Source organism: Thiobacillus sp., from assembly GCA_024235835.1.
Taxonomy (GTDB): domain Bacteria; phylum Pseudomonadota; class Gammaproteobacteria; order Burkholderiales; family Thiobacillaceae; genus PFJX01.
Genome location: JACKLQ010000001.1, coordinates 1,195,250 through 1,420,506, shown reverse-complemented (window position 1 = coordinate 1,420,506; position 225,257 = coordinate 1,195,250). Strand labels below are relative to the sequence as shown.

Below are 225,257 nucleotides of genomic sequence, written 5' to 3'. Positions count from 1 at the left end.
CATCTTCGCCGCTGCCTTCGGCCTGTCCATCGATTACGAGGTGTTCCTGCTCTCCCGGGTAAAGGAGATGTGCCAGGCCACGGGAGACAACATGAAGTCCGTGGCCTCGGGCATCCAGAAGAGCGGCCCCATCATCACCAGCGCGGCCCTGCTCATCGGCATCGTGCTGGGGGCTTTCGCCACCGGCGAGGTGGTGTTCATGAAGGCCATGGGCCTGGGGCTGTTGCTGTCGGTCATCGTCGACGCCACCCTGGTGCGCATGCTGCTTGTGCCCGCCACCCTGCGCCTGCTGGGCAAGCTCAACTGGTGGGCGCCAAAGCCCCTGCTCCTGCTGTACCAGCGATTCCACCTCAGCGACCTGCCGCCGCCGGACTTGAAGCGCCCCATCAAGGACCCGCCGGACTGCGACTAACCTCCGCATGGGGTCATGGCAGCCCTTAGAATGCAGGCATACAACGGCGCCAAGGAGAAGACATGAAGCGGTTCCCCATCCCCCTGCTGCTGATGGCCATGGCCCTGTCCGCCCGTGCAGACCTGACCCTGAACGGACGCAGCACCGTGGTGGCCATGGGCATGCAGGGCAACGGCAAGGAGAAGGTCTGGCTGGACAAGGCCCTCATCCGCCGGGACATGGTGGATCGGGGCAAGGCCTATTCCAACATCTTCGACCTGAAAGCCAGGGAAGTGACCGTCCTGGACCATTCCCTGCGCCAGGCCACGGTGTATTCGACCGCATCCCTGAAAGAGCAGACCGACGCCTCGGTGGACAGCAAGGCCATCAAGATGGACCTCAAGGCCACGGGACGCACCCACACCCTGCAGAAATGGCCCTGCGCGGAACACCGCCTCAGCCTGGCCATGCCCGCCGAGATCGGCGGCGAGAAGCTCAGCTTCCAGATGGAAGGCACCATCTGGCTGGCCCGCAACACGCCTGAGCAGAAGGAAACAGCCACGGTGCTCAAGCTCATGCAGGAACCGGACTTCTTCATGGGCATTCCCGCTTTGGCCAAGGCCTCCCCGGTCCAGGCCCGGGGCATCAGCGAGGCCATCCGGCGCCTGGCCCCCCTGGGCCTGCTGTGCAGCGTGGACGTGGCCCTCAGGTACGAAGGCACGGGCCGGGTGGCCACCCTGTCCAAAAAGATGGCCAGCCGCATCAGCCTGACCTACGACGACTACGGCACGGAGCCCATCGCCAAGGGCGCCTTCGATGTGCCGGCGGGCTACAAGGTGGTGAAACAGTAGCGGCTTTTCGCACCGTCAGCCGTCCTGGCTTCGCCGCGCCCACATGAGCACGGTAGCCACCAGTTCCTCCGGGTCGATGGGCTTGTTGATCTGGTCCACCATGCCGGCGCGCAGGCATTTTTCCCTTTCTTCGATGAGGGCGTGGGCGGTCTGACCCACCACATGCAGGTCCGGGTCCAGGGCCAGGATGGCCTCGGTGGCTTCCAGGCCGTTCATGCCGGGCATCTGGACATCCATCAGCACCAGGTCAAAGCCCCCGGGTCCCGCGGCGCCCACGGCGTCCACGGCCAATCGGCCATTCTCCACCAGGGTGACCTGGCCGCCTTCCTCTTCAAGCAATGCCTGGATGATCATCTGGTTCACCTCGTTGTCCTCGGCCACCAGCAGTCGCAGTCCGTGCAGGGCGGGTTCGTGAGCCGTGGCGCCCTCCCCGGGGTCATCCAGCAGGGGCGACGCCGCCACCAGGGAGGAAGACGGGTCCAGGAAGGGCAGATGGACTTCGAAGTGGCTTCCGACATCCGGGGTGCTTTCCACCCGGATGCTTCCACCCATCAACTCCACCAGTTCCTTGCTGATGGCCAGGCCCAGACCGGTGCCACCAAACTTGCGCGAGGTGGATGTGTCTGCCTGGGTAAAGGGCTGGAACAGCCGCCTCATTTGCGCAGGCGACATGCCGATGCCGGTATCGCTGACCCGGAACACCAGTTCATCCTCTTCTTGCCTTACTGAGAGGGTGATGCTTCCCCGGGGAGTAAATTTCACCGCGTTGCCCAGCAGGTTCATGAGCACCTGCTGCAAGCGCAGGGGGTCTGTCACGGTGGCCTGGGGCAGGTCCGGCGTGGAGTCCAGGCGCAGGGTCAGCCCCTTGGCATCGGTCTTGTCCCGCACCATGCGCAGGCACTGGCGCAACAGAGGCAGTAGCTCCACGCGGATGGCCTCGGTCTTGAGTTGACCTGCCTCGATCCTGGAAAAATCCAGGATATCGTTGACGACGCCCAGCAGCAATTTCCCGGATTGGACAATCCGATTGAAGAATTCGTCAGCCTTGAGTGCATCCCCGGAGGCGCGCAGGCCCAGCTCCGCGAAACCAAGCACGCCATTCAGGGGGGTACGGATCTCGTGACTCATGTTGGCCAGGAACTCGCTCTTCACCTGGGCAAGTCGCCGTGCATCGTCCCTGGAAGCCTCGAGTTCGGCGGTGCGGGTCTGGACCATGGCCTCCAGCTGATTGCGTTGCTCCAGCAGAGCGGTTTCGTATTGCCGGCGCAAGGTGATGTCCCGGGCGGCGCCGAACACCTGACCGTCAGGCAGTATCACGGCGTTGAGTTCGACGGGGATCCGATGGCCGGCCTTGTGCTGCAGTTCCAGTTCGCCCAGATAGCGCCCCTTGGGCAGGATCACGTCCTTGAACAGGGACATATGGGCGGCCCGTTGCTCTTCAGGGGCAATATCCTGGATTCCGAGACTCAGCAGTTCCGCCTGATCATGACCCAGCAAGACGCATGCCCTATGGTTCACATAGACGTAGCGCCCTTGCTGGTCCGAGATGAAGACCGCGTCCGAGGCGTTATCGAGGATCTGCCGCAGGGCGGCTTCGGACTGGGCCACTCTTTCAGAGTGCTCAAGCCGCTGGCGCTGCCAGAAAGCCAGCAGCAGGAGTCCGCCCAGGGTCAGCAGGACCAGGACGCCAAGCGTGGTCATCAGGGCAATCCGGCGTAGTTCGCCAAAGGCCTCGGTCTCATCGACCTTGGCAATGAGGTGCCAGCCCATCTCGGGAATCACCGTGGAAGCGGCCAGAGCGGGCACGCCCCGGTAATCCAGGCCCCGTGTGACATGCTCACCGCGCAGGGCACGAGCAGAGATCTCGGTTTTCGCCGTGAAGGGCAAAGTCAGCCGCAAGGCGCTATGGCGCCTGTGGCGCAGCTCATTCAGGAACAGAACCTGGCCGCCCGCCTGGCGGACCAACGTGGTTTCCCCCGTGGCGGATGCCCAGGGCCACTCCTGAAGGGCGGGATAGAGATAAGTCTGGGGGTCGAGGTCGAAATAGATGAGCGCTGTCGGGCCATGGAGACGGTCGTAGGTGATGGCGGCAATGATGCCAAAGTGACGCAGGCCATTGCCGTGCTCGTGGATATCCAGCACCTGGGTGCGCCCCGTGCCCATGGCCTTGGCGATGGTCTCCCGATACAGCGGGCTCTCGAACTCGAGATTCTGTTCACCCGAGGGCGCAACACCGGTCCCGTAGGCGCTGGTGAGGCGGCCACCCTGAAGATCCAGGAGATGAACCGCCCGGTAGCCATAGGACGAGGCCAGGGTCTGAAGGTGGTCGAGAATCAGGCTTCTTGCACCGGTGTCGCCTTTCAGGTAGGCATGCATTTCATCACCCAGCAGGGGATTGCCAGCGACCACCTGGGCATCCGTGAGGCGCTCCCTAAGCCAGGAGGAGATGGCCCGCTGCTTGAGTTGGGCAACGGTCTCCAGGCGAGCATGTGCATCATGGATCTCCCGTTCGGCCAGGGCGCGATAGAGCAACGTGCCGCCGATGATGAGGCCCACCGTCAGAACCCCGAAGGCCCACAACAATCCCCAGGGTTTAGGGGAACGGGAGAGGGCCGGCGATCCTAGGGACATGGTGGCTTGGCCTTGTCCAGGGTGGCCACGGCGGCGCTAAAGTCAAAATGTGCCAACTGGGCTGCCAGGGTGACCTGATGGGTGCCCAGGGCAGCTCTGGCGGATGCGGACAGGCTGGCGAAGGCCTGGCGGGCCCGCAGGACGACTTGGCCCGAGTTCGTGAAGCCCAGTGCATTGCGCAGCAACTGGCTGAGGGCCAGCTCGATGTGGGGGGCATCGCCCAGCAGCAGGGGGGGCAGGTCGGCGTCGATCTCCTCCACCAGAGCCAGTCCTTTTTCCTCTGCCCTGGCATTGAAGCGGCTCACCAGATGGGCAAACAGCACGGGAATTTCGAAGGGAACCCGTTTTTCCTCTACGCCCCCGGCATCCAGGGTGGCATAGGTGATCAGGCCATGGAGCTTGCCGTTCAGGGAACGGGCGGCATCCTGGATACGGCCGGCCTGCTCCTGGGCCTTTTCGGGCAGATGAGCATCCTGGAGCAGGTGGGCGAAGCCCAGCACGGCGTTCAGGGGAGTCAGCAGTTCGTGGCTGACGGTGCGCAGGAAGCGGGACTTGGCCTGGCTGGCGGCCGCCGTGGCAGCCAGGGGTTTCTGCAGGGCCTGGTTGGCCTTTTCCAGTTCGGTGGAGCGGGCTGCCACCAGGTCTTCCAGATGGTCCCGGTAGAGGCCGATGCGGGTGTTGGTGTCGCTCAAGGCCTTGTTCTGGGTGGATACCAGGTTGAAGAGGTCCACCAGGGCATCCACCAGGGCCGCCTGGGCCGGATCCCGGGGACCACGACTGTCCTCGTCGTCATAGGCCAGGGCCGGGGTCTTGCCGTTCTGGATAGCCGTGATCTGGCGCGCCATGGCCTGGTCTTCGCCCAGGATGTGGAACGTGAGCCAGGCCACCAGGAACCGCAGCAGGCCTTCCCCCTGGATGCCGTCTCCCTTCTCGAATTCCGTGCGCAGGGCGGTGAGCTGGGCCACGAAACCGCCGTGGGCGCCGCGATGATGGGCCAGGTGCCGGAGGTCCACGCCGGCTGCCTGCATCAGGTCGTCCTCGGTCTTGAAGTGCACGGCGGCGTACCGGGTCAGCTGCTCCAGCAGGGGTGGGGCGTCCCCGGGTGTCAGGGTGGAACCCGGGCCCAGCAGGGGCGCTGCGGTGTTGAGCTTGTCCACCAGGCCCCGGTGCTGCTGGTCCACCAGGGGCAGGCCGGTTTCAAAGTGGCTGCTCCAACCCATAAGCCTCATGGCCCGCCTCCCTGATGGGCGCGCAGGGTGTCCAGGGCCGCCTGGAAATCGAAGTTTTCCACCTGGGCGAGCAGGACCTTGAGGGCGGCCTCCGGCATCAGGTCCGCCAGGAGTGGCTGCACTTCCCGCAGGCAGTCCTGGCTGCTCATTTCGTCCGCGGCCAGGAGGTTCTCCAGCCGAGCCAGGGCGGCGCGGCCTTTCTCTGGGTCCAGGGGCGGCCTGGGGGTGCCGCCGTACTCGCTGGGCAGGGCGCCCAATATGGCCATGGCCAGGGTTGACTGCAAATCCTCCACCCGCCGGGACAGGGTGAAAATCTCGGGTTCCGGGGCGCCGTTCTTGATCAGGGTTTCCAGAATTGCTGCCTGCTGCTGGACCTCCACCGCGCCCAGGGTGGCGGCGGCCCCCTTCAGGGAATGGGCGAATCAGCGTGCCTCCTCCATCTCGCCCTGGCCCAGGGCGGCCCGCAGGGCGGCCATGTCACCCTGGTGGGATTGGGCGTACTTGCGCAACAGCTTGAGCAGACTGGGCATCTTGCCGCGCATGCTCTTCATGCCGGTCCGGACGTCCAACCCGGCAATGCCGTCCAGTGCGGCGCGAAGATCGGCGTCCTTGCGACGTTCCGTTCCGGAGGATGGCGATGCGGCATCCCGGAACTCATTCCCCGCGGGCAGCCATTTCACCAGGGTGGCATAGAGCACGTCCGGGTCCACGGGTTTGGGAACGTGGTCGTTCATTCCCGCTGCCTCGCAGGCCATGCGGTCCTCATCAAAGGCATTGGCGGTCATGGCCAGGATAGGTGTGCCCCGGTGGCCTTCCAGCAGGCGGATGGCCCGGGTGGCGGCCAGGCCGTCCATGACCGGCATCTGCACGTCCATGAGGATCAGGTCGTAGGGGAAGGCGCGCGCCTTATCCAGGGCCTGGGCGCCGTCGTCCGCCACGTCCACGCGCAGGCCCACTTCGGTGAGTAGGTCCAGGGCCACTTCCTGGTTCACCGGGTTGTCCTCCACCAACAGCAGACGGGTATGGCCTCGCTGGCGCAGGGCCGATTCATCCCGGGAAACGCCATCCGTCCCGTGATCGCGGCTATGGCCGTCATATACCTCCACCAAGGTGTCGTACAAGCTGGACGGCGTGAACGGCTTGGCGAGGAAGGCCTGGAAGCCGTATTCGTCCAGGTTGCCGATGGGTACCCGGTGGCCGAAGGCGGTCACCAGCATGTGGGCAGGCTGGCGTTTCAAAGGCAGGGATTTGAGTTGCCTGGCGGTCTCCAGGCCGTCCAGGACAGGCATGTGCCAGTCCAGGAGCAGCAGATCAAAGGGTGTGTCCTGCTGGTCCGCCTGGAGGAGGATATCCAGGGCAGCCGCGCCGTCGGGCACTGTGGTGACCGCCAGCCCCATGGCTGAAAGCATGTTGGCCAGCACCTCCCGGGATTCATGCAGGTCATCCGCCACCAGGGCGCGCAGGCCCCGGAGGTCGGCGCGCAACAGGCCACGGCGGGGCGTGGCGTCGCTGATGCCCATGGGGATTTCGACCCAGAAGCAGCTCCCCTGTCCTGGGGAGCTGTCCACACCGATACGGCCTTGCATCAACTCCACGAGACGTCGGCTGATGGCCAGGCCCAGGCCCGTGCCGCCGAACTTGCGGGTGGTGGAGGTGTCGGCCTGCTCGAAGGACTCGAACAGGCGGGCCTGCTGGTCTGGGTGGAGGCCGATGCCCGTGTCCCTCACCTCGAAGCGAGCACGCAGATTCCTGCCCTCCCGGCTAATCAATCCGACTGCCAGGGTGATGACACCCCGCTCCGTGAACTTGATCGCGTTGCTGGCGAAATTGAGCAGGATCTGTCCCAGACGCAAAGGGTCGCCTCGCAGCATGGGCGGGATGCGGGGGTCGATGTCGTTGACCACTTCCAGGCCCTTGGCTTCGGCCTTCTCGCACACCAGGTTGCACACCTGGCGGAACACCTGGTCCAGTTCGAAGTCAGCTACCTCGATGACCATCTTGCCCGCCTCGATCTTGGAGATGTCCAGGATGTCGTTGATGATGCTCAGCAGGTGCTGGGAGGCCTCGCTGATCTTGTCCACCTGCTCCACCTGCTTGGCGTTCAGGTTCGATCTCCGCAGCAGGTGGGCCATGCCGATGATGGCGTTCATCGGGGTGCGGATTTCATGGCTCATGTTGGCCAGGAAGGTGCTCTTGGTGCGGCTGGCGGCTTCGGCGGCATCCCGGGCGGTCGCCAGTTCCGCGGTGCGAACCATGACGATCTCTTCCAGTTCCTCCCGGTACTGGCGCAGCTCTTCCTCGATCTGCTTGCGTTGGGTGATGTCGCGGGTTACGCCCAGCAGGCCCGTGATCTTGCCTGCCGTGCCCCGCAAGGGCACGGCATGGGTTTCCAGCCAGCGTCGGGCGCCTTTCAGGCCGGTGATCTCGAACTCCAGGGAGCCAGTCTCGCCCTGCAGCACGCGATTGTTCAGCGCGTTGAAGGCATGACGGTGGCCTTCCTGGATCAGGGACGACATGGTTTTTCCCCGCAACTGTTCCAGGGAATCCGCCTCGATCATGGCCAGGCCGGCCCGGTTCATGCGCACGAGCCTTCCGTCCAGGTCCAGCACCTTCACGCACTCAGGCTCGGTATCGACGATGGCCTGCAACTCCGCCTCGCTTTGTGCCAGGCGATCCGCCGCCAGCTTGGCCTCGGTGATGTCCTGGAAAGTGCCGGAGAGATAGGTGCCCTCGTCGGGATCCTGCTCCCGGCCGATACAGCGCAGTTCCGCCCAGAACTCCCGACCGGAGCGGGCAATCATGCGGCATTCCAGGCTGAATGGGGCGCCGGTCTCCAGGCTGTGCTGCAACGCGGCCCGCACCGCTGGCTGGGAGTCCGGCGCGTAATACCGCAGCCCCTCCTCGAGACCGGAAGGAGGGCTGTCCAGGGGGTGTTCCGTAAGGCGATAGATCTCCTCGGTCCACAGCAGCCGGTCCGTGGTCGGGTTGGCCTTCCAGCCCCCTACCTTGGCAATGGCTTGGGATTCACGCAGGAAGGCCATGGCTTCCCGTAATTTCTGCTCCGCCGCTTTCCGTTCGGTGATGTCCCTGGCCATGGCGACCAGGGCCGGTTTGCCGAAGTGCTCACCCCGGGTCCAGTACACCTCTTTCGGGAAAGGCTCGCCGTTGGCGCGCAGGGCCCAGAATTCGAAGCGCTGGGGCTCGCCCGCCAGCACGCGCTCGAAGGTCTTGTCCATCTGTTCCAGGTCGGTGTGGCCGGGGGCGGTCACGTCCAGGGGGGACTTGCCCAGAAACCATTCCCTAGGCCGCCCGTACATCCGCTCGGCGGCGGGGTTCACGTCGACGAAGGCGCCGTTCAGGTCCTGGATGTAGATGGCTTCCTCGGCGGAGTTGAACAGGCCGCGCCAAGTTGCCTCGCTCTCGCGCAGGGCGGTTTCCGCGCGGCGCGCTTCGGTAATGTCGTGGGCAATGCCCAGCACGCCGATGAGTTGGCCGTCGGTCGTGTACATGGGCGTCTTGGTGGTTTCGAACAGGCCGTGGTAGCCGTTGGCCTTGAAGGTGAGCCATTCCTCGTTGCGGCGCGGATGGCCGGCAGCGATGGCGGCCAGGTCGTTGGCGCGGAAGAAATCCGCCAGTTCCCGGTCAGCGTAGTCATAGTCCCGCTTGCCCAGCAGTTCCTGTTCGGAGATGCCGTACAGTTGCTCGAAGCCGGGGTTGCAGGCCAGATAGACGCCTTCCGGGTCCTTCAGCCAGACCAGGTCGGGAATGGTCCGGATGAGGGTCTTGAGGAACCCGCGTTCGTGTTCCAGAGCGGTTTCCATGTGCTTACGCTCGGTGATGTCACGGGAGACCCCAAGCAGGGCGGGTTTCCCGTTCCAGGTGCCCCGGACGATGCGCGTGTCCACCATGATCTCGCTGCCATCCGCCCGTTGCAGGGGAAGGGGACAGGAGTCCAGCTTGCCATCCAGAATGTCCTGGACGATAACCATGGCCTGGTCGTGGACCCGGGGCGGGTGGACGGCCAGGATGGATTGGCCTATCAGGCTGTCGCCATGCCCCAGGCCGTTGCGCACCGCGTTGTTGGTGAACAACACGACGCCGGAGGTGTCCAGGACGAAGACATAGTCATCGATGGCCTGGAGGAAGCCGGCGAAGTTTTCCTGTTGCAACTGGGCCTCGCGGGCTGCGGCCATGCGCTCCAGGGCCAGCCCGAGCTGACGGGCCAGATCCTCCAGGAAGCGGATCCCGTCGGCGGGCAGTCGGCGCACGTGCCGGCTGGCCAGGTTCAGGCAAGCCACGATTTCTCCGTTGGCCTGGATGGGAAGCACCAGCAGGGCCAGTATGCCCTCGGCCAGAAGTATGTCCTGGTCGACAGCCTCCCGATGGCTGCAGATGTCGCCGGGGTCGGCGCAGGCGCAGATGCGTTCGCCGGCCTCGATGATCCTGACACGAGGGTCATCCGGGGCGAGATGGCTCACTGCCTTCAGAAAGGATTGGCCCAGGCCGGCGTGACCGATGAGGTCGAAGCTTCCGTCCTGGCGGCGCCAGTACAGTCCGCCGCCATCCATCTCGGACAAGGATAGGGTGGCGTTCAGGGTGGCTTGGGCCAGTTCCTCCGGATTACGGGCGTCGGCCAGGGACTGGGTGAAGGCTTTCTGTACGCATTGCTGCTCTTCCTGGCGGCGGCGCGGCGTGATGTCTGTCTTGGTGCCCAGGGTGAGGAGGGGCGTGCCGTCCGGGGCCCGTTCGGCGATATGGCCCCGGGCCCGCAGCCAGAGCCAGTTTTCGTGGGTGTCGAGGAGGCGGTATTCGATATCGAAGGGGGCGTTGCTATGCATGCTGGCCTCGATGGCCGCCTGCATTCGGGGCTGGTCCTCCGGATGGATGCGGGCCATCAGGGCCTGGAGGGGGGCGCCCCCGGGGGGAGGGAATCCGCCGCCGATCATTTCCGTCAGACCCGGGCTATAAGTGAGCCTGTCCGCCCGGTGGTCATATTGCCAGAGACCCAAACCCAGGGCGTCCAGGGTCTTTATAAGGGTTTCGTCCTGGCCGATGACGGGAAGAAAGGTCGGGTCCATCTTCTTCATGAGCCAGTCTCGGTTCGCTGGATGCGGGGCGATGGAAGAAACTCAGGCCATGCCAATGGCGCGCATGTGCTTGATTTTCTCCTCCAGGCTCGATTCCGTGTCGGCGTAATGTTCCAGGATGCCGAGCATGGCGTTGAGGTTGTGGAGGAAGGCTTCCACCACGTCTGGATCGAAGTGCTTGCCGCTGCCGTCACGAATGAGCTCCACGGCCTGTTCCGGGGGCATGGGTTCCTTGTACACGCGCCGGCTGGACAGGGCGTCGAACACGTCAGCCACCGCCATGATGCGGGCGGGAATGGGGATGCCGTCGCCGGACAGGCCGTGGGGGTAGCCGGAGCCGTCCCACTTTTCGTGGTGCCACAGGGCAATTTCCTTGGCCACGGCCAGGAAGGCGAGGGGAGTCTGGTCGAACTCCTCCATGGAGGACTCCAGGGCCTGGCCTCCCAGAGTGCAATGACGCTGCAGCACCTGAAACTCGTCATCGTTGATTTCTGCCCGCAGAGCCGCCTCGATGGCGTCGCCGCCGATGGCGCTGTGGTTTTTCATGATGGCGAATTCTTCCGGAGTCAGCCGGGCGGGTTTGAGCAGGATGTGGTCGGGGATGCCTACTTTGCCGATATCGTGGAGGGGGGCTGCCTTGGGGATCAGCTGGGCCATGGAGGTGGTGAGGTAGCCGGAAAACCTGGGATGGAGGCGCAGGTGCCCGGTCAGTACCTGCACGTAGGCCTGGGTGCGCTTGATGTGGTTGCCTGTTTCCATATCCCGCACTTCCGCCAGGTTGGCCAGGGCGCGGATGCTGACGTCCTGCATGAGGAGGTTTTCCCTCAGGCGGCGGGCCACTTCGTTTTCCAGCCAGGCATTTTGATCGGACAACCAGTCGCGGGCCTTCTTGAGCTCCAGGTGGGCTTTTACCCGGGCCATGACGATGGCAGGCCGGATAGGTTTGGCAATGTAGTCCACGGCGCCCAGGGATATCCCTTTCTCTTCATCTTCATCGGTGTCCATGGCCGTGACGAAAATGACCGGGATGTCGCGGGTGGAGGGATCGTTCCGCAGATGGGCCAGCACCATGTAGCCGTCCATCTCCGGCATCATGACGTCCAGCAGGATCAGGTCCGGCCTGGGGCTGCGGGCGGCGATGGCCAGGGCCCGCTGGCCGCCATTGGCTACCTGTACCCGGTAATGGGATTGCAGGACGCCACCCAGCACGGCCAGATTCTCCGGAGTATCGTCCACCACGAGAACGGTTGGGGGCTGGTCTTGGTTAGGCATGGTGTTTTTCTTGATCGAGGTGGCTGTAAGAGGTTGTGTTCAAGTCCCCTATTCTTGTAACGGCAAGCGCTTTTACAACTTTAGCCATATTTAAATAATCGCCGACCGGTTGGTCTTTTCATACCAATTCCGGTATCCGTGTCCCGGGACAGGTAGCCATGGACTGCGTTCCAGGCTGCGGAATGACTGGATCGTGTCCTTTGATGTTCAGTAAGTCATTGTATTAGCGGGTACTTATATGAATTTTGCGTGTTGACTGGAGTCATCCTGGGGCTTAGGTTGAAAGCCTGATAAAGAGAGGGCATACCATGACGCACGCGACAGGCAGTACCGGTCGGACACTGATTCCAGCGATGGTCATCGCTTCCCTTGCCTTCTTTCCCCTGGGAAATGCATGTCAGGCTTCCGTGACTCCCCAGGCCCTGATCAAGGCCGGCGGCACGACGTCCCAGACGGTACGTGCCAAGCGGGCGGTGAAGAAATCCAAGCGTGTGGTGGCCAAGGCGGCTCCCCGGGTTGTATCGCCCGCCGTTGCGGCATCCATGGCGACCGGGGCTGCCGCGGTCATGGCTCCTGCCGCGGTGGCCCTGAAACCCAGTGCCGTCCTGGGCGCCGCCCCCCCTGCGGCCGCGCTGGCCCCCGCGCCTGCGCCGGCCAATTCACCCCGGGTCAACCCCTATCTGGTGAACCAGGTCCAGTACGGCGCCGCGCCGGCGGCCCCGGTAGCCGCTGCGGAGAACACCTCTCCCATGGCCGGTGGCGGCTTCAAGCTCGCCATGCCCCAGATTCCCCTTTTCGAGCAGGCCATCCTGCCCAAGATCCAGACCGTTTATCCCACCGGGGAAAAGCCCCTGGTGGTGGTGACCTTCAAGTGCCCCACGGAACTGGTGGGCATCGACACCCCGTCCACCGTGATCCTGCACAAGGCGGTGAACGGCGGCATGGACCTCATCAACAAGACCAACCTGCTGTCCTTCAACATGCAGCAGGTTTGCCAGTAAGCGCCTTCGGCTGATCGAGGCGGCGGGCTTGATGCCCGCCGTTTTTCATTGCCCGTTCTCTTGGCGTTCAGACAGGCGCTTGAGGATGCCTGCGGCCCATTCCCGCCCACCCAGGCCGAAGGCCAGGGCGAAGGCCAGGCAGATGGCGCCGAAACCCAGCTGGAAGGCTGTATGCAGCAGGGAGGTGCTGATCTGCAGCTGCTCCAGGGCCATGAACACCACGAACACGGTGATGGCGTATTCGGCGAAGGTGCTGACACCCAAGGCGCCTTCGAAGCGGGCGTTGCGCAGGAAGGCGAACAGCAGCCTGTTGACGAAGCGGGCTACCAGGATGCCCACCACCAGCACGATGATGGAGGCCACCACGTTGGGCAGGTAGAGCGCCGCCTGGTTGAACAGGCCGGCCACCACCGCAAGGCCCAGGCTGTTGGCGGCCATGACGATGGTTATCAGCATCACGAACCAGTAGGCCAGGCCGGATAACAGACCTGCGAGGGAGACGGATACGCCGCCTTCCCGCAGAAAGGCCTCGACGCCTGAGCGCTGGGCCAGGTTGTGGAACCGCACCAGGTAAAGGATGCGTCCCACGCCGGCCTTCACCAGCTTTGCGATTACCCAGCCCAGCACCAGCAGAGCCAGGGCTCCCAGCACGCTGGGCAGGGTCTGGGCCAGCTGGTTGAGGAAGGACTGGAGGGATTGAAGAGTGAGGTCCAGGGGTTGGATGTTGATAGGCTCCACGGCTTGCTCCAGGTGGGTGGATCGGAATGAAAAAATGACCGGCCGGAGTTGGCGCGGGTGCACACTGGCTGGCTATTGCTTCACACTAGCGACCTTGTTTTGTGCACAGCATCAGGGGCTTAAATTGTATGTGCCAAATTAGTATTGATCAAAACCATTCTTGTGCAGACATAAGGTGACCACCGTGAGCCAGATCCGAGAGAAGACTCGCAAGGCCAGCCCGGACAACGACAATCCCGCTCATGCGGCCCTGGGCAAGTTCCGCATCATTGTCGGCGCCATCCGCCAGCACTTTCGTGAAGTGGAGAAGGCCTGTGGCGTGTCAGGCGCCCAGGTCTGGGTCCTGGCCACCCTGGAGGAGTCGCCGGGCCTGCGGGTGACGGAACTGGCCGAGGCCCTTTCCATCCACGCCTCCACTGCCAGCAACCTGCTGGACAAGATCGAGAAGAGTGGACTGATCCGGCGGGAGCGGGGCACCCAGGACCAGCGCGTGGTGCGCCTGTTCCTCACCGAGGCGGGGGAGGCTGCTCTGGCCGCCGCCCCCAAACCCTTCACCGGCGTGCTGCCCCACGCCCTGGCCCAACTGCCGCCGGAGACCCTGGCCAGGCTGAGCCAGGATCTGGACACCCTCATCGGCTTCATGGACCTGACCAATTCCAAGGACGCCCAGCGTCCCCTCTCGGAGCTGTAATTTGCCGGCTTACCTGCCAGCCTGGCCGCCGGAACTGAATGGCTTCCTCCTGTTCGGCGCCCTGATCCTCATCGGCGTTGCGGGGGGGCACCTGGCCCACCGTACCGGGATCCTGCCCCGCATCACCGGTTTCATCGTCACGGGTTTCATCCTGGGGCCCAGCGTGCTGGGGTTGCTGACCCCCGCCATGCTGGACATGTCCCAGCTTTTCGTGGATCTGGCCCTGGGCCTCATCCTTTTCCAGCTGGGCCACCTCCTCAACCTGCCCCTGGCCTTTCGCGCCAAGGGGCTGCTGGGGGCCTCCCTGCTGGAGTCCACCCTGTCCTTCGCCCTGGTGTTCGGCGTGCTCCACACCCTGGGTATCGACCCCCTGCCCGCCGCCCTGGCGGCGGCCATCGGCATCTCCTCCTCCCCCGCCGTGGTGCTCATGGTGGTGAAGGAACTGGATGCCAGCGGACCTCTCACGGACCGCACCCTCATGCTTGTGGCCCTCAACAACATCCTTTCCTTCCTGGCTTACACGGCCTTGCTCCCTTTCCTGCACTATGCTCAGGCGGCAGACTGGGACACGGTGCTGCTGCAGCCCGTGTACAAGCTCTCCATGTCCGTGCTCCTGGCCTGGTGCCTGGCCAGGATCCTGTTGTGGCTGGCCCGCCTGGTGGGCGAAAGCGAAGGTCTCCAGTTCGCGCTCCTCATCGGTGTCATCGTCGGGGGCATCGGCCTGGCCAAGGCCCTTGGGGCCTCCCAGCTGCTCACCCTTCTGGCGGTGGGGGCCTTCGCTCGCCACATGGACCGGCGAAAGGCACTGATGGATGTGGACTTCGGCCATGGGGGCCAGTTGTTCTTCGTCATCCTGTTCGTGGTGGCGGGGGCCAGACTCCATGTACACGACCTGATGACGGCGGGCTGGGCCGCCGTGGGCTTCGTGGTGGCCCGCTTCGCCGGCAAGACCCTGGGGGCCCTGATGCTGGTGCGCACCGGGTTGCCCCTGGAAAAGGCCGGTCTGGCCAGCCTGACCCTGCTGCCCATGGCGGGCATGGCCATCGGCCTGACCCAGAGCACCGCAGCCATGTACCCCCAGTTCGCCACCACCCTCACCGCCATCGTCCTGGGGGCCATCGCCATTCTGGAGACCATCGGGCCCATCGCCACCGAGTACGCCCTCAAGCGCAGCGGCGAGGTGAACCCGGACGCGGACGTGTCCCACTGAGGCATGGCCATGAAGCTCATCGACACCCACAGCCACCTGGATGCGGGGGAGTTCGACCCGGACCGGGACGCGGTCTACGACCGGGCCCAGGCGGAGGGGGTCAGGGTGCAGGTAGTGCCCGCCGTCACCCGGGCCAATTTCGATGACGTGGCCGCCTGCTGCCTGCGCTACCCTGGCTGCATGCCGGCCTGGGGTCTGCATCCCATGTACATCCACGTGCATCAGGAAAGGGATCTGCAGGCCCTGCGGGAGCAGATCGAGGCCTGGCGTCCCGTGGCCATCGGCGAGATCGGCCTGGACCTGTTCGCCCCCGGCCTGGATCTGCCCACCCAGGAGCATTACTACGTGGAGCAGCTGCGCATCGCCAGAGAGTATGACCTGCCGGTGCTGCTCCATTGCCGCCGGGCCAACGACCAGATCCTCAAGCAGTTGCGCCGCTTCAAGGTGAAGGGCGGCATCGCCCATGCCTTCAACGGCAGCCGCCAGCAGGCGGATGCCTTCATGGCCCTGGGCTTCAGGCTGGGCTTCGGCGGGGCCTTCACCTGGCAGCGGGGCACCCACCTGCGCCTGCTGGCCACTACCCTGCCCCTGGAAGCCATCGTCCTGGAGACCGATTCCCCGGACATCCCCCCCGAATGGGTGGGCAAGGGCCGCAACGAGCCCGGCGAGCTGGCCCGCATCGCCGCCACCCTGGCCGAATTGCGGGGCATTGAGGTGGAGGAAGTGGCGCGGGTGACCAGCGCCAGCGCCCGGGCGGTGTTGGGGCTGAGTAGCGGGGACTGAGCAGCGAGGACTGGCCAAGGGCTGGACTTCTGCCCATCCCCCATCCCCCGCTCACCCGCTCACCCGCTCACCCCAAATCCATGTCCTGGATATTCCTGGCCCTGCTCTGCGCCCTGGCCCTGGCCCTGGCGGATACCGCCAGCAAGCGCTGGCTGCCCCATCTCACGCCTGACACCCTGACCCTGGTGCGCTCCGGCCTGCCGGGTGTGGTGCTGCTTCCCGCCCTCCTCTGGATCGACCTGACCGGATTGCCCTGGCGCTTCTGGGTCTGGGTGCTGGCAGCCATGCCCCTGGAAATCCTGGCCATGGCCCTTTACACCAGGGCCATCCGCGGGAGCCCCCTGTCCCAGACCCTGCCCTACATGGCCTTCACCCCGGTGTTCGCCATTCTCACGGGCTGGGTCCTGCTGGGCGAGACTGTCTCCGGGCCTGGCCTGGCCGGCATCCTGCTGGTGGCGGCGGGGGCCTGGGGCCTGAACCTGGAGCACGCGGGCTGGCATCCCCGCACCTGGCTGCTGCCCTTTCGCGCCATGCTGGTGCAGCGGGGCGCCCGCCTGATGCTGGTGGTGGCGGCGATCTATGCCGTGACGGCCGCCCTGGGCAAGGGCGCGGTGGGCTACATGGACGGGGCCGAGTTCGGCGCCCTCTATTTCATCGTCCTGGGGGTGTGCGCCTTCCTCTACTACGGCCTGAGAGCGCCCGGGGCAGTGGCAGGTGCCCTGAGTGCAGGGCCCCACGCCTGGCTGGTGGCGGGATTGCTGGCCTTCATGGTGATCACCCATTTCCTGGCCCTGGCCCAGGCGGGCACGGCTTATATGATCGCGGTGAAGCGCACCTCGGTGCTGTTCGGCATCGTCCTGGGGGCCTGGGTGTTCCGGGAAGAGCGCCTGCGCCAGCATCTGGGCGCCGCCGTCCTGATGGTGCTGGGGGTTGCCCTCATCGTGGGCTGATGTGGCGCCAGTGCAACCGTGGCATGGCCATTGCCAGGATGAAGGTGGGGAGTGTTCCTTTCGTAATGCAGTCCTGACAAGTTGGTAGCCGTCACTCTGCGGAGAATGTAATGCGATTTCTTGTGCGTCATCTGTTGCTGCTCTGGCTGCTGGCCGGCCTGGGGCTGGTGGGCCAGGCCCGGGCCGAACCCGAGCAGGCCATGCTTACCCAGTCCCTGCCGGGCAAGACCATGGAGCAGGCCATCCAGGACGTGAAAAACGCCATCGCCAGCCACAACTACACCTTCGTGCGGGAGCAGGCCATCGACAGCCGCCTCGTGCCCCAGGGCTGGGAGGCCGGGTCGGCGTACATCGTCTATTTCTGCAATTTCGCCAAGATGAACCGGGCCCTGGCCATCGACGTGCGGGCGGCCCAGTTCCTGCCCTGCCGCGTCACCCTGCTGGAAACACCGGCCGGAGTGGAATTGGTGGTGGTGAACCCGGCCTGGGTGTCCGAGTCCCTGGGCAATCCCCTGCTGCACCTGGATTGCCTGCAACTGAAGGCGGACTACCTGGCCATTCTTGAAGAGGCGGCCCTGTGAGACGGATTTTTCTTTGCCTTTGCCTGCTGGCGGCCGGCCCCGTGGTGGCGGCGCCCCTCATGGCCAGCAAGAACGTGGACATGCGCCAGGCCATGGACGACCTGACCTTGGCTGCCATGAACCACGGCATGCAGCTGGTGAAGGTGCAGCCCATCGATTCCGCCCTGGTGAAGCGGGGCTTCGACAACCCCCATGTGCGCATCGCCTTCATCGGCAGCGAGACCGCCGTGCGCTGGGCCGAGGCGGCGGACTCCCGCCTGCTGAACCTGCTGCCCCTGCGCCTGAGCCTGGTGCAGCGGGGGGATCAGGTGGTGGTCATGAGCGACGACCTGGCCCCCTGGAAGGAGGAATTCAAGGACTCCCCGGGCCTGCAACTGCTCCGGGCCTGGGAAGTGGAATTGGGGGAAGTGCTGCGGGACTTCGCCGGCCAGTAGGGCAGGCCGCGGCACCGAGAGAGGCTCAGACAGCCGCTTCGCCGGATTCCCCGGTACGGATGCGGATCACCTGCTCCACGGCGGTGACGAAGATCTTGCCGTCGCCGATCTTGCCCGTGCGGGCGGACTTGACGATGGCGTCCAGGGCGGCTTCCACCATGTTGTCCGCCACCACCATCTCCACTTTCACCTTGGGTAGGAAATCCACCACGTATTCCGCGCCGCGATATAGCTCGGTATGGCCCTTCTGGCGGCCAAAACCTTTCACCTCGGTGACGGTAAGGCCGCTGACACCCAGGGCGGAAAGGGCTTCGCGCACCTCGTCCAGCTTGAAGGGCTTGATGATGGCTTCGATCTTCTTCATGGCGTCTCCTGTGGTCTAGAAGGGGGCTTTGTAACGGTTCGTGATGGGGTAGCGGCGGTCCCGGCCGAACCCCCTGGGGGTGATGCGGATGCCCGGGGGCGACTGGCGCCGCTTGTATTCCGCCCGGTCGATGAGGCGCACCACCTGGGCCACGTCCTCGGCGCGGAAGCCCGCCGCAATGATATCCCGGGGCGCCATGTCCTGTTCCACGTAGCGGGCCAGGATGGCGTCCAGCACCTCGTAGGGGGGCAGGCTGTCCTGGTCGCACTGGTTGGCCCGCAGTTCGGCGCTGGGGGGGCGGGTGATGATGCGTTCGGGGATCACCGGGGAGAGGGTGTTGCGGTAGCGGGCCAGGCGCCACACCAGGGTCTTGGACACGTCCTTCAGCACCGCCAGGCCGCCGGCCATGTCGCCGTAGAGGGTGGCGTAGCCGCTGGCCATCTCGCTCTTGTTGCCCGTGGTGAGCACCAGGGAACCGAACTTGTTGGACAGGGCCATCAGCAGCACGCCGCGGATCCGGGCCTGGATGTTCTCCTCGGTCTGGTCGAAGGGCAGGTCGTCGAATTCGTCCGACAGTTCCTCCATGAAGGCGTCGTACATGCGCTTGATGGGCTGTACGTCGTAGCGTACCCCCAGGTTCTGGGCCAGAACCTCCGCGTCCTCCAGGCTGATGCCGGCGGTGAACTGGGAGGGCATCATCACCGCCTGGACCTTGTCCGCCCCCAGGGCGTCCACGGCCACCACCAGGGTCAGGGCGGAATCGATGCCGCCGGAGAGGCCCAGCAGGGCGCCGGGGAAGCCGTTCTTGGCCACGTAGTCGCGCACCCCCAGCACCAGGGCCTGGTACACGGCCGCCTCCAGGGGAGGCAGGGGGGTCACGCCGCCGTGGAGGCGGTCGCCTTCCACTTCCACCATATAAAGGCCCTCCTGGAACAGGGGGGTCTGGGCCACCACCTGGCCCTGGACATCCAGGGCGAAGGAGGCGCCGTCGAACACCAGTTCGTCCTGGCCCCCCACCAGGTTGGCATAAATGATGGGCAGCTCGTGGCGCTTGACCTGGACCCGGGCCACCTCGTGGCGCTGGCCCACCTTCTCCAGGTGGAAGGGGGAGGCGTTGAGCACCAGCAGGACCTGGGCGCCGGCGGCCTTGGCCCTGGCCGGGGCCTCGCCGTCCCAGATGTCCTCGCAGATGTTGACGCCGAACCGGATGCCCTCCCACTCGAACACGCAGGCGTTCTCGCCGGCACGGAAGGTGCGCACCTCGTCGAATACGGCGTAGTTGGGCAGGCGGTACTTGCGGTAGGTGGCGGCGACGCAGCCGTCGTGGATCACCGACGCGGCGTTGTAGCGGGCGCCGTCCTCCATGAGGGGGTGGCCCAGCACCATGCAGAAGCCGGCGGGCAGGCGGGTGGCCAGGTCCTGGAGCACCCGGGCGTTCTCGTCGTAGAAGTCCGGACGCAGGGCCAGGTCTTCCGGCGGGTAGCCGCACAGGGCCAGTTCCGGGGTGAGCATGAGAGTGGCCCCCGCCTTGAGGGCCTGGAAGGCCATCTCCACCAAGCGCGCGGCATTGCCTTCCAGGTCACCGACCGTGGCATTCATCTGGGCAAGGGCGATTTTCATGGCCGCTATTCTACGGACGGCACGCCTCGCCGCCTACGGCGCCCGCAGCCGAAACGGCGACAAGCCAGGGTTCAGGTACGGAACTGCCGCACCAGGTTCTCCAGCTCCGTGGCCAGGGTTGCGAGTTTCTCGCTGGCATGGTGGCTGTCCCGGGCATCGCCCGCGGCCTGGCGGGCCACGGCGGCGATGTCGCCGATCTTGTGGCTGATGTTCTCCGCCACGGTGCTTTGCTCGCCGGAGCTGACGGCGATCTGGTTGTTCATGCGGGTGATGACGCCCACCGAGCCGGAGATGGTGGCCAGGGCCTCGGCGCTGGCTTCCACGCTGTCCACGCTGAAGGTGGTCTTCTGCTCCGCGGTCTGGATGGTGTCCACCGCGTCCTTGGCCCGGCCCTGGACCTTGACGATGATGGTCTCGATCTCTTCCGTGGCGGCCTGGGTACGCTGGGCCAGGGTGCGCACCTCGTCGGCCACCACGGCGAAGCCCCGGCCCTGTTCGCCGGCCCGGGCCGCTTCGATGGCGGCGTTGAGGGCCAGCAGGTTGGTCTGCTCGGCGATCTCCCGGATCAGGCCGATGACCTTGCCGATGTCCCGGCTGTCGGTGTCCAGCACCTGGATCACGCGCACCGCCTGCTCCAGTTGCTCGGACATGGCGGAAATGGCGGACAGGGCCATGGTGGCGGTGCTGGCGCCGTCCTTGGCCTGCTGGTCTGCCTGGTGGGCCGCCCCGGCCGCCTCCCGGGTGTTGTGGGCCACTTCCTGCACGGTGCTGGCCAGCTGCCGCAGGGTGCTGGCCAGGTGTTCCGTGTCGGAGAGCTGGTTGGCCACGCCCCGTTCCGTGCGGGTGGAGACCGTCACCATCTGGCCCGCCACCTCGTTCAGGTTGTGGGTGGCCTGGCCCACCTGCCTGAGGGTGCCGGCGAAACGCTCCAGCATGGCGTTGAAGGCCTTGCCGGCGCAGGCGATCTCGTCCTTGCCGCTGACGGGCACTCGCAGGGTCAAGTCCGACTCCTGCTCGATGCGGGTCATGGTGCCGGCCAACTGGTTGATGGGCCTGGAGATGATGCGCTTGAGGGCGCCCTGCATGAGGATCATGCCCAGGGCGAAGAGGCCCACGTAGAGGCCGGAATTGATGAGGGCGGCGTTGCGTATCTGGGCGTCGGCGGGGCCCAGGTCGTAGTGCACGCGGATGACGCCCAGGACGGTGCCCGGCTCCACCGCGTGGCAACCCATGCAATTGACCCCCCGGGTGTTCTCCGTGGCCTTGTAGGGACGGGCCACCACCAGGCGGCGTCCCCGGTCGGTCTGCTCGATGGTGGCTTGCTCCTCCCCCGCCAGGGCCCGCAGGTCCAGATCGCCTTCCGCGGCTTCGCCAGGGAGGCCCGGGCCGTACTGCTTGGATACTCCCTCGCCACGGGTCACGTGGGCTGCAACCACGTTGGGCGTCGCGACGATCTCCGTGTGGAGCTTCTCCCGCTCCCCCATGCCGCCTGTGAGCATGAGCTTGTTGAGACCGTCGAAGTAGCTGTCCGCCACGGTCTTGGTCTGCTGGGTGGCGAATTCCTCGGCAATGCGCCGTTGGGCAAAGAAGCTGTAGATGAGGGAGACGATCAGCATCACCAGGAACAGGAATGCGGTCAACGCCATGATCTTCGAGGCCACCGTGCCGGTGCATTGGCGCAGGCTCATTGGGTCATCTCCAGTGTCGTCTATAACTTTCGGCCAATATCGGCTTTGAGGCGTGGAACTTTAGGTGTTCACTGGGTTATTTCACGCCATCGCTTCTCCAGCCGCTTCACGGAAACGGGCATGGGGGTCTTCAGTTCCTGGGCGAACAGACCCACCCGCAGTTCCTCCAGCAGCCAGCGGAAATCCTCCAGGGCCTCGTCGGTGCGGTCCTGGCCTGCCCGGCCCGCAAGGGCTTCTTCGCGCTGGCGCCATGCCGCCAGCAGCGGTGCCATCTCGTTCATGCTGCCCTGGTCCCGGGCCAGGTGGTGGGGCAGCTTGCCCAGGCGCAGTTCCATGGCCTTCAGGTAGCGGGGCAGTTGGGGCAGGCGGGAAGGGGGATGCCTTGCCAGGAAACCGGGAAAGACCAGGCCGCCCAGCTGGGCCCTCAGATCCGCCACGGCGTTCCTGCAACCGCAGGGCGCCTTGTCCAGGGCCTGGCCGATACGGTGGGCCGTCGCCAGGCAATCCAGGGTGATCCGGGCCAGTTCCTGGACGGTCCCTTGCAGGCGCGGGCGTGCGGCCTCGCAGGCGGCGCGAAAGGCCGCTTCGGTACGGATGGGCCCTGGTCCGCCCATGCAGGCCAAGGCGGCGGCCACCGTCGCGTCACGCACCAGGGCCTCGCACTGGGCACCCTTGAACAGCAGGCCGTACTGCAGGCAGGCGGGTTTCAGGCGGCTCGCCAGGTCCCTTTCCGTCTGCTTCAGCAGGTCGGGAAAGGCCAGCCAGATGAGCCGGGCCGTGCCCAGGCGGTGGTCGGTCCGAGCATTGGCAGGGCTGTCCGCCAGGCCCAGGCTCACGCTGCCGGCAGGCGTCATGCGCAGGGCGGGAAAGGCACTCAGGTTGCCGCCCTTGCCAGGCATCGGGAGGGGAACGGATTCAGGCAGGTCGCCGAAATCCCACCGGGTCACGGACTCCCGCTCGAAGGCGGTGGGGGCGGCGGAGGTGGTGCGGGCCATGGCCTGGCTGGCCTGCAAGCCCAGTTGCCGGCGTAGTTCCGTCAGGTCCCGGCCTTCTGCCACGGTGCGGCCTTTCTCGTCCTGGATGCGGAAGTTCATGCGCAGGTGGTTGGGCAGGGACTCGGGACGCCACGCGTCCCGGGGCACGGCCTGGCCCGTGCGCCTGGCCAGGAAGACAGCCAAGGCATCCTGGAGAGTGGGAAGTGGGGAGTGGGGAGTCGGGGTACCCCCGTTTTTCCCACTTCCCACTTCCCAATTCCCACTCCCCAACGCCTCCGCCGCAGCTCTTGCGAATTCGGGCACGGGCACGAAGTTGCGACGGATGCCCTGGGGCAGGCCCTTGAGGAGGGCGGCGATCTTTTCCTCCAGCAGACCGGGCACCAGCCATTCGCAGGCGGTGGCGGGCACCTGGTTGAGAGCGGCGAGAGGTACTTGAAGTGTGACGCCGTCGTCCGCCGCGCCGGGCTCGAAACGGTAGCTCAGGTTGAAGCGGCTGCCGTGGTGGTCCAGATGGGGCGGGAAGTCCCGGGCCTGGGCTGGGGTCTGCGGGCCCAAGAGGGCTTCCCGGGACAGGAACAGACGTCTGGGCTGGACTTTCTCCATCTCCCGGCGCCACTTCTCGAAAGCGGCGCCGTTGTGGATGCCTGCCGGCACCAGGGCGTCGAAGAAGTCGTACACCGCCTGCTCGTCCACTTCCAGGCGGGCGTTGCGGGTGCGCTGGGCCAGGTCTTCGATCTCGTCGAACAGGCGGCGGTTGTGCTGGAAGAAGGGGGCGCGATTGTCCCACTCCCCCTGGACCAGGGCGGCGCGGATGAAGATTTCCCGGGACAGCTTCGGATCGATGGGGCCGTAGTGCACGGCGCGGCCGTTTACCACAGGCAGGCCGTATAGGGTGGCCCGCATGGCCGCCGCCACGTGGGCCGGTTTCTTGGCCCAGTGGGGGTCGCTGTAGCTCACCTTGAGGAGGTGGCGGGCCTGGTGCTCGATCCACTCGGGCTCAATTTTTGCAATGGTCCTCGCATAGACCCGCCGCGTTTCCACGATCTCCGCCGCCATGAGCCACTTGGGTTTCTTCTTCACGCCGGAACCAGGAAAGGGCAGGAACTTCATATCCCGGGCCCCCAGGTAGACACCGTCCTCCGTGAGCATGCCCAGGTTGCCCAGGAGGCCGGTCATCAAGGCCTGGTGTAGGGGGGCATAGATGTCAAGGGGGAAGGGGGATGGGGGAAGGGTAGAAGTGGGGTGCGCGGAGTCTTCCTCACCCTTAACCCTTAACCCTTCCCCCTTTACTTCCACCTTCCACCCCAACTCCTTCACCTGCACCGTCAACTGGCCGTACACGTCCCGCCATTCCCGTACCCGGTTGGGGGAGATGTATTCCTTCTTCAGGGTTTCTCGCAGCTTTTTCTGGCTCTTTCGGTGGGTGTTCAGGTGGTCCAGGTAGTGCCACAGCCTGAGGATTGAGAAGAAGTCTGAATTGGGGTCGGCGAAGCGTTGATGCCGCTCGTCCGCAGCCTGCTGGGCCTCCAGGGGGCGTTCCCGGGGGTCCTGCACCGAGAGGAATGAGGCGATGACCAGGGCCTCGTGCAGGACGGCCTTTTCCTTGGCGGCGATGAGCATGCGCCCGATGCGGGGGTCCACGGGCAGGTGGGCCAGCTGCTTGCCGACGGCGGTGAGACGGTGGTTCTCGTCCAGGCCGCCCAGTTCCGTCAATAGCTGCTGGCCATCCCGCACCCGCTTGGGCTCGGGGGCGTCCAGGAAGGGAAAGGCGTCGATCTCCGGCAGACCCAGGGACTTCATGCGCAGGATCACGCCCGCCAGGGAGGAGCGCAGCAGTTCCGGCGTGGTGTAGCGGGGGCGGGACTGGAATTCCTGCTCGTCGTAGAGGCGGATGCAGATGCCCTCCGCCACCCGGCCGCAACGGCCCGCCCGCTGGTTGGCGGAGGCCTGGGACACCTTCTCGATCTTCAGCTGTTCGATCTTGTTGCGGATGGAATAGCGCTTCACCCGGGCCAGGCCCGCATCCACCACGAAGCGGATGCCCGGCACCGTGAGGGAGGTCTCCGCCACGTTGGTGGCCAGGACGATGCGCCGGCCAGGATGGGAGGCGAATACCTTTTCCTGCTCGCTCACCGACAGGCGGGCGAACAGGGGCAGGATTTCCGTCTGCGGCGGATGGTGTTTGCGCAGGTCCTCCATGGCCTCGCGAATCTCCCGCTCTCCCGGCAGGAACACCAGGATGTCGCCGGGCCCCTCGGCGGCCAGTTCATCCACGGCATGAAGCAGGCCGGTGGAGAAATCAGGTTCTTCCGGAGTAGGTGGAGCAGGTGGAGCGGAGCCGACATCGCTCCCACCCTTCCCCCTTCCCCCTTCCCCCTTCACTTCCACAGGCCGGTAGCGCATCTCCACCGGATAGGTGCGCCCCGACACCTCCACCACTGGTGCGCCGTTGAAATAGGCGGAGAAACGGTCCGCCTCAAGCGTGGCGGAGGAGATGACGAGCTTCAGCTCCGGCCGCCGGGGCAGCAGGGTCTTCAGGTAGCCCAGGAGGAAGTCGATGTTCAGGCTGCGCTCGTGGGCCTCGTCCAGGATCAGGGTGTCGTAGGCGCGGAATTCCGGGTCCGACTGGGTTTCCGCCAGGAGGATGCCGTCGGTCATGACTTTTATCCGTGACCGGTCGCTCACCTGGTCGGTGAATCGCACCTGCCAGCCCACCAGGCCCCCCAGCTCGCTGCGGGTTTCCTGGGCGATGCGTTGGGCCACGGTCTTGGCGGCTATGCGCCGGGGCTGGGTCATGCCCACCATGCCGCCTTTCACCGCCGACTCGCCGATACGCCCCCGGCCCGCTGCCAGGGCGATCTTGGGCAGCTGGGTGGTCTTGCCCGAGCCGGTCTCGCCGCACACGATGACCACCTGATGGGCGGCCAGGGCGGCGGCGATGTCTTCCCTCCGGGCAGACACGGGCAGGTGCTCGGGAAAGTCCAGGTGGGGTATCGTCGCGCTGGTTTGGGGGACGTTAGTTTCGTTATGGACGTTGGGGGCGTTGGCATCTGGCATGGGGCAGGAAACTAGCATGAAACTTTTCTGGTGGGCCGTGGTGGTGGTGAGCATGAGTTGTTCTGCCCGGGCGGAGCCCATGCGCGTGCTGGACCTGAGCCTTAGCCCGGATCCTGCCTGGCAGCGGGGCACGCCCCGGCAGGAACAGGAAGACGATGCCCTGGTGCTGTCCTGGCCGGTGCCGGAGGGGGTGGCCCTGCAGGTGCTGGTGCCCCGGGAGCCGCCCCTCATCAAGTCCGATGCGGACACCTTCTACCGCAACCTGACCCGGAAATGGTCCGCCCTCTATGGCAAGCAGGCGGCCGTGGGCTGGATCGACGCCGAACCCAAGGGCCAGGGCGGCGTCCGCTGGCTGAGTTGCCGCCGGCCTGCCAGCACGGGAGACGGGGTGGTGTTCCACCTGGCCACGGTGCACGAGGCCCGGGCCTACAGCCTGCTGGTGTTCGCGCCGCCCAAGACCGGGACCTTGCCCCAGGCGGTGCACCAACTGGTGGCCGGCGCCGGCTTCCATGTCATGCCCACGCCATGGCGCCAAAGCCGGGCCCTGGCCGTGGCACCCCAGGGCGACGTCCTGGAGGCCCTGGCCCAGGCGGAGGCGGAGGTGCTGGGCGACCGGGGCATGATCACCGGCTATGGCGTCAGGGCCGAGGACCCCGCCGGCCAGGCCTCGGGGGGCGGGCTGGGACTCCAATGGTTCCTGGAGGGCTTCCTCTGGGACAGGCAATACGGCCGGGATGGTCGGCTGCCCTTCGAGGCCCGGGGCCAACTGGTGGCCGAGGCCCCGACCCTGCTGGAGGAAGGCGTCCTGCACCTGGGCCTGAAGCTGGGCGGCGCGGAGGGTGCCCTGACGGCCCAGGCCCGGCTCCATACCTATTGCGGGCCCCGGGGGCCCTGGAACGAGGCCCTGGCGGACCTGGCCCGGGGCGCCCGGGGGCCCTTGGCCCGTCTTGGCCGGGATCATGCCTGTCCCGGGCAACCCGCGGATCCCACCCTGGCCACCCTGGAGGCGGTGCCGGGCCAGACGGTGGCCCGGTCCGTGCCCCTGAAACTGCCGTCAGGCAGGGTGGACCTGTTGTGGCTGGAGGTCAGGCTGCTGCCCCGGGAGGGTACCGTGGGGGAAGGTATGCTGGATCGGCTGGGGCTTTACTTCGTGTATGGGCCGGATGGCTGAGGACGTTGAGTCCGCCCCGCATGAAGCCGTCCGGGAGGCGGCTAGCTGGCCGCCCAGACCTTGGGCCAGTCCAGGGGGGAGTGGAACAGGGGCAGGTAGGTGTAGTCGCGGATGGCGTAGTCGGGGCGCGTGGTATCCCGTACCTGGTGGTGGGCAACCGCGTTGCCGGTGGGGCGCAGCAGGCTTACCACCTGGGCGGGGCGGGTGCGTCGGTCGAACCAGCGGGTGACCAGGGCGGTTTCCCGGTTGGCCAGGCGCACCACGGTGCCGGGAGGGTAGTAGCCCATGGCCCGGCGCAGGGCCAGCATGGTGGCGTCGTCCAGTTTGCTCCGTTCGCGGCGGAACAGTTCCCGCAGGGCCTGGCGGGGGTAGCGGCAGGTGCGGTTGTGGCGATGGCTGAGGAAGGCGCACCAGACGTCTGCCGTGCGCAGGACGCGGGCTTCCAGGGTGATGGCCGGGCCGACGATGCCGAAGGGATAGCCGCTGCCATCCATGTTCTCGTGGTGCTGGCTCACCGCCAGCATCCAGCGGGCATCCTTCACGCCCATCCTGGCCAGGGACTCGGCGCTGTGCCAGGCATGCATGCGCAATTGGGTGCCTTCCGCCGCGTCGGGTTTGCGGGAGGACAGGGATAGCCGGTCCTGGAGATCGTGGCTGCTCAGGTTCATGGTGAGGGCAGCGCAGGCGACGGTCTGCTGGGCGGCTTCCGACATGCCCAATTCCCGGGCCAGCAGCAGGCCGACGGTGGCCACGTGGAAGGAGTGGCGGCGGGCCAGGCTGGGCATGTCCAGCAGGTTGGACATGCCGATGCAGAGCTCGGGATGCCCCTGCACCAACTGGCGCAGGGCCTCCGCCAGGGCTTGCAGGGACGGGATATCCAGGTCGTGGGGGGTGGCCAGCAGGGCCTCGTACTTGCGGGCCATCTGTTGCAGGGCCTGGTAAGGCGGGGCCTGGATGGCATCATCCATCTCGCTTGGCCGGTACAGGCGCAGGGCCCGGAGCTGTTCCAGCCGGGCGGGATCGGAGATGACGCTGCCGCCCCGCACCACCAGTACCCCCTGCTGGTTGTACAGGTCATGGGGGAGTGGAGCGTCGAGCAGATGCTGGCCGATCTCGGTCGGGATGAAGCTGGGCATGCCCTGTTCTTTTCGGAACGATAGACTAATTCTAGAACAGTCGACGTCGTAACGTGTTGGATTGACGAGGATTTTTTTTGGATTTCTGTGTATCGAGGCGATGACTGGATGGGTGAAGATCGGACTAGTCGTGGGAAAACCCAAACCAACGCAGGTCCCTGGTTTCGGTGTCCAGCAGGGCGTAGCCGGGGTCCTGGTCCTTCTATTGCCTTCATTGCCCCGGGGAGCGGGTTGGCTAGCGGTTGAGGTAGCGCCGGTCGTCGAAAGTGGCCACCCATTCCGGCCGCCACACCACCATGAGCGTCACCATCATGCCCGTGGCGAAGGCCTCGCCCCAGGCGATGAGCAGGTAGTAAGGCAGGTATTCCTCCAGCAGGTAATCCAGGGTGTAGGCGCCGGACAAGGCGATGTAGCCCGTGGACACGAAGCCCAGCAGCATGATGGCGATGGCTCCGCCGAAGAAGGCGTTGAGGAAGATGTAGACGAACAGGTGGTTGGGCAGCTTGCCGTCCACCAGGCGGTAGATGGCCCAGCTCACCCCCACGGGCAGGGCGCCCATGAGCAGCCAGTTGGCGGCAAATGCTGCGTACTGGCCCTGCCACAGACTGATGGCAGCAGTGATCAGCCCCAGGGCAAGCAGGGCGAACATCGGGCGGAACATGAGGGTCAGGGCCGTGGCCCCCAGGAGGTGGAAGTTCAGCCCGGGCTTGATGCCCGCCTTGATGAGCCACAGGCCCAGCACCGCCACCGTGGCCCCCAGGAATATGTTGAGATTGGCCCGGTCCAGCAGCATGGACCAGGCCGTACGCCGGATCAGGAGGATGGTCAGGCCCAGTGCCCCCAGCCAGAAAAGCCAGAGCCAGAGGGTGGGGATGTGGGCGGAAAGCAGGTTCACGGTGGGGGATACTGAAAAATTGCCACAATGCAGCGTCGAGTAAAATGCCGGCTCATTTTATTAGAAAGTGCTGATGGAGCCCCCATGCGTCTTGCCCTTTTTGACCTGGACAACACCCTGCTGGCCGGCGATTCGGATTTCGAGTGGGCCCAGTACCTCATCGAGCAGGGCGTGCTGGACCGGGAGGTGTACGAGGCCCGCAACCAGGCGTTCTACGACCATTACAAGGCGGGCACCCTGGACATCCACGAGTTCCTGGATTTTCAACTGATGCCCCTGGCCCGCCACAGCCGGGAACAGCTGGATGCCTGGCACCGGGACTACATGGCCCGCAAGGTCATCCCCATGGTTGCCCCGGGCACGGCAGCCCTGCTGGAAAATCACAGGGACCATGTGCAGGTCATCGTCACCGCCACCAACAGCTTCGTCACAGCCCCCATCGCCCGCCATTTGGGGGTGGCGCACCTCATCGCCACGGAGCCCGAGCTGCGGGATGGCCGGTTCACAGGCAAGGTGTCCGGCATCCCTTCCTTCAAGGCCGGCAAGGTGGCTCGCCTGGAGGAATGGCTGGCTGCCCAGGGCAAGACCTGGGCCGACGTGGCGGAGAGCTGGTTCTACAGCGACTCTCTCAACGACCTCCCCCTGCTGGCCCACGTGCACCACCCCGTGGCAGTGGACCCGGACCCCACCCTGAGGGCTCACGCCGAGGCCCGGGGCTGGCCCGTCATCAGCCTGAGGGGCGCGTAGCGGACAAGGTGGCGATTGGGGGGTGATGGAGCAAATGAAAAGGGAGGTTAAGGGAGGACGCAGGGCTGGGTTATAGAATGGCGAGGTTTTTTCGTTTCTTTACCTTGCCCCCGCCCGAACATGAACAAGATCCCCCCCAAGACCCTCATCGCCGCCTTTGTCTTTCTGGGCATGGGCGCCTTCGCCGCCAGCGTGGTGCCCAGCGCGGAGATCGCCGTAGTCATGGGGATACTGTTGCTTACCGTGTTCCTGTTCGCTTTCGAGGTGGTGGGCGTGGACGTGGCCGCGGTGAGCGTCATGGTGCTGCTGGGGCTCGTCAGCGGGTTCAGCGACCAGTTGGGACTGGCCAGCCCCCTGGTGCCTTCCTCCGAGCTGTTCCGGGGATTTTCCAGTAACGCGGTGATCTCCATCATCGCGGTCATGATCATCGGCGCCGGCCTGGACAAGACTGGTCTCATGAGCCAGGTGGCGGGCACCATCCTGAAGCTGGCGGGCCAGACCGAGGCCCGCATCATCCCCGCCATCTCCGGTACCGTGGGCTTCATTTCCAGCTTCATGCAGAACGTGGGCGCCGCCGCCCTGTTCCTGCCGGTGGTGGGCCGGATATCCTCTCGCACCGGCCTGCCCATGTCCCGCCTGCTCATGCCCATGGGGTTCTGCGCCATCCTGGGGGGTACCATCACCATGGTGGGTTCCAGTCCGCTGATCCTGCTCAACGACCTGATACTCACCTCCAACCAGGCCCTGCCGCCGGCGCAGCGGATGGAGACCTGGTCCCTGTTCTCCGTGACCCCCATCGGCGTGGCCCTGCTCATCGCCGGCATCGCCTATTTCGTCCTGGCCGGGCGCTTCGTCCTCCCCAGCGGCAACAACGAGGGCGTCACCACCGGCACCAACACCATGAAGTATTTCCAGGACCTGTACGGCCTGGACTACGGCCTGTTCGAGGTGGTGGTGCCCGCGGGTTCACCCCTTATAGGCAAGCTCTTCGACGAATTGGAGACCACCTGGAAGGTGCGCGTCATCGCTGCCCAGCGCAGTAGCGAGGAACTGCGGGTAGGCCCAGGCAGCCTGGCCCGGGACCTGGGCATCCAGGCCGGAATGGTGATGGGTATCCTGGCTTCCCCGGAGCACATGCGGGCATTCATCGCTGACAACGCACTGGAGCTGAGGGATGAATTGAAGACCTTCGCCGAGTCCCTGGCGGCCACCAGGGCCGGTATCGCCGAGGTGGTGATCCCGCCCCGCTCCAGCCTCATCGGCAAGAGCGCCCGGGACGTATGGATGCGCAAGACCTACGGCATCGCCATGGTGGCCCTGCACCGGGGGGGCGAGACCCTGCGGGAAGGAAATGGCATTCGTGATCTGCCCCTGAAGGCCGGCGACGCCCTCATCGTGCATACCACCTGGGAGGCCCTGGCCCACCTGGAGAAGGACCGGAATTTCGCTGTCATCACCACCGAATATCCCCACGAGGAGCTGCGTCCCCACAAGGTGGTCCCGGCCCTGGTCTTCTTCGGCGTGGCCCTGTTCATGCTGCTGTTTACCGACATTCGCCTGTCCGTCGCCCTGATGACCGGCGCCATCGGCATGATCCTGTCCGGGGTGCTGCGCATCGAGGAGGCCTACCAGGCGGTTAGCTGGAAGTCCGTGTTCCTGCTGGCCAGCCTCATTCCCCTGGGTCTGGCGGTGGAGACCAGCGGCACCGCCGCCTGGATCGCCCAGCAGACCCTGTCCCTGCTGGGGGGCGTGCCCACCTGGGTGCTGCAACTGGCCATCGCCGTGCTCGCCACCTTCTTCACCCTGGTCATGTCCAACGTGGGCGCCACGGTGCTGCTGGTGCCCCTGGCGGTCAATATCGCCATCGGGGCCGGCGCAAACCCGGCGGTGTTCGCCCTCACCGTGGCCCTGGCCACCTCCAACTCCTTCTTCCTGCCCACCCACCAGGTCAATGCCCTGATCATGGGGCCCGGGGGATACCGGGTGGTCGATTTCATGCGCGCTGGCGGCGTCATGACCGTGCTGTTCCTGGCGGTGATGATGCTGATGCTGAACCTGGTCTACTGAGACGTTTCTCCGCTTCGAGCTCCTGAAAGAGGAGATTCCCCCTCGGTGCGGGCGATGGCCACGGCGCCACAGGCGTCGGAAAATACGTTGACGCTGGTACGGCACATGTCCAGCAGCCGGTCCGTGGCCAGGATGAGGCCGATGGCCTCGGCGGGCAGGCCGAAGTGGGTCAGTATGAGGGTGATGGCCACCAGGCTGGCCGCCGGGATGCCCGCCACGCCGATGGAGGTGACCAGGGACAGAATCACCACGGTGAGTTGCTGCATGAAGCTCAGGTCCACGCCGTAGGCCTGGGCGATGAACAGCACCGCCGCGCATTCATAGAGGGCCGTGCCGTCCATGTTCACCGTGGCCCCCAGGGGCAGGATGAAGGAGGAGGTGCGTTCCGAAACCCCCGCGCGCTTCTCCACGCAGTCCATGGTGAGGGGCAGGGTGGCGGAGGAGGAGGCGGTTGAAAAGGCCGTTAGCAGGGCCGGGGACATGGCCTGGAAATGGCGCAGGGGACTCACCCCTCCCACGAACTTAAGCAGCAGGGGCAGCACCACGAACATGTGGATGGCCAGGGCCGCCAGTACGGTGAAGAAGAACCCTGCCAGGGGGCGGAAGGCCTCCAGGCCCGACGTGGCCACCACCTTGGCTACCAGGCCGAAGACGCCCATGGGGGCGAACTTCATCACCAGCTCGGTGATCTTCAGCATGACCTGGGCGAAGCCCTCCCAGAAGCTGCGCTGGCTGCGGCCCAGTTCCTCGGGCAGGCGGGTGATGAAGTAGCCGAACAGCAGGCTGAAGGTGATGAGGCCAAGCATCTGCCCCTCCGCTGCGGCACTGACGATGTTGGGGGGCACCATGCGCAGCAGGATCTCCACCAGGTCGCCGCTGTCCCGGCCCGCCACCTTTTCCATCACCGCTCCGGTCTCGGCGGCCAGGCCCAGGAGGTCCTTGGCCGGTTGGCCGTCCACCAGGCCGGGCTGCACCAGGTTCACTGCCAGCAAACCCACCAGCACGGCCAGGGCGGTGGTGGTCAGATACCAGGCAAGGGTCTTGCCCCCCAGGCGGCCCAGGCCGGCGGTGGTCCGGTTGTTGGCCAGGCCGGCGATGATGGACGCCACAATGAGGGGCACGATGAGCATTTTCAGGGCGTTGAGGAAAAGACTGCCCAGGAAGTCGTAGATGGCCAGGGGCGAAATGCCAGCCAGCAGGCTGTCCGGCCGGGTGGCGCTGCCCGCCAGCACGGCCATGGCGAGGGCGATGAGTACCTGCCAATGGAGCTTCATGCGGATCATGGTGTTCCTTATTGGTGCAATTCGGGCCTATTATGACTACTCCGACTACCGGGGTTTGAAAGGAGATAAGACATGAAAGTGCGCAATATCCTCGTCAAGCTGGCCCTAGTCACAGGGTTGGCCCTGGGTCTGGCAAGCCCCGCTGTTCAAGCCGCCGAACCCATCGTCATCAAATTTTCCCACGTGGTGGCGCCCAACACCCCCAAGGGCAAGGCGGCGGACCACTTCAAGAGGTTGGCCGAGGAACGCACCAAGGGCCGGGTGAAGGTGGAGGTCTACCCCAACTCCCAGCTCTACAAGGACCGTGAGGAAGTGGAGGCCCTGCAACTGGGCGCGGTGCAGATGCTGGCTCCCAGCCTGTCCAAGTTCGGTCCCCTGGGCGTGCGGGCCTTCGAGCTCTTCGATCTGCCCTACATCTTTCCCAACAAGGAAACCCTGTACCGCGTGATGGATGGCGACATCGGCAAGAAGCTGTTCAGCCAGCTGGAGCCCAAGGGCATCGTCGGCCTGGCCTTCTGGGACAACGGCTTCAAGCACATGAGCGCCAACCGGCCCCTGCGTACCGTGGCTGATTTCAAGGGCCTGAAGATGCGCATCCAGTCCTCCAAGGTGCTGGAGGCACAGATGCGGGCCCTGGGGTCCAATCCCCAGGTGATGGCCTTTTCCGAGGTCTATTCCGCCTTGCAGCAGGGGGTGGTGGACGGCACCGAGAACCCCATCTCCAACCTCTACACCCAGAAGATGCATGAGGTGCAGAAGCACCTGACCCTGTCCCAGCACGGTTACCTGGGCTACGCCGTCATCGTCAACAAGGCCTTCTGGGAGGGGCTGCCCGCCGATGTCCGCAAGGTCCTGGAAAAGGCCATGGTGGACGCCACGGAGTATGAGCGCGACATCGCCAAGAAGGAGAACGACGATGCCCTGGCCGCCGTGCGCAGGGCCGGCACTACCCAGGTCCATGTCCTGTCCTTGGAGGATCGCATCAATTGGTGGAAGGCCCTGTTGCCGGTGCACAAGGAGTTCGAGGACAAGATCGGCCGCGACATGATCCAGGCCGCCTACCGGGTGGCGGCAGACGTGGAGAAGGCAGGCAAGGGCAAGTAAAGCGGTCAGGCCATGATCAACCGTGTCCTGGACCACCTGGAGGAGTGGCTGATCCTCTCCTTCATGGCGGCGGCCACCCTGACGACCTTCGTCTCGGTGGCCATGCGCTACCTTTTCGGCACCGGCTTCACCTGGGCCACTGAGCTCACCATCTACTTGTTCATCTGGATGGCCAAGTTCGGTGCAGCCTACGGCGTGCGCACCGGCATCCACGTGGGCGTGGACTACGTGGTGAACAAGGTGGAGGGTGTCAGGCGTCGTGCGCTCATCATCACCGGCATTTCACTGGGCATCATCTTCACCGGCGTCATCGCCTTCTTCGGCGCCCGCTGGGTGGTGTTCATCCACGGGACCGGCCAGATATCCCCCGACCTGGAGTGGCCCATGTGGATCATCTACCTGGCCATCCCTTTCGGCTCCGGCCTGATGTGCTATCGCTTCATCCAGTCCCTGGTGCGTTTCCTGTTCCGGGGCGAGGTGGTCTCCGCCGGTCCCACCGCCGACCTGCGCGAGGGCGCGTTGGATAACGTGCAAACGAGCGCGAAGGAGCTAGCCAAATGACCGCCGCGATCATCATGGGCATCCTCACCCTGATGCTCATCACCGGCACGCCCATTTCCATCGCCCTGGGCATGACGGTGCTGGTGTTCCTGCTGGGCTTCTCGTCCTTCGACATGCAGACGGTGAACATCATCTCCCAGCGCCTGTTCACCGGCCTGGAGAGCTTCTCCATCATGGCGGTGCCGTTTTTCGTGCTGGCCGGCGCCTTCCTCACCGACGGAGGCGTGGCCAAGCGCATCATCAATTTCGCCGTGAACCTGGTGGGGTGGATGCCCGGCGGCCTGGCCATGGCCTCGGTGGTGGCCTGCGCCTTCTTCGCTACCCTGTCCGGTTCCAGCCCGGCCACGGTGATGGCCATCGGTTCCCTCATGCTGCCGGCCATGGTGCAGCAGGGCTATCCCAAAGGGTTCTCCACCGGGGTCATCGCCTGTTCCGGCTCCCTGGGCATCCTCATCCCGCCCTCCATCGTGCTGATCATCTACGCGGTGGCTACTTCCGAGTCCGCCGGCAAGTTGTTCGTCGCGGGAATCGTGCCCGGCATGATGCTGGGCATGCTGCTCATGGGGGTGACATTTCTCTACGCCAAGAAGCACAAGTTCCCCACGGTGCCCCGGGCCAGTCTCAAGGAGGTGTGGAAGTCCTTCCTGGATGCCTTCTGGGGCCTGATGCTGGTGGTCATCGTCATGGGCGGCATCTATGGCGGCATTTTCACCCCCACCGAGGCGGCGGCGGTGTCGGCGGTCTACGCCTTCCTCTGCGCCACGGTCATCTACCGCACCCTGAAGCTGCGGGACGTGCCCAAGGTGCTGCTGCACGGCGCCAACACCTCGGCCATGCTGTTGTACATCATCACCAACGCCATCCTGTTCAACTTCCTGCTCACCTCCGAGCAGATCCCCCAGGCCCTGGCCGAGTGGGTCACCCACATGAACCTGGAGGCCTGGCAGTTCCTGGTCATCGTCAACATCACCCTGCTGCTGGCGGGCCAGTTCATGGAGCCCAGTTCCATCATCCTGATTCTCGCCCCCCTGTTCATGCCCATCGCCGTGGCCCTGGGCATCGACCCCATCCACCTGGGTATCATCATGACTGTGAACATGGAGATCGGCATGCTCACCCCGCCGGTGGGCCTCAACCTTTACGTGGCCAGCCACCTGTCCCACATGGGCCTTACCAGCGTGTCCAGGGCAGCCCTGCCCTTCGTGGGGGTCATGCTGGTGTACCTGATGCTCATCACCTACGTGCCGGAGATTTCCCTCTGGCTGGTGGATCTGCTTTACCCGTCCTCGCCCACTCCGGTGCCTGGCGGCGCCGTGTTTGACTGACGACAAGGTGGTTAAACTGTTTTTTGCCTAAATTATCGAATGCGCTGTGAAACCTCTCACAGACCTGTCATGGTTTGAGAGGTAATGTAGGCGCCTGTAAAATCCTTCCCCTAGGGAACGTTCATCTGCCTGCCCGAATTCCCGGTCGGGCATCTTCAGTAACCCACAAAACGCAGGAGGAAGTCATGCGTGTGTCCCTTGTTTCCTTGAGTTCCCTGGCAGCGGCCCTGGTCTGGGCGGGTGCCATTCAGGTCCATGCGGCCGAGCCCTACTACAACCCTGCCAACCCTGCCAGCGCCAGCGGCAAGACAACGGGCTACGAGTTGTACCAGACCATCGGTTGTCCCGGTCAGGCGCTGCTGAACGGCAAGTGCCCCACCGCCCCGGAGGCCCGGGCAGCCAAGCCGGCGCCGAAGGCCGCTCCCAAGGCGGCTGCTCCCGCGGATCCTTGGCTGCGCAGCTACCTGTACGTCCCCACCGGGGTGAAGGAGTCCAGTGGACTCATGGTGGAACGTCTGATCCCCCGGGAGGTGGTGGCAGGTCAGCCCTTCGACTACCTGCTCAGGGTTACCAACCTGACTCCCTCCGCCCTCAAGGATGTATCCGTTTCCGACGCATGCGGCGACAGCTTTGCTCTGGTCAGCAGCACGCCTCCCACCACCCAGTCCAACGGCAACAACCTGCAATGGGACCTGGGCGAGATGGCCGGCAAGGAAACCCGGGACATCGTCGTGCGTGGCTCCTATCCTGCCGGCGCATCGGCCAAGAGTTGCGTCAGCGGGGCCTATGACGTGGCCTCCTGCCAGGTCTTCAACGTGGTGGAGCCCAAGTTGAACCTGACGGTGACCGCCCCCGTCGAGGTGATGCGCTGCGAACCCATCCCCGTACGCTATGTGGTCAGCAACCCGGGCACCGGCACTTCCAAGGACGCGTCCCTCACCGGCAATGCGCCGGACGGCCTCATGGCCAAGGACGGCACTGTATTGGGCGTGGCCGCCTTGGGCGACCTGGCCCCCGGCACCAGCCGCACCGTGGATGCCATGTTCGCTGCCAAGTCCCCGGGCACGTATGAATTCAAGCCCGTGGCCAGCGCCAGCCCCGAGCTTAAGGCCGAGGCCGCCGCCAGCACCAAGGTCACCCAGCCCGTGCTGGAAGTCTCCAAGTCCGGCCGCGATGAGATCCTGCTGGGCCGCGACGTGGCCTACACCATCAAGGTGGCCAACACCGGCGATGCCGTGGCCAAGGATGTGGTGGTGGAAGAAATGCTGCCGGCCGGTGCTTCCCTGGCCAGCGCCAGCGATGGCGGCAAGGCCGAGGCGGGCAAGGTGGTATGGCGTCTGGCCGACCTGAAGCCGGGCGAGAGCAGGGAGCTGAACGTGGCCCTGGGCGTAGGCAATCTGGGCATGGTCACCAGCACCACCCGTGCCACCGCCTATTGCGCCGACGCTGCTTCCGCCAGCGCCAAGACCGACGTGAAGGGCATCCCCGCCGTGCTGCTGGAGGTGGTGGACATCACCGACCCGGTGGAAGTGGGCAAGGAGACCACCTACGTCATCACCGCCACCAACCAGGGTTCCGCCACGGACGTGAACCTGCGCATCAAGGCCGTGCTGGAGGACAGCATGGCCCTGGTGGGCTCGGAAGGGGCCACTGGGGGCACCGCCACCGGCAACACCGTGGAGTTCGCGCCCCTGCCGGCCCTGGCCCCCGGCGCCGCGGCCACCTGGAAGGTCACCGCCAAGGCGGTGAAGCCGGCGGATCACCGCTTCTTCGTGGAAATGACCAGCGACCTGCGCAGCCGTCCCGTGCAGGAGACGGAGGCCACCACGCTGTTCAAGTAACCTGGCAAGCCTCGGCGGGGATTTCCCGCCGAACCCTGAAGCGGCACGGTCACCCAGTGCCGCTTTTTTTTCGCCTGGTAGCAATGGAGGTTTGAAGCACTATCGGTAAATGAGAAAATCCTTATTTACTATATTGGCCGCTTGCCTGTTTCGGCGGCCAGCAGTTGGAACGACAAGACATGACACAAGGCACCTCCGCCCTTCACGAAGAGGTCCGCACCACCACCTGCTACATGTGCGCCTGCCGCTGCGGCATCAAGGTGCATTTGCAGAACGGCCAGGTACGGTTCATCGAAGGCAACAGCGAACATCCCCTGAACCAGGGCGTGCTGTGCGCCAAGGGCTCTTCCGGCATCATGAAGCAGTACTCCCCCGGCCGCCTGACCCGGCCGTTGCGCCGCAAGCAGGGCGCCGAGCGGGGCGCCGGCGAGTTCGAGCCCATCTCCTGGGAGGAGGCCTTCAGCATCGTGGAGGAACGCCTGGCCAGGATCCGCGCCACGGACCCCAAGAAATTTGCCCTGTTCACCGGCCGGGACCAGATGCAGGCCCTGACCGGCCTGTTCGCGCGCCAGTTCGGCACCCCCAACTACGCGGCCCACGGCGGCTTCTGCTCCGTGAACATGGCGGCGGGCCTCATCTACACCATCGGCGGTTCCTTCTGGGAATTCGGCGGGCCGGACCTGGACCGGGCCAAGCTGTTCGTCATGATCGGCACGGCGGAGGACCACCACTCCAACCCCATGAAGATCGCCCTGTCCAAGTTCAAGCGCAACGGCGGCCGCTTCATCTCCATCAACCCGGTGCGCACGGGCTATTCCGCCATCGCCGATGAATGGATTCCCATCAAGCCCGGCACCGACGGCGCCCTGCTCCTGGCCCTGATCCACGAGATCATCAAGCAGGGCCTCTACGACCGGGACTTCCTGGTGCAGTACTCCAACGCCGCCGAACTGGTGAACCTGGACCCGGACAGCCCGGAGCACGGCATGTTCGTGCGCTTCGAGGTGCCGCCGGAGGAAGGCTGCTTCGACCCCCAGAACAAGCTGTGGTGGGACCGGGAGATGGACCGCCCCGTGGGCACCAACACCCCCGGTGTGGACCCCCGCCTGCTGGGGGAATTCACGCTGTCGGACGGCACCCCCGTGAAGCCGGCGTTCCAGCTGCTCACCGAGCGGGTGGAGCACTACACGCCGGAATGGGCCGCCAGCATCACCGGCATTCCCGCCGACACCATCCGCCGCCTGGCCCACGAGATGGGCGTCACGGCCCGGGACCAGAAGATCGAGCTGCCCATCGCCTGGACCGACGTGTGGGAGAACGAGCACAAGAGCGTCACCGGCAACCCGGTGGCCTTCCACGCCATGCGGGGCCTGGCCGCCCACTCCAACGGTTTCCATACCATCCGGGCCCTGGGCATCCTCATGTCCATCCTGGGCACCATCGACCGGCCCGGCGGCTTCCGCCACAAGGCGCCGTTCCCCCGGCCCATCCCCCCGTGTCCCAAGACGCCCAAGGGTCCGGAGGACGTGCGGCCGGACACGCCCCTGAACGGCATGCCCCTGGGCTGGCCCGCGGACCCGGACGACCTGTTCGTGGACGCGGACGGCGAGCCGGTGCGCATCGACAAGGCCTTCTCCTGGGAATACCCGCTCTCGGTGCACGGCCTGATGCACAACGTCATCACCAACGCCTGGCGGGGCGATCCCTACAAGATCGACACCCTGCTCATCTTCATGGCCAACATGAGCTGGAACTCCACCATGAACGCGGTGGAGGTGCGCAAGATGCTCAACGACAAGGACGAGAACGGGGAACACAAGATCCCCTTCATCATCGTCGCCGATGCCTTCCAGTCGGAGATGACCGCCTTCGCCGACCTGATCCTGCCGGACACCACCTACCTGGAGCGTCACGACGCCATGTCCATGCTGGACCGGCCCATCTCCGAGTTCGACGGCCCGGTGGATTCCGTGCGCATCCCCGTGCTGCCCCCCACCGGCGAGTGCAAGCCCTTCCAGGAGGTGCTCATCGAGCTGGGCTCCCGCCTGAAACTGCCCGCCTTCGTGGACGCCCAGGGCAAACGCAAGTACCGGGACTACCCGGACTTCATCACCAACTTCGAGACCGCGCCGGGTTCCGGCATCGGCTTCCTGGCGGGCTGGCGGGGCCTGGGGGGCGAGAAGTCCATGAAGGGCGAGCCCAACCCCAACCAGTGGCAGATGTACGAGCAGAACAACTGCGTCTTCCACTACCACATGCCCAAGTCCTACCAGTACATGCGCAACTGGAACCAGGGCTACCTGCAATGGGCCCAGGCCCACGGCATGACCCGGCACGCGGAGCCCATCAACATCCACATCTACTCCGAGGTGCTGCAGAAATTCCGCCTGGCCGCCCAGGGCAAGGGGGACGGCCGCCAGCCGCCGGAGCGGCTGAAGCAGCGCATCGCCACCTACTTCGATCCGCTGCCCTTCTACTACGAGCCCCTGGAGGCCACCCTCTCGGACAAGCACAAGTATCCGCTGAACGCCGTGACCCAGCGGCCCATGGCCATGTACCACAGCTGGGATAGCCAGAACGCCTGGCTGCGCCAGATCCACGCCTACAACTACCTGTACGTGAACCCGAAGACGGCGGCGGCCCAGGGTATTGCCGACGACGACTGGGTGTGGGTGGAATCCCAGTGGGGCCGGGTGAAGGGCATGGCGCGGCTGTCGGAGGCGGTGGAGCCGGGCACGGTGTGGACCTGGAACGCCATCGGCAAGGCCGCCGGGGCCTGGAACCTGGACCCCAAGGCCAACGAGTGCAGGCAGGGCTTCCTGCTCAACCATGTGATCTCCGAGGAACTGCCCGCCACCGAGGCGGGGGAGCACCTGTCCAACTCGGATCCGGTCACGGGCCAGGCCGCCTGGTACGACGTGCGGGTGCGGCTCTACAAGGCCGCCCATGACGAGCAGGGCGAGACCTGGCCCCAGTTCCCGGCCGTGCCCTCCGCGCCGGGCACGCCCAAGCGGCAGAAGTGGCTGAACTACTTCGCCGGCAAGTTCATGAAAGGAGGCCTGTGATGAGCGGCCCCCACACTCATATTCATTCGCTGCCCCCCGAGGGGGTGGTTGCCTCCCTTGAGGCGGTTCTACGGGAGGTAACATGACCCAGTTGGCCCTGGTCATCGACCTCAACGTCTGCGTGGGCTGCCATGCCTGCGTGACCTCCTGCAAGCAGTGGAACACCTCCGGCCAGGCCGGCCCCCTGTTCGACGACAACCCCTACGGCAAGGACCCCACGGGCACCTTCTTCAACCGGGTGCAGACCTTCGAGGTGGGCGAGTTCCCCTGCACGGAGACCATCCACTTTCCCAAGTCCTGCCTCCATTGCGAGGACGCCCCCTGCGTGCCGGTGTGCCCCACGGGCGCGTCCTACAAGCGCCAGTCGGACGGCATCGTCCTGGTGGACTACGACAAGTGCATCGGCTGCAAGTACTGCTCCTGGGCCTGCCCCTACGGCGCCCGGGAGTTCGACGAGCAGCAGAAGGTGATGAAGAAGTGCACCCTGTGCGTGGACCGCATCTACGACGTCTCGATTCCCGAGGACCGGCGCAAGCCCGCCTGCGTCATCTCCTGCCCCACCAGCGCGCGGCTGTTCGGCGACGTGCACGACCCGGATTCCGAGGTCTCCCTGGCCATCCGCGAGAACGGCGGTTACCAGCTCATGCCCGAGTGGGGCACCAAGCCGGCCAACCATTACCTACCCCGGCGCAAGACCAAACTGCGCATCCACGAGGACGAACTGGTGCGGGCCGACAACCCCCTCAAGAAAGAGGACATCCGCCACGAGGTCAGCAAGGAAGCCACCCTCGACGATTGGCTCATGTAAAACCAAGTCGGCAGCAGGCAGTCGGCAGTTATCAGCAACGACAAACTGCATTTCTGCCGACTGATGACTGCAGACTGACAACTGTTTTTGGAGTAAAGATGCATCCGGCATTCTCGGTAATTTTTCTGACCACCCTCATCGGCGTGGGCCAGGGCCTGTTCCTGGCCCTGTTTTCCAGCCAGGCCTACACGGTGGTGAATGTGCTGCCGGCCCAGGGGGGCGATTACTACGCCCTGGGCGGGGCCATCGCCCTGGGCTTCCTGGGCCTGGGTCTGGTGGCCTCCTTCTTCCACCTGGGCCACCCGGAACGGGCCTGGCGGGCCGCCGCCATGTGGCGCACCTCCTGGCTGTCCCGTGAGGTCATCGTCCTGCCGGCGGTCATGGGCCTGATCTTCCTCTACGTGATGGTGAATGGCCTGGGCCTGGAGATGGATCTGTACGGCCTGGGCCTGCCCGGCCAGGTGGCCCTGAGCATCGGCGTGCTGGGGGTCATCGCCACCCTGGTGCTGTTCCTGTGCACGGGCATGATCTACGCCGCCATCAAGTTCCTGCAGGAATGGGCCACCCCCCTCACCCCCTTCAATTACTTCCTGCTGGGTACCGCCTCCGGCTTCAGCTTCGCCGCCGCCTTCTCCGCCCGTACCGCCCCCGAGCTGATGCCCTTCCATGCCGGCTGGGCCATCACCCTCACCGTGGCGGCCCTGGTGTTCCGGGTTGCGGCCCTCATCCGCAACGCCCGCCTCAAGGCCCGGTCCACGGTGCAGAGCGCCATCGGCGTGCGCCACAACAAGGTGCAGCAGCGCTCCATGGGCATGATGGGTGGCTCCTACAACACCCGCGAGTACTTCCACGGCCGCACCCTGGCCTTCATGAAGTCGGTGAAGTGGATTTTCCTGGTGCTGGTGTTTCCCGTGCCCGTGGCCCTCATCTGGGCCGGCATGCTGGAGGATGCGCCGGCCCTGCTGGCGGCGGGCTTCGGCGTGCAGTACCTGGGCCTGCTGTTCGAGCGCTGGTTCTTCTTCGCCCAGGCCAACCATCCCCAGAACCTGTACTACCAGGTGGTGGGCTGAGCATTTCGCCCCTGAGGCGGCAGCCCGCCTGGCGCGGAAAGTGGTACGTTACATCCCTCCCTGATCATTGAAGCGAGGGGCCGTGACCAGCATTGTCCAACTGCTGCACGCCATGGTGCAGAAAGAGGCGTCCGACCTGTTCATTACGGCGGGTGCCAAGGTCAGCCTGAAGATCGATGGCCGCGTGCGGCCCACCAGCCTGCCCGAACTGTCTGCCGACGACGCCAGGCAACTGGCCTATGAGCTCATGAACCCGGAGCAGATCCGGCGCTTCGAGGAAACCCGGGAGATGAACTTCGGCTACGGCATTCCCGGCGTGGGCCGCTTCCGCGTCAACGTGTTCCAGCAACGGGGGTCGGTGGCCCTGGTGGCGCGGCGGCTGGACCCCGTCATCCCGGCCCTGGCCGATCTCGGCATGCCGGCGCCACTGGAACGCCTGGCCCTGGAGCGGCGGGGGCTTGTCCTGGTGGTGGGGGCGGCCGGTTCCGGCAAGACCACCACCATGGCCTCCATGATCGAGCACCGCAACACCCTACTGGAAGGCCACATCCTTACCGTGGAAGATCCCGTCGAGTACGTCTTCAGCCACAAGAAATCCCTGGTGAACCAGCGGGAGGTGGGTACCGACACGGACTCCTACGACGTGGCCCTGATCAACGGCTTGCGAGAGTCGCCGGACATGATCATGGTGGGGGAGATCCGGGAACGGCACACCATGGAGCAGGTGATCGGCTACGCCAATACCGGCCATTTCTGCCTCTCCACGCTCCACGCCATCAACAGTTACCAGGCCCTTACCCGGATCATCAGCTTCTTTCCCCTGGAAACCCGCGGCGCGGTGCTTTTCGACCTGGCTTCCTGCCTGGTGGCCATCGTGGCCCAGCGCCTGGTGCGCACCAGGGAGGGGGCCCGCATCCCCGCCGTGGAGGTGTTCAGCGTGGATTACCACCTGAGGGAACTGATCCGGGACAACCGCATGGGAGAGATCCGGGAGATCATCGAGGAAGGCCACTCGCCCGAGTTGCAGAGCTTCGACTACGCCCTCATCCGACTCTACCGGGAGGGACGGATCGATTTCGAGGAGGCCAAGGCCAATTCCGATTCCCCCAGGCAACTGCACCTGCTGGCGGAGCGGGGGGACGAGGAAGGTTTCACTACCTCAGCTTCCACGGCCCATGGCCGGGGCGGGGCACCGGCCATCGAGATTCCCACCATCGATCTGCCCTGAGCCGGGGCAGTAACGGGGCCGGGTTCAGGCGGCGGGACCTCCCCTGGACCCGCGCCAGAGGCCCAGGGCCTCCTCGGCCTGCGCCAGGTCAGGCAGCAGGCGGATGCCCTCCCCCTGGTGGGCGAGGCGTGCGGTGCCGGCGCCACCGGCCCAGATCTCCACCTCAGCGGCCAGCCGCTGCCTCAGTTCCGCCAGGGCGGCGGGAATCCGGCGCCGGGCAAAGGCGGCGCTGAAGGACAGCACCACGGCGTCCACTTCGTGGGCCCGGGCCGCCTTGCGGATGTCGTCCGTCGGAGTCTGGGCCCCCAGGGATATACAGTGGGCACCCCCCAGGACCAGCACCGAGGCCACCATGAGCAGGCCCAGGCTGTGGGCCTCGCCAGGCAAGGTCGTGAGCAGCAGGCGAGGTCGTCCCTCCGGGTCGTTGAGGGGGTTCTGGGCACCCCGCAACAGATCCTGAACCACCTCCGTGTACAGGTGTTCCTCATGGATTTCCAGGTTTCCCCTGGACCAGGCCTCTCCCACGGCCTGGGACAAGGGGCCAACCTTGTCCTGGACAAAAATTCGAAGTCCTTGCTGTTGCAACTGCCGGGAGAGCAGTCGTCTGAGGGCCTTCAGATCGTGCTGTCCGAGCAGGTCCAGGGCCTCGGAGATGAACGCCTGTCCGGGTCCTTCGGGTTCGGCTGCCATGACAGGGCGTGAGCTCAGGGCCTGGAGTTCCTCGTCGGGGCGCCCCACCAGCTTCGAAGGCCTCAAGCCCGCATCCATGAGCCGCTTGATGAGGCGCAGGCGCACCACCTGGTCCGTCGGATACAGGCGTTCGCCGTTGGCGTCCCGCAGAGGCGTCGGGAAGCCGTACCGGGTTTCCCACTTGCGCAGCACGTCCTTGGAGATTCCGGTTTCCCGCTCCACGGCGGTGATGTTCAGGGATGGCGCTTGGGTATCCATTTGTCCTGGACAAATTAATTGACAATTGATTTTGATGTGCCTATCTTAGAGTCAATTGCACTTTTGTCCAGGACAATCAAATGAAAACACGCTATTTGTCCAAGCTGGTCCCGCTTCATCACCTCACTGCGGTCCCCTACCTGGCTACCTTTGTGCTGCTGTTGGCGGCGACATTGCTGGCATTCCAGGCCCGGGCCGGGGATTGCCCCCAGGTGCTGCGTCATACCTTCGGCAGCTTGCAGACCGGCGAGTCCCAGGATTTGTGTCGCTACGCGGGCAATGTGGTGCTGGTGGTCAACACAGCCAGCTACTGCGGCTTCACGGACCAATATGCCCCACTGGAGGCCCTCTACCGGAAATACAAGGACCGGGGCCTGGTGGTGCTGGGCTTCCCCTCCAACGACTTTGGTGGCCAGGAACCGGGCAGCAACAAGCAGATCGCAACGTTCTGCCGCCTGACCTACGGGGTGGAATTCCCCATGTTCGAGAAGACGAGGGTGGTAGGGAAGGGGCGCAGCACCCTGTATGCCGAACTGCACCGTCGCACCGGCCAACAGCCCCGCTGGAATTTCCACAAGTATCTGATCGACAGGGACGGCAACCGTGTACTGAGCTTCGAGTCCGCCGTCGCTCCTGACGACCGGCGCCTGATGCAGGAACTGACCCGGATGCTGGATGCCCGTCGCGTGGTGAAGCGGACCACCTGAACCCATCACGACATCCTGGACCAACGGAAAGACAAGGAACGCCCATGACCACAGCCGCACGCATGGCCATCAGCTGGGTGGAGCAGGGTCTGGTCCCCGATACGGTGATCCGCCAGGGCATACGGCGCTTGCTGGCCCAGCGCCTGGAAGAGATCCAGGCCGGGGACTGCGGCGTCGCCGCGGAGGCAGCCGAGGAGCTGATCCGGGGCATGGATGCAGGCCCCATAGCCCTGGTGCCGGAACAGGCCAACGCGCAGCATTACGAGGTGCCGGCAGCCTTCTTCGAAAAGGTGCTGGGTCCACGACGCAAGTACAGCGCCTGCCACTGGGGCGAAGGCGTGACGGACCTGTCCCAGGCGGAGGCGAAGGCCCTGGCCCTGACCTGCGAGCATGCCGGCCTGGCCGACGGCCAGGACATCCTGGAACTGGGATGCGGCTGGGGGTCCCTGAGTCTCTGGATGGCGCAGAGCTATCCTGCCGCCCGCATCACCGCAGTTTCAAATTCCCGCTCCCAGAAGGCATTCGTCGAGTCCCGGGCCAAAGCCATGGGCTTGGCCAACCTGCGGGTGGTCACCGCGGACATGAACGACTTCGACATTTCGGAGCGTTTCGACCGCGTGGTCTCGGTGGAGATGTTCGAGCACATGCGCAACTGGCGCGCCCTGATCGCCCGGGTGCATGGCTGGCTGCGGCCGGAAGGACGGTTCCTCCTGCATGTGTTCTGCCACCGGTCCACGCCCTATTTCTTCGAGGAACAGGGGCCCACGGACTGGATGGGTCGCCACTTCTTCAGCGGCGGATTGATGCCCAGCGACGATTTGCCCCTGCGCTTCCAGGATCACATGAAACTGGTGCGACGCTGGCGCTGGGACGGTCGCCACTACGAACGCACGCTCAACGCCTGGCTTGAGGCCATGGACAGCCATAGAGCAGCTGTCATGCCCATCCTGGCCGAGACCTACGGCACCGAACAGGCCCAGCTTTGGTGGCAGCGCTGGCGCATCTTCTTCATGGCCTGCGCCGAACTGTTCGGCTATGACCAGGGACAGCAATGGTGGGTCGGGCATTACCTGTACCTGCGCCCGGAGGGGCGCGACTGATGTTCGCCGACGGACTGCGCCGGAACGCGGCCGTGTACCCGCCGGCCTGGCTGGTCAACCTGATGGCTTTCCAGGCCGGCTGGTGGGCCGTGGTGCTCACGGCATCCAGGGGACAGCCAGAGTGGGGGCTGGTAGTGGTGTCTGCCCTGGTGACCGGTCATCTGCGGTGGGTGCGGCCATACCGAAGCGAAGCGATCCTGTTGGGCCTTGCCATGCTGGCCGGCCTGGCCTTCGACAGCCTGCTCCAGGCCAGCGGCTGGGTGGCCTTCGCCGGCGAAGGCATGGCTGTATGGATGGCCCCCATGTGGATGGCCGCCTTGTGGGCTAACTTCGCCACCACCCTGAACGTGTCCCTGCGCCCCCTGCAGGGCCGTACCTGGCTGGCCGCCGGGCTCGGCGGCGTGGGCGGTCCCGCCGCCTATTGGGGTGGCGCGGAGCTGGGGGCCATGACATTCCTGAATGCCCCCGTCGCCCTGGCCGTGCTTGCGGCCGCCTGGGCCCTGTTGACACCCATGTTGTTGTGGGCCGCATCGGCCTTGGCTCGGGTGGACGAGCCATGAACGCCGGCTTTGCCTGGAATATTGCCCTGCTGGCCCTGGGCTGGATCGTCCTGGCTGCCGTGGCTACCTGGCTGGTGAGCCTCCCGCGGCGTGATGTGAGCATCGTCGACAGCCTCTGGGCGGTGATGATCGCCCTGGGCGGCTGGGCCTACGCCCTGGCCGCGCCACAGGTCGGCCCCCGGGAGGCGCTGGTCCTGGGGCTTTCCACCCTCTGGGCCCTGCGCCTGTCCAGCCATATCACCTGGCGCAACCGGGGGCATGGGGAGGACCGTCGCTACCAGGCCATCCGCGCCCGCAACCAGCCCCGTTTCGCATTCAAGAGCCTGTACCTGGTGTTCGGCCTGCAGGCGGTGCTGGCCTGGGTCGTGGCCCTGCCCCTCATGGCCGCCCTGTCCGGGGATGCGCCCCTGGGTCCCCTGGACTGGGCTGGGGCCTGTCTTTGGCTGTTCGGCCTGGCCCACGAAGGCCTAGCGGACTGGCAACTTGCCCGCTTCAAGGCCGATCCTGCCAACGCGGGCCGGGTCATGGACCGGGGCCTCTGGCGCTATAGCCGCCATCCCAACTATTTCGGCGAGTTCTGCGTCTGGTGGGGCGCCTGGCTTGTCGCCCTGGCAGCCGGCGGTCTCTGGACCATCGTCTCGCCCCTGCTGATGACCGTCTTGCTGCTGCGGGTCTCGGGCGTGACCCTGCTGGAGCAGGACATGGTGGAGCGGCGTCCCGCCTACCGCGACTATGTCGCCCGCACCAGCGCCTTCTTCCCCTGGCCCCGCCGGAGTGAACAGGCGAAATCCGTTGGGGAGGCCTTGAGATGAAACCCTGGGTGGCCCTCGTGGGCGCCGGACTGCTGGCCGGCTGCCAGACCACGCCCCTGCCGCCCATGGAACCGGTGGCCCAGGTGGACCTGGAGCGTTTCATGGGCGACTGGTACGTCATCGCCCATCTCCCTACCTTCCCGGAACGCAATGCCTGGAATGCCGTGGAGTCCTACAGGCTGAATACGGACGGCTCCGTGGTCACCACCTTCACCTTCCGGGAGGGCAGCTTCGACGGCGAGCCCCGCCGCATGACCCCCACCGGCTTCGTGGTGGAAAAGACCGGCAACGCGGTGTGGGGCATGCAGTTCATCTGGCCCATCAAGGCGGACTACCGCATCACATACCTGAGCGAGGACTACGGCGTCACCGTCATTGCCCGCCAGAAGCGGGACTACGTCTGGGTCATGGCACGTGCCCCCCTGATTCCCGAGGCACAGTACCGGGACATCGAGGCGCGCATCGCCGCCTGGGGCTACGACGTCACGAAACTGCGGCGCGTCCCCCAGCGGGGAGGCTACGCGCCATGAAGATCGCCATCGTCGGCAGCGGCATCGCGGGATTGACGGTCGCCCACCACCTGTTTCCGGAGCATGACTTCACCGTGTTCGAGGCCGGCGGCCACGTGGGCGGCCACGTGCGCACCCATGACGTGGACCTGGGCGGGCGGCACTACGCCGTGGACACCGGCTTCATCGTCTTCAATCACCGTACCTACCCCCATTTCACCCAGTTGCTGGCGGACCTGGGGGTGGAAAGCCAGGACAGCGACATGAGCTTCAGCGTCAGTTGCGGAAGCTCCGGCCTGGAATACAACGGCACCGGCCTGAACGCCCTGTTCGCCCAGCGCAGCAACCTGCTTCGGCCCCGCTTCTGGGGCATGCTGGGGGATGTGCTGCGCTTCAACCGGGAGGCCCCCGACCTGCTCAAGGCGGACGGAACGGAGGTGAGCCTGGGGGCGTACCTGGAGCGGGGGGGCTACGGGGCCATGTTCCGGGACTACTACATCATGCCCATGGGGGCGGCCATCTGGTCCACGGATCCGGCCCGCATGCTGGATTTCCCGGCGCGGTTCTTCGTGGGCTTCTTCATGAACCACGGCCTGCTGTCTGTCACCGACCGGCCCGCCTGGCGGGTGATCCAGGGCGGGTCCAGGTCCTATGTGGAGCGCCTGGTCGCGCCCTTCCGGGAACGGGTGCAGACCCGCAGGCCCATTCGGGCCGTAAGCCGTTTTCACGACCACGTGTCGCTGCATACGGACCAGGGCACCGAGCGCTTCGATGCGGTGTTCCTGGCCTGCCACAGCGACCAGGCTCTGGCCCTGCTGGCCGACCCCACGCCCGCGGAGCAGGCGGTGCTGTCCGCCATTCCCTACCAGGCCAATGACGCGGTGCTGCACACCGACACCCGCTTGCTGCCGAAGCGACGACTGGCATGGGCGGCCTGGAACTACCTCATGCCCGAGGGGCCTGGCGGCCGCGTCAGCCTCACCTACGACATGAACATCCTCCAGGGCCTGGATGCCCCGGAGACCCTGTGCGTCACCCTGAACGCCACGGAGCGCATCGATCCGGACAAGGTGATCGCCTCCATGACCTACCACCACCCCCTGTTCACGCCCGCCGGGGTGGCCGCCCAGCTGCGCCACCGGGAGATCGACGGCACCCGTCGGACCTACTACTGCGGCGCCTGGTGGCGCAACGGCTTCCACGAGGACGGGGTGGTGAGCGCCCTGGATGCCCTGCGCCACTTCGATGAGGATCGCCTGCACCTGCGGGTTCGACAGGCGGCGTGAACAGGACCATGTCTCCGGCAGCCGGCTCCCCTGAAATTCTGCACAGCGCCATCTACGAAGGCTGGGTAAGGCACCGCCGTCACGCGGTGGAAGGCCTTTCGCCACGGCCCCATGCCTTCGCCTACCGCCTCAACCTGTTGTGGCTGGATCTGGCGGAACTGGACCGGGTTTTCGCGGGCCGCTGGCTATGGTCCGTGGACCGGCCCAACCTGGCCTCCTTCCGCCGCGCCGACCACCTGGGCGACCCGGCCCTGCCCCTGGACGAGGCGGTGCGACGGGAGGTGGCCCGCCAGACCGGGCGTCGCCCCGGCGGCCCCATCCGCCTGCTCACCCATCCACGCTACTTCGGTTATGGCTTCAACCCGGTGAGTTTCTATTACTGCTACGGCGAGGACGGTGAAACCCTGGAGGCCATCGTCGCAGAGGTGACCAACACCCCCTGGAAGGAGCGCCACGTCTACGTCCTGCCCATGGATGCCAGCGGGGGCACGCCGGACAAGCCCCGCTTCCGCACCCCCAAGGCCTTCCACGTCTCGCCCTTCCTGCCCATGGACCTGGAGTACGCCTGGCGCCTGACCCGGCCCGGGGTCAGCCTGGTGGCCCACCTGGAGGACCTGGACCGGGGCCGGCGGGTGTTCGACGCCACCCTGAGCCTGCGCCGGCGCCCCCTCACCGGCGCCAACCTGGCCCGGGCCCTGGCGCGTTTTCCCTTCATGACCGGCCAGGTGGTGCTGGGCATCTACTGGCAGGCCCTGCGGCTGTGGCTGAAGGGCACGCCCGTGTTCGACCATCCGTCTCCCACCCCTTCCAGCAGCGAGCGGCCCGCATGAACGAAGAGACCCTTCACTCCAGCGCCCTGGATCACCACGCCCTGTCCGGCCAAGGGACCGGTTCGGGCAAGGACGGATTCCTTGCCAATCTGGCCAGGCGGGTCGTGCTGGCCCGCCTGGCGGGGATGCGCACGGGACGCCTGGTGATCAGGGAAAACGGAAAGACTTGGCGCCTTGGCGTCAGTGGTCCTGAGTCCAGGGTGGAGGTGCTGGACCCCGCATTCTGGGGCGATGTGGCCTTCGGCGGCAGCGTGGGAGCGGGTGAGGCCTACATGGATGGCATGTGGCGCTGCGACGACCTGGTCGGGCTCATGGGCCTGCTGCTGCGCAACAGGGCAGTGCTGGACGGCATGGAAGGGGGGGTGGCCCGACTCTCCGCCCCCCTGCGTGGCCTGCTGCACCGGTTCAATCGCAACACCCGCGCCGGCAGCCGCCGCAACATCGCCGCCCATTACGACCTGGGCAACGACTTTTACCGGCTTTGGCTGGACGAGACGATGATGTATTCCTGCGCCGTGTTCGAGGCACCGGACTTGGGCCTGGCCCAGGCCTCCGTCGCCAAGCTGGAGCGCATCTGCAGGAAGCTGGACCTGGGGCCGGATGACCACGTACTGGAAATCGGCACCGGCTGGGGCGGCTTCGCCCTCCATGCCGCTGGTCGCCATGGTTGCCGTATCACCACCGCCACCATTTCCCGTCGGCAATACGACCTGGCGCGAAGGCGGATCGCGGCGGCAGGGCTGGAAAGCCGAGTGAATGTGCTCCTGACTGACTATCGCGACCTGGAGGGGCAGTACGACAAGCTGGTGTCCATAGAAATGGTGGAGGCGGTGGGGGCGGAGCACCTGGGGACTTACTTCCGGCAATGCAGTCGCCTGCTCAAACCCGAAGGGGCCATGCTGCTGCAGGCCATCACCATCGCCGACCAGCGCTACGAGCAGGCCTTGCGGGGGGTGGACTTCATCCAGAAGCACATCTTTCCCGGCGGCTTCCTGCCCAGCGTGACTGCCCTGGCCAACGCCATGACCCGGGCTTCGGACCTGCGCGCCGTGCATCTGGAGGACATCGGTCCCCATTACGCGGAGACCCTGGCCCGGTGGCGCGCGAGCTTCCTGCAACAACTCGACGCCGTGCGCGCCCTGGGCTTCGACGAGCGCTTCATCCGCATGTGGGACTTCTACCTTTGCTACTGCGAGGGCGGATTCCGGGAGCGGGACATCGGCACGGTGCAGATGCTCCTGGCCAGGCCCGGCTGGCGAGGCGGCTCGCCGGTGCCTCCTAACACCCACCCCAGAAAGGAATCGCCATGATGACCGTGACCAAGGACCCCATCACCCTCAACGACGTCACCGACCTGGCCCACGCCCCCTTCGTCATCGAAGGCCAGGGCAGCGGCGAGATGAAGATCTATTTCGAGTCCGAGGCCAACAAGGCGGAATATCTGGGCACCGAGATGCATGGCGGGGTGAACTCCGCTGGCCTCAAGGCCATCTTCGACGACATCGCCGACAACCCCATCACCGGCAGCATCAACTGAAGGAGGGTCCCATGGGACACCGGCACCTGCTCATTGTTGCCCACGGCAGCCGCCGCGTCGCGTCCAACGACGAAGTGCGCGCCCTGGCCCAACGGGTGCGGGACCTGCGCTCGCCTGGCATCGACCACGTGGAGGCCGCCTTCCTGGAGCTGGCCGAGCCCTCCATCCCGGCGGGGCTGGAACGCTGCGTGGCCCTGGGGGCACGGGAGATCATCGTGTTTCCCTACTTCCTGGCGGCGGGGACCCACGTGGCCGTGGACATTCCCGAGGCCGTGCTGGAATTCTCGGAACGCCATCCCCAGGTGAACGTGCGCCTGGTGCGCCACCTGGGCGCCGTGGCGGGCATGCCCCGCACCATCCTGGACGCGGCCGGGGAGGCGGGCCATGGATGACGAGACACCTGATGAAGCCAGGGACGGCGCCGTGAACGTGCTGGGCTTCCCCCTGGAAACCTGTTCCCTGGAGCCCCTCACCGGCTTCACCCGCAGCGGATGCTGCGACACCGGCCCCGAGGACCGGGGATCCCACACCGTGTGCGCCCAGGTCACCGCCGAATTCATCGCCTTCAGCCGGGCCCGGGGCAATGATCTGGCCACGCCACGGCCCGAGATGGGATTTCCCGGCCTCAAGCCCGGAGACCGCTGGTGCCTGTGTGCCGCCCGCTGGCTGGAGGCCCTCAAGGCCGGGGTGGCACCCCCCCTCCTGCTTCAGGCCACCCATGCGCGGGCCCTGAACACCGTGGACCTTGCCATGCTCAAGACCCATGCCCTGGACCTGAACTGACGGGCATGGCTTTGGGAAAAAACTTCGAAGCGATGCGTCTATCGCTCTTCGACATTTTCCTCCAGCAGAGAGAAGAACACCCCCAGCACGCGCTGGGTACTGGGGGAAGGGGCGTCCCGCAGGTTCAGCAGCCTCTGCACGTGGTCTGCGTCGTCCGTTTCCCCATGGCAGGGGCCGTAGCCCATGCTCCAGTCGGCGAAATGGCGCCGCTCCAGGGGTTCCCGGTAGAGCACCCGCAGGTCGAAGTGGCGGGGGTCGGCCAGCAGCTTCGCCAGCAGGCCGTCCAGGGATGCCGCCGGGCCTTCCAGCACCTGGAAGAAACAGCCGCCATGGCACTGCAAGTGGCCCGTGATGCGGGCGGCCGGGTTGTTGCGGCGGGATTGCTCCAGGATCCGGCGGATCTCGTCTTCAGTGACGGTGGGGGCGGCGGTGCTGAGGTAGGCGAGGTGCTCGATGGCCATGGCAGGGAGGGATTTCTTGCGGTCGGGCGCGAGCATGGGGCATCCCCGGCATCCGGGCAAGGAGGGCTGTTCGTCGCTCCCGTCGCTCCCGTCGGCCTCGTCTCTTCGAGCGCGATGGGCGGGAACCTGGACGGGGCAAAACCTCACCAATGGCACAGTTCGGCACTTCGGCCGAACGACCATTTTGCGTTTCAAGGAGAGTGAACATGTCTTACCGCTTGCAGACCTCCCTGGGCCGGGGCCTGGCCGCCATGGCCGTCACCCTGGCGCTGACGGCACCCGCGGCCGCCGATCATTGGCGCGGCTACCCCGGCATGGGCTATGGCCATCCCGCCTGTCAGGGCTACCCGGGCCATCACCCCGGCATGGCCGATTGCCCCCACGCCAGGGGACCGGCCGAGGTGCCGCCCATGGCCGGCAAGGCCCTGGGCGTCTACATCAGCGACCTGCCCAACGCCATGCTGGACGCGGCGAATGTGGGCTACGGCGTGAACGTGGAGAAGGTGCAGGCCGACAGCCCTGCCGCCGCCGCGGGGATCCAGGCCGGCGATCTGATCACCGAGTTCGCCGGCAAGCCGGTGCTGTCCGGCGACCGCCTGCGCTGGCTGGTGCGCAAGGCGGAGTCGGGCAAGAGCCTGGACGTCAAGCTGATGCGGGAAGGCAAGCCCGCCACGGTGAGCGTCACCCTGCCGGCGCCCGCATCCAAGGGCAAGTGCGATCCCGCGGGCGCCCCGCGCCTGGGCACCTGAGCGGCGCCAGTGAATCCGGCAGGCATGGCCAACCCCGGCGTGTCTGCCGAAGACCGCAGCTTGACCCTCTCCCGGCGGGAGCGGGCGGCGAGGCTGGGCGAGGGCGGGGGCGGGTTCTGACGGCCGCCTGTCCCCCCGCCCCCCCGCCCCTGAGCTATCCCCCATGGAGAGAGAAGGAAAGGTTGTTTCGTTGCCGATCCATCAGATCCTTCGTGTTCGCCTTCCTGCCGCTGTGCCTGGGCACAGCGTTTCCCGCCATGGCTGAAGCCCTGATCATCGAGGACCGCCGCCATCCCGGCCTGGAGTCCGCCCGGGGCACCGCCTGGCGGCTGATCTCCGACCGGGTGATGGGCGGCGTGTCCGACGGCCGGCTCGTCCCGGCAACCCTGGACGGCCGGCCCTGCCTGCGGCTTTCCGGCTCGGTCAGCCTGGAGAACGACGGCGGTTTCCTGCAGGCCAGCCTGGACCTGGATCCCTCCGGTACCCTGGACGCCCGGGGATGGGCCGGCATCGAGCTGGAGGTGCGCGGTAACGGCGAGGGCTACAACCTCCACCTGCGCACGGCCGATACCCGCATCGTCTGGCAGTCCTACCGTGCCGGCTTCGTGGCAGCGGACCGCTGGCAGACCCTGCGCCTGCCCTTCAGCGCGTTCCGGCCCTACCGCATCGACCGGCCCCTGGACCTGGGCAGTCTGAGGCGGCTGGGCCTGGTGGCCATCGGCCGGGAGATGCAGGCGGACGTCTGCCTGGCCCGCCTGGCCCTGTATCCGTGACTGCCTCAGCGCCCGAGCAGGGGCCTGAGCTGCCTCCAGACGGTTTCCAGGATCAGGGGCTGGGCCGCGGCGTTGGGGTGAACACCGTCATCCAGGAAGTACTCGGGCCGGTCGGCGAAGCCTTCCAGCAGGAAGGGCGCGAAGGCGGTGCGGTGCTTCCCGGCGAGGGCGGCGAAGGACGCGGTGAATTCGCGGGTATAGGCCGGGCCGTAGTTGGGCGGCATGCGCACGCCCAGCAGCAAGACCTTGACCCGGCGCCGCTGCGCGGCCCGGATGATGCCGTCCAGGTTGGTCTGCATCTGGGAGACGGGCAGTCCGCGCAGGCCGTCGTTGCCCCCCAGGGCGAGGATCAGGAGCGCCGGTCGATGCTGCTCCAGCGCCCGTCCGATGCGGGACAGGCCGCCGGCGCTGGTCTCGCCGCTGATACTGGCATTGACGACGCGGTGCGTGAACTTATCCTGCCGCAGGCGTTCCTCCAGTAGCGTGACCCAGCCCTGCTGGCGGGGCAGGCCGTAGGCCGCCGAGAGGCTGTCGCCGAACACCAGGATGGTGCCTCCCGCGGCATGGGCCGCCGGGATGGCAACCAGGCAATAGAGCCAGAACAGGAAGATGCGCATGGACATTGGAGAACAGGATCGGGCAATCGTTCAGACGCGGGGTCTCGCCAAGGTGGTGCCCGGCGGCGCGGCCCCCCTCACCATCCTGGACGATATCAACTTCAGCGCCCGTGCGGGAGAAGCGGTCGCCATCGTCGGCGCCTCCGGGTCCGGGAAATCCACCCTGCTGGGCCTCATGGCCGGGCTGGACATTCCCAGCGCCGGGCAGGTCCTGCTGGACGGCACAGACCTGGTGGGCCTGGACGAGGACGGCCGCGCGGCCCTGAGGGCGCGGCTGCTCGGCTTTGTCTTCCAGTCCTTCCAGCTGCTGCCCGCCTTCACGGCCCTGGAGAACGTGATGCTGCCCCTGGAGCTGGCCGGCGGCGCCGATGCCGAGGCCCAGGCGCGGCAGATGCTGCGGCGGGTCGGCCTGGGCGACCGCCTGCGCCACTATCCCAAGCACCTCTCCGGGGGCGAACAGCAGCGCGTGGCCCTGGCCCGGGCCTTCGTGGTGCGGCCCCGCCTGCTGCTGGCCGACGAGCCTACCGGCAACCTGGATGCCGGCACCGGCGCCGGCATCATCGACCTCATGTTCGAATTGAACGCGGAGGCCGGCACCACCCTGGTGCTGGTCACCCACGACGAGCATCTGGCCGCCCGCTGCCACCGCCTGGTGCGTCTGGCCGCCGGCCGGATCGTGGCGGGGTGATGCCGTGAGCCTGCTCCTGCGCTTCTTCCTGCGCGACTGGCGTACCGGGGAACTCACCGCCCTGGCGCTGGCCCTCGTCGTGGCGGTGACCAGCGTCACCAGCGTGGGCTTCTTCGCGGACCGGGTGCGCCAGTCCCTGGTCATGAATGCCCACCAGCTGCTGGGGGGCGACCTGCAGATCACGGCCGACCGTCCCCTGCCGGCCCGGTTCCGGGACGAGGCCAGCGGCCGGGGATTGCTGGCGGCCGAGGGCCTGTCCTTCATCAGCATGGCCCGGGGCCCGGGCGGCGCCCAGCTCGCCGCGCTGAAGGCGGTCGGCCCGGGCTACCCGCTGCGGGGCAGGCTGCGCATCGCGGACTCGCCGGCGCTTGCCGGCGACGAGACCGGGCGAGGACCGGCCCCGGGCGAGGTCTGGGTGGACCCCCGCTTCGTCGCCCTGACCGGGACGAAACCGGGCGACCTGCTGGAACTGGGGGAGGCGCGCCTGCGGGTCGCGGCCATCCTCACCCATGAGCCCGACCGGGGCATGGCCTTTTTCAACCTGGCCCCCCGGGTCATGCTGCACCTGGACGATGTGCCCGGCACCGGCCTGGTCCAGCCGGGCAGCCGCGTCAGGCACCAGCTCTATCTGGCCGGCGACGCCCGCGCCGTGAAGGCCTACCGGGCCTGGGTCGAGCCGCGCCTGGACAGGGGACAGAAGCTGCAGACCCTGGACGATGCGGGGCCCGAGGTGAAGGGCGGGCTGGAGCGGGCCCAGACCTTCCTCGGCCTCACCGCCCTGCTGGCCGTGATCCTGGCCGCCGTGGCCGTGCATCTGGCGGCCCGGCGCTACGTGGAGCGCCACTACGACGGCTATGCCGTGATGCGCTGCCTGGGCGCCGGGCAGGGCCGGCTGGTGCGCCTGTTCGTGGGCCAGTTCCTGCTGCTGGGCAGTATCGCGGGCGCCCTGGGCAGCCTCCTGGGCTACGGTGCCCAGGCGGTGATCGGGCTGCTGCTGGGGGACCTGCTGGCCGTCGACCTGCCGCTGCCCTCCGCCCTGCCGGCCCTGCAGGGCTTCGCCACCGGCTATGTGCTGCTGCTGGGGTTTGCCTCGCCGCCCCTGCTGCAGCTGAAGTCCGTCCCGGCCCTGCGCGTGCTGCGCCGGGAGGCCGGCACTCCCGGCCCGCGCCCGCTCCTGGCCTATGTCCTGGGCCTTGCAGCCCTGGCCGGCCTGCTGGTCTGGCAGACCGGCGACCCGAAGCTTTCCGCCTATGTGCTGGGCGGCTTCCTGGCCGCTTTTGCCGTCTTCGCGCTGGCCACCCTGGCGGTCCTGGGCCTGGCGGTCCGTGGCGGGCGCCGGAGCGGATTTGCCTGGCACTACGGCCTCGCCAGCCTGCGCCGCCGCAGCCGGTCCAATACCGTTCAGGTCGTGTCCCTGGCCGTGGGCATCACCGCCATCCTGCTGCTGGCCTTCACCCGGGGCGACCTGCTGGACGCCTGGCGGGCCAAGACCCCGGCGGACGCCCCCAACCGCTTCGTGCTGAACATCCAGCCCGAGCAGCGCGACGCGGTCCTGGCCTTCTTCCGGGAGCACGGCCTGCCGGAGCCGGAACTCCACCCCATGGTGCGCGGCCGCCTCATGGCCATCAACGCGCGTCCGGTGCGGGCCGGGGACTACCGGGAAGACCGCGCAGCCCGCCTGGTGGAACGGGAGTTCAACCTCTCCTACATGACCGAACTGCCCCAGGCCAACGCAGTCGTGGCGGGCCGCTGGTCTGGCCTCCCCGGCGCCGATGGTCTGTCCATCGAGGAGGGCATCGCCCAGACCCTGGACATCCGCCTGGGGGACCGCCTGAGCTGGTCCGTGGGCGGGGAGACCTTCAGCGCCCCCGTCACCAGCGTGCGCCGCGTGGACTGGGACTCCATGCGGGTGAATTTCTTCGTCATCGCCCTGCCGTCGCTCCTGGCGGAGTACCCCGCCAGCTACATCACCAGCTTTCGCGTCTCGCCGACCCAGTCCGGCGCCATGACCGGGCTGGTGCAGGCCTTCCCCAACCTGACCGTGGTGGACGTGACGGCAGCCCTGAACCAGGCCCTGTCCCTGACCGAGCGCATGATCGGCGCGGTGCAGTTCGTCTTCCTGTTCGCCCTGGGAGCGGGCGTCGTGGTGCTCTACACGGCCTTGCTCAACACCCAGGGGGAACGCGTGCGGGAGGCGGCCCTGCTGCGCGCCCTGGGGGCCAGCCGGCGGCTGGTGGCGGCGTCCCAGCGCAGCGAGTTCCTGGCCATCGGCTTGCTGGCGGGGTTGCTGGCCTCGGCGGCGGCGGCGGCCATCGGTGCGGCCCTGGCCATTGGGGTGTTCGAGTTCGCCGCCTACGTCCCCGACCCCTGGCTTTGGGCGGCGGGGCCGGCCCTGGGCCTGGCGTGCGTGGGCCTCAACACCTGGCTGGGCGCCCGCGCTGCCCTGGAGGCGCCCCCCATGGGGGTGCTGCGGGAGATCTAGGCGCTCCTATTCCGCTGCGGGGAATTCCGCCAGGCGCCGGCGGGCCTGGGCCAGCAGGTTGTCCACCATCTCCTCGCCGGGGCCGGAAAAGACGTCGTAGTGGTCTTCCAGCCGGTCGATGACGTCCTGGACCTGCTGCCGGCCGCAGGCCTTGCGCAGGGCCTCCATCAGATTCATCAGCCACTTGTCATGGTCCATGGGACGGCTCCCTATGCCGGTGGGCGGTGTGCCTTCATGGGTTCAGCCCAGCAGCCGCTCGATGTCCGCCGCCAGCTCGGCGGGCGGGGTGGCGGGCGCGTAGCGGCGCGCCACCCGTCCGTCCCGGTCCACCAGGAACTTGGTGAAGTTCCACTTGATGGCCTGGGTGCCCAGCAGGCCGGGAGCGGCGCGGGTGAGATGGCGGAAGAGGGGGTGGGCGTGTTCGCCGTTGACCTCGATCCTGGCCGACAGCGGGAAGCTCACGCCATAGCGCATGGCGCAGAAGTGTGCAATCTCCGCCGCGTCGCCCGGTTCCTGGTGGCCGAACTGGTTGCAGGGAAAGCCGATGACCACGAGGCCCCGGTCCCGGTAGGTCTGCCACAGGGCTTCCAGCCCCGCGTACTGGGGCGTGAAGCCGCACCGGCTGGCGGTGTTGACCAGCAGCATGACCCGGCCCAAGTAATCAGCCAGGCGCAGGGTTCCCCCCTCCAGGCCGGGCACCGTGAAGTCGTGGAGGGGCGCGCTCACAGCACCAGGGGCCCCACGTGGGCCACGGCGGTGGGATCTTCGCGCCAGAGAGCGGGGTCGGCGTCCACGTAGAGCTCCACCACCAGGCCGTCCGGATCCCGCAGGTAGAGGGACTGGCTGACGCGATGGTCGGACTGGCCCAGGAGGGGTATGCCCAGTCCCCGCAGCCTGTCTCGCCAGGCCCGCAGCACATCCAGGCTGTCGCCCACCTTGAAGGCCAGGTGGTGCAGTCCCGGTGTGTGGCGTGGCGGGGTGCCGGCCTGGCCGCCTGCCTCCACGAGGGCCAGGTCGTGGTGGCGTTGGCCGCCGCTCAGGAAGACCATGTCCCCCAGGCGCGCCACCTCCCGCAGTTCCAGGGCGTCGCGGTAGAAGTCCAGGGCCCGGCCCAGGTCGCCCACCTTGAGCACGGCATGGCCCAGGCTGGGCGGGGTCATGGGCTCTCCCCGGGCGCGACGGGGATCCTGGCCCGCAACAGGGTGGCCACGTCCACCCGGGCGCCCAGGCGGGCGCAGAGCAGGAACAGACCGGCGAGCTTGCGGTGCAGGAAGATCAGGTCCGCCGGGGGCGGGCGCCAGTGGCCCTGGTCGAAGCCCAGGACATAGCTGGAGTCGCGCAGCCGTACGGTCAGGTCGGAGGCGCCGAAGTCGTAGGCGCCAACCTGGCGCGCCGGCTCGCACACCAGGAGGAACAGTTCTGTGATCGCATGGCGGCGGGCGGGCGGGTCCGATTCGGCCAGGTAGCCCAGGGCCTGGGCGGCCATCTCCACACCCGCTTCGTCCCTGCGGTAGGCGGCGGCCATGAGGCCGCGCAGTTGGGCCATGCGATCCGCCGGGTAGGCGCGGGTGGCACCGAAGTCCAGCAGGGCGATGCGCCCGGATTCGGCATCGTAGCGGTAGTTGGCGAAGTTGGGATCGGTCTGCACCAGACCGAACTCGAAGAACTCCCGGAACAGCAGGCCGATGAGCAGCCCCGCCACCCGGTCGCGCAAGGCCGGCTCGGCCTGCGCCAGGGTCTCCACCGGGACCCCGGGCACGAAGCTCATGGCCAGCACGTGTTCCGTGGTGAGCTCGTCCACCACCCCGGGCAGCAGGAAATCGGGATCCCGGCCCAGCAGGGCGTTGAACTCGCGGATGTGCCCGGCCTCGCGCCGGTAGTCCGCTTCCGCGTGGAGCTGGCGCTTGGCCTCCGCCAGCAGCTCGTCGAGCCGGGCCTCTCCGGGCAGCAGGGGCAGCACCCGCAACAGGGCGGCCACGTTGTCCACGTCGCTGTCGATGCCCCGGGCCACACCCGGGTATTGCACCTTGATGGCCAGATGGCGCCCGTCCTTCAGGCGGGCCTCGTGCACCTGGCCGATGGAGGCCGCCGCCAGGGGGGTGAAGGCGAAGCGCTCGAAACGGGTCTCCCAGCCTTCCCCCCAGGACGCTTCCAGCACCCCGGCCACCTGTCCGAGGGGCATGTAGTGGGCGTTTTCCCGCAGGCGAGCCAGGATGGCGGTGAATTCCGGCGGCAGCAGGTCGCCCGCCTCCATGGACAACAGCTGCCCCACCTTCATGGCCGCGCCCCGCAGGCGGGATAGCTTGTTCGCCAGACGGGCGGCATTGGCCGGGGTCAGCAGCAGGTCCCGCCCCCGGGGCAGTTCCCCCTGGACCACGCGGCGGGCGCCCTCCGCCAGCATGCCGCCGGCCAGCCCCGCCGCCAGGCCGCCCAGGTGCATGAGGCGGCTGGCGCGGTGGGCGGGTACCGGAGCGCTGGGGGGAGCGGGGGCGGCCGGCATGGACTAGGCCTCTTGCGTCTGCGCCAGTGTGGGGTAGTCGGTATAGCCCGCGGGACCGGGGGTGTAGAAGGTGGCTGGGTCCGGCACATTGAGGGGGGCGCCTCGGCGGATGCGCTCCGGCAGGTCCGGGTTGGCCAGGAAGGCGGTGCCGAAGGCCACGGCGTCCAGGCTGCCGGCGGCAACGGCGGCTTCAGCCTCTTCCGGGGTATAGCCCATGTTGCCGATCAGGGAGCCCTGGAAATGCGCACGGGCGGGCGTCACCACATCGGCTTGCTGCAGGCCGAAGAAATCTGCCCGCATGACGTGCAGGTAGGCGAGATTGAAGGCGTTGATCTCCGTCGCCAGCCAGGCGGTGAGGCCCACGGGGTCGCTGTCCCGCATGTCGTTGTAGCTGTTGAGGGGGGAGATGCGCAGGCCCACCCGCTCGCCGCCCCATACGCCGCTCACGGCCTCAAGTACCTCGAGCAGCAGGCGGGCGCGGTGGGATAGGGGGCCGCCGTAGGGGCCCTGGCGATGGTTGGCCCCGTCCCTCAGGAATTCGTCCAGCAGGTAGCCGTTGGCGCCATGGACCTCGACGCCGTCGAAGCCCGCGGCTTTCGCGTTGACGGCGGCGGCGCGGAAGCCCGCAACCATGCCTGGCAGTTCCTCGTCCCCCAGGGCCCGGGGTTCCACGTGGGGCACCTGGTTGCCGTCCGGCGTGTATATGCCGTCGCCCTGTATTGCCAGGGCGCTGGGGGCCACCGGCTGGGCGCCCTCGTTCATGAGGGGGTGGCAGGCCCGGCCGCCGTGCCATATCTGCAGGAAGATGCGCCCCCCGGCAGCGTGCACGGCATCTGTGACGAGCTTCCAGCCTGCCACCTGGGCGGGCGAGTGGATGCCCGGTTCGGACCAGAACGCCGAGTTGCCCTCCATGACCATGGTGGCCTCGGCGATGATCAGGCCGGCGCCGGCGCGCTGGGCGTAGTGCTGGGCCATGAGGGGGCCGGGCACATGGCCGGGTTCGGCCCGGCAACGGGTCAGGGGGGCCATGAGGATGCGGTTGGGCAATTCGATGGCACCCAGTTGGAGGGGGCTGAAAAGTGTGGGCATGGGCGGCTCGCGGTAAACGATGGGGGGCTAGGGTGTCAGCTGGGATTGTCGCTCAATACGGCCACCAGTCCCTGATTGCCAGGCAGGGCGAGCAGGACTTCCACCATGCGCTTCAAGGCCATTTCCTCTCCTCCTTGACGAACCTCCACATGGTCGTCCGGGGGCATGGGGGCACACTTTGAAAGGGGAATCGCCGAGGCTCTGCCCAGGCCGGTCATGCGGCCGCCGTCGGTTACCAGGTAGTAGCTGCGATAGACCTCGCGGTCGTCAGGGCCTTGTCCATGCATCTTCAGAGTCATCATTTCCATGGGCGGGGATTCTGGTTCCAATTATTGCCAAGGGCCGATGCGCCCTGGGGACGCACCGGTGTGATGGAGGCAGCCCCCTCGGGGGCCCGTGTCGGAGCACTCAGTACTGGTCCGCGGCCCACTCGTCGATGGGGATGCAGGCACGTGCGGTAGGGGAGTTGGAGTCGCCCAGCATGGGGGTCAGGCAGATGTATTCCTGTCCGTCCTGGGCCACCAGGTTGCGTATGGGCAATTGATCCACGGTCTCGAAGCCCCGGGTTTCCGTGACGACGAAATCGAATTCGTCGCCCACGTTGATCTCCAGCCGGCCGCCGTTGCCCGCGCCGTATTTTTCCCACCAGCTGCCGGGGTCGGCTCCATTGTAGCTGGGGGACATGGCATGGCTGCTGCGTTGGTGCCAGGCAAGGACGGCGGGCTCCTGCATGCGCTGCTCCATGGCCGCGCCCCTGGCCAGCTGGAGCGCCTTGGCGAAGTTCAGATCGTTGCCCTGGTAATCGATGCGAATGGTTTCCATGGTGTATCTCCTCTCGGGGTTGTGCCGGTTTGGCCTGCGGGTCGACGGAATTCCGTCCATATTTTGTCTAGGACAAAATAAAAAAAGTTCAAGGATTTCGTCATCGACCAGTCAAGGTGCCACCCAGGTCGTCAGGAGACTTCGTGGGCTTCCCGTAGCTGCAAGCGCCACATCTCCGCGTAGCGTCCATCCCGGGCCAGCAGGGTGTCGTGGCTGCCCCGCTCCAGGATGCGGCCGGCTTCCAGCACCAGGATCTCGTCCGCGTCCACCACCGTGGAAAGGCGGTGGGCGATGACCAGGGTGGTGCGGTTCTCCGAGACACGGGCCAGTTCGTGCTGGATCGCCTTTTCCGTGGCGGTGTCCAGGGACGAAGTGGCTTCGTCGAACACCAGGATGGGCGGGTTCTTGAGGATGGCCCGGGCGATGGCTACCCGCTGCTTCTCGCCGCCGGAGAGCTTGAGGCCCCGCTCCCCCACCACGGTGTCGTAGCCGTCGGGCAGGGTGGCGATGAAGGCGTCCAGATGGGCGGCCCTGGCCGCCTCCAGCACTTCCTCCCGGCTGGCGTCGGGCCGGCCGTAGGCCAGGTTGTGGTAAAGGGAGTCGTTGAACAGCACCGTGTCCTGGGGAACCATGCCGATGGCGGCCCGCAGTGAAGCCTGGGTCACGGCGCGGATGTCCTGGCCGTCGATGAGGATGCGGCCGCCCGTCACATCGTAGAAGCGGAACAGCAGGCGGGACAGGGTGGACTTGCCCGCACCGCTGCTGCCCACCACCGCCACCTTGTGGCCGGCGGGAATGGTGAAGTCGATGCCGTGCAGGATGGGGCGGCGCTCGTCGTAGGCGAAGTGCACGGCCTCGAAGCGGACCTCGCCCTGGGTGACTCCCAACGGCTTGGCGTCGGGGGCATCCACGATCTCCGGCGTGCGGTGCAGGATGCCGAACAGTTTTTCCATGTCCGTGAGGGCGTTGCGTATTTCCCGGTACACCGTGCCCAGGAAGTTCAGGGGGATGAAGAGCTGCAGCAGGTAGGCATTCACCAGCACCAGGTCGCCGATGGTCATGGTCTTGTGGGCCACGCCCTGGGCCGCCAGGCCCATCATGGCGGTAACACCGCAGGCGATGATGAGGGCCTGGCCGCCGTTGAGCCAGGCCAGGGAGATTTCCGAGCGCACCGCCGCGTCCTCCGCCGCATGCAGGTCGGCCTTCAGCCGCTTCGCCTCATAGGTCTCGTTGTTGAAATACTTCACCGTCTCGTAGTTGAGCAGGCTGTCCACGGCCCGGGCCTGGGCCAGGGCGTCGGTCTCGTTCATGGCGCGGCGGTGCTTGAGGCGCCAGTTGGTCACGGTGACGGTGAAGGCGATGTACACCACCAGGGTCATGAGGGTGATGCCGCCGAACCAGGGGTCGTACTTGACGAACAGCACCCCGGCCACCATGAGGATCTCCAGCAGGGTGGGGGCGATGTTGAAAAGGGAGAAGTTGATGAGGAAGCGGATGGAGCGGCCGCCCCGGTCGATCTCCGCCGCCACGCCGCCGGTGCGGCGCTCCAGGTGGAAGCGCAGGGACTGGGCGTGGAGTTTCTGGAACACGTCGTGGATCACGCCCCGCATGGCCCGCTGCAGCACCCGGGCGAAGAGGCCGTCGCGGATCTCGGTGAAGGCGGTGTTGCCGAAGCGCAGCAGGCCGTAGAGGAGGATGAGGAAGATCGGCAGCAGCAGCGCCGTGTCCGGATGCTGCAGGCCGTCGACGATGTCCTTCAGCACCAGGGGCACGGCCACGTTGGCCAGCTTGGCGCCCAGGAGCAGGGCGAAGGCGGCCAGCACCCGGCCCTTGTATTGCCATACGTAGGGGAAAAGGGCCAGGGCCGCGCGCCACTGGCTCAGGGTGATGCGGGGGCCCATGGTGTCGGAACGGATGCGGTCGTGGGCCATGGTCGGGCAGGGATCGGTAAAACAATGGCTGGAGATTAACCCACAGCCGGGTCCTGCGCGGAAGTCAGGTGATTTTCTGGCCGGCCAGCAGTTCGGTGGCCTTTTCCGCGGCAACCGGCCTGCTGTAGTAGAAGCCCTGATAGGCGTCGCAGCCCAGTTCCCGCAGGTAGTTGAGCTGCTCCACGGTTTCAACGCCCTCTGCCACCACGTTGAGCTTGAGACCCTTGGCCATGGCGGTGATGCCAGCCACGATGGTGGCACCACTGTGGTGGCTGGAGAGGTCATGGATGAAGCTGCGGTCGATCTTCAGGGTGTGGACTGGCAACCGCTTCAGGTAGGAGAGGGACGAGTAGCCAGTACCGAAGTCGTCGATGGATATGTCCACGCCATGGTCCGCCAGTTTGCGCAGCTTGCTGATGGCGCCTTCCACGTCCCGCATGAGGGCGCTTTCCGTGATCTCCACCTCGATGCCAGCGCCCCGGGCGCATCCACCGAGCATGGTTTCCATGAAGCGCTCCACGAAGCGGGGGTGTTCTATCTGCCGCGCCGAGATGTTCACCGCCAGGGTGGGGGTGGGCAGGCCCGCCGCCGTCCACAGGTTGGCCTGGCGGCACACGGAGTTCAACACGAAGTCGCTGATGGGGTTGATCAGGCCGCAGTCCTCGGCGATGGAGATGAAGTCGTCGGGCTGCACCAGACCCTTGCGGGGGTGGTTCCAGCGGATCAGGGCCTCCATGCCCCGTATGCGCTGGGTCTCGATATCCACCTGGGGCTGGTAGTACACCTGGAACTGGCCCTCCTGGAGGCCGTGGCGCATGTCGTTTTCCACGGACAGGCGGCCGGACAGGGCCTTGTTCAATTCGCTCGTGAAGAATTTGAAGTTGTTCCGGCCATGGTCCTTGGCGTGGTACATGGCGATGTCGGCGTGCTTGATGAGGGCTTCCCGGTTGTCGCCGTCCTCCGGGTAGAGGGCGATGCCGATGCTGACGCCGATGAAGATTTCATGGGTGTCGATGTTGAAGGGCGTTTTCAGCGCGGAAAGAATCTTCTCGGCGATGAAGATGACGTTATCCCGGTTGCGTATCTGGGGCAGCAGGAGCATGAACTCGTCGCCGCCGATGCGGGACAGGGTGTCGCCTTCCCGCAGGCAGGCCTTCAGGCGCTGGGCCACGGCCTGGAGCAGGGCATCGCCGACCTGGTGGCCCAGGGTGTCGTTCACCACCTTGAAGCGGTCCAGGTCCAGGAACATGACAGCCATGCTCTGGCCGTGGCGCTTGGCCTGGACCATGGCCTGGCCAAGACGGTCGTGGAAAAGGGTGCGGTTGGGCAGGCTGGTGAGCTGGTCGTGGTAGGCCTGAAAGGTGATGGTGGCTTCCGCCTGCTTGCGCTCGCTCACATCCCGGGCCACGCCGTAGGTGCCCAGGAACTGCTGCTTGCCGTCCGGCAGTGAGCGGTACATGCCCATGGCGGAGAGTTCGACGATGATCTGGTTCTCGCCGGAGGGGGTTAGTTCAGTGAGCAGATCGTCCTTCCGGCGCAGGCGTAGCTCGTGGTTGCGGGTGGCCCGCTCGCCGGTGCGGCGCTCGTTGAGTCGGTTACGGGCGTTGTCCGTTTCCCCGGGGGGCACCAGGACCAGGTAGTCCTGGCCGATGAGTTCCTCGGGTCCGTAGCCCAGGGTGCGTTGCACACTTTCGCTGAGGAAGGTGAAGGTGCCCGTGGCGTCCAGGGTGTAGATGATGTCGGGGGAGATGTTAACCAGCAGCCGATACCACTCCTCGGAATGCTCGATCTGCTCCTGCAGGCGAAAGTTGTCCCGCTCCAGTCGCACCCGTCCAACCGCGTTGCGCATGGTCTGGATGAGCTCTTCCGGTTCGTAGGGCTTGCGCAGGTAGTCATAGGCCCCCATGCGCAGGGACTTGATGGCGGACTCGATCTGGTCGTCGGCACTGGCGATGATGATGCGGCAATGGGGCTGGTGTGCGCGTAGCCAGGCCATGATCTCGTGGCCATTGGCGTCGGGCAGGTGCAGGTCCAGCAGGGCCACGTCGTATTCCCGCTTGTCCAGCTTGCTGAAGGCCTGGGCCCCGTTGAGTGCGGTGTCGATGCTGTCCACCACGTGGGACAGCAGCATGCGCGTGCTGTCCAGGTAGCGCGGTTCGTCCTCCACGATGAGCAGGCTCACCTGGGGATGATGGGGGTGCGCTTCTGGCAGGGATTGCATCTCCGGCTCGATATGGGGCTTGAAAGGTTCCAGGTTGTTCAACTAGTGCGCGCTTTCATGCAAGGGGCAATGATATCTGGAAGGTGGTGCCCGAAGTGTTGCTCTTGTAAGTGATATTTCCCTCCAGGGATTCGGTCAGGTTCTTGACGATGGACAAGCCCAGGCCGGCATGGCCTTCGCCCTTTTCCGTGTGCACCGGTTCGAATAGCGCGTCCATGCGCTCCGGGGGGATGCCTGGGCCGGAATCGGCTACCTGTATTTCCAGGAAACGTTCCCGCCGCTGGTTGGTGACGGCGGCGGTTTCCAGTCGCACGGTGCCTCCGTCCGGAGTGGCCTCCAGGGCATTGAGCAGCAGGTTGAGAATGATCTGCTTGAGCTTGTCCCGGTCATGGGGCAGTCGGGGCAGGGCGGGGGCCAGCGCGGTGTCGATGCGTACCCCCTTGGCATGCCAGGTGGGGGCGGTGACCTTGACCATGTCATCGATGAGGGTATTGATGTCCGAATCTTCGCTCAGGTCACCAGGTTCCACGTCCTCCTGCAGCATGCCACGCACGATGCGCACGATGCGGTCCAGTTCCTCATGGATGATGCGCAGTTCATCGACGATGGGGGCGTCGTCCCCCAGCTTCACCTTGAGGATGGCCAGGTAATTCTTGATGATGCCCAGGGGATTGTTCACCTCGTGGGCCGCGCGCCGCACCCGGCCGGTGAGGACGTCCACCGCACCGCCAGTGCCCGCTTCCACCACGATGGGGGCCACGGGGGCCTTGCCGGCCAGTTCCCCCAGGCGCGTGTAATGCCGCGGGTCCGAGGCCAGCTTTTCCAGGGCATCCCGGTCGCCGCATACCAGCAGCACGCCGCGGCTGCCGCCTTCCCCCACGGGCAAGGCCGCCAGGCCTTCGGCATTGGCCTGTCGGATCAGCTGCAGGTCCAGCAGGGCCGTGTCGCTGGCGTCGGCGTAGGCCACCACGCAGCTGCGCGTGAACAGGGCGCGCACGGCGGCGGTGTTGCTGCCTTCCATGCGCAGGCTGATGGCTGGCGGGACCAGGTTGCCCAGGGGCTGGGACACCAGGCTGCTGGTGCGCTTGTCCAGGGCCAGGTAGGTGGGGTCGTACAGGCCTTCCTCCGCGGCCAGGCTGCTGGCCAGGGCGGCGATGGCGGCCAGGGTGCCGCCGCTCCGGGTGTCCGCCGCCGATTCCAGGCGGCCGTAGCGCAGGATCTCCGTAGCAACTTCATCGGGCGGGATGGCCTGGATCGTCTTGGTGAGTTCTTCAGTGTTCTTCTTGGCGTTATGCAGCATTTCCCTAAGCGTTTCTGTAGATAAGGGTTGGGACAGGAAAACCCCGTCGGCCGGGGGGGAAATGGGATCCCGGCTGAGACCGGGCAACAGCCGGTGGGCCGCCAGGGCGCAACGTACCAGCAATGCCGCATCCCGTAGCCGTTCGGCAGGTTCGTCCAGGTAGCGCAGCACGTCCGGCAGGAAGCTGCGAAGGGGGATGCGTTCCACCTGGGCCAGGCAGGCCAGGCGGGCGGCCTCCGGGTTCTCGGCGTTGCGTGCGAAGTTGGGTAGGTGGGTCAACAGGCCCGCCAGCCAGGCCTCTTGCAGGTTGCTGTAGCCCTGGGCCTCGGCCAGGTCCCGGCACAGCACGGCGGTGGCCACGGCCTGGTGCCAGACCTGGTCCAGGCTGCCTCCCTTGTCGCCCCCGGCCATGAGTTGGGCTACCGCCCCGCCCAGGGCCAGCTGCTTCAGGGTATGGGTGCCAAGCCGCTCCAGGGTCCTGTCCAGGTCCATTTCCGCCAGCAGGGCGTTGGGATGGATGCCCGCCACTGCGCGGAGGGTATGGAGGCAGAGGGCGGGGTCCAGGAAAAGCAGGCGGCGGAGCTCCTGGGTCATGGTCTGGCTGCCTCCGAGCCCGGCCAGGAGGTGGGCCAGCACGCCAGGATGGCTGACGCACCTGAGCTCGGCAACGGGCGAAGCGCCTGCTAGGAGCTTGGTGGATGATCTAGCCATGGGAAGGAAATGCTTCTAAGGGTGTGCCCCATGACAAAGCAAGCTTTGTGCCTTGTTTTGGCGCAGACAAAAACCAATGGGATCAGTGGTTTATGTGCGCTCTCGGGGGGGGCTGGGTGGGGGTGTAAAGAATACCGACAAGTGTGGTGGCCTTTCAGTCGACCTTTTCCCTGGCCACGTCCCGCAGCAGCCTGAAAAGAGCCCGGCTGGACTTGGGCGGCTTGCTTTCCGCCGCTTCCCGGCGGGCATTTCGGATGAGCTGGCGCAGGGGTTGGGCGTCGGTGTCCGGGTACAGTGCGAGCCATTGGGTCACGGCCTCGTCATCCTGAAGGAGCCGGTCCCGCCATTGCTCCAGGGCATGGAAGGCGGCCTTGGCAACATTGGATTCGCCCCGGATCTCGGCCAGTTGTTCGGCAATGGCGTCCGCGTCCACGTCCCGCATGAGCTTGCCGATCAGCTGCATCTGGCGGCGGATGGCGCCGTGGCTGGTGATGCGCTTGGCTTCCATCACCTCGGCCCGCAGGGCATCGGGAAGATCCAGTTTTTCCAGGCGGTCCCTGGATAGCTTGACCAGTTCCTTGCCCATGTCCTGCAAGGCGTTGGCCTCCCGTTTGCGCTGGCTCTTGCTGGGGCCGCTGTATTCCTGGAAATCCTCGTCTTCCATGGCGAAGGGCTGAAATGTGAAGGGTTGGTATGATAGCGACCTTCTCATCCACCACCCGGATTTCACCGTGTCCGACACCCCATTCAGCTTCACGTCCCAAGCCTTGACCGATCTGGCCCGCCAGGTGTTGGACCTGGCCCGCCAGGGGGGGGCGAGCGCCGCCGAAACGGAGGTGTCGGAAGGCAGTGGCCTTTCCGTTTCCGTTCGCCAGGGCCAGGTGGAGACCATCGAGCACAACCGGGACAAGGGCGTCGGAGTGACCGTCTATCTGGGCCAGCGCCGGGGCCACGCCTCCACCTCGGATTTTTCCGCCGATGCCCTGGCGCGCACGGTGGAAAAGGCCCTGAGCATCGCCCGTTTCACCGCCGAGGACGACTGCGCGGGCCTGGCTGATGCGGAACTGCTGGCCAGGGATACCACGGATCTGGACCTCTTCCACCCCTGGGCCATAGGCGTGGAAGAGGCCACGGAACTGGCCCGGGCCTGCGAGGCGGCGGCCATGGAGGTGGACCCCCGCATCAACAATTCCGAAGGCGGTTCCTTCTCCAGCCAGAACTCCCGCTTCGTCTACGCCAACAGCCTGGGCTTCGCGGGGGGGTACCCCACCAGCCGTCAAAGCCTCTCCTGCGCCGTCATCGCCGAGGATACTGGCAACCCCGGCGGCGGCATGCAGCGGGACTACTGGTACACCACGGCCAGGGCCGCGGCGGACCTGGATGCCGTGGCGGCCGTGGGCCGCCGGGCGGGGGAGCGCACCGTGCGGCGCCTGAATGCACGACAACTGTCCACCCGCCAGTGTCCCGTGCTGTTCGAGGCCCCCATTGCCACGGGCCTCATCGCCAGCTACGTCTCGGCGGTGTCCGGCGGCCATCTGTACCGCAAGTCCTCCTTCCTGCTGGACAGCCTGGGCAGCCAGGTCTTCCCCGCCTTCATGCAGATACAGGAGCGGCCCTTCCTGCCCCGGGGCCTGGCCTCGTCCCCCTTCGACTCGGAAGGCGTGGCCACCCGGGACCGTGACGTGGTGCGGGACGGCGTGGCGGAGGGCTATTTCCTCTCCAGCTACAGCGCCCGCAAGCTGGGCATGGCGAGCACCGGCAATGCCGGGGGCAACCACAACCTCATCGTCCCCTCCACGGGGGAGGACTTCGGCGCCCTGCTGAAGAAGATGGGCACGGGCCTGCTGGTGACGGAACTGCTGGGCCACGGCCTCAACATGGTGACGGGAGACTACTCCCGGGGCGCGGCGGGCTTCTGGGTGGAGAACGGCGAGATCGCCTATCCGGTGGAAGAGATCACCATTGCCGGCAACCTCAAGGACATGTTCCAGGGCATCGCCGCCGTGGGCTGCGACGTGGAAACCCGGGGTTCGCGGCGGGTGGGCTCCATCCTCATCGACCACATGACCGTGGCGGGCAACTGAACCGGCGGCTCCGAGCTTGGGCATCGCGGCATACCGCTTCCTGGCCTGGCTGCCGGGGTTATTCCTGGCCGGCCTGCTGGTCGCCTGCGGCGGCTCCTCGCCCCGCCTGTCCCCCCTGGCCCAGGGGGATGTGGTGCTGGCCTTTGGCGACAGCCTGACCCGCGGCACGGGCGCTGCCCTGGAAGAGTCCTATCCGGCCCAGCTCCAGGCCATCATCGGCCGCCCGGTGGTCAATGCCGGCGTGCCGGGCGAGACCACGGCGGAAGGCCTGTCCCGCCTGCCCGGGGCCCTGGCGGAGCACAAGCCCCGTTTGCTGTTGCTCTGCCTCGGCGGCAACGACATCCTGCGTCGCCAGGATGGAGCCCTCACCGCGGACAACCTGCGTGCCATGGTGCGTCTTGCCAGGGAGCGGGGCGTGGAAGTGGCCCTCATCGGCGTGCCCGAACTGGGTCTTTTCACCGGAGCGCCGGCCTTCTATGCCGAGATCGCTGCCGAATTCGGCCTGCCCTACGAAGGTGACGTGTTCAACGAGGTGCTCAAGGACCCCAGACTAAAGTCCGATCCCATCCACGCCAACGGCCGGGGCTACAGCGTGGTGGCCCAGCGCCTGGCCGAAATGCTGCGCAAGGCGGGAGCGGTCTAGCCCATGGATTTCCTGCTCAAGATTTCCCGGGGCATCGATGCCCTCAACGAGCGGGTGGGGCGCCTGGTGATCTGGCTGGTGCTGGCCGCCACCCTCATTTCGGCTGGCAACGCCATGGTGCGCTACGGCCTCAACGCCAGTTCCAACGCCTGGCTGGAGATCCAGTGGTATCTGTTCGGCCTCATCTTCCTGCTGGGGGCGGGCTACACCCTGAAGCACAACGGCCACGTGCGCATCGACGTTCTGTATGGCCGCTTCACCCCCCGGACCAGGGCCTGGGTGGACCTGCTGGGGGGGCTGCTGTTCCTCCTGCCCATGAGCGGCATCATCGCCTGGCTGGGATGGGATTTCTTCCTGGCCTCCTATGCCGTGGACGAGACCTCTCCCGACGCGGGGGGGCTGCTGCGCTGGCCCATCAAGCTGGCAGTTCCGCTGGGCTTCTCCCTGCTGTGGTTGCAGGGGGTGTCCGAGGTGATCAAGCGGGCCGGCGTGTTGTGGGGCGGCATGCCCTTGCAGGAAGAGCATGGCGAGGAGGTGGCATGAGCTTGGAGTTCATGGCCCCCCTGATGTTCTTCGGCCTGGTGGTGTTCCTGCTGCTGGGCTACCCGGTGGCTTTTTCCCTGGCGGCCAACGGTCTGCTGTTCGCCTTCATCGGCAGCCAGATGGGCTTCCTGGGCTTCGAGCAGATGCAGGCCCTGCCGGACCGGGTGTTCGGCATCATGTCCAACGCCACCCTGCTGGCCATTCCCTTCTTTACCTTCATGGGCCTGATCCTGGAACGCAGCGGCATGGCGGAGGAACTGCTGGACAGCCTGGGCCAGCTGTTCGGGCCCATCCGGGGCGGGCTGGCCTACGCGGTGGTGTTCGTGGGGGCCCTGCTGGCGGCCACCACCGGCGTGGTGGCCGCTTCGGTCATCGCCATGGGCCTCATCTCCCTGCCCATCATGCTGCGCTACGGCTACGACAAGCGACTGGCCACGGGGGTCATCGCCGCTTCCGGCACCCTGGCCCAGATCATTCCTCCCTCCCTGGTGCTCATCGTGCTGGCGGATCAGCTGGGGGTGTCCGTGGGGGATATGTACCGGGGCGCCCTCATGCCGGCCCTGGTGCTGATGGCCCTGTATTTCGCCTATGTGTTCGCGGTGAGCCTGGTTCGACCCGGGGCCGCGCCGGCCCTGCCGAAGGCGGCCCGCAGCTTCCAGGGCGCCGCGCTTTGGAGCAAGGCCCTGGCGTCCATGGCACCGCCCCTGGTGCTCATCTTCCTGGTGCTGGGCACCATTTTCCTGGGCATTGCCACGCCCACCGAAGGGGGCGCCATGGGGGCCACGGGGGCGCTGGTCCTGGCCCTGATGAAGCGCCGTCTGAATCTGGATCTGCTCAGGCAGGCCATGGATTCCACCGCCCGGCTCACCAGTTTCGTCATTTTCATCCTCATCGGCTCCACCGTGTTTTCCCTGGTGTTCCAGTTGCTGGACGGGGACACCTGGGTGGAGGGACTGCTCACCGGCCTGCCCGGCGGCGAACTGGGCTTCCTCATCGTTGTGAACCTGCTGGTGTTCCTGCTGGCGTTCTTCCTGGACTTCTTCGAGATCGCCTTCATCATCGTCCCCCTGCTGGCGCCGGTGGCCGCCAAGCTGGGCATCGACCTGGTGTGGTTCGGGGTTCTGCTGGGCATCAACATGCAGACCTCCTTCATGCACCCGCCCTTCGGCTTTTCCCTTTTCTACCTGCGCAGCGTGGCCCCCCGGGAGGTGAAGACCACGGACATTTACTGGGGCGCCATTCCCTTCGTGTTGATCCAGATCGTCATGGTGATCGTCGTCATGAACTTCCCGGAGCTGGTGCTGGACGAGCGGCCCCAGGCGAAGGCGGCCCCGGTGGAGTTTCACCTGGATGTGCCGGACTCCAGTTATCTGCCGCCAGGCACGTGATGTGAAAAAATTAAAGATATTGTGGGAATATGTCGTTAAGTTAGACTGGAATCAGTGACTTACATTTTGTAAATGAGGTGAGGCATGAAAACACTCGCATTAGTGACCGCCCTGGGCGCTATCCTGACCACGGGCTGCGCCACCAAGGAATACGTGCACGAATACGTGCACGGCCAAATGGGGCCGATGAAGGAAGAAGTGAAGAACGTGGATAACCGGGTGGACCGCACTGCCGTGGCCCTCAAGAACCTGACCACTTCCCAGGCCGCCACCAACGCCGAGTTGAAGGACTCCCTGGGCAACCACGACGGCCGCATCAGCAAGAACGAGGCCGACATCGCTCAGCTTTCCAGGACTGCCCGGGAAGCCCTGGACCGGGCCACCGAGGCTGGCAGGCTGGCGGAAGGCAGGCTGGTTTACGAAGAGGTCATGACCGATGACATTCTCAAGTTCAAGTCGGACAGCGCGGCGCTGGACCAGGAGGCCATGGCTGCCCTGGATGAGTTCGCCACCCGTCTGAAGAGCGAGGACAAGAACGTATTCATAGAAATTCAGGGTCATACCGACAGCCGTGGCGAGGAAGCTTCCAACCTGCGCCTCGGCCAGGCCCGGGCGGACGTCGTGCGCAATTATCTGAACATGAAGGGCGGCATCCCCCTGCACCGCATGGCCACCATTTCCTACGGTGAAAGCGCGCCCGTGGACAGCAACTTGAACCGGGCGGGCCGTAGCCAGAACCGCCGCGTCGTCCTGGTGGTATTGCAGTAATTTTTCTAAACCGCGGCGCGGCGGGGGATCCCGCCGCGCCATTTTTCTTTTTGGAGTGTTTTCATGTCCGAAGTTACGACATCCAGCGGTCTGGTCATCGATGATATGGTGGTGGGCGAGGGCGCCGAGGCCGCCAAGGGGAACCGGGTCACCGTGCATTACACCGGCTGGCTGACCAGTGGCAGCAAGTTCGATTCCAGCGTGGACCGCAACGACCCCTTTGACTTTCCCCTGGGCCGGGGCCATGTGATCCCGGGCTGGGATGAAGGCGTGGCGGGCATGAAGGTGGGCGGCAAGCGCAAGCTCACCATTCCCCCCCACCTGGGTTACGGGGCCTACGGCGCCGGTGGCGTCATCCCCCCCAATGCCACCCTGGTCTTCGAGGTGGAATTGCTGGCAGTGGAATGAAGCTGGCAGTGGATTGAGCCTGAAGCCAACACTGCAGGCAAAAGGCCCGGTGACCCGGGCCTTTTGCATTGGGGGCTGGAGCCCGGAAAGGGTCAGCCGCCCAGCTTGGCCATGTAGGCTGCCAGGGCGTCGATGTCCTCCTCGCTCAGGTTCTGGGCGTTGGGGGCCATCATGGCGGTCTGCTGGCCCATCTGCTTGCCGGCCTTGTAGTCCCGCAACTTGGCGGCCAGTACCTCGGCGGACTGGCCCGCCACTTTCGGGAAGATGCCCTGGCCTTCGCCGTTCTTGCCATGGCAGCCGGCGCATATGCCGCCGTATTTGAGGCGACCGGTTTCATTCCCCGAGGCCGCTGCAGCGGTTTCTGGCGTGGCCGGGGCTGAGGGGGCCGCGGCCAGGGGCTCGGGCGCGCTGGCCTGTTCGGCCGGTGCGGCGGGCTCGTCCTTGCCGCAGGCGGCCAGGGTGGCCAGGGCCAGGAGGGATAGCAGGATCTTGATGCGCATGGGAGTTCCTTTCTTCAACGGCTGTAATAGAGAAAGTTGGCGTAGCTGGCCTCGGCCACCTTGAACCATTGCAATTCCGCGTTGCGGAAGGCCTTCCAGGGAGCGTAGATGCGGGCGAAATCCTGATTTTTCGCGGCCTCTTCCTCGTAGAGATCGAAGGCGGCCTTCTGGGCGGCTTCCAGGATGTCCCTGGGGTAGGCGTGCAGCTTCACACCCTTTTGCACCAGGCGCATGAGGGCCTGGGGATTCTGGGCGTCGTACCGGGCCAGCATGCCCACGTTGGCTTCCACGCAGGCAGTTTCGAAGGCCTGCCGGTAGGCTTCCGGCAGTTCGTTCCATTTGGCCAGGTTGACGAAGAAGGAGAGCTGGGGCCCGCCTTCCCACCAGCCCGGGTAGTAGTAGTGGGGGGCGATCTTGTGGAAACCCAGTTTTTCGTCGTCATAGGGGCCCACCCACTCGGCGGCGTCGATGGCACCCCGTTCCAGGGCCGGGTAGATGTCTCCGCCCGCCAGGGTCTGGGGCACCGCGCCCAGTTTGGCCATGATCTGGCCACCGATGCCGGGGATGCGCATCTTCAGGCCCTGCAGGTCTGACAGGGCATGGATTTCCTTGCGGAACCAGCCTCCCATCTGCACGCCGGTGTTGCCGCCCGGGAACTGGACGATGTTGTATTGCTTGAACAGGTCCCGCATCAGTTCGATGCCGCCGCCGTGGTACATCCACGCGTTCTGCTGCCGGGCGGTGAGGCCGAAGGGAACGGCGCAGTCGAAGGCGAAGGCCATGTTCTTGCCCACGTAGTAGTAGCTGGCGGAGTGGCCGCACTCGACAGTGCCGTTCTGCACTGCGTCCAGCACCTGCAGGCCGGGCACCAGTTCGCCGCCGGCATGGACCTTGAGCTGGAACCTGCCGTTGGTGATCTTGCCGAGCCGGTCCGCCAGCACCTCGGCGGCGCCGTAGATGGTGTCAAGGCTCTTGGGGAAGCTGGAGGCCAGGCGCCAATGGATGGTGGGCAACTCGCCTGCCTGGGTGGTGGCGGCCTGCTTGCCGCAGCCGGGCAGGGCCAGGGCCGCGGACGTGGCCAGGCCGGCGCCGGCACCCTGCAGGAATGCGCGTCTTTGCATGGGGGGCTCCCTAACGGTATTGAATGCGAATGTGCAACTTGCAACCCGACGTTACTGGGGCCGGATGCGCACGATCACGTCGATGCTTTCCGCCACCATGCCGGAGGGCATCAGGGGCATGCCGGAGAATTGCATCGCGTCGGCGGGTATGTCGGTCAATTCACCGCTTTCGAGGTTGTAGAAGTGGTGATGGGGCTGGACGTTGGAGTCGTAGAAGACCTTGCTGGGGTCCACGATGACCTCCCGTATCAGACCCTTTGCCAGGAACAGCTTGAGGGTGTTGTAAACCGTGGCCTTGGAAGTCTCGCTGTGGCGCGAGTTCACTGCCTCCAGGATCTGTTCGGCGGAAAAATGCTCGCACCGGGAGAACAGCACACTGGCGATCTGCACGCGCTGGTGGGTGGGGGCGATGCCATGGGCGCGCAGTCGGTCCGTGATTTCCGAGCGAAGCAGGGGCTGGTCTGGCGCGCTATGCATGGGTTCATTCCACTCAGTCGTTTAAGACGATTCTAGTAGGCTGAATAAACTGCGTCTAACCCTGGTGGGCTGGAATGCGCAGGGGGATTTCAATCTGCACCACGAATTCACCCCCGGCGGTGAAGTGGGTCATGCGGGCCTCCGCGTCGAAATGCAGGTCCAGCCGTTCGCGGATATTGGCCAGGGCCATGCGATTGCCGGGGCGGCGCGGCGCGGCTGGGAGAAGGGGGTTGCGCACCACCAGCAGCATCCGCTCGCCTTTCGCGAAGATATTGATATGGACCTCGCCGCCTTCGGGGTTGGGTTCGATGCCATGGATGACCGCGTTCTCGATGAGGGGCTGGAGCATGAGCTGGGGGACCTCCGCCTCCAGGGGCGCGCCGTCGCAATGCCAGGCGACCCGTAGCCGGTCGCCCAGGCGGATGGTCTCCACCTCAACATAGGCCTTGGCCAGTTCCAGTTCCCGTTCCAGGGGCACCAGGACGCGGGGTTCCGCCATGAGGGCCCGGAACAGGTCCGCCAGGTTCTCCAGCACGCTTTCCGCCCGCCGGGGGTCCTGCCGGATCAAGCCCAGCACGGTGTTCAGGCTGTTGTAGAGGAAATGGGGGCGGATGCGGGCCTGCAGGGCCATGAGGCGTGCATCGGACAAGGCGGGGGACAGGGCAAGCTGGCGCCAGTGGAAGTAGAAGAAGACCAGGGCGGCCGTCAGCGCGGCGAGCACGCCCGAGAGCAGAACCCCCTGGCTTTGCGGGTCGGGCAGGGTGAGGGAGAAAAAGCCATGCACGGCCATGGCCACCACGGCCGCCATGGCGATGCAGAGGCTCGCGGACTGCCGGAAAGCCATCGTTGCCAGGCGTGGGGAGGCCGCGAACAGCAGCAGCAGGGTGCCGAGCAGGGTGGCCTCGTAGAGGGGGACGCCCCCCGCCATGGCCAGCAGGGCCTGGACGGGGTTGCCCTGGGCGGCCAGGTGATGGACGAAGTGGACCGCTTCGGCCAGCAACATCCCGCGCAGCAGGATGCCCAGATTCCTGAAATCAGGAAAAGCGGTGGACCTGCCGTGGGGAAGAGCCCCTTGGCTAGGGGCGGCGCCACGCATAGGGCCTGGCTTCCAGGGTGGTGGGCTGGTCGAGCATGAGTTCCGTGAGCAATTCCGCGGAGGCGGGGGCCATGGTGACGCCGTAGCGGAAGTGGCCGCTGTTGACGAAGAGGTTCTCCAGGGAAGGGTGGCGAGAAACCGTGGGCAGGTTGCCGGGTGACCCGGGGCGCAGGCCGGACCAGTGGCGCACGACCTGAGCCTCCCGCAGGGGAGGGAAAGCCTCCAGCGCGAAAGACATCAGGGATTCCCTGGCCTCGTCGGTGCAGGATTTGTCGAATCCCGCCTCTTCCAGGGTGCTGCCCGCCAGGATGTGGCCATCCAGGCGGGGGACCAGATAGCGGCCTTCCCGGTAGACGATGTGGGTCAGCAGGCCCGGAGTGGCCTTGAACAGCAGGATCTGGCCCCGGACCGGCCGTATGTCCAGGCCCAGGGCCTGCTCTCCCAGCAGCTTTCCGCTCCAGGCGCCGCCTGCCACCACGTAGCGGTCTGCACGGATTTCGCCATCGGGGGTCCTGGCGCTTTCGATGCGGCCGTTGCCGATATGGAAGTCCGTCACGCCCAGGTTTGCCGAGACCTGGATGCCCATCTGCACGCCCACGGCCAGCAGGGCCTGGGCGACCCGGGGGTTGCGTGCCTGGGCGACCTCGGGCAGCCACAGGGCGGACATGTGGGGAGGCACCGTGATTTCCCCCCAGGCGGATACCTCCCCGCAGGGCCAGCCATGGCGTTCGCACCATGCCTTGGCCAGGTCCATGTCGAAATCTCCCATGGCCAGCATGCCGCAGGCCTGGTATTCGGGGTCGATGCCGCTTTCCTGCAGCAGCCAATGGGCGAGCTCGGGCCACAGGGCGCGACCCCGTTCGGACAGGGTGTTGACCACCTCGCCATAGTTCCACGGCAGCAGGGGAGACAGGATGCCTGCCCCGGCCCAGGTGGATTCCCGGGCGATGTCACCCTGGTCCAGCACCCGCACCTTGAGCCCCTGCCTCGCCAGATTCAGGGCTGAGAGGAGGCCGTTGATACCGGCGCCGACGACGAGGGCGTCCAGGTTGTGTGGAATCATGAGAACTTGCGATAAATTTCTGGTTCGACGAACTCAATGATATGCCCCCGGCCATTCAGCCAGAACAAACGGCCGTTTGTCAGTCGCCCGCTTTCCCCGGGCGAGAGGCGAACATAAGCTGATGTCGTGGGAAAAGGAGGACGAATGCATAGAGATGCTTGGGGGCGATCAAGGATGCGAAGAAGCGGTTCCAGGCCCCAGGGTGGTTTCACCCTGATCGAGTTGCTGGTCACCATCAGCATCGCGGCCATCATGATGACCCTTGCCATCCCCAACTTCATGGATTTCCTGCGCAACAACCGGCTTGCCGGGCAGGCTAACGATTTTGTGCTGGCCTGTGCCTACGCCAAGAGCGAGGCGGTCAAGCGCGGGTTGCGGGTGACGATATGCAGTCGCCAAGATGATGCCACCTGTTCGGGGGGGCCTACTTGGGATGCTGGCTGGTTGGTGTTCGTGGATAACGATGGAAGCGGTACGGTTAACGGAGCGGATGAGGTATTGCAGGTACGTGCACCTCTTGAAGGTGATAACACCATGCGCGCCGATGCCATACAGCGAATTAGGTTCCAACCGACTGGATTTAGCTCAGATGGAGATAACAACGATCCCTTCAGGATTTGCGACACTCGAGGTATGGCTGTGGCTAGGCAACTTGTTGTTTTGCCATTAGGAAGGGTGACTTCCTCAACCGGAACGGCGGAATGTCCATGAACCGACATTCCATAACTTCGTCAACAGCGAAGGCTTTCCCCGCCGCGAAGCAACAGGGCTTCACCCTGCTGGAGATTCTGGTAGCCATCGTGGTCATGTCCCTGGGTCTGCTGGGCTTGGCGGGCCTGCAAGCCGCCAGCCTGCGCAATAACCAAACAGCCTATTATCGGGGCATCGCGGCCCAGCAGGTGTATGACATGGCAGATCGTATCCGCGCCAATCTGGCGGGCGTGGCCGGGGGCAGTTACGACAACTTGGGCGCCAACACACCTGTAAACCCGAACTGTTTTAACGAAGATGTAGGGAACGTGGGTTGTACCCCCGCAACTATGGCGGTGACGGACCATCGGCAATGGAATCTAAACAACGCGTTCCTGCTGCCCGGCGGCGTAGGCACCGTGGATTGTATCCAGGGGCCCGGTGCTGCTTGCAGTGGCGGCCTAAATGCCCTTCGGGTATTTATTATTACCGTTCGTTGGCCCCAGGCTGGCAAGCAGTGTACGGATGAATTAGGCAACGTTCTCTTTGCGAACACCGATTGCTTCAGGACCGAGGTGTCGCCATGACCCATGGCCATTCCCTGAAACAAGCTGCGGCGCCTTTGGGACGACGTAGCCAGGTTGGCCTGTCGCTCATCGAACTCCTGGTCGCCATGGGGCTGGGTCTGATATTGGTACTGGGCATCGGCACCGTTTACCTGGGCAGCCGCCAGAGCTACCGTATGCAGGAGGCCAATGCCCGAGTGCAGGAGACGGGGCGGTTCGCCTTGGAGATCATCGGCCGGAGCCTGAGACTGGCCGGAGTTGACGCCAATATCACTGAAATCGTCAATGAAAACGCAGCTCAGTGTGACGAACTGGGAGGCGCTTGCACCGCCATCAACGGCACGGATGATTCCACCAACGGCACCACATCTGACACCTTTACTGTCCAATATTATGCAGGACTGGATCAGCCGGACAGCAATGGCGACGGCCTGCGAGAAAGTCGCAACTGTCTTGGCGACAACGCCGACGCCAATGTGCTGGTCCAAGAAGACTTTGCACTTGTTGGAAATGATTTGCAGTGCACTGGAACAGTAGGTGGCGTGGCGTCCGCGCCCCAGACCCTAGTGTCTGAAATCGAGGACTTCCAAATTATCTATGGGGTGGACTCCGACAATAACCAGTCCGCGGACATCTACACCTCCACGCCCACTGGGGTCCAATGGCCCAACGTGGTCACCGCGAAGGTGTGCGTCATGGTCCGTTCCGCCGACCAGGGCCTCGCGCCCAGCGGCCAGACCCCCCTGGACTGCCCCCATGCCCTGGATACCGAATTGATCGGTACCGTCGCGCTCCCCGCCATCAACGACACCCGCCTGCACCGGGCCTTCGTCGCCACCTACAACCTGCGCAACCGCATCTCCAACACGCCATGATGTCCATGAGCCCCCACCGCAACGGATACTCCCCATCGAGCAAGCGAAGGGCCGTCCCGGGCGTGCATGCCGCCTTCGGAGGGCGGGTCGGGCGCGCCCTGGCCCTGGGAAGCGCCATGGGGCGCCAACGGGGCGCCGCCCTGGTGGTGGGCCTGGTCATCATGGTGGTGCTCACCGTGCTGGGTATTACGGCGGCGCGCATGGCGGGACTGGAGGAACGCATGGCCGGCAACATGCGAGACCGGGCCCTGGCCCTTCAGGCCGCCGAAATGGCATTGAGAGACGCCGAAAGAGACCTTCTGGGAGTTGGTAGTCGATCAATTGTTGGCACTGAATCGTTTTGGCCAAATTGCAATCAGGACGGCAATGCCGGTACTGCCGACGATGGCCTATGTACCTGCGGGCAGCTTCAAAACCAGGGTTTCATAGCGGATAACGCTCGTTGTGTCGCCGGTGGGGTCGGTTATGTGAATCCCGTATGGACGGAGGCAAATATTTTGACCGGCACTCCTAGCGTGGCTTATGGAACATTTACAGGTGCCCAAGCTATCACAATGGTTTCCGCCCAGCCCCGATACATCATCGAGGGTTTCCGCAAAAACATTGCGGGTACCGGCGGCGATGTATATTTCTATCGGATCACGGCGCGGGCCCAGGGTGCCAACCCCAACACCGTGGTCTGGCTGCAGGAAGTATTCAAGCGCTGAGCTAGCGCTCAGGCACTGGAGGCAAGCATGAACGCCAAGAAATCTTTCCTGATCCTCGTCGCGGGACTGTCCAGTCTTATTGGAACGCCCGCCTGGGCCCTGACCCTGTCCCAGCAACCCCTGTTCATCGCCAGCACCCAGCCCAGGATCATGCTGTTGCTGTCCCGGGACCACGAGTTGTCCAGGAAGGCCTACACGGATTATTCGGACCTGGACAACGACGGGACGCTGGATACCACCTACAACGATGCGGTGGACTACTACGGCTATTTCGATGCGAAGCGGTGCTATGTCTATGACGGCGGGGACGGGCGCTTCGAGCCCTCCGCGGCGGCGGCGGGTGCCAACCTTCACGAGTGCGCCGGTGAATGGAGCGGAAACTTTCTGAACTGGGCGACCATGACCCGCCTGGACGTGGTCAGGAAGGTCCTTTATGGCGGTTTCCGGTCCACGGACGGTACGGGCACGGCCATCGGTACAACCGTGCTGGAACGTTCCTTCCTGCCGCCGGACGTGCATGCCTTCGCCAAGGTCTTCGCCCCCGCCGGGGGAGCGGTGGACGTGGCCAAGTTCACGCCTTATGCCCAGGCCGCCATCACCCTCTGCAACGTCTCCGACATGGGCAACAACGTGCAGGCGGGCAACATCAGCACGGTGAACGGCGCCAACACCAGCCCGGCCCCCCTGATCAAGGTGGCGGGCGGCGCATGGCCCACCTGGGCCATGACCGAGATCCTGCAGTGCCAGTGGGACGAGCAGACCGTGGAGCCATCCCCCCGCCCCAGCACCGCGGCCCACCGGCTGACCGGCGCTTCCGACCTGATCGCCCGTGTGACGGTGTGCGTGCCGGGTATGCTCGAAGAAAACTGCAAGTCCTATTACGACAACGCCAATCCCCGGGTGGAGACCGTGAAACCCACCGGCCTGCTGCAGGAGTACGGCGATGTGGACGCCGATCGCAGGGTTCGCTTCGGGTTGATGACGGGCAGCTACAAGAAGAATACGTCAGGGGGGGTGCTGCGCAAGAACGTCAAGCTGCTCGCCAACAACAACAATACCTCCCTCACCGCCGCCGCCGTGTGCGGCGACAACAATGCCGCCGACGAGATCGACGTGTGCACGGGGCAGTTCATCAACCAGGCGTCCGCTGACACCGGCATCATCGACACCCTGAACCGCATCCATATTTCGGGCTACAAGACCCCGGCGGCTGGCGCGATCACCGCTAACCAGGTCTGCTCCTCGGGCTACAACAACGCGGCCCCCTTTGCCTGCAACGCCAGCAACCTGCTTGCTGGAACCAACGGCACCTGCATCGACTGGGGTAACCCCTTGTCCGAGATGTACCACGAGGCGATGCGCTACTTCGCGGGCAAGATCAGCGCCACGGCGGCCTACGCGGTGGATGACGGCGCAGCCACCTCGGTCGTCGCCGGTCTCGGCCAGGACACCTGGAACGCGGCGTCCGACCCCCTGCCCGCCACCGAATGGTGCGCTCTGTCCAACATCATCGTCCTTTCCACGGGTCTCACGTCCCTGGACAACGCTTCCATCGTCAGCGACATCGCCGGGCTGGACCCGACGGCCTTGACCAATGCCGTGGGCGTGGCCGAGGGCCTGGCGGGCAACTACCTGATCGGCAGCAACGGTGTGGTGACCAACAACCTGTGCAGCGCCAAGGCCCTGAACAACCTGTCCAGCGCCAGCGGCATCTGTCCGGAACTGCCCCACATGAAAGGGGGCTACCTGATCGCCGGCCTGGCCAGCGCCAACCGGTCCATAGACCTGCGCCCCGGCTATGCCGCCAACCGGGCAGCCCGGTGGGACGGAATCAACCAGAACTGGGTGGACCGCCAGCCCCTGGGTACCTATACCGTCGGCCTGGCGGAGAACCTGCCCAGCTTCGAGCTCACTGTGGGGGCCGGAAAGGTAAGCATCGTGCCGTCCTGCCGCTCCAACGGTGCCACCATTTGCAGCATGACGGACCTGCGGGTGGAGAGTTACACCGCCACCAGCGGCAGCTTCCTCGTTTCCTGGGAGGACAACTCCGCGGGCAGCGACTACGACATGGACACTATCGCCCGCATCCAGTATTGCGTGGGGGGGGCCTGCGCAGTGCCAGCGGCCGCCGACGAGGTCAAGATCACGGTGTCCGCCGCTCAATCTGCCACGGGTTCGGGTATGGAACTTGGGTATACGGTGTCCGGCTCCTCTCAGGACGGTACCTACTTTCCCATCAAGATTCCCGGTACCGCTACGTGTAATCCGAATGACTGCCCGGCAGGAGGCAACGCGAACCGCAACTTCTTCAGCCACCTGACCGCACCGGCCGCCTTCCGCTGCGTCGATTTCAACACCGCAGGTCCCGCCGCCAGTTACACCTGCCCCGACGGCACGCGCATGCCGTCCGGCATCGTCAGCGCAGTGGGGTGTCCTGCCAGCCAGGCTGGCGGGGCCGGGGCCAATTGCGGTTGCCCCAAGACCTGGACCTTCACCCAGAGTGCGGCGCCGGCGGGCCTGCTGAAAAACCCCCTCTGGTATGCGGCCAAGTATGGCGCCCCCGCCGCCTCCTGGGACCTGGTCGACAATGACACCGGCGCGGCCGGGGCCGACGGCGAGCCGGACAACTTTTTCGAGGTCCGCAATCCCGCCAAGCTGTCCACCGCCCTCGGCGAGGTGTTCGACCGGGCATCCGAGCCAGATGCCTCCGCAGCGTCCGTGGCCACCAACTCCACCAACCTGAAGATCGAAAGCCGGGTCTACCAGGCCAAGTTCTCCAGCGCCGACTGGAGCGGCCAGTTGCTGTCCTACAAGATCAGCACTGCCGGCGACCTGAGCGCTATGGCCGAGTGGGACGCGGGCGTCAAGGTCAACGCGCAGAACTACCTGAATGGCAGGGCCATCATCACCAAGGGTGCCACGGGAGATGGCGTGGCCTTTGCCTACAACAACCTGACCGGGCCCACCGGCGTGGCCGGCACCCAGAAGAACCTGCTGGACAAGGTGACGGTGGGAGCCAATACGGTGGTGGATGGGTGTGGCCCAGAGCGGGTGGCCTACCTCAGGGGGGACGCCACGAACGAAGGCGACGCGGGGTCCTTCAACTGCGCCTCCGGCAATTCGGCGGCCGTGTTCCGGGAGCGCGCCACCAGCAAGCTGGGGGATATCGTCAACTCCAACCCCTGGTACGTGGGCAAACCCACGGCGGGCTATTCCAATGTGGACCACCCGGGCTACAGCACCTTCCGCACCAACAACCTGAACCGCACCGCCATGGTCTACGTGGCCGGCAACGACGGCATGCTCCACGGCTTTGATGCTTCCGTGCAATGGGACGCCACCGTGGACGTGGACGGGGACGGCAACGCGGATGGGGACTACGTGCCCACCGCCAATTCCGGGAAGGAGGTCATCGCCTACGTGCCTACGCCTGTGTACGCCAACCTCAGCAGCCTGACCCACAGCACCTACAACAAGAACCACAAGTATTTCGTGGATGGCTCCCCCATGATCGGGGACGCTGATCTGGACTCGGGCGCGGCGAACGACTGGCGTTCCGTGCTGGTAGGCGCCCTGGGGGCCGGCGGCAAGGGCTACTACGCCCTGGACGTGACCAACCCGGCCAACTTCAGCGAGGCCAACGCCGCCACCCTGTTCCTTTGGGAATTCACCGACAGCGACGACGCGGACATGGGCAACGCCTTCAACCACCCGCCGGCCCATTTCTCCACAGGCCAGCCTAGGCAACTGGTGAAGATGGCCAACGGCAAGTGGGCGGTGGTGCTGGGTAACGGCTACAACAGCACCAACGGCAACGCGGCGCTGTACATTGTGTTCATCGAGGAAGGCCTGGATGGGGTGTGGACCGCGGGCACCGACTACATCAAGATCGTTTCTGACAATACCGGCAATAACGGTCTGTCAACGCCCGTGCCTTTCGACATGGACGGCAACGGGGTGGTGGACGTGGTCTACGCCGGCGACCTGAAGGGCAACCTGTGGAAGTTCCTGGTGGGGGACGCCAACCCGGCCAACTGGCGGGTGGACTTCTCCGCCGCGGCGTGCGCGCCGAATTGCAACCCCTTGTTCCAGGCGGAGCACGGCGGCACCGCCCAGGCCATCATCTGGCCACCGGAAGTGAGCGTCCACCCCAGTGCAACGGGCGCCCTGGTGCTGTTTGGCACCGGCAAGTACCTGGAGGGCACGGACGTCTCCAACACGGACGTGCAGGCCTACTATGGCGTGTGGGACAAGAACGATGGCGCCACTAAGGTGGCGGTGGCGGACTTGGTGCAGCGCCACATTTCCACCGACACCATCCAGTATGATTCGGATGGAGATGGCGTCAACGACGGACAGGTGGACGTGCGCATTTCCTGCGACGCTGCCAACCGGACCATCGCCAACTGCCAGAAACCCGCCGTGAACTGGGCAGCCGACATGGGCTGGTATGTGGATCTGCCCACTGCGGGCGAGCGGGCCACTGGTATCACCAAGCTGTTGAACGGCGTGCTTTACGTCAACACCTTCATTCCCTCCTCCTCTCCATGCGATGCGGGGGGAACGGGCTGGCTGATGGCCCTGGATTACGCCTCCGGAGAAACGCCGGCCTTTGCGGTCTTCGATGTGGATAATGACGGCGACATAGATGCAGACGACGCGCCCATCGTCGGCTTGCAGGTGGGGGCCGCCCTGGGCGGGACCACCCTGATCCAGGGGGCGAACATCGATTCCCTGGGGGTGGGTGTTTCCTCGCTGACGTCCGGGGTCATGCAGACGAACCTGATCAACTTCGGTGCAGGGGTTCGGGGCCGCGTGAACTGGCGTGAAATCGTGCAATGAGGATAGGGGACATGGCTATGGTCTATCAGGGAGCAGGGAGGCACGTACAAGTGGGGATTACCCTCATCGAACTGCTGGTGGTGGTGGCCATCGTCGCGATATTGGCCACAGTGGCCTATCCTTCTTACCTGGATCACATTCGGCGGGCAGCCCGAGCAGACGCCGAGGGGGAATTACTTCAGGCGGCGCAATTCCTCGAAGGAAACCGTACCATTAATAACTGCTACGACCAAACGATACCTATTTGCTGTGTAGATCCTACCAATCTTGTGTGCCCATCCCTTGTAGCTTTGCCAATAACACAATCACCTAGGGACGGCGTAGCTAAGTACACTATTACCGTTGCGTTTGGTGCGACGCCCTCCCAGACCTTCACTGTTAGCGCGACGCCCACTGGGGCTTATGCAGACGCCGACTGCGGTACGCTAACCATCAATCAGTTAAGCCAAAAAACTGAAAGCGGTACAAAGGACGTTGCTTATTGTTGGAAACAATGAATAGCAGAAAGGTATTAAGCATGAAGGGTACTTCAGCCAGTAACCAGGCAGGTTTTACCATGCTGGAACTTGCTTTGGCGCTGCTTATCCTGGGGCTGCTCATCGTGATCACGGTGGCTTCCATGTATGACCACCAGTCCCGAAAATCCAAGCGCCAGGTGGTTCACCGGCTGCAGGAAGTGTCGGATTGGCTGCATTCCCAGAAGGCCAGCCAGGGGGGGTTCGTGGGCATTCTGCCCGTGGACTGGTCCACGGGGCCCGCGGACATGACCTACACCATCACCCTGGCCAAACAGCCGGTGACGGCCAGCAACCCCAAGGAGGTCTTTCCCGCCCTGGGCCAGGAAACCTTCACCCTCCAGGCCTTGCCCCAGGAGCCTGACGATTGCGGCGCGCTGCTGCTGGATCAATCCGGCCGCAAGGGGGTCACGGGCCAAGAGGCCAACGTCGCGGATTGCTGGGAGTGATGCGTCGCGGGGGCTCCCTTGGAGCTCCCCGGACTGTTCCCCCAGCGGCAGGCCCTGTTTGTTGTTTTTCCCTTCTTCGCAGTCACATGATTGGTGCGCGCTCCACGCAGATCCGGGCCTGGATTCATGCCCGGGCTTTCATTGATTCGTGACCATGCCATCCCTGCTAATGGATGTCCTTCGGTGCCTTGCCCATGACGAATTCGTCTCTGGCGAGGCCATTGCAAGTCGATTGGGGTGCTCCCGGGCCACTGTCCACAATGCGGTGCAGGAGGCTGGCCGTGAAGGCGTGGCCATACATGCCGTGCAAGGTCGCGGCTACCGCCTGGTGGAAGCGTTGGACTGGTTGAGGCCGGAGTCGCTCGCCCAGGGACTTGAGCCGGAGGGTTTCTGTTTTCATTATTTCGAGCGTTTGCCTTCCACGAATGGCTTCCTGCTGGATAGGGCCCGAAATGGCGGGCCTCACCGCTCCGTGGCCCTGGCCGAGTGGCAGACCGAGGGACGTGGGCGCCGCGGCCGTTCCTGGCTGGCAGCTTTGGGCAACGGCCTGACCTTTTCCCTGTTGTGGCGTTCCGGCCGCCCGGCTGCGGAGTTGTCCGGATTGTCCCTGGCCGTGGGGGTTTTCCTGGTGCAAGCCCTCCGTGAACGGGGATTGTCCCGGGCAGCGGTGAAGTGGCCCAATGACATCGTCGTGGACGGTGAAAAGCTTGCGGGCGTGCTGATCGAGTTGTCAGGCGACATGCTTGGCCCCAGTGCGGCGGTCGTGGGGGTGGGCATCAACCTGCGCGGAGGCGAAGCATTGAGTCGAACCCTGGGCCAGCCGGTCACGGATCTGGCTGCCCACCTGGGGCCGCTGGACCGAAACGAGCTCTTCCTGCACCTGTTGCGAAGGCTGGACGCGGGCTTGGCGGCCTTTGAGCAGCAGGGATTCGTGGCGTTTCAGGAGGCCTGGAACGCCTGCCATGCCTACAATGACCGTGTTGTGACGATGCATGGCGGCCAGGGCGATGTCACGGTGGGCCTGGCGCGGGGCGTGGATGACTCAGGGGCACTATTGCTGGAGACTCCGGCGGGCCTATTGCGCTTTCACTCGGGTGAGGTCAGTTTGCGGGGGACAGGGGATTGATCCTGCTGGTGGACGCAGGCAACAGTCGCATCAAATGGCGGCTACAGGCCCAGGGCAAGGTGCTGTCGGCTGGTGCGTTGCCCACGTCTGCCTGTGCTGGTCTTCCGGGCGCGTGGCATGAATTCCAGGCCAGGGCCGCATGCGTCTGCAGCGTGGCGGGTGAAAAGGTCGACGCGGCGATCAGGCAAGGCCTGGATCAGGTCCTGGTGAGGGGGCCTGGCCAGGCGCACGCGGTCAATTGGCTGGTCTCCCAGGCCCAGGCCCATGGGGTGGATAACCTGTACGAACCCGCCAGCGCCCTGGGACCGGATCGCTATGCGGCCCTGGTCGCCGCCCGCCGCCGCCAGGAAATCGGGTGGGTGGTGGTGAATGTGGGTACGGCCATGACCGCTGACATGCTGGCTGCGGATGGCCGGTACCTGGGTGGGGTCATCCTGCCGGGGCCCGACCTGATGCGAAGGGCACTGGACCGGGGAACGGCCGGTGTGCGCCCGGAAGGCGCGCTGGATGCCGTGGACCCTCCCAGGAACACCCGGGCAGCGGTGAACCGGGGCATTGCCTGGGCCTTGTGGGGGGGGGTGGAGGGCATGAAACGCCATCTGGAGCTTGTTGAAGGGAGACCTTCACGCGTGATGCTGTCGGGTGGTGGACGAAACGTGCTGGCCCCGATGCTGGAGGGCGAGGTGACGGAGGTGGACGAACTGGTGTTGGAGGGATTGGGATGGATCGCCCGGGATCTGGGTTACGACGCCTGACGGGCTTGCTGCTCCTGGTGAATGCAGGTGTCCTGCTGGCGGGGTGGGCAGGAAACTATTGGCAGGGACCGTCGTCGGTGGTGACCTTCAACGCTGCGAAAATCCGGATGCTGGATGACGTGGTGCCTGAGCGGCGTGCTGAAAGCCAGGACGAAGCCAGCACAGCAGCGACTTCCGACGCCCAGCTCCGGGCGAACTGTCGAGCCTGGCCTGTGCTGGATGCGGATGGTGTCGCCCAGGTGCAGGCGCATATGCGCCGGTCCGGCGTGGCGGACGAGGCCTATTACCTGCAGGTGGCCATGCGGTTGGGCTGGTGGGTCTTTATCCCGCCCCTGGAAAATCCGGCCGCCTTGCAGGTGGTGATGGACGATGCCCGGGCCAAGGGTGTCAATGACATGGTGCCCGTGCGCGGCGGAAGCCTGGCCAATGCCCTGGCCCTGGGCACCTTCCCCAACATGGAGGGGGCCCGCAAGCATGCCCAGGCCATGCTGGACAGAGGTCTGCGCAACGTGCGCTTTGCCCCCAGGCCAGGATCGGGGTCTGTGCAGTTGGTTATCTTGGCGGATTCGCCTGTATTGCGGAGTGCGTTGAAGGCAGCTTGGCCTCCTGGTCTGGAGCCTGTTGCCTGCGCCCGGCAGTGAAGTGCGCTATTAGTTTGCCAGGAACGCCTTCCAGAAAACGCAGGGCCACCCCGGTTTCTCTTGTCTTCCTCTGAGGGGAGCAGGGCGCAACCCGGACTGGAGGAGTGCTCAGTCGTTCTGGTAGGTCTGCATGCGGCTGTATAGGGTCGTGCGGTTGACGCCCAGTATCTTTGCCGCCTGGGAAAGATTGCCGTGGGTCATGGAGAGGGCGGCCTCCACGTAGCTTTTCTCCCACTGCTTCATGACCTGGTCCAGGTCGAAACCGTGCACGCTACGCAGGTGGGTCTTGGCATAGTCCTGCAAGGCCAGGGAGTCAGTCGGCAACGGAATGGTGGCAGGGTTGACCAGGTCCAGGTCGAATTCCCCTTCCAGTTCCTTGGCGTTCACCGTGCGGCCGGCATACTTGGTGGTGAGGCGGATGACGATGTTGCGCAGTTCCCGCACGTTGCCGGGGAAATGGTATTCCTCCCACAGCTTCCTGGCGTCCGCGGACAGTGCGAAGGGAGCGCATCCCACTTCCCGCGCATAGTGGGCGCGAAAATGTTCCAGCAGGATCGCTTTGTCCTCATCCTGTTCCCGCAGGGCAGGCACATGCACGGAAAATACGGAAAGTCGGTGGTAGAGATCACCGCGGAAGCGCCCCTCCCGGACCTCCTTGCGCAAATCCCGGTTGGTGGCGGCGATGATGCGGGAATTCGAAAAACGGCTCGTGGTTTCCCCGACGCGCTGATATTCGCCGTTTTCCAGCACGCGCAGGAGCTTTGCCTGAAGTTCGAGAGGCAATTCGCCGATCTCGTCCAGGAACAGGGTGCCATCCCGGGCATCCTCGAAATAACCGGCATGGGCCTGGTTGGCCCCCGTAAAGGCCCCCTTGGCGTATCCGAACAGGGTGGGCTCCACCAGGGTTGGGGATATGGCGGCGCAGTTCAGGGCCAGATACGGTTTTGCGCTGCGCTTGGACAACTGGTGCAGACTAGTGGCTACCAGTTCCTTGCCACTCCCGGATTCACCTTCGATTAGCACGGGGAAGGGAGCGTCGGCGTAGAGCTTGATCTGGTTGCGCAGTTTGTCCACGGCAAAGCTCACGCCGACGATGCCGCTGCTGGACTCGGCTTCCGCCGGCTTGGCTGGAGGGGCGGCGACCTGGTCGAAGCGCAGGGTCGAGAGCAGGGCTTCCTTGATTCGCTCCGGTTCCGCGGGCTTGGCGATGAAATCGATGGCGCCCAGGGCGCGGGCGTGCCGCGCATTGGCTTCGTCGTTCTGTCCGGACAGAACCAGAATCTTTATGTTGTTGGAATGGCCGAGAAGGTCGGAAATGAGGGCAAATCCCTCGTCCGGCTTGTGCTGGCTGGGGGGCAGGCCCAGGTCCACCAGGGCAAGGGGAGGCGGAGCATCCAGTTGGGTGAGCAGGCTCTTCACCTGTTTCCTTGTTTCCGCCACATACACTTCAAAATCCTGGGAGAGCACGAAGTGCAGCGTGTCGGTGATTAGGGGGTCGTCATCGACGATGAGCAGGCCCGGCTTGCTCTGGGTGTTCACGGAGGTCTTTCCTTGGGTGCCTGGGCTTGGCCGTGGTGCCGGTCAAGTCAGGAAAGTGGAATGTAGGAAGTCATCAGCCAGCCATCCCCTTTGTCGAGGACGGACTCCAACTGGATGCGGATTGTGTTGTCCTTGTGATGCAGCTTGTATTTGCGGCCATGGGCGTAAAGGGACGCCTCCATGACGATGGCCGGTCCTTTTTCCATGTGGGGAAACACCAGGACCTGGCTCGGGGTCTCATCACTGCCGTAGGCAGCCCCATCGACGGAATAGGAAAGGGTGGCCTGGTCGAGGGTCGCCTCTAGGGTCGCCAGTTCGGGCACGTCGTACAGCACGCTGACGCCGATCTTGCGCCAGTCTTCCATATGGCGGGTGATCCGCCGCACGATGCCCACCCGCCAGGGTGCCGTGGGGTCCAGCCGGATGGCCAGGAGTTTCCCGACCCTGACCCACTCGCTCTGGTCGTTCTTCAAGGAGATGCCAATGCCGGTCTCGCTGCGATCCTGCAATGGCCAGCGCTCCACAGACTGGTTGCTCTTGCTCAGGGTGCGCTGGGAAATGTTGGCCTTGGTGCGCTCGGTCACGAAGCCGTACAGCTTGATGTCCAGAATCTCTTCCTGGGTGAGCGACTGGGAGGCATGCACGCCGGTGGCGATTTCCATGTCCACCTGCATGCGGTGGCAGATGTTGGCCAGTTCGTGCACCACCTCGCAACGCCCCTCGGTCGGCTCCCTGGCACTGGCGCGACGTTCCCGTTCATTGGTGGGGGCCCACTCATTGCTGACATAGCTGATCAGGTCGTAGCCATCCGGCAGGCGGAATTCCTCGCCAAGTCCCAGGGAAGCAGGCATGGCACCTGATCGCAAGGATTGGGCTGTGCTGTCCAGATGGGCCAGGAGACGGTCGGTGCTGATGAAGCGGTAGGTTTTTTCCGTGCTGGTGTTGCTGCGGATGCGGCGCAGGCCCTGGCCATGGGCGGTGTCGACGATGAAGAAATGGCGCTCGGGCATGTAGGTGGAGTCCAGGGGGGTGAGGTCGGACCAGTTGATGAGCCACTTGTCCACCATCTCCAATTGCCTGGCGGTCAGGCTGCCAGACCCCAAGGGGGACATCAGCAATGCCCGGACGTACTCCTCCATGGAGTTGGTTTGCCTGGCGTCATGCTCGTAGAGCTTGACGCGGTTGTTCTGGAAACTTTCGAACTCGGCGATGCGGTAGACGTTGTGCACCCGCAGCCACAGCTTTTCTTCGATACGCTCGTAGCGGAAGTAACGCCATTTGAAGATATCGTTGAATCCACGCAGGGCACGGGCAGCGATGAGGGGTATCTGTTGCTGGATCTTGCTGCCACCAGGGTTGGCCACGAAGTCCATGAGGAAGGCGTGGTAGCCCCGGGTGATTTCCCAGTAGAAGGCATGGATGGTGGTCCAGAGCCTGGATTCGATGACCTTGGACATGCGCGGGTTGCGCAGGTATTGCAGGCAGAGGGAGTACTGCATGTCGCGGGAGTGCTCATCCAGATGCATCAACACCTGCAGCCTGTCCTTGGACATGGCCAGACCGGCATGGTTGAACTGAATCAGGTTCTGTACCACCTGCTCCTGGGCGGAGTAGATGTCACCGGTGGGCAGGTTTTCCATCCAGCGCGAAACCGTCTTCAGATCGCTCAGAGGATCCTGGTCGTTGCCGCCTGATTTGCGTTTGAAAAAGCCGAACATGCGTTTGGGGCCTTATCCGATAAGTTTTGCATCCACCCAGGAAGCTACACCCTGCAACGCATGGGGGAGTTTCTCCGGCTGATTGCCGCCTGCTTGTGCCAAGTCTGGTTTACCACCACCTCTGCCTCCCACCTGGGCGGCAACGAAATTCACCAAGTCACCGGCCTTGATCCGGTTCGTCAGATCGGGCGTGACAGCCGCGATCAGTGCGACTTTCCCTTCCTGCACACTGCCCAGCACCAAGGCACAGGAATGCATCTTGTCCCGCAGTTTATCGGCCAATTCCCTCAAAGCTTTAGCATCGGCGCCATCCACGCTGGCGGCCAGCAGCCTGATGCCCCGGATTTCGACGGCTTGCCCGGCCAGGTCATCCCCCTGGCTGGAGGCCAGCTTGGACTTGTAGCGATCCAGTTCCTTCTCCAGGGATTTCACCTGGTCCTGGATATGGGCGATACGCACGGCCACTTCGGCGGGCTGGGCCTTGAGCCGGTCGGCGGCTTCCAGCAGGGTATCCTCCAGGCGCTGGACCTGGGACACGGCACCCATGCCCGTCACCGCCTCCAGCCGGCGCACGCCGGCGGCCACGCCGCTCTCGGCCAGGACCTTGAACAGGCCGATGTCGCCGGTACGGGCCACGTGGGTACCACCACACAATTCCCGGCTGGTGCCGATGTCCAGCACCCGCACCTCGTCACCATATTTTTCACCGAACAGCATCATGGCACCGGTTTTCTGGGCTTCGTCGATGGGCATGACCCGGGCCTGGGTGGCGGCATTGGCAATGATCTCCGCGTTCACCAGGGTCTCCACGCGGCGGATTTCCTGCGCCGTCATGGGCTGGGTGTGGGCGAAGTCGAAGCGGGTCTTGTCCGCGTCCACCTGGGAGCCCTTCTGCTGCACGTGCTCGCCCAGCACTTCCCGCAGGGCCTTGTGCATGAGGTGGGTGGCGGAGTGGTTGCGCATGGTGGCCTGGCGCAGGGCCAGGTCCACCCGGGCGGAAACGGCATCGCCCACCGCCAGCTTGCCGGTCCTGAGCACGCCGTGGTGGCCGAACACGCTGGCCTGGATTTTCTGGGTGTCTTCCACGGCAAAGATGCCGTTGCCCCCACGCAGCTCGCCCCGGTCTCCCACCTGGCCGCCGGACTCGGCGTAGAAAGGGGTGTGGTCCAGCACCACCACGCCCAGGTCGCCCTCATGCAGTTCGTGCACCGGGCTGCCGTCCTTGTACAGGGCCTGCACCGTGGCGGCGTGCTCAAGGGTGTCGTAGCCGTGGAAGGTGGTGGCCGTGCCTGCGTATTCCAGGTTCAGGGCCATCCGGAACTTGCCGGCGGCCCGGGCCTGTTCCTTCTGGTGGGCCATGGCGGCGTTGAAGGCGGCCTCGTCCACAGCCACGTTCCGTTCCCGGCAGATGTCGGCGGTGAGGTCCAGGGGGAAGCCGTAGGTGTCGTGGAGCTTGAAGGCGGTCTGGCCGTTGAACACCGTGACGCCGGTCTTCGCCATCTCGGCCAGTTCGGCCTCCAGGATGGCCATGCCGTGCTCGATGGTGGCGAAGAAGCGTTCCTCTTCCTGGCGCAGGGTGTCCATGATCCGGGCCTGGCTGGCGGCCAGCTCGGGGTAGGCCTCGCCCATCTCATCCGCCAGGTCCGGCACCATGCGGTGGAAGAAGGCGGCCCGGGCCCCCAGCTTCCAGCCGTGCCGGATTGCCCGGCGGATGATGCGGCGCAGGACGTAGCCCCTGCCCTCGTTGCCGGGGATGACGCCGTCGGCGATGAGGAAGGCGCAGGCACGGATGTGGTCCGCCAGCACCTTGAGGCTGGGGCTGTCCATATCCGTATTGCTGGCCTCCCGGGCGGCGGCCCGGATCAGGGCCTGGAAGAGGTCTATCTCGTAGTTGGAGTGCACGCCCTGGAGCACGGCGGAAATGCGCTCCAGGCCCATGCCGGTATCCACGCTGGGCTTGGGCAGGGGGTGCATGACGCCTGCCTCGTCCCGGTTGAACTGCATGAACACGTTGTTCCAGATCTCGATGTAGCGGTCGCCGTCTTCCTCGGGGGAGCCGGGCAGACCGCCCCAGATGTGTTCACCATGATCGTAAAAAATCTCGGTGCAGGGGCCGCAGGGGCCCGTTTCGCCCATCATCCAGAAGTTGTCGGAGGCGTAGCGGGTGCCCTTGTTGTCGCCGATGCGGATGACGCGGTCCGCCGGCACGCCCACCTCCTTCGTCCAGATGTCGTAGGCCTCGTCGTCCTCGGCGTAGACCGTGACGTAGAGCCGGTCCTTGGGCAGCTTGAACACCTCGGTGAGCAGTTCCCAGGCGTAGGCGATGGCGTCCTTCTTGAAGTAGTCGCCGAAGCTGAAGTTTCCCAGCATCTCGAAGAAGGTGTGGTGTCGGGCGGTGTAGCCCACGTTCTCCAGGTCGTTGTGCTTGCCGCCGGCCCGCACACACTTCTGGGAAGTGGCGGCCCGGGTATAGGGACGCTTGTCGAAGCCCAGGAACACGTCCTTGAACTGGTTCATGCCTGCGTTGGTGAACAGCAGGGTGGGATCGCCGTGGGGCACCAGGGAAGACGAGGCCACAACGGCGTGGCCCTTGGAGGCGAAAAAATCTAAAAACTGGCGGCGTATCTCGCTGCTTTTCATGGTTTTGGCTTGCAAATCAAGGACTCGCCTGATTGTAGCGGCGAAAACCCGCAAGTGGTGGGGAACTCAGAGGCGTTTGTAGATCAGGTCCCAGACGCCATGGCCCAATCGCACGCCCCGCTGTTCGAACTTGGTCAGGGGGCGGTATTCAGGGCGGGGGGCGTAGCCTTGGGCCGTGTTGGCCAGGGTCGGGTCGGCGCTGAGCACGTCCAGCATCTGTTGGGCGTAGTCCGACCAGTCCGTAGCCAGGTGCAGGTAGCCGCCGGGCTTGAGCTTGCGCGCCAGCCGGGCCACGAAGTCCGGCTGGATCAGGCGGCGCTTGTGGTGGCGCTTCTTGTGCCAGGGGTCCGGAAAGAAGATGTGCACGCCGTCCAGGCTGGCGTCCGGCAGCATGTGCTCCAGCACCTCCACGGCGTCGTGCTGGACGATGCGCAGGTTGGTGAGGCCCAGCTCGCCGATGCTTTTCAGCAGGGCCCCCACGCCGGGTGTGTGGACCTCCACGCCCAGGTAGTCGGTTTCCGGGTGGGCCTGGGCGATGGCGGCCGTGGCCGTGCCCATGCCGAAGCCGATCTCCAGCACCTTGGGGGCCTCGCGGCCGAAGGCGGCGTTCAGGTCCAGGGGGGCGGCCGAATAGGGGATGAGAAAGCGGGGCCCCAGTTCCTCCAAGGCCCGCATCTGGCCCGTGCCCATGCGGCCGGCCCGCAGCACGAAGGAGCGGATGCTGCGGCGCTGGGTATGGGCCTCTCTGTTGTCCGGCAGGGATTCGCTCACGGTTCAGGCGGTGATCAGGCCGGTGGTGGGGGAGGAGGGGCTGGCCTGGTAGACCTTCCTGGGCATGCGTCCGGCCAGGAAAGCCTCCCGTCCTGCTTCCACCGCCTTCCTCATGGCGGAGGCCATGAGCACCGGGTTCCGGGCGCCGGCGATGGCAGTGTTCATGAGCACGGCGTCGCAGCCCAGTTCCATGGCGATGGCGGCGTCCGAGGCGGTGCCCACCCCGGCGTCCACGATTACCGGCACCGTCAGGCGGTCGATGATGATCTGCAGATTCCAGGGGTTGAGGATGCCCATGCCGGAGCCGATGAGGGAGGCCAGGGGCATGACGGCCACGCAGCCGATGTCTTCCAGCCTCTTGGCGACGATGGGGTCGTCCGAGGTGTAGACCATGATTTTGAAGCCGTCCTTTACCAGCACCTCTGCGGCATGCAGGGTCTCTGTGACGTTGGGGTAGAGGCTCTGGGGGTCCCCCAGGACTTCAAGTTTCACCAGGTCGTGGCCATCCAGCAGTTCCCTGGCCAGGCGCAAGGTGCGGATGGCGTCTTCCGCCGTGTAGCACCCGGCAGTGTTGGGCAGGTAGGTGAACTGGCTGGGGGGCACGGCATCCAGCAGGTTGGGCTGGTTCGGGTCCTGGCCGATGTTGGTGCGGCGGATGGCCACGGTGACGATCTGGGCGCCGGAGGCGTCGATGGCCGCCCGGGTCTCGTTGAAGTCCTTGTATTTTCCGGTGCCCACCAGCAGGCGGGAGGAATAGGTCTTGCCGGCAATGACGAGTGAATCCATGGTGTCTCGAACTTCTGTAAAGAGGAAAAGGGGCGTGTTAGCCGCCGCCCACGGCAACGACGATTTCCAGGCTGTCGCCATCGTCGGCCATGACCTGGGCATGCTGGCTTTTGGGCACGATCTCGCCGTTCTTCTCCACGGCCAACCGTTTGCCGGTCAACGCCAGCGTAGCCAGCAGATCGGCGATGGAAAGGGGGGCGGGAAACGGGCGGGGTTCGCCGTTGACTTTCAGAGTGATCACGATAAGGGGGTATGAAGGAAGGCCGCGAATGACGGCAGATCAAGTACAATCCGGGCCCGCAAGTTTACAACGCGGGTGTAGTTCAATGGTAGAACGGCAGCTTCCCAAGCTGCATACGTGGGTTCGATTCCCATCACCCGCTCCACTCATTTTTTTCCCGCTCGATCCCATGTCCGACATTCAAGATGCCCTTGATGTGATCAAGCGCGGTTGCGACGAGTTGCTGGTCGAAGCCGAGCTGATCGAAAAGCTCAAGACCGGCCGCCCCCTCAGGGTGAAGGCAGGCTTCGACCCCACCGCGCCCGACCTGCACCTGGGGCACACGGTGCTGCTCAACAAGATGCGCCAGTTGCAGGAACTGGGCCACCAGGCCGTGTTCCTCATCGGTGACTTCACCGGCATGATCGGCGACCCCACGGGCAAGAACACCACACGGCCGCCTTTGACTGCGGAGCAGGTGGAAGAGAATGCCCGCACCTACCAGGCCCAGGTGTTCAAGATACTGGACCCGCAAAAGACCGAGGTGGAGTTCAACTCCCGCTGGATGGGGGGCATGAATGCGGCGGACATGATCAAGCTGGCCGCCACCCACACGGTGGCGCGCATGCTGGAGCGGGACGACTTTTCCAAGCGCTACGGCGCCAACCAGCCCATCGCCATCCACGAGTTTCTCTATCCCCTCATCCAGGGCTACGACTCCGTGGCCTTGCAGGCGGACCTGGAGTTGGGTGGCACGGACCAGAAGTTCAACCTGCTCATGGGCCGGGAACTGCAGAAGCACTTTGGACAGAAGCCCCAGTGCATCCTCACCATGCCCTTGTTGGAAGGGCTGGATGGCATCAACAAGATGTCCAAGTCCATGGGTAACTATGTAGGTATCACCGAACCGCCCAACGAGCAGTTCGGCAAGCTCATGTCCGTGTCCGACACCCTGATGTGGCGCTACATCGAGCTGCTGTCCTTCGAGCCTCTATCCGTCATACGACAGTGGAAGCGGGAGGTGGACGAGGGGCGCAATCCCCGCGACATCAAGGTGATGTTCGCCCAGGAAATCGTTGCCCGATTCCATGACCGGCCCACTGCGGTGGCGGCCTTGTTGGACTTCGAGGCCCGCTTCAGACAGGGTGCGTTGCCAGACGACATGGCCGAAATTCAACTGGAAGCACCGGAGTCCGGTTTGCCAATCACCCAGTTGCTGAAGGCCGCGGGCCTGGTGCCCAGCACTTCGGAGGCCATGCGCAGCATCGCCGGCGGCGGCGTGAAGCTGGATGGCGCCAAGGTGGAAGACAAGGGTTTTGTGCTGCGGAAAGGCGTGACAGTGGTGGCCCAGGTGGGCAAGCGGCGCTTTGCCCGCGTGACTTTGGTGTGACTAACTTGCTGATGCGGCAGGGATTACAGGGCCCGGTGAAAAAAAGTTGAAATAAACGCTTGACCGGCTTTTTCAGGTCTCTATAATGCCGGTCTCTCGTCGCTGCCAACAAAGCAGAAAACGACGAAAAACGCAGTAAAAACAGTTCTTTAAAAACATACTTACAGCCTTAAGGTGTGAGCATTGGGTTGGGAGATTTACCTGTTTAGGTGGGTAGATTGAAGCGAAAGTAAAACCTGATGCTTACACGAAGTCAGTTAATTTCTGAAGAGTGATAAGCGGTCTATTTAGGTAGACGAACTTAGAGTAACAAGATTGAACTGAAGAGTTTGATCCTGGCTCAGATTGAACGCTGGCGGCATGCTTTACACATGCAAGTCGAACGGCAGCGGGTCCTTCGGGATGCCGGCGAGTGGCGAACGGGTGAGTAATGCATCGGAACGTACCCAGACGTGGGGGATAACTACGCGAAAGCGTAGCTAATACCGCATACGCCCTGAGGGGGAAAGCGGGGGATCTTCGGACCTCGCGCGATTGGAGCGGCCGATGTCGGATTAGCTAGTTGGTGGGGTAAAGGCCTACCAAGGCGACGATCCGTAGCTGGTCTGAGAGGATGATCAGCCACACTGGGACTGAGACACGGCCCAGACTCCTACGGGAGGCAGCAGTGGGGAATTTTGGACAATGGGCGCAAGCCTGATCCAGCCATGCCGCGTGCGGGAAGAAGGCCTTCGGGTTGTAAACCGCTTTCGGACGGGAAGAAATCGCATGGGCTAATACCCTGTTCGGATGACGGTACCACCAGAAGAAGCACCGGCTAACTACGTGCCAGCAGCCGCGGTAATACGTAGGGTGCGAGCGTTAATCGGAATTACTGGGCGTAAAGCGTGCGCAGGCGGTTTCTTAAGCAAGATGTGAAATCCCCGAGCTTAACTTGGGAACTGCATTTTGAACTGGGAGACTAGAGTGTGTCAGAGGGGGGTGGAATTCCACGTGTAGCAGTGAAATGCGTAGAGATGTGGAGGAATACCGATGGCGAAGGCAGCCCCCTGGGCCTGTACTGACGCTCATGCACGAAAGCGTGGGGAGCAAACAGGATTAGATACCCTGGTAGTCCACGCCCTAAACGATGTCAACTGGTTGTTGGGAGAGCAATCTCTTAGTAACGAAGCTAACGCGTGAAGTTGACCGCCTGGGGAGTACGGCCGCAAGGTTAAAACTCAAAGGAATTGACGGGGACCCGCACAAGCGGTGGATGATGTGGATTAATTCGATGCAACGCGAAAAACCTTACCTACCCTTGACATGCCAGGAATCCCTGAGAGATTGGGGAGTGCCCGAAAGGGAATCTGGACACAGGTGCTGCATGGCTGTCGTCAGCTCGTGTCGTGAGATGTTGGGTTAAGTCCCGCAACGAGCGCAACCCTTATCATTAGTTGCTACGCAAGGGCACTCTAATGAGACTGCCGGTGACAAACCGGAGGAAGGTGGGGATGACGTCAAGTCATCATGGCCCTTATGGGTAGGGCTTCACACGTCATACAATGGTCGGTACAGAGGGTTGCCAACCCGCGAGGGGGAGCCAATCCCAGAAAACCGATCGTAGTCCGGATCGCAGTCTGCAACTCGACTGCGTGAAGTCGGAATCGCTAGTAATCGCGGATCAGCATGTCGCGGTGAATACGTTCCCGGGCCTTGTACACACCGCCCGTCACACCATGGGAGTGGGTTGCTCCAGAAGTAGGTAGCCTAACCGCAAGGGGGGCGCTTACCACGGAGTGATTCATGACTGGGGTGAAGTCGTAACAAGGTAGCCGTATCGGAAGGTGCGGCTGGATCACCTCCTTTCTAGAGCTAGCCTGGCTCAATGCTTACACCTTAAGGTTGTGTTGTTTGAAGGCTACGGGCTTGTAGCTCAGTCGGTTAGAGCACCGTCTTGATAAGGCGGGGGTCGTTGGTTCGAATCCAACCAGGCCCACCAGACTAGAGTGGCGGCCCGAGCTGAATCGTTAAGGCGCGAGGGCCAAGCAGTGCAAGGCGCGAGAGCCCGCTGTGTGCTAGTGCACACAAGGGTTCGATCAACGTGGCAATGCGCTGGCCATCGTGGCTTAACGGGGGATTAGCTCAGCTGGGAGAGCACCTGCTTTGCAAGCAGGGGGTCAACGGTTCGATCCCGTTATCCTCCACCAAACAATACTGTCGTGAGTTGTGACCACTCGGTGTATGGCATCGAATGGTCACCGTTTACGGTGAGGCTGTGAGTTCTTTAACAAAGCGGAAGAAGAAGTTTGGTTCCTATTGATGAGATAGGAATTGAACCTGGGTTTGATTGCGTCGAGTCATGCTTTTAGTCGGGCATGGCGAGACAAACACACCTGTAGCAGTGAAGCCTCGGAAGAGGGTTCAAGGTTATAGGGTCAAGTGACTAAGTGCATGTGGTGGATGCCTTGGCGATCACAGGCGATGAAGGACGTGCGAGCCTGCGAAAAGCTCCGGGGAGCTGGCAACGAAGCTTTGATCCGGAGATGTCCGAATGGGGAAACCCACCCTTCGGGGTACTCCTGCCTGAATACATAGGGTAGGTAGAGCGAACCTGGTGAACTGAAACATCTAAGTAGCCAGAGGAAAAGAAATCAACCGAGATTCCCAAAGTAGTGGCGAGCGAAATGGGAGTAGCCTGCACGATTTAGCGGACTTGTTAAGAGAACGGATTGGAAACTCCGGCCATAGAGGGTGATAGCCCCGTATTTGAAAACAAGTTTGTGGAACTGAGCGTGCGAAAAGTAGGGCGGGACACGAGAAATCCTGTCTGAAGATGGGGGGACCATCCTCCAAGGCTAAATACTCGTGATCGACCGATAGTGAACCAGTACCGTGAGGGAAAGGCGAAAAGAACCCCGGGAGGGGAGTGAAATAGATCCTGAAACCGCATGCATACAAACAGTGGGAGCCCCAGCACAATGGGCTTTCGGTTCTTTCGAGGAGCGCGTAGCGCGACTCAAAAGAACTAAAGAAGAAATAGATTCTGATGAGTACATCGAGTGAAGGTGACTTCGGATCGCGAAGCGAGACGAAAGGCGCCCCAGCACGGTGGACTCGTCGAGAGTCCATCGTGCTGGGGTGACTGCGTACCTTTTGTATAATGGGTCAGCGACTTACGTTCAGTTGCGAGCTTAACCGAATAGGGGAGGCGCAGCGAAAGCGAGTCTGAACAGGGCGTTCAGTAGCTGGGCGTAGACCCGAAACCGGATGATCTATCCATGGCCAGGTTGAAGGTGCGGTAACACGCACTGGAGGACCGAACCCACTAGTGTTGCAAAACTAGGGGATGAGCTGTGGATAGGGGTGAAAGGCTAAACAAATCCGGAGATAGCTGGTTCTCCTCGAAAGCTATTTAGGTAGCGCCTCGTGTATCACTCTCGGGGGTAGAGCACTGTAATCGTTGGGGGGGTCGTCTAGATCTACCCCGCGATAGCAAACTCCGAATACCGAGAAGTGCGAGCACGGGAGACAGACTTGGGGTGCTAACGTCCTGAGTCAAGAGGGAAACAACCCAGACCCACAGCTAAGGTCCCAAATGACGTGCTAAGTGGTAAACGAAGTGGGAAGGCACAGACAGCCAGGAAGTTGGCTTAGAAGCAGCCATCCTTCAAAGAAAGCGTAATAGCTCACTGGTCGAGTCGTCCTGCGCGGAAGATGTAACGGGGCTAAGCACGTAACCGAAGCTTGGGATGCATACTATGTATGCGTGGTAGAGGAGCGTTCCGTAGGCCTGCGAAGGTGTCCTGTGAGGGATGCTGGAGGTATCGGAAGTGCGAATGCTGACATGAGTAGCGATAAAATGGGTGAAAGTCCCATTCGCCGGAAGCCCAAGGTTTCCTGCGCAACGTTCATCGGCGCAGGGTGAGTCGGCCCCTAAGGCGAGGCTGAGAAGCGTAGCTGATGGGAAACAGGTCAATATTCCTGTACCGCTATCCAATGCGATGGGGGGACGGAGAAAGGTAGGCCAGCCAGGTGTTGGATGTCCTGGTTTAAGCGTGTAGGCGTGCCCTCTAGGCAAATCCGGAGGGCTTAGCTGAGGCGTGATGACGAGGAACTACGGTTCCGAAGTGGTTGATCCTAAGCTTCCAAGAAAAGCCTCTAAGCTTCAGTTGGATAGTGACCGTACCGCAAACCGACACAGGTGGGCAGGGTGAGAATCCTAAGGCGCTTGAGAGAACTCTGGAGAAGGAACTCGGCAAATTGACACCGTAACTTCGGGAGAAGGTGTGCCCCGGTAGTGTGTAGATCCTCGCGGTCGAAGCACGATGGGGTTGCAGTGAAATGGTGGCTGCGACTGTTTAACAAAAACACAGCACTCTGCAAACACGAAAGTGGACGTATAGGGTGTGACGCCTGCCCGGTGCCGGAAGGTTAAGTGATGGGGTGCAAGCTCTTGATCGAAGCCCCGGTAAACGGCGGCCGTAACTATAACGGTCCTAAGGTAGCGAAATTCCTTGTCGGGTAAGTTCCGACCCGCACGAATGGCGTAACGATGGCCACACTGTCTCCTCCAGAGACTCAGCGAAATTGAAGTGTTTGTGAAGATGCAATCTCCCCGCGGCTAGACGGAAAGACCCCATGAACCTTTACTGCAGCTTTGCATTGGACTTTGACGGGACATGTGTAGGATAGGTGGGAGGCTGTGAAGCGGGAACGCTAGTTCTCGTGGAGCCAACCTTGAAATACCACCCTTGTGTCGTTGAGGTTCTAACCTGGGCCCCTTATCGGGGTCGGGGACCGTGCATGGTAGGCAGTTTGACTGGGGCGGTCTCCTCCCAAAAGGTAACGGAGGAGCACGAAGGTTGGCTAGACACGGTCGGAAATCGTGTTGATAGTGCAAGGGCATAAGCCAGCTTAACTGCGAGACCCACAAGTCGAGCAGATGCGAAAGCAGGTCCTAGTGATCCGGTGGTTCTGTATGGAAGGGCCATCGCTCAACGGATAAAAGGTACTCTGGGGATAACAGGCTGATTCCGCCCAAGAGTTCACATCGACGGCGGAGTTTGGCACCTCGATGTCGGCTCATCTCATCCTGGGGCTGTAGCCGGTCCCAAGGGTATGGCTGTTCGCCATTTAAAGAGGTACGTGAGCTGGGTTCAAAACGTCGTGAGACAGTTTGGTCCCTATCTGCCGTGGGCGCTGGAGATTTGACGGGGGCTGCTCCTAGTACGAGAGGACCGGAGTGGACGCACCTCTGGTGTACCGGTTATCACGCCAGTGGTATCGCCGGGTAGCTAAGTGCGGAAGAGATAAACGCTGAAAGCATCTAAGCGTGAAACTCGCCTGAAGATGAGATCTCCCGGAGGCTTGACCTCCTTGAAGGGTCGTCGAAGACCACGACGTTGATAGGCTGGGTGTGGAAGCGCAGCAATGCGTTAAGCTAACCAGTACTAATTGCCCGTAAGGCTTGACCCTATAACCTTGAATACACACTCAAGGGCAACCAAATCCAGGTGGGAAGAACCCCTTCCCCATCCAAACCTCTTCTTCCCTTTGCCTGAACCACCGTTCAGACCCAACTCCGTGATGCCGCATAAGCGACACCACTTCCAGTTATGTCTGGCGACCATAGCGGGGCGGTCCCACCCCTTCCCTTCCCGAACAGGACCGTGAAACGCCCCAGCGCCAATGATAGTGAGCCCCGCGCTCGCGAAAGTAGGTCATCGCCAGACTCCCCCTCAAAACGCCCACCTCCACGGTGGGCGTTCGCTTTTATGAATCTCCTCCTCCCGTTACCGCGCTGACTTGGCCAACACGGTTACGCCCAGCTGTCCCCGGGCCAGTTCTATGGACAGGTGTGCTCCAACGCTGACTTGATCTGATGTGCTGATTACCGTGCCCTGAATGGAACGCACGATGCTGTAACCCCGCTGGAGTACCTGGGTAGGACACAGCAGTTCCAGTTGAGCCTGCAAGTGCGCCACCTGACGGGCTCGAAGGATTTGCTGGTGATGCCCATGCTGATGCATTCGGCGCAGTAATTGCACCAGTTGTTGGCGATAGGGACCAGTGGTGGGCTTTATGCCAACCAGCCTGTTGGACATGTGCTCCACACGGGTGTTGGCATCAGCAATTACCCTGAGTCCGCACCGGGCAAGATGTTGAGTCAATTGCTGCAATCGCTCATGCTGATGCCGCAACTGTTCTTGAGGATGCCTCAGTCGTTTCCGTAGGTGGTCATGTTGCTGCCAGGCGACATCCAGCCGTGTACGCAATCCATGGGAGATACGACTTTTCTGGTGCCGGATGCGCTGCACCCATTCAACTTTGTCAGGTGTGGCAAATTGTGCCGCGCCGGTGGGCGTGGGTGCACGTGCGTCCGCGACGAAATCGGCAATGGTGAAATCGGTCTCGTGCCCTACACCGCAGATGATGGGGATGGCAGAAGCTCTGATGGACCGCGCCACACCTTCGTCGTTGAATGCCCACAGGTCCTCCAGGCTGCCGCCGCCGCGCACCAGCAAGAGCACGTCGGCTTCCTTTCTTGAATTGGCTTCAAGGATGGCTTGCCTGATCTGTAACGGGGCGGGACCGCCCTGTACTTGGCATGGGTAAACAATGACGGAAGCGTTGGGCCAACGCCGTTTCAGGGTCGTCATCACATCCCGCAGGGCCGCTGCCATGGGCGATGTGACTATGCCGATGGCATGTGGCATGGTGGGAAGGGCTTTCTTTCCATCCGCGGCGAAAAGACCTTCCTGCTGCAACTTGTCTTTCAGGCGCAGGAAGGCTTCATACAGGTTGCCCTGACCCGACTTGCGCATGGCTTCCACGATCAGCTGAAAATCTCCCCTGGGCTCATACAGGCTTGCCTGGGCACGGAGTTCGATCTGTTCGCCTTCTCGCACGGACCAGTCCACGAACTGGTTGCGTGTGCGGAACATGACGCAACGGGCGCTCGCCACGGCATCCTTTATGGTGAAGTACCAATGGCCTGAGGATGCCCTGGTCAAGTTGGAAACTTCGCCGCGAATCCAGCAGAGGGGCAAGTTCTTTTCCAGGGCTAACCTTGCCAAGCGATTGACTTCGCTTATGGTCAGCACATGTTGAGTCTGTTCAGGCATGGGTATGGCCATGGTTTTGTGAAAGGGAAATGCTGAGTTATCGGCACTTCTTTACCCTGTCAAGGCCAAGTTATATCCACAGGCCAAAGTGGCATTTCATAAATATTGCGTATGTCTATGATTTCTATGAGGCCCGTTCTAACCCTTTGATTTTTATATTTTGGGGGGTTGCTTAAATTTGATTCAATGGCGATAAATCCCACGGCAATGAACTATTCCGATCTCTACCCCCATTTTGTGCACAGAGTTATCCACAAATCCTGTGGATTTCTCGACGATGCTTGAGTGCACCCTCCTACAGGGACAGAATTCCGGCCCTTGCATTGACCTTTGCACCCGCCCTGGAAATCCGTGCCGATCCTGATCGAACTACCTTATCCGGATGACAGGGAGTGCTTCTTTGCCCCACTGTCTGAAATGCCGTGGGCCATGTGGCTGGATAGCGGTCAGCCTGGGATCCATGGAGGTCGCCAAGACCTGATCGCAGCCCTTCCCCGTATCGTCCTGGTTGTCAGTGGATCGGAAGTGCTCATCCAGGAAGATGGAAAGGAACGGCGTGCAAACGGAGATCCGATCAAGATCCTGGCCGCTTTTATGGAGCCGGAATCCGATGGTGTCGGGGCTGGTGGAGCCGTGGGGTATTTCGCCTATGACCTGGCTCGCAGATACGTAAAGCTTCCGTGCATCGCCCAGGATGCGGAGCGCTTGCCGGACATGGCCGTGGGCATTTATGACGGATTCGTGCACCTGGACCATGAAAAACGCCGGTGTGAGATTCGTGCCCGAGACACGGAGCCCGGCAGGCGCTGGGCCTCTCGTATGGAAAAGATCCTGTCCAGCCCTCGTTCACAAACGGCACAGGCCTTCTCGGTGGGAGGTGAACTCCGGTCCAACATGGATTCAGAAGCCTATGTCCGGGCTTTCAATGAAGTGCAAGATTTCATCCGGGCGGGGGACTGTTACCAGATCAACCTTGCGATGCGCTTTGCGGCCTCGTGTGCCGGCCATCCCTGGCCCCTGTACCTGGCCTTGCGCAAGCGAAGCCCTGCACCTTACTCGGCATGGATGAATTTCCCGTTCGCCCAGGTCCTGTCCTCTTCGCCTGAAAGTTTTCTGAGTCTGGAAGATGGCTTGGCCACGACCCGCCCCATCAAGGGGACCCGGCCCCGCCACCAGGATGCCATTGCAGATCTGCGCTTGGCTGAGGCGCTGGCCGCAAGCCCCAAGGACCGGGCAGAAAACCTGATGATCGTGGACCTGTTGCGCAACGATCTGGGCAAGGTCTGCACGCCGGGCAGCATCCAGGTACCCGAGTTGTTCCGCGTGGAGAGTTTCGCCACCGTGCACCACCTGGTCAGCACGGTGACCGGACGGCTGGCGCCGGACAAGCATGGAGCCGATCTCCTGGCGGCGGCCTTTCCCGGAGGCTCCATCACCGGCGCACCCAAGCAACGGGCCATGGAGATCATAGAGTCCCTGGAGCCCCACCGGCGCGGGATCTATTGCGGTGCCATCGGCTATTTGGGCTTTGATGGCCGGATGGAACTCAACGTCGCCATCCGAACGCTGGTTTGCAGCCATGGCGAGATAAGGTACTGGGCCGGCGGCGGCTTGGTGGCGGATTCGAATGCGGCCGCGGAATACCAGGAGTGTCTGGACAAGGGGTTGGCCATGCGGGAAGTCCTGGAGGCCTTCAAGAGCAACAATGATGCCCCCCTCGGATTCCTTAACGTCATGATTTAGTGGTATTGTTCCAACCTTTCCCGCACGGCGGCTATCGAGGCGCAAGTCTCTGCCGCCGTATGTTTTTCATGCGCGGCAGGATGTGAAATGTCCGATACCTTGATGCAAACCTATGCCCGGCTCCCGGTGGCCTTCGTAAAAGGCGAAGGGGCCTGGCTTTTTGACGAAAACGGCGAGAAATACCTGGACGCCCTGGCAGGCGTGGCCGTGAACGGCCTGGGCCATGGCCATCCAAAACTGGCCAATGCCTTGTGCGAGCAGGCCGGTCGCCTGATCCACACCTCCAACCTCTATCGCATCCTGGAGCAGGAGCGCCTGGCGGATCACCTGTGCAAGCTGTCCGGACTGGAGCGGGTGTTCTTCTGTAACTCCGGAGCCGAGGCCAACGAGGCCGCCATCAAGATCGCCCGCCTCTACGGCCACAACAAGGGCATCGAGAATCCGGCCATCGTCGTCATGGAAAAGAGCTTCCACGGCCGCACCATGGCCACTCTGTCCGCTACGGGAAACCGCAAGGTCCAGGCCGGTTTCGAGCCCCTGGTGGCAGGTTTCGTTCGGGTACCATTCGGGGATGCCGAGGCCGTGGCCCGGCTGTCCGTGCAGGCAAACATCGTGGCCGTGCTGGTGGAGCCATTCCAGGGCGAAGGCGGCGTGAATATTCCTGAGGCGGGCTATCTGTCCAGGCTGCGCGCCCTGTGCGACGCCAACGGCTGGCTGCTGATGCTGGACGAGGTGCAGACCGGCATCGGCCGCACCGGAACGTGGTTCGCCTTCCAGCACACCGACATCAAACCCGACGTCATGACCCTGGCCAAGGGACTGGGCTCCGGCGTGCCCGTCGGCGCCTGCCTGGCCCGGGGTGTAGCCGCCGAGACCTTCGTCCCTGGCAAGCACGGTTCTACTTTCGGCGGTAACCCCATGGCCTGCACCGCGGCACAGACCACGCTGAACGTCATGGCGGAAGAAGGGCTGCTGCAACATGCCGCTGACCTGGGAGCCTTCATTCGCGCCGACATGGCCAAGCGCCTGGATGGCGTGGCAGGCGTCCGGGAGATTCGGGGCCAAGGCCTGATGATCGGCATCGAACTCGATCGGCCCTGCGGCGATCTGGTGAAGAAGGCTCTGGCGGAAAAACTGCTGATCAACGTTACCAACGATACGGTGGTGCGCCTGTTGCCGCCCCTGGTCATGACCCAGGCCGATGCGGCCCTGCTGACGGAGAAACTGGCGGGCCTGATCCGCGGCTTCCTGGGGTAATGCCGATGATCCAGCGCGCGAAAGCCCCCATACAGCACTTTCTGCAGTTCAAGGACTTGGGCAGGGAGGAACTGGAATACCTGTTCCGCCGTACCCGGGTGATCAAGGAGCGCTTCAAGGTGTATCAGCCTTACCATCCCCTGGCGGACCGCACCCTGGCCATGATCTTCGAGAAGAGCTCCACCCGTACCCGTCTGTCTTTCGAAGCTGGCATGCACCAGCTGGGCGGCGCGGCCATCTACCTGAACACACGGGACACCCAGCTGGGCCGGGGCGAGCCCGTGGAGGACGCGGCCGAGGTCATCTCCCGCATGGTGGACATCGTCATGATCCGCACCTTCGAGCAGGAAATCATCGAGCGTTTCGCCGCCCATTCCCGGGTGCCCGTGGTCAACGGCCTCACCAACGAATACCACCCCTGCCAGATCCTGGCGGACGTCTTTACATTCATCGAGCACCGGGGCGACATCCGGGGCAAGACCGTGGCCTGGGTGGGGGATTCCAACAACATGTGCAACACCTGGCTGCAGGCTGCCGAGATCCTGGACTTCAACGTCCATGTCTCCACGCCGCCCGGCTATGAGGTGGAACCGGAGCGGGCGGGCCTGTTTGGTACTGACCATTTCGAGGCCTTCGCCGACCCCATGGAAGCCTGTCGCGGCGCCGACCTGGTGACCACGGACGTGTGGACCAGCATGGGCTTCGAGGCGGAGAACGCCGAGCGCATGAAGGCCTTCGCCGACTGGCAGGTGGATGCCGACATGATGCGGGCCGCCGCCAGGGAGGCGATGTTCATGCACTGCCTGCCGGCCCACCGGGGCGAGGAGGTGGCGGCCGAAGTCATCGACGGGCCCCAGAGCGTGGTGTGGGACGAGGCCGAGAATAGGCTCCATACCCAGAAGGCCTTGATGGAATACCTGTTGCTGGGCCGCATCGAGGACTGAGATGAACATCGCCTACTTCAAGGACACGGATTCCCTGTATATCGAGTTGTCCCCCGAGGACCCATCCCATGCCTGGGAGGCCCACACCGGCGTGGTACTGAACATGAGCGAGGACGGCCGGGTGGTGGGCATCGAGATCGAGCACGCTTCGCAGCAGGCTGACCTGCGCGCCCTGAGGGTAGGCAACTTTCCCGGCGAGGTCGTGGCCGTGGATGGCCAGGCCCACTGAAATCACAGAGTTACGTCAAGCAAGCAAGAACATCATGAGCGACATCAAGAAAGTAGTGCTGGCCTATTCCGGCGGCCTGGATACCTCCGTCATCCTCAAGTGGCTGCAGGACACCTACCAATGCGAGGTGGTCACCTTTACCGCCGACCTGGGCCAGGGCGAGGAACTGGAGCCGGCCCGGGCCAAGGCCCTGAAGTTCGGTATCAAGCCGGAGCAGATCTACATCGACGACCTGCGGGAAGAATTCGTGCGGGACTTCGTGTTCCCCATGTTCCGCGCCAACACCGTGTATGAAGGCGAGTACCTGCTGGGCACCTCCATCGCCCGGCCCCTGATTGCCAAGCGCCTCATCGAGATCGTCAATGAAACCGGCGCCGATGCCATCTGCCACGGCGCCACCGGCAAGGGCAACGACCAGGTGCGCTTCGAGCTGGGCGCCTACGCCCTGAAGCCGGATATCAAGGTCATCGCCCCCTGGCGAGAGTGGGACCTGCTGTCCCGGGAGAAGCTGATCAACTACGCCGAGACCCACGGCATTCCCGTGGACATGAAGCACAAGTCCGGCGGCTCGCCCTATTCCATGGACGCCAACCTGCTGCACATCAGCTACGAAGGCCGTCACCTGGAAGACCCCAATGCCGAGGCCGAGGAGGACATGTGGCGCTGGACCGTGTCGCCGGAGAAGGCGCCGGACGTGGCCGAATACGTCACCCTGGACTACGTGAAGGGTGACGTGGTGGCCATCAACGGCCAGGCCATGAAAGCCCACGAGGTGCTGGCCGAACTGAACCGCCTGGGCGGCATGCACGGCATCGGCCGCCTGGACCTGGTGGAAAACCGCTACGTGGGCATGAAATCCCGGGGCTGCTACGAGACCCCCGGCGGCACCATCCTGCTCAAGGCCCACCGGGCCATCGAGTCCATCACCCTGGACCGGGAAGTGGCCCATCTGAAGGACGATCTGATGCCCCGCTACGCCAGCCTGATCTACAACGGCTACTGGTGGGCTCCGGAGCGTATCGCCCTGCAGACACTGATCGACCACACCCAGTTGAACGTCAATGGCTTCGTGCGCCTGAAGCTCTACAAGGGCAACGTCATCGTCGTGGGCCGGGACTCCAGGAGCGATTCCCTGTTCGACTCCACCATCGCCACCTTCGAGGACGATGCCGGGGCCTACGACCAGAAGGATGCGGGCGGCTTCATCAAGCTGAACGCCCTGCGCATGCGCATCGCGGCCAAGCTGGAAGCGACCAAGAGCAAGGCCAGGTAAGGCAATTGCCCCATTGACGCTGGTACAAGCGTCAGAAGTTGCCCCAAGTCGTTTCTGGCAGTATCCCCTGCGTTGGCATCAGCCATGGACGTTCGGGAAATTGTCATGCAAGGCACCCTGTTTGGTTATACGGAGGCGCAGGTCGCCGAGTTCGGTTCCACCTTCGGGATCGGAGCCCTGATCCTCTTCATGCTGTTTATCATCGGCAACCTGGCCTACCGTTCCAACGCCGGCAAGACGGGAACCTTCGCCCTGTACTTCGTGCTGGCCTTCGGTATGCTGGGCTTCGTTTCAAAGTTCGTCATTCAAGCCGTTTGGAGGATATGAGCGTGTCCCAGTTCGACAATGTCGCCGTGGTGAAGAAGGCCAACGTATATTTTGATGGCAAGTGCGTGTCCCACACCGTGCAGTTCGCCGACGGCACCAGGAAGTCCGTGGGCGTCATCCTGCCCGCCACCCTCACTTTCAACACCGGCGTGCCGGAAATAATGGAAACCGTGGCAGGTCGCTGCAAGGTGCGTCTGAAGGGCGAGTCCGACTGGAAAGAATACGGCGAGGGCCAGTCTTTCAATGTGCCGGGCGATTCCAGCTTCGACATCATCGTTGCGCCCGGCGAAAGCTACCACTACGTCTGCCACTTCGGCTAAGGCTTCCTGACCCGGCCAGCTTCCTCTGCTGCCGGAGGACAGTCAGCCGTTCAACAGGCTGTGCATCAGCCCAGTCTGGCGTGAGGCCTGCACGTCCATGCGCAGGCGCCGGGCCCGGGCAATGGCCAGCAAGTCCGCCACGGCCGTTGAAAACACGTCGTTCACCACCAGGTAATCCGCAGCCAGGGCGTGGGAGATTTCCTGTCGCGCCATGGCCATGCGCTTCTCGATCACCTCCAGGCTGTCCGTGCCCCTCCCCTCCAGGCGGCGGCGCAGTTCGGCGATGGAGGGGGGCAGGATGAAGATGCTCACAGCCTGGGGCATGAGCTTGCGCACCTGGCTGGCCCCCTGCCAGTCGATCTCCAGCAGGATGTCTTGTCCCCGGGCCATCTGGGACTCGATCCAGGGCTGGGAAGTGCCGTAGTGGTTGCCATAGATTTCCGCGCTTTCCAGGAACTCCCCCCGGCCCAGCATGGCCATGAAGGTGTCCCGGTCCACGAAGTGATAGTTCACGCCGTCCACTTCCCCCGGCCGGGGCGGCCGGGTGGTATATGAAATGGACAGGCCGATGGCCGTGTCCTGCTCCAGCCAGGCCTTCACCAGGCTGGACTTTCCGGCACCGGAAGGGGCGGAAACGATGAAGAGTTGTCCTGACATCTGGAAGTCTTTTTGCTTATTCGATGTTCTGGATCTGCTCGCGCATCTGTTCGATGAGCACCTTCAGTTCCACCGAGGTCTGGGTGTATTCCAGGGAGGCCGCCTTGGAACCCAGGGTGTTGGCCTCCCGGTTGAGTTCCTGCATGAGGAAGTCCAGACGCTTGCCGACGCTGCCGCCCGCCTCCAGGATGCGTTCCACCTCGTCCAGGTGGGTAAGGAGCCGGTCCATTTCCTCGTCCACGTCGATCTTCTGCGCGAATAGCACCACTTCCTGGTGCAGCCGGTCCGGATCCAGCCCTGGGGAGGCGTTGGGCAGCAATTCTTCCAGACGCTTGCCGAGTTTTTCCCGATAGGTGGCCACGATCTGCTCGGTGAGGGGGCGCAGCCGGTTAACGTGGCCGCGCATGGCGGCAATGCGCTCCAGCAGAACTTCCTTGAGTTTCTCGCCTTCACGGGCACGGCTGGTATTGAACTGCTCCAGGGCGACGTCCAGCCGTTCCATCACGGCGGCCTGGATGGCTTCCATGTCCAGGTTGTTGTCTCCCAGCATGCCGGGCCAGCGCATGATCTCGGCCACGGTCATGGGGGCAGCCTGGGGGAAATGAGCCTGGACGGCCTGGGCCAGCATCTTGATCTGGTCCAGCAGGTTGACGTTCAGGTGCCTGGGCAGGGCCGTGTCCTGGCGGGGCGCCAGGTTGACGCGACATTCAAGCTTGCCCCGCTGCACAGCCTTGGCAATACGTTCTCGTAGTTGGGGTTCCAGGGCCCGGAAGTCGTCGCCCATGCGAAAACCCAGGTCCAGGAAACGGGAGTTCACGGCACGCAGTTCCATCACGATCTGGGCAGTAGGCAGGTCGATGGTTTCCACGGCGTACCCGGTCATGCTGCGCAGGGGGGCGGATGGGCGTGCCGTGGCGCGGCCCCGGCCTGCCTGCGTGGATTTCTTGGGAGTCGACATATACTTGGTTATGCTTGTCAGCGCTTAATCAACGCCCGATCTTACCGCGTCGCCAGTTCATACCACCAACATACCGAACCCATGGCCGCCCAATCCACGCCCCCATTGCCCCGGGGCTATCACCTGAATGATTACGTCATCGACAAGCGCATCGGTGGCGGTGGGTTCTCGTTGGTGTACCTGGCCTACGACATGGAAGGCCAGGCCGTGGCCATCAAGGAGTACCTGCCGGGTGGCGTGGTCACCCGGGACGAAGTGGGGACCGTGGTGCCCATTTCCAAGGAGATGCAGAATTCCTTCCGCTATGGAATGAAGTGCTTCTTCGAGGAAGGTCGGGCCCTGGCCAGCCTGCGCCATCCCAACGTGGTGGAGGTGCTGAATTTCTTCCGCGCCAACGACACGGTTTACATGGTCATGAAGTACGAGCATGGCAATACCCTGCAGCGGCACATCACCCAGCTCAAGGAGCCCATGCGGGAGTCCTTCATCCGAGGCGTGTTCATCCACCTCCTCAATGGCTTGAGGGAGGTCCATGCCACCAAGATCCTGCACCTGGACATCAAGCCTTCGAACATCTACATCCGCGCCGATGGTTCTCCCGTGCTCATCGACTTCGGTGCTGCCCGTCAGGCTTTGAGCTATGACGCCCACCTGGCCACATCCATGTACACCCCGGGTTTCGCTGCCCCGGAGCAATACAACCAGCGGGACCCCCTCGGACCCTGGACGGACATCTACAGCATCGGGGCCACCATGTATGCCTGCATCAACAAGGGTCCACCGCCCCCTGCGGACCAGCGCGTGGAGAAGGAGACCCTGGTGCCCCTGACAAAGTCCCATGCAGGGCTGTTCTCCAGGCCCTTCCTGGAACTGGTGGAACACATGCTGAGGCTGAACTACACGGAGCGGCCCCAGAGCGTGTTCGCCGTGCAGAAGCGACTGGTGTCCCTGGCGGTAACATCCCGTACCCAGAAACATTCCTTCTTCGCCCTCCTGCGGGAGCGACTAACCCGACAACTATAAGAAGCGAGACATGAAGTACGTCGTGTACCAAGCCAGCCGTCGCGGAGGACGGCCCTACAACGAGGACCGGGTGGCCTACGCCTATACCCAGGAATCCATGGTCATGGTGTTGTGTGACGGCATGGGGGGCCATGCCCGGGGAGAGGTGGCATCCCAGCTCACGGTGCAGGTCATCACCAGCCTGTTCCGTGCCCGGGCTCATCCCGTCTTGCCGGACCTGTCCACCTTCCTGCTGGACGCGGTTTATGCCGCCCACGACGCCATCAACGAATACACCATGCGCAAGAAGCTGCCCGAGTCGCCACGGACCACCTGCGTGGTGTGCGTGGTGCAGAAAGGCATGGCCTGCTGGGCCCACGTGGGGGATTCCCGCCTCTACCACTTCAATCGCCACGGTTTCCTCTCCCGTACCCGGGACCATTCCGCCGTGCAGCAATTGCTGGAGGACGGGGCCATCACGGAAGAAGAGATGGGCATCCACCCCGATCGCAACAAGCTATACAACTCGGTGGGCGGCTTCACCCTGCCGGACATCGATCTGGGCCAGCCCATGAAATTGCATGGAGGCGACGTGCTGTTCATGTGTACGGATGGTGTCTGGCCTGAGTTGACCCCCAAGGAAATGTTCGCCACATTGCGGGCCTATCCTCTGGAAAAGGCGGTCAAGAACATGCTGGACCACGCCGAGTTCCGGGGCGGCAAGGATTGCGACAACCTGTCCGTGGTGGCCATGCGCTATGGCGAGGAGCATTTCAAGGAAGGGGAGTTGATCCAGGAAGACGACCTCAGCCTGGACGGCTTCACCACCCAGCTCAACAAGCTGGGAGCCAAGAGCAGCCTGCCGCCGGTCCAGGACGAGGATTTGGATAGGGCCATGGCCGAGATCAAGGCCGCCATCGCCAAATACGGAAAATCTGCTTGAAGGAAATTTATGACTGATCTGCGACGTCCCTCCGGACGCGCTGCTGACCAGCTGCGCTCCGTTTCCCTCACCCGCCGCTACACCAAGCACGCGGAAGGCAGCGTGCTGGTGGCCTGCGGCGATACCAAGGTCCTTTGCACCGCCAGCGTGCTGGAAAAGGTGCCTTTCCACGTGAAGGGCAGCGGTGCAGGCTGGCTCACGGCGGAATACGGCATGCTGCCCCGGGCCACCCATACCCGGGGCGACCGGGAAGCCGCCCGGGGCAAGCAGAGCGGCCGTACCCAGGAGATTCAGCGCCTCATCGGCCGCGCCCTGCGGGCTGCGGTGGACTTGTCCAAACTGGGGGAGCGCACCCTCCATGTGGACTGCGACGTGCTGCAGGCGGACGGGGGTACCCGCACCGCCAGCATCACCGGCGCCTGGGTGGCGGTGCATGACGCACTGGAGTGGCTGGTGAAGGAAGGCAAGCTCCCGGAGAACATCATGCGCGCCCAGGTGGCTGCCGTGTCCGTGGGCGTGTGGCAAGGTAGGCCGGTGCTGGACCTGGATTACGCCGAGGACGTGGCCTGCGACACCGACATGAACGTGGTCATGCTGGGAGAGGAGGGCCTGATCGAGGTTCAGGGCACGGCGGAAGGAGAGGCCTTCAGTCGCGCCGAGCTGAATCAGTTGCTGGACCTGTCCGCCAAGGGCATCCATGAACTGATGGCCGCCCAGCGGGCTGCCCTGGCGGAATAAGGAGCTCCCCATGAAAAAGGTGGTCATCGCCTCCAACAACGCGGGCAAGCTGAGGGAGATCGCCCGCATCCTGGAACCCATCGGCCTGGAAGCCCAGCCCCAGGGCAACTTTGGCGTCCCGGAGTGCCCGGAGCCCCACGTCACCTTCATCGAGAACTGCATCGCCAAGGCCCGCCACGCCTCCGTCCACACCGGCCTGCCGGCCCTGGCCGATGATTCCGGCATCTGCGTGGACGCCCTGAACGGCGCCCCGGGCGTGTATTCCGCCCGCTACGCCGGCGATCCCAAGAGCGACGAGCGCAACAACCAGAAGCTCATCGAGGCCCTCCAGGGCCAGGCCAACCGCAAGGCCCACTATTACTGCGTCATGGTCTATGTGCGCTATGCGGACGACCCCCAGCCCCTCATCGCCGAGGGCCGCTGGCATGGCGAGATCATCGACACTCCTCGCGGCGACGGCGGGTTTGGCTACGACCCCTATTTCCTGGTGGCGGAGCATGGCAAGACCGGCGCGGAACTGGACATGGACACCAAGAACGGCCTCAGCCATCGGGGCCAGGCCCTGCGGGAACTGGCCCGGAAGCTGCAGGACCTGGGGGCGTGAAGCGTCCATGAGCCCCATTAAGCCGGCCCTGCTGGACGGCCGGCTGGAAACGCCCCCGCCACTGGGGCTTTACGTACACATTCCCTGGTGCGTGCGCAAATGCCCCTACTGTGACTTCAACTCCCACGCGGTGCGGGACGGCATCCCCGAGGCCCGCTATATCGACGCCCTGATCCGGGACCTGGAGCAGGCCGTGCCCTCGGTGTGGGGCCGGGAGGTCGGCAGCATCTTCCTGGGTGGCGGCACCCCGAGCCTGTTCTCGCCCGAAGGCATTGACCGGCTGCTGGTCCAGTGTCGCACCCTGCTCAAGGTCTCGCCCCTGGCGGAGATCACCCTGGAAGCCAATCCGGGCACCTTTGAGGCGGCACGCTTCCGGGGCTACCGGGAGGCGGGCGTGAACCGGCTGTCCCTGGGCATCCAGAGCTTCAATCCAACCCACCTGAAGGCCCTGGGCCGCATCCATGATGAAAAAGAGGCCCGGGGGGCTGCGGAACAGGCGATTGCGCTGTTCGAACGGGTCAACCTGGACCTGATGTACGCCCTGCCAAGCCAGTCCATGGAAGACCTGCGCCAGGATCTGGAGACGGCCCTTGACCTGGGGCCCGGCCATATCAGCGCCTACCACCTCACCCTGGAGCCCAACACGCCCTTCGCCGCAGCACCACCGCCCCTGCCGGACGACGACCAGGCCGCGGACATGCAAGCCCTGGTGGAAGGCACCCTCGGGACGGCGGGCTACGGGCATTACGAAACCTCCGCCTTCGCCCGGCCAGGCCAGCAGTGTCGCCACAACCTCAACTACTGGACCTTCGGCGACTATCTGGGCATTGGCGCCGGTGCCCACGGCAAGCTGTCCTTCCATGACCGCATCGAGCGCCAGGCAAGGGTTAAGCACCCCCGGGTCTACATGGAGGCGGTGGAAGGGGGCGCTGGATTCATCGCGGAGAGCCGCAATCTGGACCGGGGCGACCGGGTGTTCGAGTTCATGATGAACGCCCTGCGGCTGAACGAAGGCTTCGAAACGGCCCTGTTCACGGCGCGCACGGGCCTGGCGGTCAGCGCGCTGGGCCCGGCCCTGGACAGGGCCGTGGAACGTGGACTGCTGATTCGTGCCCTGCACCGGGTCACGCCTACCAGTCAGGGCCGACGTTTCCTGAATGACTTGCTGCAGCTATTCCTTGACTGAGCCGAGGAGGGTCTGGATAAGGACCATGCAAAGGGCAGGTGAGGCCCACCTGCCCGTGCCCTCATTACCATGGTTACTTGCCGGATGCCTCTTGAGCGGGGTTGGCCGGGGTGGGCCTTCCCTCTAGAAACTCGACGCTGACCTTGCCTTCACGTGCCTGGGATTGGCCCGTGAGCATGTTGCTTAGCATTGGTTTGTCGGTACCGGAAATCTGTTCCGTCGCCACGATCACGCCACTGGTGGCGACGATGGCGATCAACCCAACGGGCAGAAGCGCTGCCCATCCACCTTGTTTCCTCATAGCAACCTCCTTTATCGACGCTTTCGGAACTCCTCCATTTGTGCCTTCTGGCGAGGCCTTGATTTGAATCTATACGGCCAAGTACTTAAGTATATTAATATATTTCTATAGTATGATCGTACTGGTTTATCGACGTAATCAGGCCATCGACATCCGCTTGCGGTCCATCATCTCCAGCAGGATGGGGGCGCATACCATTTCCAGCAGCAGCTTCAGTTCGCCACCGGGCACCACGATGGTGGAGGGACGGCTCATGAAGGAACCGGGTATCTTATCCAGCAGTTCCACGAAGTTGTATTTGCGACGATCCCGGAAGTGGACCACCAGGAAGGACTCGTCCGGGTTGGGCACGTCCCGGGCGATGAAGGGGTTGGAGGTGTCCACCAGGGGCATGCGCTGGATGTTGATGTCCGTGAGGCCGAACTGGGGCACGATGTAGTGGATGTAGTCGTCCATGCGCCGCAGGATGGTCTCCACGGATTCGCTTTCGCTGCAATAGCCCTTGGCGCAATCCCGGTGCACCTTCTGAATCCACTCCAGGTTGATGGCGGGCACCACGCCGATAAGCAGGTCCACGTGTTGGGCCACGTCGACGCCCTGCTTGCCCACGCGCCGGTCGATTTCCGGGGGAAAGTGTCGTTCGTCCACCTGGCGGCGAGTCCAGGTTCGGGCCATGACGCCGCCGTGCTGGCCCTCGTAGAACATCAGGTTGCTCCCGGGAGGCAGGGGCTTCCAGGCGGTGAACTCGCCCGCCTGGGTGCCCAGCCGGAGGGCGTGTTCCTCGTTGTGGGCATATTCCCTCATGACGCCGCTTCCGGTCTCGCCGTAGCTGCGGAAAAAAGTTTCCAGTTCCTCGAAGTGGTTGCAATCCGGGCCGAACCAGGAGATGCGACGCCCGCTTGACCTGGCTTCGTCCAGCAGGGCGGAAAACTGGCGATCGGTGAAGCGGCGAAAACCGTCGCCGTGGACGATGGCGGGCTTGATGGCCAGGCGCTCGAACACGGCCTTGAAAGCGTGGCGCACGGTGGACAGGCCCGCGCCGGCCATGCCGGTGACGGCAACGATGGGGTGCTTGGCGGACACGCTGTATCCCTCCCGGACGCGTGAACAGGGAAGAAGATGTTAGTGCGGGGATCAGGCCACGGGCAAGGCAAAACTGAAGGCCGCCCCCGGGCCCGGCCGGGCTTCCAGGCGAATGCTGCTGTCGTGCAGGCTGAGGATGCGCTTGACGATGAGGAGGCCCAGCCCGCCGGAGGTGCGGCCCGTGCCGTCCCGCAGGGGCGAGGGACGTTCGAACAGCTGGGGACGCAGGCTGTCGGGGATGCCGCTGCCCGTGTCCGCCACGCGCACCCGCACGTTTCCGTCCGCGGCATGCAGTTCCAGCTGGACTGCGCCACCCAAAGGAGTATGACGCAGGGCATTGTCCAGCAGATTGGTGAGCACCCGCTCGATCATTCCCAGGTCCGCCAGCACGGGGGGCAGGTCGCCGGGAATGCGCACTTGCAGGTTGACCTCCTTCTGCCGTGCGGCCAGTTCGAATTTCTGCAGTACGTCGTTCACCAGTTCGGGCAGGGCGAATGCCTCCTTCACGGGCTTGGTCACCTCGCACTCCAGCTTGGCCAGCTCGAACAGTTCCTGGGCCAGCTTGCTCACCTTGCGGCTTTGGCGCAGGGCCACGTCCAGGTAGCGGTTCCGCTCCTCCTCGCTGACCTGGCCGGCCTTGAGGCTGATGGTTTCCAGGTAGCCCTGGAGGGAGGTGAGGGGCGTGCGCAGATCGTGGGAGATATTGGCCACCATTTCCCGGCGCACCTGGTCCTGGCGCTTCAGTTCGCCCACCTGGCTGGCGATGCGTCGGGCCATGTGGTGGAAGGTCCGGTGCAACTGTCCGATCTCGTCATGGGGGCCATCGTCGGGCGGGGGTGCGATGGCATCGGGATCGCCCGCCGAGAAGGCCTGCACTTCCTTCCCCAGGTTGCGCAGCCGGCGGGTGATGAGGGCGAAGGCGATCAGGCCCGCCGACAGGGTCAATACCGTGAGGCCGGCCATGAGCCATGTGGCGGTGGTAATGGTCTGGCTATCCCGCACGTCGGCGGCCAGGCGGTCGAAGTCCTCCCCCGCCAGGATGACGTAGAGGTAGCCCACGGTGTGGCCGTCCTGCACGCAGGGGGCGACGCTGAAGATTTTTCGCGTCGAGGTACCGCGGGGATCGTCCCCCAGTAGGGGAAAGGCATTCCCGGCAAGGTAGGACCGAATGGGGCCCAGGTCCACCCATTTCCGTTTCACCCGGCCCGGAGGGGCCACGTGGGCGTCTATGTGGCCGTTGGCCTTGATCAGATAGACCTCGATGCTGGGGTTGACCACCATGAGCATGTTGAACAACTCGTCCACCGCGGGACGGTTCCACTTGAACTGCTTCACCAGGTCCGTGTGGCCTGCGATGTGGGCGGCCAGGTTCTTGGACAGGCGCTGCAGCACTTCCTGCTGGTGGCGGCTGGCGGCGTCCATGAAAAGCCAGGCGGTGAAGCCGGCGCAGAGCAGTGTGAGCAGGGCGAAGGCGAGGGCCAGGCGGCCATAGAGTGTGCGCAACAGTGTCATGGGGTCTCTCCGGTGCTGCCGGGCAGGGCGAAGCGGTAGCCCACGCCCCAGACGGTGAGGATGTATTCCGGCCTGGCCGGGTCGGCTTCGATCTTGTTCCGCAGCCGGTTGATATGGGTGTTCACCGTGTGCTCGTAGCCTTCGTGGCTATAGCCCCACACCTGCTTGAGCAGGTCCAGCCGGGAGAATACCTGGCCCGGGTGGCGGGCGAAGAAGAACAGCAGGTCGAACTCCCGGGCCGCCAGATCCACCGGTTCGCCTTTCATCTTCACCGTGCGGGCTATGGGGTCGATGCGCAGTCCGCCCTGTTCCAGCAGGCCGGATTCCAGGCGGGCGCTGTGGCCCATGGCCTCGGCACGGCGGAACAGGGCATTCACCCGCGCCTTCACCTCCAGCAGGGAAAAGGGTTTGGTGATGTAGTCGTCCGCCCCCTGCTCCAGCCCGAGGATGCGTTCCGTCTCCGCCGACTTGGCGCTGACGATGACGATGGGGGTGTAGCGGGGCAGGGCGCGGATCCTGCGGCACACGTCCATGCCGTCCATGCCCGGCAGCATCAGGTCCAGGATCACGGCGTCCCAGGCCATGTCCTGCACGTGGGCGATGGCGGTCTCGCCGTCCGGGGCCACCTCCACGGCATAGCCCTCGTCGGCCAGGTTGAGGCGCAGGAGTTCGGCGATGTCCGCGTCGTCCTCCACGACCAGTATGCGTTGCCTCATGATGCGGTTCCTTGCCTAGATTGGATAATCATGGATGGCTGGAGTAGCCATGACTATTCACATTTTCGTGAACAATTTACATGAAGCGAGCAAGAAGGCAGTCTGTAGGGGGGGAAGGTTGGATTTGAACTGTGCCTGACGGTTCAAACGCCGTCGGCCAGCATCGATGCGTCCTGTAGCGTGCAACCATGGCAAGGCTTGCCAATCCTGATCATGGGCTGAAAAAGGTATAAGCAATTGATGACGCAGAAAGCCATGACGCAAAAGGCCGTGACACTGCGCCAGGCCATCCTGACCCGCCTGGGCCTCCTGGTGACCGGCACCGCATTGATGCTGGGCCTGGGGTATGCCCTCTTCGGCATCCGGCCCTTGGTGGAACAGACCGCGGAGAGCCAGTTCAACGTATCCGCGGCCCAGGTGGAAGCCGCATTGAACGAGACCTTCGCGCCGGCCCGGCTTTTTCTTGCCATGTCCCGTGACTGGGTCGGCACCCGGGCCCCGGCGCTGGAGGCATCGGAAGAATTCAACCGGATTTTCCGCCCCATGCTGGAAACCATGCCCCAGTTCACCTCTGTCGTGGCGGGCACATCCCAGGGCCAGGGCTGGCTGTTGCTGGAGTTGCCCGGTGGCGAATGGCGCAATCGCATGACCGACATTCCCCGATGGGGCAGCCGACACCTCATAACTGAACACCGCCCCAGTGGCCAGTCCGACGCACGTTGGGAAACCCTTGACTACGATGCCCGCTTGCGGCCCTGGTTCAAGAAGGCCCAGGAGCAGGCGGAACAGGTCGCATGGACGTCGCCATATGCCTTTTTTACCACGGGAGATCCGGGCATCACCGCCTCCACGGGGTGGCAACTTCAGGATGGCAGGTATTTTGTGCTGGGGTTCGACCTGATGCTGCGGGACCTCTCCAAGTCCACCATGGATGTTCAAGTAGGTCGCCATGGCATGGCGTTCGTGCTGACGGAGGACCAGCGTCTGCTGGCCCTGCCAGCCCCTCCGGCAGGCAAGGATCGACAGGCCTGGCTGCGGCACACCTTGCAGCCGGCAACGGCATTGGCCATTGCGCCGGTAGACGATGCCCTTGCCAGGTGGCGACAGCAGGGAGCCGCATATCAGGGCTTGATACGCTACCGGTCTGGCGGCCAGGGCTGGATCGCCAGCACCCGGCCCTACCATCTGGGACAGGAACGCTTCTGGGTCGTTGTGCTGGCGCCCGAGTCGGATTTCTTTCCCACCTGGGAGCCCCTGGCGGTGGTGCTATTGGGAGGCATGCTGCTGGTGCTGGCAGCAGCCATGCTCATAGGTCGAGCCCAGGTAAGGCGTCTTGCCCAGCCGCTGGAGTCACTCGTTTCCCAGAGCATGCGCATCGGGCAACTGGATTTTCGGGCCGACGCTTCAGTGCGGAGCCCCATTTTCGAAATCCAGCAACTGGCCAATGCCCAGGAAAGCATGCGGGGCATGCTGCAAAGCTATCGAGTCCAAGTGGATGAACAGGCCGCAGGATTACGCCGGCAGATCGAGGCCTTGCAGGAGGCTGAAGCCCGCATCCGGGAGAGCGAGGCCTACAACAAGGTCTTGTTCGCGGATTCCCGCATTCCCCTGGTGGTGCTGGATCCGGAGAGCGGCACGTTCGTGGACTGCAACCAGGCCGCCGCGGCCATCTACAACCTGGGTAGCCGGGAGGATGTACTTGGCCTGACTCCCATGGATGTCGCAGCGCCTGTCCAATACGACGGGCGGGCATCGGCGGAGGTGGCCAGGGAATACCTGGACATGGCCCTGCGCAGGGGCAGCCAGATCTTCGAATGGCGGCACCGCAGGCCCAACGGGGAAGAGTGGGACGCGGAAGTGCACTTGATGGCGTTCGCCCACGGCGACGAGACCTTGCTGCAGTTCAGCCTGCAGGACATTACGGAGCGCAAGCGCGCAGAGGAGAAACTGGAGCACCTGGCCTTTTACGATCCCCTGACCGGCCTGCCCAACCGGGCCCTGTTCCAGGACCGCCTCAGCCAGGCCATCAACGCAGGCATGCGCCATGGCAAGCTGGTGGCCGTGATGTTCCTTGACCTGGACCGGTTCAAGGAGATCAACGACACCCAGGGTCATGCCGTGGGCGACCTCGTGCTGGTGGAAGTGGCGCACCGATTCCAGGCGGTGCTGCGTCAGGAAGAATCCCTGGCCCGGGTGGGCGGTGATGAGTTCATCGTCCTTGCCCAGGTCCTGGACCAATCCGCGGCGGTTTTGATCGCTGAACGGGTCAGGATGGCTTTGGCGGTCCCGGTGGAGGTGAAAGGGCTGCATTACCCCCTGCGGGTGAGCATTGGCATTGCCATGTATCCCGATGATGGCCGAACCGCGGACGACTTGTTCAAGCATGCGGACGTAGCCATGTACCGCGCCAAGGCCTACGGCAGCGGCTACCGTTTCTACGAGCCTGAGATGAGCGCGGGCATGGCTGATCGACTGGCCCTGGCCAGGGATTTGCAGCAGGCCTTGCATGGGCCTGCCGGGCAACTGGCCCTGCATTACCAGCCCCAGGTGAAATTGGCGACACGCAGCCTTGTCGGCGTCGAGGCGCTGTTGCGCTGGAAACATCCCACCCTGGGCATGGTCAGCCCGGGCGCCTTCATTCCCATCGCTGAAGAGCGGGGCATGATGCGTGAACTCGGGGAGTGGGTTTTCCGGGAGGCCTGTCGTCAGGTCGCCAGGTGGCAGGCGGCCGGTCTGCACCTGCATGGGCGCCTGGCCATCAATGTGGCCGCCCAGCAGATGGACGACAAGGAATTCGCCACCATGGCCCTTGCCATAGTGGAGGAAGCAGGCCTCAAGGCCGACATGTTCGAACTGGAGTTGACCGAGAGCGGCCTAATGCGCAACGTGGGGCAGGCCATGGGGTTGATGGGGACACTCAAGGTGATGGGCTTTGCCCTGGCCATCGACGATTTCGGTACCGGGTATTCCTCCCTGGCCTATCTGAAGCAATTGCCGGCGGACAAGATCAAGATAGACATGTCCTTTGTGCGGGACATGCTGGAGAACCGCAATGACCACGCCATCGTGGCAACCATCATCGGCATGGGCCGCAACCTGCGCCTGAAGACCATCGCCGAAGGCGTGGAGACGCCGAACCAGGTGGAGGTGCTGCTGGCCCTGGGCTGTGATGAGGCCCAGGGTTATTTCTTCAGCCAGCCCCTGGCAGCCGAGGAGTTTGCTCGTGCATGGCTCGTGCCCTTGTCTGATGCAGGGGCGCCGGCGTGAGGACATCCCGTGGCTATCTGCCTGGCCTGATCCTGCTGACGCTTGGCGTGCTGCTATGGTCGGGCATTGGCCCCAAGGACCGGTTCACCTGGTTCCTGGAGGTGGCGCCCGTGCTGGTGGGGTTGCCGCTGTTGCTGGCGACCCGGGGCCGCTTCCCCTTCACGCCCCTGGCCTACGGGCTCATGGCCCTGCATGGCGTTGTGCTGATGGTGGGCGGCCACTATACCTATGCGGAAATGCCCCTGTTCGACTGGGTCCGGGACACCTACGGCCTTGCCCGAAACCATTACGATCGGCTGGGGCATGTGGCCCAGGGGTTCTTTCCGGCCATCGTCGCGCGGGAGATCCTGGTCCGGGCTTCACCCCTCAAGTCGGGCGGATGGCTTTTTTTCCTGACAACATGCGTCTGCCTGGCCCTGTCCGCCTTCTATGAGCTGATCGAATGGTGGGTGGCGGTGGCTTCCGGCGACGAGGCCGTGGCCTTCCTGGCCACCCAGGGAGATGTATGGGATACCCAGTGGGACATGGTCCTGGCCCTGCTGGGGGCGTTATCCTCCCTACTACTACTGAGCCGCTGGCATGACCGGCAGCTAGAGCCAATGATTCAGGATGCCCCATGAGCGATTGCTGCGACCACGACTGTCCTTCCACCCAAGAGCCCGGCCACCTGGGCATCCCCCGCATCGGCCGTTTCAATGCCGAGGCCTTCGAGCAGGCGGTGACGGACCTGCTGCTGGCCTGCGGGGTGGCGCCGGATTCCGTGCATACCGGCAAGACTGCCAGGCGTGTGCGGGAACTATGGGAGCGACGCCTGCTTGGGGGCTACGAGATGGATCCGGGCGAGGCCCTGGGGGATGGTTTCAGCGATCCCCGGGAGGACATGGTGGTGGTGCGGGGCATCGCCGTGCACGGGGTGTGTCCCCACCATCTGGTGCCATTCCGCGGCGTGGCCCATGTGGCCTATGTGCCCGGGGGCAGGTTGCACGGCTTCGGCCGCATCGCCCGTCTGGTGGACGCGGTGGGCCACCGCTTTACGTATCAGGAGTGGATGACCCGGGACGTGGCGGAAGCCCTGATCCAGCACGGCAAGGCCAAGGGCGCGGCCTGCATCATCGAGGCGGAACAGCTGTGCCTGCTGCTGGGGGAAGACCGGCGTGGCGACGAGCGGGTGGTTACCCAGGCCTTCGCCGGTTGCTTCCAGGAAGATGCCCAACTGCGCAACGAGTTCCTGCGCGCCATCTCCGGTGGTCTCTCCGGCCGGTCTGTGTGATCCACCAAGGAAGACTTGCCCATGAGTGATCCGACCCGGCGCCCGGCCACCCTGGTGCTACCGCCCCTGCCCTATGCCCTGGCCTTGTATGCCGCGTGGCGACTCGATCGGGAGGTCTGGCCCCTGCCAGTGGACCTGGGCGCGGCAAATCCCTTGCTAGGCTGGGCCCTGGTGGGAGCCGGCCTGTTCATGTTTACCTGGACTCTCTTCACCTTCTGGCGACACCACACCACGGTGAACCCCTATCAGGCCGCTTCCTGTCTGGTGGACGACGGGCCTTTCCGTCTTTCGCGCAACCCCATCTACCTGGGAGACTGGCTCATCTTCGCCGGAGTCATGCTGCTGCTGCACACCCTGTGGCCTCTGGCCTTCGCGCCCCTGGTGTGGCTCATCATCCGCTATGGCGTGATCCGCCACGAGGAAGTCCATCTGGAAGCCCGTTTTGGTGAGGCCTATGTCGCGTACAAGGCACGCGTCGGAAGATGGTTTTAAGCGGGCAGGGGAACTCGTGGCACGTCCGGAACGTCTTCCTCCTGATTGTCACGGGCAACTGCCACGTGGGTCATGGCAGTTCGCATGGAGGAAAAAACCATGGTTAAACCCCTGTTGTTTCTAGGCGTGCTGGTGGCCTCCGTCGCTGCCCAGGCCCAGGACTGGAAGGTAGACTACGTCAAGAGCCGCGTCAGCTTTGTTGTCCGCCAGATGAATGTGCCGGTGGAGGGGGGCTTCAAGCGCTTCATCGCCCAGGTGAGCTTCGACCCGGCCAAGGTGGAAAGCGCAAAAATGCGCGTGGACCTGGACATGGCCAGCATCGACACCGGTTCCGCCGAAGGCGACGACGAGGCCAGACGTCCACTCTGGTTTGACATGGCTCGCCACCCCAGGGCCACTTTCGTGAGCCAATCCGTCGCACGGCAGGCAGACGGCCGTTACATGGCCAGGGGCGATTTGGTCATCAAGGGACGGACCCGGGCCGTTTCCGTGCCTTTCAGCCTTGGCCGCCAGGCCAACGGGGCCTGGCTGGCGGAAGGAAAACTGCCTGTTAGCCGTGCAGATTTCGGCATTGGGGGCGGGGATTGGAATGACGTGGTGGCAAATGAGGCCGAGGCCCGTTTCCGCATCTGGTTGACACCTTGAAGGAGCAGGGACAATGAATGGACGTTTGGCGTCTGGGGTTTGCGTATGCCTGTTGGCCATGGCCTGGGGCACCATGGCTTGGGCAACGGAAGAGAGATTCGTGCTTGACCCGACCCACACATTTCCCAGCTTCGAGATACGCCATCAAGGCATTTCCACCATGCGGGGAAAATTCAATCGAACCCAGGGAAGGGTGGTGCTGGATCCTCTGCAGGGAAGCGGGTCGATCGAGGTGACGGTGGATGCGGGATCCGTCGATACCGGGCTGGACGATCTGAATCAGAAGTTGCGCGGCGGGAGTTTCTTCTCCACGGGGCGCTTTCCAGAGATACGTTTCAAGTCCACTCAGATCGAATACCGGGATGGCAAACCCGTGATCGCCCGGGGGGAACTCACCATGCTGGGCCAGACCCGGCCGGTGGATCTGGAGATTCGTGACTACAACTGCACGCTGCAGTTTCTGACTCGACGGCCGATGTGCGGGGCTGACGTGCATGCCACGCTGCGCCGCTCGGATTTCGGCATGAACTTCGGCATTCCCCTCATCGGGGATGAAGTCCGTCTGGCGATCGAAGTGGAAGGCTTCAGGGATTAGTCTTGTGGTTGTTGGCGTGCATGATGGGCGGATCGATGGGGTTGCCGTTTTCGTCCACGTTTCCCACTTCCTCCACCACCTCGTGGCATTGGAATCTCACCTGCTTGCCGCCCAGGGCATGCTCGTGTACCAAAGCCTGGCCCATGTGCTCGCACACAGCCGTGTTGTCCACGTGCTTGGTCAGCAGGAACTGGTCCGCGCCGTTGGGGACCGTCAGCCAGAGGAGCAGGACAATCGATTTCATGATGAGGCCTTTCCATCGCAGGACTGTTGAGTCCTATATCGGCAAGATTCGGAATATCATTAATTGCTAATAATCGTACCTGTAAATCCGATTACAAGGGTGGGAAAAGCCAGTAGAGGTAAATATTGACCAGGCGCCCTTGCGATGGCGCAACAGCGGGGCCCGCGGCGGGCCGATGGGAGAATTGGAAAGTGATGGTTGGTCGGGGTGAGAGGATTCGAACCTCCGGCCTCTACGTCCCGAACGTAGCGCTCTACCAGGCTAAGCTACACCCCGACTGTGACGGCAGCGCCGTCTTCAGAATTCGCGGCTGACCGCGAAGGCCGGCAATTCTAGCAGTGCGTCCTTGTATTGGCTATCAGGCAACAGTGCGATGGCAACGTTGGCAAGATCTGCCTCGGCCTTGGCTTGAAGATGGGCATGTTCCAGGGCGCCGGTTTTTCGGACAATGGCCAGGATTTCCTGGAAATGGGTGCTATCCCCCTCAAGAATCGCCTGGCGGATGAGGGCTGTCTCTTCAGGGGCGCCATGCTTCATGGCGAAGAGCAGAGGCAGGGTCGGTTTGCCTTCAGCCAGGTCGTCGCCCACGTTCTTGCCAATCGTTTGAGTGTCGCCGGAATAATCCAGGACGTCGTCGATGATCTGGAAAGCGGTACCCAGGTGCATGCCATAGGCCCCCAGGGCATCTTCCATGTTGCGGTCCCTGCCATTGACGATGGCGCCCAGGCGGCCTGCGGCCTCGAAAAGCTTGGCGGTCTTGTAGCGGATGACCTGCAGATAAGCGGACTCGTCGATGTCCGGGTCGTTGCAGTTCATGAGTTGCAGCACCTCGCCTTCAGCGATGACGTTGGTGGCCTCCGACAACACCTCCATGACTCGCATGCTGTGCTGGGCCACCATCATCTGAAAGGCACGGGAATACAGAAAGTCACCCACCAGCACGCTGGCCGCGTTGCCGAACATGGCGTTGGCGGTATCCCGGCCCCGGCGCAACGCCGACGCATCCACCACATCATCGTGCAGCAGCGTGGCGGTGTGGATGAATTCCACCACGGCGGCCATCTCGTGATGCGCCGTACCCGCATAGCCCAGGGCCTTTGCGGTCAGCACCACCAGCGCGGGGCGGAGGCGCTTGCCGCCACTGTGGATGATGTATTCGGAGACTTGCCGCACCAGCGCGACTTCTGAATGCAGTCGCGCCCGGATGACCCGATCCACATCCGCCATGTCAGCCTGCAGGAGGGATTGGAAAAGGGGCTGGGTCACGGGTTCTCGGGTTTCAAGGGGCATGAAGTGGTGCTGCAGAGAGGAATCGAACCCCCGACCTACTGATTACGAATCAGTTGCTCTACCGACTGAGCTACTGCAGCGAATTTCGGCCGCGGATTATACATTCCCGGCTTGCATGCCCATAGGCCGGGAGCCGTCCTTTCGCGAAGAAAATATCTTGGCAGCCCGGATTCACAGATTTTGGTACAGGGTGAACGGGCACGCCAATTGGCTGGTTGGAAGCAGGGTAAGGTATTGAAATAAACGGATTTAATCGGTATATTAGCCAGCTCTAATTAAACCGTTCGGGGGCTGCTGATGTTTGGCATGTACAACATTAAGGAAATGGACGTGGATACCCTGGATGCAACGAAGGAAGGCATCCATCTCATCGACGTGCGCACGGAAGGTGAAGTGGCCCGTGGCGTAATCGATGGTGCCATCCACATCCCCCTGCATTTGCTGCCCTTGCGCACAGACGAGATTCCCCAGGACAAGCCGGTGGTGATCTATTGCAACTCCGGCGCCCGCTCCGCCCAAGCCTGCGCCTTCATGAACGCCAAGGGTTTCGGGAACATGCACAACCTGTCCGGCGGTATCATGGCCTGGGCCCGTTCGGGCAAGCCCTTGACCGCTTTGTCCTGACGCGATGCTCCAAGGTTAAGCCCCGGCGAAATTATCCGGAACCTGATCCTGGTTTCATCATTGCAATCTCCCCTGTCGGCGGTTACAGTACGGCCCGCCTTTTTAAGCACATGCTAATTTTTTGAAGGAGCGATCATGGATTTCGACAAAGAGCTCGACGCACGCGGTCTCAACTGCCCCCTGCCCATTCTGCGCGCCAAGAAAACACTGAACGAACTGGCCTCCGGTCAAGTTCTGAAGATCACCTCCACTGACCCGGGTTCCGTCAAGGACTTCGCCGCCTTCGCCAAGCAGACCGGCAACGAATTGCTGTCCTCCTCCGAGGCAGGCAGCGAGTACACCTTTTTCATGAAGAAGAAGTAATTCTTCCCGCCCTAGTCGGCGGGGTTGTCAACAATTGTCATCACTGTTGATGCGAGAGGCGGACACATGGACGATCAAAAGAAACTAGCGATCATCGCCACCAAGGGCACCCTGGACTGGGCCTATCCCCCGTTCATCCTGGCCTCCACGGCTGCGGCCCTGGGCTACGAGACCCAAATCTTCTTCACCTTCTACGGCCTGCAGATGCTGCGCAAGGACTTGTCCGGCCTGAAGGTCAGCCCCCTGGGCAACCCCGGCATGCCCATGAAGATGCCCTTTGGCCCCAAGTGGTTCAAGGGCATCAACTGGAACATCCCCAACGCAGTGCAGTCCATCGTACCGTTCTATGAGAACGTTGCGACCAGCCTGATGAAGATGACAATCGCCAACAACGGTGTGGCCACCATCCCCGAATTGCGTGAACTCTGCCAGGAAGCCGAGGTGAAGTTCATCGCTTGCCAGATGACCGTGGAACTTTTCGGTTTCGAACACAGCGACTTCATCGATGGCGTGGAATACGGTGGCGCGGCCACCTTCTTCGAATTCGCCGGCGAATCCGACATCTGCCTGTTCATCTGAGCCAGACATTGGTTGCATCAGCAAGCCGCCTCCGGGCGGCTTTTTTTGTTTTCTGGTGGAATTAATTTCATGGGACGCATGGCATTCCACATTTTTCTTAAGTAAAAACCTGTTGCCTGGCGGGTGTGCGGTCTATACCATGCGACCGCGAAATATTGTCACGTTCGTTACGTCATGCTTATCAGAGAGGAGACATTGATGCGTAAAAACCAACTCGTACTGGCCCTGGCCGCCCTGGGCTTTGCTGGATCTGCAATGGCCACCAACGGCTACTTCGCCCACGGTTATGGCATGGCTGCCAAAGGCATGGGTGGCGCCGGTATCGCGTATCCCCAGGATGCCTTGGCCGCCGCGACCAACCCTGCCGGCATGGTGCATGTGGGCAGCCGTATGGATATCGGCCTGGATATCTTTGCTCCGGACCGGGGCTTCACGTTCGCAGGCGGTTCTCCCGATGGCAACGGCAGTGGCGCCATGGAAAGCTGGTTCCCCATTCCCGAGTTTGGCTACAACCGCATGATCAACAAGGACATGTCAGTTGGCGTGTCCGTGTTCGGCAATGGCGGCATGAACACCACTTACGGTGACGGAAACCACCCCTTTACGGTATTTCCCGGTGGTCCCGGTGCCGGTGCTACCGTAGGCATTGATCTGATGCAGTTGTTCATTGCTCCCACGGTGGCCTACAAGGTCAATCCGCAATTCTCGGTCGGTGCTTCATTGAACCTGATCGCCCAGTCTTTTGAGTCCAAAGGTCTCGGTGGCTTTGGTCAGGCAGATGCAGGCAAGGATTACTCAACTGGCGTCAGCCTGCGACTGGGGGGTATGTATCAGGTCAGCGACCGCGTGACCGTTGGCGCGACGTACCAGACCAAGAGCAACATGAGCAAGTTTGACGACTATGCCGTCATGTTCCCCAACGCGGGTGAGTTCGACATCCCCGCAACGTACGGAGTCGGTATCGCGCTGAAGGCCAATGACAAGGTGGATGTTGCCTTTGACGTGATGCGTATCGACTACAACGGTGTCGCTGTCACCGGGAACAAGGCTACCTTCCCCCTCTTCGGCGCGAACCAGCATGGTTTCGGCTGGGATGACCAGACCGTGTTCAAACTCGGCGTGTCCTACAAGCACAGGAATGATCTGACCCTCCGTGCGGGCCTCAACTACGGCAAACAACCCATCGACGTGGCCACCGTTGCGGTGCCGGGAGACATCACCTCCGATCTGAACACGCTGGCTCCTGGCGTGGTGGAAACCCATCTGACTCTGGGCTTTACCAAGGATCTGAGTGCGGACTCGTCCATCACGGGTGCCTATATGCACGCCTTCAAAAAGGAAGTGAGCGGCGTGGGTGCTTTCCTGGGTGCAAGCACCCTGGAAATGAGCCAGAACTCCTTTGGCCTGAGCTACAACAAGAAATTCTGATTGTTGTAACCGCCTCCCAGTAAGCCCGCCTTGTGCGGGCTTTTTTCATGCGATGCCCAGACACAGCTGGCGAGTCTGTGGATTTGGGGATTTGTATGCCTCACGACAAAACAAGTTGCCTACATCACGTGGGTCATCCCCTTTTTGTTTAAAATTCACAAGCCCTGTCTTCAAATGGAAGTCATGATGAAACGAATCTTTGCCGCACTTGCCCTGGTTTTCTGGGCGCCCTTGTCTTTCGCCCTGAGCCCCTACTTCACAGGGGCCAAGGTCCAGTCTGGCGACGTCCAGACCGTGATGAACCAGGTTCAGGCCAAACTAGCCAAAGCCGGTTTCACCGTGCTGGGCAAGTACGCACCTCCCGGACTCGCTGGCTATGGCGTGGTGGTGGTTTCCGACCAGGCCGTGCTGAATATGGTGCGCCAGCTGGGGAGTGCGGCCATTGTCACCGCGCCCATCCGGGTGGGGGTTCGTGCTGATGGAACGGTGTCCTACATGAACCTGGAATACTGGGCCCGCGCCTATCTGCGCAAGCAGTACCCCCTGGCGGACAAGACCGTCCAGGCCACCCACGCCAGGCTGGTCAAGGCACTGGGAACGGGCAAGCCCTTTGGCGGTGACGTGGACCGCAAGGACCTGGCGGATTACCAGTACATGTTCGGCATGGAAGGCTTCGAGTCGGACAAGAACCTGCTCATGGAGCATCTGGTGTTTGAGGACGCTGTGAAGGCCATCCAGGACAACCTGGCGCGCAATGCGGCCAAGACCAGCAAGGTCTACGAGATCGTCATGCCGGACAAGAAGGTGGCGGTATTCGGCGTGGCCCTGAATGATCCCAAGGAAGGCGAGGGCTGGTGGGTGAAGACCATCGGCGCGGACAACATCGCCGCCCTGCCTTATGAGATCTACGTGGTGAACAACAAGGCGAACCACCTGTTTGCCCGATTCCGCATCGCCCTGGGCTGGCCCAACGTGGGCATGGGCGACTTCATGCGCATCGTGGATGCCCCGGGCGTCATTCGTGACTCCCTGACGGTGGTGGCCGGCGGCGCGCCTGAGCGCTAGCCGAAAATTGCAGGGACGTCCGCCGTGATCAACTGAAGGTCACGGCGCGACAGCCTTGGACGTTGCAGGCGAGATAACCACCTGTCTCGTACCAGTCCGGCAGAACCCACCGCTCGCAATCCCTGCCGTCGACCCGCAACCCATGCCGGGCCGGACGATGGGTATGTCCATGGATCATGCGCTGGGCCTGGGCCATGGCGTCTTGGATGGCCTGGGGATTCACATCCATGATGTCGGGCTTCTTGTCGGCCTTGGCCTGTTCGCTTTTTTCACGAATGGCGCGCGCTACTCCACGCCGGGTATCGATGGGTTGTGACATGAACTCCCTTTGCCATTGAGGGTCGCGTACCTGACGCCGGAAGGCCTGATAGGCCCCGTCGTCGGTGCAATAGGCATCCCCATGGCTCAAGAGAGTGGGAACGCCATGCAGGTCGATGAGGCAGGGGTCGGTGAGCGGTTGCCAGCCAGTGGCCTTTGCCAGGGCTTCGCCAGCCAGGAAATCCCGGTTGCCGGCGATGAAATACACAGGAACGCCGGTGCCCGCCAATTTCCGCAGACACTCAGCGATTTCGGCGTGGAAAGGCAAACTCAGCTCGTCGTCGCCCACCCAGGCCTCGAAGAAGTCGCCGAGGATATAGAGCGCTGCCGCATGGGTTGCGACCTCGTCCAGAAACCGCTTGAAGAGCGATATCGGTCCGGGGCGCTCGGGGGTGAGATGCAGGTCGGAGATGAAGAGGGTGGGGAGGTCGTCTCCTGACGCCCCCTCCGGCATGCCTGTGCGCGCCGGCGCGGAGGCATGGGGGGGCATGGAAGACGGGGAGGCGGGCATTACTCCTGGACTTCGGCCTTCTCGATGATCACGTCTTCAGCCGGCACGTCCTGGTGGCCGGCGCGCATGCCGGTACGCACCTTGCGGACACGATCCACCACGTCCTGGCCTTCCACCACCTTGCCGAATACGCAATAGCCGTAGCCCTGGGCGCTGGGTTCGCGGAAGTTGAGGAAGTCGTTGTTGGCCACGTTGATGAAGAACTGGCTGGTGGCGGAATCCGGGTTGGGGGTGCGCGCCATGGCGATGCTGTAGGCCTCGTTCTTCAGGCCGTTGTCCGCCTCGTTGCGGATGGGGGGGCGGGTGGCCTTCTGCTGCATGTCGGAGGTGAAACCTCCGCCCTGGATCATGAAACCGTCGATGACGCGATGAAAGATGGTGCCGTCGTAGTGGCCATCCCTGACGTACTGGAGGAAGTTGGACACGGTATCAGGGGCGGCCTGGGCGTTCAGTTCCAGGGTGATGGGTCCGAAATTGGTGGTGAGCTTGACCATGGGAGCCTTTCCATTCTTGGGTGCGGAAAACGCGCTCGCCGCCCAGGGGGCAGCGAGGCCAAATAACATCAGTTTGCGGCGAAGGGGACTGAACATCATTGCCTCAACGGTTGGCGAATTGGGACTTGGACAGGTCTTCGGATTTTTCCAGCGCGATGCGCCAGTGGCCATCCAGCCGTTTCCAGAAGAGCTGCTTGCGGGAGGTGCTGGAAAGCCTGTCACTGGCGTAATCCTGGACGAACTCCGTGTAGGCCATCTCGCCCCCGGGGTAGATGAACAGGCTGGCATCCCTGACATCCACCTTGATCCAGTCCTTGTTCTCGATGTTGCGCTTCTTGTTTTCCGCCCAGCCGCGGCCGAGACCCTGAAGGAAGTCGGGAGCGTAATGGTCGAGGAATCGATCCGCGTCGCGGGCCTGCCAGTCCTGTTGCCATTGGGACAATCGGTCCAACAACCGGGCACGGCTGCGTTCCCAGGTGTGCCGGTCCACCCAGTCAGCCCGGTCGACGATGACCACGGGGGTGACCCCCACCTGGATGTAGCGGCTGAGTTCGGTCAGGTCAGGATTGGTGACCACCACACAGCCCTCGCTGGAGCGCGGGGGGCGGCTGTAAGTGTCCGAGGGCACGCCATGCAGCCATATGCCGTGGCCTCCCCGCCCCTGAACCTGATCCCAGGCATTGGGGTAGTTGAGAGGGAAGGCGCCGTCGCCATAGAGGTCGGCCAGCTGGGCACGGGGCAGTTGCTGGGTGATCTGATAGACGCCAATAGGGGTGCGCTTGTCGCCCTCCACGCGTTTGTCGGTGCCGTTCCGGCCGACGGTCATGTAGTAGTCCTGTTTCAGCCGGGGCTCGCCATCCACGTTTTCGAACAGATAGAGCCGGGCGCGGGAGGCGTCCGCCAGCAGGGCGTAGCGTTGCTGGGGCGCAAGTTGGAGGATCTGGCGAGGCAGCAGATTGGGGTCGGGTTGGTCGATGTAGCGCATCAGTCTTACCCTGGCCTCGTCCTGCAGGTCGGAAAGGGACTGTTCGTCCCGGGCCTTGTTCGCCATGGTGCCCATGCCCGAAAGTGGGCGGGCCCGGGCCATGAGCAGATCCCCCTTTATCAGGTAGGCCAGCTTGAAGTCCGGGCGGATGGCGATGACCCGGTCCACTTCCTTCAGGGCATCGTCAAGACGGCTGGCGCGGATGTCCTGCAGGGTCTTGCCGATGAGGGCGTCGAGGGAAGGCAGGAAATGGGTGGTATCCGCCGAGGCCAGCATCATCGGCCCGTGGGGTTCTTCCGCCTGGGCCTGTGGCAGGCCGAACAGAGCGGTCGCCAGGGCGAGGCCGGCGGTGCGCAGAAACCTGAGGGCGAGCCTTTTCATCGTTCCTCTAGGATCTTCCAGGCTCCATCACGGTTCACCAGCGTGAGGGTCTTGCGGTCGTAGCCCTTGAAAGTGTTGGACTCGTAGCGTTGGCGGAAACGCACCGTGGCCTTGTCGTCCTTGATGCTGACCTTGATTTGGGAAAGGTCGACCTTGATGAATTCCGGCTTGGTCAGGCGTTCGTTGCGCAACGCCTCCCAGGCGGACCGGTCCTCTCCGCCGGGCACCTGGAAGTCCTTGTCGTAGGCGGCGAGATAGGCGGCCACATCCTTGGCCGACCAGGCGCTGGACCAGGCATTCACCGCCGCCAGGACCGCGTCTTCCGACGCCATGGCCGGGGCGGCCTTGGCGGGTTCAACAGGGAGGGACTCGGGGCGGGACGGCTCCTCGACCGGTTTCGTGGTCTGAGTCATCTGGGAAGGCTTGGCGGCTGGTTTGGCGGGTTCCTTTGCCTTGGCTGACTCCGGCAGGCGTGCCGCAGGGCTGAAAAGGTCCTGTATCAGTGCCAGCTTGGTCTGGGCAGAAACATTGGACTTGTCCAGCTGCATGGCCTTGTCATAGGCCTGGGAAGCCATCTTGGCGTAAATGTCGCCCAGATTCTCGTGGGCCGTGGCATAGCTGGGATGGGTGCGGATGGCCATTTCCAGGCTTTGCTTGGCGCGCTCGTAATCAGCCTGGGCGGCATACAGCACGGCCAGGTTGTTGTAGGGCTCCGGGAGTTCCGGGAAATCCTCGGTCAGTTCGGTGAATACCTTGATGGCGTCCGTGTTGCGTCCCAGTTCGGTGAGGATGAGCCCCTTCAGGAATCGTCCCTGGGCATCCTTGGGACTGCCCGCCAGGTAGGTGTTGATCTTCTCAAGGGCCACGGCGTTCTGGCCTTTGCGCAGGGCCTGGTTGGCATCCTGCACCGTGGGGGGCACGGCAAGTGCCACGGCCGGGAGCAGGGATAGAAGGAAGGCTGCGGAGAAACGAGTCAGTAACATCTGTGCTATTCTTTTCGCGGTTGTTTGCGGCTTGTACAGGTTCAGGAAACCCCGGCGAATTCTAGCCTTCGCGGGGCACATTTCAAAATTATCCCCACCCAATAAACCCCATCATGAGTGCCGACGAACGTCCATCCGCCGCGCCCGTGCAACATTTCATCCGTGCCGTCATCGACGATGATCTGGAGCAAGGCAGGCACTCCCAGGTTGTCACGCGCTTTCCGCCGGAGCCCAATGGCTACCTGCACGTGGGCCATGCCAAGTCCATCTGCCTCAATTTTGGACTTGCCCTGGATTACGGCGGGTCGTGCAACCTGCGCTTCGACGACACCAACCCGGAGAAGGAAAGCGAGGAATACGCCAACGCCATCCAGGAGGACGTGCGCTGGCTGGGATTCCAATGGAACGGCGAAGTTCGCTGGGCTTCGGATTATTTCCAGCAACTCTACGATTACGCGGAGGAACTTATCCGCCAGGGCAAGGCCTACGTGTGCGACCTGACCCCCGAGGAAACCCGCCAGTACCGGGGCACCCTCACGCAACCCGGGCGCGACAGTCCCTACCGCAGCCGCAGCGTGGAAGAGAGCCTGGACCTTTTCCGCCGCATGAAGGCCGGGGAGTTTGCCGATGGCTTCCGCACCCTGCGGGCCAGGATCGACATGGCCAGCCCCAACATCAACCTGCGGGACCCGGTGATCTACCGCATCAAGCGGGCCCACCACATCCGCACGGGGGATGCCTGGTGCATCTATCCCATGTACGACTATACCCACTGCATCTCGGATGCCCTGGAGCACATCACCCACTCCCTTTGCACCCTGGAGTTCGAGGATCACCGGCCCCTTTACGATTGGGTGCTGGACCAGCTGCCCGTGCCCTGCCATCCCCAGCAGATCGAGTTCTCCCGGCTGGAACTGCGCTACACCGTCACTTCCAAGCGCAAGCTGTTGCAACTGGTGACCCAGGGACTTGTGGCCGGCTGGGACGACCCCCGCATGCCCACCATCCACGGCATGCGCCGCCGCGGCTACACACCAGCAGGTATCCGTGAATTCGCCCGCCGCATCGGCATTTCCAAGAGCGAGAACGTCATCGACATGGCGGTGCTGGAAGGCTGCATGCGGGAAGACCTGGAAAGCACCGCACCTAGGGTCATGGCCGTGCTCAACCCCCTTAAGGTGGTGCTGACCAATTTCCAGGAAGGTGTCACAGCCAGCCGGGCCGCCGGCTTCCATCCCAACCACCCGGAGTTCGGCGAGCGGGAAGTGCCCATCGGCCGGGAAATCTGGATCGAGCGGGAAGACTTTGCCCTGGAGCCACCCCCGGGCTGGCAGCGCCTGACGGAGGGGGGCGAGGTGCGCCTGCGCTATTCCTACGTGATCAAGTGCGACGAGGTGGTGAAGGACGCCGCCGGCAATGTGATGGAACTGCGTTGCAGCATCGACCACGACACCCTGGGCAAGAACCCCCAGGGCCGCAAGGTGAAGGGCGTCATTCATTGGCTTTCCGCCGCCCACGCCCTGCGGGCTGAAGTGCGCCTTTACGACCGTCTGTTCACCGACCCGGAGCCGGACGGCCACAGGGATCGGGATTTCCTGGAATTCCTCAATCCCGATTCCCTGAGTGTGGTGCAGGGCTGGATCGAGCCGGCCGCCGCCCAGCTTCAGCCCGAGGCCCATTACCAGTTCGAACGCATCGGCTACTTCTGCGCAGACCGCTTCGACCACGTGCCCGGCGTCAAACCGGTGTTCAACCGCACGGTGGGGCTGAAGGACACCTGGGCCAAGTAACTCCAACGATTCGCCATGCTGACTGTCTACAACACACTGAGCCGCCGCAAAGAGGCATTCACCCCCATGGAGCCCGGCAAGGTGCGCATGTACGTGTGCGGCATGACTGTCTATGACTACTGCCACCTGGGGCACGCCCGGGTGCTGGTGGTTTTTGACATGATCACCCGCTGGCTGCGTGCCTCCGGCTACGACGTGGATTACGTGCGCAACATCACGGACATCGACGACAAGATCATCAAGCGGGCCAATGAGAACGGCGAGGCCTTCACCGCCCTGACCCAGCGTTTCATCGACGCCATGCACGCGGACAGTGCCGCCCTGGGCGTGCTGCCGCCGAACCACGAACCCCGAGCCACGGAATACGTGGGCAAGATGCTCACCATGATCCAGGCCCTCATCGACCGGGGCCATGCCTACGCGGCCGACAATGGCGACGTGTATTACGCCGTGGGTTCTTTCTCCTCTTATGGCCAGCTTTCCGGCAAGTCCCTGGAAGACCTGCGGGCCGGCGAGCGGGTGGAGGTGGACCCGAACAAACGGGACCCCATGGACTTCGTGCTGTGGAAGGCCGCCAAGCCGGGTGAGCCCGCCTGGCCTTCCCCGTGGGGACCGGGCCGGCCCGGCTGGCACATCGAGTGTTCAGTGATGGGCTCGGACCTGCTGGGCCCCCATTTCGACATCCACGGCGGTGGGCAGGATCTCCAGTTCCCCCACCACGAGAACGAGATCGCCCAGAGCGAGGGCGCCCACGGATGCAAGTTCGTCAACTACTGGTTGCACAACGGCTTCGTGCGGGTGGACGACGAGAAGATGTCCAAGAGCCTGGGCAACTTCTTCACCATCCGGGAGGTGCTGGAAAAGTACGACGCCGAGGTGGTGCGCTTTTTCATCCTGCGCGCTCATTACCGCAGTCCCCTGAATTATTCGGACCAGCATTTGGATGACGCCAAGGCGGCCCTGACCCGGCTTTACACAGCCTTGCGTGGTGTGGAGGCGGTGCAAGCAGCCATCGACTGGGCCGATTCCTATGCCGCCCGTTTCAAGGCAGCCATGGATGACGATTTCAATACACCGGAGGCGCTGGCCGTGCTGTTCGACCTGGCAGGGGCCCTGAACCGTGACAATGACTCCTCGCTGGCTGGCACACTAAAGGGCTTGGCTGGTGTCCTGGGGTTGCTTGACCGGGCATCTGACGAATTTCTCAAGGCTGGAGGCGGTTCGACAGACGATGCCTATTCGCCGGAGCGCATCGATGCGTTGATTCAGGAGCGCATCGCGTCGCGCAAGAACAAGGATTTCAAGCGCGGCGATGCCATCCGCGACGAGTTGAAGGCTGCCGGCATCGTGCTGGAGGATTCGCCCCAGGGCACTACCTGGCGTCGCGAGTGATCCAGTCCAGTTATTGAGGACGAAAAAAACGGCTGCCGAAGCAGCCGTTTTTCATGACAACGCCTTCGATTACTTGGCAGCGGGAGCGGCGGCCGGAGCGGTGTAGCCAGGCACCTGGAGCATCTGGGTCCAGGCGTTGGGATCGAAGAAGTTGAAGGTGCCGGCGGGGGCGGCGGGTACCGTCCAGGGGGTGGCGGTGGAGCCAGCCGGGGCGGTGGGGATGGTGAAGTTAGGAACCGTGTAGGAAGCGGGGTTCATGAAGCCAGACCACATGCTGCCGTAGGAGTTGGGGTTCATGGAGGCACCCAGCCAGCCCATGTACAGGTTGGGGTTGGCCGGAGCCATCATCAGCTGCAGGCTGCGGGGATCCAGGGGGGACATCATCCACTTCAGGTACATGTTGGGGTTCAGGGTGTTCATGAACATGGACATCAGCTTGGGATCCATGGGAGACATGGCCCAACGCATCAGCTTGCCGGGGTCAGACAGCTGGGTCAGCACGGCGGTGTAGAAGTTGGGGTCCATGGTAGCGGCCAGCCACTTCATGTACACGTTGGGGTCGGCAAACTGGGCCACGTTGGAGTAGGCGCCGGGCTGGGTCATGGAGTTCATCATGTTCAGCCAGTTGCCCGGATCCATCATCTGGTTGCCCATGGTGGTGTAGAAGCCGGGTTCGGTCACGGCGTTCAGCCAGGGCACGAACACCTTGGGATCCTTGTAGGCGGACATGTTCTTGGTCATGTCGGTCATACGGGCCAGCCAGGCTTCGGGAGTCTGGGGCACGGCGGCAGCGGCAGCGGGGGCAGCGGCAGGGGCGGCGTCAGCAGCGAACACGGCGGGGGCAGCGGAAACCAGCAGAGCAGCGACCAGGGTCTTTACTTTCATGTCTATCTCCTAGAGGGGGGGTTGGTGGGGCAACAGCGAAGCTATGCACAACAGAATATCGGTATGTCCTAATCTTCGCAAAACCTGATCATGAACACTTATAGTTGTGCATATTTATGTTGCAATACAGCTACATGTCCATAGGGTACAAATTTGGGTTACGAAGCAACAAGTGCGGTGGAGCAGTGCGTTCTGCTGGGCGTCTCGGGTTGGGAGTGGCCGGATTGGGACGACGGCTTTTATCCGTCCGACATGCCTCCGGAATGGCGTCTTGCCTATTACAACACCCAGTTTCCATGCGTGTTCGTACCGGCGACGCAGTGGCGGGGAGTGTCAGCTGAAACAATGGGCCATTGGGGTGAAGATACCCATGCACGGTTTCTGTTCTTGCTGGAGTGTTCAGAAGGCGAGGCTGTGCCGGAAGCCTTGCGGGAGAAGGCCCGGTGCATCGCCGCACACGACACGCGCATAACCTGGTTTGATCGCCACACCGACATCAAGGCCTTGGCCGAGGCGCTCAGGCAAGTAGCATGCAGTGTCCGCTATGTACTCAGTCGGGATGGCGACCTGGTACAACTGGAGAGGGTGCGTACCTTGCTGGGCCTGCTGGGATTCATGGCCTGATGCGGTGCACCGAATTACAGCTGGGGCGTTGCCCTGTAGAATGGCGTCCGCTGCGAAGAAGAACAAAGTAAGTGTCCGACAACCTGATCGAAATCCGCGACTTGTCCTTTGCCTATGGCGATCGTTTGGTGCTCAAGGGCATCAACCTCACCGCCAGGCGTGGCCAGGTCATCGCCATCATGGGCATCTCCGGAGGGGGAAAAACCACTCTCCTGCGCCTGATTGGTGGCGCTCTGCGGCCCACCACCGGCCTGCTGAGGGTGGATGGCGTGGACATGAGCCGCATCGACAACGCGGGGCTCTACCAGCTGCGGCGGCGTATGGGCATGCTGTTCCAGTTTGGTGCCCTGTTCACGGATATGTCCGTATTCGACAACGTGGCGTTCCCGTTGCGCGAGCACACGGACTTGCCGGAAGAAATGATCCACGACCTGGTGATGATGAAACTGAATGCGGTTGGGCTGCGAGGGGCCAGCGACCTGATGCCATCAGAACTTTCCGGCGGCATGGCCCGCCGGGTCGCCCTGGCCCGGGCCATTGCCCTGGAACCCAATCTCATCCTCTACGACGAGCCCTTCGCCGGCTTGGATCCCATCTCCCTGGGGGTCACGGGGAACCTGATACGGCGCCTCTCCGACACCCTGGGCATCACATCCATCGTGGTTACCCACGACATCCAGGAATCCTTGCGCATGGTGGATTACGTTTATTTCGTATCCGAGGGTGTCATTGCCGCGGAAGGTACTCCGGATCAGTTGCGGGCATCGGGAGAGCCTTTCGTACACCAGTTCGTGCATGGTGAAGAGGACGGTCCCGTCCCCTTCCACTACCCGGCGCCCAGCTATGCCGACCACCTGGAGCTCCGGGCATGATGGATTTCGCGCAAGCCGGCCTGCGGCGCATCGGCCGCCGGGTCATCGACTCCATCTGGCGCATGGGCACGGCAACCCGATTCTTTGTCCTGACCCTGCTTCATTCAGGGCAAAGCTTCAGTCGTTTCCATCTCATCATCCGGGAGATCTTCAGCGCCGGCGTGTTGTCCCTCATCATCATCCTGGTGTCTGGCCTGTTCGTAGGCATGGTGCTGGGACTCCAGGGTTACGAGACGTTGCAGACCTACGGTTCTGAAGAGGCCCTGGGCGTCCTGGTGTCCCTCTCCCTGGTACGGGAACTGGGGCCCGTGGTGGCGGCCCTGCTGTTCGCCAGCCGGGCGGGTTCCGCCATTACCGCCGAGATCGGGCTGATGAAGGCCACGGAACAGATCGCCGCCATGGAAATGATGGCTGTGGACCCCATCGCCCGGGTGGTGGCCCCCCGTTTCTGGGGCGCGGTGATTTCCATGCCCCTGCTGGCTGCCCTGTTCTCCGCCATGGGCATCTTTGGCGGCTATCTGGTGGGCGTGGTGCTCATCGGCGTGGACGAAGGCTCCTTCTGGTCCCAGATGCAGGCTGCCGTGGATTTCCGCGAAGACGTCCTCAACGGCGTGATCAAGAGCGTGGTTTTTGGCGTGGCGGTCACGGCCATTGCCCTGTTCGAGGGCTATGACGCTCCGCCCACCGCCGAAGGGGTTTCACGCGCCACCACCCGTACCGTGGTGACTTCCTCCCTGGCCATCCTGGGCCTGGATTTCATTCTGACCGCATTCATGTTTTCTGGAGTTTGACCATGCAGCGCGCGACCCTGGACCTCTGGGTGGGCATTTTCGTGGTGGCCGGACTGGGGGCTCTCCTGTTCCTGGCCCTCAAGGTGGGCAACATGACCGGCTTCGACAGCAGCACCGCCTATACCGTCAAGGCCGAGTTCGAGAACATCGGCGGCCTCAAGCCCCGGGCCCCCATCAAGAGTGCCGGCGTGGTGGTGGGGCGCGTGTCCGACATCAGTTTCGATAACGCGTCCTACGAGGCCGTGGTGAGCATGAAGCTGGATACCCGCTTCAAATTCCCCCGGGACACCAGCGCGGCCATCATGACCTCTGGCCTGCTGGGGGAGCAGTACATTGCCCTGGAGGCGGGGGGCGAGGAAAAAATGCTGGCCGAAGGCGACAGCCTGAAACTTACGCAGGGCGCCGTGGTCCTTGAAAACCTGATCGGCCAGTTTCTCTACAACAAGGCGGATAGTGCTGGCGAGGCAGGTGCCCAGTAGTCAAGTGCGCTTGACGCGGTTTTGGCTTAGGCTGACCTTCAACCATATCGTTGATAAAGGATATTGAAATGCAACATTGGACGTCTTCGCTGATGTCTGCGGTGGCAATGATGGCTGCCCTGATGCTGGCGCCTGCCGCCTTGGCTGAAATGGCGCCGGATGCCCTGGCCAAGAGCACAACCAATGAGGTGCTTCGCATCGTCCGCCAGGACAAGGACATCAAGAGCGGCAATTCCAGGAAGATTCTTGACCTGGTGGAGCAGAAGATCCTGCCCAACTTCGACTTCCAGCACATGACCCAGCTGGCGGTGGGCAAGCACTGGCCCAGGGCTTCGCCGGAGCAGCAGCAGGCCCTGGTGTCCGAGTTCCGCACCATGCTGGTGCGCACCTACTCTTCCGCCATTTCCAGCGTGGCGGACTACAAGATCGAGTTCAAGCCCTTCAACGCCGCGCCGGGGGACACGGAAGTCACGGTAAACACCGAGGTCAGCAAGCCCGGCGCCCCTCCCATTCCCATCGATTACCGCATGGAAAAGAGGAATGGCGCATGGAAGGTGTTCGACGTGCTGGTGGACAACGTCAGCCTGGTGACCGTCTACCGCAATTCCTTCAATTCCGAGGTGCGCCGCAATGGCGTGGACGGTCTCATCGTCGCCCTGCAACGACGCAACAAGCCGCCGGCGGAACTCGCCCGCTGATGGAAAAGCAGGGAAACGCGGAACTGCGGGTCGACGGACAGGTTGCCTTCCTGGAAGGCAACCTGACCCTGGCCCATGCCGCCCGCATGCTGGCCCAGGGCAAGGCGGCGATCCAGCAGGGGGTATCCAGGTTCGACCTGTCCCGGGTGGGGCACATGGATTCATCCGCCATCAGCCTGATCCTGGGCCTGCGGCGCTTTGCCGCCTCCAGCGGCCAAACCATCCAGATTCAATCCGTCTCGGACAGCCTGCTCAGCCTCGCCAAGCTCTATGGCGTGGCTGAGCATCTATAACCGTTCTTTGCCATGACCTCGGCGGTCCGCATTCGCGGCCTGGAAAAGGCCTTCATTGGCGTGAATTCCCGGGTCCATGCCCTGCGCGGCGTGGACCTGGACATTCGGCAAGGGGAGTTCTTCGCCCTGTTGGGCCCCAATGGCGCGGGCAAGACCACCCTCATCAGCATCCTGGCAGGCCTGGCCAGGGCCACGGCGGGCACCGCCGAGATCATGGGCCACGACGTGGTGCGGAACTACCGGGAGGCCCGGCGCCAGCTGGGGGTGGTGCCCCAGGAACTGGTATTCGACCCCTTCTTCACGGTGCGGGAATCCCTGGTGTTCCAGGCCGGCTACTTCGGCCTGCGCCGGAACGACGCCTGGATCGACGAACTCCTGGCCCACCTGGGCCTGACGGACAAGGCGGACACCAATATGCGCCGCCTGTCCGGCGGCATGAAGCGCCGCGCCCTGGTGGCCCAGGCCCTGGTGCACCGCCCCCCCGTCATCGTCCTGGATGAGCCCACCGCCGGGGTGGACGTGGAGCTGCGCCAGTCCCTGTGGGCCTTCATTCGCCAACTCAATGAGCAGGGGCACACCATCCTGCTCACCACCCATTACCTGGAAGAAGCGGAAACCCTGTGCGAACGGGTGGCCATGCTGAAGGATGGCCGCATCGTCGCCCTGGACCGCACCGCCAACCTGCTGCGGGCCGGAGCTGAACGCCGTCTGGTGCTGGAGATCGACACCGAATTGCCTGCCTTCCTACTGCCCCGCCTCAAGGGCAGGGAAGGGGGGCGTTATCTGCTGGACCTGCCTGATTACACCGAGCTGGAGGGCATTCTGGCGGACCTGCGCCAGGCCGGCGTGGGCATCCGGGACCTGGCTGTCCGCCAGCCCGACCTGGAAGAGGTGTTCATCAAGGTGATGCAGGAGGCCTCGCCGTGATCGGCTTCTGGACACTGTTCAAGAAGGAGATCCTGCGCTTCTGGAAGGTGCTGCTGCAAACCGTGGCGGCCCCCATCCTCACGGCCCTGCTGTACCTGCTCATCTTCTCCCACGTACTGGAGGCCCATGTGGAGGTCTATCCCGGAGTCGGCTACACCGCCTTCCTCATGCCTGGGCTGGTGATGATGTCACTGCTGCAGAACGCCTTCGCCAATTCCTCCTCCTCCCTGATCCAGTCCAAGATCACGGGCAACATCGTGTTCGTGCTGCTGCCGCCCCTGTCCTACATGGAGTTCTTCCTGGCCTACATGCTGGCTGCCCTGGTGCGGGGCCTGGTGATCGGCGTGGGCGTAATGCTGGTGGGACTGTTCTTCGCCGACCTGGAGATGCGTCATCCCCTGTGGGTGCTGAGCTTTGCCGTGGCAGCCGGGGTGGTTTTTGCCTGCGTCGGCATGATGGCGGGCATCTGGGCGGAGAAATTCGACCATCTGGCGGGGGTGCAGAACTTCGCCATCATGCCCCTGACCTTCCTGTCCGGCGTGTTCTATTCCATCCATTCCCTGCCGGCCTTCTGGCAGGGGGTGTCCCATTTCAACCCGGTGTTCTACATGATCGACGGTTTCCGCTTTGGTTTCTTCGGGCTGTCGGACGTGAGTCCCTGGCTGGGCCTGGCCGTGGTGGCCCCCACGGCCCTGCTTTCCTCGCTGTTCACTTTGTGGATGCTGCGTTCGGGCTATAAACTCCGCCACTGAAATTTTTGGATTTTCAAATGGTTACTCCCCAACAAATCCAGGACTGGATCGCCGCGAATCTGCCCTGCGACTACCTGAAAGTGGCCGGCGACGGCCAGCACTTCGAAGCCGTCATCGTCAGCGCCGAGTTCGCCGGCAAGCTGCCGGTGGCCCGCCACCAGCGGGTCTACCAGGCCCTGGGCGACAGGATGAAGGCCGAGATCCACGCCCTGTCCATGCGCACCCTGACCCCGGAGGAGTGGAAAGCGGCCAATGGATAAGCTCGTTGTCACCGGCGGCGCCCGCCTCTCCGGGGAAGTGGCCATTTCCGGCGCCAAGAACGCGGCCCTGCCCATCCTCTGCGCCGCCCTGCTCGCCAGGGAGCCCCTGGAATTGACCAACGTGCCGGAGCTGAACGACATCGGCACCATGCTCAGGCTGCTGGAGCAGATGGGCGTGAAGGTGGCCCGGGATGGCCACAACGTGACCCTGGACGCCTCCGGCCTGAACAACCCCGTGGCGCCCTACGAGATGGTGAAGACCATGCGCGCCAGCATCCTGGTGCTTGGGCCCCTGGCGGCCCGCTGTGGCGAGGCGCGCGTGTCCCTGCCCGGCGGCTGCGCCATCGGCGCCCGGCCCGTGGACCAGCACATCAAGGGCCTCCAGTCCATGGGCGCCGAGGTGTCCGTGGACCACGGCTATGTTCAGGCCAGGACGACTCGCCTGAAGGGCGCCCGCATCTTTACCGACATGGTCACCGTCACCGGCACCGAGAACCTGATGATGGCCGCCTGCCTGGCCGACGGCGAGACGGTCATCGAGAACGCCGCCCGGGAACCGGAGGTGGTGGACCTGGCCCAGTGCCTGGTGGGCATGGGCGCCCAGATCAGCGGCGCCGGCACGGACGTGATCCGCATCCGCGGCGTGGAAAAGCTCCATGGCGCCAGCCACCGGGTCATGCCGGACCGCATCGAGACCGGCACCTTCCTGTGCGCCGCCGCGGCCACGGGCGGCAAGGTGCGCCTCACCGGCACCTCCGCCGGCTATCTGGACGCGGTGGTGGACAAGCTCATGGATGCAGGCTGCGACATCGCCAGCGAGAAGGTGCCGGGGTCGGAATCCATCATCATCCAGGCCCCGGCCCGGCTGAAGGCGGTGTCCATCCGCACTGCCCCCTATCCGGCCTTTCCCACGGACATGCAGGCCCAGTTCATGGTGATCAACACCGTGGCCGAGGGCAGCGCGGTCATTCGCGAGACCATCTTCGAGAACCGCTTCATGCACGCCGTGGAATTGATCCGCCTGGGGGCGGACATCAAGATCGATGGCAACACCGCCTTCGTCACCGGCGTGGAGCGCCTCCAGGGCGCCACGGTCATGGCCACGGACCTGCGGGCCTCCGCCAGCCTGGTGGTGGCCGGCCTGGTGGCGGAAGGGGAAACCCACATCGAGCGCATCTACCATCTGGACCGGGGGTATGAGCACATAGAACAGAAGTTCGAGGCTCTGGGAGCTTCCATCCGGCGGGAAAAAGCCTAGCTTGAGGGAATCATGTTGGTCATATAAAATGACCAACATGATTGATCGAGCGCCTGTCCTATGAGCCAATTCAACATTGCAGAAGCGAAAAGCCACTTTTCCGAGCTGGTGCAAAAAGCCTTGCTGGGCGAGGAAGTTGTCATTGCCAAGGACAACAAACCCTTGCTGCGACTGACCCCCATTGTGCCAGTCAAGCGGGGGCGCACGCCGGGGTCGGCCAAGGGGCAGATATTGCACATGGCGCCGGACTTTGACGCCACACCTGCGGATTTTGGCGACTACCAGTGATGCAACTGCTGCTGGATACCCACACCTTCCTCTGGTGGGTGAACGACGCCCCGGAGTTGTCAGCCAAGGCCCGCAAGGCCATCGCGGACGAGGCCAACACGTGCTTTCTCAGCCTGGCCAGCTGCTGGGAGATGGCCATCAAATCCAGCCTGGGCAAGCTGGGGCTGGCCATGCCCCTGGACCGATTCATCCCGGAGCAGTTGGCCGCCAACGGTTTTTCCCTGCTCAACATCGATTTCCGTCACGCGGCCCGGGTGGAAACCTTGCCCTTCCATCATCGCGATCCCTTTGACCGCCTGCTGGTGGCCCAGGCCCAGGCAGAGAAACTGACCCTGGTGTCGGCGGACACCAAGCTGTCCGATTACGGCGTGAAACGCATTTGGTAGAACACACATGACCCAAATCACCCTGGCCCTGTCCAAGGGCCGCATTTTCGAAGAGACCCTGCCCCTGCTGGCGGCGGCGGGCATCACCCCCAACGAGAGCCCGGAGTCCTCCCGCAAGCTCATCATCGACACCAACCGGCCCGACGTGCGCCTCATCATCGTGCGGGCCACGGACGTGCCCACCTATGTGCAGCACGGCGCGGCGGACATGGGCATCGCCGGCAAGGACGTGCTCATCGAGCATGGCGGCGAAGGCTTGTACCAGCCCGTGGACCTGGACATCGCCAAGTGCCGCATGATGGTGGCCGTGCCCGTGGGCTTCGACTACGCCGGCAAGGTGAAGCGGGGTGCCCGCCTGCGGGTGGCCACCAAGTACGTGAACACCGCCCGGCTGCATTTCGCCGCCAAGGGCGTGCATGTGGACCTGATCAAGCTCTACGGCTCCATGGAACTGGCGCCTCTGGTGGGCCTGTCCGACGTCATCGTCGACCTGGTGTCCACCGGCGGCACCCTCAAGGCCAACAACCTGGAGGCGGTGGAGTCCATCATGGACATCAGTTCCCGCCTGGTGGTGAACCAGGCTGCATTGAAGCTGAAACACGCCGGGATTCACCCTATCATTGAAGCCTTCAAGGGCGCCGTAAGCAAAGGCGTCCCCACTCCATAACTTGCCCGCGAGCTGCATGACCATGGACATCCCCAATATCACCCGACTCGACGCCTCAGCTGATGATTTCCAGTCCCGGCTGGCCCATCTCCTGGCCTTCAATGACGCCACGGACAGCGGCATCCAGAACGCCGTGACGGAAATCCTTGGGGCGGTACGGGCCCGGGGCGACGCAGCGGTGATGGAATACACCGCCCGCTACGACCGCATGCAGGTGGGCGCCATGGCCGACCTGGAATTGAGCAAGGCCGACCTGGAAGCCGCCAAGGCCAACCTGCCCCTGCGTCTCTTGAAAGCCCTGGAGCTGGCCGCGGAGCGGGTTCATGTCTACCACGAGAAGCAGCGCCAGGAGTCCTGGACCTATACCGAGGCTGACGGCACCCTTCTGGGCCAGCAGGTCACCCCCCTGGATCGGGTGGGACTGTACGTGCCCGGCGGCAAGGCGGCCTATCCCTCCTCCGTGCTCATGAATGCCATCCCGGCCAAGGTGGCCGGCGTGAAGGAACTCATCATGGTGGTGCCCACGCCGGATGGCATCAGGAACGACCTGGTGCTGGCCGCCGCCGCCATCTCTGGCGCGGACCGGGTGTTCACCATCGGTGGTGCCCAGGCCGTGGGCGCCCTGGCCTACGGCACCCAGACCATCCCCCAGGTGGACAAGATCGTCGGCCCGGGCAACGCCTATGTGGCGGAGGCCAAGCGACGGGTGTTCGGCATCGTCGGCATCGATATGATCGCCGGCCCCTCGGAGATCCTGGTGATCTGCGACGGCAAGACGAACCCGGACTGGATCGCCATGGACCTCTTTTCCCAGGCGGAACACGATGAGCTGGCCCAGGCCATCCTAATCAGCCCGGATGCGGCCTTCCTGGACGCGGTCCAGGCCAGCGTGGCCAAGCTGCTGCCTTCCATGCCCCGCCAGGAAGTGATCTCCACCTCCATCGGCAACCGGGCAGGCCTGATCCACTGCAAGGACCTGGCCCAGGCGGCGGAAATCGCCAACTTCATCGCCCCGGAACACCTGGAGTTGTCGGTGGAAGACCCCCAGGCCATGCTGCCCCTGATCCGCCACGCCGGCGCCATTTTCATGGGGCGGCACACCTGCGAAGCCCTGGGGGACTACTGCGCCGGCCCCAACCACGTGCTGCCCACCTCCCGCACGGCCCGCTTCTCCTCGCCCCTGGGGGTGTACGACTTCCAGAAGCGCTCCAGCCTCATCCAGGTATCGGAAGCCGGTGCCCGCACCCTGGGCGAGATCGCCGCCGCCCTGGCCTACGGCGAGGGGCTCCAGGCCCACGGCCGTTCGGCGGAGTACCGCTTCGAGCGTTGATGAACCGGCCTGGGCCGGTGGCATGAATTCGTGATAACGCCAGCACCCCGGCCCAGGCCGGGGTTTTTAGTTCTAACTGGCCAGTATTTCCTTCAGGGCCGCCAGCAAGGCGCCACACTCGGCATCGGTGCCGATGGTGATGCGCAGGAACTGGTCGATGCGGGGCAGCTTGAAGTGACGCACGATGATGTTGCGGGCCCGCAAGGCGGCGGCCAGTGCCCCTGCATCCTGCTGGGGGTGGCGGGCGAAGATGAAGTTGGCCCCCGAGGGCAGCACCACGAATCCCGCTTCCTCCATATCCTGTGTCAGACGCTTCCGGCTGGCGATGACGGCCTGGCAGGTGCGTTCGAAGTGATCCCCGTCTTCCATGGCCGCCACGCCGCCAGCGATGGCAAGGCGGTCCAGGGGATAGGAGTTGAAGCTGTTCTTCACCCGTTCCAGGGCCTCGATGAGGTCCGGGTGGCCCACGGCGAAACCCACCCGCAGCCCCGCCAGGGAACGGGACTTGGACAGGGTCTGGATCACCAGCAGGTTGGGGTGGCGGTCCACAAGGGCGACGGCCGACTCGCCGCCGAAGTCGATGTAGGCCTCGTCTACCACTACGGGCACGTCGGGGCGGCCCACCAGAAGGCGTTCGATCTCCACCCGTGCCAGCAACCGGCCCGTGGGTGCGTTGGGGTTGGGGAAGATGATGGCGCCGCAGGCGGGGGCCGCCAGGTAGTCGTCCACCCGGATGGCGAAGTCGTCGTCCAGGGGCACGGAGCGGCCGTCGATGCCATACAGGCCGCAATAGACCGGGTAGAAGCTGTAGGTCACGTCCGGGAACAGCAGGGGGGCGTCGTGCTTCAGCAGGCCCAGGAAGGTGTGGCCCAGCACTTCGTCGGAGCCGTTGCCCACGAACACCTGGCGGGGGGTAATGCCGTAAGCGCCGTAGTAATCGGCGATTGCCGTTTTGAGCCGGTCTGCGTTGGGATCCGGGTAGAGGCGAAGGCCGTCGCCCACCTCGCCGCGCATGGCTTCCAGCACCTTGGGGGAAGGGGGGTAGGGGTTCTCGTTGGTGTTGAGCTTGATCAGGCCCGGAAGTTTGGGCTGTTCGCCGGGTACGTAGGGGGTAAGGCCGTGGACCACGGCGCTCCAGTAGCGGTTCATGGATGCGGGTTCAATAGGGTTGGAGCGGACGGCGAAACCTTAAAAACTCTCAGATTCGGCTGGAAATCTACGGCGCGGCTGATGTTATCATGCAGCCCTATTTCCCCGCTTCACGCGATATTACGGATCACGTTCCAGCGCACCTGACGCATTCCAGCGTAAGAACACAACGCGACTCTCGTCTCGACACGTTATCCCCATGCGGCAAGCCGACATCTCCCGTAACACCCTGGAAACCCAGGTCCGCGCCGTCATTGATCTGGACGGCACCGGCAAGTGCAGCCTGGACACGGGCCTGCCCTTCCTGGAGCACATGCTGGACCAGGTGGCCCGCCACGGCCTGGTGGATATCAACATCCAGGCCAAGGGCGACTTGCACATCGATGCCCACCATACCGCCGAGGACATCGGCATCACCCTGGGCCAGGCCTTCTCCAAGGCCGTGGGGGACAAGAAGGGCATCCGCCGCTACGGCCATGCCTACGTGCCTCTGGACGAAGCCCTGTCCCGGGTGGTGGTCGACCTGTCCGGCCGGCCCGGCCTGGAGTTCCACGTGGACTTCACCCGGGCCCGCATCGGCGACTTCGACGTGGACCTGTTCCGGGAATTCTTCCAGGGCTTCGTCAATCACGCCGGCGTGACCCTGCACGTGGACAACCTGCGAGGCGTGAACGCCCACCACCAGGCTGAGACAGTGTTCAAGGCCTTCGGACGGGCCCTGCGCATGGCATTGGAAATGGATGCCCGCATGGGGGGCGTCATGCCGTCCACCAAGGGCACCCTCTGAAATGAAACGGCCCCCATGTTCGCCGAGCTCACTGCCCCCCGAGGGGGTGTCAGCACGCTTGGGGCGGCCCGGCGCGTGCTGACATGACCGACATCGCCATCATCGACTACGGCATGGGCAACCTGCTGTCCGTGTCCAAGGCCTTCGAGCACGTGGCGCCCCAGGCCAAGGTCGCCGTGACTTCCGATCCCGCCGTCATCCAGGCAGCGGGCAAGGTGGTGTTTCCCGGCGTGGGGGCCATGGCGGATTGCATTCGCGAACTGGACGGCCGAGGCCTTATCGGCGTCGTCAAGGATGCGGCGGCCAACCGGCCATTCCTTGGCATCTGCCTGGGCATGCAGGCCCTGTTCGACCATTCCGAGGAAGGGGACTGTGCCGGCCTGGGCATACTGCCAGGCAACGTGCGCCTGTTTCCCGCCGAGGCCATGCATGACGAGGCGGGTAACAAGCTCAAGGTGCCCCACATAGGGTGGAACGAGGTGCTCCAAGCCCAGGCCCACCCCTTGTGGAACGGCATCGGCGACAACGAGCGCTTCTATTTCGTGCACAGCTATTACTGTGACCCCACGGATCGCGACGTGGTGGCAGGCACGGCCCGCTACCCCTTCGAATTCGCCTGTGCGGTGGCCCGGGACAACCTTTTTGCCGTGCAATTCCACCCGGAAAAGAGCGCTACCGCAGGTTTGCGGCTGCTCGCCAATTTTGTGACCTGGAACGTTTAGGACCATAGGACGTAGGCAATGCTGATCATTCCCGCGATTGATCTGAAGGATGGGCAATGTGTTCGCCTCAAGCAGGGCGAAATGGACAGCGCCACGGTGTTTTCCGCCAATCCGGCCGAGATGGCCGAGAAATGGCTGGCCAGCGGTGCCCGCCGACTTCACCTGGTGGACCTGAACGGCGCCTTCGCCGGCAAGCCCGTGAACGAGAAGGCCATCCAGGCCATCGTCCAGGCGGTGGGAGACGAGATTCCCGTGCAACTGGGCGGAGGCATCCGGGATCTGGACACCATCGAGCGCTACCTGGACGACGGCATCACCTACGTCATCATCGGCAGCGCGGCGGTGAAGAATCCCGGCTTCCTGCACGACGCCTGCATCGCTTTCCCCGGCCACATCATCGTGGGACTGGACGCCAAGGACGGCAAGGTGGCGGTGGAAGGCTGGTCCAAGGTGACGGGCCACGATGTGGTGGACCTGGCCAGGCGCTTCGAGGACTACGGCGTTGAATCCGTGGTGTACACCGACATCGGCCGGGACGGCATGCTCTCCGGCGTGAATATCGAGGCTACCGTGAAGCTGGCCCAGGCCCTCACCATTCCGGTCATCGCCAGCGGCGGCATCACCAATCTGGACGACGTGCGCAAGCTGTGCGCCGTGGAGGCCGAGGGCATCATGGGGGCCATCACCGGCCGTGCCATCTACGAGGGCACCCTGGACTTCACTGCCGCCCAGGCCCTGGCGGACGAGCTTTCTGGCAAGTCATCCTGACCCAATGGGCCTGGCCAAACGCATCATCCCCTGTCTGGACGTCACCGCCGGTCGCGTGGTCAAGGGCGTCAATTTCGTCAACCTGCGGGACGCGGGCGACCCCGTGGAGATCGCCCGCCGCTACGATGATCAGGGTGCCGACGAACTCACCTTCCTGGACATCACCGCCAGTTCCGACGACCGGGACCTGATCCTGCACATCATCGAGGACGTGGCGGCCCAGGTCTTCATCCCCCTTACCGTGGGTGGCGGGGTACGGGCCGTGGAGGACGTGCGCCGCCTGCTCCACGCCGGTGCCGACAAGGTCACCATCAATACCGCCGCCGTGAGCAACCCCCAGTTGGTCAAGGACGCATCCGACCGCTTCGGCTCCCAGTGCATCGTGGTGGCCATAGACGCCAAGCAGACCGTCTGGGGCGCGGCGCCCAAATGGGATATCTTCACCCACGGCGGCCGCAAGCCCACGGGCCTGGATGCCGTGGACTGGGCCCGCCGCATGGAGGCCCTGGGTGCAGGCGAGATATTGTTGACGAGCATGGACCGGGATGGTGCCAAGATCGGTTTCGACCTGAACCTGACCCGGGCCATCTCCGACGCGGTGAGCATACCCATCATCGCCAGCGGCGGCGTGGGCACGCTGCAGCACCTGGCGGACGGCGTGAAGCAGGGCGGAGCCGACGCCGTGCTGGCCGCCAGTATTTTCCACTTCGGCGAGTTCACCGTGGAACAGGCCAAGCGCCACCTGCGGGAGCAGGGTATCGAGGTGCGCCTGTGAATGCCCTGGCTCTCAAGCATTCACGTTTCCCCGGGGGAGACGCCCATCTCTTGGGGTCACCCCGACGGGAGGGAACATGAGCAAGACCTCCGAGGCCTGGCTCAACAAGATCAATTGGTCCGATGATGGACTGGTGCCGGCCATTGCCCAGGATGCGGCTACCGGCGAGGTTCTCATGGTGGCCTGGATGAACCGGGAGGCCCTGAAGCTGACGGCGGACAGGATGGAGGCGGTGTATTGGTCACGTTCCCGCAAGAAGCTGTGGCATAAGGGCGAGGAATCAGGCCATACCCAGAAGGTGAAGGAAATCCGCACCGACTGCGACGAGGATGTGATTCTGCTGAAGGTGGAACAAGTGGGTGACATTGCCTGCCACACCGGGCGCCACAGCTGCTTCTTCCATCGCCTTGATGGCAGCAAGTGGCAGGCCGTGGAGCCCGTGCTGAAAGACCCACACGAGATTTACAAGAAATGAGCGCGGACATTCTTGAGCGGCTTGCCGCCACCCTGGAGGCCCGCAAGCAGGCAGACCCCCAGACGTCCTATGTGGCAAAGCTGTATCACAAGGGCCTGGACGCCATCCTGAAGAAGGTGGCGGAGGAAGCGGCGGAAACCATCATGGCAGCCAAGGACGGCGAGCGGGAGAAAGTCATCTACGAGACGGCCGATCTGTGGTTTCATAGCCTGGTTTTGCTGGCCCATCAGGGCATCAGTCCCAGCGAAGTCCTGAACGAGCTGGCCCGCCGCGAGGGCCTGTCAGGCATAGTCGAGAAAGCGTCCCGCAAGGAATAAGCATGAGCCCCCTGACTCACTTCCGTTCGCGCCCCCGCATGGGGGGGAGCATGCCTTCCTGGGGGAGGCGGCATGAGCAGTGACTGCATCTTCTGCAGGATCGCCGCGGGCGAGATCCCCTGCCGCAAGGTGTATGAGGACGATGAACTCATCGCCTTTCACGACATCAATCCCGTGGCCAACGTGCATTTCATGATCGTGCCAAAGGAACACATCGTTTCCCTGGCCGAAGCCCAGGCGGGCCATGAAAGGCTGCTGGGTCGCATCCTGATGCTGGCCCCGGCGCTGGCGAAGGATCAGGGCCTCGGCGACGGATTCCGCACCGTGATCAATACCGGCCGGGGCGGCGGCCAGGAAGTCATGCACCTGCATGTCCATGTAATGGGGGGCGGACGCCTCCGCCCCATGTAATTTTTCGAGGAGAGAGACAATGGGTTCCTTCAGCATTTGGCATTGGCTGATCGTTCTGGTGATCGTGCTGCTGGTTTTTGGCACCAAGAAGTTGCGCAACATCGGCGGTGACCTGGGCGGTGCGGTAAAGAACTTCAAGGAGGCCATGGGCGAGGAGAAGAACAAGCCCACCGAACTGCCCCGCGAGGAGGCCAAGGGCACCACCATCGAGGGCGAGGTCAAGGACAAACAGCAAAGTTGACGGTAGACGGTGTGCTGTTGGCGGTTCCGGCTGCCTACTGACCACTGCCAGCTGACTGCTTCCAATGTTCGACATCAGCTTCACCGAACTCCTGGTCATCGGCGTCATCGCCCTGATCGTCATCGGTCCCGAGCGTCTGCCCAAGGTAGCCCGCACGGCGGGCCAGTGGGTGGGCAAGCTCAATCGTTTCGTGTCCCAGGTCAAGCAGGACATCGACCGGGACATTCGCCTGGACGAACTGCGCAAGATGCAGCAGGAGATGAAGGACAGCGCCCAGAAATACGAGATCATGGCCAACGACACCCTGCATCGGGTAGAGGATACCGTGGCCGAGGAAACGGGACAGATCAGCAAGGTCATGCAGGCCATGGGCACCACGGATGGTGGTCTAAGCATGCGCGAATACGAGAAACTCAAGGCGGAGGAATCCGCCACGGCCGAAACCGGCCAGGCCGCCAAGGTCGAAGCTGTACCCGAAGCCGTTTCATCTGATTCGCCGGTGACCAGCGGCCAGCGCACCGACAGCGGGACGAAACCCGATGCCGACAAGGCGCAAGCCTGACACCGGGGGCTGACGCAAGCATGAACGGTCAGGAATCCTTCATCACCCATTTGCTGGAATTGCGCGACCGCCTGCTGCGGGCGGTCATCGCCTGGATCGTGGTGTTCGTCTGCCTGTTCCCCTGGGCCAACGATCTCTACAGCCTCCTGGCCCAGCCCCTGCTGTCCAAGTTGCCCCAGGGGGGGCAGATGATCGCCACCGAGGTGGTTACTCCCTTCTTCGTGCCGGTGAAGGTGGCCCTGATGTCGGCCTTCCTCGTTGCACTCCCCTACGTGCTTTACCAGGCCTGGTCCTTCGTGGCTCCGGGGCTTTACAGCCACGAGAAGAAATTTATCCTGCCCCTGGTGATGGCCAGCGTGGTGCTGTTTGCCTCCGGTATGGCCTTCGCTTATTTCCTGGTGTTCCCGGTGGTGTTCGGTTTCATCATCGGCATCGCGCCCCAGGGGGTGGCGGTGATGACGGACATCGGCAAGTACCTGGATTTCGTCATCACCCTGTTCCTTGCCTTCGGCCTTACCTTCGAGGTACCCATCGTGGTGGTGGCCCTGGCGGTGATGGGCATCGTGGAAGTGGAGAAGTTCAAGGAAGGCCGGCCTTACGTGATCGTTGGCGCCTTCGTCATCGGCGCCATATTCACGCCTCCCGACGTCATCTCCCAGATCATGCTGGCCGTCCCCCTCTGGCTGCTTTACGAATTGGGTGTGATCGTGGCGGGGTGGGTGGTGCGCCACAAGATAGTGGCGCCTCCGGAGTCGGATGAATTCAAGCCCCTCTCGGAAGAGGAGTTGGAAGCGGAGTTGGACCGCATCGAGGAAGAAGAAAAGAAGGCCGGCTAATGCACATAATTGGTGCATTCTTCCCTTGAACGCCCTGCAAAAGGGCGTTTTGTTTTGGTGCGTGGCTTGCAAACCCCCGTCCCATGCGCACCAATAGAAGGCACATCTCTTGCTACTGGTTTTTCCGTTTATACAGGAGACCCCAATGGAAGCCTTTCAATCCGGTGCTGACGTCTTGTTCGTTCTGCTGGGCGCCATCATGGTGCTGGCCATGCACTCAGGTTTCGCCTTTCTCGAGGTGGGAACCGTGCGCAAGAAGAACCAGGTCAATGCCCTGGTGAAGATACTCACGGATTTTTCCATGTCCACCATCGCCTATTTCTTCGTTGGCTATGGCGTGGCCTATGGCGTGGATTTCATGAGCGGCGCCAGTGTCCTGGCGGAAAAGAACGGCTATGAACTGGTGAAGTTCTTCTTCCTGCTGACCTTCGCGGCGGCCATCCCGGCCATCATTTCCGGTGGTATCGCCGAACGCGCCAAATTCCAGCCTCAGCTGGCCGCCACCTTCCTGCTGGTGGGCTTCGTCTACCCGTTCTTCGAGGGCATCGTCTGGAACAAGAATTTCGGTTTCCAGGCCTGGCTGGGGAACAGTTTCGGCGCGGAGTTCCATGACTTCGCGGGCTCCGTGGTGGTCCATGCCGTGGGGGGCTGGATTGCCCTGCCCGCTGTGGTGCTGCTGGGCGCCCGTCGCGGCCGTTACCACCAGAACGGCATGGTGGCGGCCCACCCCCCCTCCAGCATTCCTTTCCTGGCGCTGGGGGCCTGGATTCTCACCGTGGGCTGGTTCGGCTTCAATGTCATGTCGGCCCAGAAACTGGAGGCCATTTCCGGCCTGGTGGCGGTGAACTCCCTCATGGCCATGGTGGGAGGCACCCTGACGGCTTTGGTGGTGGGCAGGAACGACCCGGGCTTCATCCACAACGGTCCCCTGGCCGGTCTGGTGGCGATTTGCGCCGGTTCCGATCTCATGCATCCGGCCGGCGCCCTGGCCACGGGAGCCATCGCGGGTGCGCTGTTCGTGGTGATGTTCACCATCACCCAGAACCGCTGGAAGATCGATGACGTCCTGGGAGTGTGGCCGCTGCATGGTCTTTGCGGCGCCTGGGGCGGCATCGCCGCGGGTATTTTTGGCCTGGAGGCCCTGGGTGGCATGGGGGGCGTCAGCTTCCTGAGCCAGTTGCTGGGTACCCTGGCGGGCGTTCTGGTGGCACTTATTGGCGGCGTTCTTGTCTACGGCCTGCTCAAGGCTGCCGTGGGCCTGAGGCTGGACCCGGAAGAGGAGTACAACGGGGCTGACTTGACCATACACCGTATTTCCGCGTCCCCGGAGCGAGAAACTAACTGGTAAGCCCCATGAAACCTCGTTTTTTACTTGCACTGCATAACCAATGTCTTGTTATGATGCGCCCGTCATAGCCCATGACATCATTCAGGAGACACCGCATGAACAAATCTGAGTTTATCGACGCCATCGCCGCCAAGACCGACATGTCCAAAGCTGCCGCCGGCCGCGCTCTCGAAGCCATGCTGGATACCATCGTGGACACCGTGGCCAAAGGCGACAGCGTCAGCGTGATCGGCTTCGGTACCTTTGAATCTCGCAAGCGTGCTGCCCGCACCGGCAAGAACCCCCAGACGGGTGCTGCCATCAAGATCGCCGCCACCACCGTGCCGGCCTTCAAGCCCGGCAAGGCTTTCAAGGACAAGGTCGCGGCCAAGAAAGGCAAGAAGAAGTAATAAAACGGATTGAATGGAAAAAGGCGCCCGCGGGCGCCTTTTTTATTGCTCGGAGGCCGGCTCTTTGCCTGTCTCAGAAAGCCCCAGGGCCAGCACGGCATCGGCGGCATCCATGAGGGCCACTTGTTTGCCTCGATAAGCCTGGGAAAAACGGGGATGGAGGGGCTTCAAGTCCGCTTCCTTGGGGAAATACATGACCACGGCGCCATTGGGGTGGGTGCTCAGCCAGGCCCGGACAGAGTCGTTGTCAAGTTGGATCAAGGGCCTGCTTAGTCGGCCGGCGAATTGATATTGGGCATGGTACTTGCCCAGGTTGCCCACTTCCCGGGATTCGTAGTGAGCCTTGGCGATGGCGGCCCCTATGGGGCGCACGTCATAGGCAGGGGAGATGGGGCGTATCAGCAGCAGGTGGATAGCCGCCATGGCCAGTATGGCCACGCCCGATAGCCAGGGCACCTGAGAGACCGCGGATCCCTTCATCAGCCATGTCCAGATGGCCAGCATCAGGAAGGCCCAGCCCCCCCAGGCCGGCAATTGGCTCAAGGCGCTGCCGGACTCAGGTGGATAGAAGTGTGGGAGCGACAGCATCAACACCCCCAGGGCCACCAGCATCAGCGCAGCCGGCCAAGGGCGTGAGATGCGCTCTTGCTCGACCAGTACTCGTCCAGCCAGCAGTGCAAAGGCCGGGAACTCCGGCAACAGGTAATGAGGTTGTTTGCCGCTGATGAGGGAAAAGGCCAGCAAGGCTGGCAGCATCCAGGCCAATGCCAGCCGCAGCCCCTTGTCCTGCTTCTTTGCCGCTCCCTTCATGCCGCGCCAGAAGGCGGGCCATAGGAACCAGGGGAAAAGCAGCAGGGGCAGCAGCGGTAGATACCACCATAGGGGACGCTGGTGAGCGAAGGACTGCACCATGCGGTTGGCGGTCTGGCCCCAGAAAATGGCGTCGCGATAGGCTTCACCCCCCATGAAGCCAGCGGGAATGGCCCACAGCAGGGCCAGGGCAGCACCGCCGAGGGTGCCAAGGACAAGGCGGGTGTACCACTGGCGCCAAGCCAAGGCGTTGCTCGATGCCCACCAGGGTGCCAGCAGGGCCGCGGGCAGCAGGTGCAACAGAATGGCGGGCCCTTTGGCCAGCACGCCCAGGCCGACGGAGAGGGCGAACAGCTTCCAGCCATGGGCCTTGCCCCTGGATGCCCACACCAGGCCCAGGATGCCAGGGAGGGTGCAGAACGCCATGAGCAGGTCGAACATGAGCGCCTGGCTATAGAGGCTCCACATCAGACTGCCCATCAATATCCAGGGGGCCAGGCGGGCGGGCTCGGGGCGGTCGGGCCAGAGTTCGATGGCCAGGCGGCGCACCAGAAACAGGGAGGCGATGGCCAGCAGGGGCGAGATGAGCCGGGGCCACCAGTCATTGATGCCGGTGACGGCCCAACCGGCGTGGATCAGCCAGAACAGCAGGGGCGGTTTGTGACTGTAAGGCTCGCCATTTTTGAAGGGCACCAGGAAGTCACCCCGCTGCCACATTTCCCAGGCCACGGACAGGTAGCGGGTCTCGTCGATGGCAAAGTAGCTGCGGCTGAACAGGGCCACGGCGGTGAGAAATGCCAACCAGCCAGCCCAAAGGTAGGGGTCACGGTTCGCGCGCATGGGTCTCCTTCGTGGTGCCCCCGTGACCCAGTTCCTGGTCCAGTTCTTCCTCCAGGGCCTTACCGTGGCGATGGCTGCGGTACAACCACACGCCCAGCAGGCTGGAAACCACGAACAGCACGCCTGCCAGGGATAAGCGCAAGCTGGGATTGAAGTGGACGCCGCTGCCCGCCAGGGCGAACACCAGGGTCTGGGGCAGATAGCCCACGCCGCTGCCCGCCAGGAAGGGCAGGGCGGGCACGCTGCATACACCGGCCACCAGGTTGGTGCCTACGTTGCTGCCCACAGGCAGCAGGCGGATGATCACGGCCATGGTGAAGGGATGGCCGGAAAGGAAGTCGTCCAGCTTGCGGATGCGTCCAGGAAAGCGATGCTGCACCAGGGAACGACCGAACCAGCGGGCGTAGGAGAAGGACATTAGGCTGCCCAGGAGGGTGCCCACGACCGCCAACGCGCTACCCGGAAGGAAGCCGAAGGCATATCCCCCCAGGAAGGCCACCACCTGGCGGGGAAAGCCCACCGCCGTAGTCAGGGCCGCCATGCCCAGGAAAATCAGTTCGCCGCGGAAGCCCTGGCCACGCACCTGGGTGTCGATCCAGTTTTCGCTTAGGGCATCCCCCAGGTGCAGGGCGTTCACCAGGAAGCCCAGCAGGGCCAGGCTGGCGATCAGCAGCAGGCCTTTGAAGAGGATGCGGAAATTCACGGGCGCCTGGGATGCGGATCAGCGCACGGCGTGCACATCCGGCCGCTTGGCGCGCCGCATGAGCCAACTCACCCCGAACAGGTCCACGATACCTACCCACAGGCGGTTGTGCAGACCGTACTTCGACGTGCCCCGCTCCCTGGGACGGTGGTTCACTACCACCGATTCCACCCGGCCACCATGGCGTTGCACCAGGGCGGGAAGGAATCGGTGCATGTGGTCGAAATAGGGCAGGCGCAGGAAGGTTTCCCGGCTGAACACCTTCAGGCCGCAGCCAGTGTCGGGGGTGGCGTCCCGCAGCAGGCTTGAGCGCACGCCATTGGCCACTTTGGATGAAAACCGGCGGAACCAGGTATCCCGCCGGCTGGCCCGCCAGCCCGCCAGCATTTGCAGGTTCTCCGCCGGTGATGCGTGGCGCAGCCTGTGCAGCAATTTGGGAATGTCGCCCGGGTCGTTCTGGCCGTCACCGTCCAGGGTGGCGATCCAGGGGTGGGAGGCGGCCATCACCCCCGTGGTGATGGCGGTGCTTTGCCCACAGCTTTCCTGGTGCCGGAGGATGCGCAGCTGAGGCACGGCCTCCGCCATGCGCTTGAGTTCCACCAGGGTCGCATCCGTGCTGCCGTCATCCACGTAGATGATTTCGCAGGCTGCCAACGTGCCCGTGGCTTCCAGGATTTCCCGGATCAGGGGCTCGATATTGGCGGCCTCGTTCTTTACGGGGACCACCACGGAGAGGCGTTCATCGAAGGACGGAAGAGGCATGGGGAATGGGATCATTTGTAGAGTTCGCGCGGCCGGATTCTAGCAGTGGGCGGCCAGCCTTGCCTCCGGGGGGGCAGGCGTGTATTCTCCCGCCCCTCACGGAGAGGTGGATGAGCGGTTTAAGTCGCACGCCTGGAAAGCGTGTGTAGGTTAATAGCCTACCGCGGGTTCGAATCCCGCCCTCTCCGCCAGAAATGAAAGCGCCCCGCCTGTCGGGGCGTTCGTGTTTCTGGACATGGGCGGAAAGCGTGGCCCGAGATTGCTAATCGGGTTCATCGCAACACCCTGGCCAGTTTCCCATGCACGAGAAAGAAGCCCAGCGCCGCCCAAGCGCATTGGTGTCCAGGCCAGAATCCAAAGTGGCGCTGGACGAGAGGAGCCTTGTCAACGGAGGCATCCCGGGAGATGGGCTCACCTGCGCCGCCATGCACGGGGAGTGCATGGGTGCGAGCCAGGGTACCAGGGCAGGCGCAAGAGTAGATGGATCGTTCGCCAGGGTTGAGTCCCGTCCATAAGTGGTGGTGTGGCCCATGGCGCAAGCCCTTGAGCAGGGCAACGATATTCATGGGTATTTGTTGCAATGCGACGAGGGGGGGCGACGACCTTGAACTGGACTTGAGCGGGTGGTCACCGCCTGGTGGGGATGTCGGTACATCAATTCATCATGGGCAACGGTTGCCGCTGTCATTGGGCCTCGCACATAATGGGTCCGGTCAGAGACATCCTTACTCCCAACACTATCCATGGAACATCCCGAAGTGCCGGACTTCGAGGCGACGGCCACCGGAGGCAAGACGTTCAGGCCGAGTCTTTACGCAGGGCGTACCCTCGTCCTCTATTTCTATCCCAAGGACAACACGCCAGGCTGTACCACCGAGGGCCAGGATTTCCGCGACTTGCACCCCTTGTTCCAGGCCCTGGACTGCGAAGTGTTCGGCGTCTCCCGGGACAGCCTGAACTCCCACGAGAACTTCAAGGCCAAGCTGGGCCTGCCCTTCGAACTGATCTCGGACCCGGACGAGCAGGTGTGCGAGTTGTTCGGTGTCATGAAGATGAAGAACATGTATGGCAAACAGGTGCGGGGCGTGGAGCGAAGTACCTTCATCATCGACCCTCGCGGACGCATCGCCCGCGCATGGCGGGGCGTCAAGGTACCGGAACATGCCCAGCAGGTCCTGGAGTTCGTGCGCACCCTTTCCACAACCCGCTAACCAACCATTTCGGTGATCTCGATGCCGCGCAAGGCCAAGCCTACTGCCAGCCAGACCAAGCTGTTCGTCCTCGATACCAACGTGCTGTTGCACGACCCCACATCGCTGTACCGTTTCCAGGAACATGACATCTACCTGCCCATGGTCACCCTGGAGGAGTTGGACCATAACAAGAAGGGCATGTCGGAGGTGGCCCGCAACGCCCGACAGGTAAGTCGCTTCCTGGACGATATCGTCAGCCCCAGCGAGCACGACATCCAGTCCGGCGCGGACCTGGCCGCCCATAGCCACAAGGCGGCCACGGGGCGGCTGTTCCTGCAGACGGACCATGTGGCCAGGGACATCCTGGCGGCCCTGCCCTACAGCTCTGGAGACAACCAGATCCTGGGGGTGGTGGCCCACCTGCGGCAGCAGCATCCAGGCCGTGAAGTGGTGCTGGTGTCCAAGGACATCAACATGCGCATCAAGGCCCGGGCCCTGGGCTTCGCCGCGGAGGACTACTTCAACGACAAGGTCCTGGAGGACACGGACCTGCTCTACACCGGCGTCATGGAACTGCCGGCGGACTTCTGGGACAAGCACGGCAAGGGCATGGAGTCCTGGCAGCAGGACGGCCGTTCCCATTACCGGCTCACCGGCCCCCTGTGCCCGTCCATGCTGGTGAACCAGTTCCTGTGGCAGGAGGGCACCAACCCGTTCCAGGCCATCGTCACCGCCGTGGAGGGCAAGACCGCCACCCTGGTGACCACCAGGGACTACTCCCACCAGAAGAACGCGGTGTGGGGCATCACTGCCCGCAACCGGGAGCAGAACTTCGCCCTCAACGTGCTCATGGATCCCCAGATAGACTTCGTCACCCTGCTGGGCCAGGCGGGCACGGGCAAGACCCTGCTGACCCTGGCCGCGGGCCTGACCCAGATCCTGGAGCACAAGGTCTACAGCGAGATCATCATGACCCGGGTGACGGTGCCGGTGGGGGAGGACATCGGCTTCCTGCCCGGAACCGAGGAGGAGAAGATGACCCCCTGGATGGGCGCCCTGGAGGACAACCTGGACGTGCTCAACAGCACCGACGAGGAAGCGGGCGAGTGGGGCCGGGCCGCCACCCAGGACCTGATCCGCAGCCGTATCAAGGTGAAGTCCCTCAACTTCATGCGCGGGCGCACCTTCATCAACAAGTTCCTCATCATCGACGAGGCCCAGAACCTTACCTCCAAGCAGATGAAGACCCTGATCACCCGGGCCGGCCCCGGCACCAAGGTGGTGTGCCTGGGCAACATCGCCCAGATCGACACGCCTTACCTGACGGAAGGCTCCTCCGGCCTGACCTACGTGGTGGACCGCTTCAAGGGCTGGCCCCACAATGGCCACATCACCCTGGCCCGGGGCGAACGTTCGCGCCTGGCGGATTACGCCGCCGGCGTGCTTTGATTCCCATATCCCATTCATTAACCAGCGAGGTAGTCAATGAACACCCAATACCGCATCGGCATGAGTGCCCTGGCCGTGGCCATGGCTGTTTCCTTCCAGGGTTGCGAGAAGAAGGCGGACGAGGCGGGCGCCGAGGCAGCCGCCAAGGTCAATGGCGTGGCCATCAGCGTGGCCCTGCTGGACCACGAGGTGAAGAAACTGGGTGACTTGACCCCGGAGCAGCACCAGAAGGCCGCCAACCAGGTGCTCAAGAACCTGGTGGACCAGGACCTGCTGATGCAAAAGGCCGTATCCGAGAAGCTGGACCAGGAGGCGGGCGTGAAACTGGCCCTGGAAGCCTCGCGGCGCCAGATCCTGTCCCAGGCCTATGTGGAAAAGCTCACCGCCAGCGTGGCCCAGCCCACGGAGCAGGAGGTGAGCGACTATTTCAACAAACACCCCGAGCTGTTCAGCGACCGCCGCATCTATCGCCTGCAGGAAATCAACATTTCCGTCACGCCGGACAATGAAGAAGCCGTCAAGTCACAGCTGTCGGGCACCCGCAGCCTGGATGATTTCATCCAATGGTTGCGGGACCAGAAGATCCCCGTCCGCATCTCCCAGACCACCAAGGCCGCGGAGCAGTTGCCCACTGAACTGCTGCCCCGCCTGGCCCAGATGCGCGACGGCCAGGCCATGACCGTGAAGGCCCCCAACGCCCTCAACATCCTGGTGGTGGCCGGCTCCCAGAGCCAGCCCGTGACCCTGGAGCAGGCCAAGGCCAGCATCGAGCGCTTCGTCACCAACAGCAAGAAGCGGGAGACCGCCGCCACCGCCCTGAAGGATATGCGCGCCCAGGCGAAGGTCGAATACCTGGGGGCCTATGCCGACCTGGGCAAGGAGGCGCCCACGCCCGAGCCGGCGGTCGAAGCTCAGGCCACCGAGGCAAAACCTGATGCAGCTCCGGCAAGCGAACCCGCCGCAAAGTGACGTCCGTGACCCACTACGATGCCTTCAACGGTGATGCCGACGGCCTCTGCGCCCTGCACCAACTGCGCCTGGCCCAGCCTCTGGCCGCCGTGCTGGTCACAGGGGTCAAACGGGACATTGCCCTGCTGAAGCGCATCGATGCCCAGGCGGGGGACAGCGTCACCGCCCTGGACATCGCCGTGGAAAAGAACGCGGGCCCCCTGGCCGAATTGTTGGCCCGGGGCGTCAAGGTGCGCTGGTTCGACCACCACGACCCGGGTGAAATGCCCGTGCATCCCCATTTCCATCCCACCATAGACACGGCGGCAGAGGTGTGCACCAGTCTATTGGTGGATCGGGAACTGGGGGGGCGCTACCGCCCCTGGGCCGTGGCCGCGGCCTTCGGCGACAACCTGCACGAGGCCGCCCGCAAGGCGGCGGAGCCCCTGGGCCTGGATGCAGGCCATCTGGACGCCCTGCGGGAACTGGGGGAATGCCTCAACTACAACGGCTACGGCGACAGCCTGGAAGATCTCCACTTCCACCCTGCGGACCTGTATCGCGCCCTGCACGCCTACTCGGATCCTTTCGCCTTCATGGCCGAAGCCGCCCAGTTCCAGACCTTGCGCGAAGGTTATGCCGCCGACATGGCCCAGGCCAGGGCGGTGACCCCTGCCGAGGTGCGGCCTTCCGGCGCCGTGGTGGTCCTGCCCGATGCCCCCTGGGCGCGGCGGGCCAGCGGCGTGTATGCCAACGAACTGGCCACGACTCATCCAGGCCGGGCCCATGCCCTGCTGTCCCGTTCTCCCAAGGGCCACTACGTGGTGAGCGTGCGGGCGCCGCTGCGCAACCGCGTCGGTGCCGACGTGCTATGCAGCCGCTTCGATACCGGCGGCGGTCGCAAGGCGGCCGCGGGCATCAACGTGCTGCCGGAGACGCGCATCCCCGACTTCATCGCCGCCTTCTTCGAAACCTATCCGGAACCTGTCTGAACCCTCATGGAAACCCTGATTACCCCCTACGGCGGTGACTTGCCGATGCTGCTCTGCGACGCCTACAGGGCCGAGACCCTGAAGCGGGAAGCCCTGGATTTCCCGTCCCTGGACCTGGATTGGCGCCAGCTGTGCGAACTGGAACTGATCCTCACCGGCGCCCTGGCACCCCTCACCGGTTTCATGGGCAAGGCGGACCTCGAGAACGTGCTGGACCGGATGCGGCTGGCGGACGGACGTTTCTGGCCCAGGCCGGTGATGCTGGCGGTGGGGGAGAAGGCGGCCAAGGCCCTGCAACCGGGCAGCAAGGTGGCCCTGCGGGATGCCGAGGGCTTCATGCCTGCCGTGCTGCATGTGAGCGAGGTCTGGGCGGCGGAACCCGAACTGGAGGCGGAACGGGCCCGCGCTGCCGGTCATTCCCTGGCGGAGCCCAGTGCCAGGGCCGGCCAGTTCTATGTGGCAGGTCAGGTGGAAGGCGCGGCCTTGCCGCCCCGCCACGATTTCCTGCCTCTGCGCCTGACCCCGGCGGAAACCCGGGCCCAGTTCGCCAAGCGGGGCTGGCGCCGGGTGCTGGGGGTGATGCCCAACCAGCCCATGCACCGCATGCACTACGAGTTCTTCCTGCGTGCCGCCGTGCAGCGGGAAGCCAACCTGCTCATCCAGGTGGCGGGGGGCACGGACCCGGTTCAGGATGCCGCCCACTTCAGTCGCATACGTGCCTGCCTGGCCCTGCAGCCCAAGTTTCCCGTACCCACCACCATGCTGACCGTCAGTCCCCTCATGGACCTGCCGGAAGGAGACAGGGAAGTGCTGTACAAGGCCCTGATCGCCCGCAACCATGGGTGCACCCACCTGGTGGTGGGCGGCGAGTGGGTGGGCGCGGGCGACCAGCGGCGGGGCCGCGACGTGGCCGGGCCGGGTACCGCGGTGGTGGCCAATGCCCGGGAACAACTCGGTGTGGAACTGGTGCCCTTCCCGCGCCTGGTCTATGTGGAGGACCGGGACGAATTCGTCGCCGAGGACGAGGTGCCGGAAGACAGCCGGGCCCAGCGCATGAACGGGGCGGAACTGCAGCGTCGCATGATGCAGGGCACCAAGGTGCCGGAATGGTATTCCTACCCCGAGGTCCTGGAGGAGTTGGCCAAAGCCTATCCACCCCGCAGCCGGCAGGGGTTCACCGTGTTTTTCACCGGCCTCTCAGGAGCTGGCAAGTCCACCATCGCCCGGGCCCTCACCGTGAAGCTCATGGAGATGGGCAGCCGGCGCGTCACCCTGCTGGACGGCGACGTGGTGCGCCGCAACCTGTCCAGCGAACTGGGTTTCTCCAAGGAGCATCGGGACATCAATATCCGCCGCATCGGCTACGTGGCCAGCGAGATCACCAAGCATGGCGGCATCGCCATCTGCGCACCCATCGCCCCCTACCGCACCACCCGGCGGGCCGTGAGGGATGGAATCGAGCCCTGGGGCGGTTTCATCGAAGTGCATGTGTCCACCTCCATCTCCGTCTGCGAGAGCCGGGACCGCAAGGGACTGTACGCCAAGGCCCGGGCGGGGCTGATCCCCGAATTCACGGGGGTGTCGGATCCCTACGAGGCGCCGGAGAACGCGGAACTGGTCATCGATACGGCCCAGTACAGCGCTGAAGAGGCCGTGGCCCGCATCGTGCTCAAACTGGAGCACGAGGGTTACTTGCGCTGAGGTAGTGGCCTGCTGGAGGTCCGGCCTGCCCTGAGGGCGGGCCGAGGTTGCCAGGGGGAACGGCTTACTGGGGAGTCGCCGGCTTGGCGGGCCGCTTGTGAAACTTGCGCTGGGGTTTCTTGGCTTGTCCGCCTCCACCGCCGCCGCCCGTGCCACCAGCACCACCGCTACCACCGCTACCCTGTGGCTTGCCGTTGTGCTTCTTCATCTGATTGGCGTGTCCCTGGGGCCTGGGGCCGACATTGATGGGGCGGCCGCCCTGGGCCAGGGCGATCTCCAGCTCAATGATCTCGTCCCACTGGGCCTCGGTCTTCTGGTTGTCTGGGATGGACTGCAGTTCCCTCAGGCGTTGCTGGGGCGAACTGGGTTGGAGAGGTGCGGTCTGTTGCTCGTTCATGTAGGGCTATAGGGTAACGGATTCATGAGGAGGCGTGGAATATCTATCCGCCGGGCGCCTTCAGGCGCTGGATGCGTACCACCTCGTGGAGGCCCCGCAGGGCCCGCATGAGCCGTGCCAAGTGTAGGCGGTTTTGCACGCTCACGGTGAAGAATAGGTTTGTATATGAGCCAGCCTCTTCTTCCATGTGCACGTTGTCGATGTCCGAGCCCTCGTTGGAAATGGCCGCCGCCACCTTGGCCAGCACGCCTCGCTGGTTGGCCACCACCACCTTGATGCCCACGTCGAACAGCTTGTCCAGTTCCGCGGCCCAGGCCACGTCCACCCACTTGTCCGGATCCTCCCGGTAGCGGCGCACCTGGGCGCAGTCGTGGGTGTGGATGATGAGGCCCTTTTCCTTCTTGATCTGGCCGATGATGGGGTCGCCGGGGATGGGGCGACAGCACTTGCCCAGCTTCACCGCCACGCCCTCGGCACCGTGGACCAGCATGGGCCCGGCGGACTTGGACGGCGTGGTGGGATCGTTGTCCCGGGCCAGCAACTGGCGCGCCACCACGAAGGCCAGTTTCTTGCCCAGGCCGATCTCCTCCAGGGTCTCTTCCCGGCCCCGGCCGGTCACCTTCTGGTAGCGATCCCAGGTGCCTTCGGCCAGGCTCTTGCAATCGCTGCCCAGGGCCTTCAAGGCCTGCTCCAGCAGTCGCTGGCCCAGGGCGATCGACTCGCTCTGATGCACGTGCTTGAGGGCGTTGCGGATGTTGGCCCGGGCCTTCCCCGTGAGGGCGAAATGGGCCCACGCGGGGTTGGGGCGGGCGGATTCGGAAGTGAGGATCTCCACCCGGTCGCCATTGCGCAGGGGCGTGGAGAGGGGCATGAATTCGCCGTTGATCTTCACCCCCACGCAATGGTTGCCCACGTCCGTGTGCACCGAGTAGGCGAAGTCCACGGCGGTAGCGCCCCGGGGCAGGGAGATGATGGCTCCCTTGGGTGTGAACACGTAGACCTCGTCCGGGAACAGGTCCACCTTGATGTGCTCCAGGAATTCCACGGAATCCCTGCTGTCGGCCTGGAGGTCCAGCAGGCCCTGGAGCCACTGGTGGGTGCGGCGCTGCACCTCGGAGAGGGAGGCGTCGCCGGTCTTGTAGATCCAGTGGGAAGCCACGCCGGTCTCGGCGATGTGGTGCATCTCCTGGGTACGGATCTGCACCTCCAGGGGCGCGCCGAAGGGCCCGAACAGGGTGGTATGCAGGGACTGATAGCCGTTGGGCTTGGGGATGGCGATGTAATCCTTGAACTTGCCCGGGATGGGCTTGAACAGGGCGTGCAGGGCGCCCAGGGCCAGGTAACACTGGGGCACGTCCTCGACGATGACCCGGAAGCCGTAGATGTCGAACACCTCGGAGAAGGCCAGGTGCTTTTCGTGCATCTTGCGGTAGATGCTGTACAGGTGCTTTTCCCGCCCATACACATAGGCATGCACCTGGCCATCCCGCAGCTTTTCCTTGATTGATGCCTTCATCTTGTGCACCACCTCCACCCGGTTGCCCCGGGCAGCCTTCACCGCCTTCTCGATGACCTTGTAGCGGTTGGGGTGCAGGTGCTGGAAGGAGATGTCCTCCAGTTCCTGATAAAGCTGGTTGAGGCCCAGGCGGTTGGCGATGGGGGCGTAGATCTCCAGGGTCTCCTGGGAGATGCGGTGGATCTTTTCCGGCGCCATGGCATCCAGGGTGCGCATGTTGTGCAACCGGTCAGCCAGCTTGATGAGGATGACCCGCACGTCCCGGGCCATGGCCAAAAGCATCTTGCGGAAGTTCTCGGCCTGGGCCTGGGCCTTAGTCTCGAACTTGATCTTGTCCAGCTTGGTGACCCCGTCCACCAGGTTGGCCACGGGCTTGCCGAACTCCTGGGCGATCTCCTCGGAGCTGACACCCGTGTCTTCCACCACGTCGTGGAGCAGGGCGGCAATGAGGGTCTGCACGTCCAGGCGCCAGCCGGCCAGGATCTCGGCCACGGCCAGGGGGTGGGTCACATAGGGGGCGCCGCCCTTGCGGTACTGGCCCGTGTGGGCCAGGGCGGAAAAGAAGTAGGCCCGGCGGAAGGACTCCAGGTCCGTCGGTTCCAGGTAGGACACCGCCTCCGGGAGCGGTGGCAGCGAGGCGAGGATGACGTCGCTGGGTGCCGTCATGATCCCGCCTGCCTGCGCCTTCAGCTCAGTACTGGGCTTTCTTGAGGATGTCCACGCCCACCAGGCCCTCGGCGACCTCCCGCAGGGCGATGACGGCGGGCTTGTCCTTGTTGGGTTCCACCTTGGGACTGGAGCCGGTGGAGATCTGGCGGGCGCGGTAGGCGGCGGCCAGGGTCATCTCGAAGCGGTTGGGAATGTTGCGGATGCAATCATCAATGGTTACGCGAGCCATGTCGGTCCTCGAATCGTTTCAACAAGGCGTCATTTTACCCGGGACTGTGCTACAAACCACGCCTTGAAAGCCTATTTCAACAGGGCGTTCAATAGGGCCCATACTTCGCGCCCTGCTGAAATAGGCTGTGTTAGGAGAAGACCATGCCCTCATTCGACATCATGTCCGAAGTGGACAAGACCGAACTGCGCAACGCGGTGGACCAGACCAACAAGGAGATCGGCAACCGCTTCGACTTCAAGGGCTCGGACGCCCGCATCGAACAGGCGGACTTCGCGCTCACCGTGTTCGCCGACACGGACTTCCAACTGGACCAGGTCCAGGAAGTGCTCAATGGCAAGCTGGCCAAGCGGGGTGTGGACGTGCGGTCCCTGGACATCGCCGACAAGGTGGAGAAGGTGTCAGGCAACAAGGTGAAACGCCAGGTCACCGTGAAGAACGGCCTCGAGACCGAAGTGGCCAAGAAAATCGTCAAGCAGATCAAGGATTCCAAGCTCAAGGTCACCGCCAGCATCCAGGGGGAGAGCGTCCGGGTATCCGGCGCCAAGCGGGACGTGCTGCAGGAGTGCATCGCCCTGTTGCGCAAGGCCATTACCGAAGTGCCCCTACAGTTCCAGAATTTCCGCGACTGAAGACCCTCCACGGCAACATTCGCCTGGCGGGGCCCTTTCTCGTTTGCGCCCCGGGCGCTTGAAGCGTTATTCCTTGGCGGGCCTGCCGGTCGATAACGGCGCGGGCACCAACGCCTGATCGCCTTTCCAATGCAGTTTGCAGTCGTGCTTCGTGGTGGGCTGGGAAAGGTCCTGGCCCGGCGGGAGTTCCCGCACCTCGCAGTCCAGGATCACGGGCAAGGGGCCGGGGCAGTCGCAATGGTATCGCTCCACCGCGCGCAGGTCCCGGACCGAGATGCCCTTATCCTTTTCCAGTATCTTCAGGCGGTCCAGCAGGCTGTCCTTGCGCGCCTCCAGGCCCCCCTGATTGGTGCGCTGGAAGTACACCGTGCGCGGCTCGTAGCCGTTACGCACGCGCACGGGGTTTTCATACAACTCGACGGTACGGGCCTCCCCCAGCAGGGTGCCGGCGCTGTCCGGGTCGCCGTAGCGGGTATGGCCGAACTCGTGGGAGAGGATGGCCTGGGGGTCCACCAGTTCCTCGCTGGTGGGGAACTGGCACTGCATCCCTTTGTTACCCAGGCCGATGCCTGCTGGCTGGGCCATGGCCCCGGGTCCGTGGTAGGCGCCAAACTTGAATACCTCCAGTTCCGAGGCGAACTGGCCCTCCTCGCTGAGGCGGCCGGTCAGCAAGCGCGACAGCCTGGGCATGGGCCCGTTCTTCACGGCCCGGTTCCACAGGGCCCGGTCATAGTCCAGATAGCCCTGGTTGAACATCCGCAGGGTATCGTCGGCCACCTCCCGGAACCACACGGCGCCCGCGTCGCTCATGGCGAAACGCTCCAGAAATTCAAGCTGGGGCTGGGCCAGGGGCAGGGTGCGGGCGTTGACCTCACCCTTGCGTGCCAGGTTGATGCGCCGGGCCAGGGCAAAATGTTCGGCCCGGCGCGCCCGTTCAGCCTGCTGGTCCCGTGGCGGACGGGGCAGGCGGCCGGCACGGGGGCTCCCGTCCGGCCCGCACACCAGGACGATCGCACCCCCCGCCTGCCAGGGCTGGTCCAGTTCCATTTCCAGTTCCACCTGAACCCGCCGGGCGGGTGGCGGGGTGAAGCCCTCGGGTACCGCGGGGCAGGCCGCCAGGGTGACGCCCGCCCAGAAGGACAGACAGGCGAGGCCGGCGGCCAAGGCGTGACGGAGGGAATACTGGGAAGCGGCAGCGTTCATGATGACCATCAAGTTGCCGAAAGAAAATGTCGTTTAACTTGTTACCCTGTTTTCCATTCAACGATGGAGGACAACGATGAAGCGCTTGCGCAACATGGCCAAGGCCCCGGGGGTTGTCCTGGCGGTTCTGGCGGCTGTGGCTTTTTCCAGCCCGACCCGGGCCCAGGACCCTGCCCCCCTGGTGTCCCTGCAACTGCCCTTCCTCCCCGGCCAGGCCCGCGTGCAACCGGACTTGCTTCCCAACACCATGCTGGCCCCCCAGTCGCGGGAGGTCAAGCGCCAGTGGGCCCAGCTGTTCATGTTGTTCAGCCCCCTGAGCATGCGCGAAGTGATGAACTTCATGGCCCACAAGATCCCCGCCCGGCCCGGCCTGAGTGTGGACCAGGTGGCGGCGGCCCTCATCACCCGCGCCGAGAAGCGCGGCTTCATGCTGGTGGACCGCTACCAGATGTGGCGGGCCCTGGAGGCCCGCACCGGCCAGACCGGCACCCCCAAGGTGGAGGTGATCAGCATCTGCGACCCCACGGTGAGCCGGGACTGGCTGGACTATGCGCCGGAGATGGCCCTGTTCGTGCCGCCCCGCATCGCCCTGGTGGAGGACCGGGAAGGCACCATCTGGCTCATCATGCTGGACTGGGACATGCGCTGGCTGGATACCGCCGGCCCTCCGGCCTTCGACCCCAAGCTGCGTGCCCAGGGCCTGGAACGGCGGGACATGCTGGAGGACATCATGCGGGCCGGGGCCAACGGCGAGCCCTGACACGCTGGCCAGAGTCGATTTGCATTCCATAACAAATATTTTGTACAAAGTGAATTTTTCGCCGGTCCGGGAATCCCACCTGTCCAGTCACGGCAGGCCGGAAGTGCCCCGGCAGGAATTCACACATGACCGAAAGCCCCGCCTACAAGGCTTATTCTCTCCATAATTTTCGCGAAATCCCCCAGATGGCCGCCCTGCCCGAGGCCATCAAGTTCGACATACAGGTGGTGGGGCAGGTGTTGCCCTTCAAGACCAACGGCTTCGTTGTCGACCACCTCATCGACTGGTCCAGGGCGCCGGACGACCCCCTGTTCGCCCTCACCTTTCCCCAGCGGGGCATGCTGTTGCCGGAGCATTACGACGAGATGGCCGCCTTGGTGAAAGGCGGTGCCGAGCCAGCCGTCCTCAAGGAGGCGGCCAACCGTATCCGCATGCGGCTCAATCCCCATCCGGCGGGCCAGGTGAGCCACAACATCCCCACCCTGGACGGGGAGCCCCTGGACGGCATGCAGCACAAGTACCGGGAGACGGTGCTGTTCTTCCCCAGCAACGGCCAGACCTGCCATGCCTACTGCAGCTTCTGCTTCCGCTGGCCCCAGTTCGTGGGCATGGCCGAGCTGAAGTTCGCCAGCAAGGAGGTGGAGCGCCTAGTGGCCTATCTCCAGGCCAACCCCCAGGTGAGCGACGTGCTGTTCACCGGCGGCGACCCCATGGTCATGAACGCCCGCCACCTGGCCGCCTACATCGAGCCCCTGCTGGAGGCGGACCTGCCGAGCCTGCGCCACATCCGCATCGGCACCAAGTCCCTGAGCTTCTGGCCCTACCGCTTCCTTACCGACAACGATGCCGGCGATATCCTGGCCCTGTTCCGCAAGGTGGCGGACGCGGGCAAGCGCCTGGCCCTCATGGCCCACTTCAACCATCCCCGGGAACTGGCGCCGGAGCCGGTGAAGCAGGCCATCCGGGCCATCCGGGACACGGGGGCGGTGATCCGCTCCCAGTCCCCGGTGCTGGCCCACATCAACGACGACCCGGCCCTATGGGCCGAGATGTGGAATGCCCAGGTGGACCTGGGCTGCGTGCCCTACTACATGTTCGTGGCCCGGGACACGGGGGCCCAGCACTACTTCGCCGTGCCCCTGGTGCGGGCCTGGGAGATCTTCCGGGAGGCCTACCAGCGGGTCAGCGGCCTGGGCCGCACGGTGCGGGGCCCCAGCATGTCCGCCAATCCGGGCAAGGTCCAGGTGCTGGGGGTGAGCGAGGTGCGGGGCCAGAAGGTCATGGTGCTGCGCTTCATCCAGGGCCGGGACCCGGACTGGATCCACCGGCCCTTCTTCGCCGCCTACGACGAGCAGGCCACCTGGCTGGGGGAACTGAAGCCCGCCTTCGGCGAACCCCGTTTCTTCTTCGAGGAGGAACTGGAGGACGAATACCGGGAGAGCCTCCAGACCGAGCACAGCGAGGACTACGAATAGACGTGAGCCATGCCTTGATCATGTCTCCGATATCCCCTGCCTTGGGCGTGCTGCTTTGCATTGGAAGCAGGGATCCGTTGCCGGCAGGACATTCAATGGATCGGGACGCGACGCAGCCGCAGGGCGTTACTCACCACGGAAACGGAACTGAAGCTCATGGCCAAGGCGGCAATGAGCGGTGACAGCAGCAGACCGAACACCGGGTACAACACTCCCGCCGCGATGGGTACGCCCAAGGCGTTGTAGAGCAAGGCGAACATCAGGTTCTGGCGCATGTTGCGCACGCTGGCCTCGGACAGGCCGCGCGCGCTGGCGATGCCGCGCAGGTCGCCCTTGACCAGGGTGACGGCGGCGCTGGTCATGGCCACGTCGGTGCCGGTGCCCATGGCAATGCCCACGTTGGCCCGGGCAAGCGCCGGGGCGTCGTTGATGCCGTCTCCCACCATGGCGACGATATGGCCCTGGGCCTGGAGTTTCGCCACCAGGGCGTCCTTGTCCTCCGGCTTGACCTCGCCGTGCACATTCTCGATGCCGAGCTTCTGACCGACGGCGCGGGCGGTGGTGAGGCCGTCGCCGGTGGCCATGATGATGGCCAAACCGCTTTCGCGCAGGCGCTCCAGGGCCTGCGGCGTGGTGGCTTTAATGGGGTCGGAGACGGCGAGCAGCCCGGCCGCCTGGCCGTCCACGGCCAGGAGTATGACGCTGGCGCCTTCTAGACGCAGGGCCTCGGCCCTAGCTCCCAGCGGCCGCCAGTCGATGCCTTCCTCCTCCATCAGCTTGGTGTTGCCGATGGCCACGCGTTTTCCATCCACGCTACCTCGGGCGCCGATCCCAGAGGCGGACTCGAAGCCCACCGGCGTACCGAGGCGGTACTCTCGGCGTCTAGCCTCCTCCACTAGTGCATGGGCAAGAGGATGCTCGCTGCCCTGGTCCAGACTGGCGGCGATCCGCAGGACCTCCGCCTCGTCCCAGCCCTCCGCCGCCGCCAGGCCGTGGAAGCGGGGCTTGCCCTCGGTGAGGGTGCCGGTCTTGTCCACGATGAGGGTGTCCACTCGACGCATGGCCTCGATGGCGGCGGCGTCGCGGAACAGCACGCCCTGGGTGGCGGCCTTGCCGGTGGCCACCATCACCGTCATGGGCGTGGCCAGGCCCAGGGCGCAGGGACAGGCGATGATGAGCACGGCCACTGCGTTGACCAGGCCGTAGACCCATGACGGTTGCGGCCCGAACAGGCCCCAGACGATGAAGGTGGCGAGCGCCACCGCCACCACGCCTACCACGAAATACCCGGCCACCACGTCGGCCATTCGCTGCATGGGGGCGCGGGAACGCTGGGCCTCGCCCACCATCTGCACGATGCGGGCCAGCACCGTCTCCGTGCCCACATTGTTTGCACGCATGATGAGGGCGCCGCTGGTGTTCATGGTGGCACCGATCAGGGGATCACCGGCGGCCTTGGTAACGGGGATGGGCTCGCCGGTGAGCATGGACTCGTCCACCGCGCTGCTGCCCTCCAGCACCACGCCGTCCACCGGCACCTTCTCGCCCGGGCGTACCCGCAACCGGTCGCCGGGGTGAACCTGGGCCAGGGGGATGTTCTCCTCGCTGCCGTCGTCGTTCAGGCGGCGTGCTGTCTTGGGTGCCAGGCCCAGCAGGGCGCGGATGGCCGCGCCCGTTTCCGAGCGGGCCTTGAGTTCCATCACCTGACCGAACAGGGTGAGGGAGATGATGACGGCGGCGGCCTCGAAGTAGACCGCCACGTGGCCGTCGACGCGGAAGGACTCGGGGAACACGCCCGGCGCCACCGTGGCGACGACGCTGTAGGCGTATGCCGCGCTCGTGCCCAGGCCGATCAGGGTCCACATGTTGGGGCTGCGCCCGGCGACGGAACGCACGCCCCGCACGAAGAACGGCCAGCCCGACCACAGCACCACCGGTGTGGCCAGGGCCAGTTCCACCCAGGGTCGGGTGGCCCCCGGCACGGCATCGAACAGCCCACCCGACATGGCGATGGCCGTGACGATGAGCGTGAGCGGCAGGGTCCACCAGAAGCGGCGGCGAAAGTCGGCCAGTTCGGGGTTCTCCTCCGCCTCGGCCGAGGGCGCGACGGGCTCCAGGGCCATGCCGCACTTGGGGCAGGTGCCGGGGCCGAGCTGCCGCACCTCGGGGTGCATGGGGCAGGTGTATTCCACGCCCTGTGGGGCAACTTCATCCGCTTCCGGTTCGGCAGGCGCCAAATAGCGTCCAGGCTCGGCCCGGAACTTCTCCAGACAACCCGCGCTGCAGAAGAGATAGGTCTGCCCGTCATGCTGGGCACGATGGGGTGAGTCCGGCTTGACGGTCATGCCGCAGACCGGATCCTTATCGAGGACGTGGGCGGGGGCCGGTACCATACCAACTCACCGCCCGTGCTGGGTGTCGTGGCGGCCTGCTCCGGGCGGGGGAGCTGAACAGCAGGAATGTGGGGAGGAATGGGCGTGTGCTTCCACGTTGGCTTGTTGCCAGGCCTTGAACTCAGCCCAGATTCGTTTCAGCCAGTTCAGCATCTCAAGCTCCTTGCACGTGCAAACCGTGGGGTCAGTTGTTGATGTTTATCCGACAGGCTTGGATTCTTCCAGTGAAAATAATCTTCCATCCTGGGTCCGACAGGTTCCCCGCACATCGGGAAGATGGCTGACCCATTTACATTCAAGACTGTCGCCTTCCCTCGATGTCAGCGTTGCCTGTCCCTGACTGATATGGCGCCGATGGACTTTCGGGACACTGAGATAGGGGCCGCGACACTGATAGTCGGCCGGGAGGCACCGGCTCATTGTCCAATCCCCCTTGTAGCGCCTTCCTTCCAGCGTCACCTCGATGGAATTGGGTTGTAGCCAATGCAGGTTCAGAGTGCCGACGGCTTGGGCCGCATTGCTTGTGTCCTTGAGGGCCAAGTTCGACGTACAGCCGGCCAGCAGTAGCAATGCGAGAATCGTCAGCGGTTTCATGGTGACGCCTTTTCTCATGGGGCTCGGTGAAATGGCGAATGAGCAACACGGCGGGGAGGATGGGAACAAGCCAGACGAGGACCATCCCTAGCCACTCCCCGCTCATGCCGACGGGGTCGAGTCCGTACATAGTTCGATTCCGGCGTCTGGGGCCTCGGCATTCCGCCCTGAATGCCGAGGCAGACACTACCCGACGCTCACAGGTCATTAAGGATGGAGCCGTACGTATCGCCGCTGCCTTTCTCGGGGCCTGCGGAGGCGCGGACATCGCCGGCCTGGGCATCCAGTACGACCCAACCGTAAACGTCGCCGCTGCCGCGCTCAGACTTGGCGGACGAGAAGCTGGTGCCGACGAAGCCGCTGCTGGTAATGTCATTCAGGATGCTTTGCCCCATGTCCGGGTTGCCGTCCCACTGGCCGGCGAAAACGGAAGAGGTGAGTAGGGCCAGAATGGCGGTAGTGAGGATGGACTGCTTGCGGTTCATGATCGACTCCTGTGTGGTTAATGAAGAACACCACTGCATGTGATGTTGAGGCCAGTATGGACAGCACATCCCCACAGGAACCTGATACCGGCATTACATGTATGTCATTGGCGGCTTTGGAGTCGGACCGTGCCAGCCTTAGCCAATATAGGCGATATCTACCTTGTGTCTCCGCCGGGAAGCTGACAAATTCAATCCTGTCGAGGCTGGAGGACATGGAATGCCGAGAGGTCGGACCCTACTGCTGTCGCTCTTCGCCATGCTGCGGTCGATGGTTGCATCGGCGGGCGAGCCGGATTGGACCACACGGGTCCATCAATTGGTGGTGACGCGCACGGACGGGGTGACGGAACTGGGCTCCGCCGTGCCCCTCGCCGCCAACCGCATGGTGACGAACTGCCACGTCTTGCGGGATGCCGCGCATATCGAGGTGAAGTTGGATGGTCTCACCAGGCAGGCGACCGCCGACCTGCACGATGCCTACCGGGATTTGTGTTTCCTGACCGTGCCTGGACAGCATACCGAGGCGATGCCCATGATTGACGTGGGGGAAACCCGGGTGGGCTTGGACGTGGTGGCGGTAGGCTATCCGGAGGGGCAGTTCGCCGTCAGCCCTGGCAGGATCGTCGGACTGCACCATTGCGAGTGCGACGGTGGCAAGGTCATTCAGACTTCGGCCCGCTTCGAGCGGGGTGCCAGTGGCGGCGGCCTGTTCGATCTCCAGGGCCGCTTGGTGGGCATCCTCACCTTCAAGGCCAAGGCCGGTGGCAATTTCCACTTCGCCTTGCCGGTAGGATGGCTGCGACACGTGGCCATGGAGGGATTGCAACCGATTTCCGGTGCAAAGAGCTTCTGGGAGAACCCGGGCCGGGAAAGCGGTTACTTCCTGGCGGCTTGCGACCTGGGGGCCCAGAAGAAATGGTCTGCCCTCAAGCCTCTGGCCCAGGAATGGGTCCAGCTGGAACCCAACAACCCGGAGTCCTGGATGGCCCTGGGGAGGGCTCACCGGGGCCTTGAACAGGCCGAACAGGCCGCGGAGGCCTTCCAGCATGTGCTGATGCTGGACTCCACCCACGCCGAGGCTAAGTGGGCCCTGCAGCAACTGGAATTCGATCTGGGGCGCAGCCTGGCGGTGCCGGACAGCCTTTGATGTGTCTCAGGGTTCCAGGGAGCGCCGCTCGATGTCGTGCCAGACGGCATAGATTTCGTCCGACCAGAGAGACTTGATGTAGACGGTCACGTCGTCGATCTGGGCGTCCGTGAGCACCTCCTTCCAGGAAGGCATGTTGCCGCTGCCGCCCGGGCTCCCGTGCTTAATGACCCGATGCAGGATTTTGGTGGGGTGGTGCCAGGCGTGGGCGGAATCGTCCAGGGGCGGTGGTGGGAACCTGCCGTCCGGCCCCTTCCGGCGCTAGTCGCCGGGCTGGCCCTTGCCTTCGCTGCCGTGGCAGGCATTGGCAATGCTGTTCGTAGAGGGCCTTGCCCCGTGCCACCTGCCCGGGATCGAACTGGCTCGCCACTTTCGGAGGCGGCCAGTTGCCCTGGGCCGGCATGGCGACTGGTTGCATGCCGGCTTCGGGTGGGGCGTCCCGTCCACAAGCAGCGAGAGTAATGGACAGCAGCAGTGCGATCTGGGGCAGGTGCTTCACCACGCTCAATCTTCCAGGTCGGCCCGGCGCTTCAGGTATTCCTCCCGGTTAATCTCGCCCCGGGCGTAGCGCTCTTCAAGGGTGTCCAGGGCGGTCTTGCCCTGGCCAGGCCCCTTGCCGCCGAAGAAAGGGCGGACTACCAGGAAAAGAAGGATGAGCGGCACGACCCAGACCAGGATCATGCCGATGCCGCCCAACCCCATGCCGAAATGGTCGAATCCGTACATGGCTTGGCCCCCTGTCAGGTCTCAATGCCGCCCGGGCGGGGTTACCTGCCATGCATGCCCATGCCGCCGCCCGGCATGCCTGGCCCCATGCCTTTTTGCATCATGTCCAGACGCCGCTCCAGCATGTCCATGCGCCGGGCCATCATGTCGTCCTGGCCTGACATACCCATGCCACCTTGGATGCCGGGGCCCGACCGCGGCTGCATCATCATCTGCATCATGTCCATGCGCTTCTCCACCATGTCCATGCGCTTGCCCATCATGTCGTCCATCCCTGACATGCCTGGCCCACCCTGCATGCCATGGCCCATCATGCCCATGCCGCCTTGGCCCCCCATCATTCCCATACCACCCTTGCCGCCCATCATGCCCATTCCCATGCCGGGCCCCATCATGCCCATGCCGCCGCCCTTGGCGTCCGCCATGGGACAGGGGCGGTCTTTCATCATGGCTTCCATGTCCTTCATCTGCTCTTCCATCATGGCCATGCGCTTGTCCGGGTCGCGCGTCTGGCGCATGTCCATCATGCGCTTGCGCATGGTCTGCATGGGGTCGGTTGCACCCGGCGCGGTGGCCTGGGAGGTGGTCTGGGACGGTTCGGGGTGATGGCTGCCGTGCTCGTCCTTGGCCGCGCCGGCGGCCATGGACAGGGCAGGCAGGGAGAGGGTGCCGGCCAGGGCCAGCGCCAGGGTGCTGCGTTGCATCGATTTCATCGTTTGCTCCTTGTTGGGGTGGGATGGGTTCACCGAACGGCTTCCATGTGGGTGACCGTGAGGCGTCCATTCACTTTGTCCGCCTGGAAGCGGATGTTGTCGCCGGGCTTGACCCGGTCGAGCAGGGCGGAGTCCTGCACGCGAAAGATCATGGTCATGGGCGGCATGTCCAGATTGGCCAGGGGGCCATGCTGGATGGTGATCTTGCCCTGGGCCTTGTCCACCTTCTTCACGGTGCCTTCGGCCATCATCTCGCCCATGGCGGCGTGGCCGGAGGCGGTGCCGTGGCTCATGTGGCTCATGTCGGCCAGGGCGGGCAGGCCCAGGGGCAGGGCCATGGCCAGGATCAGGGTAGTGAGTGTGCGTTTCATGGTTTTCCTTTCAGTGCTGGAGGTAATGAAAAGGCTGGGAAGTCAGTAACGGGCGTAGGTGCGGGTGCCGCCCCGCCGGTCCACCAGGAGGACTTCGTAGCGGTCCCGGCGGCTACCCATCTCCATGCCGGGGGAGCCGATGGGCATGGCGGGCACCACCAGGCCCCGGGCCTTGGGTTTTTCCAGCAGCAGGCGTTTGATGTCCCGCGCCGGCACGTGGCCTTCCACCACATAGCCGGCCACCTCGGCGGTGTGGCAGGAGCCATGGCCGGGGGGCACGCCCAGGCGGTACTTGTGGCTTACCACGTCGTCGGTGTCATGGGCCCGCACTCGGAAGCCGCTGGCCTCAAGATGGCTGATCCATTTCGTGCAGCACCCACAGCTGGGGCTCTTGTAGACGTCGATGACCGGGAGATCAGGTGCTGACCAAGCCGTTGTACTGAATCCGGCCAGTAGGAACATGGTGAGCAGGAGGGTTTTCATGCATGCGCTCCTTGTTTGATGGCGAAGCCAGTGTGGACGTCGCACAACCACGCCACCCTGACCGGGAGATGACATCTATGTCATTTTCGAACCAGGATGCGGCCGCGCATGCCGCCCTCATAATGGCCCGGGATGAGACAGGCGAACTCGAAATCGCCGGCACGGTTGAAGCGCCAGAGGATCTCGCCGGTCTTGCCCGGGTCCACATGGGCCATATAGGGCTCGTCGTGTTCCATCTCTGGGAACTTGCGCATCAGGGCCGCATGTTCCTGGAGCACGGCGCGGGTGCCGATGACCATCTCGTGCAGCATGACGCCCTCGTTATGAAGCACGAAGCGAACGGTTTCGCCCTGCTTCACCCGTACCAGATCGGGGGTGAAACGCATGTTGTCGGTCATGCGCAGCGTCACCGTACGGGTGACGGCAACCGGGTCGCCGGCGATGCCCCAGGACTTTTGCTCCTTGATGATGGGGGCCGTCTCGTGCTTGGCGCCACCATGGGCGTAGGCGGGGGGGCAGGTCCAGACCAGGGCCCATGCCAGGGCGAGAAAGGTTGGCCATTTATTCATGTCAGCGCCTCAATGATGATGACCGGCGGGCTTCACCGCCTTCAGGGTCTGCGCGTCGGCGGCGGGGCCTTCCCGGCGTTCCGCCGCCATGGGCTCGCCGGTCCATTCCCAGGACACCGTGCCCTGGGGGTGGGGGTACCAGCCCGGGTCGCTGTAGTCACCGGGTTTCTGGTCCTCCCGTACCTTCACCACGGTGAACATGCCCCCCATCTCGATGGGGCCGTATTGGCCCCAGCCGGTCATCATGGGCAGGGTGTTGTCGGGAATGGGCATCTCCATTTCCCCCATGTCGGCCATGCCCCGCTCACCCATCACCATGTAGTCCGGGGTCAGGCGCTGGATTTTCTCCACCACGCCCCGGTGGTCCACGCCGATCATGGTGGGCACGTCGTGGCCCATGGCGTTCATGGTGTGGTGGGACTTGTGGCAGTGGAAGGCCCAGTCGCCGGCCAGCCGGGCGTCGAACTCGATGGCCCGCATCTGGCCCACGGCCACATCGGTGGTCACCTCGGGCCAGCGCGCCGACTCCTTCACCCAGCCGCCGTCGGTGCAGGTCACTTCGAAGTCCACGCCATGCACGTGGAGGGGGTGGTTGGTCATGGTGAGGTTGCCGGCCCGCACCCGCACCCGGTCGTGCTGGCGCACCACCAGCGGGTCGATGGCGGGGAAGACGCGGCTGTTCCAGCACCACAGGTTGAAGTCCAGCATGGTGTTGATCTTGGGCGTGGCCGCCCCGGGCTCGATGTCGAAGGCGTTGAGCAGGAACACGAAATCCCGGTCCACGCGCATGAATTCCGGGTCCCTGGGGTGGACGATGAGCATGCCCATCATGCCCATGGCCATCTGCACCATCTCGTCGGCGTGGGGGTGGTACATGAAGGTGCCGGACTTGGTCATCTCGAACTCGTAGACGAAGGTCTTGCCCGGCTTGATCTGGGGCTGGGTGAGCCCCCCCACGCCGTCCATGCCGTTGGGCAGCAGGACGCCGTGCCAGTGGATGCTGGTGTGCTCCGGCAGCCGGTTGGTGACGAAGATGCGCACCCGGTCCCCTTCCACGCATTCGATGGTGGGGCCCGGAGACGAGCCGTTGTAGCCCCACAGGTGGGCCTTCATGCCCGGGGCCAGTTCACGCACCACCGGCTCGGCCACCAGGTGGAACTCCTTGACTCCATCCTTCATGCGCCAGGGCAGGGTCCAGCCGTTCAGGGTCACCACCGGGTTGTAGGGGCGGCCGTCCATGGGGTGGAGGGGCGGCTGGGTGGCGGGGTCGGTGAGGATAGGGGCCTCGGGCAGGCTGGCGGCCCCGGCCTTGGAGACCAGGCCCGCCCCCAATACGGCGGCCCCGGCATTGCTGAGGAATTGTCGGCGGTCCATTCGTGTGCTCCTTGTTCTTTCAGTGACCGCCGCCGGCTTCGGCGGAGGCGGGAGCGCTCATGGTGATCATGCCGACGCTGGCCGCGCCGCTGCCGTTGAGGGCCATTTGCAGATTGCTTTCCGCCAGCCAGAAGTCCTTCCTGGCCTGGATGGCGGCATTGACGCCGGCCACCTGCTGGCGGGCGTCGGCCAGCAGGTCCCACACGCCGATGAGCATGCCGTTGTAGCGCAGCAGGTTCTCCTCGGCGATGCGCTTGCGCAGGGGCACGATCTCGTCCTGGTAATGGCGCGCCAGGTCGTGGGCGGTGCGGTAGGCCCCATAGGCGTCGCGTACCTCCGACTCCGCGTTGACGGCCATCTCCGCCACCCGGTGCATGGCCTGGGTATAGAGGGCCTCGGCCTTGGCGGCCCGGGCCTGGCCCCAGTCGAAGAGGGGCAGGGAGACCTCGATCTCGTAGCCCCGCTTCTGGGGTTCGCCGGTGGCATCGTTGTTCAGGTAACTGGCCTCCAGCACGTTGACGAAGCGGGTGGCGCGGGTGAGGCCCAGGCTTTTCGCCAGGCCCTCGATTTCCGTCCTGGCCATGCTCAGGTCCAGGCGGCTATCCATGGCCTGCTGCACCAGATCCTTTTCAGACAGGGGGGCGGCGGGCAGGTCGGGGAGGCGCTCGGGCAGGGTGAAATGGCGGTCCTTGCCCGAGAGCCCCAGCAGCCGGGTCAGGCGTTCCCGTTCCCGGGCCGCGTGCTGGCGGATCCGGGCCAGCTCGGCGGTGCTCTCGGCGTGGAACAGTTGTTCACGTTGCTGGCGCAGGCGACTGAAGTTGCCCACGTCGGCCATGCGCCGGGCCAGTTCCGCGCCCGCCTGGGCGGCGATCCAGGCCTCTTCCTGGTACTTCGCCGCCTCCTGGGCGGCCACGGCGGAGAAGAAGGCCTGGCGGGTGTTCTGGGCCAGGTCCAGGGTGGCGTTGGCCACCCGCATCTGGATCACTTCGAAGCGCCGGCCCTCGATGTCGGAACGGGTGGACAGGGTGAGCAGGCCCATGAGATCGAACAGGAAGGCGCGTTCGTATTCCCGCTCGCCGCCCCCCGAGGTGCGGGCGAAGGTGAATGTTGGATTGCGCAGGCGCCCGGCCTGGACCACATCGGCCTCGGCGATGCCCAGGCCGGCCAGGTCGGCCTGGAGACCCCGGTTGTTGAGCACGGCGATCTTGACCGCGGACTCGGCGTCGAGGGGCCCGGCCAGCAGACGCTTCACCTCCTCCCTGACCCGGGCCGCGTCCTGGTCGGTGCGCAGGGGGGCGGGCGCCACCGCCATGCGTTCCCGGGTGATGGCTGACACTTTGTCCAGGCCGCCGTCCGGGCTGAAGGAGGCGCAGCCCCCCAGCAGGCCCAGGCCCAGCAGGGCCGCCGGCAGCCGGGTCCCGCATGCCAGGCGGGTTCGAAGGTGGTCGGTGGGGTATTTCATGGCCGGCCTCCCGTGGAATGATGCGGGTGCCCGTCGGTGTTCACGGCGTCCGGTGGGCGGAGTGCTTCCTGGTGGCCCATGGCATGGCCATGGCCGCCATTGCCGGAGGGACCACCCATGCGGTCCATGTGCCCCATGTGTCCCTTGAGGCGGCCCATCTCGTCGTTGGCGCCGCGCCAGTCGGTCATGGACGAGTCCTGGTAGGGGGTGTAGTCGGCGGTGGTGGAGCGATAGGCGTCCGCCGCCGCGGGCAGGACGAGCGCCGCCAGCAGGCTGGCAATCGGGATTTTCATGGTGGGCCTCCTCGGGCTTCATGGCTTGGCTGCATGGCGGCCATCCTGGGCGGCGGCGCGGGACGCGAAGCTGACAGCAGGATTACAAAACCGTCATGTGTCCCCCGCTGGCCGAGGCTATGGCAGGATGGGGCCGTTTCCACCCGCCTGGCGTCCATGAAGATCCTCATCGTCGAAGACGAGCCCAAGACCGGCGACTACCTGAAGCAGGGCCTCGGCGAGGCCGGCTTCGTGGCCGATCTTGCCCGGGACGGCTGGGAAGGCCTGGAGCTGGCCCGGACAGGCCAGTACGACGTGGCCGTCCTGGACGTGATGCTGCCCGGCCTGGACGGCTGGCAGGTGCTGGAGGGCATGCGCCGGGCCGGCCTGGAGACGCCCGTGCTGTTCCTCACGGCCCGGGACCAGGTGGAGGACCGGGTGAAGGGCCTGGAGCTGGGGGCCGACGACTATCTGGTGAAGCCCTTCGCCTTCGCCGAGCTGCTGGCCCGGGTGCGCAACCTGGCCCGTCGCGGACGGGCCGCCCTGGAACCCACGGTGCTGAAGGTGGCCGACCTGGAGCTGGACCTGCTGCGCCGCCGCGCCAGTCGCGCCGGGCAGCGGGTGGACCTCACCGCCAAGGAATTCGCCCTGCTGGAGCTCTTCATGCGGCGCCAGGGGGAGGTGCTGCCCCGCTCCCTCATCGCCTCCCAGGTGTGGGACATGAACTTCGACTCCGACACCAATGTCATCGACGTGGCGGTGCGCCGCCTGCGGGTGAAGGTCGACGAGGGGTACGCCCCCCGGCTCATCCACACCGTGCGGGGCATGGGCTACGTGCTGGAGGCGGAAGGCGGCGCGGGGCGGGACGAAACCCGGCCGTGAAACCCCTGTCCCTCACCGCCCGCATCAGCCTGCTGTTCGCCGTGGCGGTCAGCATGGTGCTGCTGGCGGCGGGCATGTATCTGGCCCGGGCGGTGGAGATGCATTTCGTCGAGAGCGACCGGCACGAGCTGGAGGGCAAGCTGGAACTCATCCGCCACCTGCTGGAACGGGCCCGCTTGCCGGGGGACATGGATCGCCTGCCCGGCCAGTTGGACGACGCCCTGGTGGGGCACCACGGCCTGGCGGTGGCGGTGATGAACGGGGGAGGGGCCGTCTGGTACATCACCTCGGGCAGCGGCATCCACCAGGATCTGCTGGATGCACGTACCTGCGGGGATGGTCCCCTGGAACTGGCATGCCTGCCCCATGGCCTCTGGCAATGGCGGGTGGGGGACCGGGACTACCGGGGCAGGGTGGTGCCCATGACCACGGGTGACGGCGAGATCCACCGGGTGGCGGTATCCCTGGACATCCGGCACCACGAGGTGTTCATGGCACGGTTCCGCCTCACCCTGGCCCTGGCCATGACCCTGGCCGCCCTGGCCACCGCCGGCCTGGGCTGGTACGCCACCCATCGCGGCCTGGGCGCCCTGCGGCAATTCAGCGGCCTGGCGGCGGGGATTTCCGCCGAGCGCCTCACCACCCGCCTGCCCGAGGCGGGCATCCCGCCCGAACTGCGGGACCTGGCCCGGTCCTTCAACGCCATGCTGGCCCGTCTGGACGATTCATTCCGGCGCCTGTCGGAGTTTTCCTCGGACATCGCCCATGAGTTGCGCACCCCCATCTCCAACCTGATGACCCAGACCCAGGTGGCCCTGAGCCGGGCGCGGGAACCGGAGGCATACCAGGAGGTGCTCCAGTCCAGCACCGAGGAGTACGAGCGCCTGGGCCGCATGATCGGGGACATGCTGTTCCTGGCCAAGGCCGACAACGACCAGCTCACCCTTTCCCGGGAGGCGGTGGACCTGGAAATGGAGGCGAGGGCCCTCATCGAGTTCCATGGCATCGTCGCCGAGGAAAAGGGGGTGGGCCTGCGTCTGGAGGGAGCCGGCTTGGTCAGCGGCGACCGGCTCATGCTGCGGCGGGCCCTGTCCAACCTGTTGTCCAACGGCACCCGTCACTGCCCCGTGGGCGGCGAGGTGGCGATCCGTGTGGGGGGCGGTCCCGGCGAGACGGTCATCGCCGTGGAAAACCCGGGGGCCATTCCGCCGGACCGCCTGCCCCGGTTGTTCGACCGTTTCTATACGGGCGACCCCGCACGGCAGGCCGGCGCTGGCGGTGTGGGCCTGGGTCTGGCCATCGCCCGCTCCATCGTCCAGGTCCATGGCGGCACCCTCACGGCCCATAGCGAGGGGGGCGTCACCCGGTTCGAGATCCGCCTGCCCACCCCGGCTTGAAATCCGGGGCCCGGTCCATCAGAAGAACAGCTTCGCCACCGCCACCATGCCCAGGACCAGGGTGACGACGCCCACCACGCCCCGCAGGGAGGATTCCCGGGTCCGGCTCACGGTCACCGTGGCCATGGGCACGGACAGCAGGGCGCCCAGCATCAAAGGAATGGCCAGTCCCCAGGCGATGGTCTTGCCCAGGGCCAGGTAGCCCAGCAAACCGATCAGGCAGGTGAGGGATTCCGCCACGGAGGTGACCGCCACGGCGTGCTTGGAGGGCAGGCCGGAGACCACTTGCCCGGCGGTGACCAGGGGACCGTAACCGCCGCCGGACAGGCCCTTGTTGAAGGCCGCCAGGGCACCCACGGCGACGATGCCGCCGGCGTGGTAGGGAATCTGGCGCTTGCGGGTGGCCAGGATCACCGCGCCCATGGACAGGATGATGACGGTGATGAACAGGCCCAGCCAGAACTTGGAGATGCTGACTGCCAGCCAGACGGCCCCCAGGGCGCCGACGCTGCTCAACAGGGCCAGCAACAGGGTGGTGCGCCGGGCGCGGCGGTCGTGGAGGAAGTCCACGTTGCCGTCGTGCTGGTGCAGCACGCCGGCGGCCAGGCCGGTGACCAGTTCGCTCAGCAGGATGGCCGGGACGATCTGCAGGGGCTCGTAGCCCGCCATGAGCAGGAGGGGAGTGAGGGTGGTGCCGTAGCCCATGCCCAGGCTGGAATCCATGAACTCGCAGGCCAGGGCGGCGAAGAAGATGGCCAGGGCTGCCAGGCTGGATATGCCCAGCAGGGTGTCAGTGAGGCGATGCCATTCCGGGTCCATGGCAGGCAAGGAGAGTGAAGCCGCCACGCCCAGCACCAGGAGCATCCAAAGCCGCGTACGACGACTGGACAGAGGAGGAAGCACGGCCATGAATGACAGGCTGGAAGTGCTCATGACATCACCTCGAAAACGTTGAAGGTGCTCCTGCCTTGCAGGCTTCGTGCCAGCAAGGCGCTTTGGCCTCCCGTTGCCGCGGGCATGGGGTTCCCGGGGTTCTGGCAAGAAATCGTTGGGCGGCTATATTGCTTAATGAAACGGAATAACCGTCATCAATAAAAAACCACGAAATAAGACGATATGATCCCCCCCTCCCTCCAGGTCGCTTTCTGGCAGGCCGCGGCCCAGGCGCCCGACTGCCAGGACTTCGCTGCCCGAGTCCGGCCCCTGCTGGGGCCCGGCGCCGATCTGCTGGTGTTGCGCCTGGACCAGGCCGGCAAGGCCATTGAATTGGAGGCGGGCCAGGGGCCGCTGCACCGGCGGTCCCTAGGGCCCGGGGAATGGGCGGAGTTGGCGGCCCTGGCTCCCCCGGGCAAGCCCTGGTTCGGTTCCGCCGCCGAATTGAAGCGGCGCCTGGCCTGGCTGTCGCCCCTGGCCTGGGAGGGCACGGTGGGGGTGGCAGGACTGGGCGGCCATGCCGAGAGGGGGCCGGCCCCAGGGGAGGGCGAGGGCCTGTTGCTGCTGTCGGCCCCGGGGGCCATGGTTGAAGGCCTGGTCCTGGCCCTGGCGTCGCCCTTCTCCGCCGTATTGGCCAACCAGCAGCGCTGGCGTGCCCTCAACAGCGAGCGGGAGGCGGCGGAGGCGGAGCGGCGGGCCTTGCTGCAGCGCCTCAAGCGCCCGGGCCTGGGGGACGCCATCGTCGGCGCGGAGGCCGGGCTGCGGGAGGTGATGGAGGCGGTGGACCAGGTGGCGACCTCCGATGCACCGGTCTTGATCCTGGGCGAGACCGGCACCGGCAAGGAGGTGGTGGCCCGGGCCGTGCACGTGCATTCGCGCCGTGCCAAGGGCCCCTTCCTGCGGGTCAATTGCGGCGCCATCCCGCCGGAACTCATCGACTCCGAACTGTTTGGCCATGAACGGGGCAGCTTCACTGGCGCCACCGGTGCCCGCAGGGGCTGGTTCGAGCGGGCCGACGGCGGCACCCTTTTCCTGGACGAGATCGGGGAACTGCCCGCCGCCGCCCAGGTGCGCCTGCTGCGGGTACTCCAGGACGGCAGTTTCCAGCGGGTGGGGGGGGAGTCCACCATTACCGTGGACGTGCGCCTGGTGGCCGCCACCAATCGGGACCTTCGCACCGCCGTGGCGGCGGGAGAATTCCGCGAGGACCTGTGGTTCCGCATCGCCGTGTTCCCTATCCCCCTGCCACCCCTGCGGGAACGGCTCCAGGACATCCCGGCCCTGGCGGCCCACTTCTGCCTGCGGGCCGCCGAGCGCCTGGGACTGCCCCCGCGCATGCCCGACGCCCAGGACCTGACCCTGCTGGCAGCCTATCCCTGGCCGGGCAACGTGCGGGAACTGGGCTCGGTCATCGAGCGGGCCGCCATACTGGGCAACGGCAGACGCCTGGAAGTGGCCCGCTCCCTGGGGGTTCACCCCCTGGTGGGCACGCCTGCCACGGATGAAATCGCCAGGCCGGCGGCCCCGCCCTCCGGCCTGGGCCCTTCCTGGGGCCAGGAGGGTGGGAGCAGCCTGGAAGAGGCCAACCGGCGCTACATCGAACAAGCCCTGGCCCGTTGCCACGGGCGGGTGGACGGTCCCTTCGGCGCCGCGCGCCTGCTGGGGGTGAACCCCAATACCCTGCGCTCAAGGATGCGCAAGCTGGGACTGGAGCCCCGGCGTTTCCGAACACAATAACAGCCAGTTATCCTCTCAAGCATTCGTTGAGCCATCACAAAAGCACAATGTGGCTCCCTCGGGGGGATTCAGATGCTTGACCAGAGCGGAGGTCATCAATAGCCACCTTAGCTTGACCAATTTTTCTTGTGTCCACAAAGCATCAGCGCGGAGTCAGTTCTTTGCCAGCACCTCAGCCCTGCTATGTATGCCGTTGCGCGACAGGTAGGCGGTGCTGTGGACCACGCCGCACTTCATCGGCCACGCCATCGCCAGCCGCGCGGGCCTTCAACATCCGGGATTGAGCCCCGGGGGCCCATTCAGCCCCGGGCGCGCTGGGCCTTGAGTTTGGCCGCCACCTTGGCCTGGAAGTAACCCCGCAGCTCGGGGAAGGGGATGGGCTTGGCGTAGCGCACCACATCGGCCGGCAGGCCGCCGCGGGCCTGGATGTCATCTTCTTCCATGGCACTGACGACGATGATGTCCATGCCGGTCAGGGCCGCATTGGCGCGCAGGGCGCGGATCATCTCGAAGCCGTCCATGCCGGGCATCAGGAGGTCCACGATGAGCACGTCCGGCGCCTGGCGGCCTACGGCCATCAGGCCGTCGAAGCCGTTTTCCACGATGTCGATGCGCAGGGGCAGGCCCCAATTGGTCATGGTGACTTCATACAGTTCCTGGAAGATGGGTTCGTCCTCGGCGATGAGGACCCGTACCTCGCCACTGCCTGAACCGCTGCCCACGGCCACGCCCCGGCGAGCCAGGTGGGCCTCCACCGACTCCCGCAGGATGCGGCGGTGGCCGCCCGCCGTCTTCCAGGCCTGCAGCAGGCCGTCTTCCACCATCTGCTGCACCGTGCCCAGGGAGACGCCCAGCAGCTTGGCTGCCTGGGTGGTGCTGAAATAGGGCTGATCCGGGTCTTGTAGCGTAGTGCTCATGATTGTGGTGATTCTGGTGACTGTTGAATTTTAGACAGGTTAATAGTATCCGACACGATATCCGGTCATTTCAGGTCTTGTTTCGGCCACGCCGATGCTGGCGCAGCAGGAAGCGGGCCGGATCCATGGCGTCCAGGAGGTCCCCTTCCAGGGGCAGGGGGTCGCCGTGGAGCTGGCTGGCCAGGGCCTCGGCGGCCAGGGTGGCCCACACCAGGCCCCGGGAGCCCAGGCCCAGCAGGCCATGGAGGCCTGGCAACCGGGGCATGTCATCCAGGCGGATGTCCGGGGCCAGGGGCGCGCCCTTGGCCGGCAGGGCCCCCGCCAGGGGCAGGCGGTCCGGGGTGGCTGCGCGGAAGCCCACGCGGCCGTTCAGGTCCCCGGTTGCCAGGGCCTGTTCCGCGCCGGGCAGGATGCGACCCAGGCGCAGCAGGTTGCCGGCGTGCTCATCCTGCCGCAATTCCGTGCCCGGGTCGTAGGCATAGGACGCCCCCAGGCAATGGATGCCGTCCACCGCCGGGGTGAGGTAGCCCTCGCAGCAGAGGGCATGGCGGAATGGGGGCAGGCTTCCGGCGGCCACATGGCTCACCTGGCCCCGCACCGGGGTGATGGGCAGGTCCCCGGCCACTTCCAGGGCCCGGGCCATGGCGCCGCTTGCCAGGATGGCCACGGGGGCCTGGACCAGGATGTCGCCCGCCTCGTCCAGTGCGTGCCAGGCCCCGTCCGCAGGCTCCAGGCCCGCCACCGTGCGGCCCATGTGCAGGTTCAGGTTGCCGCCTGCGGCGTCCGCCAAGGCCTGGCAGAGGGTGGGCGGCGAGGCCCAGCCCCCCTGGGGGAACCACCATCCGCCAAATGCCGTGGGCCAGCCCACCAGGGCGCTGGCCGAGTCCCGGTCCAGGAAACGCACGTAATCCACGGGATAGGCACCTGCCGTCGCCAGGGTTCGCTGCTGGTCCTCATGGGCGGCATCCCGGGCAATCTGCAGGACTCCGTCCAGGTCCCGGCGGGAGGGAAAGCCCGCAGCCTCCAGATCGGCCCAGGCCCGGCGGGCATGGAGGAAACAGGCCCGGTTGAGGCGGGAGGCGATGTTGTCGTCCCGGGACAGCAGGGGGCGCACGATGCCCGCCAGATTGCCGGAACCCTCCCCGGCCAGGTGCCCGTGGCGTTCGATGAGGTCCACGCGCCAGCCCCGGACCGCCAGGCGCTGGGCCAGGGCGCAGCCGGCGATGCCGCCTCCCAGGATGAGTGCATGCCTCTCAGGAGCGGGGGCGGCAGGTGGGACCTGGTGCCTGGCGGCGGCCAGGCGTCCCGTGAGCATGTCCCGCTTGCCGGCGTAGCCCGGGCCCTTTTCCGTGGCGAAGCCCGCGCCAACCAGGGCGTCCCGCACAGCCCGGGCCACGCACCAGGTGGCCAGGGTGGCCCCCGGCGCCGCCAGACGGACCAGGCGCTGGAACAGGCTGGGGGACCACATGGCGGGGTTCTTCTTCGGGTCGAAACCGTCCAGGTAGAAGGCATCCACCCGGCCCCGCAGCTGCTTCAGGCAATCCTCCGCCTCCCCCAGCATGAGGGTCAGCACCACCCGGCCGCCGTCGGTCTGGGGGAACTCCAGGCGGTGGAAGCCGGGGGTGAGCACGGGCCATCGCTGCCCCAGGCGGGCTGCCAGCGGGGCGAATTCAGGCCAGGCGGCGTGTAGCCGGGCCAGGTCCTCCTGGCGGAAGGGGTGCTTTTCCAGCGCCAGGTAATGCAGGGCATCTGGGCGTCGGGCGTCCGCCAGCCAGGCTGCCCAGGTGGCGAGGAAGTTCAGGCCTGTGCCGAAGCCGTTCTCCAGGATGACGAAGCGTTCCCGCCCCGCCCAGCGGCCGGGCAGGCCGTTTCCTGCCAGGAACACGTGCCGTGCCTGGCCCGGACCACCCTGGGTGGCGTGGTAGATGTCGCCGTAGGCTGGGGAGACAGGGGTTCCTCCCAGGTCGAAGGCCAGGTCGGCGGGGCGGATGGACGTGGCCAAGATGCTTTCAGTTCAGGCCCAGGCTGACATACAACCCGGTGGTGTTGATGTCGTTGAAGCCCTTGACCTTGGGAAAATGGATGAGGTTCAGGGTGACGGTATCCCGTTCCCAGGAGAGCAGTGGCAACGGGGCGACAAAGGGATCGCCGCTGTTGTAGCTGTCGCTCTGGAAGGCGGTAAGGGCCCCGCCAAGGCGCAGGCCCCGGGCCAGTTCCAACCCTAGGCAGCCCAGGGCGGCGTAGACAGCCGTGTTGCGGCCCGAGTCCCTGTAGAAGGCAGCCTCCGTGAATGGGGTTTTGCATATTTTTGCCGGGGCCAAGGCGTAGCGCAGCCCCAGGCCCGGGTTGAATTCATTGTCCACGTTCAGCGCCTGGGCCCGGTCCCGTTCCCAGTGATGGGAGAGTCCGTACAGGTTGAGGCTCAGGTCGGCGCTCCAGGCCGGCAAGGCAGGAACGAGCATCAGCGCGGAGTAGAAAAATTTTTTCAACATGTCAGTGCAGGGTGTGGATGGGGGCCTCGAAGACGGCGGACACGGCCTCGGCGTCAAGCCGGTAGTCCCGGTTGCAGATGTCGTCCCGCACGTGGATCTCGCCATGGTCCCTCAGGATGGCGTCGCATTCCGCCCTGCCCAGGGCCCGTAGCATGGTGTGGATCTTTTCCCAGTCCTCGGGGCAGTGGTGGCGCACAGGGCGGGGGTCGAAGACGCGGATGTCTTCCTCGGGGAACAGGCGGCGCAAGAAGTCGTGGCCGTCCAGGCCCAGCAGTTCATCCGGCTGCACGGTTTCCAGCAGGTGCTGGACGCGGTTCCAGCCATCCGGGTCTTTCTCTTCCGCGGTGGGCAGGCGTTGCAGGAAGAGGCCCGCGGCCCGCATCTCGTCGCTGGCCAGGGCCAGGCGGGTGGGTTGCTGTTCCGACAGGCTCAGGTAGTGCTCGAAGATGGTGGCGATGCTGGGACCCTCCAGGGGCACCAGGCTCTGGTAGGGCTGGCGCATGCCCGCCGCGTCCAGGGTCAGCAGGAGTTGGCCGTGGCCCAGGAGGGCGGGCGTGTCCCACGGCAGTTCGCCCTCCTTCCAGCGGGCCATGCCCCGCATGCGGAGCTGCTCGTCGCAGTCCAGCACCAAGAGGTCGACGGCGTTGGATTGGGCCGGGGCGCCCTTGAGCTGGAAGGTCATGCGCCCCGGCTGCTTCAGGTTGGCGGCGATGAGGGCGCTGACGGCGCTCATCTCCCCGAGCAGGCGGGCCACGGGGGCCGGGTAATGCCGATCCCGGGTGAGGCCGGCCCAGGTCTGGTCCAGGCTCACCCAGGCGCCGCGGATGTCCAGGTGTTCGAAGAGGAAGGGGATGACGCAGTCCCGGTGCAGGTTCATGGATAGTGCAAAGTGTCGAAAAGTGGATTTTAGGCCAGGCCGCTATGATGAATTGAAGAGCGACCAAGAAAGGGGGGCATATGCGTCTGCTGAGCTGGAACATCCAATGGGGCAGGGGCCTGGACGGAAGGGTGGACCTGGCCCGCATCACGGACACCCTCCGGGCCATGGGGGACTTTGATGTGGTCTGCCTGCAGGAGGTGGCCTGCAATTTTCCCGGCCTGCCGGGGAGCGCGGGAGAAGACCAGGTGGCCGCATTGGCGGCGGGCCTGCCCGGCTACACGCCCCTCTACGCCCCCGCCACCGACCTGCCCGACGCCAAGGGCGGCCGCAAGCTGTTCGGCAACGCCCTGTTCTCGCGCCTGCCCGTGGGTCAGGTATTCCGCCACCTGTTAACCTGGCCGGCGGACCCCTCCGTGCCCAGCATGCAGCGGGTATTGCTGGAGGCGGTGGTGACCGCTCCCTGGGGGCCCGTACGGGTGATGACCACCCACCTGGAGTACTACTCCCCCGCCATCCGCGCCGCCCAGGTCGCCAGCATTCGCAGCCTCCACGCCCAGGCCTGTGCCCACGCCCAGGTGCCGCGCCAAGGCAAGGGGGAAGGCGGTGGCCCCTTCGAGGTGCTGCCCCGGCCCGCCTCGGCCCTGCTGTGTGGTGACATGAACTTCCCCGAAGGCTCCCCGGAAAGGCTGCTGCTTCTCGCCGAGTTCGACGACGGCACGGTGCCGTGGCGGGACTGTTGGGAGGTGCTCCATCCCGGCGAGCCCCACGCGCCTACGGTGGGCATCCATCCGGTGGATTTCGTGGACCGGCCCAGTTGCTATGACTTCGTCTTCCTCACCGAGGACCTGGCGCCCCGACTGGTCGGCCATGGGGTGAACGTGGAGACCTCCGCCTCGGACCACCAGCCGGTGTGGGTGGAACTGAAGGATTGAGGCAGGGCTGGCGCGGAGGCCTGGCCGGGCTCGAACCCGGCGCGGCTTCATTCCCAGTCGTGGACGTGCCAGTGGCGGTGCTCCAGTTCGCCATGGTGGTGACGGTGCACGTGGACCAGGTTGGCGGCCTTGAGCAGGTCCAGGTCGCCCAGCAGGGGCTCGATGGGGCCATCGTGGATCAGGCGGTGGTCCTCCCCCAGTACCAGGGCCCGCCGGCCCAGCTCCGGCGCCAGGCTCAGGTTGTGGGTGGTGGTGACCACCGTCTTCTCCAGGCCGGCCAGGAAATCCACCAGCCAGCCCGTGGAGCGGGGGTCCAGGGCGGAGGCGGGCTCGTCCAGCAGCAGTACCTGGGGCTCAACCGCCAGCAGGGCGGCCAGGCAGACCTTCTGCTTCTCGCCGCCGGAGAGGGCGAAAGGCGGCTTGTCCAGGTGGGCCGTCACCCCCACGGCGCCGGCCCAGTGGCGTACCCGGTCGTCCACATCCGGCAGGTGCAGTTGCCGGGGGCCAAAGGCGATCTCGTCGAACACCGTGGGGTTGAACAGCATGGCGTCCGGGTTCTGGAACAGCAAGGCCACTTCGCCGCGGAAGCGTCGGTTCAATGCCCGGTCTTTCAGGCGCCGGGGCGTGATCTCCTCCCCTTTGTAGCGGTAGGTGCCCGCCGTGGGGGGCACCAGGCCGTTGAGGATCTTCAAGAGGGTGGACTTGCCGCTGCCGTTGGAGCCCAGCAGCACCACCTTCTCCCCCGCAGCCAGGTCGAGGTCCACCGCCGCCAGGGCGGCGGTGCCGTTGTAGCGGTGGCCGATGCCACGCAGCTCAATCATTGAAGAATCCTCGTGTGCGCAGGGCCTGGGCGGTCTCCCGGGCGCCGGCCAGGCCCTTGTCCAGGAGCCAGGCGGCGGCAGCCGCGCTGGCCCGGTAGCGGTCCTTCAGGGCTGGCCGGTGGGGCGAACGGCTCACCAGGGCCAGGCGGAAGTCGTCGTGGACCCGCCGGAAGGCCATGGCCTGGCTGTAGGCCAGGCCCAGCAGGTAGGTGAGGGTGCGGGAAAAGCCCAGGGCCTGGAACAGGTTCACCCGGGTGATGAACAGGAAGGTGAGGGTGGAGATGGCCAGCACCCGCAGGTTGAGCAGCAGCAGGGTGTCCCAGGGCGGCTCGTGGCGCAGCGCGGACAGCATCAGGTAGCCCAGGCTCACCGCCAGGTTGAACGCCAGCACCGTGCGCAGGGTCCGCAGCAGCAGGGCCGTCGCCTGCCGCCCCGCCAGGAGCAGGGTGAGGGCCAAGCCGGCCGCCAGGATGCCGGGATCATGCACCAGGGTGGCGGCGATCACCGTAGCCAGGTAGGCCAGGAGCAGGCCTTGGGCGCGGTTCATGTCGCGTGCCTGGACCGCAGCCGGGTCAGGTAGCGGTAGCCCAGCCAGGTGAGCACACCTTCCCCCACCCCCATCAATGCATGGGGGATGAGCACGGCGGGCAGGGTCACGGCCAGGCCGAAGGGGAAGAACAGGGGCCTGCCCCCGGCGTCGTGGGCGATGGCGGGCTGGATGCCCAGGACCAGGGCCACCAGCAGGGCGGGCAGCACCACGGAAAACCAGCCGGCCAGGACCAGGGCCGCCACCTCGTTCACGGGCTTGATCATGCGCCACGCAAGCCAGGCGGACAGGCTGCCCAGCAGCCCCATGGCCAGCGCGTTCACGGACAGGGCGGTGATGCCGCCGTCGCCGAACAGCAGGGCCTGCATGGCCAGCACCAGGGACACCGCCAGGAAGGCCATCCACACGCCGAAATTCACCGCCAGCAGGGCGATGCCCGCCGCGTGGGCCGTGGTACCCCCGGGCAGGGGAATGGCCACCATCATGAGCACGAAGGAGAGGGCGGTGAGCACGGCGACGTAGGGCAGGGTCTCCTCGTCCAGGGCGGCCCGCAGTCGGCCCATGCCTACCCACCACAGGCCGGCGCAGACGGCATAGGCCGGCAGGTAGGTCTGGGGGGAGAGGAAGCCGTCGGGGATGTGCATGCTGTGGCGCTCAGAACAGGGCCGAGAAGGTGGCGATGAGGCGGTATTTTTCCTTGCCCTCGGCACCCTGCTGCAGGGCGGACTCGTTCAGGGCGGTCCAGACGGGTTTCTTGACCGCCAGGCCCAGGCTCATGTTGTCCTTGTACAGGCGTGCGCCCAGCACCCCATAGAGGATGTCGCCGCCGGTGCCCGGGGCGGGCACCCCGTCCTCCACGTCCCGGCCCAGGCGCAGGAAGTTGAGTTCCACGTTGCCGTCCAGGCGGAAGCGGGTATCCGGGTTTTTCATCAGGCGGTAGGACAGGGCGCCGTTGAGGCGGGTCTCGGTGCCGAACCTGACGGTGATGCCGGTGGGATTGCCCCCCACCGGATCGGGGTCGTAGCGGTATTTCTGGAAGCGGATCTGGCCGGCCTCGAACACGAGGGTGGCGTGGTTGGACACCTGCCTGGTGGCGGTGACGCCGTAGCTGAAGCTGGACTTGCCGAAGCCCAGGGCCATGCCCGGGTCGATGCGGGTGTCGGACAGGCGATGATTGGCGTTCCCCGTGGGCAGGGAGAGGCCGCCGTAGGCCGTGAAGTGCCAGTCCATCAGGTCGTCCAGGCTCTCGTTGGCGGGCACCAGCATGAAGCCATCGTCGTACTTGAAGCCGACGACACCCATGAGGGAAAGGTCCGTGAAGCCCTTCGACTCATAGCCGCCCGGGGTGTCCTGCTTGATGTTGTAGGGCTGGAACAGGTAGGCGGACAGCCAGGGCTTGAAGCCGTAACCCAGGCCCAGCATCCAGTACTGGTTGTAGTCATTCTCCGGCGGGGGAAGGATGCCCTTCTTGGATTCCGCGTGGTCCACCTTGAGGTAGGCCAGCCACTTGCCCGCCGGCAGGGTTGCGGAACTGGAGGTCTCCACCGGGGCGCCGGGACCTTCCAGGCCGGCGGCGCCCAGGGAGGCCACGCCGTGATGGGCCAGGGCGGGGGAGGCGGCCAGGGACAGGGCAAGACAGAGCAGGGTCGGGATCGGTTGCTTCATGGCTTTTTCCGCCTCGCGTAGAGACTGACGAAGCCGAACAGGCCCAGGATCAGGGCCACGCCCACCACGATGCGGCCGTAGCGTTCGTAGAAGGGCTTGTCGCTGCCGGCCAGGTTCGCGGCCGCATCCGTGGCCAGGGTGACATCCAGGCCGTGGCCGTCCTCGGAGATGGTCTTGATGCGCCATGTCCCGGCCTTGTCCGGCAGGAAGGCGATGCGTCCCCGGGCATCCGTGCGGCCCACCTGCACGGGCAGTTTCTCGCCCTCGGGGTAGATCTCGTAGCCTTCGAAGGAGAAGGCGGTGTTGTCGGCGTAGAACAGCTTCACCACCACGGCCTGGCCGCCGGTGACGGTGTATTGCAGGTCATGGGCCTGGGCCACGGGGGCCCAAGCCAGCCATGCCAGCAGGAAGCCGGCGAGACGGCTCATGGTGCGATCTCGAACTGCAGGGCCGTGGACTGGATGAGCCTGTCCGCCTTGCCGTCTTTAAGGGGTGTTTCCAGGCTGGCCTGGATGAGCTGGACGCCCAAGTTCTGAAGGCGCACGTTGACCTGGCCGTCCGGCCCGCTCACGCCCCGGGGATGGCCGAAATAGGCCACGGTTGCGCCTGCCGCCGGCTGGCCGCCCAGGGTGACCTTGAGGCGCAGCTTGTCGCCGGGCTTGAGACGCAGGGGGTCGATCAAGGGCACGATCTCCAATTCCTGGGTCAGGGGCCGGGCCAGGAGGCTGCTCCAGTCGTCCAGTCGCTTCACCGATTCCACCGACAGCCAGCTGTCGATGACGGTGCCCGCTTCGGTCTTGGGCAGGTTCTTCGTGCCGTAGGGGGTCTTGCTCCAGTAGCCGGAGGAGGTGAGGAACCAACTCGCCGCGCAGCTCCCTTTCAATGTGATTGGGTAGCCGCGGCCTATTTCCGCCCGGATTTCCCTGCCGTCGTTACCATAGCAGGCCGCGTCCTTGAGCAGTTCCGGCTTGTATTCCAGCTTCTTCGCGCCTTCATGGCCGGAACCCTCATGGCCGTATTGCAGGATATGGAGAGTGTCCTGCCGTTCCACCCAGAGGTCGTGGGCATGGGCGTGGGCGGCGAAGAACAGGAGAGCGAGGCAGATTGGGGCGGTGATGCGACGCACGGCGGGGGCTCAGGCATTCGAATGCCCGAAGTATAGATAGGAAATATGAACAAAAAATAATTCATCTTACTTATGGCCGAGCTTCGGGTCCCCCGCATGGTCGGGGAACTGGTGCATCAGCTCTTGGGCCGGCTGTGGACGTGGGAGTGGACCGCTTCGGCGTCCACGGGAATGGCGTTCAGCTGGCCGTGGCGCACGCCCCGCTCTGCCTTGATCTGCTCGGCAAAGCGGCGGACCTCCAGGGTGGGCCCCCGCAGGATGAGGGTTTCCAGGCAGTTGTCGTGGTCCAGGTGGACGTGCATGGTGGACACCACCAGGTCGTGGTGATGATGCTGGGCCTCGGTCAGCCGCTCCGAAAGCTGCCGCTCATGATGGTTGTAGACGTAGGAGAGGCTGGCGACGCAGTGGGGGGCCGCCTGGGTGTAGAGCCGGCGGGATTCCAGGGCATGACGGATCAGGTCCCGCACGGCCTCGGAACGGTTGGCATAGCTCTTGGCGCCGATGAAGGCGTCGAACTCGCGGGCTAGGTGGTCGTCGAGGGAGATGGTGAAGCGTTCCATGGCGGCTCCGGAAAACCGAAAGGGCCATCTTAGCCCGGATAGTTCACCAGGCCGGGGGTGGGCATGGCCCCAAGGGCGACAAAGACCAGGCTTCCGCCAACCTGCGGAGCGGGTTTCCCAGGTCGCCAGGCTCAGCAAGCCGTCAGGAACATTCCGGTTTCAGTCGCGCCGCGAACCTGGCCCTGAACTTCGCCAGCTTGGGGGCCACCACGAACATGCAGTAGGGCTGGGCGGGGTTCTGGTCCGCGTAGCCCTGGTGGTATTCCTCTGCCGGCCAGAAGGTCGGGGCCGGGGTGACCTCGGTGACGATGGGGTTCGGGAAGACCTGTTCCGCCGTTAGTTGCGCGATCATGGCCCGGGCTTTCGCTTCCTGTGCCGGGTCGTGGAAGAAGATGGCGGAGCGATATTGGGTGCCCACGTCGTTGCCCTGGCGGTTCAGGGTGGTGGGATCATGCAGGGCGAAGAACACCTGCAGCAGGTCGTCGTAGCCGATCACGTCCGGGTCGAAACGCACCTGCACCACCTCGGCATGGCCGGTGTCGCCGCCGCAGATCTGCTTGTAGGTGGGCTGCTCCACCCGGCCGCCCATGTAGCCTGACACGGCGCTCTCCACGCCCCGCAAGCGGTTGAAGGCGCTCTCCAGGCACCAGAAGCAGCCCCCGGCCAGTGTGGCGGTTTCGGTCGTCATATACTCTCCTCTCGGGCTATTCAGTTCCGCCCATACACGACGATATTGACGGCATACGAAGACAAATCGTTTCACACATGAGCGAATTGGAACAACGCATCAGCATCGACCAGGTCCGGGTGGGCCTGTACATCCGCCTGGAGGAGTGGATGGATCACCCCTTCCTCTTCAACAGCTTCAAGATCCGCAACGAAAAACAGCTCCATACCCTGCGCGCCCTGGGTATCCAGCATGTGATCTACGTGCGGGAGAAGAGCGACCTGCCGCCCCTGCCGCCGGCCAGGATGGACGCACCGCCCCCACCCCCTGCCCAGGAACCGGATCCGGAAATGGCGGCCATGTGGCAGGCCAAGAAGGAGCGGCGCGAGAAGCTGACCCGGCAGCGGGAAGCCCTGGGGCGGTGCGAGAAGAAGTTCAACACCGGCGTGGGCACCGTCAAATCCATGCTGCGCAACCTGTTCTCCCGCCCCGCCGAGTCCATCGCCCAGGCCCAGGCCCTGGTGACTGACATGGTGGATTCCCTGCTGGACGAGAAGGACGTGGTGCTGCACCTGATGAACGCCAAGATGGGGGACGAGAACGCCTACTACCATGCCCTCAACGTCACCATGCTGGCCCTCATCCTGGGCAAGGAGGCGGAGTTCAGCCCGGAGGAGATGCATTCCCTGGGCATGGGCACCCTGTTGCACGACATGGGCAAGGAAAAGGTGCCCAGCCAGATCCTGCTGAAGAAGTCCCCCTGGACGAACGCGGAACGGAATTTCTACCAGCAGCACGTGCTCTACGGCGTGGAGATGGCCCGTCCCCTGCCGGAGATGACGGCGGGGGCCCTGGAAGTCATCGCCATGCACCACGAACTGCTGGACGGCACGGGTTTTCCGGGCAAGCTCAAGGGTGACCGCGTCGGCCGCTTCGCCCGTATCGCCTGCATCGCCAACACCTTCGACAACTACTGCAACCGCGCCAACCTGGCCGATTCCATGACCCCCGCGGAGGCCATCTCCCACATGTTCCGGCGGGAAAACGGCAAGTATGACCCGGTGCTGATGCAGCACTTCATCCGCAGCATGGGGGTTTATCCACCGGGCAGCGTGGTGCAGCTCAACGACGGCACCGTCGGCCTGGTGATGAGCGTGAACCCGGGCAAGCTGCTGCATCCCTCCCTGCTGATCTACGACCCGGACGTGCCCAAGGAGGAAGCCATCTGGCTGGACTTGTCGGAAGACCCGGACCTTTCGGTGGAAAAGACCCTGCGCCCGAGGGAACTGTCCAAGGAAGTGTTCGACTACCTGGAGCCTCGCTCCCGCGTGAGCTATTACTCGGAGAGCAACGCCTCAGCCAGGCGCACCCAGTAGCTGGCGCCCAGGGTCAGCACCTGGTCGTTGAAGTCGTAGTGGGGGTTGTGCAGCATGCAGCCCCCTTCCGCCAGGCCGTTGCCGATCCACACGTAGCAGCCCGGCTTCTCCCGCAGCATGTAGGCGAAGTCCTCGGCCCCCATGGAGGGGTTCATGTCGTCGCGCACGTGGTCGGCCCCCACCAGCGCCGTGAGCACCTTCTGGCAGGATTCGGCCTCGGCCACGGTGTTCACCGTGGGGGGGTAGCCACGCCGGTAGGTGAGGCTGGCCTGGACCCCGTGGGCGGTGGCGATGCCCGCGCACAGGCGCTCCATGGCCGCCTCGATGCTGTCCCGCACCTCCGGCCGGAAGGCCCGCACCGTGCCGCCGATGGTCACCTCGGCAGGGATCACGTTGTAGGCCTCGCCGCCGGCGAAGAAGCGGGTCACCGACAGCACCGCCGGGTCCAGGGGGTCCAGGCCGCGGCTGACGATGCCCTGCAGGGCCTGCACCAGGGCGGCGCCCGCCAGCAGGGGGTCCTTGCCCTGGTGGGGCATGGCGGCGTGGGCGCCGTGGCCCTTGATGAGGATGTCGAACTGGTCGGCGCAGGCCATGACCGGGCCCTTGTGCACGGCGAACTGGCCCGCCGGCAGGCCGGGCCAGTTGTGCATGCCGTACACGGATTCCACGGGGAAACGCTCGAACAGGCCCTGCTCGATCATCACCCGGGCGCCCCCGTCCGTTTCCTCGGCGGGCTGGAAAATGAACACCACGGTGCCGTTGAAGCGGCGGGTGGCCGCCAGGTGCTGGGCTGCCCCAAGCAGCATGGCGGTGTGGCCGTCGTGGCCGCAGGCGTGCATGCGGCCCTCGTGGCGGGAGCGATGGGGGAAGGTATTCCGTTCCAGCACGGGCAGGGCGTCCATGTCGGCCCGCAGGCCGATCATGCGGGCACTGTCGCCCTGCTTCAGCACCCCAACCACGCCGGTGCCCGCCAGGCCGCGATGCACCTCGATGCCGCATTGCAGCAGGAATTCCGTCACCCGCTCGCCGGTGCGATGCTCGTCGTAAGCCAGCTCCGGATGGGCGTGGAGATCGTGGCGCAGGGCCACCAGCCTTTCCCGCTGGGCTTCCAACTGGGGCAGGGCTGACTTCATCAGGCCAACCCGGGCAGCACCTGCTTGGTCACCGCCACGGCGACGATGTAGGCGTAGATGCCCACCGCGGCTACCAGGGCCTTGATGCGGAGAGCCTTGGTGCGGCCCCGCTTGAGGGCCATGGTGCCCATGCCGATGTAGGCCAGCAGGCCAATGATCTTGGCCATGATCCAGGGCTGTTCCAGGGGGTTCAGGCTGGCCACTACCAGCATGGCGATGGCCGCCACCAGCAGCAGGGTGTCGTTGACATGGGGCAGAGTGCGTACCCACCTGTCCTGTAGTCGGGGTGACTCCAGCAGCATCCAGAAGCCCCGCAACAGGAACAGGGCCAGGCTGACATGGACAGTGGTGATGTGGACGGTGCGGACGATCAGGTAATCCATGGGGCGTCGTAAGGGTGGCAAAGCATCATCTTACCCCGGCCGACCCGCGTGCCCGGTCACTGTCCTGACAAGCCGCCTTTCAGCGGGACTGGGTGGCCAACTGCTGGACGTGATCCTGATCCTGCCGCTGTTCCTGTTCATAGCGTCGCTCAATGGCGGCCACCAGGGTGCGAACGTCCTGGGTGCTCAGGTCCGGGTAGGCCTCGTGCACCACCCGCAGTGCCAGGTAGTCGATGGGGGTGCCCGCCCAGTTGCTTGAATCATGGAAAAAGTGGTCGATGCGAATGCGGGCATCGCTGTAAACGGCTCGAAGGTGGGGATGCGTGCGACGCTCAACCTGAATTGCGCCGTCGCTCTCGGCGTAGGTGCTCATGGTCTCTCTCCTTTATTAATCAGATGCCTGCGAATTCCCGCGGCACTTTCAAAGATAGACAATTTCAAGGCACCCGGCCGGCACAGGGGGCGTTCAGCCTTCGTGCAGGTCTCCATCCACGTAGTACCAGCGCCCGTTCTTCTTCAGGAACCGGCTGGTTTCATGGAGGCGGTGGGCCCGGCCGTCGATCTTGTAGCGGGCCACGAACTCCACCCGGGCTTCTTCCGGCCCCAGGCCCAGGTGGCCCTTGACCGCCAGGCCCAGCCAGCGGGGCACCGGTTCCTCGTCCAGATCCAGGCGCGGGGGACGGGTGCGGGGGTGCCAGGTGGCCAGCAGGTAGTCGGCGTCACCCAGCACGTAGGCGGCATAGCGGCTGCGCATGAGGGCCTCGGCGTCCGGGGCGGGGCGGCTGCCGTCATGGCACGGGCCGCAACAATCCCGGTAGGGCTTGCCGGAACCGCAGGGGCAGGGTGTGGCGATGATCTTCTTCATGGCATGGCCGGGGGGCGTGGAGGCCATTATCGCGCCCGCCCCGGCTTCTGGCCTATGCTTCGGGTTCGCGTCGACAATACAAGAGGAGACCAACGATATGCGTGCCGCTTTGCCCCCAAGCCGCCTGTTGCTGTTGCCCGCCCTGGTGGCCCTGAGCGTATCGGGGCTTTCGGGCTGCGCCACCAAGGAATTCGTGCAAAAGGAGATGGATGCGGTGCACAAGCGCATTGCCGGGCTTGAAGGCCTGGTGGGCCAGGCGGACCGGCGCATCGATGCCAACGTCTCCCGCATCCAGGCCACGGAAGGACGGCTTGTCAGAGCTGAACAGGACGCCGCTTCGTTGAACACGCGGCTGGAAGCTACCCAGTCGGACCTGGCCGCCGCCAACCAGAACGTGGCGGGCCTGCTCATGGGACTCAACGCCGCCGGCCAGCGTATCGACGCCAACGGCGAGCGGGTCCAGGCCGCCGAAGGGCGTATCGCCAAGGTGGAGCAGGATGCGGCCGCCCTCAAAAAGCGCCTGGACGAGACCCAGGCTGACCTGGCCGGCACCAACCAGAACGTGGCGGGCCTGCTGGTGGGCCTGAACGCCGCCAGCCAGCGCATGGACACCCAGGCCGCCGAGCTGGCCACTGCCCGGCAGCACCTGGGGGCGATGGAACCAGGCACCCAGCCCGCGACGCAACCTGTCGCGGCCTCGGTAACTCCAGCTTCCCCGGCTCCTGCCGCCACCCAGCCCCCGGCCTCGACGGATCCGGGGGAACGCCTGGCCCGGGTGGGCGTGCTCATCGACGAGATCCACCGCCGCATCAACGTCAACACCGCTTCACTGCAAACCGCCAACCTGCGCATCGGCCAGCTGGAATCAGGCCTGGCAGCCGCCGGCAAGCGGGGTGAGGAAAGCGAGGCCATTCTGGATGCGGTCCGCAACAAGACGGCAGCGGCCCATGAGCAATTGGCGGCCGCCGACCAGCGCATTGCTGCCAACACCCACGCCCTGGACCAGATGGGGCTCCACATCGACGCGGCGAAAACGGGCCTGAAGGTGGCCAACACCCGGCTGGATGAAGCCGAGAAGGGCCTGGTTCAGATGAACGAGCACCTCGCTCGCAACGACGCAGCCGATGCCGCCATCTCCGCCACCGCCAAGGAGGCCCTGGAGCGGGCCCGGGCCGCGGGCAAGTTGGCGGAAGGCCGCCTGCTGATGGAGACCGTGCTTAGCGAATCCATCGGCTTCCAGCTGGAGCGTTCTGGTCTCAGCGAGAGCGCCCGCCTGGCCCTCCTGGCTTTTGCCGACAAGCTCAAGGCGGATAACCAGGGGGTGTACATCGAGATACAGGGCCACACCGACGACACCGGCCCGGCGGAAAACAACCTGCGCCTGTCCCGCCAGCGGGCGGAGGCGGTGCGGGACTTCCTGCACCAGGAATCGGGCATACCCCTGCACCGCCTGGCGGTGGCCGCCTACGGCGAGTCCCGCCCCGTGGCCGACAACAAGACTCGGGAAGGCCGGGTCATGAACCGCCGCGTTGTACTGGTGGTCCTGAAGTAAGCCCCGCGAGAGGAGAGAGACCATGCGCAAGCTGCTGTTGACCCTGATGCTGCTGGCCGCCCCCGCCTGGGCCGCCGGCGTGGACATCCGCAAATTCACCCTGAAGTCCGGCGACGTGGACGTACCCGTGGAGATCGCCGTTCCGGAGGGCAAGGGCCCCTTCCCGCCGGTGCTGTTCATCCACGCCAAGCGGGGCTACGACGACAATGAGCGCCGCCACATCACCGAGCTGGCGGCCCAGGGCTACCTGGTGGTGGCGCCGGATTGGCAGAGCGGACGCATGATCGAACGCTGGCCCGCCGAGCACGACCCCGATACGGAGAATGACGTGGAGAAGGCCCTGGACCACCTCATGGCCATGCCCGAGGCCTGCAAGCAGCCCGTGGGCATCGTTGCCCTGTCCCGGGGGCCCTACTACGCCATCCGCCTGGCCGCCAGGCGGGGCCCGGACATTGCCGCCATCGTCAGCTACTACGGCCACATGCAGAACCCCAACGCCCCGGAACCGGACCAGCTCTTCCGCATCGCGCCGGAGGTGATGCAGATCACCACCCCTATCCTCTACCTCATCGGCGAGGAGGATTTCGAGCTGCGGCGCATCAATGGCGGCCGGGCCTTCTATGCGCTGTGGGAGCGTGGAATTCACGTGGAGTACCAGGTTTATCCCCTGGCCCGGCGGGCCTTCGACTTCCGCGCCGACCAGTCACCGGAGGAGAAGATTGCCACCCGGCATGCGCGGCAGCGGGCGGATCAGTGGCTTAAGTGGTGGATGAAGGTGGGGCAGCCGGGGGGCTGCAAGTAGGGCTGTGCTGTTAACCCCCCCTTTCTCAAAGGGGGGCAGGGGGGATTCCAGCGGCGGTTCCTTGCGCTGTCACGCTGATTGCAGGCTGCTACGTAAGGCCAGGGTGATTGACCGGGGGCGCCCGGCAGCGCGTTACTCTTCTTGAGCGGCCAAGAAGAGTAACCAGAAGAAGGCCGCCCCGCTGCCGTCGAAACCCCGAGGCTGCTGACCTTGATCGGGCGGCGAAAGAACTCGCCCTGCGGGCTCAGACAGCTTTCGCCGGCCTTCGGCTACCCCGCTCAAGGCCATCATCCTCGGCTCCGGCAGAGGGGAGGAAAACCGGCGGATGTCGCTTCGCTTATCCGCCTATGCATTGTGTTTGCTGCGTCAGAGGAATAATCGAATGAGTTTGTCAGAACGGCTCTATCACACAGTTGGGCGCCATTTCGTGACGCTGTCCTGCCTGCAACACGCCCCTCAATTGAAAAAACCAAAGCTGTTGATTTTTTCCGGCTTCCTCGTTGATGTTGATGACGTCTGGTTCTATGTCACCGCAGGTCACATCCTCACCGATGTTAGCGCCGCGCTCCAATCGGGGGCATCTTTTGATGTCTGGCGGCTTGGCGACAACTCGGCTGGGAACCGCTTTATGGGTATGGCGATTCCGTACCACTTTGATATCGAGAACTGGATTGTTATTAATGACCCGGAAAAAGGTCTCGACTACGCAGCTGTCCCATTGACTGACCTTTACTGTTTATCGCTTTCCGCCGGGGGTGCGTCTCCCATCGGTACTAACGCTTGGGGCACCCATCTCGATGAAACAGATGGGTGGGCACTTGTGGGAATACCGTCAGAGTCGATCGAGTATGACGAGCAGACCTTGATAAAGGCCCGCGTCATTGTTGCGCCGCTCAAGTCTGCGCCGCCCCCTCATAACGCAGAAGAGAAGGCCGAGAATCAGTTCTATGCAAGGTTTGCTGACGACCCAACCAATTTCGTCGAGGACATTGACGGGATGAGTGGTGGTCCAATCTTCTCGCTTCGCAAACACGAAGGTCAGTGGAAATACTGGGTCATTGGCGTGCAGAGCGCTTGGTATAGAGAGAGTGGCCTTCTTGTCGCTTGTCCTTTTTCATCTTTCGGTGCTGCACTTGCGGACGTGGTGGCGGAAGCAAAGCGCATTCATGTAGGCCTCCACGGTGGATAAGCGTAGCGAAATCCGCTGGTTTTCTCCCCCTCTGCCGGCGCCGGGAATTCCGGACTTGACTGGGGTTGCCGGAGGCCAGCGAAAGGTGTCTGAGCGAAGCGAGTTCTTTCGCTGCCCCAGGCAAGTCCGGAATTCCCGGGGTTTCGACGGAAGCGGGGCGGCCTTCTTCTGGTTACTCTTCTTGGCCGCTCAAGAAGAGTAACGCGCTGCCGGGCGCCCCCGGCCAATTACCCTTCGCATACCACTGGAGGTCATTCAGGGGAAAGGCTTTCCCTCTCCCCAACCCCTCCCCCGCACGCGGGGGAGGGGCTAAAGACAGTCAGTCGAACAGGCTGTCGATGTCATCCTGGCTGACCCGTTCCTCGGCCCTCACCTGGGGCCCCGCCAACAACCCCTGCTCCCCTTCCTCTTCGATCAGCAGATGGGCCAGCCCCACCTCCATCTTTTCCACCGTCTCCAGGAGCTTGTTCACCACCTGCCCCACCAGGTCCTGGAAGGCCTGGGCCTGGATGACTTCGCTGAGCTCGTGGGCGGAGGCGGCGTGCTCCGCTTCCAGGGCAACCAGAAATTCCCTCAATTGTGGCGAGCGGGTCAGCCTGGCAAGGGTCCGGGCCTGCTGGCGCTGGCCCTGCAACCGGTCACCGATGGATTCGGCGGCATTGAGGGTCTGGCTGGCGGCCTGTTCGGTGAGGCTGGCGATGTAGCGCAGGCGGTCCCGGGTGTTGTGCACCACCTGGGCCTGGGGCAGGGAGTCCTGGCCAATCTCAAGCAGATTGGTGCGCAGGTCTTCCACCAGTTCCTTGATGTTGCGGCGCAATTCTTCTTGTTGGCTCATGACTTCCCCTTGTTGGTTTTTCCTTATCGGCCAACAGTCGAAGAGCTTTAGCGCCGGGTCAGGGTGGGGGCGTATCCCCTTCCAGGAAGCCCAGGGAGGCGGAGTTGAGGCAGTAGCGCAGGCCCGTGGGAGCGGGGCCGTCGTCGAAGACGTGGCCCAGGTGGCCGTCGCAGCGGGCGCAGCGGATCTCGGTACGGATCATGCCGTGGCTGGTGTCCCGGATGTTGCGGATGTGGTCCGGGTCGTAGGGTTGGTAGAAGCTGGGCCAGCCGGTGCCGGACTCGAACTTGGCATTGGAGCGGAACAGGGGCAGGCCGCACAGGCGGCAGGTAAACACGCCCTGGCGCTTCTCCTTCAGCAGTCCGCCGCAGAAGGGGGGCTCGGTGCCCTGGTGCAGGATGACCTTGCGCTCCTCCGGGGTGAGGCCGGCGGCCAGGGCCTCCCGTTCCTCGGCGGTGGGGGGCGTGAGGTCGTGGCCGGAGGCGGAGCGGGCGGGCTTGTCCATGGCGGTGGCTCCGGTCAGTCGGGCATGTTGGAGGAGGGGCCCTTGTCCCGGGTGACCAGGTACATGCCCACGCCGGCCACCCCCATCCACAGGCCCATGGCCAGGGAACCCATCATTTCCCACAGGCTGCCCATGAAGATCAGCAGCACCAGGGACAGGCCCAGGAGGGCGTTGCCGATCCAGAAGGAGGAGGAGTGGTTTGGGTTGTCCATGAATAGACTCCAGAGGAATACGGTATGCAAACTGCCCTGATTCTATCGGCTAGATCAGCTTGCCCAGCACGTAGCCGATGACGATGCCGACGATGACCGCCACCGTCAGGCCCCGGTAGGTGAGCACGTCCCTGGAATAGCCTCGACGAATGGCGATGAAGGACACCAGGTAGCCCACGGCGTTGAGCAGCCAGATGAAGCCGATGGACAGCACCTTGACGATGAGGGGGCCGATGAGGGGCACCAGGGCGATGACCCCCAGCAGCCAGGCGAAGGCGTTGGACAGCACACCCACCACGAACACGCTGCCGGCGATGATGCGGTGGTCCACTTGGTAGCGCTCCCCCAGCCAGATGAGGCCGCCCATGGCCAGCCACAGGGGCACCATCACCTTCCAGTTGCGCCACCAGGGCGTGGAGGGGGAAGAGGAGAGGGGGTCGTCCTCGGAGAACTTGTCCCCGGGGGAGTCGGGCTGGCCTGGGTTCTCTTTCATGGCCAGATTATGGCCCATGGCCCGGGCAGGACCAGAATGGGCGCGCTATGCTGGAAACATGAAACTCACCTTCCATGGCGCCTCCAGAGAAGTCACCGGGTCCTGTTATCTCCTGGAATCGGAGGGGCTGCGTTTCATTGTCGATTGCGGCATGTTCCAGGGCGGCAGGACGGCGGACGCTGCCAACCGGGCTTTCCCCGCCTTCGATCCGGAATCCCTGGATTTCGTACTCCTCACCCATGCCCACATCGACCACAGCGGCCTGCTGCCCCGCCTGGCGGCCCTGGGCTATCGCGGCCCGGTGTATTGCACCCGGGCCACCAAGGACCTGCTGGGGGTGATGCTGCCGGATTCAGCCTACATCCAGGAAAAGGAAGCCGAGTGGGCCAACTACGCCAGCCGCAAGGCCCGCAAGTCCCAGAAGGCCCGCAGGGGCGACCTGGCGCCTCTCTATACCGTAACCCAGGCCAATGCGGCCCTGAGGCTGCTGAAGGGCGTGGGCTACGACCGGGAGATCAACCCCGATCGCCGGGTGCGGGCCTGCTTCCGGGATGCCGGTCATATCCTGGGTTCCGCCAGCGTGGAGGTGTGGGTGAAGGAAGGCAGGAAGGAGAAGAAGCTGGTGTTCTCCGGCGACCTGGGCATGCCCGCCCGGCCCATCGTCAACGATCCCACGCCCATCGAATCCGCCGACGTGCTGCTGGTGGAATCCACCTACGGCAACCGGTTGCACAAGGGCATGGCCGAGACCGAGGAGGAACTGGTCCATGCCGTAACGGACACCCTGCAACGCAAGAAGGGCAACGTCATCATTCCCGCCTTCGCCGTGGGCCGTACCCAGGAGTTGCTGTTCCTGCTCATGGCCATGGCGCGGCATCGGCGCCTGCCCAGGAACCTGTCCATTTTCGTGGATTCCCCCATGGCCAGCGCCGCCACGGAGATCACCCTGAAGAACCAGTCCAACCTGGACGAGGAAACCGTGGAACTGATGCGCTGGTTCCGCACCAGCCCGGACGCCCCCTACCTGCGCATGACCGAGGGCGTGGAGGAATCCATGGCCCTCAACAAGATCACCGAGGGGGCCATCATCATCTCCGCCTCGGGCATGTGCGACGCTGGGCGCATCAAGCACCACCTGAAGTTCAACCTGCCCCGCAAGGAGAGCACCATCATCATCGCCGGCTTCCAGGCGGAAGGTACCCTGGGCCGGCGCCTGGTGGATGGCGCCAGGACCGTGCGCCTGTTCCGGGAAACGGTACCCGTGCGGGCCGACCTCTACACCCTGGGCGGCCTCTCCGCCCACGCTGACCGGGACGCCCTGGTGAAGTGGCTGTCCTGGTTCAAGAAGCCGCCGAAGCGCACCTTCGTGGTCCACGGCGAGGCCGAGACGGCCCTGGGCTTCGGCCAGTTGCTGCGGGAGGGGCTGGGATGGAAGGTGGACGTGCCGGAAAGAGGAGCCATATTTGACCTTGCATGAGCGGTATTCGTCGCGGCTGTCCGGCGACCCTTTCCCGCGCATTGCCCTCTGGATGGTGGTCATTCTCTGGTGCTGCTCGCCGTGGCCTCTGGCAGCCCAGGACCGTTGCGGCCAGGGGGGCATTCTCGTTGCCGCGGGCACGCAAGAGGATCTTGTCAGCGCCTGCCAGGCAGTGGAGCGCGCCGAGCGGTTTTTCATTCAGGTTGGCCTGCCGGTACCGCTTGGAGTCAGCCTGCATTTGGTTGGGGAGGATGCCGGGTGTTTCCACGATGCACAGGAGATCGCTCATTTCGACGCGCCGTCCCGGACCGTCACGATGCGGGACTTCCAGGCGGCGAAGTGCCTGGCCGCCCGGGCAGCGCCGGGGATGGCGGCCATAGCTAATCGCGCCCAGTGGCAGAGCTACATCGTCCACGAACTGGCCCATGCGGCCATCCACGAGGGATGCGATCGTTCCTGCCCCTCCCTGGCAATGCATGAATATGTGGCGGCCATAGCGCAGATCTCCTCGCTCCCCGCCGAGGAACGGTCCATCCTGCTTGGGGAGTACCCAGGCTTGCCTGCCTTCGACGGCGCCGCGGATATCACCGAGCTTTATTACGCAATGAACCCCAGGCAGTTCGCGGTGAAGGCCTACAAGCACTTTCGTGGCTTGAGCGACCAGCGCGCCTTCCTAAGGGAGCTTCTGCATCCGCGCTAGCGGTGATCCTCATGAGATTGGCTGCAGTTTTCCGAGGTCGCCTGGCTTGCACGGCGCAGGCTTGCGTCAGGTGTGCTGGGTCTGCATGCGCCATTCCCGTTCCATGTCCCGCAGGCCACTGAAGCTGTCCGCATCCCGTTCCTTCAGGCGGGGGCGCAGGGCCAGCAGCAGTTCCGCCGTGGAGAGGGCGTCCGCCAGGGCGCTGTGGCGGGCGTAGTTGCTGATCTGGAAGTACTCCATCCAGTGGTCCAGGCTGCGGTGGCTGCGGGCCAGCCGGGCAAAGAGGGTAGGCGCCACATAGGCCAGGTCGGTCCACTGGTGATCCAGGCGGAAACCCAGATAGGTCCTGATGGCGCGGCCGATCATGGCCTGGTCGAAGCCGGTGTGGAAGGCCACCAGGGGAGACTTGCCCACGAATTCCAGGAAGGTGAGAAGGGCCGCTGCCGGCGGCACGCCCTCCCGTTGCACCTCGCCGCCGATGCCGTGGATGAGGATATTGTCCTTGCCGCTCACCACGTCCTGCTGCAGCACGATCTCCAGGCTGTCCGCCAGGGCCACGCGGCCGTTCACCACTGCCACGGCGCCGATGGCGATGAGCCGGTCCCTGTGGATGTTGAGGCCGCTGGTTTCCACGTCCACCACCACCAGGCGGCTTTGTTCCAGGGGCACCCTGGCGGTGGTGGTGGGCAGGGCGCGCCAGGCGGCCATACGGTCCTCCTGGGCCTGGGTGAGCTTGGGCCTGGGCGCCAGGGAAGGCAGCAGTCGTCTCAGCAGGTTCATGGCACGGCCCTCCTGTCACAGGGTGACATCCTCCCCGGGGGAGGGTGAGCGCCTCCTACGGGCAGCCGGGCGTAGGCGCTCATGGTACGGCCCTCCTGTCACGGGGTGACTTCCTCCCCGGGGGAGGGTGAGCGCCTTCTACGGGCGGCCGGGCGGAGGCGCTCATACCTGGTAGTCCACGCTCAGTTTGGTCTGGAGCTTGCGGGCCTGGCGGAAGGCCTCCTTCAGGATGCGGCGGTCCAGGTCGTTGAGCTGGTCCGGGTCGATCTTGTTGGAGAGGGTCTCGCCCCGTTCGCTCTGGTCATGATGTTGTCGCAGGCGCAGGAGCTGGATGAAGACGAAGGCGTCGCAATAGGCTTCGGCATCCTGCTCCTTAATGTGGAGGGGCTCGGCGATGGCCCGCAGGCGCTGCAGGGTGTTGGTCTCGGTGATGCCGTAGGCCAGGCTGTAGATGCGTGCGGCGTCGATGAAGGGGGTGATGCCGTTGAGCTTCAGGTCCAGGGTGTGCCCCTCGCCGGTGACGAAGTCCCGCACCATGCCCAGGGGCGGCCGGTTGCGCATGGCGTTCACCGCCATCTGGTGCAGGAAGCGGCTGTTCTTGCGGGCCTCGTCCCTCAGCCATGTCCGCAGGGTTTCGCTCAGTTGCTCGGCGCCGTGCAGGGCGCGGAAGTCGAAGAAGATGGTGGAATTCAGCAGAGCCACGGGGTCGCCGTGGTCGATCCAGTGGTCGAAGGTCTTCTTCCACTCCGCCAGGGAAAGGCACCACTTGGGGTTGGAGGCCATGACCTCGCCGCTGCACAGGGGAAAGCCGCAGGCATCCAGGTCGTCGTTGACCCGCTTGGCGAAGGGCAGCAGGATCTTGCGCACCCCCTCGGCGTCCATGCCCGGGGGAATGGTGAAGATGATGCCGTTGTCCTGGTCGGTGTTCAGGGTCTGTTCCAGGCGGCCTTCCGAACCCAGGGCCAGCCAGCAGAACTCGATCCTGGCCGCTTCCGGGTCCTTGGCCAGTTGCAGTTCGATGATGCGGCTGGTGACCAGGTCGTTGAGGGTGGAGATGAGCTGGGTGAGTTGTTCCGCCGTGACGCCCTGGGCCAGCATGTTGTGGGCCAGTTGGCGGATGTCCCCGGCGGCGGCCTGGATGGGCAGCAGGCTTTCGGCGGCGCGGATATTGGAGGAAATGCGGGTTACCCCCACCCGTTGCAGGGAGAACAGATCCTTCTCGGACACCACGCCCACAAGGTGTCCCTTGTCCACCACCAGGATATGGCGGAATCCCCGCTGGGCCATGAGCAGGGCGGCCTCGAAGGCATGGTCGCTGGGAGCCAGGTAGACCGGGTTCGGGGTCATCAGCTGGCGGATTGGGGTAACCAGGTCCGTACCCGGCAACACCACCCGGCTGATGAGATCCCGCACTGTGAACACCCCCACGGGAAAGTCATCCTGGGTGACGACGATGGCGCTGATCTTGTTGGCCTGGATGGTCTCCAGGGCCTCCCTGATCGGTGTGTCCGGCATGCAGGTGATGGGCTTGCGCTGGATGATCCTTGACAGGGGCTTTTCCAGGGACTGATGGCCCGAGGTGGCGGTGGCGTACTGGGCCTGCATGGTCTGCTGGGACCTGGCCAGCAGGGCGGCGATGCGGCGGGTGCAGAAGTCGTGGTATTCCGGCGAGAGGCGCAGCAGGGCGTGAAAGTCCGCGGCGGAGAGCTCGTAGGTGAACACGTCCCCCTTGGCCCGGAAGGTGGAGATGGGGGCCCGGTTGGCCAGCAGGGCCCCCAGGGGGAAGGACTCCCCCTCGTGGACTTCCAGCCAGGCGCTGGAATCTTCCCGTTCGCCCTGGACGATGCCCTGCTTGATGATGAACAGGCGGTCCACGTTGCCCCGGTCCGGTTCCAGGATGACCTCGCCCTTGGCGAAGTAGCCCAGATTCAGGCGTTCCGCCAGCCAGATCAGGTGATCCTTCGCCATGCCGTCGAAGGGGGCGAAGCGGGCCAGGTGATCCACCGTGGCCTGGATAAGGGTGTTGGGGGCGTTGGGAGAGTGGGTGGCAGCGGCAGGGGCGGGGTCTCTTGCTGGGGTCATGGTCAATCTCCGTGGGAGCAGGGATTTTAATGCTCCGGACGGTTATTTCTTCCAGAATGCGGGGGAGAGCACCACCAGCAGGGTGAAAAGCTCCAGCCGTCCCAGGAGCATGGCGAAGGTGCACACCCAGGTCTGGAAGTCGCTTAGCACGGCATAGGTGTTGGCGGGGCCCACCTGGCCCAGGCCGGGGCCCGTGTTGTTCACGCAGGCCACGGTGGCGGAGAAGGCGGTGAACACGTCCAGGCCCGAGAAGATGAGCAATAGTGAGAGGCCCACCACCGACACCATGTACACGAAGGCGAAGGCCAGCACGGCGTACATGATCTTGTTGGGTACCACCGTTTCGCCCAGCCGGATCGGCAGTTCAGCCTGGGGGTGCAAGGCCTTCCTGATCTCCCGGAACACCTGCTTGTACAGCAGGATGGCCCGCATCATCTTGATGCCGCCGCCGGTGGATCCCGCCGAGGTGGAGAAACTGCACAGGAACAGCAGCCACAGGCCCGCGAAATAGGGCCAGATGTTGAAGTCCGCGGTGGCCAGGCCCAGGCTGGTAGCCATGGAGATGGTGTTGAAGCTGGCGTAGCGCAGGGCGCTGGGAAAGTCCAGGTAGATATCCCGGGCCCACAGATAGAGGGCCAGCATGAAGCAGCTGCCCAGGACAATGCCCAGGAACCAGCGGATTTCCGGGTCCATGCGGTAGGGATGCAGGCTTTTCTGGCGCAGGGCCAGGAAATGGGTGGCGAAATTCATGCCCGCCAGCAGGGCAAAGCCCTCGGCGATGAGTTCCAGGGGCACGGAGTCGAAATGGCCGAAACTGGCGTCGTGGGAGGAAAAGCCCCCCAGGCCCATGACCGAGAAAGCGTGGATCAGGGCGTCCAGCCAGCTCATGCCGAAGAAGTGGAACAGCAGGAAGCAGGCGCTGGTGGCGATGAGGTACACCACCCAAAGCCCCTTGGCGGTCTCCTCCATGCGGGGCGTGAGCTTGGTGTCCTTCATGGGACCCGGTGTCTCCGCCTTGTACATCTGCCGGCCGCCGATGCCCAGCAGGGGCAGTACCGCCACCACCAGCACGATGACGCCCATGCCGCCCACGAGGTGCAGCTGGGCGCGCCAGACGTTGATGGAGGGGGGCAGGTCATCCAGGCCGGACAGGACCGTGGCGCCGGTGGTGGTGAGACCGGACATGGTCTCGAAATAGGCGTCGGTGAAGGACAGGTCCGGCATGTGGATCAGAAGGGGCAGGGCGGCCAGGGCGGGCGTCAGGGTCCAGATCAGCACCACAAGCAGGTAGCCGTCCCGGGGCTTGAGTTCTTCCCGGCAGCGCGCCGACACCAGCCAGAGCAGCAGGCCCAGGGCCAGGGTGATGAGCACGGCCTCGTCATAGGCCATCTGGGCCTGGTCGTCGATGGCCTGGGAGATGGCCAGGGGCAGCAGCATGGACAGGCCGAACACGCCGATGACCATGCCCAGTACCTTGAGTATGGGAAGGAGGCGACGTCTCATGGGCGTCCTATGGGTGGCTCATGGCGACGGGGGCGCGGCCGGAAACGCGATTTGCATGGCGAGGCCGCCGCAGGGAGTGTCTTCCAGCCGAATATCGTGATGGTGCTGGGCCACGTCTTCACACAAGAGGGTCAGTCCCGGGCCGCCGCCGGGGACGTCGCCGCCCGCCAGGCGGTGGCGGATCGAACACTCGGTCCCTCTCATGCGGCGGGATGCCAGGGCCAATGTCGCGGACCGTCAGCACGACCTTGCTTTCTCCAGATTCAGGGCCAGGTCCACCCGGCCGGAGGATGAAGTGTAGCGCAGGGCGTCCCGCTGGCCGATATCCCGTCGCGCCCGTTCCATGGGCGCCAGGGCCCGTCCCACCGCGGCCCAGATGAGGAAGCCCGGCAGGAGCACCAGCCCGCTCAGGGGGAGGTGTGGCCGAGGCATGCTTAGGCTGAACATGAGGTTGCGGTTGGCGGGGGTGTTGGCCACCTGGATGGTCAGACGGACGTGGTTGCCTGGCGGGCGCATTTTCCGTGCCAGGAGTCAACGGACGCTCAAGGCGGCGGGAAAAGCCAGCGTGGCCTGGAAACCACCGCCGGCCAGGTTCTCCAGGCGCAGCTCGGCGCCATGCAGTTTGGCAATGCGCTGTGTGATGGCCAGCCCCAGGCCGTTGCCTTCGGCACTTACTTCCCGGCCCCGGTAGAAGCGTTCCGTAAGGCGCGCCAGCTCTCCCTGGGGCACGCCGGGGCCGTCATCCCGCACCCATAGCCGGGCTCCGCCAGGAGTCCCTTCGGCTCCCTCGTCGGCACCTACCTCCACCCGGCCGGCCTCCGACCCATGGCGCATGGCATTTTCCAGCAGGTTGCGCAAGGCCAGGCCCAGCAGATCGGCATCCGCCCTGAGCACCAGGCCCCCGGGCACCAGGATGTCCAGGACGATGTCCCGGGCGCGTGCCTGGGGACGCAGGGACTCGGCGACTTGCTCGGCCAGGGGGGCGAGGGGGCAGGGGGCAGCATCCGCCAAGCTGTCCATGGGGTCCAGGCGGGCCAGGCGCAGCAACTGCTCCACCAGATGGGTGGCCCGGGTCACCCCCGCCAGCACCTGATCCACGGCGTGGTTCCTGGTGGTTTCATCCCGAGCCATATGGGCCACCTGGGCCTGGACCTGGAGGGCGGCCAGGGGTGTGCGCAGTTCGTGGGCGGCATCGGCGGTGAAGCGTCGCTCGTTGTCCAGGGCCCGGCCCAGGCGCTCCAGCAGGGTGTTTAGAGCGGTGACCAGGGGCAACACCTCCTGGGGCATGTCTCCGGTGGGCAGGGGTGCCAGGGCGTCGGGGGCCCGGGCTGCCACATCGGCCGCCAGCCGCTCCAGGGGGCGCAGGCCCCGGCCCACGGCCATGAAGAGCAGCAGCACCAGCAGGGGGAGGGCCAGGGTGAAAGGAGCCAGTACCCGCAGGGCCACCTCCAGGGCGGCCTGGGATCGCTTGCCCGTGGGCTGGGCCACCTGGACCTGGAGCCGCTGGTCCCCGTCCCGCTGGTTGAGGATGCGCCATTCCCGGCCGTCGTGGGTGATCTCGGCATAACCCGGCCTGGCATGGAGCCCCAGGAGCGGGGCATGGGGGGAGCGCAGCACCAGACGCCCCCCACCCTGTCCATCCAGGGCCCATACCTGGAATTCCAGGGGCTGTTCGTAGCCGTGCAGGGGGCCGGGATCCATATGTTCCACCAGCCCGTCTTCCCACAGGCCTTCTCCATCCCCTTCGTGCAGGTCCTCCATTTCATGACGGACCTGGGAGAGAAGCAGGCGGGCGGACTGGGCCAGCTGGCCGTCCAGGAATTCGATGGCCTCATGGCGCGCGCCCTGGTAGCTGGCCACCACTGCGATGCCCCAGACCACCAGGGTGGCGGCGCCAGCGGACCAGAGCAGGCGGGCACGCAGGGATTTCATGTGACTTCGCCTACCAGGTAGCCCAGGCCCCGCACGGTCTGGATGAAGTCGCTGCCCAGCTTCTTGCGCAGGTGGTGGATGTAGACCTCCACGGTGTTGCTTTCCACCTCCTGGCCCCACTCGTACAGGCTGTCCTCCAGTTCGGCCCGGGAGCGGATGCGTCCCTTGTGGGCCAGCAGGTCGTACAGCAGGGCGTATTCCCGGGCCGAGAGCATGATGGCCTCCCCCTTCAGGCTGACCCGGCGGGCCACCGGGTCCAGGCTGACTCCGGCATGGACCAGCAGGGGGCCGGCCTGGCCCCCTGCACGCCGCACCAGGGCCCGCAGTCGGGCCTGCAGCTCAGCCAGGTCGAAGGGCTTGGTGAGGTAATCGTCGGCGCCTGCGTCCAGGCCGTTCACCTTGTCGGCCTGGGTGTCCCGGGCGGTGAGGATGAGCACGGGAGTGGTGTCGTCCCGGGCGCGCATTTCCTTCAGCAGCGTCAGCCCGTCCCGCCGGGGCAGGCCCAGGTCCAGCACGCAGGCATGGTAGCGCTGGCCCAGCCAGGCCACCCGGGCCTGGTCGCCGTCCCGCATCCAGTCCACGCTCCAGCCCGCCAGGCGCAGCCCGGCCTGCAGGCCGTCCCCCAGCAGGGCGTCGTCTTCCACCAGCAGAATGCGCATGGGTGCCTCTCGATACCGGGCCAATCCCGGGAACCCTGGAATTATGACGTCAGGCTACCCGGTTCCGCCCAGGCCCGTTATATGGGGAAAGGCCATCGTCAGCGGGGAATGCGGATATGGCGTTCGCTGTAGTCCCCCTTCTCCGCCTGGCCGTGGCAGGCCTGGCAGTTGGCCGGGCTTTTCACGGCTGGGCGTTTCCAGGCCAGGGGCCGGACTTCCCTATGTTCCCGCAGGAACCAGGGTGAGCGGGTGATGCGCAGGGGTTCGGCGGGGTCCACCTTAGGGCTGCCGGCATGGCCTGCGAGAAGGGCCGTTATGGCCTCCTGCTCTTCCGCAGTGAGACTGGCGTCCGTGCCGAAATGGGACTTCAGGCCACCCATCATGGCCCGCCAGGACGAGGCGGGCAGCAGGATCGGGGGATAGGCCACGTGGCAACTGCCGCATTCCCTTTGCCAGGTGTCGTAGCCAGGGGCGGTGGGGAGGGTGGCCTGCAGGAGGCGGCCTTCGCCCCGGTCGGCCTGGGCGACGCCGGCGCCAAGGGCGCCAAGCAGCAAGGCAAGCATCATTTTTTTCATGGCTGTCATGCCTCAGCGCACGGTGCGCAGGTAGGCGATGACATCTCCCTTTTCCTGGGCGGTGCAGGCCCGGGACAGCACGTCATTGCAGTTGCGCTTGAACCATTTCTCCACCTGGGCACGGTCCGTGAGGCGTTCCGGATTGGCCGCGGGTGCCAGGGGCAGGATGAGCTTGTTGGTGCGGGCATGGCGGCCTTCCGCCCTGGGGTCCGCCGTATGGCAACTGGTACAGGATTCCGTGCCTGCATCCCTGCCCTGCCCTGCCGGGCCTGGAAGAACTGCCTGCCCCGTTCGGGAGAAAAGGCCTGGAAGGTTGGGGTTTCCTGCCGGGCCACGGCGGCGTAGTCGGCCAGCGGATCGGCGCCGGCGGGTGTCGACGCCAGCAGCGGAAGCAATGTAATCAGATGGATGCGCATGGCTCTCTCCTTGCAGATGACGCCATGCACTTTCGCGGCGAAAGCTTAATTCCGCCTTAAATACCCGCGCTCGCCATAAGGAATTTTGTGAACTCGGGGGCGGGCAAGGGCCTGCTGTAAAGATACCCCTGGGCCTCGTCGCAGGCTTCCGCCTGCAGGAAGGCCATCTGGGCCTGGGTTTCCACCCCTTCCGCGACGACGCGGAAGCCCAGGCTGTGGCCCAGGGCGATGACGGCCCGGGTGATGGCGGCGTCGTCCTTGTCATCCGGCAGATCCCGCACGAACTGGCGATCTATCTTCAGCGCGGTCGCTTTCAGGTACTTCAGGTAGGAAAGGGACGAGTATCCCGTGCCGAAATCGTCGATGGCCACCTGGATGCCCAGTTCACTGAGCCTGGCCACCACCGCCATGGCCTGGTCCGCATTGCGCAGGAGGAAGCTTTCCGTGATCTCCAGGGCCAGGCGCTCGGGGGACAGGCCCGTTTCCGCCAGCACCGCCTGCACGGTGGCAAAGAAGTTCCCCCGCTCGATCTGGGGGCCGGCCACGTTGACGGAGAGCTTGCCGCAATCCAGCCCCTTGTCCAACCAGGCGCGGACATCCTGGCAGGCCCGGCGCAGGACCCACTCCCCCAGGGGCAGCACCAGTCCGGTCTCCTCGGCCAGGGGGATGAAGCGCTGGGGTGGAATGAGGCCCTCCAGGGGATCGCGCCAGCGCACCAGGGCCTCGGCCCCCACCAGGCCGCCGCCGGCCAGTTCGAACTGGGGCTGGTACCACACCTCCAGTTCCCCCTGGTCCAGGGCCCGACGCAGCCCGTGTTCCAGGGTCAGGCGCAGGTGGGCCGCCTGGCTCATCTCGGCGTGGTGGAAGCGCAGGGTATTGCGGCCCGCCTGCTTGCTGGCGTACATGGCCGTGTCCGCGGCCTTGAGCAGGGTGGTGGCATCGCCCCCGTCGTCCGGGAACAGGGCGATGCCCACGCTGACCGTCACCAGGGCGCTGTGGCCCTGGAGGTCAACGGGCACGGCCACTGCCGCGATGACCTTCTCCGCGACCTGGCCCGGGTTCACGTCCTGGCCCAGGGACTCCAGCACCACGGCGAATTCGTCTCCGCCCAGGCGCGCCACCGTGTCCTCCTGGCGCAGGGCTTCCCGCAGGCGAGCGGCGATCTTCCGCAGCAGCAGGTCGCCGGCGGGATGGCCCAGGCTGTCGTTCACGGTCTTGAAGCCATCCAGGTCCAGCACCATGACGGCCAGGCGTTCCTTGTGCCGTTTGGCCCGGTCCAGGGCATGGCCCAGGTGGGCATTGAGCAGGGCCCGATTGGGCAGGTCCGTGAGGGGGTCGTAATGGGCCAGGCGTTCCAGTTCCGCCTCGGAGCGCTTGATATGGCTGATGTCCGAGAATACCCCCACGAAGTTCTGGACCTGGCCTTCATCGTCCAGCACGGCGCTGATGGTGAGCCATTCGGGGAAGACCTCGCCGTTCTTGCGGCGGTTCCAGAGTTCCCCCTGCCAGTGGCCCGTGGCCCGGACTTCCTTCCACATCTGGCCGTAAAAGGCGGGGTCATGGCGGCCCGACTGCAGCATGCGGGGATTGGCCCCCAGGATCTCAGACTCGGCATAGCCGGTAATGCGGGTGAATGCGGGGTTCACCGAGATGATTGCGCCCTGTGCATCCGTGAGCAGGACACCCTCCGCCGTGTTCTCGAACATGGCCAGCACCTGGCGCATGTAGGCCTCGTGCTGGCGGCGGCTGGTGAGGTCGCTGACCAGGGCAAAGGCACCGCTCACCTCGCCCTGGTCGTTGCGTATGGGCGTGGCGCTGATCCTGCAGGGCAGGGGGGAGCCGTCCGCCCTGGTCAGCTCGATTTCATAGCTGCCTTGCTCGCCCCGCAGGCGCCCGCGCATTTCCTCCACCAGCAAGTCTTGCTGGCGGCCCTGGGCGAAATCCAGGAGGGGGCGACCTGTCAGGTCGCCTGTCCGGGCCAGCATCATGCGCGAGAAGGCCGGGTTCACCTCCACCAGCACGCCATCCGGCGAGGTCACGATGAAACCTTCCTGAGTGGTCTCCAGAATACGCCTCACACGCTGCTCGCTGGCCACGGCCCTCAGGAGCAGGTCCCTTTGGCGATACAGCAAGGTGGCCCCCAGCACGGCGGCGATCAGCAGGGAGGTCACCAGGCTGACTGCCAGGGCAAGGAATGTGGACGTCAGGCCGGAATCCGGGACGCCGGGGCGCCCGTCGCTGATGAAATAGGCTGCGGCCATGGCGGTGTAATGCATGCCGGAAACCGCCATGCCCATGACCAGAGCGCTGAGGGAATTGATCATGCGCGGGCGCAGGGCGATGGAGCGCCCCAGTCCCCGCCTCACCCAAAGGGCCACAATGGCAAGCACCACCGCAACGATGATGGAAACCACGAAAAGCAAGGGGTCATAGCGAACCAGGCCGTCCATCTGGTAGGCAGCCATGCCGGTGTAGTGCATCACTCCGATGCCGGCCCCCAGCAGGATGCCACCCAGGAGCAGCTTGCCCCAGGAGAGCCTACGCCGGCTGATCATGCGCAGGGCCATGCCGCTGGCCAGGATGCTGGGCACCATGGAGAGCAGGGTGATGAGCTTGTCATAGCGGACAGTGCAGGGGAGGGTGAAGGCCAGCATGCCGATGAAATGCATGGCCCACACTCCGATGCCCAGGGTCAGGGCGCCCACCCCGGTCCAGATCCACTTTTCCAGGGGGGAAGCGGTGGCGCTGAGCCGGTCCGCCACGCCGAGGCCCACATTGGAGGCGAACATCGCGATCAGGATCGAAAGGGCCACCAGCCACGGGTCGTAGACGCCAACATAGAGCA

Annotated in this window: 223 protein-coding genes, 6 tRNA genes, 3 rRNA genes and 1 pseudogene (2 of these 233 running past the window's edge); 129 read left to right on the top strand and 104 right to left on the bottom strand. The window is 64.6% G+C overall.

The genetic code is table 11. From position 1 onward, the window contains the following. Together H6935_06985 and H6935_06980 are read left to right on the top strand one after the other, a co-directional pair. Window positions 1-412, top strand: the 3' portion of a protein-coding gene (locus H6935_06985; protein ID MCP5278091.1) for an MMPL family transporter. Its footprint begins 1,892 nt before the window's first position; 412 of the gene's 2,304 nt are visible here — the last part of the coding sequence; its start codon lies off the left edge, out of view; it ends in the stop codon at window positions 410-412. A 62-nt stretch (window positions 413-474) separates the two neighbouring features. Next, window positions 475-1,242, top strand: coding sequence for a hypothetical protein (locus H6935_06980; GenBank protein MCP5278090.1), 768 nt, complete (start codon window positions 475-477; stop codon window positions 1,240-1,242). 15 nt (window positions 1,243-1,257) lie between these two features. Here the strand turns inward: H6935_06980 and H6935_06975 are convergent, their stop codons facing one another. From H6935_06975 to H6935_06955, 5 genes are read right to left on the bottom strand one after another with little or no spacing between them, the layout of a single operon-like run. After that, entirely contained in the window at window positions 1,258-3,873 is a 2,616-nt protein-coding gene (locus tag H6935_06975) for a response regulator (GenBank protein ID MCP5278089.1), read from the bottom strand. After that, on the bottom strand, window positions 3,864-5,102 hold the full coding sequence (locus tag H6935_06970) for a hemerythrin domain-containing protein (protein MCP5278088.1): 1,239 nt from the start codon (window positions 5,100-5,102) through the stop codon (window positions 3,864-3,866). Before H6935_06970 ends, H6935_06975 begins: the two co-directional genes overlap by 10 nt. Next, entirely contained in the window at window positions 5,099-5,482 is a 384-nt protein-coding gene (locus tag H6935_06965) for a hypothetical protein (protein ID MCP5278087.1), read from the bottom strand. The genes H6935_06970 and H6935_06965 overlap by 4 nt, the downstream gene beginning before the upstream one ends. Window positions 5,483-5,524: 42 nt before the next feature. Further along, entirely contained in the window at window positions 5,525-10,189 is a 4,665-nt protein-coding gene (locus H6935_06960) for a PAS domain S-box protein (protein ID MCP5278086.1), read from the bottom strand. 42 nt (window positions 10,190-10,231) lie between these two features. Continuing rightward, window positions 10,232-11,461, bottom strand: coding sequence for a two-component system response regulator (locus H6935_06955; protein MCP5278085.1), 1,230 nt, complete (start codon window positions 11,459-11,461; stop codon window positions 10,232-10,234). 353 nt (window positions 11,462-11,814) lie between these two features. On the opposite strand from H6935_06955, the gene H6935_06950 reads away from it, so the two are divergent. Next, the gene (locus tag H6935_06950; protein MCP5278084.1) at window positions 11,815-12,462 is read left to right on the top strand and encodes a hypothetical protein; all 648 of its coding nucleotides are present in this window, start codon (window positions 11,815-11,817) and stop codon (window positions 12,460-12,462) included. Between the two features lie 45 nt (window positions 12,463-12,507). Here the strand turns inward: H6935_06950 and H6935_06945 are convergent, their stop codons facing one another. After that, complete coding sequence (locus H6935_06945; GenBank protein MCP5278083.1) at window positions 12,508-13,185, bottom strand: hypothetical protein; 678 nt, start codon at window positions 13,183-13,185, stop codon at window positions 12,508-12,510. 208 nt (window positions 13,186-13,393) lie between these two features. Between H6935_06945 and H6935_06940 the strand changes: the two genes are divergently transcribed. From H6935_06940 to H6935_06915, 6 genes are all read left to right on the top strand, one after another. After that, window positions 13,394-13,891 carry a MarR family transcriptional regulator gene (locus H6935_06940; GenBank protein MCP5278082.1) on the top strand — a complete coding sequence of 166 codons (498 nt, stop codon included), beginning with the start codon at window positions 13,394-13,396 and terminating at the stop codon, window positions 13,889-13,891. Window position 13,892: 1 nt separating this feature from the next. Then, a complete protein-coding gene (locus H6935_06935; GenBank protein MCP5278081.1) occupies window positions 13,893-15,101 on the top strand; it encodes a cation:proton antiporter in 1,209 nt (402 codons plus the stop codon). A 9-nt stretch (window positions 15,102-15,110) separates the two neighbouring features. Continuing rightward, a complete protein-coding gene (locus H6935_06930) occupies window positions 15,111-15,884 on the top strand; it encodes a TatD family hydrolase (GenBank protein MCP5278080.1) in 774 nt (257 codons plus the stop codon). Between the two features lie 80 nt (window positions 15,885-15,964). Next, entirely contained in the window at window positions 15,965-16,834 is an 870-nt protein-coding gene (locus tag H6935_06925) for an EamA family transporter (GenBank protein MCP5278079.1), read from the top strand. A gap of 110 nt (window positions 16,835-16,944) precedes the next feature. After that, entirely contained in the window at window positions 16,945-17,415 is a 471-nt protein-coding gene (locus tag H6935_06920; protein ID MCP5278078.1) for a DUF302 domain-containing protein, read from the top strand. Further along, entirely contained in the window at window positions 17,412-17,849 is a 438-nt protein-coding gene (locus H6935_06915) for a hypothetical protein (GenBank protein MCP5278077.1), read from the top strand. Before H6935_06920 ends, H6935_06915 begins: the two co-directional genes overlap by 4 nt. A gap of 25 nt (window positions 17,850-17,874) precedes the next feature. Here the strand turns inward: H6935_06915 and H6935_06910 are convergent, their stop codons facing one another. The 4 genes from H6935_06910 to hrpA all read right to left on the bottom strand — a co-directional run bounded on the left by H6935_06910 (window position 17,875) and on the right by hrpA (window position 25,573). Then, window positions 17,875-18,213: a P-II family nitrogen regulator gene (locus H6935_06910; GenBank protein ID MCP5278076.1), complete on the bottom strand. Its 339-nt coding sequence runs from the start codon at window positions 18,211-18,213 to the stop codon at window positions 17,875-17,877. Between the two features lie 15 nt (window positions 18,214-18,228). Then, the gene (locus H6935_06905) at window positions 18,229-19,833 is read right to left on the bottom strand and encodes an NAD+ synthase (protein ID MCP5278075.1); all 1,605 of its coding nucleotides are present in this window, start codon (window positions 19,831-19,833) and stop codon (window positions 18,229-18,231) included. 71 nt (window positions 19,834-19,904) lie between these two features. Further along, window positions 19,905-21,521, bottom strand: coding sequence for a HAMP domain-containing protein (locus H6935_06900; protein MCP5278074.1), 1,617 nt, complete (start codon window positions 21,519-21,521; stop codon window positions 19,905-19,907). A 68-nt stretch (window positions 21,522-21,589) separates the two neighbouring features. Beyond that, on the bottom strand, window positions 21,590-25,573 hold the full coding sequence (gene hrpA, locus H6935_06895) for an ATP-dependent RNA helicase HrpA (GenBank protein MCP5278073.1): 3,984 nt from the start codon (window positions 25,571-25,573) through the stop codon (window positions 21,590-21,592). A gap of 16 nt (window positions 25,574-25,589) precedes the next feature. Between hrpA and H6935_06890 the strand changes: the two genes are divergently transcribed. Beyond that, window positions 25,590-26,744, top strand: coding sequence for a hypothetical protein (locus H6935_06890; GenBank protein MCP5278072.1), 1,155 nt, complete (start codon window positions 25,590-25,592; stop codon window positions 26,742-26,744). A 41-nt stretch (window positions 26,745-26,785) separates the two neighbouring features. Here H6935_06890 and H6935_06885 read toward each other — a convergent pair whose 3' ends face one another. After that, on the bottom strand, window positions 26,786-27,880 hold the full coding sequence (locus H6935_06885; protein ID MCP5278071.1) for a hypothetical protein: 1,095 nt from the start codon (window positions 27,878-27,880) through the stop codon (window positions 26,786-26,788). 235 nt (window positions 27,881-28,115) lie between these two features. Next, a complete protein-coding gene (locus tag H6935_06880; protein ID MCP5278070.1) occupies window positions 28,116-28,775 on the bottom strand; it encodes an energy-coupling factor ABC transporter permease in 660 nt (219 codons plus the stop codon). Window positions 28,776-28,859: 84 nt separating this feature from the next. Here H6935_06880 and H6935_06875 point away from each other — a divergent pair, with 84 nt between their 5' ends. Both H6935_06875 and H6935_06870 read left to right on the top strand, forming a co-directional pair. Further along, a complete protein-coding gene (locus tag H6935_06875) occupies window positions 28,860-29,522 on the top strand; it encodes an HAD family hydrolase (GenBank protein MCP5278069.1) in 663 nt (220 codons plus the stop codon). 120 nt (window positions 29,523-29,642) lie between these two features. Beyond that, window positions 29,643-31,589 (top strand): SLC13 family permease, encoded by a 1,947-nt coding sequence (locus H6935_06870; GenBank protein MCP5278068.1) that lies wholly within the window; start codon window positions 29,643-29,645, stop codon window positions 31,587-31,589. Here the strand turns inward: H6935_06870 and H6935_06865 are convergent. Next, window positions 31,583-32,863, bottom strand: a complete 1,281-nt coding sequence (locus H6935_06865) for a dicarboxylate/amino acid:cation symporter (protein MCP5278067.1) — start codon at window positions 32,861-32,863, stop codon at window positions 31,583-31,585. The genes H6935_06870 and H6935_06865 overlap by 7 nt on opposite strands. An 81-nt stretch (window positions 32,864-32,944) precedes the next feature. Between H6935_06865 and H6935_06860 the strand changes: the two genes are divergently transcribed. The 8 genes from H6935_06860 (at window position 32,945) to H6935_06825 (ending at window position 43,874) form a co-directional block, all read left to right on the top strand. Then, the gene (locus H6935_06860; protein ID MCP5278066.1) at window positions 32,945-33,976 is read left to right on the top strand and encodes a TRAP transporter substrate-binding protein; all 1,032 of its coding nucleotides are present in this window, start codon (window positions 32,945-32,947) and stop codon (window positions 33,974-33,976) included. A gap of 12 nt (window positions 33,977-33,988) precedes the next feature. Further along, window positions 33,989-34,537, top strand: a complete 549-nt coding sequence (locus H6935_06855; GenBank protein ID MCP5278065.1) for a TRAP transporter small permease — start codon at window positions 33,989-33,991, stop codon at window positions 34,535-34,537. After that, window positions 34,534-35,862, top strand: a complete 1,329-nt coding sequence (locus H6935_06850) for a TRAP transporter large permease subunit (GenBank protein ID MCP5278064.1) — start codon at window positions 34,534-34,536, stop codon at window positions 35,860-35,862. Before H6935_06855 ends, H6935_06850 begins: the two co-directional genes overlap by 4 nt. Before the next feature lie 185 nt (window positions 35,863-36,047). Continuing rightward, complete coding sequence (locus tag H6935_06845) at window positions 36,048-37,703, top strand: DUF11 domain-containing protein (protein ID MCP5278063.1); 1,656 nt, start codon at window positions 36,048-36,050, stop codon at window positions 37,701-37,703. Window positions 37,704-37,882: 179 nt separating this feature from the next. Further along, window positions 37,883-40,768: a molybdopterin-dependent oxidoreductase gene (locus H6935_06840; protein ID MCP5278062.1), complete on the top strand. Its 2,886-nt coding sequence runs from the start codon at window positions 37,883-37,885 to the stop codon at window positions 40,766-40,768. A gap of 82 nt (window positions 40,769-40,850) precedes the next feature. Beyond that, entirely contained in the window at window positions 40,851-41,576 is a 726-nt protein-coding gene (locus H6935_06835; protein MCP5278061.1) for a 4Fe-4S dicluster domain-containing protein, read from the top strand. Window positions 41,577-41,674: 98 nt separating this feature from the next. Further along, the gene (locus H6935_06830) at window positions 41,675-42,646 is read left to right on the top strand and encodes a dimethyl sulfoxide reductase anchor subunit (GenBank protein MCP5278060.1); all 972 of its coding nucleotides are present in this window, start codon (window positions 41,675-41,677) and stop codon (window positions 42,644-42,646) included. 82 nt (window positions 42,647-42,728) lie between these two features. Continuing rightward, complete coding sequence (locus H6935_06825) at window positions 42,729-43,874, top strand: PilT/PilU family type 4a pilus ATPase (GenBank protein MCP5278059.1); 1,146 nt, start codon at window positions 42,729-42,731, stop codon at window positions 43,872-43,874. 24 nt (window positions 43,875-43,898) lie between these two features. On the opposite strand, the gene H6935_06820 is transcribed toward H6935_06825, so the two are convergent. Further along, window positions 43,899-44,822: a cobalamin B12-binding domain-containing protein gene (locus H6935_06820; protein ID MCP5278058.1), complete on the bottom strand. Its 924-nt coding sequence runs from the start codon at window positions 44,820-44,822 to the stop codon at window positions 43,899-43,901. Window positions 44,823-44,902: 80 nt separating this feature from the next. Between H6935_06820 and H6935_06815 the strand changes: the two genes are divergently transcribed. From H6935_06815 to H6935_06765, 11 genes are read left to right on the top strand one after another with little or no spacing between them, the layout of a single operon-like run. After that, complete coding sequence (locus H6935_06815; GenBank protein MCP5278057.1) at window positions 44,903-45,529, top strand: glutathione peroxidase; 627 nt, start codon at window positions 44,903-44,905, stop codon at window positions 45,527-45,529. A gap of 44 nt (window positions 45,530-45,573) precedes the next feature. Beyond that, window positions 45,574-46,629, top strand: a complete 1,056-nt coding sequence (locus H6935_06810; GenBank protein MCP5278056.1) for a class I SAM-dependent methyltransferase — start codon at window positions 45,574-45,576, stop codon at window positions 46,627-46,629. After that, window positions 46,629-47,189 carry a DUF2878 domain-containing protein gene (locus tag H6935_06805; GenBank protein MCP5278055.1) on the top strand — a complete coding sequence of 187 codons (561 nt, stop codon included), beginning with the start codon at window positions 46,629-46,631 and terminating at the stop codon, window positions 47,187-47,189. The genes H6935_06810 and H6935_06805 overlap by 1 nt, the downstream gene beginning before the upstream one ends. Then, on the top strand, window positions 47,186-48,001 hold the full coding sequence (locus H6935_06800; protein MCP5278054.1) for a DUF1295 domain-containing protein: 816 nt from the start codon (window positions 47,186-47,188) through the stop codon (window positions 47,999-48,001). The genes H6935_06805 and H6935_06800 overlap by 4 nt, the downstream gene beginning before the upstream one ends. Further along, complete coding sequence (locus H6935_06795) at window positions 47,998-48,531, top strand: lipocalin family protein (protein ID MCP5278053.1); 534 nt, start codon at window positions 47,998-48,000, stop codon at window positions 48,529-48,531. The genes H6935_06800 and H6935_06795 overlap by 4 nt, the downstream gene beginning before the upstream one ends. Continuing rightward, window positions 48,528-49,796, top strand: a complete 1,269-nt coding sequence (locus H6935_06790) for an FAD-dependent oxidoreductase (GenBank protein MCP5278052.1) — start codon at window positions 48,528-48,530, stop codon at window positions 49,794-49,796. The genes H6935_06795 and H6935_06790 overlap by 4 nt, the downstream gene beginning before the upstream one ends. Before the next feature lie 8 nt (window positions 49,797-49,804). Continuing rightward, window positions 49,805-50,626, top strand: coding sequence for a DUF1365 domain-containing protein (locus H6935_06785; GenBank protein MCP5278051.1), 822 nt, complete (start codon window positions 49,805-49,807; stop codon window positions 50,624-50,626). Continuing rightward, a complete protein-coding gene (locus H6935_06780; GenBank protein MCP5278050.1) occupies window positions 50,623-51,936 on the top strand; it encodes a class I SAM-dependent methyltransferase in 1,314 nt (437 codons plus the stop codon). The genes H6935_06785 and H6935_06780 overlap by 4 nt, the downstream gene beginning before the upstream one ends. Next, the gene (locus H6935_06775; GenBank protein MCP5278049.1) at window positions 51,933-52,163 is read left to right on the top strand and encodes a hypothetical protein; all 231 of its coding nucleotides are present in this window, start codon (window positions 51,933-51,935) and stop codon (window positions 52,161-52,163) included. The genes H6935_06780 and H6935_06775 overlap by 4 nt, the downstream gene beginning before the upstream one ends. Before the next feature lie 11 nt (window positions 52,164-52,174). Then, the gene (locus tag H6935_06770) at window positions 52,175-52,555 is read left to right on the top strand and encodes a CbiX/SirB N-terminal domain-containing protein (GenBank protein MCP5278048.1); all 381 of its coding nucleotides are present in this window, start codon (window positions 52,175-52,177) and stop codon (window positions 52,553-52,555) included. Further along, window positions 52,548-52,946, top strand: a complete 399-nt coding sequence (locus H6935_06765) for a DUF2237 domain-containing protein (protein MCP5278047.1) — start codon at window positions 52,548-52,550, stop codon at window positions 52,944-52,946. Before H6935_06770 ends, H6935_06765 begins: the two co-directional genes overlap by 8 nt. A gap of 38 nt (window positions 52,947-52,984) precedes the next feature. On the opposite strand, the gene H6935_06760 is transcribed toward H6935_06765, so the two are convergent. Next, on the bottom strand, window positions 52,985-53,443 hold the full coding sequence (locus H6935_06760; GenBank protein MCP5278046.1) for a BLUF domain-containing protein: 459 nt from the start codon (window positions 53,441-53,443) through the stop codon (window positions 52,985-52,987). Window positions 53,444-53,613: 170 nt separating this feature from the next. Here H6935_06760 and H6935_06755 point away from each other — a divergent pair, with 170 nt between their 5' ends. Next, entirely contained in the window at window positions 53,614-54,156 is a 543-nt protein-coding gene (locus H6935_06755; GenBank protein ID MCP5278045.1) for a PDZ domain-containing protein, read from the top strand. 257 nt (window positions 54,157-54,413) lie between these two features. Further along, window positions 54,414-54,929, top strand: a complete 516-nt coding sequence (locus H6935_06750) for a CIA30 family protein (GenBank protein MCP5278044.1) — start codon at window positions 54,414-54,416, stop codon at window positions 54,927-54,929. A 5-nt stretch (window positions 54,930-54,934) separates the two neighbouring features. Here the strand turns inward: H6935_06750 and H6935_06745 are convergent, their stop codons facing one another. Continuing rightward, a complete protein-coding gene (locus H6935_06745; GenBank protein MCP5278043.1) occupies window positions 54,935-55,552 on the bottom strand; it encodes an arylesterase in 618 nt (205 codons plus the stop codon). Here H6935_06745 and H6935_06740 point away from each other — a divergent pair. After that, a complete protein-coding gene (locus H6935_06740; GenBank protein ID MCP5278042.1) occupies window positions 55,539-56,234 on the top strand; it encodes an ABC transporter ATP-binding protein in 696 nt (231 codons plus the stop codon). The two genes, H6935_06745 and H6935_06740, sit on opposite strands and share 14 nt — an antisense overlap. Window positions 56,235-56,238: 4 nt before the next feature. Then, window positions 56,239-58,716 (top strand): ABC transporter permease, encoded by a 2,478-nt coding sequence (locus H6935_06735; protein MCP5278041.1) that lies wholly within the window; start codon window positions 56,239-56,241, stop codon window positions 58,714-58,716. Between the two features lie 6 nt (window positions 58,717-58,722). Here H6935_06735 and H6935_06730 read toward each other — a convergent pair whose 3' ends face one another. The 11 genes from H6935_06730 to H6935_06680 form a co-directional block, all read right to left on the bottom strand. Then, window positions 58,723-58,914, bottom strand: a complete 192-nt coding sequence (locus H6935_06730; protein MCP5278040.1) for a hypothetical protein — start codon at window positions 58,912-58,914, stop codon at window positions 58,723-58,725. A 42-nt stretch (window positions 58,915-58,956) separates the two neighbouring features. Beyond that, window positions 58,957-59,442, bottom strand: a complete 486-nt coding sequence (locus H6935_06725; GenBank protein MCP5278039.1) for a glutathione peroxidase — start codon at window positions 59,440-59,442, stop codon at window positions 58,957-58,959. Next, entirely contained in the window at window positions 59,439-59,876 is a 438-nt protein-coding gene (locus H6935_06720) for a VOC family protein (GenBank protein MCP5278038.1), read from the bottom strand. The genes H6935_06725 and H6935_06720 overlap by 4 nt, the downstream gene beginning before the upstream one ends. Then, a complete protein-coding gene (locus H6935_06715; GenBank protein ID MCP5278037.1) occupies window positions 59,873-61,216 on the bottom strand; it encodes an AarF/ABC1/UbiB kinase family protein in 1,344 nt (447 codons plus the stop codon). Before H6935_06715 ends, H6935_06720 begins: the two co-directional genes overlap by 4 nt. A gap of 3 nt (window positions 61,217-61,219) precedes the next feature. Next, window positions 61,220-62,305, bottom strand: a complete 1,086-nt coding sequence (locus tag H6935_06710) for an alkene reductase (GenBank protein MCP5278036.1) — start codon at window positions 62,303-62,305, stop codon at window positions 61,220-61,222. 35 nt (window positions 62,306-62,340) lie between these two features. Next, window positions 62,341-62,613: a hypothetical protein gene (locus H6935_06705; protein MCP5278035.1), complete on the bottom strand. Its 273-nt coding sequence runs from the start codon at window positions 62,611-62,613 to the stop codon at window positions 62,341-62,343. A gap of 100 nt (window positions 62,614-62,713) precedes the next feature. Continuing rightward, window positions 62,714-63,127 (bottom strand): AF1514 family protein, encoded by a 414-nt coding sequence (locus tag H6935_06700; protein ID MCP5278034.1) that lies wholly within the window; start codon window positions 63,125-63,127, stop codon window positions 62,714-62,716. A 131-nt stretch (window positions 63,128-63,258) separates the two neighbouring features. Continuing rightward, window positions 63,259-65,028: an ABC transporter ATP-binding protein/permease gene (locus tag H6935_06695; protein MCP5278033.1), complete on the bottom strand. Its 1,770-nt coding sequence runs from the start codon at window positions 65,026-65,028 to the stop codon at window positions 63,259-63,261. Between the two features lie 94 nt (window positions 65,029-65,122). Beyond that, complete coding sequence (locus tag H6935_06690) at window positions 65,123-67,321, bottom strand: EAL domain-containing protein (GenBank protein MCP5278032.1); 2,199 nt, start codon at window positions 67,319-67,321, stop codon at window positions 65,123-65,125. Window positions 67,322-67,334: 13 nt separating this feature from the next. After that, window positions 67,335-69,290 carry an HDOD domain-containing protein gene (locus H6935_06685; protein MCP5278031.1) on the bottom strand — a complete coding sequence of 652 codons (1,956 nt, stop codon included), beginning with the start codon at window positions 69,288-69,290 and terminating at the stop codon, window positions 67,335-67,337. 154 nt (window positions 69,291-69,444) lie between these two features. Continuing rightward, window positions 69,445-69,954, bottom strand: a complete 510-nt coding sequence (locus tag H6935_06680) for a DUF615 domain-containing protein (protein ID MCP5278030.1) — start codon at window positions 69,952-69,954, stop codon at window positions 69,445-69,447. 67 nt (window positions 69,955-70,021) lie between these two features. On the opposite strand from H6935_06680, the gene pmbA reads away from it, so the two are divergent. From pmbA to H6935_06650, 6 genes are all read left to right on the top strand, one after another. Further along, window positions 70,022-71,374 (top strand): metalloprotease PmbA, encoded by a 1,353-nt coding sequence (gene pmbA, locus H6935_06675; protein ID MCP5278029.1) that lies wholly within the window; start codon window positions 70,022-70,024, stop codon window positions 71,372-71,374. A 22-nt stretch (window positions 71,375-71,396) separates the two neighbouring features. Beyond that, on the top strand, window positions 71,397-72,017 hold the full coding sequence (locus tag H6935_06670; protein MCP5278028.1) for an arylesterase: 621 nt from the start codon (window positions 71,397-71,399) through the stop codon (window positions 72,015-72,017). 3 nt (window positions 72,018-72,020) lie between these two features. Continuing rightward, window positions 72,021-72,560: a TRAP transporter small permease subunit gene (locus H6935_06665; protein ID MCP5278027.1), complete on the top strand. Its 540-nt coding sequence runs from the start codon at window positions 72,021-72,023 to the stop codon at window positions 72,558-72,560. Continuing rightward, on the top strand, window positions 72,557-73,948 hold the full coding sequence (locus H6935_06660; GenBank protein ID MCP5278026.1) for a TRAP transporter large permease subunit: 1,392 nt from the start codon (window positions 72,557-72,559) through the stop codon (window positions 73,946-73,948). The genes H6935_06665 and H6935_06660 overlap by 4 nt, the downstream gene beginning before the upstream one ends. A gap of 84 nt (window positions 73,949-74,032) precedes the next feature. Beyond that, window positions 74,033-74,716 (top strand): OmpA family protein, encoded by a 684-nt coding sequence (locus H6935_06655; GenBank protein MCP5278025.1) that lies wholly within the window; start codon window positions 74,033-74,035, stop codon window positions 74,714-74,716. Between the two features lie 63 nt (window positions 74,717-74,779). Further along, entirely contained in the window at window positions 74,780-75,124 is a 345-nt protein-coding gene (locus H6935_06650; GenBank protein ID MCP5278024.1) for an FKBP-type peptidyl-prolyl cis-trans isomerase, read from the top strand. A gap of 92 nt (window positions 75,125-75,216) precedes the next feature. Here H6935_06650 and H6935_06645 read toward each other — a convergent pair whose 3' ends face one another. From H6935_06645 to thiO, 5 genes are all read right to left on the bottom strand, one after another. Then, on the bottom strand, window positions 75,217-75,624 hold the full coding sequence (locus H6935_06645; GenBank protein MCP5278023.1) for a c-type cytochrome: 408 nt from the start codon (window positions 75,622-75,624) through the stop codon (window positions 75,217-75,219). 14 nt (window positions 75,625-75,638) lie between these two features. Beyond that, window positions 75,639-76,745, bottom strand: coding sequence for a TRAP transporter substrate-binding protein (locus tag H6935_06640; GenBank protein ID MCP5278022.1), 1,107 nt, complete (start codon window positions 76,743-76,745; stop codon window positions 75,639-75,641). A gap of 51 nt (window positions 76,746-76,796) precedes the next feature. After that, window positions 76,797-77,222, bottom strand: coding sequence for a transcriptional repressor (locus H6935_06635; protein MCP5278021.1), 426 nt, complete (start codon window positions 77,220-77,222; stop codon window positions 76,797-76,799). Window positions 77,223-77,277: 55 nt separating this feature from the next. Further along, the gene (locus tag H6935_06630; GenBank protein MCP5278020.1) at window positions 77,278-78,225 is read right to left on the bottom strand and encodes a histidine kinase; all 948 of its coding nucleotides are present in this window, start codon (window positions 78,223-78,225) and stop codon (window positions 77,278-77,280) included. A gap of 73 nt (window positions 78,226-78,298) precedes the next feature. After that, window positions 78,299-79,381 carry a glycine oxidase ThiO gene (gene thiO / locus H6935_06625; protein ID MCP5278019.1) on the bottom strand — a complete coding sequence of 361 codons (1,083 nt, stop codon included), beginning with the start codon at window positions 79,379-79,381 and terminating at the stop codon, window positions 78,299-78,301. 222 nt (window positions 79,382-79,603) lie between these two features. On the opposite strand from thiO, the gene H6935_06620 reads away from it, so the two are divergent. From H6935_06620 to H6935_06575, 10 genes are all read left to right on the top strand, one after another. Further along, window positions 79,604-80,092 carry a GspH/FimT family pseudopilin gene (locus H6935_06620; GenBank protein ID MCP5278018.1) on the top strand — a complete coding sequence of 163 codons (489 nt, stop codon included), beginning with the start codon at window positions 79,604-79,606 and terminating at the stop codon, window positions 80,090-80,092. Beyond that, entirely contained in the window at window positions 80,083-80,658 is a 576-nt protein-coding gene (gene pilV / locus H6935_06615; GenBank protein MCP5278017.1) for a type IV pilus modification protein PilV, read from the top strand. Before H6935_06620 ends, pilV begins: the two co-directional genes overlap by 10 nt. After that, the gene (locus tag H6935_06610; GenBank protein MCP5278016.1) at window positions 80,655-81,512 is read left to right on the top strand and encodes a PilW family protein; all 858 of its coding nucleotides are present in this window, start codon (window positions 80,655-80,657) and stop codon (window positions 81,510-81,512) included. Before pilV ends, H6935_06610 begins: the two co-directional genes overlap by 4 nt. A 116-nt stretch (window positions 81,513-81,628) precedes the next feature. Beyond that, window positions 81,629-82,219 (top strand): hypothetical protein, encoded by a 591-nt coding sequence (locus H6935_06605; GenBank protein ID MCP5278015.1) that lies wholly within the window; start codon window positions 81,629-81,631, stop codon window positions 82,217-82,219. 27 nt (window positions 82,220-82,246) lie between these two features. Next, window positions 82,247-87,061 (top strand): hypothetical protein, encoded by a 4,815-nt coding sequence (locus H6935_06600; GenBank protein MCP5278014.1) that lies wholly within the window; start codon window positions 82,247-82,249, stop codon window positions 87,059-87,061. 11 nt (window positions 87,062-87,072) lie between these two features. Next, window positions 87,073-87,558 carry a type IV pilin protein gene (locus H6935_06595; protein MCP5278013.1) on the top strand — a complete coding sequence of 162 codons (486 nt, stop codon included), beginning with the start codon at window positions 87,073-87,075 and terminating at the stop codon, window positions 87,556-87,558. A gap of 59 nt (window positions 87,559-87,617) precedes the next feature. Beyond that, window positions 87,618-88,025 carry a hypothetical protein gene (locus tag H6935_06590; GenBank protein MCP5278012.1) on the top strand — a complete coding sequence of 136 codons (408 nt, stop codon included), beginning with the start codon at window positions 87,618-87,620 and terminating at the stop codon, window positions 88,023-88,025. Between the two features lie 154 nt (window positions 88,026-88,179). Further along, window positions 88,180-89,151: a biotin--[acetyl-CoA-carboxylase] ligase gene (locus H6935_06585; protein ID MCP5278011.1), complete on the top strand. Its 972-nt coding sequence runs from the start codon at window positions 88,180-88,182 to the stop codon at window positions 89,149-89,151. Then, complete coding sequence (locus H6935_06580; protein MCP5278010.1) at window positions 89,148-89,906, top strand: type III pantothenate kinase; 759 nt, start codon at window positions 89,148-89,150, stop codon at window positions 89,904-89,906. The genes H6935_06585 and H6935_06580 overlap by 4 nt, the downstream gene beginning before the upstream one ends. Beyond that, window positions 89,873-90,547 (top strand): hypothetical protein, encoded by a 675-nt coding sequence (locus tag H6935_06575; GenBank protein ID MCP5278009.1) that lies wholly within the window; start codon window positions 89,873-89,875, stop codon window positions 90,545-90,547. Before H6935_06580 ends, H6935_06575 begins: the two co-directional genes overlap by 34 nt. Window positions 90,548-90,655: 108 nt before the next feature. Here the strand turns inward: H6935_06575 and H6935_06570 are convergent, their stop codons facing one another. The 6 genes from H6935_06570 to thiS all read right to left on the bottom strand — a co-directional run bounded on the left by H6935_06570 (window position 90,656) and on the right by thiS (window position 98,239). Further along, on the bottom strand, window positions 90,656-92,062 hold the full coding sequence (locus H6935_06570) for a sigma-54-dependent Fis family transcriptional regulator (protein MCP5278008.1): 1,407 nt from the start codon (window positions 92,060-92,062) through the stop codon (window positions 90,656-90,658). Window positions 92,063-92,133: 71 nt separating this feature from the next. Next, window positions 92,134-93,804 (bottom strand): hypothetical protein, encoded by a 1,671-nt coding sequence (locus tag H6935_06565; GenBank protein ID MCP5278007.1) that lies wholly within the window; start codon window positions 93,802-93,804, stop codon window positions 92,134-92,136. A gap of 12 nt (window positions 93,805-93,816) precedes the next feature. Then, a complete protein-coding gene (alaS, locus tag H6935_06560) occupies window positions 93,817-96,444 on the bottom strand; it encodes an alanine--tRNA ligase (GenBank protein MCP5278006.1) in 2,628 nt (875 codons plus the stop codon). A gap of 66 nt (window positions 96,445-96,510) precedes the next feature. Continuing rightward, window positions 96,511-97,215 carry a tRNA (guanosine(46)-N7)-methyltransferase TrmB gene (trmB, locus tag H6935_06555; protein ID MCP5278005.1) on the bottom strand — a complete coding sequence of 235 codons (705 nt, stop codon included), beginning with the start codon at window positions 97,213-97,215 and terminating at the stop codon, window positions 96,511-96,513. Between the two features lie 3 nt (window positions 97,216-97,218). Beyond that, entirely contained in the window at window positions 97,219-98,001 is a 783-nt protein-coding gene (locus H6935_06550) for a thiazole synthase (protein MCP5278004.1), read from the bottom strand. 37 nt (window positions 98,002-98,038) lie between these two features. Beyond that, on the bottom strand, window positions 98,039-98,239 hold the full coding sequence (gene thiS, locus H6935_06545; GenBank protein ID MCP5278003.1) for a sulfur carrier protein ThiS: 201 nt from the start codon (window positions 98,237-98,239) through the stop codon (window positions 98,039-98,041). A gap of 74 nt (window positions 98,240-98,313) precedes the next feature. Here thiS and H6935_06540 point away from each other — a divergent pair. The 7 genes from H6935_06540 to rrf all read left to right on the top strand — a co-directional run bounded on the left by H6935_06540 (window position 98,314) and on the right by rrf (window position 105,325). Next, window positions 98,314-98,387 (top strand) — tRNA-Gly (locus tag H6935_06540). Window positions 98,388-98,411: 24 nt separating this feature from the next. Further along, complete coding sequence (locus tag H6935_06535) at window positions 98,412-99,611, top strand: tyrosine--tRNA ligase (GenBank protein ID MCP5278002.1); 1,200 nt, start codon at window positions 98,412-98,414, stop codon at window positions 99,609-99,611. Window positions 99,612-99,923: 312 nt separating this feature from the next. Further along, window positions 99,924-101,463: ribosomal RNA gene (locus H6935_06530) — 16S ribosomal RNA — on the top strand. A gap of 52 nt (window positions 101,464-101,515) precedes the next feature. Next, window positions 101,516-101,592 (top strand) — tRNA-Ile (locus H6935_06525). Between the two features lie 132 nt (window positions 101,593-101,724). Then, a tRNA-Ala gene (locus H6935_06520) sits at window positions 101,725-101,800 on the top strand. A 219-nt stretch (window positions 101,801-102,019) separates the two neighbouring features. Continuing rightward, window positions 102,020-105,076, top strand: a 23S ribosomal RNA gene (locus H6935_06515). A gap of 135 nt (window positions 105,077-105,211) precedes the next feature. Beyond that, window positions 105,212-105,325, top strand: a 5S ribosomal RNA gene (gene rrf, locus H6935_06510). Together the 16S, 23S and 5S rRNA genes with 2 tRNA genes alongside form the textbook arrangement of a ribosomal RNA operon. Before the next feature lie 60 nt (window positions 105,326-105,385). On the opposite strand, the gene H6935_06505 is transcribed toward rrf, so the two are convergent. After that, a complete protein-coding gene (locus H6935_06505; GenBank protein MCP5278001.1) occupies window positions 105,386-106,729 on the bottom strand; it encodes an exodeoxyribonuclease VII large subunit in 1,344 nt (447 codons plus the stop codon). A 405-nt stretch (window positions 106,730-107,134) separates the two neighbouring features. Between H6935_06505 and pabB the strand changes: the two genes are divergently transcribed. The 7 genes from pabB (at window position 107,135) to H6935_06470 (ending at window position 112,810) form a co-directional block, all read left to right on the top strand. Continuing rightward, window positions 107,135-108,460: an aminodeoxychorismate synthase component I gene (pabB, locus tag H6935_06500; GenBank protein MCP5278000.1), complete on the top strand. Its 1,326-nt coding sequence runs from the start codon at window positions 107,135-107,137 to the stop codon at window positions 108,458-108,460. Window positions 108,461-108,547: 87 nt separating this feature from the next. Then, window positions 108,548-109,717, top strand: coding sequence for an aspartate aminotransferase family protein (locus H6935_06495; protein ID MCP5277999.1), 1,170 nt, complete (start codon window positions 108,548-108,550; stop codon window positions 109,715-109,717). A gap of 5 nt (window positions 109,718-109,722) precedes the next feature. Then, a complete protein-coding gene (gene argF / locus H6935_06490; GenBank protein ID MCP5277998.1) occupies window positions 109,723-110,661 on the top strand; it encodes an ornithine carbamoyltransferase in 939 nt (312 codons plus the stop codon). Between the two features lies 1 nt (window position 110,662). Continuing rightward, window positions 110,663-110,890 carry a DUF2283 domain-containing protein gene (locus tag H6935_06485; protein ID MCP5277997.1) on the top strand — a complete coding sequence of 76 codons (228 nt, stop codon included), beginning with the start codon at window positions 110,663-110,665 and terminating at the stop codon, window positions 110,888-110,890. A 34-nt stretch (window positions 110,891-110,924) separates the two neighbouring features. After that, window positions 110,925-112,163, top strand: coding sequence for an argininosuccinate synthase (locus tag H6935_06480; GenBank protein ID MCP5277996.1), 1,239 nt, complete (start codon window positions 110,925-110,927; stop codon window positions 112,161-112,163). Between the two features lie 105 nt (window positions 112,164-112,268). Next, the gene (locus H6935_06475) at window positions 112,269-112,490 is read left to right on the top strand and encodes a DUF2788 domain-containing protein (GenBank protein MCP5277995.1); all 222 of its coding nucleotides are present in this window, start codon (window positions 112,269-112,271) and stop codon (window positions 112,488-112,490) included. Between the two features lie 2 nt (window positions 112,491-112,492). Next, a complete protein-coding gene (locus H6935_06470; protein MCP5277994.1) occupies window positions 112,493-112,810 on the top strand; it encodes a pyrimidine/purine nucleoside phosphorylase in 318 nt (105 codons plus the stop codon). A gap of 42 nt (window positions 112,811-112,852) precedes the next feature. Here the strand turns inward: H6935_06470 and gmk are convergent, their stop codons facing one another. Both gmk and H6935_06460 read right to left on the bottom strand, forming a co-directional pair. Further along, the gene (gene gmk / locus H6935_06465; protein MCP5277993.1) at window positions 112,853-113,467 is read right to left on the bottom strand and encodes a guanylate kinase; all 615 of its coding nucleotides are present in this window, start codon (window positions 113,465-113,467) and stop codon (window positions 112,853-112,855) included. A gap of 16 nt (window positions 113,468-113,483) precedes the next feature. Next, window positions 113,484-114,425, bottom strand: a complete 942-nt coding sequence (locus tag H6935_06460; GenBank protein ID MCP5277992.1) for a YicC family protein — start codon at window positions 114,423-114,425, stop codon at window positions 113,484-113,486. Between the two features lie 81 nt (window positions 114,426-114,506). On the opposite strand from H6935_06460, the gene H6935_06455 reads away from it, so the two are divergent. From H6935_06455 to H6935_06435, 5 genes are read left to right on the top strand one after another with little or no spacing between them, the layout of a single operon-like run. Then, window positions 114,507-115,448, top strand: a complete 942-nt coding sequence (locus H6935_06455; GenBank protein MCP5277991.1) for a serine/threonine protein kinase — start codon at window positions 114,507-114,509, stop codon at window positions 115,446-115,448. Between the two features lie 10 nt (window positions 115,449-115,458). Next, window positions 115,459-116,370 (top strand): serine/threonine-protein phosphatase, encoded by a 912-nt coding sequence (locus H6935_06450; protein MCP5277990.1) that lies wholly within the window; start codon window positions 115,459-115,461, stop codon window positions 116,368-116,370. A gap of 9 nt (window positions 116,371-116,379) precedes the next feature. Further along, entirely contained in the window at window positions 116,380-117,108 is a 729-nt protein-coding gene (gene rph / locus H6935_06445) for a ribonuclease PH (GenBank protein ID MCP5277989.1), read from the top strand. A 10-nt stretch (window positions 117,109-117,118) separates the two neighbouring features. After that, a complete protein-coding gene (gene rdgB / locus H6935_06440; GenBank protein MCP5277988.1) occupies window positions 117,119-117,712 on the top strand; it encodes an RdgB/HAM1 family non-canonical purine NTP pyrophosphatase in 594 nt (197 codons plus the stop codon). Window positions 117,713-117,719: 7 nt separating this feature from the next. Continuing rightward, a complete protein-coding gene (locus H6935_06435) occupies window positions 117,720-118,898 on the top strand; it encodes an oxygen-independent coproporphyrinogen III oxidase-like protein (protein ID MCP5277987.1) in 1,179 nt (392 codons plus the stop codon). Window positions 118,899-118,971: 73 nt separating this feature from the next. On the opposite strand, the gene H6935_06430 is transcribed toward H6935_06435, so the two are convergent. The 4 genes from H6935_06430 to H6935_06415 form a co-directional block, all read right to left on the bottom strand. Continuing rightward, window positions 118,972-119,199 (bottom strand): hypothetical protein, encoded by a 228-nt coding sequence (locus H6935_06430; protein MCP5277986.1) that lies wholly within the window; start codon window positions 119,197-119,199, stop codon window positions 118,972-118,974. 138 nt (window positions 119,200-119,337) lie between these two features. Then, window positions 119,338-120,282, bottom strand: coding sequence for a phosphoribulokinase (locus tag H6935_06425; GenBank protein MCP5277985.1), 945 nt, complete (start codon window positions 120,280-120,282; stop codon window positions 119,338-119,340). A gap of 51 nt (window positions 120,283-120,333) precedes the next feature. Next, complete coding sequence (locus tag H6935_06420; protein MCP5277984.1) at window positions 120,334-121,794, bottom strand: HAMP domain-containing histidine kinase; 1,461 nt, start codon at window positions 121,792-121,794, stop codon at window positions 120,334-120,336. Continuing rightward, window positions 121,791-122,510, bottom strand: a complete 720-nt coding sequence (locus H6935_06415; GenBank protein ID MCP5277983.1) for a response regulator transcription factor — start codon at window positions 122,508-122,510, stop codon at window positions 121,791-121,793. Before H6935_06415 ends, H6935_06420 begins: the two co-directional genes overlap by 4 nt. Window positions 122,511-122,765: 255 nt before the next feature. On the opposite strand from H6935_06415, the gene H6935_06410 reads away from it, so the two are divergent. From H6935_06410 to H6935_06385, 6 genes are all read left to right on the top strand, one after another. Continuing rightward, window positions 122,766-125,777 (top strand): EAL domain-containing protein, encoded by a 3,012-nt coding sequence (locus H6935_06410; protein ID MCP5277982.1) that lies wholly within the window; start codon window positions 122,766-122,768, stop codon window positions 125,775-125,777. A gap of 17 nt (window positions 125,778-125,794) precedes the next feature. Then, entirely contained in the window at window positions 125,795-126,397 is a 603-nt protein-coding gene (locus H6935_06405) for a DUF2238 domain-containing protein (GenBank protein MCP5277981.1), read from the top strand. Continuing rightward, window positions 126,394-127,047: a GTP cyclohydrolase I FolE gene (gene folE, locus H6935_06400; GenBank protein ID MCP5277980.1), complete on the top strand. Its 654-nt coding sequence runs from the start codon at window positions 126,394-126,396 to the stop codon at window positions 127,045-127,047. The genes H6935_06405 and folE overlap by 4 nt, the downstream gene beginning before the upstream one ends. 21 nt (window positions 127,048-127,068) lie before the next feature. Continuing rightward, complete coding sequence (locus H6935_06395) at window positions 127,069-127,539, top strand: isoprenylcysteine carboxylmethyltransferase family protein (protein MCP5277979.1); 471 nt, start codon at window positions 127,069-127,071, stop codon at window positions 127,537-127,539. A gap of 99 nt (window positions 127,540-127,638) precedes the next feature. Beyond that, window positions 127,639-128,184: a YceI family protein gene (locus H6935_06390; protein ID MCP5277978.1), complete on the top strand. Its 546-nt coding sequence runs from the start codon at window positions 127,639-127,641 to the stop codon at window positions 128,182-128,184. Window positions 128,185-128,242: 58 nt separating this feature from the next. Further along, on the top strand, window positions 128,243-128,779 hold the full coding sequence (locus H6935_06385) for a YceI family protein (GenBank protein ID MCP5277977.1): 537 nt from the start codon (window positions 128,243-128,245) through the stop codon (window positions 128,777-128,779). Here H6935_06385 and H6935_06380 read toward each other — a convergent pair. From H6935_06380 to H6935_06365, 4 genes are all read right to left on the bottom strand, one after another. After that, entirely contained in the window at window positions 128,769-129,023 is a 255-nt protein-coding gene (locus H6935_06380; GenBank protein ID MCP5277976.1) for a hypothetical protein, read from the bottom strand. The two genes, H6935_06385 and H6935_06380, sit on opposite strands and share 11 nt — an antisense overlap. Window positions 129,024-129,222: 199 nt before the next feature. Beyond that, window positions 129,223-129,299: transfer RNA gene (locus H6935_06375), tRNA-Pro, on the bottom strand. A 21-nt stretch (window positions 129,300-129,320) separates the two neighbouring features. After that, on the bottom strand, window positions 129,321-130,313 hold the full coding sequence (ispB, locus tag H6935_06370; protein MCP5277975.1) for an octaprenyl diphosphate synthase: 993 nt from the start codon (window positions 130,311-130,313) through the stop codon (window positions 129,321-129,323). Between the two features lie 4 nt (window positions 130,314-130,317). Beyond that, a tRNA-Thr gene (locus H6935_06365) sits at window positions 130,318-130,393 on the bottom strand. 217 nt (window positions 130,394-130,610) lie between these two features. Here H6935_06365 and H6935_06360 point away from each other — a divergent pair. From H6935_06360 to H6935_06340, 5 genes are all read left to right on the top strand, one after another. Continuing rightward, the gene (locus H6935_06360; protein MCP5277974.1) at window positions 130,611-130,937 is read left to right on the top strand and encodes a rhodanese-like domain-containing protein; all 327 of its coding nucleotides are present in this window, start codon (window positions 130,611-130,613) and stop codon (window positions 130,935-130,937) included. Between the two features lie 135 nt (window positions 130,938-131,072). Next, window positions 131,073-131,300 carry a sulfurtransferase TusA family protein gene (locus H6935_06355; GenBank protein MCP5277973.1) on the top strand — a complete coding sequence of 76 codons (228 nt, stop codon included), beginning with the start codon at window positions 131,073-131,075 and terminating at the stop codon, window positions 131,298-131,300. A gap of 66 nt (window positions 131,301-131,366) precedes the next feature. Further along, the gene (locus tag H6935_06350; GenBank protein MCP5277972.1) at window positions 131,367-131,879 is read left to right on the top strand and encodes a DsrE/DsrF/DrsH-like family protein; all 513 of its coding nucleotides are present in this window, start codon (window positions 131,367-131,369) and stop codon (window positions 131,877-131,879) included. Window positions 131,880-132,077: 198 nt separating this feature from the next. Next, the gene (locus H6935_06345; GenBank protein MCP5277971.1) at window positions 132,078-133,307 is read left to right on the top strand and encodes an outer membrane protein transport protein; all 1,230 of its coding nucleotides are present in this window, start codon (window positions 132,078-132,080) and stop codon (window positions 133,305-133,307) included. Window positions 133,308-133,493: 186 nt separating this feature from the next. Next, window positions 133,494-134,372, top strand: coding sequence for a hypothetical protein (locus tag H6935_06340; GenBank protein MCP5277970.1), 879 nt, complete (start codon window positions 133,494-133,496; stop codon window positions 134,370-134,372). 28 nt (window positions 134,373-134,400) lie between these two features. Here H6935_06340 and H6935_06335 read toward each other — a convergent pair whose 3' ends face one another. The 4 genes from H6935_06335 to H6935_06320 form a co-directional block, all read right to left on the bottom strand. Continuing rightward, on the bottom strand, window positions 134,401-135,144 hold the full coding sequence (locus H6935_06335) for a UDP-2,3-diacylglucosamine diphosphatase (protein MCP5277969.1): 744 nt from the start codon (window positions 135,142-135,144) through the stop codon (window positions 134,401-134,403). A gap of 56 nt (window positions 135,145-135,200) precedes the next feature. Continuing rightward, on the bottom strand, window positions 135,201-135,695 hold the full coding sequence (locus tag H6935_06330) for a peptidyl-prolyl cis-trans isomerase (GenBank protein MCP5277968.1): 495 nt from the start codon (window positions 135,693-135,695) through the stop codon (window positions 135,201-135,203). Window positions 135,696-135,798: 103 nt separating this feature from the next. Continuing rightward, complete coding sequence (locus H6935_06325; protein ID MCP5277967.1) at window positions 135,799-137,061, bottom strand: L,D-transpeptidase family protein; 1,263 nt, start codon at window positions 137,059-137,061, stop codon at window positions 135,799-135,801. Next, a complete protein-coding gene (locus H6935_06320; protein ID MCP5277966.1) occupies window positions 137,058-138,044 on the bottom strand; it encodes a tetratricopeptide repeat protein in 987 nt (328 codons plus the stop codon). Before H6935_06320 ends, H6935_06325 begins: the two co-directional genes overlap by 4 nt. A gap of 113 nt (window positions 138,045-138,157) precedes the next feature. Here H6935_06320 and H6935_06315 point away from each other — a divergent pair, with 113 nt between their 5' ends. Both H6935_06315 and H6935_06310 read left to right on the top strand, forming a co-directional pair. After that, on the top strand, window positions 138,158-139,834 hold the full coding sequence (locus H6935_06315) for a glutamine--tRNA ligase/YqeY domain fusion protein (protein MCP5277965.1): 1,677 nt from the start codon (window positions 138,158-138,160) through the stop codon (window positions 139,832-139,834). A gap of 15 nt (window positions 139,835-139,849) precedes the next feature. Then, the gene (locus H6935_06310; protein MCP5277964.1) at window positions 139,850-141,226 is read left to right on the top strand and encodes a cysteine--tRNA ligase; all 1,377 of its coding nucleotides are present in this window, start codon (window positions 139,850-139,852) and stop codon (window positions 141,224-141,226) included. A 69-nt stretch (window positions 141,227-141,295) separates the two neighbouring features. On the opposite strand, the gene H6935_06305 is transcribed toward H6935_06310, so the two are convergent. Continuing rightward, the gene (locus tag H6935_06305) at window positions 141,296-142,111 is read right to left on the bottom strand and encodes a hypothetical protein (GenBank protein MCP5277963.1); all 816 of its coding nucleotides are present in this window, start codon (window positions 142,109-142,111) and stop codon (window positions 141,296-141,298) included. A gap of 153 nt (window positions 142,112-142,264) precedes the next feature. Between H6935_06305 and H6935_06300 the strand changes: the two genes are divergently transcribed. The 14 genes from H6935_06300 (at window position 142,265) to hisD (ending at window position 151,736) form a co-directional block, all read left to right on the top strand. Further along, entirely contained in the window at window positions 142,265-142,735 is a 471-nt protein-coding gene (locus tag H6935_06300; GenBank protein ID MCP5277962.1) for a hypothetical protein, read from the top strand. Between the two features lie 71 nt (window positions 142,736-142,806). Then, complete coding sequence (locus H6935_06295; GenBank protein MCP5277961.1) at window positions 142,807-143,607, top strand: ABC transporter ATP-binding protein; 801 nt, start codon at window positions 142,807-142,809, stop codon at window positions 143,605-143,607. Next, on the top strand, window positions 143,607-144,398 hold the full coding sequence (gene mlaE / locus H6935_06290) for a lipid asymmetry maintenance ABC transporter permease subunit MlaE (protein ID MCP5277960.1): 792 nt from the start codon (window positions 143,607-143,609) through the stop codon (window positions 144,396-144,398). Before H6935_06295 ends, mlaE begins: the two co-directional genes overlap by 1 nt. Before the next feature lie 2 nt (window positions 144,399-144,400). After that, window positions 144,401-144,877: an outer membrane lipid asymmetry maintenance protein MlaD gene (mlaD, locus tag H6935_06285; GenBank protein MCP5277959.1), complete on the top strand. Its 477-nt coding sequence runs from the start codon at window positions 144,401-144,403 to the stop codon at window positions 144,875-144,877. A gap of 68 nt (window positions 144,878-144,945) precedes the next feature. Continuing rightward, window positions 144,946-145,575 carry an ABC transporter substrate-binding protein gene (locus tag H6935_06280; GenBank protein MCP5277958.1) on the top strand — a complete coding sequence of 210 codons (630 nt, stop codon included), beginning with the start codon at window positions 144,946-144,948 and terminating at the stop codon, window positions 145,573-145,575. Continuing rightward, the gene (locus H6935_06275) at window positions 145,575-145,868 is read left to right on the top strand and encodes an STAS domain-containing protein (protein ID MCP5277957.1); all 294 of its coding nucleotides are present in this window, start codon (window positions 145,575-145,577) and stop codon (window positions 145,866-145,868) included. The genes H6935_06280 and H6935_06275 overlap by 1 nt, the downstream gene beginning before the upstream one ends. Before the next feature lie 12 nt (window positions 145,869-145,880). After that, window positions 145,881-146,795, top strand: coding sequence for an ABC transporter ATP-binding protein (locus H6935_06270; protein MCP5277956.1), 915 nt, complete (start codon window positions 145,881-145,883; stop codon window positions 146,793-146,795). Then, the gene (locus H6935_06265) at window positions 146,792-147,547 is read left to right on the top strand and encodes an ABC transporter permease (GenBank protein MCP5277955.1); all 756 of its coding nucleotides are present in this window, start codon (window positions 146,792-146,794) and stop codon (window positions 147,545-147,547) included. Before H6935_06270 ends, H6935_06265 begins: the two co-directional genes overlap by 4 nt. Before the next feature lie 17 nt (window positions 147,548-147,564). Next, window positions 147,565-147,807 carry a BolA/IbaG family iron-sulfur metabolism protein gene (locus tag H6935_06260; protein MCP5277954.1) on the top strand — a complete coding sequence of 81 codons (243 nt, stop codon included), beginning with the start codon at window positions 147,565-147,567 and terminating at the stop codon, window positions 147,805-147,807. Further along, complete coding sequence (murA, locus tag H6935_06255; GenBank protein MCP5277953.1) at window positions 147,800-149,065, top strand: UDP-N-acetylglucosamine 1-carboxyvinyltransferase; 1,266 nt, start codon at window positions 147,800-147,802, stop codon at window positions 149,063-149,065. Before H6935_06260 ends, murA begins: the two co-directional genes overlap by 8 nt. A gap of 60 nt (window positions 149,066-149,125) precedes the next feature. Next, window positions 149,126-149,353: a type II toxin-antitoxin system Phd/YefM family antitoxin gene (locus H6935_06250; protein MCP5277952.1), complete on the top strand. Its 228-nt coding sequence runs from the start codon at window positions 149,126-149,128 to the stop codon at window positions 149,351-149,353. Beyond that, a complete protein-coding gene (locus H6935_06245; protein MCP5277951.1) occupies window positions 149,353-149,739 on the top strand; it encodes a type II toxin-antitoxin system VapC family toxin in 387 nt (128 codons plus the stop codon). Before H6935_06250 ends, H6935_06245 begins: the two co-directional genes overlap by 1 nt. Window positions 149,740-149,746: 7 nt before the next feature. Beyond that, window positions 149,747-150,406, top strand: coding sequence for an ATP phosphoribosyltransferase (locus H6935_06240; GenBank protein MCP5277950.1), 660 nt, complete (start codon window positions 149,747-149,749; stop codon window positions 150,404-150,406). A gap of 22 nt (window positions 150,407-150,428) precedes the next feature. After that, entirely contained in the window at window positions 150,429-151,736 is a 1,308-nt protein-coding gene (gene hisD, locus H6935_06235) for a histidinol dehydrogenase (protein ID MCP5277949.1), read from the top strand. A 72-nt stretch (window positions 151,737-151,808) separates the two neighbouring features. Here hisD and H6935_06230 read toward each other — a convergent pair whose 3' ends face one another. After that, window positions 151,809-152,885, bottom strand: coding sequence for a histidinol-phosphate transaminase (locus tag H6935_06230; protein ID MCP5277948.1), 1,077 nt, complete (start codon window positions 152,883-152,885; stop codon window positions 151,809-151,811). Between the two features lie 199 nt (window positions 152,886-153,084). Between H6935_06230 and hisB the strand changes: the two genes are divergently transcribed. The 12 genes from hisB to H6935_06170 all read left to right on the top strand — a co-directional run bounded on the left by hisB (window position 153,085) and on the right by H6935_06170 (window position 160,516). Further along, window positions 153,085-153,672: an imidazoleglycerol-phosphate dehydratase HisB gene (gene hisB / locus H6935_06225; GenBank protein ID MCP5277947.1), complete on the top strand. Its 588-nt coding sequence runs from the start codon at window positions 153,085-153,087 to the stop codon at window positions 153,670-153,672. An 83-nt stretch (window positions 153,673-153,755) separates the two neighbouring features. After that, the gene (hisH, locus tag H6935_06220) at window positions 153,756-154,394 is read left to right on the top strand and encodes an imidazole glycerol phosphate synthase subunit HisH (protein ID MCP5277946.1); all 639 of its coding nucleotides are present in this window, start codon (window positions 153,756-153,758) and stop codon (window positions 154,392-154,394) included. A gap of 18 nt (window positions 154,395-154,412) precedes the next feature. Continuing rightward, entirely contained in the window at window positions 154,413-155,162 is a 750-nt protein-coding gene (gene hisA / locus H6935_06215; protein ID MCP5277945.1) for a 1-(5-phosphoribosyl)-5-[(5-phosphoribosylamino)methylideneamino]imidazole-4-carboxamide isomerase, read from the top strand. Between the two features lie 4 nt (window positions 155,163-155,166). Then, a complete protein-coding gene (gene hisF, locus H6935_06210) occupies window positions 155,167-155,937 on the top strand; it encodes an imidazole glycerol phosphate synthase subunit HisF (protein MCP5277944.1) in 771 nt (256 codons plus the stop codon). Window positions 155,938-156,013: 76 nt separating this feature from the next. Next, entirely contained in the window at window positions 156,014-156,412 is a 399-nt protein-coding gene (gene hisI, locus H6935_06205; GenBank protein MCP5277943.1) for a phosphoribosyl-AMP cyclohydrolase, read from the top strand. Then, window positions 156,409-156,729 carry a phosphoribosyl-ATP diphosphatase gene (locus tag H6935_06200; protein ID MCP5277942.1) on the top strand — a complete coding sequence of 107 codons (321 nt, stop codon included), beginning with the start codon at window positions 156,409-156,411 and terminating at the stop codon, window positions 156,727-156,729. Before hisI ends, H6935_06200 begins: the two co-directional genes overlap by 4 nt. Window positions 156,730-156,801: 72 nt before the next feature. Further along, complete coding sequence (locus H6935_06195) at window positions 156,802-157,140, top strand: histidine triad nucleotide-binding protein (GenBank protein ID MCP5277941.1); 339 nt, start codon at window positions 156,802-156,804, stop codon at window positions 157,138-157,140. Between the two features lie 19 nt (window positions 157,141-157,159). Next, window positions 157,160-157,381, top strand: a complete 222-nt coding sequence (tatA, locus tag H6935_06190; GenBank protein MCP5277940.1) for a Sec-independent protein translocase subunit TatA — start codon at window positions 157,160-157,162, stop codon at window positions 157,379-157,381. 64 nt (window positions 157,382-157,445) lie between these two features. After that, window positions 157,446-157,943, top strand: coding sequence for a twin-arginine translocase subunit TatB (tatB, locus tag H6935_06185; GenBank protein ID MCP5277939.1), 498 nt, complete (start codon window positions 157,446-157,448; stop codon window positions 157,941-157,943). 20 nt (window positions 157,944-157,963) lie between these two features. Then, window positions 157,964-158,779 (top strand): twin-arginine translocase subunit TatC, encoded by an 816-nt coding sequence (gene tatC, locus H6935_06180; protein MCP5277938.1) that lies wholly within the window; start codon window positions 157,964-157,966, stop codon window positions 158,777-158,779. Between the two features lie 145 nt (window positions 158,780-158,924). Beyond that, entirely contained in the window at window positions 158,925-160,127 is a 1,203-nt protein-coding gene (locus H6935_06175; GenBank protein ID MCP5277937.1) for an ammonium transporter, read from the top strand. A gap of 95 nt (window positions 160,128-160,222) precedes the next feature. Then, a complete protein-coding gene (locus H6935_06170) occupies window positions 160,223-160,516 on the top strand; it encodes an HU family DNA-binding protein (protein MCP5277936.1) in 294 nt (97 codons plus the stop codon). Between the two features lie 42 nt (window positions 160,517-160,558). Here the strand turns inward: H6935_06170 and H6935_06165 are convergent, their stop codons facing one another. From H6935_06165 to H6935_06155, 3 genes are read right to left on the bottom strand one after another with little or no spacing between them, the layout of a single operon-like run. Next, window positions 160,559-162,166, bottom strand: a complete 1,608-nt coding sequence (locus tag H6935_06165) for a glycosyltransferase family 39 protein (protein MCP5277935.1) — start codon at window positions 162,164-162,166, stop codon at window positions 160,559-160,561. After that, complete coding sequence (locus H6935_06160) at window positions 162,150-162,869, bottom strand: VTT domain-containing protein (protein ID MCP5277934.1); 720 nt, start codon at window positions 162,867-162,869, stop codon at window positions 162,150-162,152. The genes H6935_06165 and H6935_06160 overlap by 17 nt, the downstream gene beginning before the upstream one ends. A gap of 18 nt (window positions 162,870-162,887) precedes the next feature. After that, window positions 162,888-163,631 carry a glycosyltransferase family 2 protein gene (locus H6935_06155; protein MCP5277933.1) on the bottom strand — a complete coding sequence of 248 codons (744 nt, stop codon included), beginning with the start codon at window positions 163,629-163,631 and terminating at the stop codon, window positions 162,888-162,890. A 100-nt stretch (window positions 163,632-163,731) separates the two neighbouring features. Here H6935_06155 and H6935_06150 point away from each other — a divergent pair. The 6 genes from H6935_06150 to H6935_06125 all read left to right on the top strand — a co-directional run bounded on the left by H6935_06150 (window position 163,732) and on the right by H6935_06125 (window position 169,914). Further along, window positions 163,732-163,822: transfer RNA gene (locus H6935_06150), tRNA-Ser, on the top strand. Between the two features lie 552 nt (window positions 163,823-164,374). Further along, window positions 164,375-164,842: a peroxiredoxin gene (locus H6935_06145; protein ID MCP5277932.1), complete on the top strand. Its 468-nt coding sequence runs from the start codon at window positions 164,375-164,377 to the stop codon at window positions 164,840-164,842. Window positions 164,843-164,863: 21 nt separating this feature from the next. Continuing rightward, complete coding sequence (locus H6935_06140) at window positions 164,864-166,273, top strand: PhoH family protein (protein MCP5277931.1); 1,410 nt, start codon at window positions 164,864-164,866, stop codon at window positions 166,271-166,273. A gap of 36 nt (window positions 166,274-166,309) precedes the next feature. Beyond that, on the top strand, window positions 166,310-167,242 hold the full coding sequence (epsD, locus tag H6935_06135; protein MCP5277930.1) for a peptidyl-prolyl cis-trans isomerase, EpsD family: 933 nt from the start codon (window positions 166,310-166,312) through the stop codon (window positions 167,240-167,242). Between the two features lie 5 nt (window positions 167,243-167,247). Next, window positions 167,248-168,213, top strand: coding sequence for an acetyltransferase (locus H6935_06130; protein ID MCP5277929.1), 966 nt, complete (start codon window positions 167,248-167,250; stop codon window positions 168,211-168,213). Between the two features lie 6 nt (window positions 168,214-168,219). Beyond that, complete coding sequence (locus tag H6935_06125) at window positions 168,220-169,914, top strand: bifunctional sulfate adenylyltransferase/adenylylsulfate kinase (protein ID MCP5277928.1); 1,695 nt, start codon at window positions 168,220-168,222, stop codon at window positions 169,912-169,914. Window positions 169,915-169,978: 64 nt separating this feature from the next. Here the strand turns inward: H6935_06125 and H6935_06120 are convergent, their stop codons facing one another. The 3 genes from H6935_06120 to H6935_06110 are packed head-to-tail and all read right to left on the bottom strand — an operon-like array spanning window position 169,979 to window position 172,725. Then, window positions 169,979-170,311, bottom strand: a complete 333-nt coding sequence (locus H6935_06120; protein MCP5277927.1) for a hypothetical protein — start codon at window positions 170,309-170,311, stop codon at window positions 169,979-169,981. A 43-nt stretch (window positions 170,312-170,354) separates the two neighbouring features. Then, window positions 170,355-172,493, bottom strand: a complete 2,139-nt coding sequence (locus H6935_06115; protein MCP5277926.1) for a bifunctional (p)ppGpp synthetase/guanosine-3',5'-bis(diphosphate) 3'-pyrophosphohydrolase — start codon at window positions 172,491-172,493, stop codon at window positions 170,355-170,357. 25 nt (window positions 172,494-172,518) lie between these two features. Next, window positions 172,519-172,725 carry a DNA-directed RNA polymerase subunit omega gene (locus tag H6935_06110; protein MCP5277925.1) on the bottom strand — a complete coding sequence of 69 codons (207 nt, stop codon included), beginning with the start codon at window positions 172,723-172,725 and terminating at the stop codon, window positions 172,519-172,521. Window positions 172,726-172,868: 143 nt separating this feature from the next. Here H6935_06110 and H6935_06105 point away from each other — a divergent pair, with 143 nt between their 5' ends. After that, window positions 172,869-173,357 (top strand): YajQ family cyclic di-GMP-binding protein, encoded by a 489-nt coding sequence (locus H6935_06105; protein MCP5277924.1) that lies wholly within the window; start codon window positions 172,869-172,871, stop codon window positions 173,355-173,357. A 66-nt stretch (window positions 173,358-173,423) separates the two neighbouring features. Here H6935_06105 and H6935_06100 read toward each other — a convergent pair whose 3' ends face one another. Continuing rightward, the gene (locus H6935_06100) at window positions 173,424-174,560 is read right to left on the bottom strand and encodes a hypothetical protein (GenBank protein ID MCP5277923.1); all 1,137 of its coding nucleotides are present in this window, start codon (window positions 174,558-174,560) and stop codon (window positions 173,424-173,426) included. Window positions 174,561-174,636: 76 nt separating this feature from the next. On the opposite strand from H6935_06100, the gene H6935_06095 reads away from it, so the two are divergent. Beyond that, on the top strand, window positions 174,637-175,320 hold the full coding sequence (locus tag H6935_06095; GenBank protein MCP5277922.1) for a DUF302 domain-containing protein: 684 nt from the start codon (window positions 174,637-174,639) through the stop codon (window positions 175,318-175,320). A gap of 125 nt (window positions 175,321-175,445) precedes the next feature. Beyond that, complete coding sequence (locus H6935_06090; GenBank protein MCP5277921.1) at window positions 175,446-176,795, top strand: 4Fe-4S cluster-binding domain-containing protein; 1,350 nt, start codon at window positions 175,446-175,448, stop codon at window positions 176,793-176,795. 92 nt (window positions 176,796-176,887) lie between these two features. On the opposite strand, the gene H6935_06085 is transcribed toward H6935_06090, so the two are convergent. The 3 genes from H6935_06085 to H6935_06075 all read right to left on the bottom strand — a co-directional run bounded on the left by H6935_06085 (window position 176,888) and on the right by H6935_06075 (window position 180,267). Next, window positions 176,888-179,188: a heavy metal translocating P-type ATPase gene (locus H6935_06085; GenBank protein ID MCP5277920.1), complete on the bottom strand. Its 2,301-nt coding sequence runs from the start codon at window positions 179,186-179,188 to the stop codon at window positions 176,888-176,890. Between the two features lie 198 nt (window positions 179,189-179,386). After that, window positions 179,387-179,782, bottom strand: a complete 396-nt coding sequence (locus tag H6935_06080; protein ID MCP5277919.1) for a hypothetical protein — start codon at window positions 179,780-179,782, stop codon at window positions 179,387-179,389. A 197-nt stretch (window positions 179,783-179,979) separates the two neighbouring features. Then, window positions 179,980-180,267, bottom strand: a complete 288-nt coding sequence (locus H6935_06075; protein MCP5277918.1) for a hypothetical protein — start codon at window positions 180,265-180,267, stop codon at window positions 179,980-179,982. Between the two features lie 220 nt (window positions 180,268-180,487). On the opposite strand from H6935_06075, the gene H6935_06070 reads away from it, so the two are divergent. Continuing rightward, entirely contained in the window at window positions 180,488-181,417 is a 930-nt protein-coding gene (locus H6935_06070; protein MCP5277917.1) for a trypsin-like peptidase domain-containing protein, read from the top strand. A gap of 6 nt (window positions 181,418-181,423) precedes the next feature. On the opposite strand, the gene H6935_06065 is transcribed toward H6935_06070, so the two are convergent. The 9 genes from H6935_06065 to H6935_06025 all read right to left on the bottom strand — a co-directional run bounded on the left by H6935_06065 (window position 181,424) and on the right by H6935_06025 (window position 187,408). Next, window positions 181,424-181,552, bottom strand: a complete 129-nt coding sequence (locus H6935_06065; protein MCP5277916.1) for a cytochrome c — start codon at window positions 181,550-181,552, stop codon at window positions 181,424-181,426. A gap of 369 nt (window positions 181,553-181,921) precedes the next feature. Next, window positions 181,922-182,143 (bottom strand): SHOCT domain-containing protein, encoded by a 222-nt coding sequence (locus tag H6935_06060; GenBank protein ID MCP5277915.1) that lies wholly within the window; start codon window positions 182,141-182,143, stop codon window positions 181,922-181,924. A gap of 41 nt (window positions 182,144-182,184) precedes the next feature. After that, complete coding sequence (locus tag H6935_06055) at window positions 182,185-182,856, bottom strand: hypothetical protein (protein ID MCP5277914.1); 672 nt, start codon at window positions 182,854-182,856, stop codon at window positions 182,185-182,187. 29 nt (window positions 182,857-182,885) lie between these two features. Continuing rightward, on the bottom strand, window positions 182,886-183,227 hold the full coding sequence (locus H6935_06050; GenBank protein ID MCP5277913.1) for a copper-binding protein: 342 nt from the start codon (window positions 183,225-183,227) through the stop codon (window positions 182,886-182,888). A gap of 42 nt (window positions 183,228-183,269) precedes the next feature. Then, a complete protein-coding gene (locus tag H6935_06045) occupies window positions 183,270-183,710 on the bottom strand; it encodes a DUF411 domain-containing protein (GenBank protein ID MCP5277912.1) in 441 nt (146 codons plus the stop codon). Between the two features lie 80 nt (window positions 183,711-183,790). Next, window positions 183,791-184,279, bottom strand: a complete 489-nt coding sequence (locus tag H6935_06040) for a cupredoxin family protein (GenBank protein MCP5277911.1) — start codon at window positions 184,277-184,279, stop codon at window positions 183,791-183,793. Between the two features lie 9 nt (window positions 184,280-184,288). After that, window positions 184,289-185,653 (bottom strand): copper oxidase, encoded by a 1,365-nt coding sequence (locus H6935_06035; protein ID MCP5277910.1) that lies wholly within the window; start codon window positions 185,651-185,653, stop codon window positions 184,289-184,291. A gap of 19 nt (window positions 185,654-185,672) precedes the next feature. Further along, window positions 185,673-187,115: a TolC family protein gene (locus H6935_06030; GenBank protein MCP5277909.1), complete on the bottom strand. Its 1,443-nt coding sequence runs from the start codon at window positions 187,113-187,115 to the stop codon at window positions 185,673-185,675. Continuing rightward, window positions 187,112-187,408: a hypothetical protein gene (locus tag H6935_06025; GenBank protein ID MCP5277908.1), complete on the bottom strand. Its 297-nt coding sequence runs from the start codon at window positions 187,406-187,408 to the stop codon at window positions 187,112-187,114. The genes H6935_06030 and H6935_06025 overlap by 4 nt, the downstream gene beginning before the upstream one ends. Before the next feature lie 156 nt (window positions 187,409-187,564). Here H6935_06025 and H6935_06020 point away from each other — a divergent pair, with 156 nt between their 5' ends. Together H6935_06020 and H6935_06015 are read left to right on the top strand one after the other, a co-directional pair. Next, the gene (locus H6935_06020) at window positions 187,565-188,269 is read left to right on the top strand and encodes a heavy metal response regulator transcription factor (protein MCP5277907.1); all 705 of its coding nucleotides are present in this window, start codon (window positions 187,565-187,567) and stop codon (window positions 188,267-188,269) included. Next, on the top strand, window positions 188,266-189,666 hold the full coding sequence (locus H6935_06015) for a heavy metal sensor histidine kinase (GenBank protein MCP5277906.1): 1,401 nt from the start codon (window positions 188,266-188,268) through the stop codon (window positions 189,664-189,666). Before H6935_06020 ends, H6935_06015 begins: the two co-directional genes overlap by 4 nt. 18 nt (window positions 189,667-189,684) lie before the next feature. On the opposite strand, the gene H6935_06010 is transcribed toward H6935_06015, so the two are convergent. After that, window positions 189,685-190,599, bottom strand: coding sequence for a sulfite exporter TauE/SafE family protein (locus H6935_06010; protein MCP5277905.1), 915 nt, complete (start codon window positions 190,597-190,599; stop codon window positions 189,685-189,687). A gap of 582 nt (window positions 190,600-191,181) precedes the next feature. On the opposite strand from H6935_06010, the gene H6935_06005 reads away from it, so the two are divergent. Beyond that, window positions 191,182-192,336 carry a sigma-54-dependent Fis family transcriptional regulator gene (locus H6935_06005; protein ID MCP5277904.1) on the top strand — a complete coding sequence of 385 codons (1,155 nt, stop codon included), beginning with the start codon at window positions 191,182-191,184 and terminating at the stop codon, window positions 192,334-192,336. 299 nt (window positions 192,337-192,635) lie between these two features. Here the strand turns inward: H6935_06005 and H6935_06000 are convergent, their stop codons facing one another. From H6935_06000 to H6935_05985, 4 genes are all read right to left on the bottom strand, one after another. Beyond that, window positions 192,636-193,253, bottom strand: a complete 618-nt coding sequence (locus tag H6935_06000) for a response regulator (protein ID MCP5277903.1) — start codon at window positions 193,251-193,253, stop codon at window positions 192,636-192,638. A 70-nt stretch (window positions 193,254-193,323) separates the two neighbouring features. Continuing rightward, the gene (mnmC, locus tag H6935_05995) at window positions 193,324-195,258 is read right to left on the bottom strand and encodes a bifunctional tRNA (5-methylaminomethyl-2-thiouridine)(34)-methyltransferase MnmD/FAD-dependent 5-carboxymethylaminomethyl-2-thiouridine(34) oxidoreductase MnmC (protein MCP5277902.1); all 1,935 of its coding nucleotides are present in this window, start codon (window positions 195,256-195,258) and stop codon (window positions 193,324-193,326) included. 4 nt (window positions 195,259-195,262) lie between these two features. Next, window positions 195,263-195,745, bottom strand: coding sequence for a hypothetical protein (locus H6935_05990; GenBank protein ID MCP5277901.1), 483 nt, complete (start codon window positions 195,743-195,745; stop codon window positions 195,263-195,265). 1 nt (window position 195,746) lies between these two features. Continuing rightward, a complete protein-coding gene (locus tag H6935_05985; GenBank protein ID MCP5277900.1) occupies window positions 195,747-196,622 on the bottom strand; it encodes an Hsp33 family molecular chaperone HslO in 876 nt (291 codons plus the stop codon). An 80-nt stretch (window positions 196,623-196,702) separates the two neighbouring features. On the opposite strand from H6935_05985, the gene H6935_05980 reads away from it, so the two are divergent. Continuing rightward, window positions 196,703-197,557, top strand: coding sequence for an endonuclease/exonuclease/phosphatase family protein (locus tag H6935_05980; protein ID MCP5277899.1), 855 nt, complete (start codon window positions 196,703-196,705; stop codon window positions 197,555-197,557). 47 nt (window positions 197,558-197,604) lie between these two features. On the opposite strand, the gene H6935_05975 is transcribed toward H6935_05980, so the two are convergent. From H6935_05975 to msrA, 8 genes are all read right to left on the bottom strand, one after another. Then, the gene (locus tag H6935_05975) at window positions 197,605-198,378 is read right to left on the bottom strand and encodes an ABC transporter ATP-binding protein (GenBank protein ID MCP5277898.1); all 774 of its coding nucleotides are present in this window, start codon (window positions 198,376-198,378) and stop codon (window positions 197,605-197,607) included. Continuing rightward, window positions 198,371-198,925 carry an ABC transporter permease gene (locus tag H6935_05970; GenBank protein MCP5277897.1) on the bottom strand — a complete coding sequence of 185 codons (555 nt, stop codon included), beginning with the start codon at window positions 198,923-198,925 and terminating at the stop codon, window positions 198,371-198,373. Before H6935_05970 ends, H6935_05975 begins: the two co-directional genes overlap by 8 nt. Continuing rightward, window positions 198,922-199,569 (bottom strand): energy-coupling factor ABC transporter permease, encoded by a 648-nt coding sequence (locus H6935_05965; GenBank protein MCP5277896.1) that lies wholly within the window; start codon window positions 199,567-199,569, stop codon window positions 198,922-198,924. Before H6935_05965 ends, H6935_05970 begins: the two co-directional genes overlap by 4 nt. Window positions 199,570-199,579: 10 nt before the next feature. Further along, complete coding sequence (locus H6935_05960) at window positions 199,580-200,554, bottom strand: transporter (protein ID MCP5277895.1); 975 nt, start codon at window positions 200,552-200,554, stop codon at window positions 199,580-199,582. A 32-nt stretch (window positions 200,555-200,586) separates the two neighbouring features. Continuing rightward, a complete protein-coding gene (locus H6935_05955) occupies window positions 200,587-201,018 on the bottom strand; it encodes a hypothetical protein (GenBank protein ID MCP5277894.1) in 432 nt (143 codons plus the stop codon). Next, window positions 201,015-201,716: a DUF4198 domain-containing protein gene (locus H6935_05950; GenBank protein ID MCP5277893.1), complete on the bottom strand. Its 702-nt coding sequence runs from the start codon at window positions 201,714-201,716 to the stop codon at window positions 201,015-201,017. Before H6935_05950 ends, H6935_05955 begins: the two co-directional genes overlap by 4 nt. A gap of 116 nt (window positions 201,717-201,832) precedes the next feature. Then, a complete protein-coding gene (nikR, locus tag H6935_05945) occupies window positions 201,833-202,276 on the bottom strand; it encodes a nickel-responsive transcriptional regulator NikR (GenBank protein MCP5277892.1) in 444 nt (147 codons plus the stop codon). A gap of 142 nt (window positions 202,277-202,418) precedes the next feature. Beyond that, the gene (msrA, locus tag H6935_05940) at window positions 202,419-202,964 is read right to left on the bottom strand and encodes a peptide-methionine (S)-S-oxide reductase MsrA (GenBank protein ID MCP5277891.1); all 546 of its coding nucleotides are present in this window, start codon (window positions 202,962-202,964) and stop codon (window positions 202,419-202,421) included. A gap of 77 nt (window positions 202,965-203,041) precedes the next feature. Here msrA and H6935_05935 point away from each other — a divergent pair, with 77 nt between their 5' ends. Beyond that, window positions 203,042-204,319 carry a DUF3391 domain-containing protein gene (locus H6935_05935; protein MCP5277890.1) on the top strand — a complete coding sequence of 426 codons (1,278 nt, stop codon included), beginning with the start codon at window positions 203,042-203,044 and terminating at the stop codon, window positions 204,317-204,319. Here H6935_05935 and H6935_05930 read toward each other — a convergent pair. The 4 genes from H6935_05930 to H6935_05915 form a co-directional block, all read right to left on the bottom strand. Beyond that, entirely contained in the window at window positions 204,280-205,452 is a 1,173-nt protein-coding gene (locus H6935_05930; GenBank protein MCP5277889.1) for an amidohydrolase, read from the bottom strand. The two genes, H6935_05935 and H6935_05930, sit on opposite strands and share 40 nt — an antisense overlap. Then, entirely contained in the window at window positions 205,452-205,835 is a 384-nt protein-coding gene (locus tag H6935_05925; GenBank protein MCP5277888.1) for a SirB2 family protein, read from the bottom strand. Before H6935_05925 ends, H6935_05930 begins: the two co-directional genes overlap by 1 nt. 79 nt (window positions 205,836-205,914) lie before the next feature. Continuing rightward, complete coding sequence (locus H6935_05920; protein MCP5277887.1) at window positions 205,915-206,208, bottom strand: hypothetical protein; 294 nt, start codon at window positions 206,206-206,208, stop codon at window positions 205,915-205,917. Between the two features lie 93 nt (window positions 206,209-206,301). Further along, window positions 206,302-206,700: an SEC-C domain-containing protein gene (locus H6935_05915; protein MCP5277886.1), complete on the bottom strand. Its 399-nt coding sequence runs from the start codon at window positions 206,698-206,700 to the stop codon at window positions 206,302-206,304. Between the two features lie 97 nt (window positions 206,701-206,797). Here H6935_05915 and H6935_05910 point away from each other — a divergent pair, with 97 nt between their 5' ends. The 3 genes from H6935_05910 to H6935_05900 all read left to right on the top strand — a co-directional run bounded on the left by H6935_05910 (window position 206,798) and on the right by H6935_05900 (window position 210,243). Beyond that, entirely contained in the window at window positions 206,798-208,252 is a 1,455-nt protein-coding gene (locus H6935_05910) for an OmpA family protein (GenBank protein ID MCP5277885.1), read from the top strand. Between the two features lie 22 nt (window positions 208,253-208,274). After that, window positions 208,275-209,054, top strand: coding sequence for a dienelactone hydrolase family protein (locus H6935_05905; protein MCP5277884.1), 780 nt, complete (start codon window positions 208,275-208,277; stop codon window positions 209,052-209,054). Between the two features lie 382 nt (window positions 209,055-209,436). After that, entirely contained in the window at window positions 209,437-210,243 is an 807-nt protein-coding gene (locus H6935_05900) for a hypothetical protein (GenBank protein MCP5277883.1), read from the top strand. Window positions 210,244-210,562: 319 nt separating this feature from the next. On the opposite strand, the gene H6935_05895 is transcribed toward H6935_05900, so the two are convergent. From H6935_05895 to H6935_05880, 4 genes and pseudogenes are all read right to left on the bottom strand, one after another. Further along, window positions 210,563-211,078 carry a protein phosphatase CheZ gene (locus tag H6935_05895; protein ID MCP5277882.1) on the bottom strand — a complete coding sequence of 172 codons (516 nt, stop codon included), beginning with the start codon at window positions 211,076-211,078 and terminating at the stop codon, window positions 210,563-210,565. Between the two features lie 58 nt (window positions 211,079-211,136). Then, window positions 211,137-211,583 carry a peptide-methionine (R)-S-oxide reductase MsrB gene (msrB, locus tag H6935_05890; protein ID MCP5277881.1) on the bottom strand — a complete coding sequence of 149 codons (447 nt, stop codon included), beginning with the start codon at window positions 211,581-211,583 and terminating at the stop codon, window positions 211,137-211,139. Between the two features lie 14 nt (window positions 211,584-211,597). After that, window positions 211,598-211,795 carry a hypothetical protein gene (locus H6935_05885; protein MCP5277880.1) on the bottom strand — a complete coding sequence of 66 codons (198 nt, stop codon included), beginning with the start codon at window positions 211,793-211,795 and terminating at the stop codon, window positions 211,598-211,600. A 49-nt stretch (window positions 211,796-211,844) separates the two neighbouring features. Continuing rightward, a pseudogene (locus H6935_05880) lies at window positions 211,845-212,207 on the bottom strand (hypothetical protein). 139 nt (window positions 212,208-212,346) lie between these two features. On the opposite strand from H6935_05880, the gene H6935_05875 reads away from it, so the two are divergent. Both H6935_05875 and H6935_05870 read left to right on the top strand, forming a co-directional pair. Further along, on the top strand, window positions 212,347-213,765 hold the full coding sequence (locus tag H6935_05875) for an MBL fold metallo-hydrolase (protein ID MCP5277879.1): 1,419 nt from the start codon (window positions 212,347-212,349) through the stop codon (window positions 213,763-213,765). Next, window positions 213,752-214,465, top strand: a complete 714-nt coding sequence (locus H6935_05870) for a hypothetical protein (protein MCP5277878.1) — start codon at window positions 213,752-213,754, stop codon at window positions 214,463-214,465. Before H6935_05875 ends, H6935_05870 begins: the two co-directional genes overlap by 14 nt. Before the next feature lie 66 nt (window positions 214,466-214,531). Here the strand turns inward: H6935_05870 and H6935_05865 are convergent, their stop codons facing one another. The 9 genes from H6935_05865 to H6935_05825 all read right to left on the bottom strand — a co-directional run. Further along, window positions 214,532-215,245 (bottom strand): 3'-5' exonuclease, encoded by a 714-nt coding sequence (locus H6935_05865; GenBank protein ID MCP5277877.1) that lies wholly within the window; start codon window positions 215,243-215,245, stop codon window positions 214,532-214,534. A gap of 162 nt (window positions 215,246-215,407) precedes the next feature. Beyond that, entirely contained in the window at window positions 215,408-217,327 is a 1,920-nt protein-coding gene (locus H6935_05860; protein MCP5277876.1) for a CBS domain-containing protein, read from the bottom strand. 42 nt (window positions 217,328-217,369) lie between these two features. Continuing rightward, window positions 217,370-218,830 carry a TrkH family potassium uptake protein gene (locus H6935_05855; protein MCP5277875.1) on the bottom strand — a complete coding sequence of 487 codons (1,461 nt, stop codon included), beginning with the start codon at window positions 218,828-218,830 and terminating at the stop codon, window positions 217,370-217,372. A 237-nt stretch (window positions 218,831-219,067) separates the two neighbouring features. Further along, window positions 219,068-219,346, bottom strand: coding sequence for a hypothetical protein (locus tag H6935_05850; GenBank protein MCP5277874.1), 279 nt, complete (start codon window positions 219,344-219,346; stop codon window positions 219,068-219,070). Between the two features lie 15 nt (window positions 219,347-219,361). Further along, a complete protein-coding gene (locus H6935_05845; GenBank protein MCP5277873.1) occupies window positions 219,362-220,762 on the bottom strand; it encodes a sensor histidine kinase N-terminal domain-containing protein in 1,401 nt (466 codons plus the stop codon). Further along, window positions 220,759-221,421, bottom strand: a complete 663-nt coding sequence (locus tag H6935_05840; GenBank protein ID MCP5277872.1) for a response regulator — start codon at window positions 221,419-221,421, stop codon at window positions 220,759-220,761. The genes H6935_05845 and H6935_05840 overlap by 4 nt, the downstream gene beginning before the upstream one ends. A 98-nt stretch (window positions 221,422-221,519) precedes the next feature. After that, a complete protein-coding gene (locus H6935_05835) occupies window positions 221,520-222,005 on the bottom strand; it encodes a diheme cytochrome c (GenBank protein ID MCP5277871.1) in 486 nt (161 codons plus the stop codon). A gap of 3 nt (window positions 222,006-222,008) precedes the next feature. Further along, complete coding sequence (locus tag H6935_05830; GenBank protein ID MCP5277870.1) at window positions 222,009-222,392, bottom strand: DUF1924 domain-containing protein; 384 nt, start codon at window positions 222,390-222,392, stop codon at window positions 222,009-222,011. Between the two features lie 76 nt (window positions 222,393-222,468). Further along, window positions 222,469-225,257, bottom strand: partial view of an EAL domain-containing protein gene (locus H6935_05825; GenBank protein ID MCP5277869.1) — the 3' portion only. Its footprint extends 52 nt past the window's final position; the window shows 2,789 of its 2,841 coding nt (coding positions 53-2,841); its start codon lies beyond the right edge, outside the window; it ends in the stop codon at window positions 222,469-222,471.

Excerpts from the sequence above, each read along its gene's own strand:
- H6935_06460 (MCP5277992.1), bottom strand. The coding sequence starts at position 114,425 with ATGTCGACTCCCAAGAAATCCACGCAGGCAGGCCGGGGCCGCGCCACG.
- H6935_06660 (MCP5278026.1), top strand. The coding sequence starts at position 72,557 with ATGAGCTTGGAGTTCATGGCCCCCCTGATGTTCTTCGGCCTGGTGGTG.
- H6935_06030 (MCP5277909.1), bottom strand. The coding sequence starts at position 187,115 with ATGAAATACCCCACCGACCACCTTCGAACCCGCCTGGCATGCGGGACC.
- H6935_06760 (MCP5278046.1), bottom strand. The coding sequence starts at position 53,443 with ATGCTCGCGCCCGACCGCAAGAAATCCCTCCCTGCCATGGCCATCGAG.
- H6935_06595 (MCP5278013.1), top strand. The coding sequence starts at position 87,073 with ATGGCTATGGTCTATCAGGGAGCAGGGAGGCACGTACAAGTGGGGATT.
- hisH (MCP5277946.1), top strand. The coding sequence starts at position 153,756 with ATGACCGACATCGCCATCATCGACTACGGCATGGGCAACCTGCTGTCC.
- H6935_05965 (MCP5277896.1), bottom strand. The coding sequence starts at position 199,569 with ATGCACATCCCCGACGGCTTCCTCTCCCCCCAGACCTACCTGCCGGCC.
- H6935_06705 (MCP5278035.1), bottom strand. The coding sequence starts at position 62,613 with ATGGAAATGATGACTCTGAAGATGCATGGACAAGGCCCTGACGACCGC.
- hisI (MCP5277943.1), top strand. The coding sequence starts at position 156,014 with ATGAGCAAGACCTCCGAGGCCTGGCTCAACAAGATCAATTGGTCCGAT.
- H6935_06075 (MCP5277918.1), bottom strand. The coding sequence starts at position 180,267 with ATGAACCGCAAGCAGTCCATCCTCACTACCGCCATTCTGGCCCTACTC.
- H6935_06145 (MCP5277932.1), top strand. The coding sequence starts at position 164,375 with ATGGAACATCCCGAAGTGCCGGACTTCGAGGCGACGGCCACCGGAGGC.
- H6935_05885 (MCP5277880.1), bottom strand. The coding sequence starts at position 211,795 with ATGGACAACCCAAACCACTCCTCCTCCTTCTGGATCGGCAACGCCCTC.
- H6935_06750 (MCP5278044.1), top strand. The coding sequence starts at position 54,414 with ATGGCTGAAGCCCTGATCATCGAGGACCGCCGCCATCCCGGCCTGGAG.
- H6935_06710 (MCP5278036.1), bottom strand. The coding sequence starts at position 62,305 with ATGCCCACACTTTTCAGCCCCCTCCAACTGGGTGCCATCGAATTGCCC.
- H6935_05855 (MCP5277875.1), bottom strand. The coding sequence starts at position 218,830 with ATGAGACGTCGCCTCCTTCCCATACTCAAGGTACTGGGCATGGTCATC.
- H6935_06920 (MCP5278078.1), top strand. The coding sequence starts at position 16,945 with ATGCGATTTCTTGTGCGTCATCTGTTGCTGCTCTGGCTGCTGGCCGGC.
- H6935_05920 (MCP5277887.1), bottom strand. The coding sequence starts at position 206,208 with ATGAGCACCTACGCCGAGAGCGACGGCGCAATTCAGGTTGAGCGTCGC.
- H6935_06655 (MCP5278025.1), top strand. The coding sequence starts at position 74,033 with ATGAAAACACTCGCATTAGTGACCGCCCTGGGCGCTATCCTGACCACG.
- H6935_06175 (MCP5277937.1), top strand. The coding sequence starts at position 158,925 with ATGGAAGCCTTTCAATCCGGTGCTGACGTCTTGTTCGTTCTGCTGGGC.
- H6935_06910 (MCP5278076.1), bottom strand. The coding sequence starts at position 18,213 with ATGAAGAAGATCGAAGCCATCATCAAGCCCTTCAAGCTGGACGAGGTG.
- H6935_06000 (MCP5277903.1), bottom strand. The coding sequence starts at position 193,253 with ATGAGCACTACGCTACAAGACCCGGATCAGCCCTATTTCAGCACCACC.
- H6935_05930 (MCP5277889.1), bottom strand. The coding sequence starts at position 205,452 with ATGAAGTCAGCCCTGCCCCAGTTGGAAGCCCAGCGGGAAAGGCTGGTG.
- H6935_06905 (MCP5278075.1), bottom strand. The coding sequence starts at position 19,833 with ATGAAAATCGCCCTTGCCCAGATGAATGCCACGGTCGGTGACCTGGAA.
- H6935_06050 (MCP5277913.1), bottom strand. The coding sequence starts at position 183,227 with ATGAAACGCACACTCACTACCCTGATCCTGGCCATGGCCCTGCCCCTG.
- H6935_06250 (MCP5277952.1), top strand. The coding sequence starts at position 149,126 with ATGAGCCAATTCAACATTGCAGAAGCGAAAAGCCACTTTTCCGAGCTG.
- thiO (MCP5278019.1), bottom strand. The coding sequence starts at position 79,381 with ATGATTCCACACAACCTGGACGCCCTCGTCGTCGGCGCCGGTATCAAC.
- H6935_06765 (MCP5278047.1), top strand. The coding sequence starts at position 52,548 with ATGGATGACGAGACACCTGATGAAGCCAGGGACGGCGCCGTGAACGTG.
- H6935_06395 (MCP5277979.1), top strand. The coding sequence starts at position 127,069 with ATGAGTGATCCGACCCGGCGCCCGGCCACCCTGGTGCTACCGCCCCTG.
- H6935_06035 (MCP5277910.1), bottom strand. The coding sequence starts at position 185,653 with ATGGACCGCCGACAATTCCTCAGCAATGCCGGGGCCGCCGTATTGGGG.
- H6935_06930 (MCP5278080.1), top strand. The coding sequence starts at position 15,111 with ATGAAGCTCATCGACACCCACAGCCACCTGGATGCGGGGGAGTTCGAC.
- H6935_06115 (MCP5277926.1), bottom strand. The coding sequence starts at position 172,493 with ATGACGGCACCCAGCGACGTCATCCTCGCCTCGCTGCCACCGCTCCCG.
- H6935_06165 (MCP5277935.1), bottom strand. The coding sequence starts at position 162,166 with ATGCGCGCGAACCGTGACCCCTACCTTTGGGCTGGCTGGTTGGCATTT.
- H6935_05970 (MCP5277897.1), bottom strand. The coding sequence starts at position 198,925 with ATGAACCGCGCCCAAGGCCTGCTCCTGGCCTACCTGGCTACGGTGATC.
- H6935_05910 (MCP5277885.1), top strand. The coding sequence starts at position 206,798 with ATGCGTGCCGCTTTGCCCCCAAGCCGCCTGTTGCTGTTGCCCGCCCTG.
- H6935_05845 (MCP5277873.1), bottom strand. The coding sequence starts at position 220,762 with ATGAAATCCCTGCGTGCCCGCCTGCTCTGGTCCGCTGGCGCCGCCACC.
- H6935_06320 (MCP5277966.1), bottom strand. The coding sequence starts at position 138,044 with ATGTTACTGACTCGTTTCTCCGCAGCCTTCCTTCTATCCCTGCTCCCG.
- H6935_05905 (MCP5277884.1), top strand. The coding sequence starts at position 208,275 with ATGCGCAAGCTGCTGTTGACCCTGATGCTGCTGGCCGCCCCCGCCTGG.
- H6935_06430 (MCP5277986.1), bottom strand. The coding sequence starts at position 119,199 with ATGAGGAAACAAGGTGGATGGGCAGCGCTTCTGCCCGTTGGGTTGATC.
- H6935_06830 (MCP5278060.1), top strand. The coding sequence starts at position 41,675 with ATGCATCCGGCATTCTCGGTAATTTTTCTGACCACCCTCATCGGCGTG.
- H6935_06195 (MCP5277941.1), top strand. The coding sequence starts at position 156,802 with ATGAGCAGTGACTGCATCTTCTGCAGGATCGCCGCGGGCGAGATCCCC.
- H6935_06360 (MCP5277974.1), top strand. The coding sequence starts at position 130,611 with ATGTTTGGCATGTACAACATTAAGGAAATGGACGTGGATACCCTGGAT.
- H6935_06240 (MCP5277950.1), top strand. The coding sequence starts at position 149,747 with ATGACCCAAATCACCCTGGCCCTGTCCAAGGGCCGCATTTTCGAAGAG.
- H6935_05915 (MCP5277886.1), bottom strand. The coding sequence starts at position 206,700 with ATGAAGAAGATCATCGCCACACCCTGCCCCTGCGGTTCCGGCAAGCCC.
- H6935_06055 (MCP5277914.1), bottom strand. The coding sequence starts at position 182,856 with ATGAAATCGATGCAACGCAGCACCCTGGCGCTGGCCCTGGCCGGCACC.
- H6935_06485 (MCP5277997.1), top strand. The coding sequence starts at position 110,663 with ATGAACATCGCCTACTTCAAGGACACGGATTCCCTGTATATCGAGTTG.
- H6935_06845 (MCP5278063.1), top strand. The coding sequence starts at position 36,048 with ATGCGTGTGTCCCTTGTTTCCTTGAGTTCCCTGGCAGCGGCCCTGGTC.
- H6935_06455 (MCP5277991.1), top strand. The coding sequence starts at position 114,507 with ATGGCCGCCCAATCCACGCCCCCATTGCCCCGGGGCTATCACCTGAAT.
- H6935_06585 (MCP5278011.1), top strand. The coding sequence starts at position 88,180 with ATGCCATCCCTGCTAATGGATGTCCTTCGGTGCCTTGCCCATGACGAA.
- H6935_06120 (MCP5277927.1), bottom strand. The coding sequence starts at position 170,311 with ATGAACGAGCAACAGACCGCACCTCTCCAACCCAGTTCGCCCCAGCAA.
- argF (MCP5277998.1), top strand. The coding sequence starts at position 109,723 with ATGATCCAGCGCGCGAAAGCCCCCATACAGCACTTTCTGCAGTTCAAG.
- H6935_05875 (MCP5277879.1), top strand. The coding sequence starts at position 212,347 with ATGAAACTCACCTTCCATGGCGCCTCCAGAGAAGTCACCGGGTCCTGT.
- H6935_06860 (MCP5278066.1), top strand. The coding sequence starts at position 32,945 with ATGAAAGTGCGCAATATCCTCGTCAAGCTGGCCCTAGTCACAGGGTTG.
- H6935_06590 (MCP5278012.1), top strand. The coding sequence starts at position 87,618 with ATGCTGGAACTTGCTTTGGCGCTGCTTATCCTGGGGCTGCTCATCGTG.
- H6935_06200 (MCP5277942.1), top strand. The coding sequence starts at position 156,409 with ATGAGCGCGGACATTCTTGAGCGGCTTGCCGCCACCCTGGAGGCCCGC.
- H6935_06410 (MCP5277982.1), top strand. The coding sequence starts at position 122,766 with ATGACGCAAAAGGCCGTGACACTGCGCCAGGCCATCCTGACCCGCCTG.
- H6935_06635 (MCP5278021.1), bottom strand. The coding sequence starts at position 77,222 with ATGCATAGCGCGCCAGACCAGCCCCTGCTTCGCTCGGAAATCACGGAC.
- H6935_06640 (MCP5278022.1), bottom strand. The coding sequence starts at position 76,745 with ATGCAAAGACGCGCATTCCTGCAGGGTGCCGGCGCCGGCCTGGCCACG.
- H6935_06010 (MCP5277905.1), bottom strand. The coding sequence starts at position 190,599 with ATGAGCACTTCCAGCCTGTCATTCATGGCCGTGCTTCCTCCTCTGTCC.
- H6935_06840 (MCP5278062.1), top strand. The coding sequence starts at position 37,883 with ATGACACAAGGCACCTCCGCCCTTCACGAAGAGGTCCGCACCACCACC.
- H6935_05980 (MCP5277899.1), top strand. The coding sequence starts at position 196,703 with ATGCGTCTGCTGAGCTGGAACATCCAATGGGGCAGGGGCCTGGACGGA.
- H6935_06715 (MCP5278037.1), bottom strand. The coding sequence starts at position 61,216 with ATGCCGGCCGCCCCCGCTCCCCCCAGCGCTCCGGTACCCGCCCACCGC.
- H6935_06775 (MCP5278049.1), top strand. The coding sequence starts at position 51,933 with ATGATGACCGTGACCAAGGACCCCATCACCCTCAACGACGTCACCGAC.
- H6935_06645 (MCP5278023.1), bottom strand. The coding sequence starts at position 75,624 with ATGCGCATCAAGATCCTGCTATCCCTCCTGGCCCTGGCCACCCTGGCC.
- H6935_06340 (MCP5277970.1), top strand. The coding sequence starts at position 133,494 with ATGAAACGAATCTTTGCCGCACTTGCCCTGGTTTTCTGGGCGCCCTTG.
- H6935_06890 (MCP5278072.1), top strand. The coding sequence starts at position 25,590 with ATGAAACTTTTCTGGTGGGCCGTGGTGGTGGTGAGCATGAGTTGTTCT.
- H6935_05860 (MCP5277876.1), bottom strand. The coding sequence starts at position 217,327 with ATGACCCCAGCAAGAGACCCCGCCCCTGCCGCTGCCACCCACTCTCCC.
- H6935_06745 (MCP5278043.1), bottom strand. The coding sequence starts at position 55,552 with ATGTCCATGCGCATCTTCCTGTTCTGGCTCTATTGCCTGGTTGCCATC.
- rph (MCP5277989.1), top strand. The coding sequence starts at position 116,380 with ATGACTGATCTGCGACGTCCCTCCGGACGCGCTGCTGACCAGCTGCGC.
- H6935_06310 (MCP5277964.1), top strand. The coding sequence starts at position 139,850 with ATGCTGACTGTCTACAACACACTGAGCCGCCGCAAAGAGGCATTCACC.
- H6935_06785 (MCP5278051.1), top strand. The coding sequence starts at position 49,805 with ATGTCTCCGGCAGCCGGCTCCCCTGAAATTCTGCACAGCGCCATCTAC.
- H6935_05985 (MCP5277900.1), bottom strand. The coding sequence starts at position 196,622 with ATGAACCTGCACCGGGACTGCGTCATCCCCTTCCTCTTCGAACACCTG.
- msrA (MCP5277891.1), bottom strand. The coding sequence starts at position 202,964 with ATGACGACCGAAACCGCCACACTGGCCGGGGGCTGCTTCTGGTGCCTG.
- H6935_06020 (MCP5277907.1), top strand. The coding sequence starts at position 187,565 with ATGAAGATCCTCATCGTCGAAGACGAGCCCAAGACCGGCGACTACCTG.
- H6935_05990 (MCP5277901.1), bottom strand. The coding sequence starts at position 195,745 with ATGTTGAAAAAATTTTTCTACTCCGCGCTGATGCTCGTTCCTGCCTTG.
- mlaE (MCP5277960.1), top strand. The coding sequence starts at position 143,607 with ATGGATTTCGCGCAAGCCGGCCTGCGGCGCATCGGCCGCCGGGTCATC.
- H6935_06345 (MCP5277971.1), top strand. The coding sequence starts at position 132,078 with ATGCGTAAAAACCAACTCGTACTGGCCCTGGCCGCCCTGGGCTTTGCT.
- H6935_06790 (MCP5278052.1), top strand. The coding sequence starts at position 48,528 with ATGAAGATCGCCATCGTCGGCAGCGGCATCGCGGGATTGACGGTCGCC.
- H6935_06695 (MCP5278033.1), bottom strand. The coding sequence starts at position 65,028 with ATGGGCCCCCGCATCACCCTGAGCCAGTGGCGCGCGGCCCTGGCCCTT.
- H6935_06980 (MCP5278090.1), top strand. The coding sequence starts at position 475 with ATGAAGCGGTTCCCCATCCCCCTGCTGCTGATGGCCATGGCCCTGTCC.
- H6935_06850 (MCP5278064.1), top strand. The coding sequence starts at position 34,534 with ATGACCGCCGCGATCATCATGGGCATCCTCACCCTGATGCTCATCACC.
- nikR (MCP5277892.1), bottom strand. The coding sequence starts at position 202,276 with ATGGAACGCTTCACCATCTCCCTCGACGACCACCTAGCCCGCGAGTTC.
- H6935_06245 (MCP5277951.1), top strand. The coding sequence starts at position 149,353 with ATGCAACTGCTGCTGGATACCCACACCTTCCTCTGGTGGGTGAACGAC.
- H6935_06755 (MCP5278045.1), top strand. The coding sequence starts at position 53,614 with ATGTCTTACCGCTTGCAGACCTCCCTGGGCCGGGGCCTGGCCGCCATG.
- H6935_06820 (MCP5278058.1), bottom strand. The coding sequence starts at position 44,822 with ATGGATACCCAAGCGCCATCCCTGAACATCACCGCCGTGGAGCGGGAA.
- H6935_06380 (MCP5277976.1), bottom strand. The coding sequence starts at position 129,023 with ATGAAATCGATTGTCCTGCTCCTCTGGCTGACGGTCCCCAACGGCGCG.
- gmk (MCP5277993.1), bottom strand. The coding sequence starts at position 113,467 with ATGTCAGGACAACTCTTCATCGTTTCCGCCCCTTCCGGTGCCGGAAAG.
- H6935_06420 (MCP5277984.1), bottom strand. The coding sequence starts at position 121,794 with ATGACACTGTTGCGCACACTCTATGGCCGCCTGGCCCTCGCCTTCGCC.
- epsD (MCP5277930.1), top strand. The coding sequence starts at position 166,310 with ATGAACACCCAATACCGCATCGGCATGAGTGCCCTGGCCGTGGCCATG.
- H6935_06800 (MCP5278054.1), top strand. The coding sequence starts at position 47,186 with ATGAACGCCGGCTTTGCCTGGAATATTGCCCTGCTGGCCCTGGGCTGG.
- H6935_06780 (MCP5278050.1), top strand. The coding sequence starts at position 50,623 with ATGAACGAAGAGACCCTTCACTCCAGCGCCCTGGATCACCACGCCCTG.
- ispB (MCP5277975.1), bottom strand. The coding sequence starts at position 130,313 with ATGCCCCTTGAAACCCGAGAACCCGTGACCCAGCCCCTTTTCCAATCC.
- hrpA (MCP5278073.1), bottom strand. The coding sequence starts at position 25,573 with ATGCCAGATGCCAACGCCCCCAACGTCCATAACGAAACTAACGTCCCC.
- msrB (MCP5277881.1), bottom strand. The coding sequence starts at position 211,583 with ATGGACAAGCCCGCCCGCTCCGCCTCCGGCCACGACCTCACGCCCCCC.
- H6935_06610 (MCP5278016.1), top strand. The coding sequence starts at position 80,655 with ATGACCCATGGCCATTCCCTGAAACAAGCTGCGGCGCCTTTGGGACGA.
- H6935_06110 (MCP5277925.1), bottom strand. The coding sequence starts at position 172,725 with ATGGCTCGCGTAACCATTGATGATTGCATCCGCAACATTCCCAACCGC.
- H6935_06085 (MCP5277920.1), bottom strand. The coding sequence starts at position 179,188 with ATGGTACCGGCCCCCGCCCACGTCCTCGATAAGGATCCGGTCTGCGGC.
- H6935_06355 (MCP5277973.1), top strand. The coding sequence starts at position 131,073 with ATGGATTTCGACAAAGAGCTCGACGCACGCGGTCTCAACTGCCCCCTG.
- hisF (MCP5277944.1), top strand. The coding sequence starts at position 155,167 with ATGGGCCTGGCCAAACGCATCATCCCCTGTCTGGACGTCACCGCCGGT.
- H6935_06605 (MCP5278015.1), top strand. The coding sequence starts at position 81,629 with ATGGGGCGCCAACGGGGCGCCGCCCTGGTGGTGGGCCTGGTCATCATG.
- hisB (MCP5277947.1), top strand. The coding sequence starts at position 153,085 with ATGCGGCAAGCCGACATCTCCCGTAACACCCTGGAAACCCAGGTCCGC.
- H6935_06970 (MCP5278088.1), bottom strand. The coding sequence starts at position 5,102 with ATGAGGCTTATGGGTTGGAGCAGCCACTTTGAAACCGGCCTGCCCCTG.
- H6935_06955 (MCP5278085.1), bottom strand. The coding sequence starts at position 11,461 with ATGCCTAACCAAGACCAGCCCCCAACCGTTCTCGTGGTGGACGATACT.
- H6935_06730 (MCP5278040.1), bottom strand. The coding sequence starts at position 58,914 with ATGGACCATGACAAGTGGCTGATGAATCTGATGGAGGCCCTGCGCAAG.
- tatA (MCP5277940.1), top strand. The coding sequence starts at position 157,160 with ATGGGTTCCTTCAGCATTTGGCATTGGCTGATCGTTCTGGTGATCGTG.
- H6935_05975 (MCP5277898.1), bottom strand. The coding sequence starts at position 198,378 with ATGATTGAGCTGCGTGGCATCGGCCACCGCTACAACGGCACCGCCGCC.
- H6935_06335 (MCP5277969.1), bottom strand. The coding sequence starts at position 135,144 with ATGCCGGAGGGGGCGTCAGGAGACGACCTCCCCACCCTCTTCATCTCC.
- H6935_06305 (MCP5277963.1), bottom strand. The coding sequence starts at position 142,111 with ATGAAAGTAAAGACCCTGGTCGCTGCTCTGCTGGTTTCCGCTGCCCCC.
- H6935_06885 (MCP5278071.1), bottom strand. The coding sequence starts at position 27,880 with ATGCCCAGCTTCATCCCGACCGAGATCGGCCAGCATCTGCTCGACGCT.
- murA (MCP5277953.1), top strand. The coding sequence starts at position 147,800 with ATGGATAAGCTCGTTGTCACCGGCGGCGCCCGCCTCTCCGGGGAAGTG.
- H6935_06040 (MCP5277911.1), bottom strand. The coding sequence starts at position 184,279 with ATGAATAAATGGCCAACCTTTCTCGCCCTGGCATGGGCCCTGGTCTGG.
- H6935_06505 (MCP5278001.1), bottom strand. The coding sequence starts at position 106,729 with ATGGCCATACCCATGCCTGAACAGACTCAACATGTGCTGACCATAAGC.
- H6935_06665 (MCP5278027.1), top strand. The coding sequence starts at position 72,021 with ATGGATTTCCTGCTCAAGATTTCCCGGGGCATCGATGCCCTCAACGAG.
- H6935_05840 (MCP5277872.1), bottom strand. The coding sequence starts at position 221,421 with ATGCGCATTCTGCTGGTGGAAGACGACGCCCTGCTGGGGGACGGCCTG.
- H6935_06230 (MCP5277948.1), bottom strand. The coding sequence starts at position 152,885 with ATGAACCGCTACTGGAGCGCCGTGGTCCACGGCCTTACCCCCTACGTA.
- H6935_06870 (MCP5278068.1), top strand. The coding sequence starts at position 29,643 with ATGAACAAGATCCCCCCCAAGACCCTCATCGCCGCCTTTGTCTTTCTG.
- H6935_06480 (MCP5277996.1), top strand. The coding sequence starts at position 110,925 with ATGAGCGACATCAAGAAAGTAGTGCTGGCCTATTCCGGCGGCCTGGAT.
- H6935_06770 (MCP5278048.1), top strand. The coding sequence starts at position 52,175 with ATGGGACACCGGCACCTGCTCATTGTTGCCCACGGCAGCCGCCGCGTC.
- H6935_06280 (MCP5277958.1), top strand. The coding sequence starts at position 144,946 with ATGCAACATTGGACGTCTTCGCTGATGTCTGCGGTGGCAATGATGGCT.
- H6935_06810 (MCP5278056.1), top strand. The coding sequence starts at position 45,574 with ATGACCACAGCCGCACGCATGGCCATCAGCTGGGTGGAGCAGGGTCTG.
- H6935_06330 (MCP5277968.1), bottom strand. The coding sequence starts at position 135,695 with ATGGTCAAGCTCACCACCAATTTCGGACCCATCACCCTGGAACTGAAC.
- H6935_06435 (MCP5277987.1), top strand. The coding sequence starts at position 117,720 with ATGAGCCCCATTAAGCCGGCCCTGCTGGACGGCCGGCTGGAAACGCCC.
- H6935_06900 (MCP5278074.1), bottom strand. The coding sequence starts at position 21,521 with ATGAGCCTGCGCCAATGCACCGGCACGGTGGCCTCGAAGATCATGGCG.
- H6935_06125 (MCP5277928.1), top strand. The coding sequence starts at position 168,220 with ATGGAAACCCTGATTACCCCCTACGGCGGTGACTTGCCGATGCTGCTC.
- H6935_06065 (MCP5277916.1), bottom strand. The coding sequence starts at position 181,552 with ATGCCTTCCTGGAAGGAGGTGCTCACGGACGCCCAGATCGACGACGTG.
- H6935_05925 (MCP5277888.1), bottom strand. The coding sequence starts at position 205,835 with ATGGATTACCTGATCGTCCGCACCGTCCACATCACCACTGTCCATGTC.
- H6935_06315 (MCP5277965.1), top strand. The coding sequence starts at position 138,158 with ATGAGTGCCGACGAACGTCCATCCGCCGCGCCCGTGCAACATTTCATC.
- H6935_06950 (MCP5278084.1), top strand. The coding sequence starts at position 11,815 with ATGGTCATCGCTTCCCTTGCCTTCTTTCCCCTGGGAAATGCATGTCAG.
- H6935_06260 (MCP5277954.1), top strand. The coding sequence starts at position 147,565 with ATGGTTACTCCCCAACAAATCCAGGACTGGATCGCCGCGAATCTGCCC.
- H6935_06100 (MCP5277923.1), bottom strand. The coding sequence starts at position 174,560 with ATGAACGCTGCCGCTTCCCAGTATTCCCTCCGTCACGCCTTGGCCGCC.
- H6935_06960 (MCP5278086.1), bottom strand. The coding sequence starts at position 10,189 with ATGAAGAAGATGGACCCGACCTTTCTTCCCGTCATCGGCCAGGACGAA.
- H6935_06105 (MCP5277924.1), top strand. The coding sequence starts at position 172,869 with ATGCCCTCATTCGACATCATGTCCGAAGTGGACAAGACCGAACTGCGC.
- pilV (MCP5278017.1), top strand. The coding sequence starts at position 80,083 with ATGTCCATGAACCGACATTCCATAACTTCGTCAACAGCGAAGGCTTTC.
- H6935_06815 (MCP5278057.1), top strand. The coding sequence starts at position 44,903 with ATGAAAACACGCTATTTGTCCAAGCTGGTCCCGCTTCATCACCTCACT.
- pabB (MCP5278000.1), top strand. The coding sequence starts at position 107,135 with ATGCCGTGGGCCATGTGGCTGGATAGCGGTCAGCCTGGGATCCATGGA.
- mlaD (MCP5277959.1), top strand. The coding sequence starts at position 144,401 with ATGCAGCGCGCGACCCTGGACCTCTGGGTGGGCATTTTCGTGGTGGCC.
- H6935_06535 (MCP5278002.1), top strand. The coding sequence starts at position 98,412 with ATGTCCGACATTCAAGATGCCCTTGATGTGATCAAGCGCGGTTGCGAC.
- H6935_06170 (MCP5277936.1), top strand. The coding sequence starts at position 160,223 with ATGAACAAATCTGAGTTTATCGACGCCATCGCCGCCAAGACCGACATG.
- H6935_05850 (MCP5277874.1), bottom strand. The coding sequence starts at position 219,346 with ATGCGCCCGCCAGGCAACCACGTCCGTCTGACCATCCAGGTGGCCAAC.
- H6935_06350 (MCP5277972.1), top strand. The coding sequence starts at position 131,367 with ATGGACGATCAAAAGAAACTAGCGATCATCGCCACCAAGGGCACCCTG.
- H6935_06855 (MCP5278065.1), top strand. The coding sequence starts at position 33,989 with ATGATCAACCGTGTCCTGGACCACCTGGAGGAGTGGCTGATCCTCTCC.
- folE (MCP5277980.1), top strand. The coding sequence starts at position 126,394 with ATGAGCGATTGCTGCGACCACGACTGTCCTTCCACCCAAGAGCCCGGC.
- H6935_06925 (MCP5278079.1), top strand. The coding sequence starts at position 15,965 with ATGTCCTGGATATTCCTGGCCCTGCTCTGCGCCCTGGCCCTGGCCCTG.
- H6935_06795 (MCP5278053.1), top strand. The coding sequence starts at position 47,998 with ATGAAACCCTGGGTGGCCCTCGTGGGCGCCGGACTGCTGGCCGGCTGC.
- H6935_06270 (MCP5277956.1), top strand. The coding sequence starts at position 145,881 with ATGACCTCGGCGGTCCGCATTCGCGGCCTGGAAAAGGCCTTCATTGGC.
- H6935_06865 (MCP5278067.1), bottom strand. The coding sequence starts at position 32,863 with ATGAAGCTCCATTGGCAGGTACTCATCGCCCTCGCCATGGCCGTGCTG.
- H6935_06275 (MCP5277957.1), top strand. The coding sequence starts at position 145,575 with ATGGAAAAGCAGGGAAACGCGGAACTGCGGGTCGACGGACAGGTTGCC.
- tatB (MCP5277939.1), top strand. The coding sequence starts at position 157,446 with ATGTTCGACATCAGCTTCACCGAACTCCTGGTCATCGGCGTCATCGCC.
- H6935_06600 (MCP5278014.1), top strand. The coding sequence starts at position 82,247 with ATGAACGCCAAGAAATCTTTCCTGATCCTCGTCGCGGGACTGTCCAGT.
- H6935_06565 (MCP5278007.1), bottom strand. The coding sequence starts at position 93,804 with ATGTTCGGCTTTTTCAAACGCAAATCAGGCGGCAACGACCAGGATCCT.
- H6935_06575 (MCP5278009.1), top strand. The coding sequence starts at position 89,873 with ATGGATCGCCCGGGATCTGGGTTACGACGCCTGACGGGCTTGCTGCTC.
- alaS (MCP5278006.1), bottom strand. The coding sequence starts at position 96,444 with ATGAAAAGCAGCGAGATACGCCGCCAGTTTTTAGATTTTTTCGCCTCC.
- H6935_06975 (MCP5278089.1), bottom strand. The coding sequence starts at position 3,873 with ATGTCCCTAGGATCGCCGGCCCTCTCCCGTTCCCCTAAACCCTGGGGA.
- H6935_06155 (MCP5277933.1), bottom strand. The coding sequence starts at position 163,631 with ATGCCTCTTCCGTCCTTCGATGAACGCCTCTCCGTGGTGGTCCCCGTA.
- H6935_06685 (MCP5278031.1), bottom strand. The coding sequence starts at position 69,290 with ATGGCTAGATCATCCACCAAGCTCCTAGCAGGCGCTTCGCCCGTTGCC.
- H6935_06415 (MCP5277983.1), bottom strand. The coding sequence starts at position 122,510 with ATGAGGCAACGCATACTGGTCGTGGAGGACGACGCGGACATCGCCGAA.
- tatC (MCP5277938.1), top strand. The coding sequence starts at position 157,964 with ATGAACGGTCAGGAATCCTTCATCACCCATTTGCTGGAATTGCGCGAC.
- H6935_06045 (MCP5277912.1), bottom strand. The coding sequence starts at position 183,710 with ATGAAAACCCTCCTGCTCACCATGTTCCTACTGGCCGGATTCAGTACA.
- rdgB (MCP5277988.1), top strand. The coding sequence starts at position 117,119 with ATGAAAAAGGTGGTCATCGCCTCCAACAACGCGGGCAAGCTGAGGGAG.
- H6935_06805 (MCP5278055.1), top strand. The coding sequence starts at position 46,629 with ATGTTCGCCGACGGACTGCGCCGGAACGCGGCCGTGTACCCGCCGGCC.
- H6935_06700 (MCP5278034.1), bottom strand. The coding sequence starts at position 63,127 with ATGGAAACCATTCGCATCGATTACCAGGGCAACGATCTGAACTTCGCC.
- H6935_06325 (MCP5277967.1), bottom strand. The coding sequence starts at position 137,061 with ATGAAAAGGCTCGCCCTCAGGTTTCTGCGCACCGCCGGCCTCGCCCTG.
- hisD (MCP5277949.1), top strand. The coding sequence starts at position 150,429 with ATGGACATCCCCAATATCACCCGACTCGACGCCTCAGCTGATGATTTC.
- H6935_06720 (MCP5278038.1), bottom strand. The coding sequence starts at position 59,876 with ATGACCCCGCCCAGCCTGGGCCATGCCGTGCTCAAGGTGGGCGACCTG.
- H6935_06095 (MCP5277922.1), top strand. The coding sequence starts at position 174,637 with ATGAAGCGCTTGCGCAACATGGCCAAGGCCCCGGGGGTTGTCCTGGCG.
- H6935_05900 (MCP5277883.1), top strand. The coding sequence starts at position 209,437 with ATGAGTTTGTCAGAACGGCTCTATCACACAGTTGGGCGCCATTTCGTG.
- H6935_06070 (MCP5277917.1), top strand. The coding sequence starts at position 180,488 with ATGCCGAGAGGTCGGACCCTACTGCTGTCGCTCTTCGCCATGCTGCGG.
- hisA (MCP5277945.1), top strand. The coding sequence starts at position 154,413 with ATGCTGATCATTCCCGCGATTGATCTGAAGGATGGGCAATGTGTTCGC.
- H6935_06550 (MCP5278004.1), bottom strand. The coding sequence starts at position 98,001 with ATGGATTCACTCGTCATTGCCGGCAAGACCTATTCCTCCCGCCTGCTG.
- H6935_06390 (MCP5277978.1), top strand. The coding sequence starts at position 127,639 with ATGGTTAAACCCCTGTTGTTTCTAGGCGTGCTGGTGGCCTCCGTCGCT.
- H6935_06080 (MCP5277919.1), bottom strand. The coding sequence starts at position 179,782 with ATGAAACCGCTGACGATTCTCGCATTGCTACTGCTGGCCGGCTGTACG.
- H6935_05835 (MCP5277871.1), bottom strand. The coding sequence starts at position 222,005 with ATGACAGCCATGAAAAAAATGATGCTTGCCTTGCTGCTTGGCGCCCTT.
- H6935_05935 (MCP5277890.1), top strand. The coding sequence starts at position 203,042 with ATGAGCGAATTGGAACAACGCATCAGCATCGACCAGGTCCGGGTGGGC.
- H6935_05895 (MCP5277882.1), bottom strand. The coding sequence starts at position 211,078 with ATGAGCCAACAAGAAGAATTGCGCCGCAACATCAAGGAACTGGTGGAA.
- H6935_06875 (MCP5278069.1), top strand. The coding sequence starts at position 28,860 with ATGCGTCTTGCCCTTTTTGACCTGGACAACACCCTGCTGGCCGGCGAT.
- H6935_05865 (MCP5277877.1), bottom strand. The coding sequence starts at position 215,245 with ATGAACCTGCTGAGACGACTGCTGCCTTCCCTGGCGCCCAGGCCCAAG.
- H6935_06835 (MCP5278061.1), top strand. The coding sequence starts at position 40,851 with ATGACCCAGTTGGCCCTGGTCATCGACCTCAACGTCTGCGTGGGCTGC.
- H6935_06650 (MCP5278024.1), top strand. The coding sequence starts at position 74,780 with ATGTCCGAAGTTACGACATCCAGCGGTCTGGTCATCGATGATATGGTG.
- H6935_06630 (MCP5278020.1), bottom strand. The coding sequence starts at position 78,225 with ATGTTGCTGGCCGAAGCGGTCCACTTCGTCCATCACCTGGCCGCCCAG.
- H6935_06140 (MCP5277931.1), top strand. The coding sequence starts at position 164,864 with ATGCCGCGCAAGGCCAAGCCTACTGCCAGCCAGACCAAGCTGTTCGTC.
- H6935_06495 (MCP5277999.1), top strand. The coding sequence starts at position 108,548 with ATGTCCGATACCTTGATGCAAACCTATGCCCGGCTCCCGGTGGCCTTC.
- H6935_05955 (MCP5277894.1), bottom strand. The coding sequence starts at position 201,018 with ATGAGCCGTCTCGCCGGCTTCCTGCTGGCATGGCTGGCTTGGGCCCCC.
- H6935_06385 (MCP5277977.1), top strand. The coding sequence starts at position 128,243 with ATGGCCTGGGGCACCATGGCTTGGGCAACGGAAGAGAGATTCGTGCTT.
- H6935_06025 (MCP5277908.1), bottom strand. The coding sequence starts at position 187,408 with ATGAAAATCCCGATTGCCAGCCTGCTGGCGGCGCTCGTCCTGCCCGCG.
- H6935_06005 (MCP5277904.1), top strand. The coding sequence starts at position 191,182 with ATGGTTGAAGGCCTGGTCCTGGCCCTGGCGTCGCCCTTCTCCGCCGTA.
- H6935_06475 (MCP5277995.1), top strand. The coding sequence starts at position 112,269 with ATGCAAGGCACCCTGTTTGGTTATACGGAGGCGCAGGTCGCCGAGTTC.
- H6935_06680 (MCP5278030.1), bottom strand. The coding sequence starts at position 69,954 with ATGGAAGACGAGGATTTCCAGGAATACAGCGGCCCCAGCAAGAGCCAG.
- H6935_06060 (MCP5277915.1), bottom strand. The coding sequence starts at position 182,143 with ATGTACGGATTCGACCATTTCGGCATGGGGTTGGGCGGCATCGGCATG.
- H6935_06090 (MCP5277921.1), top strand. The coding sequence starts at position 175,446 with ATGACCGAAAGCCCCGCCTACAAGGCTTATTCTCTCCATAATTTTCGC.
- H6935_06450 (MCP5277990.1), top strand. The coding sequence starts at position 115,459 with ATGAAGTACGTCGTGTACCAAGCCAGCCGTCGCGGAGGACGGCCCTAC.
- H6935_06740 (MCP5278042.1), top strand. The coding sequence starts at position 55,539 with ATGCGCATGGACATTGGAGAACAGGATCGGGCAATCGTTCAGACGCGG.